209 protein-coding genes, 5 pseudogenes and 1 riboswitch (2 of these 215 running past the window's edge) are annotated in these 226395 nt (G+C 69.4%); of the genes and pseudogenes, 121 read left to right on the forward strand and 93 right to left on the reverse strand.

From position 1 onward, the window contains the following. The 8 genes from JOF29_RS01465 to JOF29_RS01500 form a co-directional block, all read left to right on the forward strand. Nucleotides 1-991: the 3' portion of an aminopeptidase P family protein gene (locus JOF29_RS01465; protein ID WP_209692425.1), read on the forward strand. The gene continues 437 nt to the left of window position 1, outside the view; only the last 991 of its 1428 coding nucleotides appear in the window; its start codon lies beyond the left edge, outside the window; it ends in the stop codon at nt 989-991. Nucleotides 992-1169: 178 nt separating this feature from the next. Further along, on the forward strand, nt 1170-1397 hold the full coding sequence (locus JOF29_RS01470; protein WP_209692426.1) for a hypothetical protein: 228 nt from the start codon (nt 1170-1172) through the stop codon (nt 1395-1397). Between the two features lie 162 nt (nt 1398-1559). Continuing rightward, nucleotides 1560-1913, forward strand: coding sequence for a DUF3817 domain-containing protein (locus tag JOF29_RS01475; protein WP_209692427.1), 354 nt, complete (start codon nt 1560-1562; stop codon nt 1911-1913). After that, nucleotides 1911-2015, forward strand: a riboswitch (glycine riboswitch). It overlaps the preceding gene by 3 nt. Nucleotides 2016-2095: 80 nt before the next feature. Continuing rightward, nucleotides 2096-3469 carry an L-serine ammonia-lyase gene (locus tag JOF29_RS01480; protein WP_209692428.1) on the forward strand — a complete coding sequence of 458 codons (1374 nt, stop codon included), beginning with the start codon at nt 2096-2098 and terminating at the stop codon, nt 3467-3469. Nucleotides 3470-3552: 83 nt separating this feature from the next. Beyond that, on the forward strand, nt 3553-4383 hold the full coding sequence (locus tag JOF29_RS01485) for a helix-turn-helix transcriptional regulator (protein ID WP_209692429.1): 831 nt from the start codon (nt 3553-3555) through the stop codon (nt 4381-4383). Between the two features lie 129 nt (nt 4384-4512). Further along, nucleotides 4513-5151, forward strand: a complete 639-nt coding sequence (locus tag JOF29_RS01490) for a hypothetical protein (RefSeq protein ID WP_209692430.1) — start codon at nt 4513-4515, stop codon at nt 5149-5151. 27 nt (nt 5152-5178) lie between these two features. After that, entirely contained in the window at nt 5179-5415 is a 237-nt protein-coding gene (locus JOF29_RS01495; RefSeq protein ID WP_209692431.1) for a ribbon-helix-helix domain-containing protein, read from the forward strand. Continuing rightward, complete coding sequence (locus JOF29_RS01500) at nt 5412-5846, forward strand: PIN domain-containing protein (RefSeq protein WP_209692432.1); 435 nt, start codon at nt 5412-5414, stop codon at nt 5844-5846. Before JOF29_RS01495 ends, JOF29_RS01500 begins: the two co-directional genes overlap by 4 nt. On the opposite strand, the gene JOF29_RS01505 is transcribed toward JOF29_RS01500, so the two are convergent. Together JOF29_RS01505 and lysX are read right to left on the reverse strand one after the other, a co-directional pair. Further along, nucleotides 5843-6727 (reverse strand): hypothetical protein, encoded by an 885-nt coding sequence (locus JOF29_RS01505; RefSeq protein WP_209692433.1) that lies wholly within the window; start codon nt 6725-6727, stop codon nt 5843-5845. The two genes, JOF29_RS01500 and JOF29_RS01505, sit on opposite strands and share 4 nt — an antisense overlap. 79 nt (nt 6728-6806) lie before the next feature. Beyond that, entirely contained in the window at nt 6807-10133 is a 3327-nt protein-coding gene (gene lysX, locus JOF29_RS01510; protein WP_307863095.1) for a bifunctional lysylphosphatidylglycerol synthetase/lysine--tRNA ligase LysX, read from the reverse strand. A 138-nt stretch (nt 10134-10271) separates the two neighbouring features. Between lysX and JOF29_RS01515 the strand changes: the two genes are divergently transcribed. Both JOF29_RS01515 and JOF29_RS01520 read left to right on the forward strand, forming a co-directional pair. After that, complete coding sequence (locus JOF29_RS01515; protein ID WP_209692435.1) at nt 10272-11024, forward strand: DUF998 domain-containing protein; 753 nt, start codon at nt 10272-10274, stop codon at nt 11022-11024. Then, complete coding sequence (locus JOF29_RS01520; RefSeq protein ID WP_209692436.1) at nt 10942-11694, forward strand: alpha/beta fold hydrolase; 753 nt, start codon at nt 10942-10944, stop codon at nt 11692-11694. Before JOF29_RS01515 ends, JOF29_RS01520 begins: the two co-directional genes overlap by 83 nt. Before the next feature lie 9 nt (nt 11695-11703). On the opposite strand, the gene JOF29_RS01525 is transcribed toward JOF29_RS01520, so the two are convergent. From JOF29_RS01525 to JOF29_RS01540, 4 genes are all read right to left on the reverse strand, one after another. Continuing rightward, nucleotides 11704-12933, reverse strand: coding sequence for an ROK family transcriptional regulator (locus JOF29_RS01525; RefSeq protein ID WP_245357399.1), 1230 nt, complete (start codon nt 12931-12933; stop codon nt 11704-11706). Between the two features lie 173 nt (nt 12934-13106). Beyond that, nucleotides 13107-16031 (reverse strand): helix-turn-helix transcriptional regulator, encoded by a 2925-nt coding sequence (locus JOF29_RS01530; RefSeq protein WP_209692438.1) that lies wholly within the window; start codon nt 16029-16031, stop codon nt 13107-13109. A gap of 115 nt (nt 16032-16146) precedes the next feature. After that, nucleotides 16147-16359, reverse strand: coding sequence for a hypothetical protein (locus tag JOF29_RS01535; RefSeq protein WP_209692439.1), 213 nt, complete (start codon nt 16357-16359; stop codon nt 16147-16149). A gap of 14 nt (nt 16360-16373) precedes the next feature. Then, nucleotides 16374-19355 (reverse strand): type 2 lanthipeptide synthetase LanM family protein, encoded by a 2982-nt coding sequence (locus JOF29_RS01540; protein ID WP_209692440.1) that lies wholly within the window; start codon nt 19353-19355, stop codon nt 16374-16376. Nucleotides 19356-19488: 133 nt separating this feature from the next. On the opposite strand from JOF29_RS01540, the gene JOF29_RS01545 reads away from it, so the two are divergent. Continuing rightward, nucleotides 19489-20517 carry an MsnO8 family LLM class oxidoreductase gene (locus JOF29_RS01545; protein WP_307863096.1) on the forward strand — a complete coding sequence of 343 codons (1029 nt, stop codon included), beginning with the start codon at nt 19489-19491 and terminating at the stop codon, nt 20515-20517. 34 nt (nt 20518-20551) lie between these two features. Then, nucleotides 20552-22006, forward strand: coding sequence for an NAD-dependent succinate-semialdehyde dehydrogenase (locus JOF29_RS01550; RefSeq protein ID WP_209692442.1), 1455 nt, complete (start codon nt 20552-20554; stop codon nt 22004-22006). Here the strand turns inward: JOF29_RS01550 and JOF29_RS01555 are convergent. From JOF29_RS01555 to JOF29_RS01575, 5 genes are all read right to left on the reverse strand, one after another. Further along, nucleotides 21993-22856 (reverse strand): polysaccharide deacetylase family protein, encoded by an 864-nt coding sequence (locus JOF29_RS01555; protein ID WP_307863097.1) that lies wholly within the window; start codon nt 22854-22856, stop codon nt 21993-21995. The genes JOF29_RS01550 and JOF29_RS01555 overlap by 14 nt on opposite strands. Beyond that, on the reverse strand, nt 22853-25348 hold the full coding sequence (locus JOF29_RS01560; protein WP_209692443.1) for a glycoside hydrolase family 2 protein: 2496 nt from the start codon (nt 25346-25348) through the stop codon (nt 22853-22855). The genes JOF29_RS01555 and JOF29_RS01560 overlap by 4 nt, the downstream gene beginning before the upstream one ends. An 85-nt stretch (nt 25349-25433) precedes the next feature. Beyond that, nucleotides 25434-26036 carry an SGNH/GDSL hydrolase family protein gene (locus tag JOF29_RS01565; RefSeq protein ID WP_209692444.1) on the reverse strand — a complete coding sequence of 201 codons (603 nt, stop codon included), beginning with the start codon at nt 26034-26036 and terminating at the stop codon, nt 25434-25436. Further along, on the reverse strand, nt 26033-27130 hold the full coding sequence (locus JOF29_RS01570; RefSeq protein ID WP_209692445.1) for a Gfo/Idh/MocA family protein: 1098 nt from the start codon (nt 27128-27130) through the stop codon (nt 26033-26035). Before JOF29_RS01570 ends, JOF29_RS01565 begins: the two co-directional genes overlap by 4 nt. After that, a complete protein-coding gene (locus JOF29_RS01575) occupies nt 27127-27876 on the reverse strand; it encodes a sugar phosphate isomerase/epimerase family protein (protein WP_209692446.1) in 750 nt (249 codons plus the stop codon). Before JOF29_RS01575 ends, JOF29_RS01570 begins: the two co-directional genes overlap by 4 nt. A gap of 274 nt (nt 27877-28150) precedes the next feature. Between JOF29_RS01575 and JOF29_RS01580 the strand changes: the two genes are divergently transcribed. Continuing rightward, entirely contained in the window at nt 28151-29155 is a 1005-nt protein-coding gene (locus JOF29_RS01580; RefSeq protein ID WP_209692447.1) for a LacI family DNA-binding transcriptional regulator, read from the forward strand. On the opposite strand, the gene JOF29_RS01585 is transcribed toward JOF29_RS01580, so the two are convergent. From JOF29_RS01585 to JOF29_RS01595, 3 genes are all read right to left on the reverse strand, one after another. Then, nucleotides 29124-31229: a molybdopterin-dependent oxidoreductase gene (locus tag JOF29_RS01585; protein WP_209692448.1), complete on the reverse strand. Its 2106-nt coding sequence runs from the start codon at nt 31227-31229 to the stop codon at nt 29124-29126. The genes JOF29_RS01580 and JOF29_RS01585 overlap by 32 nt on opposite strands. Before the next feature lie 32 nt (nt 31230-31261). Further along, on the reverse strand, nt 31262-31777 hold the full coding sequence (locus tag JOF29_RS01590; protein WP_209692449.1) for an AAA family ATPase: 516 nt from the start codon (nt 31775-31777) through the stop codon (nt 31262-31264). Nucleotides 31778-31855: 78 nt separating this feature from the next. Beyond that, nucleotides 31856-32455: a TetR/AcrR family transcriptional regulator gene (locus JOF29_RS01595; protein WP_209692450.1), complete on the reverse strand. Its 600-nt coding sequence runs from the start codon at nt 32453-32455 to the stop codon at nt 31856-31858. Between the two features lie 77 nt (nt 32456-32532). Between JOF29_RS01595 and JOF29_RS01600 the strand changes: the two genes are divergently transcribed. The 3 genes from JOF29_RS01600 to JOF29_RS01610 are packed head-to-tail and all read left to right on the forward strand — an operon-like array spanning nt 32533 to nt 34409. Continuing rightward, nucleotides 32533-33069 carry a 2TM domain-containing protein gene (locus JOF29_RS01600; protein ID WP_209692451.1) on the forward strand — a complete coding sequence of 179 codons (537 nt, stop codon included), beginning with the start codon at nt 32533-32535 and terminating at the stop codon, nt 33067-33069. Between the two features lie 40 nt (nt 33070-33109). Then, entirely contained in the window at nt 33110-33754 is a 645-nt protein-coding gene (locus JOF29_RS01605; RefSeq protein ID WP_209692452.1) for a Pr6Pr family membrane protein, read from the forward strand. Between the two features lie 4 nt (nt 33755-33758). Continuing rightward, nucleotides 33759-34409 carry a class I SAM-dependent methyltransferase gene (locus tag JOF29_RS01610; protein ID WP_209692453.1) on the forward strand — a complete coding sequence of 217 codons (651 nt, stop codon included), beginning with the start codon at nt 33759-33761 and terminating at the stop codon, nt 34407-34409. 61 nt (nt 34410-34470) lie between these two features. On the opposite strand, the gene JOF29_RS01615 is transcribed toward JOF29_RS01610, so the two are convergent. Next, the gene (locus tag JOF29_RS01615) at nt 34471-35094 is read right to left on the reverse strand and encodes a transglycosylase family protein (protein ID WP_307863098.1); all 624 of its coding nucleotides are present in this window, start codon (nt 35092-35094) and stop codon (nt 34471-34473) included. 331 nt (nt 35095-35425) lie between these two features. Further along, nucleotides 35426-35965 (reverse strand): DUF5946 family protein, encoded by a 540-nt coding sequence (locus JOF29_RS01620; protein WP_209692455.1) that lies wholly within the window; start codon nt 35963-35965, stop codon nt 35426-35428. A gap of 127 nt (nt 35966-36092) precedes the next feature. On the opposite strand from JOF29_RS01620, the gene JOF29_RS01625 reads away from it, so the two are divergent. Beyond that, complete coding sequence (locus JOF29_RS01625) at nt 36093-36656, forward strand: response regulator transcription factor (RefSeq protein WP_307863535.1); 564 nt, start codon at nt 36093-36095, stop codon at nt 36654-36656. Here the strand turns inward: JOF29_RS01625 and JOF29_RS01630 are convergent. The 9 genes from JOF29_RS01630 to JOF29_RS01670 all read right to left on the reverse strand — a co-directional run bounded on the left by JOF29_RS01630 (nt 36635) and on the right by JOF29_RS01670 (nt 48396). After that, nucleotides 36635-38320, reverse strand: coding sequence for an ATP-binding cassette domain-containing protein (locus JOF29_RS01630; protein WP_209692457.1), 1686 nt, complete (start codon nt 38318-38320; stop codon nt 36635-36637). The two genes, JOF29_RS01625 and JOF29_RS01630, sit on opposite strands and share 22 nt — an antisense overlap. Further along, the gene (locus JOF29_RS01635) at nt 38317-39969 is read right to left on the reverse strand and encodes an ABC transporter ATP-binding protein (RefSeq protein ID WP_209692458.1); all 1653 of its coding nucleotides are present in this window, start codon (nt 39967-39969) and stop codon (nt 38317-38319) included. Before JOF29_RS01635 ends, JOF29_RS01630 begins: the two co-directional genes overlap by 4 nt. 52 nt (nt 39970-40021) lie before the next feature. Then, a complete protein-coding gene (locus JOF29_RS01640) occupies nt 40022-41785 on the reverse strand; it encodes a prolyl oligopeptidase family serine peptidase (RefSeq protein WP_307863099.1) in 1764 nt (587 codons plus the stop codon). A gap of 137 nt (nt 41786-41922) precedes the next feature. Then, entirely contained in the window at nt 41923-42060 is a 138-nt protein-coding gene (locus JOF29_RS01645) for a SapB/AmfS family lanthipeptide (RefSeq protein WP_184839847.1), read from the reverse strand. A 4-nt stretch (nt 42061-42064) separates the two neighbouring features. Next, a complete protein-coding gene (gene lanKC / locus JOF29_RS01650) occupies nt 42065-44662 on the reverse strand; it encodes a class III lanthionine synthetase LanKC (RefSeq protein ID WP_209692460.1) in 2598 nt (865 codons plus the stop codon). 695 nt (nt 44663-45357) lie between these two features. Next, nucleotides 45358-46419: an ABC transporter ATP-binding protein gene (locus JOF29_RS01655; RefSeq protein ID WP_209692461.1), complete on the reverse strand. Its 1062-nt coding sequence runs from the start codon at nt 46417-46419 to the stop codon at nt 45358-45360. Beyond that, on the reverse strand, nt 46416-47162 hold the full coding sequence (gene modB, locus JOF29_RS01660) for a molybdate ABC transporter permease subunit (RefSeq protein ID WP_245357401.1): 747 nt from the start codon (nt 47160-47162) through the stop codon (nt 46416-46418). The genes JOF29_RS01655 and modB overlap by 4 nt, the downstream gene beginning before the upstream one ends. Before the next feature lie 56 nt (nt 47163-47218). Then, on the reverse strand, nt 47219-48001 hold the full coding sequence (gene modA / locus JOF29_RS01665; RefSeq protein WP_209692463.1) for a molybdate ABC transporter substrate-binding protein: 783 nt from the start codon (nt 47999-48001) through the stop codon (nt 47219-47221). After that, complete coding sequence (locus JOF29_RS01670) at nt 48001-48396, reverse strand: TOBE domain-containing protein (protein ID WP_209692464.1); 396 nt, start codon at nt 48394-48396, stop codon at nt 48001-48003. The genes modA and JOF29_RS01670 overlap by 1 nt, the downstream gene beginning before the upstream one ends. Before the next feature lie 100 nt (nt 48397-48496). On the opposite strand from JOF29_RS01670, the gene JOF29_RS01675 reads away from it, so the two are divergent. Then, nucleotides 48497-50419: an acyl-CoA dehydrogenase family protein gene (locus JOF29_RS01675; protein ID WP_209692465.1), complete on the forward strand. Its 1923-nt coding sequence runs from the start codon at nt 48497-48499 to the stop codon at nt 50417-50419. Then, nucleotides 50412-51050 (forward strand): hypothetical protein, encoded by a 639-nt coding sequence (locus JOF29_RS01680; RefSeq protein WP_209692466.1) that lies wholly within the window; start codon nt 50412-50414, stop codon nt 51048-51050. The genes JOF29_RS01675 and JOF29_RS01680 overlap by 8 nt, the downstream gene beginning before the upstream one ends. A 512-nt stretch (nt 51051-51562) precedes the next feature. Here JOF29_RS01680 and JOF29_RS01685 read toward each other — a convergent pair. After that, entirely contained in the window at nt 51563-54211 is a 2649-nt protein-coding gene (locus JOF29_RS01685; protein WP_245357759.1) for a bifunctional FO biosynthesis protein CofGH, read from the reverse strand. Between the two features lie 115 nt (nt 54212-54326). Here JOF29_RS01685 and JOF29_RS01690 point away from each other — a divergent pair, with 115 nt between their 5' ends. Beyond that, the gene (locus tag JOF29_RS01690) at nt 54327-54881 is read left to right on the forward strand and encodes a TetR/AcrR family transcriptional regulator (RefSeq protein ID WP_307863100.1); all 555 of its coding nucleotides are present in this window, start codon (nt 54327-54329) and stop codon (nt 54879-54881) included. Between the two features lie 69 nt (nt 54882-54950). Beyond that, the gene (locus tag JOF29_RS01695) at nt 54951-56786 is read left to right on the forward strand and encodes an ABC transporter permease (RefSeq protein WP_245357403.1); all 1836 of its coding nucleotides are present in this window, start codon (nt 54951-54953) and stop codon (nt 56784-56786) included. On the opposite strand, the gene JOF29_RS01700 is transcribed toward JOF29_RS01695, so the two are convergent. The 11 genes from JOF29_RS01700 to JOF29_RS01750 all read right to left on the reverse strand — a co-directional run bounded on the left by JOF29_RS01700 (nt 56734) and on the right by JOF29_RS01750 (nt 67967). Next, entirely contained in the window at nt 56734-57231 is a 498-nt protein-coding gene (locus JOF29_RS01700; RefSeq protein ID WP_209692469.1) for a DUF2867 domain-containing protein, read from the reverse strand. The two genes, JOF29_RS01695 and JOF29_RS01700, sit on opposite strands and share 53 nt — an antisense overlap. A 10-nt stretch (nt 57232-57241) precedes the next feature. Further along, nucleotides 57242-57769: a TetR/AcrR family transcriptional regulator gene (locus tag JOF29_RS01705; protein WP_209692470.1), complete on the reverse strand. Its 528-nt coding sequence runs from the start codon at nt 57767-57769 to the stop codon at nt 57242-57244. 31 nt (nt 57770-57800) lie between these two features. After that, nucleotides 57801-60197: a GH116 family glycosyl-hydrolase gene (locus JOF29_RS01710; RefSeq protein ID WP_209692471.1), complete on the reverse strand. Its 2397-nt coding sequence runs from the start codon at nt 60195-60197 to the stop codon at nt 57801-57803. Between the two features lie 65 nt (nt 60198-60262). Further along, entirely contained in the window at nt 60263-61477 is a 1215-nt protein-coding gene (locus tag JOF29_RS01715) for an MFS transporter (RefSeq protein ID WP_307863101.1), read from the reverse strand. Continuing rightward, the gene (locus JOF29_RS01720; RefSeq protein WP_209692472.1) at nt 61474-61920 is read right to left on the reverse strand and encodes a MarR family winged helix-turn-helix transcriptional regulator; all 447 of its coding nucleotides are present in this window, start codon (nt 61918-61920) and stop codon (nt 61474-61476) included. The genes JOF29_RS01715 and JOF29_RS01720 overlap by 4 nt, the downstream gene beginning before the upstream one ends. A gap of 70 nt (nt 61921-61990) precedes the next feature. Beyond that, nucleotides 61991-62311 (reverse strand): hypothetical protein, encoded by a 321-nt coding sequence (locus tag JOF29_RS01725; RefSeq protein ID WP_209692473.1) that lies wholly within the window; start codon nt 62309-62311, stop codon nt 61991-61993. Next, the gene (locus JOF29_RS01730; RefSeq protein WP_209692474.1) at nt 62308-63147 is read right to left on the reverse strand and encodes a carbohydrate ABC transporter permease; all 840 of its coding nucleotides are present in this window, start codon (nt 63145-63147) and stop codon (nt 62308-62310) included. Before JOF29_RS01730 ends, JOF29_RS01725 begins: the two co-directional genes overlap by 4 nt. After that, the gene (locus tag JOF29_RS01735; protein WP_209695918.1) at nt 63137-64024 is read right to left on the reverse strand and encodes a carbohydrate ABC transporter permease; all 888 of its coding nucleotides are present in this window, start codon (nt 64022-64024) and stop codon (nt 63137-63139) included. Before JOF29_RS01735 ends, JOF29_RS01730 begins: the two co-directional genes overlap by 11 nt. Then, complete coding sequence (locus tag JOF29_RS01740; protein WP_209692475.1) at nt 64024-65295, reverse strand: ABC transporter substrate-binding protein; 1272 nt, start codon at nt 65293-65295, stop codon at nt 64024-64026. The genes JOF29_RS01735 and JOF29_RS01740 overlap by 1 nt, the downstream gene beginning before the upstream one ends. Before the next feature lie 27 nt (nt 65296-65322). Continuing rightward, complete coding sequence (locus tag JOF29_RS01745) at nt 65323-66921, reverse strand: FAD-dependent oxidoreductase (RefSeq protein WP_209692476.1); 1599 nt, start codon at nt 66919-66921, stop codon at nt 65323-65325. Continuing rightward, entirely contained in the window at nt 66918-67967 is a 1050-nt protein-coding gene (locus JOF29_RS01750) for a LacI family DNA-binding transcriptional regulator (protein WP_209692477.1), read from the reverse strand. The genes JOF29_RS01745 and JOF29_RS01750 overlap by 4 nt, the downstream gene beginning before the upstream one ends. A gap of 184 nt (nt 67968-68151) precedes the next feature. Here JOF29_RS01750 and JOF29_RS01755 point away from each other — a divergent pair, with 184 nt between their 5' ends. After that, entirely contained in the window at nt 68152-70551 is a 2400-nt protein-coding gene (locus tag JOF29_RS01755) for a hypothetical protein (RefSeq protein ID WP_209692478.1), read from the forward strand. Here JOF29_RS01755 and JOF29_RS01760 read toward each other — a convergent pair. After that, nucleotides 70539-71498 carry a winged helix-turn-helix domain-containing protein gene (locus JOF29_RS01760; RefSeq protein ID WP_209692479.1) on the reverse strand — a complete coding sequence of 320 codons (960 nt, stop codon included), beginning with the start codon at nt 71496-71498 and terminating at the stop codon, nt 70539-70541. The two genes, JOF29_RS01755 and JOF29_RS01760, sit on opposite strands and share 13 nt — an antisense overlap. A 58-nt stretch (nt 71499-71556) precedes the next feature. Here JOF29_RS01760 and JOF29_RS45825 point away from each other — a divergent pair. Together JOF29_RS45825 and JOF29_RS42625 are read left to right on the forward strand one after the other, a co-directional pair. Continuing rightward, nucleotides 71557-71979 (forward strand): annotated as a pseudogene (locus JOF29_RS45825) (MFS transporter); the annotation flags it as partial. A gap of 115 nt (nt 71980-72094) precedes the next feature. Next, the gene (locus tag JOF29_RS42625; RefSeq protein WP_245357405.1) at nt 72095-72607 is read left to right on the forward strand and encodes an MFS transporter; all 513 of its coding nucleotides are present in this window, start codon (nt 72095-72097) and stop codon (nt 72605-72607) included. A 9-nt stretch (nt 72608-72616) separates the two neighbouring features. Here JOF29_RS42625 and JOF29_RS01770 read toward each other — a convergent pair whose 3' ends face one another. Together JOF29_RS01770 and JOF29_RS01775 are read right to left on the reverse strand one after the other, a co-directional pair. Then, a complete protein-coding gene (locus JOF29_RS01770; RefSeq protein WP_209692481.1) occupies nt 72617-72802 on the reverse strand; it encodes an NUDIX hydrolase in 186 nt (61 codons plus the stop codon). A 231-nt stretch (nt 72803-73033) separates the two neighbouring features. Next, the gene (locus JOF29_RS01775) at nt 73034-73279 is read right to left on the reverse strand and encodes a hypothetical protein (RefSeq protein WP_209692482.1); all 246 of its coding nucleotides are present in this window, start codon (nt 73277-73279) and stop codon (nt 73034-73036) included. Nucleotides 73280-73527: 248 nt separating this feature from the next. Here JOF29_RS01775 and JOF29_RS01780 point away from each other — a divergent pair, with 248 nt between their 5' ends. Further along, a complete protein-coding gene (locus JOF29_RS01780) occupies nt 73528-74166 on the forward strand; it encodes a GntR family transcriptional regulator (RefSeq protein WP_209692483.1) in 639 nt (212 codons plus the stop codon). 222 nt (nt 74167-74388) lie between these two features. Here the strand turns inward: JOF29_RS01780 and JOF29_RS01785 are convergent, their stop codons facing one another. Next, entirely contained in the window at nt 74389-75354 is a 966-nt protein-coding gene (locus JOF29_RS01785; RefSeq protein ID WP_209692484.1) for an adenosine deaminase, read from the reverse strand. Then, entirely contained in the window at nt 75351-76298 is a 948-nt protein-coding gene (locus JOF29_RS01790; RefSeq protein WP_209692485.1) for a nucleoside hydrolase, read from the reverse strand. The genes JOF29_RS01785 and JOF29_RS01790 overlap by 4 nt, the downstream gene beginning before the upstream one ends. A 47-nt stretch (nt 76299-76345) precedes the next feature. Here JOF29_RS01790 and JOF29_RS45105 point away from each other — a divergent pair, with 47 nt between their 5' ends. The 14 genes from JOF29_RS45105 to JOF29_RS01860 all read left to right on the forward strand — a co-directional run bounded on the left by JOF29_RS45105 (nt 76346) and on the right by JOF29_RS01860 (nt 90125). Continuing rightward, a complete protein-coding gene (locus tag JOF29_RS45105; protein WP_209692486.1) occupies nt 76346-77218 on the forward strand; it encodes a carbohydrate kinase family protein in 873 nt (290 codons plus the stop codon). A gap of 10 nt (nt 77219-77228) precedes the next feature. Continuing rightward, nucleotides 77229-78122: a nucleoside phosphorylase gene (locus JOF29_RS01800; protein ID WP_209692487.1), complete on the forward strand. Its 894-nt coding sequence runs from the start codon at nt 77229-77231 to the stop codon at nt 78120-78122. A 65-nt stretch (nt 78123-78187) separates the two neighbouring features. After that, nucleotides 78188-79546, forward strand: coding sequence for an ABC transporter substrate-binding protein (locus JOF29_RS01805; protein WP_209692488.1), 1359 nt, complete (start codon nt 78188-78190; stop codon nt 79544-79546). A gap of 31 nt (nt 79547-79577) precedes the next feature. Next, a complete protein-coding gene (locus JOF29_RS01810) occupies nt 79578-80501 on the forward strand; it encodes a carbohydrate ABC transporter permease (RefSeq protein ID WP_209692489.1) in 924 nt (307 codons plus the stop codon). Continuing rightward, entirely contained in the window at nt 80498-81322 is an 825-nt protein-coding gene (locus JOF29_RS01815; protein WP_209692490.1) for a carbohydrate ABC transporter permease, read from the forward strand. Before JOF29_RS01810 ends, JOF29_RS01815 begins: the two co-directional genes overlap by 4 nt. A gap of 1 nt (nt 81323) precedes the next feature. Further along, a complete protein-coding gene (locus JOF29_RS01820; protein WP_209692491.1) occupies nt 81324-83423 on the forward strand; it encodes an ADP-ribosylglycohydrolase family protein in 2100 nt (699 codons plus the stop codon). A 16-nt stretch (nt 83424-83439) separates the two neighbouring features. Continuing rightward, on the forward strand, nt 83440-83808 hold the full coding sequence (locus JOF29_RS01825) for a secondary thiamine-phosphate synthase enzyme YjbQ (protein WP_209692492.1): 369 nt from the start codon (nt 83440-83442) through the stop codon (nt 83806-83808). After that, entirely contained in the window at nt 83808-84683 is an 876-nt protein-coding gene (locus JOF29_RS01830; RefSeq protein ID WP_209692493.1) for a carbohydrate kinase family protein, read from the forward strand. The genes JOF29_RS01825 and JOF29_RS01830 overlap by 1 nt, the downstream gene beginning before the upstream one ends. Before the next feature lie 2 nt (nt 84684-84685). Next, entirely contained in the window at nt 84686-85648 is a 963-nt protein-coding gene (locus tag JOF29_RS01835; protein ID WP_209692494.1) for an SIS domain-containing protein, read from the forward strand. Between the two features lie 101 nt (nt 85649-85749). Next, entirely contained in the window at nt 85750-86541 is a 792-nt protein-coding gene (locus JOF29_RS01840; RefSeq protein WP_209692495.1) for a GntR family transcriptional regulator, read from the forward strand. A 75-nt stretch (nt 86542-86616) separates the two neighbouring features. Then, nucleotides 86617-87561, forward strand: a complete 945-nt coding sequence (locus JOF29_RS01845) for a hypothetical protein (protein WP_245357407.1) — start codon at nt 86617-86619, stop codon at nt 87559-87561. A gap of 73 nt (nt 87562-87634) precedes the next feature. Then, nucleotides 87635-88255 (forward strand): TetR family transcriptional regulator, encoded by a 621-nt coding sequence (locus tag JOF29_RS01850; protein WP_209692496.1) that lies wholly within the window; start codon nt 87635-87637, stop codon nt 88253-88255. A gap of 89 nt (nt 88256-88344) precedes the next feature. Continuing rightward, nucleotides 88345-89829 (forward strand): MDR family MFS transporter, encoded by a 1485-nt coding sequence (locus tag JOF29_RS01855; RefSeq protein ID WP_245357408.1) that lies wholly within the window; start codon nt 88345-88347, stop codon nt 89827-89829. After that, the gene (locus JOF29_RS01860) at nt 89826-90125 is read left to right on the forward strand and encodes a thiamine-binding protein (RefSeq protein ID WP_209692498.1); all 300 of its coding nucleotides are present in this window, start codon (nt 89826-89828) and stop codon (nt 90123-90125) included. Before JOF29_RS01855 ends, JOF29_RS01860 begins: the two co-directional genes overlap by 4 nt. Here the strand turns inward: JOF29_RS01860 and JOF29_RS01865 are convergent. After that, a complete protein-coding gene (locus JOF29_RS01865; protein ID WP_209692499.1) occupies nt 90114-90845 on the reverse strand; it encodes an SDR family oxidoreductase in 732 nt (243 codons plus the stop codon). The two genes, JOF29_RS01860 and JOF29_RS01865, sit on opposite strands and share 12 nt — an antisense overlap. A 99-nt stretch (nt 90846-90944) precedes the next feature. Between JOF29_RS01865 and JOF29_RS01870 the strand changes: the two genes are divergently transcribed. The 4 genes from JOF29_RS01870 (at nt 90945) to JOF29_RS01885 (ending at nt 95452) form a co-directional block, all read left to right on the forward strand. Beyond that, nucleotides 90945-91799, forward strand: coding sequence for a helix-turn-helix transcriptional regulator (locus JOF29_RS01870; protein WP_209692500.1), 855 nt, complete (start codon nt 90945-90947; stop codon nt 91797-91799). Nucleotides 91800-91809: 10 nt separating this feature from the next. Beyond that, a complete protein-coding gene (locus tag JOF29_RS01875; RefSeq protein WP_209692501.1) occupies nt 91810-92880 on the forward strand; it encodes a WD40/YVTN/BNR-like repeat-containing protein in 1071 nt (356 codons plus the stop codon). 75 nt (nt 92881-92955) lie between these two features. Then, complete coding sequence (locus tag JOF29_RS01880) at nt 92956-93768, forward strand: endonuclease/exonuclease/phosphatase family protein (RefSeq protein WP_307863102.1); 813 nt, start codon at nt 92956-92958, stop codon at nt 93766-93768. Between the two features lie 247 nt (nt 93769-94015). Next, nucleotides 94016-95452: a C40 family peptidase gene (locus tag JOF29_RS01885; protein WP_209692502.1), complete on the forward strand. Its 1437-nt coding sequence runs from the start codon at nt 94016-94018 to the stop codon at nt 95450-95452. A gap of 305 nt (nt 95453-95757) precedes the next feature. On the opposite strand, the gene JOF29_RS01890 is transcribed toward JOF29_RS01885, so the two are convergent. Then, complete coding sequence (locus tag JOF29_RS01890) at nt 95758-96723, reverse strand: quinone oxidoreductase family protein (RefSeq protein ID WP_209692503.1); 966 nt, start codon at nt 96721-96723, stop codon at nt 95758-95760. An 88-nt stretch (nt 96724-96811) separates the two neighbouring features. Between JOF29_RS01890 and JOF29_RS01895 the strand changes: the two genes are divergently transcribed. Then, a complete protein-coding gene (locus JOF29_RS01895) occupies nt 96812-97243 on the forward strand; it encodes a MarR family winged helix-turn-helix transcriptional regulator (RefSeq protein WP_209692504.1) in 432 nt (143 codons plus the stop codon). A gap of 25 nt (nt 97244-97268) precedes the next feature. On the opposite strand, the gene JOF29_RS01900 is transcribed toward JOF29_RS01895, so the two are convergent. Then, entirely contained in the window at nt 97269-97757 is a 489-nt protein-coding gene (locus JOF29_RS01900; RefSeq protein ID WP_209692505.1) for an inorganic diphosphatase, read from the reverse strand. A gap of 50 nt (nt 97758-97807) precedes the next feature. Between JOF29_RS01900 and dacB the strand changes: the two genes are divergently transcribed. The 14 genes and pseudogenes from dacB (at nt 97808) to JOF29_RS01970 (ending at nt 110129) form a co-directional block, all read left to right on the forward strand. After that, a complete protein-coding gene (gene dacB / locus JOF29_RS01905; protein ID WP_209692506.1) occupies nt 97808-99157 on the forward strand; it encodes a D-alanyl-D-alanine carboxypeptidase/D-alanyl-D-alanine endopeptidase in 1350 nt (449 codons plus the stop codon). A 40-nt stretch (nt 99158-99197) separates the two neighbouring features. Further along, nucleotides 99198-100289, forward strand: a complete 1092-nt coding sequence (locus tag JOF29_RS01910; protein ID WP_245357409.1) for an Rv3626c family coenzyme F420 biosynthesis-associated protein — start codon at nt 99198-99200, stop codon at nt 100287-100289. After that, on the forward strand, nt 100261-101301 hold the full coding sequence (tilS, locus tag JOF29_RS01915; protein ID WP_209692507.1) for a tRNA lysidine(34) synthetase TilS: 1041 nt from the start codon (nt 100261-100263) through the stop codon (nt 101299-101301). Before JOF29_RS01910 ends, tilS begins: the two co-directional genes overlap by 29 nt. 5 nt (nt 101302-101306) lie before the next feature. Further along, complete coding sequence (gene hpt, locus JOF29_RS01920; RefSeq protein WP_307863103.1) at nt 101307-101861, forward strand: hypoxanthine phosphoribosyltransferase; 555 nt, start codon at nt 101307-101309, stop codon at nt 101859-101861. 174 nt (nt 101862-102035) lie between these two features. After that, the gene (gene ftsH / locus JOF29_RS01925) at nt 102036-104096 is read left to right on the forward strand and encodes an ATP-dependent zinc metalloprotease FtsH (protein ID WP_209692508.1); all 2061 of its coding nucleotides are present in this window, start codon (nt 102036-102038) and stop codon (nt 104094-104096) included. A gap of 71 nt (nt 104097-104167) precedes the next feature. Continuing rightward, nucleotides 104168-104740, forward strand: coding sequence for a GTP cyclohydrolase I FolE (folE, locus tag JOF29_RS01930; protein ID WP_209692509.1), 573 nt, complete (start codon nt 104168-104170; stop codon nt 104738-104740). A gap of 134 nt (nt 104741-104874) precedes the next feature. Continuing rightward, the gene (locus tag JOF29_RS01935; protein ID WP_209692510.1) at nt 104875-106017 is read left to right on the forward strand and encodes a S1 family peptidase; all 1143 of its coding nucleotides are present in this window, start codon (nt 104875-104877) and stop codon (nt 106015-106017) included. Between the two features lie 114 nt (nt 106018-106131). Beyond that, nucleotides 106132-106930: pseudogene (gene folP, locus JOF29_RS01940) on the forward strand (dihydropteroate synthase). Beyond that, entirely contained in the window at nt 106927-107400 is a 474-nt protein-coding gene (locus JOF29_RS01945; RefSeq protein WP_245357410.1) for a nuclear transport factor 2 family protein, read from the forward strand. The pseudogene folP and the gene JOF29_RS01945 overlap by 4 nt, the downstream one beginning before the upstream one ends. Next, complete coding sequence (gene folB, locus JOF29_RS01950; protein WP_209692511.1) at nt 107397-107798, forward strand: dihydroneopterin aldolase; 402 nt, start codon at nt 107397-107399, stop codon at nt 107796-107798. Before JOF29_RS01945 ends, folB begins: the two co-directional genes overlap by 4 nt. After that, nucleotides 107795-108352 (forward strand): 2-amino-4-hydroxy-6-hydroxymethyldihydropteridine diphosphokinase, encoded by a 558-nt coding sequence (gene folK, locus JOF29_RS01955; RefSeq protein ID WP_209692512.1) that lies wholly within the window; start codon nt 107795-107797, stop codon nt 108350-108352. Before folB ends, folK begins: the two co-directional genes overlap by 4 nt. A gap of 2 nt (nt 108353-108354) precedes the next feature. Next, nucleotides 108355-108864 carry a DUF3180 domain-containing protein gene (locus tag JOF29_RS01960; RefSeq protein WP_307863104.1) on the forward strand — a complete coding sequence of 170 codons (510 nt, stop codon included), beginning with the start codon at nt 108355-108357 and terminating at the stop codon, nt 108862-108864. A 95-nt stretch (nt 108865-108959) separates the two neighbouring features. Next, entirely contained in the window at nt 108960-109316 is a 357-nt protein-coding gene (locus JOF29_RS01965) for a hypothetical protein (protein WP_307863105.1), read from the forward strand. A gap of 33 nt (nt 109317-109349) precedes the next feature. Then, nucleotides 109350-110129: an inositol monophosphatase family protein gene (locus tag JOF29_RS01970; protein ID WP_209692515.1), complete on the forward strand. Its 780-nt coding sequence runs from the start codon at nt 109350-109352 to the stop codon at nt 110127-110129. A gap of 1024 nt (nt 110130-111153) precedes the next feature. Here the strand turns inward: JOF29_RS01970 and JOF29_RS01975 are convergent. Then, complete coding sequence (locus JOF29_RS01975; protein WP_245357411.1) at nt 111154-112347, reverse strand: NADH-quinone oxidoreductase subunit D; 1194 nt, start codon at nt 112345-112347, stop codon at nt 111154-111156. A 26-nt stretch (nt 112348-112373) separates the two neighbouring features. Between JOF29_RS01975 and JOF29_RS01980 the strand changes: the two genes are divergently transcribed. After that, nucleotides 112374-112862 (forward strand): PH domain-containing protein, encoded by a 489-nt coding sequence (locus JOF29_RS01980; protein WP_209692516.1) that lies wholly within the window; start codon nt 112374-112376, stop codon nt 112860-112862. Nucleotides 112863-112873: 11 nt separating this feature from the next. Next, on the forward strand, nt 112874-114265 hold the full coding sequence (locus JOF29_RS01985; protein WP_307863536.1) for a PH domain-containing protein: 1392 nt from the start codon (nt 112874-112876) through the stop codon (nt 114263-114265). A 101-nt stretch (nt 114266-114366) separates the two neighbouring features. Here JOF29_RS01985 and JOF29_RS01990 read toward each other — a convergent pair. Beyond that, a pseudogene (locus JOF29_RS01990) lies at nt 114367-115107 on the reverse strand (SAM-dependent methyltransferase); the annotation flags it as partial. Here JOF29_RS01990 and JOF29_RS45110 point away from each other — a divergent pair. Then, nucleotides 115076-117877: an AAA family ATPase gene (locus tag JOF29_RS45110; protein ID WP_209692518.1), complete on the forward strand. Its 2802-nt coding sequence runs from the start codon at nt 115076-115078 to the stop codon at nt 117875-117877. The pseudogene JOF29_RS01990 and the gene JOF29_RS45110 overlap by 32 nt on opposite strands. Here JOF29_RS45110 and JOF29_RS02000 read toward each other — a convergent pair. Beyond that, nucleotides 117867-118076, reverse strand: coding sequence for a hypothetical protein (locus JOF29_RS02000; protein ID WP_209692519.1), 210 nt, complete (start codon nt 118074-118076; stop codon nt 117867-117869). The two genes, JOF29_RS45110 and JOF29_RS02000, sit on opposite strands and share 11 nt — an antisense overlap. An 82-nt stretch (nt 118077-118158) precedes the next feature. On the opposite strand from JOF29_RS02000, the gene JOF29_RS02005 reads away from it, so the two are divergent. The 6 genes from JOF29_RS02005 to JOF29_RS02030 all read left to right on the forward strand — a co-directional run bounded on the left by JOF29_RS02005 (nt 118159) and on the right by JOF29_RS02030 (nt 123715). Continuing rightward, nucleotides 118159-118986 (forward strand): Rossmann-like and DUF2520 domain-containing protein, encoded by an 828-nt coding sequence (locus JOF29_RS02005; protein ID WP_209692520.1) that lies wholly within the window; start codon nt 118159-118161, stop codon nt 118984-118986. After that, the gene (panC, locus tag JOF29_RS02010; protein ID WP_209692521.1) at nt 118983-119810 is read left to right on the forward strand and encodes a pantoate--beta-alanine ligase; all 828 of its coding nucleotides are present in this window, start codon (nt 118983-118985) and stop codon (nt 119808-119810) included. The genes JOF29_RS02005 and panC overlap by 4 nt, the downstream gene beginning before the upstream one ends. A 141-nt stretch (nt 119811-119951) precedes the next feature. Next, a complete protein-coding gene (locus tag JOF29_RS02015) occupies nt 119952-121598 on the forward strand; it encodes an L-aspartate oxidase (protein ID WP_209692522.1) in 1647 nt (548 codons plus the stop codon). Nucleotides 121599-121603: 5 nt separating this feature from the next. After that, nucleotides 121604-122458, forward strand: a complete 855-nt coding sequence (nadC, locus tag JOF29_RS02020; protein ID WP_209692523.1) for a carboxylating nicotinate-nucleotide diphosphorylase — start codon at nt 121604-121606, stop codon at nt 122456-122458. After that, nucleotides 122459-123223 (forward strand): type III pantothenate kinase, encoded by a 765-nt coding sequence (locus JOF29_RS02025; protein ID WP_209692524.1) that lies wholly within the window; start codon nt 122459-122461, stop codon nt 123221-123223. 60 nt (nt 123224-123283) lie between these two features. Then, nucleotides 123284-123715 (forward strand): DUF6220 domain-containing protein, encoded by a 432-nt coding sequence (locus tag JOF29_RS02030; RefSeq protein ID WP_209692525.1) that lies wholly within the window; start codon nt 123284-123286, stop codon nt 123713-123715. A 16-nt stretch (nt 123716-123731) separates the two neighbouring features. Here JOF29_RS02030 and JOF29_RS02035 read toward each other — a convergent pair whose 3' ends face one another. After that, on the reverse strand, nt 123732-124295 hold the full coding sequence (locus JOF29_RS02035; RefSeq protein WP_209692526.1) for a carboxymuconolactone decarboxylase family protein: 564 nt from the start codon (nt 124293-124295) through the stop codon (nt 123732-123734). Between the two features lie 125 nt (nt 124296-124420). Here JOF29_RS02035 and JOF29_RS02040 point away from each other — a divergent pair, with 125 nt between their 5' ends. Next, nucleotides 124421-125719, forward strand: a complete 1299-nt coding sequence (locus JOF29_RS02040) for a hypothetical protein (RefSeq protein ID WP_307863106.1) — start codon at nt 124421-124423, stop codon at nt 125717-125719. On the opposite strand, the gene JOF29_RS02045 is transcribed toward JOF29_RS02040, so the two are convergent. The 4 genes from JOF29_RS02045 to JOF29_RS02060 are packed head-to-tail and all read right to left on the reverse strand — an operon-like array spanning nt 125705 to nt 128367. Beyond that, nucleotides 125705-126367 carry a DedA family protein gene (locus JOF29_RS02045; protein ID WP_209692528.1) on the reverse strand — a complete coding sequence of 221 codons (663 nt, stop codon included), beginning with the start codon at nt 126365-126367 and terminating at the stop codon, nt 125705-125707. The two genes, JOF29_RS02040 and JOF29_RS02045, sit on opposite strands and share 15 nt — an antisense overlap. Nucleotides 126368-126413: 46 nt before the next feature. After that, nucleotides 126414-127319: an SPFH domain-containing protein gene (locus tag JOF29_RS02050; RefSeq protein ID WP_209692529.1), complete on the reverse strand. Its 906-nt coding sequence runs from the start codon at nt 127317-127319 to the stop codon at nt 126414-126416. Beyond that, nucleotides 127307-127753, reverse strand: coding sequence for an NfeD family protein (locus JOF29_RS02055; protein WP_209692530.1), 447 nt, complete (start codon nt 127751-127753; stop codon nt 127307-127309). Before JOF29_RS02055 ends, JOF29_RS02050 begins: the two co-directional genes overlap by 13 nt. A 56-nt stretch (nt 127754-127809) precedes the next feature. Further along, nucleotides 127810-128367, reverse strand: a complete 558-nt coding sequence (locus JOF29_RS02060) for an ArsR/SmtB family transcription factor (protein WP_209692531.1) — start codon at nt 128365-128367, stop codon at nt 127810-127812. A gap of 58 nt (nt 128368-128425) precedes the next feature. Between JOF29_RS02060 and JOF29_RS02065 the strand changes: the two genes are divergently transcribed. The 6 genes from JOF29_RS02065 (at nt 128426) to JOF29_RS02090 (ending at nt 138234) form a co-directional block, all read left to right on the forward strand. Further along, nucleotides 128426-129637 carry an MFS transporter gene (locus tag JOF29_RS02065; protein ID WP_209692532.1) on the forward strand — a complete coding sequence of 404 codons (1212 nt, stop codon included), beginning with the start codon at nt 128426-128428 and terminating at the stop codon, nt 129635-129637. A 9-nt stretch (nt 129638-129646) separates the two neighbouring features. After that, nucleotides 129647-131167 (forward strand): lysine--tRNA ligase, encoded by a 1521-nt coding sequence (gene lysS / locus JOF29_RS02070; protein WP_209692533.1) that lies wholly within the window; start codon nt 129647-129649, stop codon nt 131165-131167. 228 nt (nt 131168-131395) lie between these two features. Beyond that, nucleotides 131396-131728, forward strand: a complete 333-nt coding sequence (locus tag JOF29_RS02075; RefSeq protein ID WP_209692534.1) for a histone-like nucleoid-structuring protein Lsr2 — start codon at nt 131396-131398, stop codon at nt 131726-131728. 343 nt (nt 131729-132071) lie between these two features. Further along, nucleotides 132072-134615, forward strand: coding sequence for an ATP-dependent Clp protease ATP-binding subunit (locus tag JOF29_RS02080; protein WP_209692535.1), 2544 nt, complete (start codon nt 132072-132074; stop codon nt 134613-134615). 382 nt (nt 134616-134997) lie between these two features. After that, nucleotides 134998-137211: a kinetoplast-associated-like protein gene (locus JOF29_RS02085; RefSeq protein WP_245357414.1), complete on the forward strand. Its 2214-nt coding sequence runs from the start codon at nt 134998-135000 to the stop codon at nt 137209-137211. 72 nt (nt 137212-137283) lie between these two features. Beyond that, nucleotides 137284-138234 carry a DivIVA domain-containing protein gene (locus JOF29_RS02090; RefSeq protein ID WP_209692537.1) on the forward strand — a complete coding sequence of 317 codons (951 nt, stop codon included), beginning with the start codon at nt 137284-137286 and terminating at the stop codon, nt 138232-138234. A 128-nt stretch (nt 138235-138362) separates the two neighbouring features. On the opposite strand, the gene JOF29_RS02095 is transcribed toward JOF29_RS02090, so the two are convergent. Beyond that, entirely contained in the window at nt 138363-139253 is an 891-nt protein-coding gene (locus JOF29_RS02095; RefSeq protein WP_307863107.1) for an HhH-GPD family protein, read from the reverse strand. A gap of 24 nt (nt 139254-139277) precedes the next feature. Here JOF29_RS02095 and JOF29_RS02100 point away from each other — a divergent pair, with 24 nt between their 5' ends. Next, nucleotides 139278-139958, forward strand: coding sequence for a hypothetical protein (locus JOF29_RS02100; RefSeq protein WP_209692538.1), 681 nt, complete (start codon nt 139278-139280; stop codon nt 139956-139958). On the opposite strand, the gene JOF29_RS02105 is transcribed toward JOF29_RS02100, so the two are convergent. The 11 genes from JOF29_RS02105 to JOF29_RS02155 all read right to left on the reverse strand — a co-directional run bounded on the left by JOF29_RS02105 (nt 139959) and on the right by JOF29_RS02155 (nt 152753). After that, nucleotides 139959-141482 carry a DHA2 family efflux MFS transporter permease subunit gene (locus JOF29_RS02105; RefSeq protein WP_209692539.1) on the reverse strand — a complete coding sequence of 508 codons (1524 nt, stop codon included), beginning with the start codon at nt 141480-141482 and terminating at the stop codon, nt 139959-139961. After that, nucleotides 141446-142033, reverse strand: a complete 588-nt coding sequence (locus JOF29_RS02110; protein ID WP_209692540.1) for a PadR family transcriptional regulator — start codon at nt 142031-142033, stop codon at nt 141446-141448. Before JOF29_RS02110 ends, JOF29_RS02105 begins: the two co-directional genes overlap by 37 nt. Before the next feature lie 104 nt (nt 142034-142137). Beyond that, a complete protein-coding gene (disA, locus tag JOF29_RS02115; RefSeq protein ID WP_209692541.1) occupies nt 142138-143232 on the reverse strand; it encodes a DNA integrity scanning diadenylate cyclase DisA in 1095 nt (364 codons plus the stop codon). A gap of 190 nt (nt 143233-143422) precedes the next feature. Continuing rightward, the gene (locus tag JOF29_RS02120) at nt 143423-144379 is read right to left on the reverse strand and encodes a beta-ketoacyl-ACP synthase III (RefSeq protein ID WP_209692542.1); all 957 of its coding nucleotides are present in this window, start codon (nt 144377-144379) and stop codon (nt 143423-143425) included. Nucleotides 144380-144522: 143 nt separating this feature from the next. Next, on the reverse strand, nt 144523-145923 hold the full coding sequence (gene radA / locus JOF29_RS02125; RefSeq protein ID WP_209692543.1) for a DNA repair protein RadA: 1401 nt from the start codon (nt 145921-145923) through the stop codon (nt 144523-144525). A 9-nt stretch (nt 145924-145932) separates the two neighbouring features. Continuing rightward, complete coding sequence (locus JOF29_RS02130; protein ID WP_209692544.1) at nt 145933-147204, reverse strand: tetratricopeptide repeat protein; 1272 nt, start codon at nt 147202-147204, stop codon at nt 145933-145935. Continuing rightward, the gene (locus tag JOF29_RS02135) at nt 147201-148973 is read right to left on the reverse strand and encodes an ABC transporter permease subunit (RefSeq protein ID WP_209692545.1); all 1773 of its coding nucleotides are present in this window, start codon (nt 148971-148973) and stop codon (nt 147201-147203) included. Before JOF29_RS02135 ends, JOF29_RS02130 begins: the two co-directional genes overlap by 4 nt. Next, on the reverse strand, nt 148973-150223 hold the full coding sequence (locus JOF29_RS02140) for an ABC transporter substrate-binding protein (RefSeq protein ID WP_209692546.1): 1251 nt from the start codon (nt 150221-150223) through the stop codon (nt 148973-148975). The genes JOF29_RS02135 and JOF29_RS02140 overlap by 1 nt, the downstream gene beginning before the upstream one ends. Continuing rightward, a complete protein-coding gene (locus JOF29_RS02145; RefSeq protein WP_209692547.1) occupies nt 150213-150764 on the reverse strand; it encodes a P-loop NTPase family protein in 552 nt (183 codons plus the stop codon). Before JOF29_RS02145 ends, JOF29_RS02140 begins: the two co-directional genes overlap by 11 nt. 89 nt (nt 150765-150853) lie before the next feature. Further along, on the reverse strand, nt 150854-151549 hold the full coding sequence (locus tag JOF29_RS02150; protein ID WP_209692548.1) for a class I SAM-dependent methyltransferase: 696 nt from the start codon (nt 151547-151549) through the stop codon (nt 150854-150856). 4 nt (nt 151550-151553) lie between these two features. Continuing rightward, on the reverse strand, nt 151554-152753 hold the full coding sequence (locus tag JOF29_RS02155; RefSeq protein WP_307863108.1) for an MFS transporter: 1200 nt from the start codon (nt 152751-152753) through the stop codon (nt 151554-151556). A gap of 97 nt (nt 152754-152850) precedes the next feature. On the opposite strand from JOF29_RS02155, the gene JOF29_RS02160 reads away from it, so the two are divergent. Together JOF29_RS02160 and JOF29_RS02165 are read left to right on the forward strand one after the other, a co-directional pair. Further along, nucleotides 152851-154275 carry a beta-N-acetylhexosaminidase gene (locus JOF29_RS02160; RefSeq protein ID WP_209692550.1) on the forward strand — a complete coding sequence of 475 codons (1425 nt, stop codon included), beginning with the start codon at nt 152851-152853 and terminating at the stop codon, nt 154273-154275. A 124-nt stretch (nt 154276-154399) separates the two neighbouring features. Then, nucleotides 154400-155803 carry a WS/DGAT/MGAT family O-acyltransferase gene (locus tag JOF29_RS02165; RefSeq protein WP_209692551.1) on the forward strand — a complete coding sequence of 468 codons (1404 nt, stop codon included), beginning with the start codon at nt 154400-154402 and terminating at the stop codon, nt 155801-155803. Here the strand turns inward: JOF29_RS02165 and JOF29_RS02170 are convergent. Continuing rightward, nucleotides 155800-156432: a VOC family protein gene (locus JOF29_RS02170; protein WP_209695926.1), complete on the reverse strand. Its 633-nt coding sequence runs from the start codon at nt 156430-156432 to the stop codon at nt 155800-155802. The two genes, JOF29_RS02165 and JOF29_RS02170, sit on opposite strands and share 4 nt — an antisense overlap. 68 nt (nt 156433-156500) lie before the next feature. Here JOF29_RS02170 and JOF29_RS02175 point away from each other — a divergent pair, with 68 nt between their 5' ends. Continuing rightward, nucleotides 156501-157451 carry an NAD-dependent epimerase/dehydratase family protein gene (locus JOF29_RS02175; protein WP_209692552.1) on the forward strand — a complete coding sequence of 317 codons (951 nt, stop codon included), beginning with the start codon at nt 156501-156503 and terminating at the stop codon, nt 157449-157451. Here JOF29_RS02175 and JOF29_RS02180 read toward each other — a convergent pair. Further along, nucleotides 157444-158196: a DUF3109 family protein gene (locus tag JOF29_RS02180; protein ID WP_209692553.1), complete on the reverse strand. Its 753-nt coding sequence runs from the start codon at nt 158194-158196 to the stop codon at nt 157444-157446. The two genes, JOF29_RS02175 and JOF29_RS02180, sit on opposite strands and share 8 nt — an antisense overlap. Before the next feature lie 74 nt (nt 158197-158270). Between JOF29_RS02180 and JOF29_RS02185 the strand changes: the two genes are divergently transcribed. From JOF29_RS02185 to JOF29_RS02210, 6 genes are read left to right on the forward strand one after another with little or no spacing between them, the layout of a single operon-like run. Continuing rightward, the gene (locus JOF29_RS02185; RefSeq protein ID WP_209692554.1) at nt 158271-159203 is read left to right on the forward strand and encodes a Ppx/GppA family phosphatase; all 933 of its coding nucleotides are present in this window, start codon (nt 158271-158273) and stop codon (nt 159201-159203) included. A 4-nt stretch (nt 159204-159207) separates the two neighbouring features. Then, the gene (locus JOF29_RS02190; protein WP_209692555.1) at nt 159208-160056 is read left to right on the forward strand and encodes a sugar phosphate isomerase/epimerase family protein; all 849 of its coding nucleotides are present in this window, start codon (nt 159208-159210) and stop codon (nt 160054-160056) included. Nucleotides 160057-160063: 7 nt separating this feature from the next. Further along, nucleotides 160064-160654, forward strand: a complete 591-nt coding sequence (locus tag JOF29_RS02195) for a TetR/AcrR family transcriptional regulator (protein ID WP_209692556.1) — start codon at nt 160064-160066, stop codon at nt 160652-160654. Next, nucleotides 160654-161223: an HD domain-containing protein gene (locus JOF29_RS02200; RefSeq protein WP_209692557.1), complete on the forward strand. Its 570-nt coding sequence runs from the start codon at nt 160654-160656 to the stop codon at nt 161221-161223. Before JOF29_RS02195 ends, JOF29_RS02200 begins: the two co-directional genes overlap by 1 nt. A gap of 47 nt (nt 161224-161270) precedes the next feature. Next, nucleotides 161271-161993, forward strand: a complete 723-nt coding sequence (locus JOF29_RS02205; RefSeq protein ID WP_209692558.1) for an ABC transporter ATP-binding protein — start codon at nt 161271-161273, stop codon at nt 161991-161993. After that, nucleotides 161990-162727 carry an ABC transporter permease gene (locus JOF29_RS02210; RefSeq protein ID WP_209692559.1) on the forward strand — a complete coding sequence of 246 codons (738 nt, stop codon included), beginning with the start codon at nt 161990-161992 and terminating at the stop codon, nt 162725-162727. Before JOF29_RS02205 ends, JOF29_RS02210 begins: the two co-directional genes overlap by 4 nt. A 38-nt stretch (nt 162728-162765) precedes the next feature. On the opposite strand, the gene JOF29_RS02215 is transcribed toward JOF29_RS02210, so the two are convergent. Further along, nucleotides 162766-163800 (reverse strand): DUF695 domain-containing protein, encoded by a 1035-nt coding sequence (locus JOF29_RS02215; RefSeq protein WP_209692560.1) that lies wholly within the window; start codon nt 163798-163800, stop codon nt 162766-162768. 161 nt (nt 163801-163961) lie between these two features. On the opposite strand from JOF29_RS02215, the gene JOF29_RS02220 reads away from it, so the two are divergent. The 3 genes from JOF29_RS02220 to JOF29_RS02230 all read left to right on the forward strand — a co-directional run bounded on the left by JOF29_RS02220 (nt 163962) and on the right by JOF29_RS02230 (nt 166405). Continuing rightward, nucleotides 163962-164891: a proline dehydrogenase family protein gene (locus tag JOF29_RS02220; RefSeq protein WP_209692561.1), complete on the forward strand. Its 930-nt coding sequence runs from the start codon at nt 163962-163964 to the stop codon at nt 164889-164891. Nucleotides 164892-164935: 44 nt separating this feature from the next. Next, on the forward strand, nt 164936-165739 hold the full coding sequence (proC, locus tag JOF29_RS02225; RefSeq protein WP_209692562.1) for a pyrroline-5-carboxylate reductase: 804 nt from the start codon (nt 164936-164938) through the stop codon (nt 165737-165739). 72 nt (nt 165740-165811) lie between these two features. Then, nucleotides 165812-166405, forward strand: coding sequence for a hypothetical protein (locus JOF29_RS02230; protein ID WP_245357415.1), 594 nt, complete (start codon nt 165812-165814; stop codon nt 166403-166405). On the opposite strand, the gene JOF29_RS02235 is transcribed toward JOF29_RS02230, so the two are convergent. Next, nucleotides 166398-166829, reverse strand: a complete 432-nt coding sequence (locus tag JOF29_RS02235; protein ID WP_209692564.1) for a PPOX class F420-dependent oxidoreductase — start codon at nt 166827-166829, stop codon at nt 166398-166400. The two genes, JOF29_RS02230 and JOF29_RS02235, sit on opposite strands and share 8 nt — an antisense overlap. 50 nt (nt 166830-166879) lie before the next feature. Between JOF29_RS02235 and JOF29_RS02240 the strand changes: the two genes are divergently transcribed. Continuing rightward, the gene (locus JOF29_RS02240) at nt 166880-167236 is read left to right on the forward strand and encodes a winged helix-turn-helix transcriptional regulator (protein ID WP_307863109.1); all 357 of its coding nucleotides are present in this window, start codon (nt 166880-166882) and stop codon (nt 167234-167236) included. Nucleotides 167237-167266: 30 nt separating this feature from the next. On the opposite strand, the gene JOF29_RS02245 is transcribed toward JOF29_RS02240, so the two are convergent. The 4 genes from JOF29_RS02245 to JOF29_RS02260 all read right to left on the reverse strand — a co-directional run bounded on the left by JOF29_RS02245 (nt 167267) and on the right by JOF29_RS02260 (nt 170750). Then, on the reverse strand, nt 167267-168013 hold the full coding sequence (locus JOF29_RS02245; RefSeq protein WP_209692565.1) for an endonuclease/exonuclease/phosphatase family protein: 747 nt from the start codon (nt 168011-168013) through the stop codon (nt 167267-167269). Next, entirely contained in the window at nt 168010-168978 is a 969-nt protein-coding gene (gene trpS / locus JOF29_RS02250; protein WP_209692566.1) for a tryptophan--tRNA ligase, read from the reverse strand. The genes JOF29_RS02245 and trpS overlap by 4 nt, the downstream gene beginning before the upstream one ends. Nucleotides 168979-169123: 145 nt before the next feature. Next, nucleotides 169124-169909 (reverse strand): SGNH/GDSL hydrolase family protein, encoded by a 786-nt coding sequence (locus JOF29_RS02255; protein ID WP_307863110.1) that lies wholly within the window; start codon nt 169907-169909, stop codon nt 169124-169126. Between the two features lie 283 nt (nt 169910-170192). Next, complete coding sequence (locus JOF29_RS02260) at nt 170193-170750, reverse strand: TetR/AcrR family transcriptional regulator (protein ID WP_209692568.1); 558 nt, start codon at nt 170748-170750, stop codon at nt 170193-170195. Nucleotides 170751-170819: 69 nt separating this feature from the next. Here JOF29_RS02260 and JOF29_RS02265 point away from each other — a divergent pair, with 69 nt between their 5' ends. From JOF29_RS02265 to JOF29_RS02275, 3 genes are all read left to right on the forward strand, one after another. Then, nucleotides 170820-171137 (forward strand): hypothetical protein, encoded by a 318-nt coding sequence (locus JOF29_RS02265; protein ID WP_209692569.1) that lies wholly within the window; start codon nt 170820-170822, stop codon nt 171135-171137. 17 nt (nt 171138-171154) lie between these two features. Continuing rightward, on the forward strand, nt 171155-172330 hold the full coding sequence (locus JOF29_RS02270; protein ID WP_209692570.1) for an acetoin utilization protein AcuC: 1176 nt from the start codon (nt 171155-171157) through the stop codon (nt 172328-172330). A 200-nt stretch (nt 172331-172530) separates the two neighbouring features. Then, nucleotides 172531-172746 carry a helix-turn-helix domain-containing protein gene (locus tag JOF29_RS02275; protein WP_012923942.1) on the forward strand — a complete coding sequence of 72 codons (216 nt, stop codon included), beginning with the start codon at nt 172531-172533 and terminating at the stop codon, nt 172744-172746. Between the two features lie 75 nt (nt 172747-172821). Here JOF29_RS02275 and JOF29_RS02280 read toward each other — a convergent pair whose 3' ends face one another. Beyond that, entirely contained in the window at nt 172822-173682 is an 861-nt protein-coding gene (locus tag JOF29_RS02280) for an alpha/beta fold hydrolase (protein WP_209692571.1), read from the reverse strand. A gap of 29 nt (nt 173683-173711) precedes the next feature. Between JOF29_RS02280 and JOF29_RS02285 the strand changes: the two genes are divergently transcribed. Together JOF29_RS02285 and JOF29_RS02290 are read left to right on the forward strand one after the other, a co-directional pair. Beyond that, nucleotides 173712-175607, forward strand: a complete 1896-nt coding sequence (locus JOF29_RS02285) for an AfsR/SARP family transcriptional regulator (RefSeq protein WP_307863111.1) — start codon at nt 173712-173714, stop codon at nt 175605-175607. Between the two features lie 146 nt (nt 175608-175753). Next, nucleotides 175754-176749 (forward strand): IS481 family transposase, encoded by a 996-nt coding sequence (locus JOF29_RS02290; protein WP_209692572.1) that lies wholly within the window; start codon nt 175754-175756, stop codon nt 176747-176749. Here JOF29_RS02290 and JOF29_RS02295 read toward each other — a convergent pair. Then, the gene (locus tag JOF29_RS02295; protein ID WP_209692573.1) at nt 176746-176961 is read right to left on the reverse strand and encodes a hypothetical protein; all 216 of its coding nucleotides are present in this window, start codon (nt 176959-176961) and stop codon (nt 176746-176748) included. The two genes, JOF29_RS02290 and JOF29_RS02295, sit on opposite strands and share 4 nt — an antisense overlap. A gap of 104 nt (nt 176962-177065) precedes the next feature. Here JOF29_RS02295 and JOF29_RS02300 point away from each other — a divergent pair, with 104 nt between their 5' ends. After that, nucleotides 177066-177239 carry a hypothetical protein gene (locus JOF29_RS02300; RefSeq protein ID WP_209692574.1) on the forward strand — a complete coding sequence of 58 codons (174 nt, stop codon included), beginning with the start codon at nt 177066-177068 and terminating at the stop codon, nt 177237-177239. Nucleotides 177240-177258: 19 nt separating this feature from the next. Here the strand turns inward: JOF29_RS02300 and JOF29_RS02305 are convergent, their stop codons facing one another. Further along, the gene (locus tag JOF29_RS02305) at nt 177259-177705 is read right to left on the reverse strand and encodes a class I SAM-dependent methyltransferase (protein ID WP_209692575.1); all 447 of its coding nucleotides are present in this window, start codon (nt 177703-177705) and stop codon (nt 177259-177261) included. A gap of 109 nt (nt 177706-177814) precedes the next feature. Between JOF29_RS02305 and JOF29_RS02310 the strand changes: the two genes are divergently transcribed. Genes JOF29_RS02310 through JOF29_RS02320 form a run of 3 tightly spaced genes read left to right on the forward strand, consistent with a single transcriptional unit; the run spans nt 177815 to nt 180087 of the window. Next, nucleotides 177815-177916 (forward strand): 30S ribosomal protein bS22, encoded by a 102-nt coding sequence (locus tag JOF29_RS02310; RefSeq protein WP_008356322.1) that lies wholly within the window; start codon nt 177815-177817, stop codon nt 177914-177916. 37 nt (nt 177917-177953) lie between these two features. Further along, nucleotides 177954-178961 carry an NAD-dependent epimerase/dehydratase family protein gene (locus tag JOF29_RS02315; RefSeq protein ID WP_307863112.1) on the forward strand — a complete coding sequence of 336 codons (1008 nt, stop codon included), beginning with the start codon at nt 177954-177956 and terminating at the stop codon, nt 178959-178961. Continuing rightward, nucleotides 178954-180087: a lysophospholipid acyltransferase family protein gene (locus tag JOF29_RS02320; RefSeq protein WP_209692576.1), complete on the forward strand. Its 1134-nt coding sequence runs from the start codon at nt 178954-178956 to the stop codon at nt 180085-180087. The genes JOF29_RS02315 and JOF29_RS02320 overlap by 8 nt, the downstream gene beginning before the upstream one ends. A gap of 16 nt (nt 180088-180103) precedes the next feature. Here JOF29_RS02320 and JOF29_RS02325 read toward each other — a convergent pair whose 3' ends face one another. After that, nucleotides 180104-180676 carry a sigma-70 family RNA polymerase sigma factor gene (locus JOF29_RS02325; RefSeq protein ID WP_238332099.1) on the reverse strand — a complete coding sequence of 191 codons (573 nt, stop codon included), beginning with the start codon at nt 180674-180676 and terminating at the stop codon, nt 180104-180106. A 363-nt stretch (nt 180677-181039) separates the two neighbouring features. On the opposite strand from JOF29_RS02325, the gene JOF29_RS02330 reads away from it, so the two are divergent. From JOF29_RS02330 to hemB, 7 genes and pseudogenes are all read left to right on the forward strand, one after another. Next, nucleotides 181040-182482 (forward strand): class I adenylate-forming enzyme family protein, encoded by a 1443-nt coding sequence (locus JOF29_RS02330; protein WP_209692577.1) that lies wholly within the window; start codon nt 181040-181042, stop codon nt 182480-182482. Continuing rightward, a complete protein-coding gene (locus JOF29_RS02335) occupies nt 182479-182715 on the forward strand; it encodes a glutaredoxin family protein (RefSeq protein ID WP_209692578.1) in 237 nt (78 codons plus the stop codon). Before JOF29_RS02330 ends, JOF29_RS02335 begins: the two co-directional genes overlap by 4 nt. 100 nt (nt 182716-182815) lie before the next feature. Then, nucleotides 182816-183572 (forward strand): annotated as a pseudogene (locus JOF29_RS02340) (redox-sensing transcriptional repressor Rex). Nucleotides 183573-183586: 14 nt separating this feature from the next. Next, nucleotides 183587-184846: pseudogene (locus JOF29_RS02345) on the forward strand (glutamyl-tRNA reductase); the annotation flags it as partial. Continuing rightward, a complete protein-coding gene (hemC, locus tag JOF29_RS02350; RefSeq protein WP_209692580.1) occupies nt 184843-185727 on the forward strand; it encodes a hydroxymethylbilane synthase in 885 nt (294 codons plus the stop codon). The pseudogene JOF29_RS02345 and the gene hemC, both read left to right, overlap by 4 nt. After that, nucleotides 185724-187484 (forward strand): bifunctional uroporphyrinogen-III C-methyltransferase/uroporphyrinogen-III synthase, encoded by a 1761-nt coding sequence (locus tag JOF29_RS02355; RefSeq protein WP_209692581.1) that lies wholly within the window; start codon nt 185724-185726, stop codon nt 187482-187484. Before hemC ends, JOF29_RS02355 begins: the two co-directional genes overlap by 4 nt. Before the next feature lie 16 nt (nt 187485-187500). Then, nucleotides 187501-188484, forward strand: coding sequence for a porphobilinogen synthase (gene hemB, locus JOF29_RS02360; protein ID WP_209692582.1), 984 nt, complete (start codon nt 187501-187503; stop codon nt 188482-188484). A 136-nt stretch (nt 188485-188620) separates the two neighbouring features. On the opposite strand, the gene JOF29_RS02365 is transcribed toward hemB, so the two are convergent. After that, a complete protein-coding gene (locus JOF29_RS02365; RefSeq protein ID WP_209692583.1) occupies nt 188621-188785 on the reverse strand; it encodes a hypothetical protein in 165 nt (54 codons plus the stop codon). A 28-nt stretch (nt 188786-188813) separates the two neighbouring features. Here JOF29_RS02365 and JOF29_RS02370 point away from each other — a divergent pair, with 28 nt between their 5' ends. Then, complete coding sequence (locus JOF29_RS02370; protein ID WP_209692584.1) at nt 188814-189515, forward strand: methyltransferase domain-containing protein; 702 nt, start codon at nt 188814-188816, stop codon at nt 189513-189515. Between the two features lie 40 nt (nt 189516-189555). Here JOF29_RS02370 and JOF29_RS02375 read toward each other — a convergent pair whose 3' ends face one another. Beyond that, complete coding sequence (locus tag JOF29_RS02375; protein ID WP_209692585.1) at nt 189556-191898, reverse strand: HNH endonuclease signature motif containing protein; 2343 nt, start codon at nt 191896-191898, stop codon at nt 189556-189558. A 198-nt stretch (nt 191899-192096) separates the two neighbouring features. On the opposite strand from JOF29_RS02375, the gene JOF29_RS02380 reads away from it, so the two are divergent. Beyond that, complete coding sequence (locus JOF29_RS02380; protein ID WP_209692586.1) at nt 192097-192468, forward strand: acyltransferase domain-containing protein; 372 nt, start codon at nt 192097-192099, stop codon at nt 192466-192468. Continuing rightward, entirely contained in the window at nt 192468-192737 is a 270-nt protein-coding gene (locus JOF29_RS45830) for a hypothetical protein (RefSeq protein WP_209692587.1), read from the forward strand. Before JOF29_RS02380 ends, JOF29_RS45830 begins: the two co-directional genes overlap by 1 nt. Here JOF29_RS45830 and JOF29_RS02390 read toward each other — a convergent pair. From JOF29_RS02390 to JOF29_RS02410, 5 genes are read right to left on the reverse strand one after another with little or no spacing between them, the layout of a single operon-like run. Beyond that, on the reverse strand, nt 192727-193551 hold the full coding sequence (locus JOF29_RS02390; protein ID WP_245357416.1) for a carbohydrate ABC transporter permease: 825 nt from the start codon (nt 193549-193551) through the stop codon (nt 192727-192729). The genes JOF29_RS45830 and JOF29_RS02390 overlap by 11 nt on opposite strands. A gap of 7 nt (nt 193552-193558) precedes the next feature. Continuing rightward, a complete protein-coding gene (locus JOF29_RS02395) occupies nt 193559-194497 on the reverse strand; it encodes a carbohydrate ABC transporter permease (RefSeq protein WP_209692589.1) in 939 nt (312 codons plus the stop codon). Then, nucleotides 194494-195744, reverse strand: coding sequence for an ABC transporter substrate-binding protein (locus JOF29_RS02400; RefSeq protein WP_209692590.1), 1251 nt, complete (start codon nt 195742-195744; stop codon nt 194494-194496). Before JOF29_RS02400 ends, JOF29_RS02395 begins: the two co-directional genes overlap by 4 nt. Before the next feature lie 27 nt (nt 195745-195771). Beyond that, nucleotides 195772-197367 carry an FAD-dependent oxidoreductase gene (locus JOF29_RS02405; RefSeq protein ID WP_209692591.1) on the reverse strand — a complete coding sequence of 532 codons (1596 nt, stop codon included), beginning with the start codon at nt 197365-197367 and terminating at the stop codon, nt 195772-195774. Continuing rightward, nucleotides 197368-198408: a LacI family DNA-binding transcriptional regulator gene (locus JOF29_RS02410; RefSeq protein ID WP_209692592.1), complete on the reverse strand. Its 1041-nt coding sequence runs from the start codon at nt 198406-198408 to the stop codon at nt 197368-197370. A gap of 240 nt (nt 198409-198648) precedes the next feature. Here JOF29_RS02410 and JOF29_RS02415 point away from each other — a divergent pair, with 240 nt between their 5' ends. Continuing rightward, nucleotides 198649-200454 (forward strand): hypothetical protein, encoded by a 1806-nt coding sequence (locus JOF29_RS02415; RefSeq protein WP_245357417.1) that lies wholly within the window; start codon nt 198649-198651, stop codon nt 200452-200454. On the opposite strand, the gene JOF29_RS02420 is transcribed toward JOF29_RS02415, so the two are convergent. Together JOF29_RS02420 and JOF29_RS45115 are read right to left on the reverse strand one after the other, a co-directional pair. After that, nucleotides 200451-202097: a hypothetical protein gene (locus JOF29_RS02420; protein WP_209692594.1), complete on the reverse strand. Its 1647-nt coding sequence runs from the start codon at nt 202095-202097 to the stop codon at nt 200451-200453. The genes JOF29_RS02415 and JOF29_RS02420 overlap by 4 nt on opposite strands. A gap of 98 nt (nt 202098-202195) precedes the next feature. Next, nucleotides 202196-202762: a hypothetical protein gene (locus JOF29_RS45115; protein ID WP_307863113.1), complete on the reverse strand. Its 567-nt coding sequence runs from the start codon at nt 202760-202762 to the stop codon at nt 202196-202198. A 118-nt stretch (nt 202763-202880) separates the two neighbouring features. On the opposite strand from JOF29_RS45115, the gene JOF29_RS45120 reads away from it, so the two are divergent. Genes JOF29_RS45120 through JOF29_RS02440 form a run of 4 tightly spaced genes read left to right on the forward strand, consistent with a single transcriptional unit; the run spans nt 202881 to nt 206551 of the window. Continuing rightward, nucleotides 202881-203216 (forward strand): carbohydrate ABC transporter permease, encoded by a 336-nt coding sequence (locus JOF29_RS45120; protein ID WP_307863114.1) that lies wholly within the window; start codon nt 202881-202883, stop codon nt 203214-203216. Then, nucleotides 203206-204090 (forward strand): carbohydrate ABC transporter permease, encoded by an 885-nt coding sequence (locus tag JOF29_RS02430; RefSeq protein ID WP_209692595.1) that lies wholly within the window; start codon nt 203206-203208, stop codon nt 204088-204090. The genes JOF29_RS45120 and JOF29_RS02430 overlap by 11 nt, the downstream gene beginning before the upstream one ends. Before the next feature lie 30 nt (nt 204091-204120). Then, nucleotides 204121-205425, forward strand: a complete 1305-nt coding sequence (locus JOF29_RS02435; RefSeq protein WP_245357418.1) for an ABC transporter substrate-binding protein — start codon at nt 204121-204123, stop codon at nt 205423-205425. 40 nt (nt 205426-205465) lie between these two features. Then, the gene (locus JOF29_RS02440) at nt 205466-206551 is read left to right on the forward strand and encodes a Gfo/Idh/MocA family protein (protein WP_307863115.1); all 1086 of its coding nucleotides are present in this window, start codon (nt 205466-205468) and stop codon (nt 206549-206551) included. Here the strand turns inward: JOF29_RS02440 and JOF29_RS02445 are convergent. Both JOF29_RS02445 and JOF29_RS02450 read right to left on the reverse strand, forming a co-directional pair. Next, on the reverse strand, nt 206529-207926 hold the full coding sequence (locus JOF29_RS02445; RefSeq protein WP_209692597.1) for a sensor histidine kinase: 1398 nt from the start codon (nt 207924-207926) through the stop codon (nt 206529-206531). The two genes, JOF29_RS02440 and JOF29_RS02445, sit on opposite strands and share 23 nt — an antisense overlap. Nucleotides 207927-207989: 63 nt before the next feature. Beyond that, nucleotides 207990-208889 (reverse strand): phosphotransferase enzyme family protein, encoded by a 900-nt coding sequence (locus JOF29_RS02450; protein WP_209692598.1) that lies wholly within the window; start codon nt 208887-208889, stop codon nt 207990-207992. Nucleotides 208890-209082: 193 nt separating this feature from the next. Between JOF29_RS02450 and JOF29_RS02455 the strand changes: the two genes are divergently transcribed. After that, on the forward strand, nt 209083-210432 hold the full coding sequence (locus JOF29_RS02455) for a hypothetical protein (RefSeq protein ID WP_209692599.1): 1350 nt from the start codon (nt 209083-209085) through the stop codon (nt 210430-210432). Nucleotides 210433-210450: 18 nt separating this feature from the next. Here the strand turns inward: JOF29_RS02455 and JOF29_RS02460 are convergent, their stop codons facing one another. Next, nucleotides 210451-211653 carry a cytochrome P450 gene (locus tag JOF29_RS02460; RefSeq protein WP_209692600.1) on the reverse strand — a complete coding sequence of 401 codons (1203 nt, stop codon included), beginning with the start codon at nt 211651-211653 and terminating at the stop codon, nt 210451-210453. 139 nt (nt 211654-211792) lie between these two features. Further along, on the reverse strand, nt 211793-213025 hold the full coding sequence (locus tag JOF29_RS02465) for an aldose epimerase family protein (protein ID WP_209692601.1): 1233 nt from the start codon (nt 213023-213025) through the stop codon (nt 211793-211795). Between the two features lie 194 nt (nt 213026-213219). Between JOF29_RS02465 and JOF29_RS02470 the strand changes: the two genes are divergently transcribed. The 3 genes from JOF29_RS02470 (at nt 213220) to JOF29_RS02480 (ending at nt 215468) form a co-directional block, all read left to right on the forward strand. Further along, nucleotides 213220-213819: an isochorismatase family protein gene (locus tag JOF29_RS02470; RefSeq protein WP_209692602.1), complete on the forward strand. Its 600-nt coding sequence runs from the start codon at nt 213220-213222 to the stop codon at nt 213817-213819. Nucleotides 213820-213823: 4 nt separating this feature from the next. Then, nucleotides 213824-214741 carry a GlxA family transcriptional regulator gene (locus JOF29_RS02475; RefSeq protein WP_209692603.1) on the forward strand — a complete coding sequence of 306 codons (918 nt, stop codon included), beginning with the start codon at nt 213824-213826 and terminating at the stop codon, nt 214739-214741. A gap of 67 nt (nt 214742-214808) precedes the next feature. Beyond that, the gene (locus JOF29_RS02480) at nt 214809-215468 is read left to right on the forward strand and encodes a hypothetical protein (RefSeq protein ID WP_209692604.1); all 660 of its coding nucleotides are present in this window, start codon (nt 214809-214811) and stop codon (nt 215466-215468) included. A gap of 60 nt (nt 215469-215528) precedes the next feature. On the opposite strand, the gene JOF29_RS02485 is transcribed toward JOF29_RS02480, so the two are convergent. Genes JOF29_RS02485 through JOF29_RS02495 form a run of 3 tightly spaced genes read right to left on the reverse strand, consistent with a single transcriptional unit; the run spans nt 215529 to nt 218245 of the window. After that, nucleotides 215529-216587 (reverse strand): ABC transporter substrate-binding protein, encoded by a 1059-nt coding sequence (locus tag JOF29_RS02485; protein ID WP_209692605.1) that lies wholly within the window; start codon nt 216585-216587, stop codon nt 215529-215531. Nucleotides 216588-216623: 36 nt separating this feature from the next. Further along, nucleotides 216624-217445, reverse strand: a complete 822-nt coding sequence (locus JOF29_RS02490) for an ABC transporter permease (RefSeq protein WP_209692606.1) — start codon at nt 217443-217445, stop codon at nt 216624-216626. Then, on the reverse strand, nt 217442-218245 hold the full coding sequence (locus JOF29_RS02495) for an ABC transporter ATP-binding protein (RefSeq protein WP_209692607.1): 804 nt from the start codon (nt 218243-218245) through the stop codon (nt 217442-217444). Before JOF29_RS02495 ends, JOF29_RS02490 begins: the two co-directional genes overlap by 4 nt. A gap of 191 nt (nt 218246-218436) precedes the next feature. On the opposite strand from JOF29_RS02495, the gene JOF29_RS02500 reads away from it, so the two are divergent. The 5 genes from JOF29_RS02500 to JOF29_RS02520 all read left to right on the forward strand — a co-directional run. Next, entirely contained in the window at nt 218437-220041 is a 1605-nt protein-coding gene (locus JOF29_RS02500; protein ID WP_209692608.1) for an ATP-binding protein, read from the forward strand. Then, nucleotides 220038-220718, forward strand: a complete 681-nt coding sequence (locus tag JOF29_RS02505; protein WP_209692609.1) for a response regulator — start codon at nt 220038-220040, stop codon at nt 220716-220718. Before JOF29_RS02500 ends, JOF29_RS02505 begins: the two co-directional genes overlap by 4 nt. 94 nt (nt 220719-220812) lie before the next feature. Further along, nucleotides 220813-222630: a S8/S53 family peptidase gene (locus tag JOF29_RS02510; protein WP_209692610.1), complete on the forward strand. Its 1818-nt coding sequence runs from the start codon at nt 220813-220815 to the stop codon at nt 222628-222630. A gap of 82 nt (nt 222631-222712) precedes the next feature. Next, nucleotides 222713-223675 carry an LLM class F420-dependent oxidoreductase gene (locus JOF29_RS02515; RefSeq protein ID WP_209692611.1) on the forward strand — a complete coding sequence of 321 codons (963 nt, stop codon included), beginning with the start codon at nt 222713-222715 and terminating at the stop codon, nt 223673-223675. 176 nt (nt 223676-223851) lie between these two features. Next, nucleotides 223852-226395: the 5' portion of a S8 family peptidase gene (locus JOF29_RS02520; RefSeq protein WP_209692612.1), read on the forward strand. The gene runs 1143 nt beyond the window's last position; only the first 2544 of its 3687 coding nucleotides appear in the window; its start codon is at nt 223852-223854; its stop codon lies off the right edge, out of view.

Consider the following 226395-nt stretch of genomic DNA (forward strand, 5'->3'; position numbering starts at 1 on the left):
GCTGCAGATCGCCTGCCGCCCGATCGACGAACTGCCGGCCGCGGTCCGCGGCGCGGTGCCGTTCATGCTGTCGGTGCCGGGTGTCGAGCCGATGCTGGACGCCCTGGTCCGGACCTCGCCGACCGACGGCAACGCGCTGCGGCAGAGCATCGCCGAGCTGCGCCGGATCAAGGACGACTGGGAGCTCGACCAGCTCCGCGAGGCGGTCGCGGCCAGCGTGCTCGCGTTCGGCGACGTCGCGAGCGAGCTGCCGGAGGCGATCCGGGGCGGCGGCGAGCGCTGGCTGCAGGGCACCTTCGACCGGCGGGCGCGGACCGCGGGCAACGGTGTCGGCTACGCGTCGATCGTTGCTGCTGGCAACCATGCGCCGGTGCTGCACTGGGTCCGCAACGACGGCCCGGTGAACGAGGGCGACGTGATCCTGCTGGACGCCGGCGTCGAGACCCGCACGCTCTACACCGCCGATGTGACCCGGACGTTCCCGGCCACCGGCGAGTACACCGCGGCGCAGCGGCAGGTGCACGACCTGGTCCACAAGGCCCAGCTCGCGTCGCTGGACGCCGTCAAGGTCGGGGCGCCGTACCGCGCCTTCCAGCACGAGGCGTTGCGCGTGCTGGCCGAGGGCCTGCGGGACTGGGGTCTGCTGGACGCGTCGATCGACGAGCTGCTCGGCCCGGACGGGCAGCAGCACCGCCGGTACATCGTCTGTGGCACCGGCCACTACATCGGCCTCGACGTACATGACTGCGACGCGTCCCGGCCGGAGGCGTACTTCGCCGGCACGATCGAGGCCGGGATGGCGCTTGCGGTCGAGCCGGGCCTGTACTTCCACCCGAACGACGAGACCGTGCCGCCGGAGCTGCGCGGGATCGGGATCCGGATCGAGGACAACGTGGTGGTGCACGAGGCCCGGCTCGAGATCCTCACCGAGGACCTGCCGATCACCACCGACGGGCTGGAGCAGTGGACCCGCTCGCACCTCGGGAGGTAATCAAGATTACCGATCACGAACGGTAACGTTCGCCGCCGCTCGACGATGTAGAGGGCGGGGAGGGCTGAACTCGGCCCGGCGCGTGGCAGTGGGGGGGCCGCGGTCCACGCGCCCGGCCGAGTCGGCCTCGACCGGGCCAGGGGGACCCGGCGGCCCCGACGTACGGGGAGTTACGACCATGAACCTACGAGTGCGCGTGGTGCACTGCGGAAGCCGGCGCTGGTACGCCGACATCGACGACGCCGACGATCCGCAACCGGACGATCCGTTCTGGTTCGTCGACAACTGCCGGACCCAGCCGCAGGCACTGGAGACCGCCTGCTCCGAGCTCAGGCTGATGTCGGGCCGGCTGGTGCGAGGCGATCGGCTCGACCGGGTGCTCGAAGTGACCGGCGTCCCGGTCTGACCGGCCACCCGGCCGGTGGTACGGCGGCGCAGGCGCTGCCGCGCTCCAGCACGTCCCGCGCGATCAGGTAGTCGTCGATCGCGGTCTGCATGCACGGGCTCTTGGCCCACTGCGGGCTCGCACCCCGAACATGGCTTGAGGGGGTTGTTAGGGTCGGCGGTGATGAGTACCAAACATGCACAGTGGTTCCGGGTGGTGGCGATCGCCGAGGCGATCTCGTGGACCGGGTTGCTGATCGGAATGCTGTTCAAGTACGTGCTGTCCGACAACGAGCTCGGGGTGAGGATCTTCGGCCCGATCCACGGCGGCGTCTTCGTCGCGTACGTCGTCACCGTGCTCGCTGTTCGCGGCCCACTGCGCTGGTCCTGGCCGGTCACACTGGCGGCGCTGGCGGCCAGTGTTCCGCCGCTGTTCACCTGGTTCTTCGAGATCTGGGCGGTCCGCACGGGCCGGATTGACGGCGCCGGGCAGACCGCCGTACCGTCCACAGCGTCAGCAAATTCAACAGCTGCATGAACCCGTGCGGGAGAGACCCGGCCAGAGCTGATTTCTGGTACCGGGCGCCGTAGGAGCAACTCTCCCCAAGAATCTCTCAGGCACCTTCACCGCGCGGGCGAGGCACCTCTGGAGAACGTCGGGTTCAACAGAGCGGGGAGGACACCAAACGGTCAACGGCGACCGGAAGGAACCTCCGCACGATGGCGATCAGTGTCTTCGATCTGTTCAGTATCGGGATCGGCCCGTCGAGCTCCCACACCGTGGGACCGATGCGCGCCGCCCGCACCTTCGCGCTCGGCCTCGCCGACGACGGCCTGCTGGCCGCGACGACGACTGTCGAGGCCCAGCTGTTCGGATCGCTCGGGGCCACCGGCCACGGGCACGGCAGCAACAAGGCGGTCGTCCTCGGGCTCGAGGGCGAGGACCCCGAGTCGATCGTGACGCACTCCGTCGACGCCCGGGTCGAGACGATCCGCGAGCGTGGCCGGCTGCTGCTCGCGGGCGTCCGGGAGATCGCGTTCGACGAGCGCCACGACCTCGTGATGCACCGTCGCAAGACGCTCCCGTACCACCCGAACGGGATGATCTTCGTCGCCCGTGACGACCAGGGCGCAGTACTGCGGGAACGCACGTACTACTCGGTCGGCGGCGGCTTCGTGGTCGACGAGAACGCCGCCGCGGGCGACCGGATCGTCCTCGACACCACCCCGCTGAAGTACCCGTTCAGCACCGGCGCCGAGCTGCTCGACCGGTGCCGGGAGTCGCAGTTGCCGGTCAGCGAGGTGATGCTCGCGAACGAGCTGGCCTGGCGGACCGAGGACGAGATCCGCGACGGCCTGCTGCGGATCTGGCAGGTGATGCAGGACTGCGTCCGCGAGGGCTGCGAGACCGAGGGCATCCTGCCCGGCGGCCTGAAGGTGCCGCGCCGCGCGCACTCCCTGCACCGGAAGCTCAGCCAGGACCCGTGGTCGGTCGACCCGCTCAAGGTGATGGACTGGGTGAACCTGTTCGCGCTCGCGGTCAACGAGCAGAACGCGTCCGGCGGCCGGATCGTCACCGCGCCGACGAACGGTGCCGCGGGCATCATTCCCGCCGTACTGCACTACTACCGGCGGTTCGTGCCGGGGGCAACCGAGGACGGCGCGGTCCGGTTCCTGCTGACGGCTGGTGCGATCGGCGTGCTCTACAAGGAGAACGCGTCGATCTCCGGCGCCGAGGTCGGCTGCCAGGGCGAGGTCGGGTCCGCCTGCTCGATGGCCGCGGCCGGTCTCTGCGAGGTTCTCGGCGGTACGCCGCAACAGGTCGAGAACGCCGCCGAGATTGGGATGGAGCACAACCTCGGCCTGACCTGCGACCCGGTCGGCGGGCTGGTGCAGATCCCGTGCATCGAGCGGAACGCGATGGCGTCGGTGAAGGCGATCAACGCGGCCCGGATGGCGATGCACGGCGACGGCGTCCACGTGGTCACGCTCGACAAGGTGATCAAGACGATGCGCGAGACCGGCCGGGACATGAAGGTCAAGTACAAGGAGACCTCCCGCGGCGGCCTCGCCGTCAACGTCATCGAGTGCTGATGCCGTGCACGTAGCACCCACACGACTGCCTAGGGATTGGCAGTACCAGGCTGCGCCGCACCGCGCGCGGAATACTGGAGTGCATGGGTGAGCTCGGGAGGACGTTGCATGCCTGGCGGGACCGGGTGACGCCGGCGGACGTCGGGTTGCCGACCGGCGGGAACCGGCGTGCGCCCGGTCTCCGGCGTGAGGAGCTGGCGCTGCTCGCCGGGCTGTCGGTCGACTACGTCGTACGACTGGAGCAGGGTCGCTCGGACTCCCCGTCCGTCCAGGTGCTGACCGCGCTGGCCCGGGCGCTCCGGCTGTCCGATGCCGAGCGCAACCACCTGTTCGTACTGGCCGGCGAGGTGGAGCCGTCGCCCGGGCGGATCTCGACGTACATCCCGCCAGGGGTGCAGCGGATCGTGGACCAGCTGGACGGCGCACCGCTGTGCGTGTGCGACGCGGGCTGGACGATGATCACCTGGAACCCGTTGTTCGCCGCGCTCGCCGGTGACCCGTCGCCGTGGCACGGGCGGCAGCGGAACATCATCTACCGGCATTTCCGGTCGCCGGGGGACCGGTTCGAGCAGACGCCCGAGCAGCAGCGGGACTTCCGGATCGCGATGGTCACGGACCTGCGCACGGCACTGGCCCGGTATCCGCACGACGCGGACCTGCGGGCGCTGATCGAGGAGCTGCGGGCCGCGCCGGACTTCGCGGTGCTGTGGGATCAGCCGGTCGTCGGGTTCCACCGGTCCGAGCGGAAGGCCGTCCGGCATCCGGAGGTGGGCACGTTCGCCATCGACTGCGATGTGCTCGCCGTCCCGGGCAGCGATCTGCGGATCGTCGTCTACACCGCGGCGCCGAACAGCGAGGCCGCCGAGAAGCTCCGGTTGTTGTCGGTGATCGGCCTGCAGGAGCTGGCCCGCTGACGCACCGCATTGCTACGGTCGCGTAACCGGTACCGGAATTCCCGGAAGGTTTCTCTTTGGCGTGGAATTTCTTCAAAGGGCTGTTTCAAACGACTCGTCAGCCGATACTCTGCGGGACTTGTGAACGCGATGTCTGCCACGGCGACCCGCCGCCCGCTCTGGCAGCACCCGCGGCGTCGTCAGGTCGCCGCCGGCATCGGCGTCCTGCTGCTCGCGTACGTCGTGCTGTTCTTCGTCGCGCTGCTCGGCGGCCCGCGGATCGGTGCGCCGTTCCTGCCGCTCCCCGGCGGCGGCCCGGACCCGGCCACGCCGGTCGCCGGCCTGCAGCCCGGTCAGCCGACCGAGAGCGTCACGGTCCCGCACCAGCCCACGTCGACCCCGACGATCACCCCGGCGCCCACCTCCACCGCCGTACCGACGCCGTTGCTCACCGCAACCAACCCGCCCGGGGTCGTGCCTTCGGCCGGCAGCACGCTTACGCCGTATCCGACCCGCCCGGGGGAGACCCCGACCCCGCAGATCGTCGACTCCACCGCCCCCACACATCCGCCGGTCACCGAGCGCCCACCGACGGCCCCGACCACAGCCTCCCCGACCACGCGGCCGACCGTCCCCCCGACCACGGACCCGACCACGGACCCGACCACGGACCCGACGACGACCCCGACGGCCACTCCCACCACCCCGCCGACCACCCCGAACGATCCCAACCCACCCGACACCCTCGGCGGCTTCCTCGGCCGCCTGCTGCACAAGCTCGGGCTGTGAAGTGTGTACGTGGGTTAGTGTTGGTACATGTCGATGAAGCGCACGAACGTGTACGCCGATCCCGAGGATCTGGCGCTGATCAAGGACGCTTCGCGGCGGCGTGGGATTCCGGAGGCCGAGATTATTCGCGAGGGTATCCACCTGGCCGCGATGGCGAACCGGGTGTGGGACGAGCCGCTCGACTGGCCGACCTTCGACGGCACGGGTGAACCGGTGACCAAGGACGAGATCCACGACGTGGTCGCGCGGCGTACCGACCGGTGATCCTGGTCGCCGGCACCTCCGGCATCATCGCGGCTTTCGACGGCAACGCTCCGGAGGGACCGTCCTGCAGGAGGCTCCTGCAGGAGGCCGGAACGGTCGTCCTGTCGCCGCTCGTCCTCGCGGAGGTCGATCATCTCGCCCGTGCGCGGCTCAGTGCGGTCGCGCGCTCGCGGATCCTCGAGTTGCTGACCGCCGAGGTGCAGCGGATGCGTTTTCAGGTGCCGGACATCGGCCCTGAGACGCTGGCGACGGCACTCGGCGTGATCGGCCGCTACGCCGATCTGGACCTCGATCTTGCCGACGCGGTCACTGTCACGCTGGCCGCCGACTACCGCACCGACGCCGTCCTGACGCTCGATCGGCGCGACTTCCGCGCCGTCCGTCCGCTGACTTCGCACAAAGCCTTCCGGTTGTTCCCGGACGACCTCTAGTACGCCTCGACCTCGGTGGTGGTGGCGTTGCCGGTGGGGCTGGGTCGGAGGTTGATCTGCCAGCCCTGGTCGGGGGTGAAGGTCTGCGCGAACTTCTTGAACGAGCAGTCGGAGCGGAACTTGCGGTGCTGCGGGTCCCAGTCGGCGCCGCTCTTGAAGTACAGGTGGTAGGTGCCGCCGATCCGGTTCAGCGTGATGCTCTTGGTGGCCTGGACGTAGACCATGAGCTGCGGACTGCCGGGTGGCCGGCCGTCGTTGACGATCGAGATCGCGACGTCCTTCGACATGCCGTTGGTGATCTTCAGCCGCCCGGACCCGTCGGGGCCGCGCCGGACCAGGACCTCGCCGCTCGTCGGCCGCTGATCCTTCGGCGCCAGGCCCGGGTCGGGCAGCGTCGTGCCGAACTTCAGCTTCAACCGCTGCAGCTGGCCGAGCGCCGTACCCAGGTCGGCGCGCAACTGCCGCTGCACCTTCTGTGAGGTGTGCGCGACCCCGCCGCACCGGGCGTCCTCCTCGGTCTGGTCCAGCGAGCCGGTCAGCCGGGTCGCCGCGACGCCGATCCGCTCCTGCAGGAGCTGGTGTACGGCGCTCAACCGGGACGTCACGGTCAGCGCCGCCAGCCGGATCGCGATCGTGTTCAGCGATTGCGCCAGCGTGGTGATCGCCTCGCCCAGCCCCTCGGTGGTCCGGACCCGGGTCAGCGCCTGCGCCGACCCGCCCAGCACCTGATCGATCCGGGTCAGCTCCGCCTGGTACGCCGACGTACTCAGCGGTCCGGCCGGCGGTACGGTCGACACCGGCGCCGGCGCGGCACTGCTCGAGGTCGACACGACCGGATCCGGCCGCCCCGGATCCCCGCCACAGCCCGTCAGCAGGCCCATCCAGACACAGACAAACAGCGCGCCCCAGCGCCTCATCCCCACCCCCAGGTCCCCACCCGTGAAGCACCAGCCTATGTCATCAGTCCCGGGCCGCCGGACGCACGAACGGGAACGCGAGGGTGCTGCGGATGTTCTGGCCGGTCAGCATCATCATCACCCGGTCCACGCCGATCCCGAGGCCGCCGGACGGCGGCATCGCGTATTCCAGCGCGGACAGGAAGTCCTCGTCCAGCGACATCGCCTCGGGGTCGCCGGCGGCGGCCTTCAGCGACTGCTCGGTGAGCCGCCGGCGCTGCTCGACCGGGTCGACCAGCTCGGAGTACGCCGTACCGATCTCGGCCCCGAACGCGACCAGGTCCCAGCGCTCGGCGAGTCGCGGCTCGGAGCGGTGGGTCCGGGTCAGCGGCGACGTCTCCAGCGGGAAGTCGGTGTAGAACGTCGGCAGCAGCGTGTTCGGCTCGACGAGCTCGTCGTACAGCTCCAGCACCAGCTCGCCCGCCGTCATCTCGAACGTCGTGTGCACGCCGTGCTCCGCGCACAGCTCGCGCAACCGCTGCACGGGCGTGTCCGGGTCGATCGGCGTACCGGCGGCCCGGCAGACCGCGTCGTGCACGGTGATCACCGGCCAGTCGCCGGAGATGTCGATCTCCTCGCCGTCGCGCCGGACGACGGGCTTGTCGTACACCGCGGTGGCGGCCTCGATCAGCAGCTCGCGGGTCAGCTCGCGCATCACCACGTAGTCGGCGTACGGCTGGTACGCCTCGACCGAGGTGAACTCCGGGTTGTGGGTCGCGTCCGCGCCCTCGTTGCGGAAGTTCCGGTTCAGCTCGAAGATCTTGCCCATCCCGCCGACGCTGAGCCGCTTCAGGAACAGCTCGGGCGCGATCCGCAGGAACAGGTCGGTGTCGTACGCGTTGATGTGCGTGACGAACGGCCGGGCGTTCGCGCCGCCGTGCACCGCCTGCAGCATCGGCGTCTCCACCTCGACGAACCCGCGGGTCTCGAAACCGTTGCGCAGGGCCCGGACCGCGGCGCTGCGCTGCTGCATCATCCGCAGCGAGTCCGGGTTCATCACCAGGTCGATGTGCCGCTGCCGGACCCGCGCCTCGGGGTCGGTGAAGCCCTTCCGCTTGTCCGGCAACGGGTGCAGGCACTTCGCGGCCATCGCCCAGGTCGTGGCCGCGATCGACAGCTCACCGCGCCGGCTGGTGACGATCTCGCCGGTCACGCTGACGTGGTCGCCGATGTCGACGAACCGCCGCCACTGGTCGAGCGGTACGTCGCCGCAGGACTCGGTCGTGAGCATCACCTGCAGCTGCGTCAACCCGTCCTGCAACTGCGCGAACGACAGCCCGCCGTGGTCGCGCATCCGCAGCACCCGACCGGTCACCGAGACGATGTGGTCGGTGTGATGGTCCGGCGGCAGGTTCGGGTAGAGCTCCCGGACGCGTTCCAGGGTTTCGGTCCGCGGCACGCTGACCGGGTACGGGTCGATGCCCGCAGCAACGAGTTCGGCGAGCTTGGTACGCCGGATCTGCTCCTGCTCGGTGAGTTTCCGGACCGGCAGCACAGGCCGCAGCAGCTCGTCCTCCTGCTCACGGACGGCGGCGGCGAACGCCCGGCCGTCGGTGGCCATGATCGCGTGCCGCTCGGCGGCCTCGACGCTGTCCACGCGGGTCCACGGCCGCGGTGCAGGCAGGAACCCTTCCGCCGTACCGGCAGCGAGTACGACCTGTGCGAGCGACGCGCCCCGCGAGTAACACATCAGCCGCGGTGACCAGCGGGGCAGGTACTTCTCGTTCGACTGGTACAGACTCTCCAGCTGCCAGAACCGGGATGCGCCGGTCAGCAACGCGTTCGCGAGCCGCAGTACCGGACCGGCGCCGACCCGCTCGGCGTCGCTGAAGATCTCCCGGAACATCGCGAAGTTCAGCGAGATCCGGTGGATGCCGAGGTCGCTGCTCGCGTCGATCAGCGACGTGACCATGAACTCCATCAGGCCGTTCGCCGACTCCGGGTCGCGGCGCATCAGGTCCAGCGACACACCGCGCACACCCCACGGCACGAACGACAGCAGCCCGCGGACCACGCCCTCGGCGTCCCGCGCGATCACCATCACGCAGCGCGCGTCGGCCGGGTCGCCGAGCCGCCCGAGCGCCATCGAGAACCCGCGCTCGGTCCGCGCCCCACGCCACTTCTCGGTGAGATGGACGTACTCCGCCAGCGCTTCCGGGGACAGGTCGCCGTGCCGGACCACCTCGGCGTGGTACCCGGCCCGCTGTACCCGGGTGACCGCCTGACGCACCGGGCGCATCGTCCGGCCCTCGAGCGTGAAGTCCGCGACGTCGATGATGGCCTCGTCGCCCATCGACAACGCACGCAGTCCGGCGTCGACGTACGCCTGCGCCGCCTCCTCGCTGGCCGACAGCACCGCGGGGGACCAGCCGTACCGCCGGGCCTCGGCGAGCCAGCGCTGGATCGCGGCCGGCCAGGCGACCGGATCGCCTAGCGGGTCGCCGCTGGCCAGGCTGACGCCGTTCACCACCCGGTACGCGATCGCGGCGTCGTTGCCCGGGGCGAACACGACCGCCTTGTCCCGGCGGGTCGCGAAGTACCCGAGAGAGTCCCGCTCACCGTGCAGCAGGAGCAGCCGGCGTACTTCGAGCTCCTCGGGCTGGGTCAGGTACCGGACGCGCTGGGCGGAGCGGAGGAAGATCCAGAACGCGACCACCAGCGAGGCCGCCGAGATGGCGCCGACGCTGAGGCCGATCCAGCCGTGGCCCTCGTGGCCGCCCATCTTGTTGCGGGACTGGCCGAGTGCGGCGATCACCGCCCAGCCGATCTTCTGCCGCTGACCGCTGAGGGTCCGCGGGAAGAGCTGCGTGAGCGTGATGCTGACCGCGATCGAGATCAGCATGCCGAACACGAGGGCGCCGATCGCGAGCCGCCGGCTACCGGGCGCGAGCCGGGCCGGGAACGCGCTGCGGATCGTCCACAGCAGGACGACGATGCCGGCCACCACGACCGCCTGCACGATGCCCCACTCCAGGTCCTGCACACTGGCCGGACCGAAGTCGCGGAGCAGCTCCGCGTCCGTCGGGTTCGCGAGCCGGACACTGGTGAAGGCGATGCCGGCGACCTGGGCGAGCAGCCACAGCGCCTCGAAGACCCACAGCACCCAGAGCAGGGCGGCCCGCTTGCCGCGCAGCAGCGCGCTGCCGACGACCGCGAGGTAGACGGCGGAGAAGATCGTGTGCCCGGCCGGAATCCCGACGAAGTCGAACGCGACGTCGACGTGCTTGACCAGCCTCGGCACCCCGAAACGCAACGGGATCGCAACAAACGACCAGACCGAGGCCACCACGACGATGCGGCCTACCCAGACCGCCGCTCGGTGCTTCCACACCGGCACTACTGCAACTTGTTCCGACCGCACCAGCCGATCATCCCATTAGTTTGCCGAGACTTTGGTCGAGCTAGCACTACCTCGACAGTACACCTGACGCCACAGCCAAGACTTTGGTTGACATGCCACGGTGTTGACATGGTTGATGTGCCCTACCGCCTGCTCCGCACTGTGATGTTCGCCGCCGCCGTCCTGTACTGCAGTCTGCTGCTGGAAGCGGCTGCCGGGTTCCCGCTGGACGTCCACCACTCGTTCCTGAGTGAGCTGGGCGCATTGGACCAATCGACGAGTCACGTCGCCCGGGCGATGGATCTGACCACGGGCGTGTTGCTGCTGGTCGGAGTACTGCTGGCACGTTCTGCGGCGCGTGGCCGGCGGGAGCTGACTGGTCTGCTGGTCAGTACGGCGGCGTTCGCGCTGGGGACGTTGTTCGACGCGCTGTCGCCGATGGACTGTGCGCCGTCGGCGAGTGAGGTCTGCGGGGCGACCGAGGCGGACGGGCAGACCGGTGTGGGTCTGGTGCTGCACGAGGTGACGTCCACGATCGCAGGTCTTGGCAGCATCGCCATGGGCGTCTATGCGGTGCTCGCACTCCGGAAGGCCGGCTGGGGTGGCGCCCGGGCGCGAGCGGTCGCCGTACTGGCTGCTGGTGTTGCTGTGACGCAGGCCTGGCTCGGTCTGCAGACCGGGAGCGACGTACTTACCGGTGACGACCTGGACGCGCCAGGCATCCTGCAGCGGGTGTCGGTGCTCCTCGTTTGCTTGATGCTGGGGTCGTTGTTACCAGCTCTGAGGCAGGCTTATCTCGATGAGCATGACGTGGATCGTGGTGCCCGGCTTGGCCGAAGCCCCGGAGGAGTTCGGGCGGGTAGTCGAGCTGCTGCCCGGTGAGGACCTCCGGGTGGTCGACCCGTGGCGTACGCCGATCACGTCGGACGTGGACGCGCTGCGGGCAGCGGCCTGCGTACCGCCAGGGGTGCCGGTCGGGCTGATCGGGCACTCGATCGGCGGGCTCGCCGTACTGCGGTGGGCGTTGACGCGCCCGGGTGAGGTCTCCCAGCTGGTACTGGTCGACAGCAGCCTCCCGTCGGAGACCGGGTGGCAGCCGTTCCACCCGGGACAGCGCGGTGATCAGGCGACCCGCTCGGTAGTGCGGTTCCTGGGGCAGGTCGGCGTACCGCAGGTGGTCGGTCCCGTAGTACGGCGACTGAGCGTCAAGCTCGGCAGCACGTCGAACCAGGACCCGTTGTCGAAGGCGACCGCCAAGGAGCGGTACGGCGGCCAGGAGTCGTGGCTGCTGTTCTGGGACGAGCTGGCCGGCAGCTGGGAACTGGCCGCCGAGGTGGCCGAGCTGGTGGCTGCGCCGATCGACGGGATCCCTCCGACCACACTGCTGGTAGCCACCGGCGGTATGGCGCGCTTCACCGCCAAGAGCTGGCTGGCAGGCCAGCAGAAACTCGCCGCCGCCCTCGGCGCATCCCTCGAAGTCCTCCCCGACTCCGAACACCTGGTCCACCTGGACCGCCCGGACGCCATCGCCGCCGCAGTCCGGCAGCAGTAGAAGCCGGTCCTAGGTAGTGCTGGTCATCGCCGGTGTCGGGAGCTTGCGCTGCCACACCTCGTCCAGCGCCATTCGCATCGCGCCCGTGACCACCGCGTCCTCGGCCAGAGCGGACAGCTCCAGCTTCGGGTGGTTGAGAGTCAGCAGCCGGAGCTGGTCCGAGATCGCGTCCAGCAGTACGGCGCCGGCGCGGGCGACACCGCCGCCGATGACGACCGCGGTCGGGTCCAGGACGAGTACGGACGGAGCCAGTGCCCGCGCGAACGTCCGAGCCACCTGCTGTACGACGGACTGCGCGACCGGGTCCCGCTCCGCCGCCGCGGCGAACACGTCCGCGGTGTCCAGTTGCTCGCCGCCCAGCTCGGCCAGCCGCGACGTCGGGTTGTCCAGCGCCGCCTGACGTCCGAGCGCCGCGATCGCCTCCGAGCCGACCGCACGCTCCAGCGGCCCGCGGCTGTCCTCCGGGTTGATCACGTCGTCGGCGTCGGTGGCGATGAAGCCGATCTCACCGGCCGCCCCGGTCCCGCGGTGCAGCCGCCCGTCGATGACGATGCCCGCGCCCAGCCGCTCACCCCACTGGACCGCCAGCAGCGTCCCGGTTCCACCGCGGGCGGCGGCGATCGCCAGGGCGGCCAGGTTCGCGTCGTTGTCCAGCATTACCGGGCAGTCGAGCAGACCGCGCAGGTGCTTGATCAGGTCGACGGCCGACCATCCCGGCACGCTCGGGACCAGCTGGACGCGGCCGGTGTGCTCGTCGACGATGCCGGGGCTCGCGGCGACCACGGCGGCGACGTCCTCGGCTGGAACCTCGGCCTCGGCCAGGGCCTCGTTGATAACCTCGCCGATCACGCCGAGCAGCTCCTGAGCGCTCCAGCCCGGCCCAGAGCGCCGTACCAGCGAGAGCTTCCGACCGGCCAGGTCGGAGACGCCGACGGTCACCCGGTGCGGGCCGACGTCCAGCCCGAGCACCGGCGCTGCGCGGCCGCGCAGTGAGACCCGGATGGCCGGGCGGCCCAGCGAGCGGTCCGCCGAGTCGGGCCCGTGCTGCTGCAGCCAGCCGGCGTCGAGCAGCTCGTCGACCGCCTGGGCGACGGTCGGCCGGGCCAGCCCGGTGCGCTCGACCAGCTCGGCGACGCGCAGCGGTGCGGGCGCGGACCGGCGGACCGCGTCCAGGACCGAGGCCACGTTGATCCGCCGCAGCATCGTCGTACCGCCGCCGCCGACCGTTCCTTTGCTCATGTCCGACCCCTTGCCTGCCACCCGCTCAGTATAGAGAGCGAGCGTTCGTAAATACTGTCCGTTCTGCGCGCCGACTGGCGGATGCCGGTGCGTGCGTCGACAACTATCACTCCGGGAGGGCCGGATGCTCCAGTACACGCACCCTGCCCGAAATCAGCACTGCTCGGCACCGATCAGTCCTGCAGAACGGTCCGGGCGAAACTGCTCAGTGCCTCCCGGTCCGGTTGCTGGGTCTTGGTCATCAGACTGGCCACGTGCTTCTCCACCGTCCGCGGTGAGATGTGCAGCCGGGACGCGATCGACTTGTTCCCGATCCGGTCCACCAGCAGCCGGCAGACCTCGTACTCCCGGGTGGTGATCCCGAGCTGCCGCAGGTACGCCGGAACCTGCTCCGACCCGGTCCGCCGCTGGGACACGGTCGCGCCGAGCTGCCGCATCAGCCCGCGGCACGCACTCGCCACCGCCGGAATGCCCGCGGTGTGGAAGTAGTCCTCGGCCAGCCGCAACCACGCGACCGGTTCACCCCAGCCGTCCGCGGCGGCCGGCTCGGCCACCATCCGCAGCCCGAGGTGCCGCGCCAGGGGGAACAGCGACGCGGTCTCCATCGCCTCCAGCACCTTGGCGTTGGCCGCTTCGACCTGACCGTCCCGGCCGAGCAGTACGGCGTGCGCCAGCTGGACGAACTGCTTGTTCCACCGCATCCCGCTCGCCGCGGTCGCGGTGACCGCCTCGAAGTGCGCCCAGCCGTTGCGCCCGGACAGTACGCCGAGCAGCAGGCCCAGCCCGTTCTTGCCGGAGAGGTGGAACGTGGTCGGGTTCTGCGCGTCGTACGCGAGCGCCTGCGCCAGCTCGGAGTCGGCGAGTTCGCGGTTCTCCTCCAGAAGCGCACAGAACGTCCGGGCCAGGCCGTAGGAGTACGGCAGCTCGTACGACGCGCGCTCGCCGCCCCAGTTCGCGATCTCGGCCAGCGTCGCCTCCATCGCGGACCGATGGCCCTGATGCGCCTCCAGGATCGCCTTGGTGGCCAGGAAGAACGTTGCCGATCGACCCAGCCGCAGCCGCCGGGTGACCTCGACACACTCGCCGATGATCTCGGCGGCGCGGGCGTACCCGGACCGCAGGATCAGCTGCTGGCCGAGCAAGCCGTCCACGTCGTACACCAGCGTGATGGCGCCGATCCGAAGCGCCTGCTGCCTGGACCGCTCCAACTCGCCGATACTGCCGTCGGCGAGGTTGACACTGACCGACTGGAGGATGTGCGAGACGACTCGCTGGAGCGTCATCCCGTGGTCCTCGGCGATCTGCCGGGCGCGCTGGAAGTAGTCGATCGACCGGTCGAGGTCGTGCTCGCGGGCCAGGATGCCCAGCAGTTGCAGGGCTTCGCAGGCTACGTCGGGCAGGTCGGCGCGTTCGGCCGCCGCGGCGGCGCGGGTGGCGAGCTCGGTCGCAGCCTGCAGCCGGCCGGGGCTCGTCCGGGCGAACTCGAGGTTGGCGGCGACCACGTCGATCGGCGCGAGGTCGGCGTCGCCGGCGTCGCTGCCGAGCTGCGACCGGGCGGTCGCGACATTTGCCAGCGCGGCCGCCCAGCGGCCGGCGACCATCTCCGCGTTCGCGAGCTGGACGTGCAGCGCGGCGACCTTGCGGCTGTCGAGATTGCGGTCAGCCAGTTCGTCGACGGTCGCGGCGTGCACGGCCAACTGCTCGAAGCCTCCGGTCGCGCTGAGCGCGAGCAGCAGCGCGCCGAGGATATCGGCCCGATGAGCGATGTCGGGATCGGCCGCGAGCAAGGTGTTCGCCCGGTCGAGCAGCTTGACCGCCGAGCCGGTCGATCCGTCGTCGAACGACCGCCGCCCGGCCAGCGCGAACAACCGGCCCGCGCGGACGGCGTCGCCGCCGGTCTCGGCGAGCTCGGCGACCATCGGGCACCACTCGCCGGGCAGCCCCGGATGCAGTTCCTCGACCGCGTCCGCGCAGCGCCGGGCCAAGGTGGCGCGTTCGGTCGGGGTCAGGCCGGCGAGCAGCGATTCGGCGGTCAATGGATGCCGGAACGCGTACCAGTCCGGCGCCGGCTCGTCCGGACCGACCAGCTGCGCGGCGACGCCGGCCCGAAGGGTTGCCAGCAGCAAGCGTTCGTCCGTACCCGTCGCCTCGCGGACAACGCTCAACGGGAACCGATGCCCGATCACAGCCGCCAGCACGAGGATGTCCCGCGACTGCGGCCCGAGCTGTGCGGTTCGGCCGCTGATACTGCGGACCACCGCGGGCGGGACGTTCGTCTGCAGGTCGTCGACCACCTGCACGCTGCCGTCCGGCCCGGGCACCAACTGTCCGCTGCGGTTCGCCTCCTGCAGCAGTTCCTCAACGATGAAAGGGATTCCGGCGCTGTCACTCCACAGCTGGTCCGCCAGCTGTTCCGGCACACCGTCGACCGGAACCTCCAGACAACCGGCGGCGAGTTCGGCGACCTCTCCGCGCTGCAGCGGTTGCAGCTCGACCAGTTCGGCAGTACCGCGCTGCGCCGACAGCCGTGCCAGTTCGTATGCGGCGCACGTCTCCGACCGCAGAGTCGCCACGAGTGCGATCGGCTGGTCCTCCAGGTTGTCGAGCAGGTACTCGATCACGGCCAGCGTCTCCGGGTCGGAGCCGTGCAGGTCCTCGAGCACCAGCAGACAGCCGCGGTCCCGGCCCACCAGGGCAAGGAGACGCAGTACTGCCTCTCCGAGTACGACCGGTGACGCAGCGGTGTCGTGCGCGGTCCCGTCGTCCCAGTCCGGGACCAGTCGGCCGAGCACCTGCCGGTACGGGCCGAGGCCTTCTGTCGTAGGCATCTCGCCACGCCGGATCAGCGAGAGCAGCGCCTCGGTGAACGGGCGGAAGGCAACCATCGTGCCGATCGCCCCGACCCGTCCGCGCAGCATCGCCATACCGGTGTCGAGAGCCTGGGTGGTGGCCGTCGCGGCCAGCCGGCTCTTGCCGATCCCGGGCTCGCCTACCAGGAAGATCGCACCCCCATGACCGCTGCGGGCTCCGGCCAGCAGGCGGTGAAGGCTCTCGATCTCCCGGTCCCTGCCGACCACCGTAGGCGAGCGGGTCTGCATGGTTGCCAACTGTAACGACTGATGGTTGTCAGTGCAGACAGTCGACCGGTGGCCGGCCGCTCCGGGCGGCCGGCCACTCCGTCAAACGTGCGCTGGTGTCCGCGGGTGGTTCACCCTAGTGCGTCACCCAGGGCAGGCCGCTGGGAGCCGCGACGGCGACTGCCATGGTGCTCATGCCGACGACCCCGACGAGGGCCAGCGCCCGGGCGCCGACCTGGTGCCGCTTCGGCAGCGCGATCGGGCCGAGCGGATCGGTGCGGTCCGGCGCCGCGTACTGCTCGTCTGCCGGAGTTTCGTGCTGAACATCGTGGTGCTGCTGGGCGGTCATGCTGTAACCCCTTGTCACACAGTGGGCTCCGGTGCTGTGCCACACCTCGACCCGGCGGTTGGTTGGAGCAGCAGCACGGACGGAACCCGTTCGGGGAACGCAAGACGGAGCAGCCCGTACCCGATCCCTGCCAGACCGGTCAGCAGGCCTGGAGACGGTACGGCGTTGGGTGTCCCGCAGCGCGGTCCGTACTGCTCTACTGCCGCGAGCACCAGCCCGGCACGACGTCGTCGTGCCGCCTCTGCAGCTGGGTACTCACGTGCGGCGAGCCACAACAGTGGCTCCACCGCGCCGAGCTCGCCGTGGCACAGACTCAGGTCGGCGAGCACCGGACGTTCGGTCGCGGCCCTCAGGTAGGCGTCGAGGTCCGCGGGGACGCCGGCGGAAGCCCGGGCCAGGGCGGTGCCGGCATCTCCCCGGCACCACCCATGGCCGGCTGGACCGTTCCGGCGGTCCAGATCGGTTGCCGCGCGGGCAGCATCGAGGTACCGGTCGCCGGGTACGCCGTACTGGCCGAGCGACCACGCGATTCCCTGGAAGCCGCGAGCGAAGCCATGGTCCGCTGCTACTCGGCCATGGAGGCCGCTCTCGACTGTCGTCACCAGGTGATCGGCGTAGCGCTCGGCCAGCCGGCCGGCGGCCGGAAAGCCTTGTACTGCCTGCATTGCGGCCAGCCCGCCCGCCGCACCTTCGGCGTACGACGGGAATTCGGTGGGGTCCTGCACGAGCCGCTCACTGAGCTCCAGTGCCGCGGCCAGCCAGTTGGTGAGGTCGGGGTCGTCGAGGAGCGTCGACAGCCGGTCGAGTCCGTAGCTGATGCCCCCGAGCCCGTGGAAACCGGGGCCGACCAGGTTGGCGGACTCCGGGTCTTCGGCGAGCGCCGCGAGCAGTTGCGGAACCGGCCGGATCGCGTCGCGGGCCAGGTCGCAGTACTTCTGCGCTCCGGTCAGTACGCCGACCTGCGCGAGGAACAGCGCCGTACCGGTGTAGCCGTTGGACAGGCCAGCGCCCATCTGACGGACGGCCCAGTGATGGTCGTCGAGCAGTTCGAGACCGAGCCAGTTGGCCGCGCCGCCGCGTTCGCTGACGACCTGAGCCATGATCTCGTCGGCGATGTCGGCGGCCGCTGCCAGGATCTGTTCGGGGTCCGCCTCGGTCGTCCCTACGTGCGGCCGGACCGCCGTACTGGCGTGCATGATCGGCTCGGGGCGGGTGGCGAGCGACGCGGAGATCAGCCAGGCCTGCCGGTGCTGGTCGATGTCGCCGAGGTTCGCGACCTTCGCCCGGACTGCGGCCAGTCCGTCGACTGCCAGCACGTCGGCGATCCGGGTGCCGTCGGAGGCCCAGATGTCCCGGCTGTCCGGGCGTGCGGTGAACAGCGGTACGTCGCCGGCCCACAGGTCGGACAGTTCGTACGGGACGAACGCGTGCAGTGATTCGTCCGCGTCCCACAGCAGGTCCAGCAGCTGACTCCGGCCGGCCGCGTCCCGCAGTACGTCCGGATGCGTCGACTCGTCCAGCAGTCCCGTGTAGAGACTCGTGGGGCGCGGCACGAAGCGGATCTGGTCCGCAGCGCACTGTGCCAGCAGACCGTCCGGTCGCAGGAACTCGTCGCGGTGCCGGGCGATCGCCTCATACGCGGTCCGGAACCCTGTGAGTACAGCGGTCTCGTGCTCCCGCGGCTCGATCAGTGACCCGTCGAGCGACGGCCGGTTGGCCGCACGGTGTGTGCTGTCCGGACGGCGTACCAGATGCATGGAGTCCAGCCCGGCGTCCGCCCAGTCGACCACGCTCCGCGAGGCCAGCGCTCCGGCGTCACCACCGAGCCCGGAGATGTCCGTGACACCGTTCTCGCCTAGCACGAGCAGCGGCAACAGGGCGGTGCGGTACACCGACTCCAGGAGTGCCCGGTACGCCGGATCGCGGGTCAACGCGGTCACCGCCACCTGACTCGGGTGGAACAGCGTCTCGACGTCCACCAGTACCGGCTGGTCGCCTGCGGCGATCAGGTTCTCGAAGTGCATGTCCGTGCCGTCCAGCACGTACAGCAGCGCCAGCAGCGCGCCCTGGCGATGGTAGAACCGCCGTACTCCGGCCAGGTCGGCGCAGGGCTCGTGGACCACGAACTCGAGCCAGCCGTAGCCGTCGCGGGGAAGGAGCCGAACCGTGCGGATGCCGAGCGCGGTCCTTGCGTTCAGCCAGTCGACGAACCCGTTGAAGTGCTGGTGCAGTGCGAGCGGCCGGGGCTTGTAGACCAGCCGCTGTCCGTTCGCGAACGTCAGGATCGCGGCACACCGCCCACCCTGGTGGGCATCGCCGGCGGGTTCGATCGCGATCAGCGCACCGGGGTCCCGGCCGTCGAACAGCCCGGTGACGAGCGACCCCCGGTCCTCGGCGAGCCGCGCCAGCAGCTCGAGGTGACCCTCGACGCCCTGTCGGCACGACTCGCCCAGGACCCGGGCCAGTACCGGGTAGGTGGCCAGGAAGTCCGCCAGCTCGCTCCCTCCGACGAGCCGGTGGGTGAAGTCCAGGAAGCGTGCTGCGGAGGTGTCACCGGTAAGGTCGCCGCGGTCCCGGGCACGGGCCAGTTCCAGGACCAGGGTCCGCGCGGCCAGCTTCACCAGCCGGAGGCCGAGACGTTGCAGGAACGCTTCGGCCAGTACGCCGCTGTGGCCCGCCACGGCCAGGTCTTGCCGGGCGGAGTCCAGCAGCGGCTTCAGGCAACGCATGAGCGCCTGCCGCCAGTCTGTGCCGAACCCAACCGCCGCCGTGGCCGCCCCACCTGATGTGTGGCCGCCGCCGGCACCGGTCCCTGCAGGGTCTCGACCGGCGGCAGGCGCGCTCGGGGGGAGAGAGGTACTGCGTTCCACGTACTCGGCCCAGGCCGGCGCGGACTGCGTCAGTGCGTGGCTCAGCTCGTGCGGCCGCAGGCCCGCTGACCACCAGGTCTTGCGGCGGTCGGTCCTGGTGGGCCGGGTGGTCGCGGAGTCGAGCACGCGCTCAGGCTGTCATCGCGGGCAGGGGCGGGGCATGGGTGATCAGCACCCATATTTAGCCCGGTGAGCTGCGTTGAACTTTGGGTGACGACTCCCCATGTGCGAGCCGGACCCGCGCTGTCACTGTGGGTGCGTGCTCACCACTGTCGCTCCCGGACTACCCGTCTCGGCCCACTCTGTGCTGGACGTCGTACCGCAGCTGCCCGGTCAGTCGGCTGCGGCCGCGCTCCGGGAGACCGCAGAGGTGGCACTGACTGCCGACGACCTCGGATACCGTCGCTTCTGGCTCGACGAGCAGCACGGTGTCCGGGGTGTCGGCGGCGCAGCACCGGCAGTCCTCGCGGCGATCCTGGCCGCGCGGACCGACCGGATCCGGCTGGGCGCCGGCGGACTCCCACTGACCAACCACCAGCCGCTGGTCGTCGCCGAGCAGTTCGCCGCTCTCGCTGCGGCGTACCCGAGCCGGATCGACCTCGGGGTGGCCGAGCAGTGCGCCGTTCCGAGCACCGTACTGGCGTCGGGTGCTCGCGACTCGTTCCCCCGGCGGCTGGACGAGCTGCGCGGGTTCCTGCAGGGCGACGTACGGCTGGCGCTTGCCGGGCTGGCCCCACCGGTCTTCGTTCTGGCCGATCACCCGCGTGCTGCGGTGGCTGCCGCCGTCCGTGGGCTCCCTGTCTTCGTAGCTCATCATCGGGCAGCTGCGGTGACAGCTGCCGCCGTGGCGGCGTACAGGGAGAACTTCGAGCCGACTGCCCGGCCGTACCTGGCTGTCACGGTCGGAGTGGTCGCGGCGGAATCCGACGAGGCAGCGTTCACACGTTTTGCGGAGTACGTCCGAGTCAGCTCGCGGCTGGCCGCGGCCGGGGCAGAGGCGACGTCGGCTGAGCTGACCGCGCTACTGGAGTCCCCACTGACCGACCGCGAGCGTGCCCTGGCCGAACGGCTGCTGGAGGACCCGGGCTACATCGTCGGTTCGCGTACGACCGTGGCGGGTCGGCTGGGCACGCTGGTTGCCGAGACCATGGCAGACGAGGTGATGCTCGTTCCGCTGGCGTTCGACGGACTGATCCGGTCGACGATCCTTCGTACTGTCGCAGCCGGCCTGACCGGGGCCGTCCGGACAGCCCCACGGCACACCTCTCCGCTGATCGCCACCGCCTAGTCTGGGTACTGCCGACTAGTCGAAAGGCAGGCTCATGTCACGAGAGCGGGAAGTCGTCGAGGCGTGTCCGACCGAGCTGTTCATCGGTGGGAAATGGGTCGCGGCCGGCAGGACCTTCGCCGTCGAGGACCCGGCAACCGGTACGACGCTCTGCGACGTGGCCGACGCGAGCCCGGCCGACGGTAAGGCCGCCCTCGACGCGGCCGTCGCCGTACAGGAGGACTGGGCCGCCACGCCACCGCGTGAGCGCGGCGAGATCCTCCGCCGGACCTACGAGCTGATGACCGCGCAGGCGGACGACCTGGCGTTGCTGATGACGCTGGAGATGGGCAAGCCGGTCGCCGAGTCGAAGGGCGAGATCGCCTACGCTGCCGACTTCTTCCGCTGGTTCGCCGAGGAGGCGGTCCGGATCGACGGCGGCTACCAGATCGCCCCGAACGGCGCGAGCCGCTTCCTCGTGATGCGCCAGCCGGTCGGGCCGTGCCTGCTGATCACGCCGTGGAACTTCCCGGCCGCGATGGGCGCCCGCAAGATCGGCCCGGCGGTCGCGGCCGGCTGCACGATGGTGATCAAGCCCGCCGCGCAGACGCCGCTGTCGATGCTCAAGCTGGCCGAGCTGATGACCGAGGCCGGCCTGCCCGCCGGGGTGCTGAACGTCGTCACCACGCAGGACGCCGGCGGCGTGATGGAGCCGCTGATCCGGGACGGGCGAGCGCGGAAACTGTCCTTCACCGGCTCCACCCCGGTCGGCCGCAAACTGCTCGAGCAGGCGTCCGGTCAGGTGCTGCGGACCAGCATGGAGCTCGGCGGGAACGCACCGCTGCTGGTCTTCGCCGACGCCGACCTGGACAAGGCGGTCGACGGCGCGATGCTGGCCAAGATGCGCAACGGCGGAGAGGCCTGTACGGCGGCCAACCGGATCTACGTGCACTCCTCGGTGATGGAGTCGTTCGCGTCGAAGCTGACCGAGCGGATGGCCGCGCTGAAGGTCGGCCGCGGTACCGAGCCGGGTGTCGACGTCGGGCCACTGATCGACGGCAAGCAGCGCGACAAGGTGGCGGACCTGGTCGCCGACGCGATCGCGCAGGGCGCCCGGACCTTGACCGGCGGGGAAGTTGCCGCGGGCAATGGGTACTTCTATCAGCCGACGGTGCTGGCCGACGTACCGGAGACCGCCCGGCTGCAGAAGGAGGAGATCTTCGGCCCGGTCGCCCCGCTGACCGCGTTCGAGACCGAGGACGACGCGGTACGGATGGCGAACGACACCGAGTTCGGCCTGGTGTCGTACCTGTTCACCAACGACCTGAGCCGCGCGCTCCGGGTGTCGGAGCGACTCGAGGCCGGAATGATCGGCCTCAACCAGGGCATCGTCTCCAACCCCGCCGCCCCCTTCGGCGGCGTCAAGCAGTCCGGCCTCGGCCGCGAAGGCGGCAGCGTCGGCATCGACGAGTACCTCGACGTCAAGTACGTCGCGATCAACGTCGACTGACGAGCTGCGTCACCGTGACGAGCTGGTAGCCGCGTGCCCGGAGCTCCCGGACGATCGGGCCCACTGCTTGGGCGGTGTACGGGGCGTTGTCGCCGCCGTGCATGTGGAGGACGACTATTGAGCCGTTCTGGACGTGGTCCAGGACCTGCTTGGTGATCGGCTGCGCGGACTTGGCGAACCCGTCGGCGCCCGGTACGTCGAGCCCGACCGCCGTGACGCCGGCGGGCGCCAGCTCGTGCAGTGCGGTTGGGTCGTAGCAGCCGCCGGGGAAGCGGAACCATCTGGTCGCGTGTGGGTCCAGCTTGTCCAGCTCCACGATGGCTCGTCGTACGTCGGCCAGCATCTGGTCGCGCGGGACCGTCCCCAGCGTGTAGCAGTGCTTGGTGAAGCCGCGGTGGTCGTACGTGTGTGTGCCCAGCTCGAACAGTGGGTCGTTGGCCAGCTGTTTGGTGATCTCCGGGTACTGCTCCATCCACATGCCGGTGAGGAACAGGGTGGCCGGTACGTGCAGCGTCCGTAGCTCTTCGATCAGGGCCTTGTTGTAGTACGACTTGACCTTGCCGGAGACCAGGCGCCTCCGCATGAGGGCTGTGAGGTCGGCGTCGAACGTCAACGCGATCTGCTTCTTGTCACGCGGCCCGTGGTCGAGCACGGGCATCACCTGGGTGTTGCTGGAAGTACCGGGCTTCACCTGCGCGGGCGCGAGCGTCGGCCGCACCGGCTTCGCCGTACGGGCCGGCTCTACCGGTGCACGGGTCTGCGGCACCTCTCCGGCCGACTGCTTGGCGTCGCTGCATGCTACAAGCGTCAGTAGCAGGGCACCGACCGCAACACGTCTCCCCCAGGTCACCTGCTCACTCTACGGTGAGCGTCAGCCGCTGGATGCCCCAGTTGTCCGCGGAGGTCGTTCGCCGACCGCAGCACCGGTACGGCGACCTGGTCCGGGGCGTTTGCGCCGGTGACGTGGAATGTGTGGCTCTCGCCCGCGGAGAGCGTGACGAGGCACGAGTCCACCCGGGCGGCCGCGTCCAGCCGGTCCGGGAACAGCGCCAGGTCCTTCGCGAGGGCCGTCGCGGTCACCGTGACGTCGTACCCGTTCTCGGTCGGGGCGACCGTGGCCGTGTAGGCGTCGGCGGCGAGCTGCAGTTCCGTGTCCTCGACGAAGTACGAGTACGCCGTGACGCCGTCGGCCGTCCGCACCTCGAGGTACTCCTCGGACGGCTTGCCGGCGACGGCGACAGACTCCGGCAGCTCGTTGATCACCGCCGAGCGGGCCGCGATCTCGACCGCGAAGGTCTCCTTGGCCAGCACGCCGTCATGAACAGTCGAGCGCCGGGTGACGGTGACCTCGGTCGTCCACGACGAGTCGGTGTCGTTGTGCGCGGCAACTACCAGAGCACTGTCCCGCGGCTGCACGGTGAGCAGCCGGTCCGCGTACACGCGCTTCAACGCGTACCACAACGGTTTCCGGATCCCGTGCCCGTCGACGGCGGCCCACGAGACCACCGGCCAGTTGTCGTTCAGCTGCCACACGACCGCGCCGGTGTTCAACGGGAACAACGACCGGAAGTGTTCGATGCCGTAGGCAACCGCGCGCGCCTGGTTCAGCTGCGTCGTCCAGTGCCAGTCGTCGATGTCCTCCCAGACCGGCAGGTGATCACCGAGACCCCGCTCCAGCTTGAGGTTGCCCTCGAAGGCCTTCTGGTGCACAAGCATCTGCTGACCGTAAGGATCCAGCGGAGTGTCGTGCACCACCGAGGTCAGCGTCGACCACGCCGGCGGCCCCTGGAAACCGAATTCGGAAACGAACCGCGGCTTGTACTTGCGGTACGTCGTGTAGTCCACCTGGTTCCACACGTCCCAGATGTGCATGGTCCCGTGCCGGTCGTCGTTCGGGTGGATGAACTGGTCGAACGAGTACGGGCTGCCGGCTGAGTACGGCGTCCGCGGGTCGAGCTCCGCCACGATGCGAGGCAGCAGGTCGAGGTAATACCCGGCACCCCACGGCCTGCCCGCCAGCGGGACGCGCCAGCTCCACTCGACGTACCCCCAGATGTTCTCGTTGTTGCCGTTCCAGACGGCGAGGCTGGCGTGCTGGCTCAGCCGGGTGACGGCCTCCCGCGCCTCGGCCTCGACCTCGCTCCACAGCGGCTCGTCCTCGGAGTACGCCGCGCAGGCGAACAGGAAGTCCTGCCAGACCAGGATGCCGAGCTCGTCGCAGACGTCGTAGAACTGCTCGCTCTCGTAGATCCCGCCGCCCCAGACGCGCAGCAGGTTCATGCCGGCGTCGACGGCGTCCTCGATGCTGGTCCGGTAGGTTTCCGCGTTCAGCCGGGTGACGAAAGCGTTGTCCGGAATCCAGTTCGCGCCGCGGACGTAGACCGGCTTGCGGTTCACGGACAGCACGAACGGCGTACCGTCGTTGTCCGGGGCAACGTTCACGGTGATGTTCCGGAAGCCGACCCGGCCGTGCCAGTCGTCCTCGTTCAGCGTCACGGTCACGTCGTACAGCGGCTGCTCGCCGTACCCGCGCGGCCACCACACATCCACCGCGGAAAGCGTGTTCACCAGCTCGACTGTCTCGGTTCCGGGCGTGACGGTCGTCGTCTGCTGCGTGCCGCCGACCTCGACCGTCACCGCCGCGGCCTCGGCGGCGGTGTCGGTGTCGGACCACGCGAGCTCGACATGCGTCGTCAGTACGCCGTCCGTACCTTCCAGCCGGGCCAGCGGACGGACCGAGGAGATCCGGACGCCGGACCAGGACTCGATCCGAATCGGCCGCCAGATGCCCGCGGTGGCGACGTCCGGTCCCCAGTCCCAGCCGAAGTTCGAGGCCATCTTGCGGAGCTCGTTGTACGGGTGCAGGTTGGTGTGCGGCCAGCTCCCGGCCTTCGCCCGCTCCGCCTCGGCCGCGGTCACCGGGCCCTCGAACGTGACCACCAGCTCGTTGTCCCCGGCAACCAGTACGCCGGTGACGTCGAACCGGTACGACCGATGCTGGTTCGCCGTGCTGCCCAGCTCCTGGCCGTTCAGCGTGACGGTCGCGACCGTGTCCAGCCCCTCGGCCACCAGTTCCTGCCGGTCGTTGCCATCGGCAACCCAGTCGAATCTACTCGTGTAGCTCCAACGAGTACGGCCGATCCAGTGCAGCTTCGACTCGTTGTCGCCGTCGAACGGATCCGGGATCTCGCCGGCCGCGAGCAGATCCGTGTGCACCTCACCGGGCACGGTGGCGGCCAGCGCGCGGCCGATCAGGCCGTCGGGGGCCGGACCCTCGACGGCTTGCACGGTCCAGGCAGCACCGCCGTCGGTGGTCAGATCGAGGGTCTTGAGTGATGTCACAGTGAGGCTCCGTGCCGTGGGCGGAATGGATGAACCGGTTTAGTAGAACTGCACCGCTCCCGCCAAGAAGGGGGAGCGGTGAACGTCAGTCGAGGACGTAGTGGCGCCACAGATCGGCGAGCGCCTGATGTCCGGCCGGCGACGGGTGTACGCCGTCGCCCGCGAGTGCAGCGGGTCCGACCGAGACCGCCTGCTTGGTCAGCTCGACGTCGGTCGGCACCAGGATCGCGCCGTACTCGACGGCCAGCTTCCGGACCGCCTCGAGCTTCGGGTCCAGGTCCTCGCGCCACGCGTCCTGCCCGTCCTTCACCGGCAGCAGGAACGGCTCCATCAGCACCACCGGACAGGACAGTGGGTCGAGCAGTGCGCGGTACGACGCCTCGAAGGACTCGGGCGTCGTCGGGTCGTTCTTGTCGTACCGCCGCCAGGTGTCGTTGATCCCGATCAGGATCGACACCAGCGCCGGGTCGTGGGCCAGCACATCGGTGGCCCACCGGGCGGCCAGCTCGACCGCCCGGTTGCCACTGATGCCGGCGTTGACGATCGGCGGCCGGTTGTCGCCGAGATCGTCGTACAGCCTGCGCACATAGCCGTCGCCGAGCCCGTCCGGGTCGGTGCGGCGGCCGCAGTCGGTCACCGAGTCCCCGGCGAACACGACGGTCCGCCGGGGGTCCAGAACGATGCTCACAGAGTGGCCGCCGTCACATCCCAGTCGTCCGGCAGGATCGGCGCGACCTCGACGGTGCTCTGGACGTCGACGAACGCGCCGGTGTCGATCGAGTCGGTGACCGAGGCCATCACGTCGACGATGTGGAACGCCAGCGCCCCGGTCGCCCGGTGCGGCCGGTCGGCCCGGATGGCGCGCGCCATCTCGAGTACGCCGGTACCGCGTTGCGCGACGGCCTTCGTCTCCGCGATCGTCTCCCAGTCCTCGGCGCCGCGACGACGGATCTTGATCGCACCGTCGAACCCGTTCGGGTCCGGTACGGCGAGCGTCGCGTCGGAGCCGGTGATCTCGACGAACCCACCCCGCGACAGCGGCGAGTCGAAGCTGAAGATGCTCTGCGACGACTGCCCCGACTCGAACTTCGCGATCGCGCTGACATGCGTCGGCACGGTCACGTCGAAGTCGGTCCCTGCCAGCGGACCGGAGCCGATCGTGCGCTTCTCCTTCGACTTCGACCCGATCCCCGCGACCGCGGCGACCGGACCGAACAGCTGCACCAGCGTGGTCAGGTAGTACGGGCCGATGTCCCAGAGCGGGCCAGCACCCTCCTGGAACAGGAACGCCGGGTTCGGGTGCCAGGACTCCGGGCCGGGGGACTGCATCAGCGTGAGCGCGGTCAGCGGCGTACCGATCTCACCGCGCTCGATGATCCGCCGGGACTCCTGCAGCCCCGGGCCGAGGATGGTGTCCGGCGCGCAACCGAGCCGGACACCCGCGTCCTTCGCCGTGGCCAGCAGCTTGAGGCCGCTGTCCTGGTCGAGGGAAAACGGCTTCTCGCTCCAGACATGCTTGCCCGAGGCAACGGCTGCGAGCGCCACCTCGACGTGCGCGACCGGGATGGTCAGGTTGACCACGATCTCGACGTCCGGGTTGTTCAGCACCACCTCGGGGCCCCCGTGGGCCTCGATGCCGTACTCCTTGGCCTTCGCCTCGGCCGCATCCGGCCGGAGGTCGCCGATCGCGACCACCTTCAGGTCCGGGAAGCTCTGCATGCTCTTGATGTAGGCGTCGGAGATCACTCCGGCGCCGATCACACCTACGCCAACCGAACTCATTCAGGCGCACCCTCTCCGGTGAGGAAGGCGTAGGAGCCCTCGACCGCGTCGAGGATCTCGCCGGTGAAGTCGTCGAGCTCGACGACCCGCAGGGCCTGCGGCGCGGCGGCCAGGATGTCCCGGACCGCGATGGTGCCGTCGCCGACCGCCACCTGCGCCTTGTTGTTCAGCGTCCCGTCGCCGTCCTTGACGTGGATCGCGGTGACCCGCTCGCCGAACTTCTTCAGCAGCGCCGGTACGTCGGCACCGCCGACCGCGGCCCAGTACGTGTCGACCTCGAGGATCACGTTGTCGGCCAGGTTGTCGGCCAGGATCTCCAGGCCGTGCGCGCCGCCGATCTTCGACTCGAGCTCGAACTGGTGGTTGTGGTAGCCGACCGTGATGCCGTGGTCGGCGGCCTCGGCGGCGGCCTTGTTCAGCCCGTCGGCGATCTCCTTGATGCCGTCCGCCGACTGCCAGCGGGCCGGGTCGGTGTGCGGGTCGATCACCGTGGTGATGCCGAGCCGCTCGGCCGCGGCGTAGATCGGGGCGCTGTCCTCGCGGAGCAGGCCGGCGTGGGTGGTCGGGGCCGAGAGACCGTGCTTGGGCAGCGCCTCGGCGAGACGATCGGCGAAGGCCGTCACGCCGAAGGGCTCGACCTTCGTGTAGCCGATCTCCGCGATCCGGGCCAGGGTGCCGTCGAAGTCTTCCTCGAGCTTGCCCCGCACCGTGTAGAGCTGGAGGGACAGGTGGTCCTTTGCGACCATGGTTTCTCCTTGTCGGCGGCGCGCTGCCCGCTGCCCTGGGGGTTTGCGCCGTCTGATAAGCCGAACCGGTTAAGTAACGAAGGAAACCGTATCCCACCGCGCCCGTTCCACACCACCCTCCGCCCAACGACTGGGCGGTCACCTGAGAGTTCCCCCAGAACCAGGGGTTTGATCAAAGAATCACCTTCTGTGGTCGCTTGATGACAGAGGGTTCGATCGGCGCGACACTGGAGATCCGGACCGGTGTGTCCGGGCGCCCGGTGAGGAGGGTGTCGTGTCTCGTGTGACCATCAAGGAGATCGCCCGGCGGTGCGGGGTCTCGCAAGGGGCGGTGTCGTACGCCCTCAACAACCGGCCCGGCGTCTCCGCGGCCACCCGGGCCCGGGTACTGCGGGTCGCCGCCGAACTCGAGTGGGTACCGAACACGGCCGCCCGGCAACTGTCCGCGGCGCGCAGCGAGACGTTCGGGCTGGTGCTCGCGCGGACCCCGCAGACGCTGGCCGAGGAGCCGTACTTCATGGGCTTCGTCGGCGGCGTCGAGTCGGTCCTCGCGGAGCACTCGTACGCGCTGGCCCTGCAGGTGGTGGCCGATCTCGGCGCGGAGCTCGCGACGTACCGGAAATGGGTCGCCGAACGGCGTGTCGACGGCGTGATCGTGGTCGACCTCCGCGTCGGCGACCCGCGGATCCCGGTACTGCGGAAGCTCGGTCTGCCGGCCGTCCTGGTCGGCGACCCGGCGCTGGCGGACGGCATGCCGTGCGTGTGGACGGACAGTACGGCGGCGATGACCGCGGCGCTCGATCACGTCGCGTCCCTCGGCCACAAGGTGATCGCGCGGATCGCCGGACCGCCCGAGTTCGGTGACGTCTGGATCCGCGACCAGGCCTTCGACGCCGCCGTACGCCGGCTCGGGCTGACCGCGGTCACCCGGCACACCGACTACTCCGCGGCCGCCGGCGCCGCCGCCACCCGTGAGGTCTTGGCCGGGCATCCGACCGCGATCGTCTACGACAACGACCTGATGGCGGTCGCCGGACTGGCCGTCGTCCAGGCGCTCGAGCTACGCATCCCGGACGACCTCACGCTGGTCGCCTGGGACGACTCGACGCTCTGCCGGATCACCCACCCGACGCTGACCGCGCTCAGCCACAACGTCGTCGGGTACGGCGCCGAGGTCACCCGCCGCCTGTTCGACGTACTGGCCGGGGCTCAGCCGCAGGCGCACCTGTACTCGACGCCGCTGCTCATCATCCGGGAGAGCTCGGCACGCAGGCCGTGACGGTGACCGGTACGCCGTTGACCGCGGCCGTGCCGGACGTCGGATCGATCAGGGCGCTGTCGGTGATGTCGTTGATGCTCTGGCCGGCGACCTGGTTCGCGACGGTCAGCCGGGAGCCGTCCCGGTTGTGGCCGAAGCCGTGCGGCAGGCTGACCACGCCGCGCATGATGTCGTTGCTGGCGGCAACTTCCACGGAGATCGAGCCGGCCGCGGAGGTGATCGTGACGAGCTGGCCGTCGGCGAGGTCGCGGTCGGCCAGGTCGTGCGGGTGCATCAGCAGCTGGTGCCGCGGCCGGCCCTTCACCAGCCGCGCGGAGTTGTGCATCCAGGAGTTGTTGTTCCGCAGGTGCCGGCGCCCGATCAGCAACAGCTCGTCGGCGGACAGCGGTTGCAGGGCGTCCAGCCGGGGCAGGTCGTCGAGGATCATCCGCTGTGCCAGGTCGATCCGCTTCGACGTCTTGTGCAACGCCCCGGGCAGTGCGGGCTGCAGCGGCCCGAGGTCGATCCCGCCCGGCGAGCGTCGCAGTTTCCCGACCGACAACCGGTACGGCCCGATCCGCAGCCCGGCGTCGACGATCCAGCGCGGCGGCACCCGCAGCCGTGCCGTCGCCTCGGCGCGACGCCGGCTCCAGGGAGTACGCCGTACCAGCGCCAGGCCGAGGTCGCGGAAGATCTCCCAGTCGTGCCGCGCCGTCGCGGGCTTCGGGAGGACGGCGTCGTTCCACCGGGCCGTGTTCCGGACCGCCAACTGGTGGAAAACGATGTCGTAGTGGTCGCGTTCCAGCGGTGGCGCCGGCGGCAGGATCACGTCGGCGTGCCGGGTCGTCTCGTTGATGTACGGATCCACCGCGACCATGAAGTCCAGCGACCCGAGCGCCTCGTCCAGCCGGCGCCCGTCCGGCGTCGACAGCACCGGGTTGCCGGCGACCGTCACCAGCGCCCGGATCTGCCCGTCGCCGGGAGTCAGGATCTCCTCGGCCATCGTCGACACCGGCAACTCGCCGCCGAACTCGGGAAGCCCGCGCACCCGGCTCTTCCACACCCCGACATGTCCGCGGCCCAGGCCGAGCAGCGTGTTCACCGCCGGTCGCGGGAACATCGTGCCGCCGGGCCGGTCGAGGTTCCCGGTGATGATGTTGAGCACCTGGATCGCCCACTGGCAGATCGCCCCGAACTGCTGTGTCGACACCCCTACCCGCCCGTAACAGGCCGCCCGCTCGGCCGTCGCGAACTCGGTCGCCACCCGCTGGATCACCGCGGCCGGGATCCCGGTGATCGCGGCCGCGCGTTCCGGCGTCCACTTCTCCACCTCGGCCTCGACCGTCGCCAGACCGTCGACGTACTCCGCGGGATGCGCGAAACCCTGCGAGATCACCTCGTGGATCAATGCCAGCAGGAATGCCGCATCCGTCCCCGGACGGACGAAATGATGCTCGTCGGAAACCGCCGCGGTCTCGGTCCGGCGTGGATCGACGACCAGCACCTTTCCGCCGCGTTTCCGCAACTCCTTCAAACGTTTTCCGAAACCCGGCGCGGTCATCATGCTGCCGTTCGACGCGAGCGGATTCGCGCCGAGCATCAGCAGGTACGACGTACGGTCGATGTCCGGTACCGGAACCATCAGCTGGTGCCCGTACAGCAGGTACGACGACAGCATCTGCGGCAGCTGGTCGATCGACGTCGCGCTGAACCGGTTCCGGGTCCGCAGCTGCCGGACCATCGTCGGCATGTGCGTGAGCGCGCCGAGGCTGTGCACGTTCGGGTTACCCAGGTAGACGCCGACGGAGTTCCGCCCGTGCTCCCGCTGGATCCCGGTCAGCCGGTCGGCGATCAGCTCGTACGCCGCGTCCCACCCGATCGGCTGCCAGCCGTCGGACGTCCGGCGTACCGGCGTCGTCAACCGGTCCGGGTCGTCCTGGAGATCGCGGAGCGCGACCGCCTTCGGACAGATGTGACCGCGGGACAGCGGATCCGACTCGTCGCCGCGGATGTCGGTCACCCGGCCGTCCTCGACCGTCACCAGCACACCGCAGATCGCTTCACACAGGTTGCAGGACGTCCGCCGTACGGTCATCCACTCAAACTACCCCCGGGTAGCCGGAGCCGCTACGAGTCGAAGCGTGCCTCGTCGAGCCGGCCGAGGATCGCGTCCACGGTCTCGCCGACCGACAGGTCCGAGTTGTCCAGCCACAACCCGCGCCGCGGACTGAAGGCATGCAGCTCGTAGTCGAGCTCGTCGACCAGATGACGCGCACCGCCGATCCGGCCGGAGATCACCTCCGGCCGCGGCGTCAGTACGACGAGATAGCGCGGCCTGGTCCGGATCCCGTCCAGGAACTCGCGCAGCAACTCACCGATCACCACGTCCTGCAGGACCACGGTGAACCCGGCGCGCGCGTACTCGTCGGCGGAAAGGCAGGCGAGCCGGTAGCGCAGCTGCAACTGCCGCTGGGCCGCGATCACGTCGTCGGCCATCGAGGCCTGCCCACTCACGATCATCCGCCGGAAAACGTCCCCCCGAAGATGCACGCCGTACTGGAACCTCTCGGCGAGCATCTGGGACACCGACGACTTCCCCGCCGCCATGATTCCGCTGACGACGATCACCCCCTCGGACTCCATGCGGCGATCGTGCCACGTGCCGCTGTGGTTTTGGTCCGGCGTCGGCGATTCTTGTCGAAAACCCAGGTTTGTAAGGGCTTAGGCCAGCAGTGACTCGACGTGGTGTCTCGTCAACTGTCGGACACGGGCCGGGGTGGTGCGGTCCGGCTGGATCGCCGCGTGCAGGGCGAGTCCGTCGAGCAGGGCGTGCAACCGTTCGGCCTCACGGCGCACGTCGAGGCCGTCCTTGAGCAGGCCGGCGTCGGCCAGTGCGCGGATCAGCGACGCGCACAGTTCGCGGAGCTCGTTGTGCACGGTGTCGATGTGGGCATGCAGCGTGCCGGCGCCGGTCTCGGCCTGGGCCTGTGCCATGAACGCCAGCCAGATGTCGAACTCCGCGCGGCGCTCCTCGTCCAGCGGCAGCACCTCGTCGAGGTAGCGCAGCACGATGGCCGGCACGCTGCCCTTGGGCGCGATCGCGCTGATCCGCTCGGTGACCCGTCGCGACACCAGGTCCATCGCGAAGCTGAGCAGGCCGTCCTGATCGGGGAAGTAGTAGCGCACCGCGCCCGCGGACCAGCCGGCCTCGGCGGCGATCGTGCGCACCGACGCGGCCCGGATCCCGTCCCGGCGGACCACCCGCCAGAGCGCCTCGGCGATCTCCTCGCGGCGGGTGGCGTGGTCGACGATCTTCGGCATGGAATCCTTTTTAGCACAGTTGTGTTAGTCTCGTTTACAACACAGTCGTACTGAAACAATCTCCGGAGGGGGAGACCGTGCTGCTCGCTGTGATCGCGGCGTGTGAGATCGGCTTCTGGGTGTTGCTGGCCGCGGGCCTGGTGACGCGGTACCTGCTGCGGCTGCGCAGGACCGGGATGGTGCTGCTCGCCGCCGTACCGCTGGTCGACGTCGTGCTGCTGGTGGCGAGCGTCGTGGATATCCAGCGCGGCGCGGCGCCGTCGTTCAAGCACTCGCTGGCCGCGATCTTCGTCGGCGTCAGCGTCGGCTTCGGCCATCAGACGCTGAAGTGGGCGGACAAGTGGGCCGCGCACTTCATGGCCGGTGCGCCACGCCCGGCGAAGCTGCCGAAGAAGGGACCGGAGCGCGCCCGGCACGAACGCGCCGGCTGGCTCCGGCACCTGATCTCGTACGGCGTCGGCGTCGGCCTCATGCTCGTCCTCGGCCTGCTCTCCGGACGCGGGTACGACGCGCTGCTCGCGCCCGCGGGACCGTGGACGCTGGTGCTGGTGATCGACGCGATCGTCTCGTTCAGCTACTCGTTCTCCCGGTCCGAGGAGAAACAGTCGGTGTGACCTCCAAGGTCCGTGCGGTTACTCGTCGTACATTTCCAGCATGACAACGGGTGGGCGGGTCTGGGCTGCGGTGACCGTGGCGGTAGTGGCGTGCGGGATCGTCATCCAGTTGTTCGTGACGGCGAACGGCCCCGGTGACGGCTTCTTCACGGACAACCCGGAGCGGGTCTTCAACGTGTTCGCGTACTTCACCATCCAGTCGAACCTGCTGCTCGGCGGTACGGCGCTGATGCTGGTGATGCAGCCGGATCGCCCGGAGTCGACTCTCCTCAAGACGCTGCGGCTGAACGGCGTGCTGTGCATCGCGGTGACCGGGATCGTCTACCACACGGTGCTGGCCGGTCTGGGCCACCTGCACGGGTGGGCGGAGGTGGCGAACTTCCTGCTGCACACGACGGCCCCGGTGGTCGGCGTACTGGGCTGGCTGCTGTTCGGCCCGCGCGGCACGATCGACTGGCGGATCGTCGGGTGGTCGGTCGTGTACCCGCTGCTCTGGCTGGTGTTCACGCTGATCCGCGGTGCGTTCGTCGGGTTCTACCCGTACCCGTTCGTGAACGTCGACGAGCACGGGTACGGACGGGTGCTGCTGAACTGTCTGCTGGTGGCGGTACTGTTCCTGGCTCTGGCGGCCGGGGCGAACACGCTCGACCGCCGCTTGCGCCGGAAGAGAACCGTCGAAAGGTAGACCCGTGCTGGTGACCTCGCGCTCGTACGCCGAGTACGAAGCGATGTTCGACCTGAAGGAACTCCCCGAATCCGTGCTCGACTGCTGCGCGGGCGGCGCCGGCTTCACCGCCGAGGCCGCGGCCCGCGGGGTGGACGCGATCGCGGCCGATCCGGCGTACGAGCTGGAGCATCCCGAGCTCGTCGACAGCGTCCGGAAGAGCCTGCCGGCCACCTCGGGGATCGTGGACGAGCACCACGGGAGTTTCGTCTGGCACTGGTACGGATCACCGGAGCGGAAGGATCAGTACCGGATCGAGGCCGCCGACCGGTTCCTGCAGGACGTCGCGGCGGCACCGGAGCGGTACGTCGCCGCGGGGCTGCCCGAGCTGCCGTTCGGCGACCGCCGGTTCGAGCTGGTGCTGTGCTCGCACCTGCTGTTCACCTGGGCCGACAAGTACGACCGGGACTGGCACACGGACGCGTTGCGGGAGCTGATCCGGGTCAGCAACGCCGAGGTGCGGATCTTCCCGCTGGTGCGGCAGGGTGACGGCGAGCCGATCGCCTGGTTGCCGGAGCTGCTGGCGTCGCTCGAGGGTGTGACCTGCGAGATCCGCAAGGTCCCCTACGAGTTCCAGGCCGGCGCGAACGAGATGCTGGTCATCGCCCGCAACTGAAGTGTGCGGAGGGCCGGATGGACAGGGGAGGACGGTCTACCGCTGTCCATCCGGCCTGGTGTCAGCGGAGGAACCTGCCGCAGACCGGCCACGGGGAGGCGCCGCGCTGCGAGTACAGCTTCTTCGCCCGCATCAGCTGCTCGCCGGCCGACGCGTTCGTCGGGTTGCCGGAGCCGCCGACGCTGCGCCAGGTCTGCAGGTCGAACTGGAACAGACCGTAGTAGCCACCACCGTTCACAGCGCGCGGGTTGCCGCTGGACTCACAGTTCGCGACCTGGGCCCAGGCGCCGCTGAGGTTCGCCTTGCCGCCGCCGCCGCCGCCGTTGCTCGCCTGCGGGCGGTCCGCGGAGCGGCTGGTCCGGTTGCTGTCGGACTTCCGCGTCTGGGACTTCGTTGCGCCGTTGTCCGACTTGTAGCTCTCGGACTTCGGGCTGACCTGCGGGGCCTGGTCCTTGCTGGCCGAGCTCTTGACGCCGTCGAGGGTCAGCGTCTGCCCGATCAGGATCAGGTTCGGGTCCTTCAGGTGGTTGAGCTGGGCCAGCTGGTGCCAGTCGGCACCGTTCGCCTGCGCGATCTGCGACAGGGTGTCACCGGACTTGACCGTGTAGTCGGCCGCGAAGGCCGAGGCCGTTCCGACGGCGGTGATGCCGGCTCCCAGACCGGCGATGGAGATGGTTCGGGCCACCCGGCGACTGCTTCGCCGGGCGCGCGCATGTCGAGCCTTGGACATCTGAAATTGCTCCTTGTGAGCTTGGGCATGGTGGAGCACACCAGGCCCCCCGTACAGGGGTGGGGGCACTCGGACCCGTTTCACTGCAGGTAACAGGACAGCGTCCGAATGGTCACGCCCCGGTAACGGCGCGACCTGAGCCATCCTCGGTGAGGTTCTCCGGAAACGCAAGTCCAGATCGGAATCTGCCCCGAATTTTTTCCTCGTCCTGAGGTTCGGAAACCCCAACAACAGAACGGTTTCCGGCTCTGGCAGAGCGATTTCCGAGGCCCTGAGACCGACCGGTTTATCCGTGTTCGAAATAGCGTTCCGGGACCAGTTCCACGGTCAGATTCCGGACCGTTTCACGCTCAGCATCCGGCCAGGACTCCCACACCTCACGGGCCCACCTGAGCAGGGTCGACTCAACCTCGTCGACGCCCCCGGCGGTGAGTACGTCGGACGCCGTCAGGTCGCCGACCTGTGGCGGCGGAACGAGCCGCGGCCAGTCGTCGTACGAGTTCGCCATGATGCCGTGCGCGGTCCGGACGGCGAGGTTCCCGGAGCCGCGTTCGAGGAACATGTAGAGGCCGTTCAGTGCGAACAGCGGGCCGATCCGCGGGGCGTCCGGGTGTACGTGCTGAGCGCCGTACGCGTCGATCCGGAGTTGGTGCAGGTAGCCGAGCCGGGCGGCGTTCCCGACCTCGAAGCCGAGCAGCTCGCCGGACACCTCCGCGCACTCCGTGGTCGCGTTGTACTTCGTCGTACCGGGCCACTCGGTTCGGGGCAGTACGGCGCGGCAGCCTGGACAAACTGTTGACGACTGCGTGTCATCCGGGGAGTTCACTCGTTGATCGAAGCACGGGTACCGCCGCCCGGCACGCGGGTTTTCGGCGCTGGGGGCGGCTGAGGCGACGGATGTAATGGGGGCATGAGCGGTGATCCGAGTGGCTCTCGGCCATCGTGGCACGTTGGTGCGAGGTGCACTGGCCGCGGTGCTGGCAAGGGAGAACGACCTGGACGTGGTGGCTGACGTGGACCGCTCCGAGGACGTGCTCCAGGTGGCGGGCCGGCGTCCGGACGTGTTCCTGCTCGACCCGCAACTGCCCGGCCGGATCCGGATCGAGGAGCTCTGCCGCAAACTCGCCGGCCGTGGCGTGCTGGTGCTGATCGACCACGAGGCGATCCCCGCGACAAGCCTCGCGCTGGTCAAGCAGGCGCCGCGGATCGGGCTGATCGCGACGGATGCCACCACCGACCAGCTGGTCCAGGCGGTCCGCGACGTGGCGAAGGGGCTGCCGGTGGTCGACGTACGGCTGGCTGTGGCCGCTCTGAAGGCCGGGGACAACCCGCTGACGGACCGTGAGTGCGAGGTGCTGCGTCAGGTCACCACCGGAGCGACCGCCCAGGAGGTGGCCCGCACACTCAGCCTCAGCGCCGGCACGGTCCGCAACTACCTGTCCCGGATCCTCACGAAGACAGGTTCGCGAAGCCGCATCGAGGCGATCCGGAAGGCTTACGAGGCCGGCTGGATCTGAGTGCTCGGACTCCAGTTGCCGTGCAGGTCGCGGTACATCCGGGACGTGCGCATCAGCGTCGCGTGGGTACCGAGCGCGGCCTGGTTGCCGTCCAGGACCAGGATGCGGCGGGCGCGCAGCGCGGAGCTGATCCGGTGCGCGATCACGATCAGCGTGCCGGGGCGCTTCGCGAACGCCTCCTCGGCCCGCCGTTCCGCCTCGGGGTCCAGGAAGCAGGTCGCCTCGTCGAGTACGACGAGCGGCGCCGGTGAGAGGTACGCGCGGACCAGCGCGAGCAGCTGCTTCTCGCCGGCGGACAGCTCGCCCGGCTTCACCTCGCCCCGCAGCCCGCCGATCCGCTCGACGAGCTGGTCGGCGCCGACGGTCTTCGCGGCCAGCTCCAGCTGATGCTCTGTTGCGTCTGGCAACAAATAGGCGAGGTTGTCGTGCACTGTGCCGCTGAACACGTACGCCTCCTGCGGAATCAGCACCCGGGCCTGCGCGAGCCGGTCGGTGGTCACCTCGGTCGGCACCGCGCCGCCGAGCAGCACCTGGCCGCCGGTCGGCGCGAGCATCCCGCAGACCAGCCCGGCGAGCGTCGACTTCCCGATACCGCTCGGCCCGACGACGGCCAGGTGCTCGCCCTCGGCGATCGTCAGCTCGAGCTTGTCGAGCACCGGCTCCGCCTTCGGCCCGTACGCGAACGTCAGCCCGCGCAGCCGAACCTGGTATCCGGTGAGGCCGTCGACCGGCCGCGCGCGTTCCGTCGGGGTCGAGGTGTCGAGGATCCGGCCGAGCGTGATCACGTACCGCAGACCGCTGTCGCCTAGCGCGTTCAGCACCGTGTTCAACGCCGGCTGCAGTCCGATCAGTACGTAGGTCAGCCCGCCGAGCAGCGTGCCCGTACTCACACCATGCCCGACCAGCCACGGCCCGGTCGCGAGCAGGATCAGCAACGGCAGCCAGCCTCCGACCGCGAAGCACAAAGTACGCAACGCCGACACCTTCGCCAGCGCCCGCTCGGCCGCCGCGTGTGCCTGGATCGGCTGCTCTGCAAGCCATTCGGCGTACTCCTCGGTCCCGGTCGCGGTGATGTCCCGCACCCCGGCGAACACCATCCCCGCCGACGCCGCCAGCGCCTCGTCCGCGGCCAGCGACGCCCGCACCCGATCCGCCGCCATCCCGAGCACCGCCAACGACAACGCGAACCCGAGCAGGAACGGCGGTACGACGAACGCCGCGACGACCGGCGCCAGCGACAACAACCCCGTGAGTACGCCGAACAACGTCACCGCGAAGCTCCGCAGTACAAGGACCAGTCCCGCGAAGGTGTCACGGACGATCTCGACCTGTCGGTTCAGCCGCACCACGGCCCCGTCGTCACCGGTCCGCAGCGCGCCGCCGACAACTCGCCGTACCAGATCGTCGCGCAACGGCTCGACCAGATCCCCGAGCCGCCCGTACACCTGCCGCGCGCCGGCCGCACCGAGCCCGGCCGTCACCACCAGGCCGCCCAGCCACGCGATCCCCTGCCAGGCATGCCCGCCGAGAAAGCTGTCCGTCGCCCGCGCAACCGCGATCCCGTACACCGCCGTCGGCAGAATCTCCGGAACCGACCACCCGATCAACCCGAGCGTGGCCTTCTTCCGCAGGGCACCTGCGCCGTACGACAGCTCCCGCTTCATCCGAACACAGCTCGGTACGACGTGTTGTGCCAGAGGTCGGCGTGCGGGGCCAGGGCGAGGACGCGGCCGTGGTCCAGCCAGAGGACGAGGTCGGCGCGGGCGGCGGTGGCGGGACGGTGGGTGACGATCAGGCGCGTACGGTACCGGCGGTCCTCGGTGAGGGTGCGGGTGATCTGGCGTTCGGTCGCGGTGTCGAGGCTGGACGTCGCGTCGTCGAGGACGAGCAGCCGGCGGGCCGGCCAGGCGCGGGCGAGGCCCAGGCGCTGGCGTTCGCCGCCGGACATCGGTGCCTTGCGCAACGAGGTGAAGTAGCCGTTGGGCAGCCGGCTGACGAAGTCGTGGGCGTGGGTGGCGCGGGCCGCGGCCAGGGTGCGGACCGGGCTGACCGCGTGCGGGTCGATCGCCTCGCCGACGGTCCGGCCGATCAGCTGCGGACGCTCGAACGCACAGCCGACCGCGTGCCGCAGAACCCGTCGGCTGACGGCCTGCAGCGGTACGCCGTCCAGCGACACCTGTCCGGTCGACGGGTCCCGCAGCCGGGCAGCGACCGCCGCCAGGACGGACTTGCCGGCGCCGCTCGGGCCGACGACCGCGATCGTGACGCCGCCGGGCAGGTCGAGATTCACGTTGTCCAGCAGGACATTCCCGTTCGCGACGACGCTGACTCCGTCGAACGTCAGCTGCCCGGACCCGCGCGGCAGCGACAGCGTGCCGTGCGCGACCGGCTCGATCGCGATCACCTCGGCGGACCGCCGGACGCCTGCCTTCGCGCGGGCGAGCTCGCCGAGGACGCCGGTCAGGTTACCGAGGCCGGCGCCGAGGACGGCGTACTGCGAAGCGGCGAACAGCTCGCCCGCGGTGACGTTGCCGGCTACCAGTTGCAGACCGCCGACGGCCAGTACGGCGACCAGGACGAGTGGGCCGACGACCGCGGCCTGGGCTCCGGAGCGGGCCAGGATCCGCCAGGTGACGACACCGTGCCGGTGCAACTCGGGAAGCAGGCCGAGGACGCGGCGCTCCTCGCGTTCCGTCGTACCGGCGGACTGGATGGTGCGGATGCCGGTCAGCGACTCGGACAGCAGCGCCGCGATCCGGCCTTGGGTCTCCTGGTAGGCGAGGCTGACGTCGGCGGTGCGCTTCGCGAAGGTCCAGAGCACCAGGATCACCAGCAGTACGCCGCCGAAGAACGCGGCCGCGAGCCACGGGTCGATGACGGCCAGCAGGACCAGACTGCCGAGCGGGGGAGCGATCGCGGCGATCGCCGTCACCGCGGCCGGTCCGGCTTGTGCGGCGTCGGTGGCGTTCGCCGAGACGCGCGTGACCAGGTCGCCGGTCTCGAAGTCACGGGAGCCGTCCGGGCCGCCGCGGACGACGTGCCGGACCAGGCGGTTCCGCAGCCAGGCGGTCGTCTCCGCGACACAGGCGGCGCCCGCGAACGCGTCGACGATGCTGGCCGCGATCCCGAGCCCGATCAGCGAGGCCGCGACGATCAGCCAGCGGGCGTACCCGTCACCGGCCACGATCGAGTCGACCGAACGTCCGAGAATCGTCGGCAGCGCCAACGTCACACCACTGCCGATCAGCGCGTTCAGCCCGATCAACGGAAGCCAGCCGCGCCCGTGCTTGGTCACCTCGCCAAAGCTGGTCATCGGGAGCACCAGCCCGATGACCCGCCGCGACGGAGTCGCGGCATGTGCACAGTCATGCGTCGAGTCCCGTCTGGTCGGCGAGAAAGGCGAGGATGTCGGCGGCGAGGCTGATGCCGCCGGTGGTGTGGCCGGCATTCTGCTCGAAACGCAGCAGGATCGGACGCGGGCCGGCGGTCGCGTGCTGCAGCGCCGCCGTCATCTTCCTTGCGTGCAAGGGATCCACGCGGGTGTCGTTACCGAATGCGGTCAGCAGCACCGCCGGGTACTTCACGCCGTCGACGACGCGGTGGTACGGCGAATAGGCGAGCAGGTTCCGGAAGTCGCCGGCGTCCTGCACCGAGCCGTACTCCGACGTCCAGCGGTCGCCGAGCCCGGAGAGCTCGTAGCGGATCATGTCTGTCAACGGCGCCGAGCAGACCGCGGCCGCGAACAGCTCCGGCCGCTGGGTGAGCGCGGCGGCGGTGAGCAGGCCGCCGTTCGACTCGCCGCAGATCGCGAGCTGGTCCGCGGTGGTCCAACCGTCGGCGATCAACTGCTCCGCTGCGGCGATGAAGTCGTCGAAGACGCGCTGCTTGTCATGGCGGGTGCCGGCGGGGATGTTCGCGGTCACGAAACACCCGCCCGCCTCCACCCACGCCAGCGCGAACGCGGAGTACGTCGGCGTCAGCTCCTGCCCGAAACCGCCGTACCCGTAGAGGATGGTGGGTCCCGGCTTGCCGATCACGTTCAGCTCGACATTGTGTCTTTCGACAGGCGCGGACACCGGGTGCTCAGTCGGGTCGTAGCAGCGGACGATCGGCGGTGTCACGCTGTCCGTGTAGGTGTACCAGGCCCGGTTGCCGTCGGCGCTGAGCGATCCGACCGATCCGTACCCCGGGAGGCCGACAGTGCCTCGACCTTCGCCGGTCAGCCGGTCGTGCACGGTGATCTCGGTGGCCGTGCTCACCAGCACGACGTCGTCCAGGATCGCCAGGCCGGTCAGCGGCTGCTCCGGCTCGAGGTAGTCGTGCCAGACCGTCGGCGCGGCCGGGTCGCCGACGCAGATCCGCCCGGCCGTCACGACGTACAACCGGCCGTCCGGGCCTACGGACATGATCGTTGTGCCCGTGGTCGGGATGTGCTTCGGCGCCGGGTCGGCGGTGAGGTCCTGGAACCACAGGTCACTCGCCGTACAGATCGTCAGCCAGCGTCCGTCCGCGCTGAGCTCCAGCCCGTACGTCGCCTCGTCCGCGAGGACCGTGGTGTCGTCGAGGTTGCCCAGCGAGTGCCGTCGTACCTGACGGAAACGGACGTAGTAGAACGTGCGGTTGTCCGGGAGCCAGGCCACGGGGGAGTACCGGCAGCCGTCGATCGGGCCGTCGATCAGCTGGCCGCTGCCGACGTCGAGCACGGACAGCGTCGACTGCTCGGTGCCGCCGCGGGACAGCTGGAACGCGACCTTGCTGCCGTCCGGTGACGGCTGCCACGCGTCGAGCGTGGTCAGACCGCTCGGGTCCAGCTGCCGTACGTCGATCAGCGGCGTCTCGTCGGCGAACAGTACGGCGTGCCGCCCGGCCTCGCGGCGCAGGGTGAAGCAGCGGCCGCCGCGCCGGACCGGCGTGGACATGCTGCTGACGGCGGACAGCGCCCGGACACAGTTCTTCCAGCGGAACCTGGTGCTCAGCGAAGCGGCGTACGTCAGCCACAACTCGTCCTGGTCCCGCAGCCACGCCTCGGCAGCCGACGGGTCCTCGAGCCGGCGGTACGGATCCGCAACGGTAGTGCCGTGCACCTGCTCCTCGAGCGTCAGACGCTCGGCGCATGGATAAGTCTGCACGGAATCGATCACCTCACTTCTCCCCTCTCCCACCAACACAACGAGCCCACCGGCCCGGAGCTACCCGGAGACAGGTCGGCCCTGAGCGGGAATCCCCACCCAGGGCCTCACTAACCTGGCATAACAGGTGCCGTGTATCAGTGGCAGAGCAGAAGGCTCAGGTTGCTCGGGGTCTGCGAAGCGCAGCCCAGCACGGTCAGCGTGGAGCCGCCGTGGTGGTGGCCGTGGTGGCCGTAACCCGGGGTCTCGAGGCCCTGAAGGTCGAGAAGTGCCATGTTCTTACACCTCCTTCGGTGCAGTTCGTCGGGATGAGAACTCGGACCACTGGGGAGGTCCGAGGAACGGGAGGGACATCGGCGCATGGTCCGCATGGTCCGCATGGTCCGCATGGTGCAGCGCCGTACCCAAGGCCAGCAGTACGCCGGCCGATCCGGTCGCCAGGTCCATCGAGAGACGGAGCAGCTGGTTGCCTGGGTACGCGAGACCGCCCGCGAACGGCATCGCGTGCCAGCCGAGCCCGTGCACCAGGTCATGGACAGTGTCATTCAGAGGCGTATCACCGAGCGCAGCGGCCGTGAGGAGAACTCCGGCGCGACCCATGAACAGGCCGGGCTGGACGTAGTACGAACAGTGCGTGACCCGCTTGAGCTCGTCGAGGATCGTGCTGAGCTCGTCGGACGGACGGTGGCGCAGATATCTCTCCAGGACGAGCGCGATACCGGCCGAGCCTTCTTCGAGGTACGGCAGCGTCCGCCAGCCCTGGTTGACCTGACGCATGCCGTCCTCGGTGAGCACGGTCCGCTTCAGGTCCTGCCGGAGTGCGATCTCCGCGAGGTCGAGCAGACCGGTGTCCCCGAGCCGCTCGAACGCGTCGAGGAACAGCAGCGCCGGCCCGGACGCTCCGTACATCAGCCCGGCCCGCGCGTACTGCCCGCCGCTGATCTCCGGTACGTCGGCCTCGAGGCGATCCGCCACCAGGTCGAGGACCCGGACGGCCTGCGCGCGAAGTGCCGGCTCGGTGTCGAAGTGCAGCAGGTTCAGGCCGATCCCGGCGAGGCCGGAGTGCAGCCCGAGCTCGCGGGTGCTCCAGTCGTCGGCGAGGGTACGGTCGACCAGGTCCAGCGCGTCCTGGCGGTGCCCGAGCTCGTCGAGTACGTGCGCGACGCCGTGCAGCCCGTCGTACAGCCCCGGCCCGGCCGCGGTGTCGAAGGCCCGCTTCCGGAGCCATTCGTCGTACTCGGGGAAACGCCCGGCGCCGGTCTTCGCGAGCGCGTACAGCACACCGGCCGCACCCGTCGCCAGGTCGATCCCGCCGCCGTCGCGGAACTGCGCGATGTCGCCGGGGAACAACCGGTCGGTGCGCTCCGGTGTAGCACTCGCGACGATCGACCGGGCGAGCGCCGCGCGGACGTCGGTCCACTCGGCCTTGCCGGGCAGTGCCAGGTCTGAGAGGTCGTTGGTGGTGCCCGTCCCGACGATCGTACGGACGGCCCCGTCGAGCGTCGCGCGCGGCACCGGGAAGGTCTCCGCGATCATGTCCGCGAGCTGGAACGCCTTACCGGGATGGAGATTCAGCAGAATGGTCGCCTGCGGCGCGTAGACGCCGAGCGCGATACAGGCGAGCGCGTACCGGTCGACGTCGACGCCCTGCCGGTCCTGCGGTGCGGCGTACCCGGGGTGGGCCAGCGTCGACCGCGCCTTGTCCTCCGCCTTGGTCGCGACCTCGAAGTCGATCAGCGTGAGCTTGCCGTTCACGTCGAGCAACAGGTTGTCCGGGTGCAGGTCGCAGAACACCACGCCGCGCTCGTGCAGCTGCCCGACGGCCTCGCCGACCTTGGCGACCATCGCGGTCGCCCAGTCGGCGTACTCGGCCTTCTGAGTTTCGGTCGCGTCCGGGTGCGTGAGCGGATACCGGCGTACCAGCTCGCGTTGCAGCGACACCGAGTCGATGTGCTCCTGGACGAGGAAGTGGTGCTCGCCCAGCTGCAGGTAGTCGTGGGTCTTCGGCACCGCGTCGAGGCCCTCGAGCTGCTCGAGGATGTCGCGCTCGTGGGCGATCCGCGTCACGGCGTCCCGGCCGGCCAGGTCCAGCCCGGCGTACGGCCGGCCTTCCTTGAGTACGACGCGGGCGCCGGACTCGGTGTGGTGGCCGAGGTACACGCCGCCGCCGTTCGAGAACTGGATGACGCCGTCGATCGTGTACGCGAGGTCGTTGGTGGTGACCGCGTTGCGGGCGTCCAGGTGCGGCTGCAGGAAGTCCGGGAGCCGCATCCACGGCGGCGTGACGAAGGTCGGGCCGCGGTGGTCCGGGACGAGGTTGCCGTGCACGTCCTCGATCGCCAGCACGCGCTCGCCGGTCGGGGACAGGCAGTAGCGGCTGACGAAAGCGCCGTACCGGACGAACAGCGGTCCCTCGGCGTAGCGCAGATCGCTCAGGATATAAGGGCCTTCGACGCCTCGCAGTACGTCGTCGAGCTCCTTGAGGACCAGCTCGAGCTGCGCGTCGTCGGTCGGGTAGATGGTCACCAGCTTGCCGCTCGACCCGCGGGGAGCGGCCTTCGAGTTCGTCATCACCAGGACGGCCTCGTTGCGCAGGAACTTGAACGCGATGCCGCGCGGGACGCAGTACTCCCAGACCGCGGCGAGCGTTCGCTCGACGTCGTGCAAGCGCGCCGAGACGTGGATCTTCCAGCCCTGCGCGGGCAGCCGCAGGTCGTCGGGTGCGTAATGCATCCACTGCTCGCCCGGCACGTGCTGCCATCCGTCCGGGACCGGTCGCTGCGTGATCGCGAAGTCCGGATACGCGGCACCCCGGTTGGCCGGCGTCTCGTAGAAATGCCGATCCGCGAGGCAGTAGAACTCGTAACTCTCGTGCATGACTGTCCGACCCCCCTTTCGTGGTGCCCCACAAATCCTGAAGGTCTTTCAGTCCTTGGCGTAGTGCACTCTGTCATCACTCGCATGTGAAGAACGCATGCACTACGAGTGAGTAACTAAACACTCTTCGTTACAGTCTGCCCCCCTTGAGCGTGGAACCCGCCGTAACAACATGTCAATCCATCCCGAACCCATCACAACCCGTAACTTCCCCAGTCCCACGTCGTAGCTCGCGGTCGCCGGGCCTCGAGTCGTGGCGTTTGGCTGGAGCCCTCGACCGCGAGTCGTGGATCGGGGTCGCGGGCTACGGCGTGTCGCTCGCCGAATCCCACGACTCGACGAACAGATCGGTGCGCGGCGACAGGTAGAGCGCCAGCGGGACGCTGTACGTGCGGGCGCGGTCACGCTCAGGTGCACTAACCTGCCGCCGGACATGGCCTGTACGCCGGCACGCCGGCACGCCGGCACGCCCCGCGACATCCGGACCGCGCCATCCCACCCATACATCAGTCAGAAGATCCCCTTTGGGGTGTGTGCGCATCTCAGAGCTGTGAGGCCGAGATCCGGCTTTCCGGACGCGGGGCGCACTACAGGCGTCCCAGAATCTCCGCCCGGAGGGCCTCGAAACCCGCCATCTGCTTCTTGACGAAAATGACGCTGTTCTCGCCCTTCCCGATGCTGGCGCGTGTTCGTGCTTACACGGGGTAGGTGTGGACCTCGGTGGCTTTGAGGGTGGTGTGGAGGCGCTGGCCGGGGGTGAGGCGGAGGTCGGCCACTGCGGCGGGGGTGATGTCTGCGAGGAGATCGGCGGGGCCGGCGGGCGCGGCGTCCAGACGGATGCGGACCGTGTGTGCATGCTGTTCGATGCCGGTGACAACGGCCGGCCAGGTGTTGCGGGGGCTGCCGGCGGGTGCGGTCGGGTAGAGGCTCACCGCGGTCGGCGGGAAGGCCACGTGGACCGCTCCTGTTGCCGGCTCCGCGAGCGTGATGGAGCCGCCTTCGGCCAGCGTGACGGTGGTGCCGGCCGCGGTGCCCTGGTAGAGGTTGAGGCCTACGAGCTGGGCTACGTAGTCGGTGCGTGGACGGTGCGCAACCTCGGTGGGTTTGCCTTCCTGGACCAGCTGGCCGTTCTCGATGATGACCAGGCGGTCTGCGAGCACCATGGCGTCCAGGGGGTCGTGTGTGACCAGCAGGGTGCGGCCCTCGAAGCGGGAGAGGTGCTGGCCGAGCTCCGCGCGGACGTGCAGCGTCGTACTGGCGTCCAGTGCGGCCAGGGGCTCGTCGAGGAGTAGCACCTCCGGCTCTGTGGCCAGGGCTCGTGCCAGCGCTACCCGTTGGGCCTGACCGCCGGACAGCGCGCGGGGGCGGGTACGGGCGTACTCCGACAGGCCGACGATCTCCAGCCACCGGGCAGCCTCCGTACGGGCAGTCTGCTTCTCCACGCCGCGGGCACGGAGACCGAACGCGACGTTCTCCAAGGAACTCAGGTGGTTGAACAGCAGGTAGTCCTGGAACACCACGCCGATCGGCCGACGGTCCGGCGTACGGAAGGTACGCGGCGGCGCGTCCCACACATCGGAGTCCAGTGCGATGCGTCCACCGTCCAGTGCGAGTAGCCCGGAGATCGCACGCAGAGCGGTGGTCTTGCCGGCGCCGTTCGGTCCAAGAAGCGCGACAACCTCACCCGGCTCGACAACCAGGTCCAGGGCGAGGCCAAAGGCGCCGCGGCGTACTCGCAGGTCGGCGTGCAGGGTCATCGCAGCCCACTGATCCAGCGCTCGCGCAGCGACGCCAGTACGACGACCGAGACGAGCAGGAGGACCAGACTGAGTACGACGGCGATGTCGGGGTCGGTCTCCAACGCCAGGTAGACGGCGAGCGGCATGGTCGTCGTACGCCCCGGGAAGTTGCCCGCGAACGTAATAGTGGCGCCGAACTCGCCCAGCGCCCGCGCCCAGCACAACACCATGCCGGCAACCACACCCGGCGCGATCGACGGCAGCGTCACGCGCCGGAACGTCGTCCAGCGGCCCGCCCCGAGTGTCGCGGCCGCCTCCTCGTACCGCGGGTCCGCTGCGCGCAGGGCACCCTCCACCGAGATCACCAGGAACGGCATGGCCACGAACGCCTCAGCGACGACCACACCGGCCGTTGTGAACGGCAAGGAGATCCCGAACCAGGAGTCGAGGTACTGACCAACCAGCCCACGTCGCCCGAGCACCAGCAGCAGAGCAACACCGCCGACGACCGGCGGTAGAACCAGGGGCACTGTTACGAAGGCCCTGATGACACTGCGCCCCGGCAGGCCGCCTCTGGCGAGCAGCCACGCCAGCGGGACGCCCAGCAGTACACACAATGCAGTTGCGGAGGTAGCGCAGACCAGTGACAGCCGCAGCGCTTGCCAGACGTCAGCGCTGAACAGCCGCGCCGGGAGCGTCGACCAGGGAGCCTGCGTGAGCAGACCGATCAGCGGGACGAGAAGGAACGCCAGTCCGAGCAATGCAGGTAGCAGGAGTGCGAGGGGCAGTCGCCCTGTCGTACTCCTGCCACGGCGGCTCACGGTGCGTCGAAGCCCGCGGCGGTCAGGACCGCCTTGCCCTTGTCCGACAGCACGTAGTCGACGAACGCCTTCGCACCGTCGGGGTTCGGTGCCTTGGTCAGCGTGGCGATCGGATACTCGTTGACCGCCTTGCTCGCCTCCGGGAACTCGATGCCCTCGACCTTGTCCTTGGCCGACAGTACGTCGGTCTTGTAGACCAGGGCCGCGTCGACCTCGTCGAGGCTGACCTTGGTGAGTGCCGCCTTCACGTCCTTCTCCAGGGTGTCCGGCTGGGCGGTGAGCCCGGCGGCCTTGAACACCTTCTGCGCGGCCGCACCGCACGGCACCTCAGGGGCGCACAGGGCGATCTTCTTGCTCTTGTCGGTGAAGTCCTTCAGGCCGGTGATGTGGCCCGGGTTGCCCTTCGGTACGGCGATCTCCAGGGTGTTCTTCACGAACGTGGTCGGCGTGTTCCTGTCCGTCACCTGGTCCATGTTCTTCGGCGCGGCGGAGGCGAACACGTCGGCCGGCGCGCCCTTGTTGATCTGCTGCGCGAGCGCCGAGCTGGCGTCGAAGCTGAAGGTCACCTTCACGCCGGGGTGCGCGGCCTCGAAGTCCTTGCCCAACTGGGTGAACGTCCCGGTCAGCGACGCGGCGGCGAACACGTTGATCTCACCGGACAACGACGGCGTACCGGAGGCCGAGGGCGACGTGGACGAGGCCGGAGTGTTGCTCCCGCACCCGGCGAGGGCGAAGGCGGCGACAGCAGCCAGGGCGGCGAACGCGGTACGGCGGAACATCAGGCCTCCGGGATCTCGACGACGACATGGGTGGACTTGATCGAGGCGACCGCGATCACGCCGGGCTCCAGTCCGAGCTCGTCGGCGGCCTCGCGGCTCATCAGCGACACGACCCGGAACGGCCCGGCCTGCAGCTCGACCTGCGCCATCACACCGTCCTTGAGCACCCGGGTGACGATCCCGCGCATCCGGTTCCGCGCCGAGGCGGCGGTGGTGTTCCCGGGCTCCGGGGAGTCCGCCAGCTCCTGGGCGAACACGGCGAGCGCTTGCCCGGCGATCGCCATCCGGCCGTTCTCCTGCTGCGACGGCAGCCGGCCCTGATCGATCCAGCGGCGCACCGTGTCGTCACTGACGCCCAGGAGCGCGGCCGCCTCACTTACCCGCAAACTCGGCACGGTAGACAGCATACTTCCGCGGATACGGATTGATGCCAGCTTTTCCACAGTCACGGATCGGTGACGGAAAGTGGGGGTGAATCCTCGTAAGTTAAAGGGCATGAGGACAACGGCGATGCGAGACCACCTGGACGGGCCGCACAAGGCGGCGCGGGACGCCGTGCGGGCCGCCTTGGCCGCGCACGCCGAGATGAAGGACCTGGCGGTGCAGTTGCCGCCGGACGAGTACCGGGACAAGGTTCTCGAGCTGTTGCTGGAGTCGGCCGCGGCCGGGCTGCCCGCGCGCGGATACCCGAAGGAGTACGGCGGGGCGGCGGACCTCGGCGGCTTCATCGCGGCCTTCGAGACACTGGCCTTCGGCGACCTGTCGCTGATGGTCAAGGCCGGTGTGCAGTTCGGGCTGTTCGCCGGCGCGATCCTGCACCTCGGCACCGAGCGGCACCACGAGCGGTATCTGGCGGACGCGATCAGCGGGCGGCTGCTCGGCTGCTTCGCGATGACCGAGACCGGCCACGGGTCGAATGTCCAGGCTCTCGGCACGACGGCGACGTACGACGGGGTGACGGGAGAGTTCGTCGTGCACACGCCGACCGGTGCGGCGCGCAAGGACTACATCGGGAACGCGGCCCGGCACGGGCGGATGGCGGCCGTGTTCGCGCAGCTCGTGGTCGGCGGCGAGAGCCATGGGGTGCACTGCCTGCTGGTCCCGATCCGGGACGCCGACGGCGCGGTGCTGCCCGGCGTGACGCTGTCGGACTGCGGACCGAAGCTCGGGCTGAACGGTGTGGACAACGGGCGGATCGTCTTCGACCACGTCCGGGTGCCGCGGGACGCGCTGCTGGACAGGTATGCCCAGGTCGATGCTGACGGCAACTACAGCAGCCCGATCGAGAACCCGGACCGACGGTTCTTCACGATGCTCGGGACGCTCGTGCAGGGCCGGGTGTCGGTCGGTGGCGCGGCGATCAACGCGAGCAAGGTGGCGCTCACGATCGCGATCCGGTACGGCGCACAACGCCGGCAGTTCGGGGCGCCGGGGAGCAGCGAGGAGACCGTGCTGCTCGACTACCGGATGCACCAGCGCCGACTGTTGCCGCTGCTCGCCCGGACGTACGCGCTGCACTTCGCGCAGGCCGAGCTGGTCGAGGAGTTCGCCCGGGTGTTCACCGACGATCGCGGAGAGCACGACAGGCGGGCGCTGGAGGCTCAGGCGGCCGGGACGAAGGCACTCGGCACCTGGCACGCGACCGAGACGATCCAGCTCTGCCGGGAGGCCTGCGGCGGAGCGGGCTACCTCTCGGAGAACCGGCTGGCCACGCTGAAGGCGGACACCGACGTCTTCACCACCTTCGAGGGCGACAACACCGTCCTGCTGCAACTGGTGGCGAAGGGCCTGCTGACCGACTACCGGCGGTCGTTCGGCGAGCTGGACCCGTTGGGTACGGCGCGGTTCGTGGCGGCGCAGGCGGTGGAGATCGCGGTCGAGAAGGCGGCGCTCCGCCCGTTGATCGAGCGGCTCCGGGACGTCGTACCGAACCGGAGCGACGCCGGGGATCCGGACGCCGGGCTGCGGGACGACGCCTACCACTCGGGACTGCTCCGCTATCGCGAGGAGCACATGCTGTCCGGGGTGGCGCGGCGGCTGAAGGCCGGGGTCGACGCCGGGGACGATGCGTTCGACGTGTTCAACCGGTGCCAGGACCACGTGATCGCGGCCGGCCGGGCGCATGTGGACCGGGTGGTGCTGGAGGCGTTCCAGTCCGCCGTGCAGAACGCGCCGGACGAGATCCGGCCGGCGCTGCAGGACCTGTACGACCTGCATGCCCTGGTGACGATCGAGTCGGAGCGCGCCTGGTACCTCGAACACGGCCGGCTCTCACCGGGCCGCTCGAAGGCGATCACCGCCCTGGTCAACGAGCTGTGCGCGGTAATCCGCCCGGTCGCGGTCGACCTGGTCGACGCGTTCGGCGTACCGGGCGCGGCGGTGGATGTGCCCATCGTTGTACCGTCACTGCATGAGTGAGTCGATCGAACCCGCGTCGGCTGCCGAGGCCGCCCGTGAACTCGCCCGGGTGTTGCTGGAGCAGGCGGATGCTCTGGACCTGCACGACCTGCGGGCGACCGCCGCGATCGAGAGCGTCCGGGTGCAGGCCCGGGCGCTGGCGGACGCCGTACACGAACGCGGATGGGGCGACATCTTCCTCGGGATCGACTCGTACGACCGCGACGAGCTGGACGACCTGCCCCTCGGCCCCGACGACTTCGACGATCCCGCCGACTACCGGGAGATCGTCGAGGGCAACGCACTGGACGACCTGGACGATCTCGAGGAGCCGCTGCTACCGGAGAACGGCCTGCGGCTCAGCTACCAGGCGCGCTACGACTACGTGGTGACCGACCCGGACGCCTTCGTGCGGTACGTGCGCAGCCGGGCGGAGGACGCCCCGGACGACGCGCTGACCGACGACGCCGTCGACGACATCGAGGACGCCCAGTCGGCGTTCGAGCTGCTCTGCTACCTGGACGGCATGGGCTCGAAGGCGTACGAGTCGTTCGGCCTGATCCCGGGCGGCGGCGAGGAGTCCCACAAGATCGTCCAGTTCTCCCTCTGGGACCTGGACCCGACCCGGCGCGACGACACCTACCCGTACTGAAACCTGCCCGAACCGGAACCTGCCCGAACCGGAAAACCGCCCGCTGTGCTGGTCCCCAGCAGCACCAGTACAGCGGACGGTCTCCAGAAAGAAACGCCGACCGCGTCGGGTGTTGGTCGCCACCTCACTGGCGACCAACACCCCACCGACACGGTCGGCGTCCTGCTGTTGCCCCGAGAGGGCAGTGGCCCGAAGGAGGGCGGGCCCGAGACCCATTCCGCGGCCGGCAGGGGAGGTACAGTCCGGTCGCGGACGGGAGTGCATCGGAACCACCTGGACCCAGTACCGGCGACCCGTCCGTCGCCGACATGAGAAAACTGTCATGCGGCCCGGGGTACCGGGAATCCTCCGGTTCAAACATTTGCATTGCCTTTGAAGTAAGCAACGCTCAGTAAAACTTCCTTCACTTTCCGTAGATATGTTGCCTGCTGCAACAACAATGCTCTGGGCAAGTGGTCAGACTTTCAGCAGCTCGACGACCGCCTGCACCCGCCGGGGGGCGTCGTCGCCGGTCAGGCGAGTTCGAGCTCGGTCGCCGGGCGGGCCGGGACCTCGCCGTACGTCGTGGTGCGCTGCCGCGCCGGGCGGCCGGCGGCGTCCGCCATCGCGGTGAGTTCGGCGATCGACTTGCGGCTGCCGTGCTTGGAGCCGGCCATCCGGCTGATGGTCTCCTCCATCAGCGTGCCGCCGATATCGTTCACGCCGCCGTTCAGGACCGCGACGCAGCCGTCGACGCCGAGCTTCACCCAGGAGCACTGGATGTTGTCGATCCGGCCGTGCAGCATGATCCGCGCCATCGCGTGCACTGCCCGGTTCTCGTCGTACGTCGGGCCGGGGCGGGCGATGCCGGCCAGGTAGATCGGCGAGTTCTGGTGGATGAACGGCAGCAGCACGAACTCGGTGAAGCCGCCGGTCTGGTCCTGCACCGCCGCGATCGTGCGCAGGTGCTGCACCCAGTGGTGCGGGGCGTCCACGTGGCCGTACATCATCGTCGAGCTGGACGGCAGGCCGACGCGGTGCGCGGTACTGATCACCTCGATCCAGCTTGCCGTCGGCAACTTTCCCTTGGTGAGGATCCAGCGGACGTCGTCGTCGAGGATCTCGGCCGCGGTACCCGGGATGCTGTCCAGGCCGGCCTCCTTCACCGAGATCAGGAACTCCTCGATGGACAGGCCGGTACGGACCGAGCCGTTGATGATCTCCATCGGCGAGTAGGCGTGCACGTGCATGTCCGGGACCCGGTCCTTCACCGCGCGGACCAGGTCGGCGTACGCCGTACCGGGGAGGTCGGGGTGGATACCGCCCTGCATGCAGACCTCGGTCGCGCCGATCACCCAGGCTTCCTCGGCGCGCTGCCCGACCTCGTCCATCGAGAGCGAGTAGGCGTCGGCGTCCGTACGCCGCTGCGCGAACGCGCAGAACCGGCAGCCGGTGTAGCAGACGTTGGTGAAGTTGATGTTCCGGTTCACCACATACGTGACGTCGTCCCCGACCGTCGCCTTCCGCAACCCGTCGGCAATCCGCGCCAACTCGTCCAGCGCAGCCCCGCTGACCGTCATCAGAGTCAACGCCTGCGCGTCCGAAAGCCCCGCCGGATCCCGCTCCGCCGCAGACAGCGCAGCCTTCACCTCAGCCGAGATCCGCTCCGGAGCGACCCCTCCCCCCAAGGAGGAGTGGGCGTCGCCCGCGGCAAGGGTCCCCCCGCCGGGAGCGGCTGCTGTCTCGGGGGAGGTGGCGGCGGCATTCGCTCCGAGGGAGGGGGCGCCGCCCGTAGCCTCCGTCCCCCCAGCAACTGCGGCTGCTTCGGTGGTGCGGCGGGCGGCTACGTCTTCTCGGAGGGCGTCCCAGTCGCCGTAGGCGGCGTCGAAGTCGGAGCGGGTTTCGGTCCGGCGGCCTTCGGTGTCGATGGCTGTGTGCAGGTCGGTGCGACCGACGCTGTCCCAGCCGCCGTCCGGCTCCTGCCACGGGAGGCCGACGGGCATGGCGGACTCGTCGGCCAGGCCGGTTTCCGGGTCGACGAGCGCCTCGACGTGGGCGATCAGCCGCGGGTCGAGCCACGGCTCGCGCAGGTACTCCGGGTGCGCGGTCAACCGCTCCCGCAACACGAACCCGGCGTCGGCGGTCACCTTCGCCAGGTCGTCGATCTGCGGCCACGGCCGCTCCGGATTCACGTGATCGGGCGTCAACGGCGACACCCCACCGAAGTCGTCGACGCCGGCATCCAGCAACAGCCGGCACTCACCCAGATCGACGAGGTTCGGCGGCGCCTGCACCCGCACCCGCGACCCGAGCACGATCCGCGTCGTGGCGATCGCCGCCAGCCACTCGTCCAGCGGTACGTCGGCGTCGTTGCGCATCGCGGTGTCCGGCTTCACCCGGAATCCCTGGATGATGATCTCCTGCAACCCGTTGTACTGCCGCGCGATCTTCCGCAGCGCGAAAATCGATTCCGCACGTTCCGAAAGCGTTTCCCCGATCCCGATCAGCAGCCCGCTGGTGAACGGCACGTTCGACCGCCCGGCGTCCTCCAGCACCCGCAGCCGGACCGCCGGGTCCTTGTCCGGCGACCCGAAGTGCGGCTGGCCCTTCTCCTCGAACAACCGCCGCGACGTGGTCTCGAGCATCATCCCCATGCTCGGCGCGACCGGCTTCAACCGCTGCAGGTCCTGCCACGACATCACGCCCGGGTTCAGGTGCGGCAGCAACCCGGTCTCCTCGAGCACCCGGATCGCCATCGCCCGTACGTAGTCCAGCGTGCTGTCGTACCCGGCCTCCTCCAGCCACGTCCGCGCCGCGTCCCACCGCTGCTCCGGCGCGTCCCCGAGCGTGAACAGCGCCTCCTTGCAGCCCATCGCCGCACCCTGCCGCGCGATCTCCAGCACCTCGTCCGGCGACAGGTACGGCGCGTGCACCCGGCCCGGCGTGGTGGCGAACGTGCAGTAGTGGCAGCGGTCCCGGCACAGCCGCGTCAGCGGGACGAAGACCTTCTTCGAGTACGTGATCACGCCCGGCCGGCCGGCGTCGGCCAGGCCCTGGTCGCGGACCCGGGCCGCGGTCGCCATCAGCGCGGTCAGCGCGTCGCCGCTCGCGCCGAGCAGCACCTCCACCTCCGCCGGGTCGAGGGTCTTGCCGTCGTCCGCGCGCTTCAGGGCGCGTCGCATCGCAGTCGTCAGTTCAGTGGCCACGGAATCCGAGCCTAAGTTGCGGAAAACGGTTGATCCCGCGATTCCGGGCACCAAAATCAATCCGTACGGACGTCCTGATAGTTTGCTGTTCGTGCAGGTCAGACAGGGTGCCGACGGCCGCCGCAGGCGCGGTGAGCAGCGCCGGAGCGAGCTGCTGACAGCAACCCTGTCCGTGATAGAACGCGACGGAGTCGCAGGTGTGAGTCATCGCGCGGTGGCCGCCGAGGCCGATGTCTCGCTCGCCTCGATCACCTACCACTTCCCGACCCTGGACGCCCTGCTGGTCGCGGCGCTGCAGTCGGCCGCGGAGGATCTCGCCGTCGAACTGGACGGCCGGGGGAGCGAGCTGGGAGCCCGCCCGGCCGACGAGCTGGCCCGGCTGATCGAGCACAGCGTCGTACGGCGGCGTGGCCGGACGCTGGCGCTCTACGAGCTGTACCTGTACGCGGCGCGGCGGCCCGAGCTGCGGGAGTCGGCGCGCGCGTGGCTGGAACCGTTGACCGAGATCGCGCGGACGTTCACGGCCGATCCGGAGAAGGCCCGCCTGCTGGTCGCGGCACTGGACGGCCTGCTGATGCAGGCGCTGATCGGCGCGCGGAAGGTCGACCGGCGAGAGCTCGCGGCCCTGCTCGAGGTGCTGAGGTAGCGCGGGAGCTACCCGCGGCCGGGTGCGCAGGCCAGCGTACGGCGCGGCTCCGGGCGGTTGGCTGGACGAATGCTGAGGTTGTCTGTCGGAGCGCTACGCACCAGGTGGCAGCTGTTCGCGGGTGCGGTGGTGGCCGTTGCGCTCGGGGTCGGCCTGGTGCAGTCGGATCTGCAGTTGCTCGCGGCCACCGATCACCCGGTACTTCCGGCCGCGCTGTCGGCGTACCAGCGGGCACAGGTCCGCGAGGGGTACGTCGGCGCCGCGACACTGCTCGGAATGTCGGTCATGCTCGCCGTTTTCCTGAGTGTGTTCATCGTCAGTACGACGTTCGGGTTCATGACCGTGCAGCGGCGGCGTGAGTTCGGGCTGCTCCGGCTGGTCGGGGCGCAGCGCGGCTACCTGTGCGTGATGGTGGTGGTCGAGGCCGCGCTGCTCGGGGCGGTCGGCAGCGTGCTCGGCGTACCGCTCGGAGCGCTGGCGACCTGGGCACAGTCGTGGCTGCTGGTCGAGCTGGGGATGCTGCCGTCCTGGTTCGACGCGCCGTGGGACCAGGGTGCGGTGTGGGCCGCGATGATCGTCGGCATCTGTACGGCGTTGGCCGGCGTACTCGCCGCCGCCTGGCGGGCGTCGCGGATCAGACCGCTGGAGGCCGTCGTCGAGGGACGGTCGGCGCTCCGGGTGATGACGGGATGGCGGTGGTTCTGGGGCCTGTCGGCCGCGTTCTGCACGATACTGCTGGTGATCGTGGCGCAGGCGGCGCGGGATCTGGTCGCCGGGTTGTTGATCGGGCTGGTCGTGATGATCAGCGGGTCCGTCGCGTTGAGCCAGCTGAGCCCGGTCGTCGTACCGCTGATCGGCCGGCTCCCCGCGGTCGTTGTCCGCGGCAACTTGATCGCCGACCTCGCGCGGGCCGGCGTCCTGCACGCGGTACGCCGGAGTGCGGCGACCGCGGCGCCGTTGATCGTGCTGGTCGGCCTGGTGGTCGGGATGTGGGGCACGTTCGGGTCGCTGGCGAAGGCGGTCGGCGTCGAGCAGCAACGGCTGATCACCGCCGACGTCGTCCTCGACCACCCGGTCGCTCCCGGTCCGGGGATCGCGGCCGCGTCGGTGCAGACCGCCGTACCGATCGTCGTGACGCGCGGACGGAAAACGGTGTACTCCGAGGCGATCGGGATCGATCCGGCGGCGTACCGGGCGACGCACAAGCTGCGCCCGCGCAAGGGTTCGCTGGATCGACTGACCGGGAACACGATTGCGATCGGGCCGGGAATGGCGGTCGAGGGGTACAAGCTCGGGTCCACGCTCAAGGTTGCGCTCGGCAACAAATGGACGACCGTCCGGGTGGTGGCGATCATGCCGGAAACGCTTGACGTCAGCGAGAACTTCTTCATTCCGCGGACGCTGCTGCCGGCCGGTGGGCGGACCGAGACGCTGGTGAAGCTCGCACCCGGCGGGACGTTGGACGGTCAGCCCGTGAAGAAGTGGGCGGCCGCCCGCGGGGAGGCGCAGCAGCGCAGCAACGCCGACCTCTTCGCCGCGTTGATGGGCCTGGCCGGGATCTTCACGGCGGTGGCGGTCGTCAACGCGGTCGTGATGTCGACGGCCGACCGGCGGCAGGAGTTCACCCTGTCGAGGTTGGCCGGGTTGACCCGCGGGCAGGTTGTCGCGGTCGCGGTCGTCGAATCGGCAACCGTTGTCGTGGTCGGCGTACTGCTCGGATCCTTGGTGGCGGCGGCCGCGCTGGCGGGTATCGCGGCCGGGCCTTACGGCCTTGCTGCGTTGGCGATTCCGTGGCGGCTGCTCGGGCTGATCTTCGGCGCGGCGCTGGTCGTGGTCGGCGGCACCGCGGCGCTCACCGCTTCGCGCGCCACGTCTGGCCGGCTCGGCACATACCGAGGACGATGACGTGGTGGAACGGCCGGACCAGGTTGTAGTACAACCGCCCGGCGGGGCGCAGGAACTTCACCAGCGTGACGACCTTGAAGGTCGCGGGCCGCTCGTCGTCGGTGATGATCGCGAGGTACCCGATCAGGTGGTTGTCCGTCACCCTGAGCAGCAGATAGTGGTCCTCCTCGCCACGCATCACGGTGAAGAACGCGTCCTTCTCGCCGGGCGTGAAACTCACCGTTTCCGGCCGCAGCCGGCGCGATTCCGGTACGCCGGTGGTTTCCAGCCGGAGTACGGCGGCGACGGCCATCCGGGCGGCGAACAATCCCTTGACCCACAAGGGACTGTAGCCCAGCGCGCCCGCGGTGAACTCCCGCAGCGTGACGTCGCCGCGCGCCGTCTTCACGTCGATCTCGTCCACGACCGGCATCAGGTCGTCGAGCTCGTGCAGAGTGGTGGGCATCGCCCCTCCATCAGTCGATGAGACGCAGGACCAGGTCGTAGATCTCCCGCACGTCTCGCTTGCCGATCGGCGGCACGACCTGCTCGGCGCCGATCAGGATCAGGTACAGCAGTTGCGCGAACCGGTCCGGATCCACCTGCGCCTGCAGCCCGCGACACAACTTCTTCAGGTACGCCGTCCGCGCCTTGTCCACCCGCTCCTGCGCGGCCCGCACGTCGGGATCCTGCAACGCCCACGCCCGCACGGCGATCTCCAACGCGGCACTGTCCGGATCGGCCAGCACCAGCCGCAGCAGATGCTTCAGCTTCGCGCCCGCGTCGTCCGTCCCCTCGACGGCGTCGATCAACCGCGTCGTGTACCGCAGCTCGAAGTACTCCAGCAAGGCCGTCTTGTACCCCGCAGCACCTTTGAAGTGGTGGTAGTACGACCCCTTGGTGACGCCCAACGCCCCAGTCAGCCGCTCGATCGTCACCACCGGCGCGCCCTCCGCAGCCAGCAACTCCAGTCCAGCGTCCAACCACTCCGTCCGGCTCACCATGAGCCCGACCATACCATACCGTTTGGTATGGTCAGTCGACTGTCACCGAGGTGATGTGTGCGGTGCCTTCGAGGGTTGTCAGTTCGTGGGTGGTGGTGTTGAAGGTGCCGAAAGCGTTTCCCGTGGACCAGAACACGTTTTCCGTCCCGGTTAGGCGGGGGGCGAAGTGCAGGGCGCCGGTGTGGGCGTTGTAGTCGAAGCCGGTGAGTTGGACGACCGCACCCCAGGACGCCATGGCGCGCGCGTAGTGGTGGCCGCATTCGGCCTCGTCGTACGGGTTGCGGCGTTCGCCGTCGTACCGGTGGCGAATGTCGGCGATCACCTTCAGACCCTCGTCGACCAGGCCTTCGGAGATCAGGCCGACGGCGAGGATGTGCTCGAAGCCGGTCATCACCTCGGTGAAGTACGGAAACGGGCGTTCCGGGCGGTTTCCGCGTGGGTAGCTGCACATCAGTACGGCGGACTCGTCGGCACCGAGGACGTAGCTGCGCATGTGGTTGAAGTGCCCGGTGAACCCGGACAACCCGTTGTACCGAACGATGGTGCGAAGGGTGGTCGCGACGTTCGATTCGTCGAGCAACGTCCCTAGCTGCGTGATCCGGGCGAGGTGCTGCCCGACCAGCTGGTCGACGAGACAGCCGTCTCCCAGCTGCAGCACGGGATGCGTCGGATCCGGCGCACCGGCCCGCTCGCGCAGACCGGGTGCGATGGCGTCGGCGGACGCCGGCGGCCGGATCTCGTGCCGGTAGTACTCGCCGTTGAACAGCTCCGAGTCCATCCATGCGCGGCCGCTCTCGAACAGCTTCCGGCACTCAACCGCGAAGTCCGAGTCCCCGAGGTACGTCGCCAGCTCCTCGCACGCGCGCAACGCCGCCAGGTACCACGACTGCATCTGCGGGTTCGGGCCGTAGTACTCGACGTCCATCGTGTTGTGCTGGCAGCCCTCCATCACACCGTCGCGGTCCGCGTCCCACCCGCCCGGGATCCAGCAGAACTCGAGCGCCCGCCGCGCCGCCGGCCACAGCGACCGGAGCATCTCGTCGTCACCGCTCAGCCGCCAGTCCCGGTACAGCTTCACCAGGCACCCGAGCTGCCCGTCCGCCGCCGCCACCTTCCAGTCGCGAGCCTTCGTCGCGAGCGGCAGCCCGACCCGGAAGCTCATCAGCCCGTTCTCGTCGGTCGCCTGCGCGAACTCGACCTCCCGCAGCGACCGCGCGATCTCCCCGAACAGGAACGGCGTCGCCTGCTCGTAGTTCCACACGTGCGTACAACTGCCGAAGCAACTGCCCTCGTGGTCCGAGCAGCCCTCCCACCCGAAGAACCGCCCGTCCGGCGTCCGGAACACGGTCTGCGTCCGCAACGTGCTGAGGTTGAACAGCGCCGCCTCCTTCACCTCGTCGGGCAGATCGCTCGACAGGAACGCGCTGACGAACCCGACCGTACGGCGCTCCAGCTCGTCCAGCTGCGGCGCGAACTGCCGTAGCGCGTCCCACGCGTCGTCGTACAGCGTCGTGTAGTGGTTGCCGACGAACTCCGGGCTCTCCCACCCGCGCCGGTTCGGGAAGTGCCACGCGAGCATGAACGTGAAGCGTTCGGTCGCCCCGGCGGCCACGGTACGGCGGTCCGCGACAGATGCGACGGGAGTCTCCGACTCGCTCACCCGCTCGTCCAGCCGGCCGTCCGTGGTGAAGTCGTCCCAGAAATCCAGCAGGCTGTCGCCCCAGGTCCGATCGGCCCATCCGGTGCGAAGGGAGACCTCGGCGCCGTCGAGATCGCCGAGCGCCACCGAGCCGAACTGCTCCGCGTCATCCGGGACGCCGCGGCTGCGCATCAGCACGCCCTCGGCTCGCACCTCCCCGGGCTCGCCGGATGCGGTGATGTTGTAGTTGCCCGCAGCAACGTCGTAGGTGCCGTCGCGACCGATGAAGTTCTGCACCGAGCCGGCCAGCGACACGGTCAGGTCGTCGGCAGTACGGTTCGTGACCGCGAACCGCAGTACCGCGACCGGCCACGAGCTCGCCGCCACATCGGTCGGGACGAACGGGTTGAACGCCTCCAGGTCGACGTCCACCGGTACGTCGGCATCCCGTAACGACAACCGCCCGAACGGATAGGCAGTCGCGAGCGTCGCCTCCCGGAAACGCGGCAGCCCGTGGTTCTGCGCCCCGCTCCCGTGCGCGCCCTCGTACTCGCTGAGATCCAGCGGCCCCTCCACCGCGCGCGTCACCACCGACCCGTCCGGCGCCGACGTACGGATCGCGAAGAACGCCGTACCAGGGTGGAAGCCCTTCGCGGGCCGGTTCACGATCTCCCAGTCGCGGAGGTTGCCACGGCCGCCGAGGCTGACCGTTCCGGTGCCGATGCCGCCGAGCGGCAGAGCGATCCGGCGGAGGTTACGTCCGGTGTACGTACGCAGGATGGGCCACATACCTACGACCCTAAACGCGAAGACCCGCCGGAGAAATCGATCTCCGGCGGGTCGGGGTAGACCAATCAGGCGTCGGCGACGGTGAGCGCCTCGGCCTCGACCTCGGAGTGGCTGGCCGGCACCCGCAGGTGTGACAGCGGCTTCCAGCCGGTGGCCAGTACGCCGACCGCGAGCAGGACCGCGAAGGCGCCGACGTAGAAGGGCAGCTGGATGTTGAACTGCTCGCCGAGCTTCCCGGCCAGCCACGGGGCGACCGCGCCGCCGGAGAACCGGACGAAGGAGTACGCCGCGGAGGCGGTGCCGCGCTCGACCGGAGCCGCACCCATCACGGCCTCGGTGATCAGCGTGTTGTTGATGCCGAGGAACAGGCCCGCGACGATCACGCCGATCGCGAGCACCGGCTTGTGGTGCGCGTACACGCCCATCACCGCGAGGTCCACGGCGAACAGGAACAGGACCGTCATCGCCACCGGCAGCGTCCCGAACCTGGCCTGCAGCCGCGGCGCCACGAACACCGAGGTGAACGCGAGGCAGATGCCCCAGCCGAAGAAGATCAGCCCGATCTGCCGCGCCGACATGGCCAGCGGGAACGGGGTGAACGCGAGGAGCGTGAAGAACCCGAAGTTGTAGAGCAGCGCGGTGACCGCCACGGTCGCGAGCGACCGGTGCCGGAGCGCCTTCAGCGGCTCGATGATCGACGTACGACGGGTTTGCGGCGGCGAGGCGGGCAGTAGGAACGCGGTCGCGGCGAGCGCGATCGTCATCAGTACGGCGACGCCGAAGAACGGGCCGCGCCAGGAGATCGTGCCGAGTTCACCGCCGACCAGCGGGCCGGCGGCGATGCCGACACCGAGGGCGGCCTCGTACAGGATGATCGCCTCGGCGACCGAGCCGGACGCCGAGTTCACGATGGTGGCGAGGGCGGTCGCGATGAACAGTGCGTTCCCGAGGCCCCAGCCGGCCCGGAAGGCGACGATCATGCCGATCGAGTTCGACAGACCGGCCAGTGCGCTGAACACGACGATGATGGCCAGGCCGATCAGCAGGGTGCGCTTGGCGCCGATCCGGCTGGAGACCGCGCCGGTGATCAGCATCGCCACGCCGATGACCGCCATGTAGCTGGTGAACAGCAGTGAGACCTGGGACGGGCTCGCGTGCAGCTGTTCGGCGATCGGCTTGAGGATCGGGTCCACCAGGCCGATGCCCATGAAGGCGATCACGCAGGCGAACGCGACCGCCCAGACGGATTTGGGCTGCTTCAGAAACGACGAGTTGCTCACCGGGGTGTGTCCTCCAACGGTTCAAGGGTGAGAAGTTTGTGGATGACGGCGACGGCGGCCTCGAGGGTGGCGAGGTCGGTCGCGGGCAGCTGACGCAGATGCGCCGAGAGCGCCTCACCGGCCTGCCGGCGGGCGCTGCGCAGTTCGGCGAGACCCGCGGCGGTGAGGCTGATCAGGCTCGCCCGGGAGTCGGCCGGGTCCGGCGTACGCAACACCGACCCCTGTTCCTCGAGCCGCTGCACCAGGTTGGACATGGTCGGCTGCGACGTACGATCCGCCTTCGCCAACTCACTGATCCGAGCCTGCCCGAGCTCGTCGAGCCGCCCCAGCACCCGCATCGCGGCGTGCGGCAGCGTGTTCACGTTCCGGGTGGCCAGCCGCGACAACCGCGTCGAGGCCACCACCATCTCCTCGCCGAGCCGAGTCAGGTCAGTTGCGATCACACCCACAAATATACATAGCTTTACTATGTATCTCCAGTGAAGTGAACCAGATCACCCCGACGCGGGCCGGTCAGGCGACGGGGCGGTTCGAGAGGTGGGCGAGGTCGGTGAAGAAGGCCCGGTAGGTGGGCTCGTCGGCCATCGGGATCTCGACTGTGGCCACCGAGTACACGCTGCTCATGAGGCGTGCGTAGATCGGCTGGCCCGGGTCCTCGGCGTACGAGAAGTGCAGCATGATCATCCCGCGTTTGCGCGCCTGAGCCCGCACGCGGACCCAGGCCAGCGGCGTGCGGTAGGGGCTGATGACGTTCCGGCGCTGGAAGAGTTCGAAGACTCCGCGGTCGACCCGCAGTTGTACGTCGGCGTGCTCGAAGACGATCGGCTCGGTCATTTGAGACCCGAGTGCGCCAGGCCCTCGACGAACTGGCGCTGCGCGATCACGAAGACGAGCAGCACCGGCAGAACTGTCATGGTGGCCGCGGCGAGCTGGGTGTTCCACATCTCACCGCCGTACGGATCGGTGAAGCGGGTGAGCGCCTGCGGCAACGTGAACAGGTCCGGTGAGGTGAGGTACACGGTGGGTTCCAGATAGAGGTTCCAGGACGCGAGGAAGGTCAGGATCGCGACCGCGGACAACGCCGGCCGGGCGAGCGGCAGACAGATCCGCCACCAGATCCCGGGGCGGCCCAACCCGTCCAGCCGGCCCGCTTCCTCGAGCTCCATCGGCAGCGCGATGAAGAACTGCCGCATGATGAAGGTTGCCAGCACGCAGGGCGCCGCCAGCGCGGTGACCAGGATCAGCGGCCAGTGGGTGTTGATCATCCCGGCCCGCTTGAAGACCTGGAACAGCGGGACGATCGTGACCTCGCTCGGCACCAGTAGCCCGGTCAGCACCACCAGGAAGAGGGCATTCGCGCCCGGAAACCGGATCCGGGCGAACGCGTAGCCGGCCAGGCTCGACACCAGCAGCGTGATCAACGTGACCAGTACGGCGATGTAGACGCTGTTCACGTACTGCCGGGCGAACGGCTGGAAGGTGAAGGCCTCGCCGTACGCCGCCAGAGTCGGGTGATCGGTCCACAGCGACGGCGGGGACTTGAAGATCTCGGGCAACGGTTTGACCGATGCGGCGACCATCCAGAGCGTCGGCACGGCGAACGGAATCGCCAGTACGGCGAGCGCTGTCACCAGGAGCGCCCGCCGGACGAACGAGGCTCTACTGTTCATGGAACACCCATTTCCGGCGCAGCTGCCATTGCAGCAGCGTCAGCACCATGACGAAGCTCAGGAGCATCAGCGCGAGCGTCGAGCCGTAGCCGATGTCGTTGAACTCGAAGGCCTGCTGGAACACGTAGTACACGAGCACCGTGGTGCTCAGCCCCGGCCCGCCGCCCGTGAGTACGGCGATCTGCGCGAACGACTGCAGCGCCCCGACGACGGTGATGATCGCGGTCAGCAGCACCGTCGGCGAGATCAGCGGCAGCGTGATCCGGGTGAACATCGACCGGCTGCGCGCGCCGTCGATCCTGGCGGCCTCGTACAGCTCCGACGGCACGCCCTGCAACGCCGCCAGGAACAGCACCATGTTCACGCCGACACTGCGGACCACCTGGCTGACGACCACCGACAGCATCGCGGTGTCGCCGTGCTGCAGCCAGTTCGGCGCGGCGAGGCCGATCGCTCGGAGCAGGCCGTTGATGCCGCCGTTGTCCTGCAACAGGAAGCCCCAGACCAGCGTCCAGGCCACGACCGACACCACGACCGGCGAGAAGAACAAGGTGCGGAAGAACGTCGCGCCGCGGAACCGCCGGTTCAGCAGTACGGCGATCAGCAGCCCGAGCGTGATGTTCAGGACCACGACGCCGCCGGAGAAGACGACCGTCGCCAGCAGGACCGACGGCAACTGCGGGTCGGCGGCCAGCGCGGCGTAGTGGTCAGCACCGACGAAGACCTGCTTGCCGGTGAAGACGTTCCACTTGTTCAGGCTGTACCAGATCGCCAACCCGACCGGGATCAGCACGAACAGCACGACGCCGATGAGCTGTGGCGCGATGAACAGGTATCCGGTCAGCACATCCCGCCGGCGCGTGGTCCAGTAACGCATCACTTGGCCAGGATCGGTTCGATCGCTGCGCAGACCGAGTTCAGCACGGCGGGGATGTCGGCGTCGGGCTTCCACATCGCGTCCAGGGCGGTCTTGCCCTTCTGGGCAATCTCGGCCGGGCTCGTGTGGTTCGGCAGGGTGACGGCGTCCGGCAGTTGGCCGACCACGACCTCCTGCAGCTGGGCGGCGGACAACTTCTTGTTGTTCGCGGCAAGCTTCGTGCCGGTGAGCAGCGACTTCCGCGGCGGCGGGAAGAACTGGGCCAGCTTCGCCGCGTTCGCCGGATTCGTCAGGTAGGCGAGGAAGTCCGTAGCCTGTTCCTGGTGCTTGCCGGCGGCAAGGACACCGACGCCGGCCTGGCCGAGTACGGCGTACCGGCCGGACGGTCCGGCCGGAAGCGGGTACAGGCCGAACTTGAAGGAGCCGGTGAGCAGCGACGCCCGCGACACCTGGGCGACGGTGAACGCCGCGTCACCGGCGAAGAAGTCCGCCTTCGTACCGGGACCAGGCATCGCGCCCGTCTTGAACGCGGCGTCGTGCAGGAACGTGAACGCCCGTTGCATCTCCGGGCTGCCGAACGTGCACGTCTTCCCGTCCTGGCTCCACGCCGACGCACCGAAGCCGGTCCAGACCGTGGCCAGCATGTTCCACGCCTTGTAGTCGAAGTCCCGGATCACGAGCCCCGCCTTGCCGGTCTTGGCGTGCACAGCGGCACCCGCGGCGGCGACCTGGTCCCACGTCAGTGTCTTGGGATCGATCTTCTGCCCGGCCTTGGCCAGCAGGTCGGTGTTCACATACAGCGCGAACGGCGAGTTCGAGAACGGATAGGCGTACAGAGTGCCGTCGCGACTGAACTCCTTGGTCGCGCTGTCCACCAGGTCGTCGTACTGCCAGCCGGCGGTCGCCTTCAGCTTGCCGGTCAGCCCGACCAGCGCGTCGGAGGCGATCAGGTCCCGCGACAGGTCACCCATCCAGGCCAGGTCGGGCGCGTTGCCGCCGGCGATCTGAGTGGTCAGGGTGGTGTTGTAGTCCGCGAACGGCAGGCTCTCGAACGTGATCGACGAGACCTCGGGGTGCTCGGCCCGGTAGGCGGCGCCGATCGCGTCGAACAGCTTGAGCTGCTCCGCGTTCGAGGTCCAGACCGTCATCCGCAGCTTGACGTCGGAGGCCTTGGCGCCGTCCGACCCGGTGCCGGATGCGCCGCACGCGGCCGTCAGCGCGGCCGCGGCCGTCAGCGCGAGCGCGCCGACCAGCTTCTTTGCAGTGATCATGATGTGCGTCCTTCGTGCAGGGGATGACTAGTAGCCGGCGATCTCGGGCCAGTGGAGCTCGACCCCGGCCTCGGTCAACCGGCGCTGGAGGCGATCGACGAAGGCGTCGCCGGTCGCGATCTGCTGCGGGCTCAGGCCGCTCTCGAGGCAGTACGCCACGAGTTCGCCGGCCGATTCGCCGATGTTCCACTCGACCGGATGCAGCCGGTAGGCGCCGTTGGTGATGTGGGTGGTGCCAATGTTCTTGGCGGCCGGTACCAGGTTCTGGGTGGCCACCGGAACGAGCGCGCCGAGCGGGATCTCGAACGGTGCGCACTCGACGTCGATGTAGTTGTCGCCGCCGGTCGAAGGGTGCAGGTCGATCCGGTACATCCCGACTCCGACCGAGGCGTCGAACCGGGCGGGTCCGTCGTACCCCCGGGCCTTGATCGAGATGTCCTGCTCGCGGATCGTGGTCAGCGCCCTGATCCGCCGCGACTCCCTGATGTACGGCGCCTGCGCGAACCCGTCGGCGGTGCCGACCAGATCGCCGCGGAGCCGCAGACCCGGCCAGCCGCGGCCGCCGTCGGGCCGTGGCGCCTCGGTCTGCAGCCAGTAGACGTACGCGCGGGACTGCGCCTTCGCGGCGAGCAGGTGCGCCGCCCGGTCGCCGGTGTCGATGATCGAGCCGCCGACGTAGTCCAGCTGCGGCCAGTTGGCGAGCACGATGTCGCTGTCGTAGAAGCCGTCGGCGAAGTTCTGCCTGGCGGCGATCCGCCGGAACTGCCACAGGTCGCGATCACCCGCGTCGAACCGCGGGTCGCCGGTGACGTCGGCGACCGGGTTGACGTTCATCGTCCGCTCCTCCGGCTCCAGGGTGCGTGGATTCGGCGCCGTGAACGACAGCATCGGCGCACCCCAGAACGGCAGCTCGAACGAACGCCAGAAGTCGTAGTCGTCCGGGCGGTCGATCGTGTGGTCACCGGCGGCGTGGTCGAAGACGAAGCACCACGCGATCGACTGCACGTTGCCCGGATCGGCGACCTCGGCGGCGCTCGGCTCGCCGGTGTCGGCGCGTGCCTCGGCGCCGACGACGTACTCCGTGCCCGTCAGCGGCAGCAGCTCGCCGGTCTCGGTCCCGTCCAGGAAGAACTCGGCGGAGATCACGGTCTCGGCCCCGGTGCGCGGATCCGCGACCGTGACGGTGCGGACGACCCCGTCGGTGACCTCGGCCGCGATCGGTACGCGGGGTTGCAGAACGGTCAGTCGCCCGGTCGACCGGTACGGCGCGAGCAGTCCGGTGATGACCGCGTCGGCCACCCGGGGCTCGTGGCACAACCGGCTCACCCGGCCACGGCCCGGATTCAGCTCGCGATCGGTGCGCGCGGCGACCGTCAGCGGGTAGTGGTCGCGGTAGTAGCGGCGAATGCCGTCGCGCAGCGCCCGGTATCGCGCCGTGACACCGAACTGCTCGACCCAGATGTGTTCGTCCGGCGGCACCGCCTGCGACGTGAGTTGGCCACCGAGCCAGTCGTACTCCTCGGTCATCACGACGCGCCGGCCGCGCTGCAGCAACGCCAGCGCGGCGGCGACGGACCCGAGACCGCCCCCGATGATCGCGACCTCGGTGGTGACTGTGCCGGTCATCCGAGGTCGTCCGTCCGGGTGACGATGGTGTCGCCCGGCTCGACCTCGGCGACCAGGTGCCGCCGCGTCTCGAGCTCGGCCCACTCGTCCGGCTCGGTCGAGATCAGCAACTGCAGCAGATCGAGCGCCTCGGCAGCCAGTTGCTCCCTCGGCACGTGGAAGCCTGCGAGCGCCCGGCCCTCGAGCCGATGACCGCGGACCTCGCCCAGCGCGGCGACCGCGATGTCGTCGGGGACGCCGACTCCGGCGGCGGTCAGCGCGTGCGCGACGTCCTCGATCAGGAACGCGTCCTCGGCGATGATCACGGTCGCCCCGGTCGCCCGCGCCAGCCGGGGCAGGTCGGCGATCCGTTCCTCGCCGACCAGCAGAAAGGCGAGGCGGCCCGCTGCCGACGCGGCCTCGACCGCGCTGCGACGGTCCCGGGCCGCGGGCGTGTCCCGGCCGCGGTGCACGTAGAGCGCCTGCTGGTGCCCGGCGGCCGCGGCCTGCTCGATCAGTGCCGTGGTCGGCGTCACGTAGTCGATGGCGACGTACGGAACCGCGGCGGCGGTCTCGTCCCGGCGGCCGATCGCGACGAACGGGAACTGCTCGGCGACCAGTCGCTCCAGCTCGGACGCGACCATCTGCTGACCCAGCAGCACGCAGCCGTCGGTGAGTCGCAGCCGGGTCTTGCGGTGGAACAGGCTCCGGGTGCCGTCCTCGACCGGTGACGAGGTGAAGAACAACAGGTCCCAGCCGATCCGCTCGGCGGCACGCTCGATCCCGTTCAGCAACGGGCCGTAGAAGTCCATGCTCTCCGGCGAGAGCGCCGCCTCGTAGGTGAAGACGCCGACGATCTGGTTGTCCAGGCCGGCCAGCCGGCGGGCCGCCGGGTCGGCGACGTACGTCAGTTTCTCGATCGCCTGCTTGACGCGCATCCGGGTCGCGTCGGGGATCCGCACGTTCGTGCCGTCGCGGTCGTTCAGCACCACCGACACGGTGGTTTGGCTGACGCCGGCGATCTCGGCGATCTCGCGCTGGGTGACCCGGCGAGGTTTCGGTGGCATCGTTCCTCCGTCGTGATAATGCCTATCTTCACCAACTGACGGCGACCTTAGCTCAGCGAAAGCCGTTAGCGCAATGACCTCTTGACGCAGACCTCGCGGGCTGAGAGCGTGCCTGTCATCGATTTGAAGATAGGCATTATCAGACTGGGTGGGCTCAGCCGGGCCCGCCGGACAGGAGCAGACGATGACGCCCGAGGCCTTCTCCCGGCCCACTCTCAGCCGCCGCGGCTTTCTCGGTACGGCGCTCGCGGCCGGCGTCGTACTGGTCGCGGAGGCGACCCCGGTCAGCGCGTTCGCCGCGGCCGGTGACGTGACCCTGACGGCCGGCGGCATCAGCCTGCTGGCCGGCCCCGGTGGCCGGCTCGCGATCCGTGACGCTGGTGGCGTCACGCGGTCGGTCGGCTCGAAGTTCCAGGTCAAGGACAGCGTCACCGGCGTCCAGCTGTCCACCGGCGGGACCCCGACGCTGAGCGCGCTCCCGGACGGCACCCCGGCCATCCGGATGGACTACACGTTCGACGCCGGGCCGACCTTGGTTACCGGCTGGTTCAGTGTCAGTACGTCGCACGCCCGGCTCGAGTGGCGGGTCACGGGTGCGGACACGCTGGTCCCGGACGGTTTCCTGTTCAGCCGTGCGATTCAGGCACCGACGGCGCCCGACGACTACATCGCGGTCACCGAGTGGGTCCGCGACGCGGGCGGCGGCATCCCTTACGAGGACACCGTCGGCGTTGCGCACACGTCGACCTGGAGCGGCAGCCTGCACGGCCTGTTCCTGCTGGACCGGTCCCGGCAGTCGTGGACGAACGCGACCTGGGTGCACGCGCCGGGAGTGCCGGATCCGGCCGGCGGCTGGACCAGCCGGGCGGACTTCTTCTTCTCCGAGACCCGGCCGTCGGCCACCGCGACGATCGGCCGCGGTCGTGAGCTCGGGCTCGAGCTCACCACCAACAGCGATTTCAACCTGTACGAGTCGCCCGGTGCGTCGATGAAGCTCACCGCCCTGGTGGCCAACGGCGGCGCGGCGAAGCCGGTCGAGCTCGAGCTGTGGATGCGCAGCTTCGACGGCGTACTGCTGGCGTCGACGACCGTGACCGGGACGGTCGCCGCGGCCGGCACGTGGCAGCACACATTCGATCTGACCGCGCCGGCCGGCGGGATCGCGCTGGCGGAAGTGGTGGTCCGATCGGGCGGTGACGAGGCGTTCGCGCGGACCAGTCTGGCGGTGCTACCGGCGTACGACTATCAGGCCGGCGCGGACAGCATGTTCGGGATCGCCAACTACCCGTGGCTGCAGCGGCCGAGCGCGGACGCCGTACTCGATCTCTGGCAGCGGGCCGGCATCACCGTGGTGCGGATCGCGTACGACGGAGGGCCCGGGCTGCCGCCGTCCGCGTTCGATGCGCGCGGGATCCGGCACAACATCGAGCTGCAGCCCTCGCTGGACGTGACCGATGCCGCCGCGGCTGCCTGGGCCGCGGACAAGCTCGCGGTGGCGGCCGGTGCGGGTGCGGGCTACTTCGAGGTGGGCAACGAGCTGAACCGGCCGTTCAACACCGGAACTGCCGCACAGGCCTATCTGGACAAGGTGATGCGGCCGATGTTCGACCGCCGCGCCGTCACCGGGGACACCGTCAAGCTGATGAACAACGGGTTGGCTGGGATGGACAAACCGTGGGTCGAGAACTTCATCGCCGCAGGCGGCTGGGACCTGATCGACGCCTTTGCCTACCACCCGGGCCGGGGGAACTTCACCCCGGACTACGTCCCGCCCGGCGACGACTGGGGGACCGGTGCCGAGGGCACCTACTGGAACTTCTACGGCGGCCTGAAGCAGCTGAAGGCGTTGATGGCCGAGCACGGTGAGAAGGAGATCTGGCTGACCGAGGCGTACGCGCCGACCAAGCCCAACAGTTGGTGGCACGACACGTACCGGCATGCCGCTGAGAACGTGCTGCTCACCCTGGCGCTGGCCAAGGCCGAAGGCGTCCGGTGCGTCTGCTGGTACCAGTTCCACGACAGCGTGCTCGGGATGCCGCAGGTCGCCGATCCGGACAACGTCGAGTACCACTACGGCCTGATGAACCGCGATCTGAGCCCCAAGCCGTCTTTGCTGGCGTACGCGACCGCGGCGCGGGTGCTCGACCGCGCCGTCTTCCGTGGGCGGCTGACGTTCGCCGATCCGCTTACGTTCGGCTTGTGGTTCGACACGCCCGACGGGCCTGCGGTCGTGTTGTGGAACCGTGCGGACGGGTACCTCCTGAACACGTCCGGTTCGCGCACCGACTGGCACTTCCCGGCGCCGGAGGTGTGGGTCGACCCGTGGCCGACCAAGACGCCGCTTACCGTGACCGCGACTTCCGGCGTACAAGAGCTGGACGCGGTCGGGCAGCGTCGTACGGTGTCCGTCGCGAACGGCAAGGTGACGCTGACTCTCGACGGCGCACCACGGATCTACTACGGCCTGGTCCCGCATCCGAGCGGCGCCGGCACGCACACCCTGGCCGGCTGCCTTGTAAAGAAGGGGCATCCAAGGAAGCCTCCGCACACGGGAACCGTTCCGGAGGCTGCCTATTCACAATAGGCGGCCAGGTCGGCACCGCGCACGGTCAAGCGGTAGACCACCTTGTGACCGTCGCGAAGGCCGACGATCAGTCCGGCGTCCCGGAGGATCCGCAGATGCCTGCCGACGGTGCCCAGCGACAACCCGAGCTCGGCGGCGAGTTCGCTGGCCGTCCCCGGGCGCGACAGCCGGTCGAGCAGTTCGGCACGGCCGCGTCCGATCAGCCGTTCGAGCGCGACCCGTCCGTCAGCAGGCGCGTCGACCGCCGCGCGTCCGGCCGGATAGACCAGTGCGTACCCGGCCGGGCTCTCGCACAGCCACGTACCGCTCGCCAACGTCACCGGGACGAACTGCAGCCCCTCGTCCCCGATGTGCCGATCCGCCCCGGGACGATGGCTGAACTGGATGCCATCGGCACCGACCCAGCGGCTCCGCCGGCTCATCCCCTCCAGCGCCGTCGGCCAGCCGAACGCCGCGAGCAGACCGGCCCGGTACATCACCTCGCGTTCCAGAGCGGTACGCCGACGCGGCCAGTCCGGCGCCACGTGTCGCGACCAGACACCCTTCAGCGCCGACGCCGTCTTGTCGCCGAGGCCGGACGTATCGAGCCAGCTCAGGTCCTGATCGATCCAGCTGTGCTGCGCGGACAGCTCGCAGCCGGCGCGGATCTCCGCGTCGGTCATCGCGCGGACGGGGTCGAGCTCGGACGCCAGCGACGTACCCATGCCACCGCCGGGCGGCAGCGCGACGACGTCCGGCAGCCATTTCGTGTGGCTCAGCAGGTCGGCCAGGCCGCGCAGGAACGGGTCGCGCCCGAGCTGCCGGTCGAACGACTTCTGCCGGGCCGACCGCCACGGTCCGGTCCGGGCGTGCCGGAGGCTGATCGTCGCGCCGACGGTCTCCGCGAGCGGCGACAACGCGAATCTCGACCGCGACAGTGCCAACGGACTCAGTCTGAGCAGTGTCAACTTTCGCCTCCTCGCGAAAGACTCGCGACGCCGGGGATCAGTCCGCATTCTTGCGCAGGTGTCCTCGCCGCTGCGCCGTCCGGCGTTCCGCTCGTTCACCGCCGGCCGGCTGGTATCACTGCTGGGCAGTTCGATGGCGCCGGTAGCGCTCGCGTTCGCGGTCCTCGACGCGTCCGGCGATCCGTCGCAACTCGGCATCGTGCTGACCGCGCGGATGGTCCCGATGCTGTGCTTCGTGCTGATCGGTGGCGCGGTCGCCGATCGGTTTCCCCGCCGTACGGTGCTCGTCGCTGCGCATGCGGGCGGGGCGGTCGCTCAGGGCGCGGTCGCCGTACTGCTGGTAACGCACTACTACAGCCTCGTGCTGATCAGTGTGCTGGGTGCGGTGAACGGGGTCCTGGACGCGTTCACCTCGCCTGCGCTGCGCGGGATGGTTCCGGAGCTGGTGGAGGCGGGGCAGCTTCGGAAGGCGAACGCGTTGCTGAGTTCGATCCGGAACGCCACCAAGGTCGTCGGCCCGGCGTTGGCCGGGGCCACTTACCGGGGAGAAGCTGTGGGGCTTCACGCTCAGCGCCCGCGGCATCGGCCTGCTGCTGATGAGTGCCCTGATGTATCGCCTGGTCCTGCGGCACCTGCTGCGGACCGGTCAACTGATGAGCGTCCTCGGGGCGTTGCCGCTGGTAGCGCTCGGTCTCGGCGCCGGGCCGGTGTGGGTCCTGATCGCTGCCTTCGTCGCCGGGATCGGTTTCTCGATCTCCGGGATCAGCTGGGACACGTCGCTGCAGGAACACGTCGATCGCGGTGTTCTGTCCCGCCTCGCGTCGATCGACGACCTGCTGTCGTTCATCGCGATCCCGGCCGGAACACTGGCGGCCGGCCCTCTCGCCGATCGCTTCGGACCCCGGCACGTCACGCTCGCCGCCGCGATCGTCTACGGCGCCGCGGCCTGGAGCTCGCTGCTGTTCAAGGACGTCCGAGACCTACCGCACGGTCCCGAGCAGCCGCCTGTTCCACCGCAGGGGCCCAAGGAACAAGCCCAGGCTGCAACGGGCTCGCGGTCGAGTTCGCTCAGTCGACGTGGGATCGGACGCCGGACAGGTATGCGTTGATCTGGCGTGTCATCGAGGGTGGACGTCCAGCGTGTGTAGTTCGCTGACGTCGAACCAGGCGACCTCGCCGGCCTCGTCGTTCACGATGGTCTCGCCGCTGGAGTTGTAAGGCGTCGTCTGGTGGGTGCAGATCTCGCAGTTGTCTTCAGGGATCAACGGCCGGAAGTACGTCCGCGCGGCGTGAAGCTGAATCACCTCCTCTCTCTTCAATCAATTTGGATCTGTGGTGTGGGAGTGGGTGGGTGCCGGTGTGGTCGACGTGGAATTGGAATCCGTGGGGGCTGGTCCATTCGATGGCTCCGGTGGGCAGGCGTCGGGTTCGCCAGCCGCCGAAGGTTTTGGCGCGGTGCTGGATTCGGCGCCGCCGTACGGGAACATGTCCACGGGGTGTTGTAGCCGGACCCGTTCGCGGATTCTGTCCGGGATCTAGTAACTGTGGGCGCTGACCTGGTCGTGCAGGTCGATGACGGGCTTGACGACGACCTGGTTGTGTCCGAGCAGTTCGGTCAACTGCCCGGCGAGGAGCGGGCCGGGTTGTTCCTCGACTCGCAGTACGCCGGTGCCGGCGGCAAGGGTCTTGTCCGTGAGGTGCACGTACAAGGTGTGCAGACTCCGCCGGCCGGTGTGCTTGCCGAGGCCGTTGCGATGAGCATCGCGCTTGATGGCAGCCAACGTGGCGGGCGACCTCGAGGAGGTGGTGGGCGGCGGCGGGGTCGGCATCCCAGACTGCCGCGGTGACGATCTTCGTCGGCGCGCCGGGTGTCACGGTGTTCACGATCCCGGCGACGCGCCGGTCAACGATCGCGGCGGCCTCGATCGCTGTGGGTGGGTGCGCAGTACGATGCCTGCCGCAGCTCATCACGGGGTACCGATCAGGACGGAGGCTGCGTTGCATGGTCTCTGGCGGCGAGGATCTGTCGATGGCGGATCGTGCTTATCTGACGTTGCGCGAGGGGATCATCGGCGGCCGGTATCCGATCGGTAGCCGGATGCGTGAGCGTGAGTTGTCCGCGGAGCTGCAGGTGTCGCGGATTCCGGTGCGGGAGGCGATTGCGCAGCTCGAGTCCGAGGGGCTTGTGGTCACGCAGCCGCGGCGTGGTGCGGTGGTGCGGCAGTTGACGCTGGAGGATATCGGCGAGCTGTTCGATGTACGGCTGAGCCTGGAGGTGCTGGCGGCCCGGCTGGCGGCCGACCGGGTTCGGGCGGGTGCGTCGACCGACCGGCTGCGTGAGCTGATGGCGACCGCCGATCGGGTCACCCGCGCCGGCGACGAGCAGGCGATCCGGGAGGCGAACGCCGCGTTGCACCTGGAGATCGTCACGCTGTCGGGCAACCGGTTGCTCGGCCAGACGATGGCACCGCTGGTCGGCCGGATCCGCTGGCTGTTCGCCCTCACCAGCGACCGCGACCCGGCCGTCCAGTGCCGCGAACACCGCGAACTCTGCGCCGCGATCGAAGCCGGCAACCCCGACCTCGCCGAGGCCCTGGCCTACTCACACATCGAACTCGGCCGCGTCCCGTCCCTCACCGCGCTGGCCGGCCGCCTGCCCGAGCAGTAGGCCGGTCCCCGCCAGACAGAACTCGTTCCCTCACGAGCGGCGGTCGGGTCGCGGAGATGGTTGAGTGGATCATGGTCAAAGCGATCCTCGGAAGTACTGCGTTCTTCGCGGCCCCGTGTGTCGTCGCCGGGTCCACTGGTACCAGGAACCGGTACTGCGAGCCCGGTACGGACGGCAGTACGAGGACTGCTGCCGCGCCGTACCGGCGTGGATCCTCGGGTGTCACGTCCCGAGCTCTGACAGGAGGTCGGACTTGCGGGTGTTGTCGAGAAAGGATGCGCGGATCGAGTTGGCCGCCAGTTGGCGGAGGGTCTCGGGCGGCAGTGAGAGTGCTGCGTAGTTGTCGTCGACGTACCCGCCGAAGTACGCCGGGTCGTCGGAGTTGACCGTGACCAGCAGGTTGCGGTCGAGCATCTCCGGTAGCGGGTGCCGGCCGAGGTCGGGCACCACTTGCAGCCGGACGTTCGACAGCGGGCACACCGTCAGCGGGATCTGTTCGGCGGCCAGCCGATGCACGAGGGCGTCGTCCTCCAGGCAGCGTACGCCGTGGTCGATGCGCTCGACCTGCAGCAGATCGAGCGCCTCCCAGATGTAGCTGGGCGGGCCCTCCTCGCCGGCGTGGGCGACCGCGCGGAGGCCGTTCGCGCGGGCCTTGGCGAAGACCTCGACGAACTTCGACGGCGGGTGGCCGACCTCGGCCGAGTCGAGTCCGATACCCAGGACCTCCACGTCACTGGAGAGTACGGCGTCCAGTGTGGTCATCGCCGACTCGGCGCTCTGGTCGCGCAGGATCGCGACGATGAGGCCGGTACTGATCCCGTGCCGCTGCTCGGCCGTGCCGAGTGCCGACGTGACACCTTCGAGGACCGCGTCGAGCGGGATGCCGCGCGCGGTATGTGCCTGCGGGTCGAGGAAGACCTCGGCGTGCCGGACGCCGGCGACCGCGGCGCGAGCGAGGTACGCCTCGGTCATTTCGGCGAAGTCCTCGCCGGTCAGCAGGGTCGCCATGTTCGCGTAGTACAGGTCCAGGAACGACTGCAGGCTGTCGAACCGGTAGCGGGCGGCCAGTTCGTCCACGTCGACGTACGGCAACCGGATGCTGTTCCGCTCCGCGAACCGGAAGATCATCTCGGGCTCGAGCGTGCCCTCCAGGTGCAGGTGCAGCTCGGCCTTCGGCAAGCGGCTCATCTGGCCAGCTCCGTGGTGACGAGGTCGAGGAAGCGGGAGAAGTCGAGGTCGCGGGCGACCGTGATCAGCGGCAGGTCCGTCCAGCGGTGGTGTGCGCGCCGGTCCACGACGGTCATGCCACGGGTCAGCGGATCGGTGGTCGCGACGTCGCAGTACAGGGAGGTCTCCTCGACCAGGGTGCGGTCGATGGCGGCGGCGACGGCGACGCTGTCGATCAACGAGCAGTACGACTGGTACCCGCGGCCGTTGACGAATTCGACGACGCGCAGGGCCAGCGCGGCCTCCGCGGTCCCGGCCGCACGCAGGGCTTCGAGATCGTGCTCGCGGAAGTTGATGCTCGGGTGGGTCGCGACGTCCAGGCCGACGGCCAGCAGGTCGAAGCCTGCCCGGAAGACGGTGCGGGCCGCTTCGGGGTCTACGAAGATGTTCCACTCGCTGACCGGGTTCGCGCCGGTCGCCTGACTCCAGGCGTACGGCGTCTCGCCGAACGAGCCGCCGATCACGATCAACTCGCTGACCTTCGCCGGCAGGTCCGGATCGAGCTCGAGCGCCGCGGCGACGTTCGTCAGCGGACCGAGCGCGCAGAGGGTGAGGTTGCCTGCGTACTCGGCCGCGACGTCCACGATCAGCTGCGCCGCGGTCCGGTCCTCGAGCTTTCGGTCCGACTCCGAGAGGTGCGATTCGGCGAGGCCGTCGCTGCCGTGCGAGAACGGGTCCGACGGGTAGTCGCCGGAGCTGGGGAGCAGCGGTCCCTGGGCGACCGGGATGCCGGGGGCGGCCAGCAGGTCCAGGATCTTCAGGGCGTTGGCGGCCGTCCGGTCCGCGGGCAGGTTCCCGGTGACCGCGGTGATCGCCTTGACGTCGAGGGCGCCGGACTTGTGCGCCAGGCTGATCGCCAGCGCGTCGTCCATGCCCGGATCGGTGTCGATCAGCACGTTCTTCATAGAATGGGTATTATAGGCATAACAACATAACCAAGGGGAGTGGTCGGGTGGTCCGGAAGGTTGCTGTGCTCTCGCACGCGGTCTTCGACGAGGTGATCGAGCCGTCGGGCCGGCGGATGCCCGCGGAGGTCGGTGGCGCGGGCGCGTACGCCGCGGTCGGCGCCAGCCTGGTGTCGTTGCCGATGGCAAGCTTGCTGGTGGCCGGTACCGGTGCGGCCGAACTGGCGATGCTCCAGGGCTGGTGCCGGGACCGGGCGATCGATCCAGGTGGGCTGTTCGTGGTCGGCGAGCGCGGGCCGCGGACCCGGATCCAGTACTTCGCCGACGGGGAGCGCGAGGAGACGCCGGTCTACGGCCTGGCCCATTTCGATGCCCATACCCCGTTGCCCCAGCATGTCCCGCCGGATGCGGAGCTCGGAGCGATGTACCTGTTCCATGCGGCCGAGGAACCCTACTGGGAAAGTGTTTCCGCTTTCCGAAAACGGTTGCCGATCTTGTGGGAGGTGTCCGCCGCCGCGACCGACATCGAGCTTGTCCGGATGCGAGCGAGCCTGGTGGACGTGGTGTCGCTGAACCGGACCGAGGCGTTCGCGCTCTTCGAGGTCACGGACCTCGACGACGCGGCGAGGGCCGCGAGCAGCCTCGCTCCGATCGTCCTGCTCCGGCTCGGCGCGGACGGCTCGCTACTGCTCCATGCCGGCGAACGGATTCACGTCCCGGCGGCGCCGACCGTGGTCGTCGACCCGACCGGCGGCGGCAACAGCTACTCCGGCGCGTTCATCGCGGCGTACCAGGCAACCGGCGACCCACGTCGCGCGGCCCGGCTGGCGGCCGCGGCCGCGGCGGTCGTCGTCGGCACCCGCGGAGCACCCCTGGTCGACGACGCCGTCCGAGCTGCCGTCCTGAAGGCGGCCGACTGAAAGGAACTGTATGAACTGGGATTCCAGCGCGCTCTACGACAGCTACAAGTTCGCGCACAACGTGCCGAAACGTGGGCTGCTCGTCGACGGCCGGCCGGCGCTCTCGCGCATCGACCCCGACAAGGTCGCACGGTACGTGCTGCTGATGGTGCGCGACCCGCTCTGCGCGTACGACGACGACCCGGCCACGCAACTGGCCGCCGAGTTGGACAACGCCGAGCGCATCGGTGAGTCCGGCATGTTCACGACCTGGAGCGGCACGCATCGAGGCGTCCCGGTTACGGTCGTGTCCGGCGGGAGTGGCTCGCCCGAGGCCGAGCTGATCCTGCACGAACTGCTCGAGTTCACCGAGGCGGACACGTTCGTCCGGGTCGGCGGCTCCGGCGGTATCCACCCGTCGGTCGAGCCGGGTGATGTCGTCATCTCCTCGGGAGTCGTGCGCGACGAAGGGATGACGCGGGCGTACATCCCGGCCTCCTATCCGGGGGTCGCGGCCTACGAGGTCGTCGTGGCGATGGCCCGCGCCGCGGTCACGTTGGGGCTGCCGCATCACGTGGGGGTCACCCGTTCGAGCGACAGCGATTTCTGCGGCGTCGGCCGGCCGTCGGTCGGCGGGTACTTCCAGCCCTGGCATCTGGACGTCCTCGAGACCTGGGCGCGGGCCGGCGTACTGAACGGCGACCGGGAATCGGCTGCGGTCGTCACGCTTCCCGCCCTGTTCGGAAAGCGTGGCGGATCGGTGTGTTCCGTCGCGGACAACGTGATCGCCGACCGGCCGTTCGTCGCGGGCGCCGGGCACCGGTCCGCGACCGACATCGCCCTGGCCGGGCTCGTCGTACTCGCGGAACACGATGCGGCCGTCACGGCAAGTGGCGGGAAACGGTGGATTCCCGGATTACGTTGACACTCGCGGATCAAAGGTTCTACGGTCAATACAACATAACCACCAGATGACTGTAGGAGCTCGGCATGAGACGAATGAGGCTCGTGACTGCCGCGATCGGCGTCGCGTCCGCCGTGGCACTGGCCCTCGCTGGATGCTCCTCAGGCGACGCGGGCGGCGGCGGACGGCAGACCCTCCAGCTGTGGTTCTGGGGTGCGCCGCCACAACAGCAGCAGACGATGAAGCAGGTGCTGATCGACGGGTTCAACAAGTCGCAGAGCAAGTACACGCTGCAGGTGACCTTCAACAACGCGGTCGACAAGAACGTGCAGGTCGCGCTGAGCGCCAACAAGGGCCCGGACATCGTGTACGGTTCCGGGCCAGCGTTTTCCGCGGCGTACGCGACCCAGGGCAAGCTCGCGGACATGACGCCGTACGCCCAGAAGTACGGCTGGCAGGACCGGCTGCTGCCGGCGATGTACCAGTCCGGCACCGTCGACGGGAAGCTCTACTCGCTGCCGAACTCGATCGAGGACATCGGCGTCTTCTACAACAAGAAGGTGCTGGCCAAGCTCGGCGCGCAGCCGCCCAAGACCTACGCCGAGCTGGTCTCGACGATGGACAAGGCCGTTGCCGCGGGCATGTATGCGTCGGTGACCGGCAACCAGGGCTGGAAACCGGTCAACCAGAACTACATCTCGTTGTTCCTGACACAGGTTGCCGGCGGCAAGAAGGTGTACGACGCCTTGCAGGGCACGATTCCGTGGACGGATCCGTCCATCGAGAAGGCCGTCCAGGCGTCCGCAGACTTCTACCAGAAGGGCTACCTGGGCGGTAAGGACTACGCCACGCTCAACTTCGATCAGTCGGTCCAGCTGCTCAGCCAGGGCAAGGCGCCGTTCATGCTCGGCCCGAGCCTGATCTTCCAGTTCGCGTCGAACTACTTCAACGACAAGAACGGTACGACGGACGACCTCGGCTGGCTGCCGTTCCCGAGCGTCGACGCCGGCCGGCCGTATCCGTACCCGACGCTGGGTACGACGGCGTCGCTGTCGATCAACGCCGCCTCGAAGAACAAGGACGGCGCCGCGGCGGTGATCGACTACATGATGACCGACGGCTTCACCAAGGACATGAACAAGAGCTGGCCCGGGTACTGGGCCGTGCCGCTGAAGAACTTCGACCTCGACGCGGCGAGCTACACCGGCCTGTCGAAGCCGTTCGTGACGGCCATGAAGGACACCATCGCGACCGTGAACAAGGGCAACTACGGGTTCTTCGCGGGCACGTTCTTCCCGCCGGCGACCGCGACCGCGTTCACCGACATCGACTCGGTCTGGCTGGGCAAGGAGAGCGCCGCGGACTTCCTGAAGAAGGTCCAGACGACGTTCGCCGCCGAGAAGGCGAAGGGCCTGGTCCCGCCGCTGCCCCAGCCGGGCGCCTGACGGGGATCCCCGGAGAAGACCCGGAGAAGACATGGTCATCACAGCCGCGCCGGCGCGGGAGTCCGCACCAGCGCACCTCCCGCCCGGGCGGCGGCGTACGCACCTGCGCCGCCGTACCGCGATCAACTACGCGCTGGTCGCGCCCGCACTCGTGCTCTCGATCGTGATCGTCGTCGTCCCCGGCATCCTCACGCTGCTGTTCGCGTTCACCGACTGGAGCGGTGTCGGGTTCGACGTCCACTTCGTCGGCGGCAAGAACTTCGCCTCGATCCTGTCCGACCCGGTGTTCGCGACCGCGCTGACCAACAACATCAAGTGGCTGGTGATGTTCCTGACGCTGCCGGCGGTGATCGGGCTGCTGACCGCGATGCTGCTGTTGCGGCGTAAGCGGCTGCGCACGTTCTACCAGGTGATCTACCTGATGCCGTACGTGCTGGCGCCGGTCGTCAACGCGCTCGTCTGGCAGACGATCATCTACAACCCGCACGGTGGCGTGGCCGGCCTGCTCGGGATCCAGCCGCCGACCGGATCGACGTCGACCGCGCTGTACGCCGCCGCGGCCGTCGACATGTGGCACTACTGGGGTTTCCTGACCGTCGTCTACCTCGGCGCGATCCGGCAGACACCGGTCGACCAGGTCGAGGCCGCGATCGTCGACGGGGCCGGCGGGTGGGGCGTTTTCCGAAACGTGTATCTGCCGAGTATTCGGCCGACGCTGTTGCTGATGGGCGTGATGACGGTCATCTTCTCGTTCCTGGCCTTCGACTACGTCTTCCTGCTGACGCAGGGCGGGCCGGCGCACGCCAGCGAGGTGATGGGGACGTACGCCTACGCGTTCGCCTTCTCGTCGTTCGAGTTCGGGAAGGCCGCCGCGGTCGGGATCATCATGAGCTTCTTCGGGTTGCTCGCGTCCGTGCTGTACACCTGGATCAGCCGGCGGGAGATCGCCCGATGACCCGTTACCTGAAGGGCATCGCGGCGCAGCTGGTGCTGGCGCTGTTCGCCGTACTCGCGCTGGTTCCGCTGCTGCTGGTGCTGATCAACAGTTTCAAGAGCAACGACCAGGTACTGGCGAATCCGTTCGGGCTGCCGTCGTCGTTGAGTTTCGCGAACTTCGTCACCTCGTGGCAGTACGGGCAGTTCGGCCGCGGGATCGTCAACAGCGTTCTGCTCACCGGTACGACGGTCGTCGTCGTACTGGTCTGCGCGAGCCTGGCCGGCTACGTCCTCGCCGGGCAGAAGGTGAAGCAGTGGCCGGCGATCATGGTCTACCTGACGATGGCGATGACGATCCCGATCCAGCTGTTCGTGTTCCCGCTGTACGCCGCGGTCGCCGCGCTGAACCTGCTGGACAACGTTTTCGTGGTCGGCGTGATCCTGGCCGCCATCAACATGCCGTTCGCGACCTTCCTGATGCGGACGTTCTTCCTGAACATCCCGGCCGAGATCGAGGAAGCGGCGCTGATGGACGGCGTCAACACCTTCCAGCTGATCCGGCGGGTGATGCTGCCGATGGTCCGGCCCGGGCTGATCACCGTCGGCGTCATCGTCGGCCTGAACGCGTGGAACGAGTTCCTGATCTCCTCGACGTTCCTGCAGAACCCGGACGACCAGACGCTGACGCTCGGCTTCCTGACCATGAACGGGACCTTCAGCACCGACATCGGCACGATGATGGCCGGCGCGCTGATCCTGATCGTGCCGGTCCTGGCCGTCTTCATCGCCGTCCAGCGGTACGTCGTGGACGGGCTCGCGAGCGGTTCGGTGAAGGGCTGAGATGACCGCCTACGAGGAACGCGTGTACGCCGGGATTCTCGGCAAGCTGATCGGGGTGTACCTCGGCCGGCCGGTCGAGGGCTGGCCGTACGCCGACATCCAGGCTCGGTTCGGCCTGGTCGACCGGTTCGTGAACGGCGACCTCGGGCTGCCGCTGATCGTCGCGGACGACGACATCTCCGGAACGCTGGCCTTCGCCCGGGTCGTCGAGGACAACGGTTTCTTCGGGCCCGCGGATGCCGGTGAGACCTGGCTGAACTACATCGTCGAGGACCGCACGATCCTGTGGTGGGGCGGGTACGGACGCTCGACCGAACACACGGCGTACCTCAATCTCAAACGCGGCGTGCCCGCGCCGGACAGCGGTTCGATCGCGCGGAACGGCAGCACGCTCGCGGAGCAGATCGGTGCGCAGATCTTCTCGGACGCGTTCGCGCTGATGACGCCGGGCGATCCGGAGCGGGCGGTGGCGCTGACCCGGGCGGCGGCGAGCGTCAGTCATGACGGCGTCGCGCTGGATGCGGCGGCATTCTTCGCGGCGATGCGCGCGTCGGCCTTCGAGCAGCAGGAGTTGGCGGTCCTGATCGAGCGATCGCTGCCGTTCGTCACGGATCGCCGGCTGGCCGAGCTGATCGTGGACGTGACGTCGCACGTCTCGAAGGGGGACGACTGGCGATCGACCCGCGACTGGGTCGATCAGCACTACGGGTACGCGCGGTATCCGGGGCCGTGTCATTCGTTGTCGAACACGGCGATGGCGCTGGCGGCTCTTGTTGTCGGCGACAACGATTTCCGTCGGGTGGTCGCGATCGCGTCGTCGGTGGGATTCGACACCGACAGCAACGCCGGTACGGTCGGTTGCATCACCGGGGTACGGCTCGGACTCGCGGCGTTCGACGACGCCGAGGAGCTGCGGTCCGCTGTCGCCGACCGCGCGCTCGTCGTCAGCGCCGACGGCGGCGAGTGCGTGACAGACGCCGTCCTCGAGACCCGCCGGATCATCCGCTCCGCGCACAAACTCGAGGCTGCGCCGGTCCCGGTTCGGCGGCCGCGGTTCGACTTCGACTTCCCGGGGGCGGTACAGGGGTTCGAACCCTGTCCGTACCTGGACGGCGGCGCGGTTCGGCATCATCGGTTCGAGGACGGCTCGACGGCGCTGCTGATCGACGGCGGGTCCGCCTCCACGCCGGTCTTCCTCGATCCGCTCGACGCGGTGTCGAACTTCTCCACGCTCGCCAGCCCGACGCTGTACCCCGGCAACACCGTCCGCGCGGTCGTCAGCGCACCCGACGGTGCCTCGGTCCGGCTGTATGCGATCTACGACGGGACGACAACGGCGGAAGGGCCGTGCATCGACGTCGGCGAGCGAACCGAGCTCGACTGGACAGTCCCGAGCGGCGGAAACCCTTTTCGGATCGGGCTTTCCGTTTCCGGAACGGCGTACCTGCACTCGCTCGACTGGGACGGGGCTCCGGCGGAGTACTCGCAGTCCGGCATCCTGCTCTCCTCGATCTGGGACACCCAGCCGCGCGGCCTCGCGCCCTGGGTGAGCTCGGCGAAGAACTTCGAGGCGGACTTCGCGACAACGTTTTCCGTCTCGCACCCGGACCCGCTCGGCGTCGTCACGACCGGGACCCGCGACTGGGTCGACTACGAGATCTCCTCCCGGCTGACGTTCTCACTGAGTCGCTCCGCGGGAATCGTCGTCCGGGCCCGCGGGCACCGCAACTTCACCGCGGCCGTGTTCGACGGGCGCCTGCTCTCGATCGTCGAGCAGCACGGCGCCGAGCGGACCGTACTCGCGACGGCTCCGTTCGCCCTCCGCCGGGACGCGCCGTACGACGTGTCCGTCGAGTGCGCCGCGGCCGTCGTCACGGTCCGGGTCGACGGCATCTCGATGCTCTCGGCAACGACCCGGCGACTGGCCGGCGGCGGCGCCGGCTTCCTCGTCGACATCGGAACCATGAGCGCCGACGGATTCACCGTCCGCTCGCATCCCCGGGCCCAGACACTCGCTGAGCCCCGCGACCAGAAAGGCACCACCCGATATGGCACTCACCGGAAAATGGAACAGTATCTCGGTCAACACCAGACCGGCTGAGGGCTATGCGAGCCCGGTGCATTACGTTGACCTGACCAACGAACTCCGGGAGGTCGCGCGCGGCACCGGCGGCGACGGCATCCTGCACACGTTCCTGCCGCACACCACCTGCACGCTGATCTTCAACTCCGGCGTGGACGGTACGACGCTGCAGGACATCAGGCTGTTCATCGAGGAGCAGATCCCGGTCGACCGGCCGTTCGTCCACCTGCACGACGGTCCGCAGGACGCCGCGGCACATGTCCGCTGCGTCTTCGGTGTGCAGTCGCTGCAGTTGCCTGTCGTCAACGGTGAGCTAGGGATCGGCCACAGCCAGGGCGTGTACCTGCTCGAGCTCGACGGGCCGCGGGACCGCACGCTGCAGTACGCGGTACAGACGTTCTGATGACCGTCGTCGGAGTCCGCGGTGGTCTGTCCGTCGATCATCTGGTGAACGCCGGACAGAGTGCCCGCTTCGACGAGCTCGGCGGACCCGGGCTCTTCGCGACCCTCGGCGCGCGCCTCGTCGCCGGGACCCGAGTGCGGCTGTACTCGCGGCTCCCGGACGACGAGCCGCGCTTCGCCAAGCTCTTCGACGAGCTCGGGATCGACACCTCCGGCTGCATCGGCGACCCGCAGGCGATGCGGCTGTGGATCCTGAACTCCCAGCAGGGCCGGCGAATCGTGGCAACCGCACCTGTCGGCTCTGTCGAGCTCGAAAGCGGTGAAACCGCCACACCTGAAGAGGAAACACCGGTTCCGCTCAGCGAGGAGATCGACGGGCTCCTCGACAGCTCACCGGTCGAACGGGCTCTGGTCGGCTCGGCCCGGATCGGTGTCGACCCGCACCAGCTGCGGTTGCAGGCGGAGGGAGCGGAATACGTCCGTCGAGTGACTCCGCCGGGCGGGCTCGTCCTGCCCAGCCGGGTGCAGCTGCGCCTGATCGACCCCGATCCGCTCGCCGCCGCCCGGACCCTGCACGAGCGTTTCGGATTCGACGTGATCGCGCGCCTCGACCGGGACGGCCTCGTCGCCATCTCCGGCGACGGCGAGTGGGCCGTCCGCGATCCCGACGTACAGGTTGTCGAAACCACCGGAGCCGGTGATTCCTCGGCCGGCGCGATCCTCGCGGCCTGGGCCGCCGGTGCGGACCTTCCCACCGCGGCGGCGTACGGCGCCGCCGTGGCCCGGCTCGTGCTCTCGGACTGGGGTCACGCCGGCCTGCTGACCGACCCGCTGACCGAACCTTTCCCGACCATCACCATCACCAGGAAGCAGTAACCGTGACTTCTCCCGAACAGCTTTCCGTCGTCGCGTCGGCCCTGCGCGCCGTCCGCGACGTGCAGCCGGGTATTCCGGCCCCACCCGATGGCGCCGTCTTCGTCGGGTCCGGCGACTCGCTCTCGTCCGCGCTGCTGGCAACGGCGTACGGCCATCGCGCCCTGTCGTCCGGGGATCTGACTTGGACCGGACGGCTGCCGTACGGCACCAGCACCGTCGTGGGCATTTCGCATTCCGGCACGTCCGGTGCAACGGTCCGCGCACTCCGGTTGGCCGCCGAGGAGGGCAAGCGGACGATCGCGATCACCTCCAACCCCGACTCCCCGCTGGCGGCGGCCGCGGCCGAGACGCAGCTCGTTCCTTCGCTGGGGATCGAGGAAGTCGTTCCGTGCGCGGGTCATCTGATGCTCGGCCTCGGCGTCGCCGCGGTGGCGGGCGAGGATGTGGCCGGCGCCGCGAGTGACGTCGCCCGACTGCTCGAGGCACAGGCGCCCGAGCTGAACCGAGCCGTCCGGGCGTTGCCGGCCGAGGCGCCGCAGGGCATCTCGGTGCTGACGCTGCCGGACCTGCGCGGCGCGGGTGACTTCTGGATGCTCAAGCTCATCGAGGCCGTCGGGCTGACCGTCCGGACGGTGCCGTTGGAGGAGAGCGGCCATGTCGACTACTTCGTCGGCCCGCAGCCGCACCTCATACTCCAGTTGATCGGCGCCGTCGGCCGGGCCCGGTTCGACCGGCTGGCCGTCGCCTTGGAGAGTACGGGGCAGACCGTGCAGCAGATCGCGTTCGAGACACCCGGCACCTGGTCGAGCCGTACGGCGCTCGTGCTGGAGCTGGCGGGTGCCGCCGCGGGTGCGGTCTTCGCCGACCAAGCGGCAGCCAAGTGGGGGCGCCCGCCCTTCCGCGGCGGTGCGGTGAACATGGACGCCCGGCACATCAAGCTCGACGAGGAGCCGATCACGACCTGACCGGCAGCAACGGTCGATAGGTACTGATGTTATGATCATATTATCCATGCATCACATCAGGGCGTCATCTCAGGGCGTCGTCTCAGGGGGAAGTGGGCCGTATGACCGTCGAGGACACCCGTCATCCGCTGGCGGTGAAGGTCACCCAGGTGGACCGGCGATCACCGATGCCGGCCTGGGCGCAGGTCGAGCGTGACCTCCGCTCGGTCCTGGACCAGGGCGTCGAGGCCGGACTCCAGCTCCCGACCGAGAAGGACCTCGCGGCGATGTACGGCGTCAGCCGGATCACCGTCCGGCAGGCGCTGGCCGCGCTCTCGGACCGTGGGTACGTCGAACGCCGGCAGGGGATGGGTACGTTCGTCGCCGACCGGCCGCGGCTGGTCCAGCACGACATCGGCCTGATGACGCCGTGGCGGGACCGGTTCCGCGCGGCCGGCGAGGACGCGGCGTCCGTGCACCTCGCCGACGCCGCGCCCGAGGAGGAACCGTACGACCTCGTGCGTGAGCTGACCCCGGCCGAGCGCAGCGGGACCCGGCTCCACCTCAAACGGCTGCACCTCGTCAACGGCCGTCCGATCGGGATCACCGACTCGTGGCTGGCCGGGCGGGCCGCCGAGACGATGCAGGGCCGGGAGCTGGTCGAGGCATCCCTCTCGAAGACGTTGCAGCACGAGGCGATCGCCGCCGATCAGGTGGAGCACCTTCTCGAGGTGCGGTCGGTCAACGCGGCCGAGACGGTCCTGCTCGACACCGGGATCGACTCCCAGGTGTTCGTCGACTGGTCGATCGGCCGGTCCGGGGGCGAACTCGTCGAAACCTCCAGAACCGTCTGGCTCGGCTCGCGGGTGCGCTTCCACTACTCCACAGACCTCGAGGGACTCCACCGCCCCTGAGACCGGGCGCAACTTCCGGTCCGGTCGGTGCATCGAGCTGTACGAGAACATCCCCGCGAAGAGGCGGCCAGACAAATGAACCGTTCGTATTTCACAGCCTGTGCGGCCGCCCTGGGGATGGCGGCGACAGCACTCGCGCCGGCTCCGGCGAGTGCCGCGACGACCAGCCCGGCGAGTTCGACGGCCTGCGTGGTGACGCCCGGCGCCGTCAGCGCAGCCGGCGACGTGCAGCGGACCATGGTCGTCGCGGGTACGCCGCCGACCGTCCAGGACATCGGTGGCCCGGACGCGGGGATCTTCCCGCCCGGCCAGGTCCGGATCGCCGGCTCGACCGTGATCACTCCGGACGTGCCCGCGCCTTATACCGGGTACGTCTCCGGCTATCAGGTCCTCGATGGCTCGATGTACAACACCGGCTACTACTTCGGCGCCGACGGGAATGTCGACCGCAGCACGTTGCACCGGTCGCTCGTCGGCGGTGGCTGGGGAGCCTTCACGTTCTTCGACGTGACCAGGTTCTACCCGGCGACGCAGTACGGCGGCGAGTACCGCCACCAGTACGCGCTGCGCTCGGACGGGACGCTGTTCCGCTGGCAGAACAACGGGCGCCCCGACTGGGCGAACAAGCAGTCCGCGCCCGGGTTCGCCGCGGTCAAGTCGATGGCGCTGATCAGTCAGACCCGCACGTACGAGACCTTCCTCGCCAACACCCGCAGCGGGGCGCTCTACACCATCCGCCTGCCGCTCAGTTCGCCGCTGAAGCCGGTGGTGAGGCTGGTTCGTAGCTCGACCTGGCAGAAGTTCGACACGCTCCTGGCGCGCAAGTGCGGTCAGTACGGCGTCGTCCTGCTCGCGATCGACAAGGACACCGGCCAGGGCTTCCTGTACGCCGTCGGTCACGCCAACGGGACATCGACGGTGATCCAGGGTCTGGGGCAAGTCAAGTCCACCTTCAAGGACCCGGTGTACTACCGGAGCTCGATCATCCCGGGCTCCGAGCCGCAGCCGTTCGGAGAGTGACTGATTGCACTCAATGCAAGATTGCCGGATTAATAGTTTGCAGTGAGTGCAAGATTCTGCCTAGCCTGTTCAGGTGGGGGCAGAGGGTGGGTTGCGGGAGCGCAAGAAGCTGCAGACGCGGGCGGCGCTGGCCGATGCCGCGCTGCGGCTGGCGTTGGAGAAGGGGCCGGAGCACGTCACGGTCGAGGAGATCGCCGAGGCGGCCGACGTGTCGGTGCGGACCTTCTTCAACTACTTCCCGCACAAGGAGCACGCGATCCTCGGGCGGAACCCGGAGCACCTCGACCGGGCGCTCGAGCGGATGCGGACCGCCCCCGCCGACGAGTCGCCGCTGACCACGATGTGGTTCATCGTCCACGACGTACTGCGGGAGCTCGAGAGCGACGGGCAGCTGTCGCGGCGCGGCGAGCTGATCATGCGTACTCCGACCCTGCTGTACCAGCTGATGCTGTCGAGCATCGACGACGAGCGGCAGCTGACCGCTGCGCTCACCGAGCGGATGGGTGCACCGGCCGGGTCGGTCCTGCCCGGGCTGATCGTCAGTACGGCAGGCGCCGCCTGCCGGGTGGTGATGGAGCTGCACAAGTCCGCTCCGGACCGCCCGGTCACCGAACTGCTCGACGAAGCGTTCCATCTACTTGCCCAGGGCATCGACGCGGCCTTCGGCACGGACAACCAGAAAGGCACCTCATGACGACGACCTCGTCACCCACTCCGGAGCCCGTGGGTGAGGTCAGTAGTTCTGCAACAGCCACGCTCACGCCACGTCAGACCATCCAGGCCATGTCCGGCCTGATGATGGGCCTGTTCGTGGCGATCCTGGCCGGCACCGTGGTGTCGACCGCGCTGCCGCGGATCATCCACGACCTCGGGGCGAGCCAGTCCTCGTACACCTGGGTCGTCACGCTCGAGCTGCTGACCATGACGGCCACCGTGCCGTTGTGGGGCAAGCTCGCCGACCTCTACAACAACAAGCTGCTGATCCAGCTGTCGCTGAGCTTCTTCGTGGTCGGCTCGCTGGTCGCCGGCTTCGCGCCGAACATCGAGGTACTGCTCGGCAGCCGGGTGCTCCAGGGTCTCGGCGGCGGCGGTCTGACCGCGCTGGTGCAGATCGTGATGGCCGCGATCATCCCGCCGCGGGAGCTCGGCCGGTACTCCGGTGTCTTCGGCGCGATCTTCGCGTCGGCGACCGTCGGCGGACCGTTGCTCGGTGGCTTCCTGGTCGACTCGCCGCTCGGCTGGCGGGCCTGCTTCCTGGTCGGCGTACCGTTCGTGATCGCGGCGATGATCCTGCTGCAGCGCACGCTGAACCTGCCCACGGTCAGACGCGAGGTGAAGATCGACTGGTGGGGCGCGGTCCTGATCATGGGCGGCGTCAGCACGCTGCTGGTCTGGTCGTCGTTCGCCGGCAACAAGTTCGACTGGGTGTCCGGCTGGAGCTTCGCGCTGGTCGGGGCCGCGCTGGTCGTGCTGCTGGCCGCGGTCCTGGTCGAGCGCCGGCACCCGGAGCCGATCATCCCGATGGACCTGTTCCGGAACCGCACGGTGACGCTGGCCATCGTCGCCAGCGCGCTGGTCGGCATCGCGATGTTCGCCGGCTCGGTGTTCCTCGCGCAGTACTTCCAGATCGCGCAGGGGTACTCGCCGACCAAGGCCGGCCTGATGAGCCTGCCGATGATCCTCGGCATGATGACCGCGTCCACGATCGCCGGTGCGCTGATCACGAAGTACGGCCGCTGGAAGATCTACCTGGTCATCGGCAGTGTGCTGCTGCCGATCGGTCTCGGGCTGTTCGGCACGATCGACGCGCACACGTCGAAGTACATGCTGTGGGGCTTCATGCTGGTGCTCGGCGTCGGCATCGGCCTCGTGATGCAGAACCTGGTGCTCGCGGCGCAGAACGACGTACCGGCCCGGGAACTGGGCGCGGCGACGTCCGCCGTCAGCTTCTTCCGGAGCATGGGCGGCACCATCGGCGTCAGCGTCCTCGGCGCGATCCTGGCGAACAAGGTCACCCAGACCCTGAACCCCGGCGGCGCGTCGTCCGGCGGCGGAAGCGCCGTACCGAACATCAAGGACCTCCCCGAGCAGGTCCGCACGGTCGTCGAGAACGCCTACGGCAACGCGACCGCCGACCTGTTCATGATGTCGGTCCCGTTCGCCGTCCTGGCCCTGATCGCCGTCCTCTTCATCAAGGAAAAGGCCCTCCTCACCACCTCGGGCGCCGAGCGCCGCGCGGCCGAACAGGATGACATCCTGGATGCATGATCGTTGCATTCAGTATCAGTCCGGCGGCAGGTGACGAGACCGGGGGCGTGAGCGAGGCGGTGGCCGAGGCCATCCGCGTGGTTCGCGCCTCCGGTCTTCCCAACGAGACCAACGCGATGTTCACGAACCTCGAGGGTGAGTGGGACGAGGTGATGGCGGTCGTGAAGCAGGCTGTGGACGCCGTCGCCGCCGTGTCACCCCGGGTGAGTTTGGTGCTGAAGGCGGACATCCGCCCCGGCTACACGGGGCAGTTGACGGCCAAGGTGGAGCGGATCGAGCAGGCGTTAGGCGACTGAGTTCAGCACGCCGATGACCTGCTCGTAGCGGTTCTCCTTCTCGGCGTCGCGGAGGAAGTGGACCCGGGTGACGAGGATTTCCTCGGCGTCGGGGTTGTCGTGGAGGAGCTGGATGGTTTCGTCGGCGTACTCGGCCAGGGGCATGGCGTGCGGGTCGTTCTCCTGGTTGAGCAGCGTGGTCTGCACCGCCGGCGGGACGAGCTCGATCACCTGGAGGTCGAGCTGGTGGCGGAGGCTCTGGGTGTAGCTGTGGACGGCCGCCTTGGTGGCGCTGTACGTCGGGGTCGTCACCAGCGGGACGAATGCCAGGCCTGAGGAGACCGTCATGATCACGCCGTCCTGCCGCTGAAGCAGGTGCGGCGTGAAGGCCGTGATGGTGCGGATCGTGCCGAGCAGGTTGATCGTGACGGTCTCCTCGGCGGTCGCCAGGTCGTGGTCGTTGAGGTTCTCGGGCTGCATGATGCCGGCCATCGTGATCAGTACGTTGAGGTCCGGGTACTTCGTGGTGACGGTCTCGTAGGCCGTGGCGATCGAAGCGGGGTCGGCGACGTCGAGTTCGATGCCGTCGATGTGGTCCTCGGCGGCGATCTTGTCGAGCAGGTCCCGGCGGCGGCCGCTGATGATCACGGTGTTGCCGAGGTCGCGGAAACGGCGGGCGAGTTCGAGACCGATACCCGACGTACCGCCGGTGAGGAAGATCGTGTTGCCGGTGGTTTTCATGGCTCCAGCCTGTGACTGGATGCCGTCGGCAACCAGGCTGAGCTCAGCCACTGCTCGGCAGGCAGTGGATAACGGGCGGCGGCCGTGGAGACTGGGTGCATGGAGTACTCCGACCTGTCCGACTTCCTCCGCAAGCGCCGCGAAGCCCTGCAGCCCGAGGACGTCGGCATGCCGCGCGGTCGCCGCCGCCGGACGCCGGGTCTGCGTCGTGAGGAGGTCGCCGCGCTGGCGTCGATGTCGGCCGACTACTACAGCCGGCTCGAGGGCGGCCGCGGCCCGCAGCCGTCGGTGGAGATGCTCGGCGCGATCGCGCGGGCGCTGCGCCTGACGCTCGAGGAGCGCGACCACCTGTTCCTGCTGGCCGGCCACGGTACGCCGCCGCGCACGACGCGGGCCTGCCACGTGGACCCCGGCATGTTGCGGATCCTGGACCGGCTGCACGACACACCCGCGATGCTGCTGAACCGGTGCGGCGAGGTGGTCGCGCAGACGCCGACGCATGTCGCGTTCGCGGGGGAGCTGACCAACTTCCAGGGCATGGAGCGCAGCGAGGCCTACCGCTGGTTCGCGCACCCGGAGACGCGGTCCCTGTACGCCGAACCCGAACTGTCCACGCACAGCCGCCTGCTCGTCTCGATGCTGCGGACGGTCGCGACCGTCGACGGGCCGAAGTCGTACGCGGCCTCGATCGTGCGAGCGCTGCAGAAGCTCAGCCCGGAGTTCATGGCGATCTGGGACGCGCACGAGGTGGTGGTCGCGCACAGCCGGACCAAGCGCTTCCGGCACCCGTCGGTCGGTGACCTGGAGCTGTACTGCGAGCTGATCGACAACCGCGACCAGCAGCAGACGCTGATCGTCTTCACCGCCGAACCGGGCAGCGAGAGCGCCGAGAGGCTGCGCTTGCTGAGCGTTCTGGGCACGCAGGTGATGGGCAACGACCGGGAGTCGGTCTAGATTGCCGCGCATGAGAATCCTGCGTGTGGCCGCTCTCGCGGCAGGAGGTCTGTTGTTGATGGCTAACGTCGTACCCGCTCAGGCGCACGGCGGACCGTCGTACCGGTGGGAGCTGACGCCGACCGGTACGACGGCGCAGTTCCGCGGGCTGGCGGCGGTCAGCAAGGACGTCGCCTGGGTCGGCGGTACGGCGGGGACCGTACTGCGGACGGTCGACGGCGGGAAGCACTGGCAGAACGTCAGCCCGGCCGGTGCCGAGACGCTGCAGTTCCGGGACGTCGAGGCGTTCGACGCGCAGCGCGCCGTGGCGCTGACCATCGGCGAGGGCGAGGACTCCCGGGTCTACCGCACCGCCGACGGCGGGAAGACGTGGTCGGAAACTTTCCGGAACACCGATCCGAAGGCGTTCTACGACTGCATCGCCTTCAATGACGCTAAGCATGGACTGGCGATGAGCGATCCGGTGGACGGGAAGTTCCGGATCGCGGCGACCTCGGACGGCGGGAAGTCGTGGAAGGTGCAGCCGACTGATGGGATGCCGGCCGCGTTGCCGGGTGAGGCCGGGTTCGCCGCGAGCGGGACCTGCCTGGTTGCCGGGGCTGGTCGGACGGCGTGGTTCGCGACCGGTGGTGGCGATCGGCCGCGGGTGTTCCGGACCGTCGACGGCGGGCGGCGGTGGACGGTGGCGGACTCGCCGATGGCGAGCGGGGCAGCGGCCGGAATCTTCAGTCTGGCGTTTCGGAACACGTTGTTCGGCGTTGCCGTCGGCGGTGACTTCACCAAGCCGACCGAGGCGGTGAACGCGGCGTCGGTGACGTACGACGGTGGCCGCACCTGGAAGCTGGTGCCGGCGGACCGTGCGCCGAAGGGCTACCGGAGCGGCTCGCACTTCGTGCCGTGGTCGCCGTTCACGGTGATCGCGGTCGGCCCGTCCGGGAGCGACGTGAGCCTGGACGGTGGGCGCAGTTGGAAGCAGTTCTACGACGGCAGCTTCGACAGCGTCGAATGCGCCGGCCACGGCATCAACGCCGGTTGCTGGGCCTCCGGCGCAAAGGGCGCCGTCGGCCGCCTGGTGTATTAGCAGCGTCCTTCTACGTTCAGGTCGGCGACACTCGCTTGTTGGGCGGGTGTCGCCGGGTTTCCGGGACGATGGAGCGTGCGCAAATTGCTGACCGTCCTCGTGGGGTTTCTGATGGTGGTACCTACTGTTGCCGCGGCCCAGCCCGACGCGGGCCGTCCGGGCCGGCCGTTGACCGTGATGACCTACAACATCCACCACGGCGCCGGGATCGACGGCGTCCTCGACCTGGAGCGGATCGCCGTACTGATCGAGCAGTCCAAGGCCGACGTGATCGGGCTGCAGGAGGTCGACCGGCACTGGGATGCCCGGAGCAACCGGGTCGACCAGCCGGCCTGGTTCGCGCGGCGGCTGAAGATGCACTACGCGTACGCCGCGAACCTCGACCTCCCGCCGGCGAGCCCGGGCGAGCCGCGTCGCCAGTACGGGACCGCGATCCTCTCGAGGTACCCGATCCAGGACTTCGAGAACACGCTGCTGCCGCTCTACCCGACCGGTGAACAGCGCGGACTCGCGGTGGCAGACATCACGGTGCGCGGCGCCAAACTGCGGTTCGCGAACACCCATCTGACCAGCAACAACAACGCCGAGCGGCTCGAACAGGCGCAGAAGGTGGTCGAACTGCTCGGCGGTTCGACGACCCCGACCCTGCTCGTCGGCGACCTGAACGCGCTCCCGACGGCCCCGGAGATCAAGACCCTGACCGCCGTGTACGACGACACCTGGGCGGAGGTCGGCGACGGCCCGGGCTACACGATCGAGGCGGACAAGCCGACCAAGCGCATCGACTTCCAGCTGCACAGCCCAGGCCTGCGCCCGGTGCGGGCCGCCGTGCCGGTGACGCCGGCGTCGGACCACCTTCCGGTGCTCGCCACGTTCGTTCTCAGCTGAATCCAGCTCCGCGGAAACGCCCCTCCGGTCGCGGCCGGAGGGGCGTTTCCATGCGTCCACCGGCGAGTTCGCCGGAATTACAAGCTTGTAGTTTGTCAAGTCGACACACGGGTGAAACAAAGATACTTGTGTGAAAGCTGTTCCCAATGGGGCTGTAGGCAACTAGTGTCACGTATGTGGTCCAGGAGGACCAGAAGTTCACGAACCCTGGGGAAGGGGTTCGTGACCGGCGGAAGGAACGATCCCGATGCGGACGCCCCCAAGGGCCACGTCCGGCGAACGGGTCGCGAGTGCTGGGAAGACCGGACGGGCAGGCAAACTGCTGCTCTCCGGGGTGCTCGCGATCTGCTTGGCCGGCTCCATGGCCGTGCCCACGCTCCCGGCCGAGGCTGCCAAGCCGAAGCCGCCGGTGATCCCGTCCAAGGCCGCGGTCGCGCGGGCCAAGCAGGCAGCTGCCTCGAAGGCCGGCCAGGTCGCCACGATCGAGCGCGAGCTCGCCGCCGCGAACGCGCGGCTCGAGCAGCTCGGCGTCCAGTCCGGGATCGCGGACGAGGCGTACAACGGTGCCGTCTACCGGCTCCAGCAGGCCAGGACCGCGGCGGCCGCCGCCGCGGCCCGTGCCGCCGAGGCGGAGAAGACGCTGGCCACCCAGCGGCAGCAGATCGGCCGGTTCGCCGCCGCGTCGTACCAAGGTGGCGGCGACGTCGCGAAGCTCGCGCCGCTGTTCACCGCGGACGGCCCGCAGCAGCTGCTCGACTCGGCCGGTGCGGCGCACTCGGTGTCGGCCGCGATGCAGGGCTCGTACCTGCGGTTCTCGGCCACCCAGGTGATGACCAACCTGTTCAAGGTGCAGGCCGACCAGGCGGTCGTGAAGGTCCAGAAGGCCGCCGACGAGGCGGCCGCGGCGAAGAAGGCCGCCGAGGATGCGCAGGCGGCGCAGGCAGCCGCGGTGACCGCGATCGGCGTCCAGCGGAAGAACTCGATCTCGCAGCTCGCCGTACTGCAGAACATCTCGGTCAAGGTCGCCGCCCAGCGGCAGCACGGGCTCGAGGAACTCGCCCGGATCAAGGCCGCCGAGGAGGCGGCCCGCAAGGCCGCCGAGCTGAAGCGCCGGATTGCCGCCCAGGAGGCTGCGGAGCGCCGCGCCGCGGCCGCCGCGCAGGCCCGCGCGGAACAGGAAGCCCGCGAAGAGGCGAAGAAGAACCACGGCAGGAAGCCGAAGCACCACCAGCCGTCCGGCGACAACGGGAACGGTAACGGGGGCAACGGCGGCGGTGGCGGTGGCGACAACGGTGGTGGTGGTGGCAGCTCCTCGGGCCACGGCGCGTCGGCGGCGATCAGGTTCGCGATGCGGCAGCTCGGCGACATGTACCTGTGGGGCGGCGCCGGCCCGAATCGCTGGGACTGCTCCGGCCTGACGATGGGCGCCTGGGAGAAGGCGGGCGTGCAACTGCCGCACTACGCCGCCGCGCAGTACCAGCAGATCCAGCACATCCAGGAGAACGACCTGCGGCCGGGCGACCTGATCTTCTGGGCGCTGGACCCGAACGACCCGGCCACCATCCACCACGTCGCGATGTACATCGGCGGCGGGATGATGATCCACGCCCCGCGCACCGGCAAGCCGGTACAGATCTCGAGCGTCTACTACTGGATCCCACCCAACTTCTTCGGCCGCCCGTAGACTGGTAGTTGTCCCCGGCAACAATGCCCTGTTGCCGGGGATTTCCCTGTGAGCACAGAAGAACCCGCCTTGCTCAAGCGCGTGCGGCTCGGGTTGGATCAGCCGGTGGCTGCTGCGGGCCAGCTTCTCGGGGCTGACGGTCATTGCCTGCAGCACCGGGTTGTTCGAGTCGGTGCGCCAGGTACTCGGAGGTGATTGCCGCGGGCAACCTCGGGCGGCGTACGGACCGGGCCGAGGTCGATCTCGCCGATGCCGAGCATCCGGAGCTGGTCGGTGGCGGTGCCGGCCTCACGTTCGACCTGTTGTCAGGGGATCGCCACCAGGCGTCCGAGAGCGCTGCGGGCGTCGAGGGTTTCGTGGATTTTCGCGACGTCGGCGAGGGGGTGGGTGGCGGCGACGACGGGGCGGAGTTCGCCGGACTGCCAGCGGCGGGTGATTTCTGCGATGTCGGCGCGGGCCGCGTCCGGGCGGGCGCCGCGCCAGCCCATGATCGATACGCCGGTGACCGACTTGAAGCCGAACAGGGCGCCCGCGGGTACGGTCGGCAGCTCGGTGGTGATGGCGCCGTACGTCAGCATCGTGCCGAGCGGCCGGAGCAGTTCGAGGCCCTGCTCGAAGACCTTCCCGCCGACCGCGTCGAGTACTGCGTGGATGCCGTCGGGTGCGAGCTCGCCGACCTTGGCCGGCCAGTCCGGATCGGTCAGGTCGACGGCCTCCGCGCCGAGTGAGCGGATGAAGTCCAGGCGGTGCGGGGAGGACGCCGTACCGATGATCGTCTTCGGGTCGTACGAGTGGGCGAGCTGGACGGCGAGGTGGCCGATGGTGCCGGCCGCGGAGTGGATCAGCACCGTGCCCCCGGCCGGCAGGTGCGCGGTCTCGAGCAGCCGGAACGCGAGCGGCCCGGTCATCGGCATCATGGTCGCCTCGGCGGCGTCGGCGCCGTCCGGGATCGCGGCCAGGAACGCGGCGTCCGCGAGTACCTGGTCCGCGAACGCGTCCTCGGCGAGCGAGCCGACCCGCTGGCCGATCGCGATGCCGGGTGGGACGTCCGGCCCGACGGCGGTGATCCGGCCGATCACCTCGCCGGTCAGCGTGCCGGGGAGCGGCCGGTCCCACGGCGTGCCGCCGCGGCGGAGGACGGTGTCGATCGCGTTCGCACCGATCGCCTCGGCCTGGATCAGGACCTGGCCGGGGCCGGGCTCGGGGACGGCGACCTCGTCGAGCTGGAGGACGTCGGGACCGCCGTGGCGGTGGTAGCGCACTGCACGCATCGTGGGTTCTCCATATAGTGGGTGATGTAAATAATGGGAGAATCCCACGATAACCTCAGGAAGCTGCGTTGCCAATAGAGTTGGCGAGGTGAAGAAGTCGCCGAACCATCGGCTGTCCGACCAGGTGCTGTTCGCGCTCGGGCGGGCGAGCCAGCATGCCCAGCGGCTGGTCCGGCAGCACATGACCGAAGGCGGCGTCCGGACGCTGCACTACCACGTACTGGCGAGCCTGGCGGACGACGGCGAGGCGGTCCAGGCGACGCTCGCGGACCGGATCGGGATGGATCGCAGCGACCTGGTCACGCTGCTCGACGAGCTGGAGGAGCTGAAGATGCTGGCCCGCCGGGTCGACGCCGCGGACCGGCGCCGGAAGATCGTCGCGATCACGCCGGCCGGGGAGCAGCACCTGACGGACATGGATCGGCTGATCCTCGGCGCGGAGGCGGACCTGCTGGCGCCGCTGACCGCGACTGAGCGCAAGACCCTGCTGGCCCTGCTCCGCCGCGTCTCAGGAGATTAGGTCCTGTCTGGTGATCCAGCCAGGACTAGTGGCCTTCGGTCTTCAGACGCTCGAACGACGCGGTGATCTCTTCCTCGGCAGCCGCGCGGCCGACCCAGGTGGCGCCCTCGACGGACTTGCCGGGCTCGAGGTCCTTGTAGACCTCGAAGAAGTGCTGGATCTCCAGCCGGTCGAACTCCGGCACGTGGTGGATGTCGCGCAGGTGCTCCTGGCGCGGGTCGCCGGCCGGGACGCAGAGGACCTTGTCGTCCGGGCCCTTCTCGTCGGTCATCCGGAACATGCCGATCGCCCGGGCGCGGATCAGGCAGCCCGGGAACGTCGGCTCCGGCAGCAGCACGAGCGCGTCCAGCGGGTCGCCGTCCTGACCGAGGGTGTCCTCGATGAAGCCGTAGTCGGAGGGATACTGCGTCGCGGTGAACAGCGTGCGGTCGAGGCGCAGCCGGTTCGTCTTGTGGTCCAGCTCGTACTTGTTGCGGGTGCCCTTGGGGATCTCGATGAAGACGTCGAACTCCATACGGCAGATACTGTCACGGTTCCGACCGACCGAATGACAGGAGCAGCCCGGTGGCCCGACCTGCCCGTGCGGCATTCGTCACGCTTCTCAGTACGGTGCTGTGCGCCGGCCTGTGTACGAGCAGCGCGGGCGCCGTACCCGAATCGGCGCAGCTGACCCAGCAGGCGCCGGCGGTCCTGGCGCCGGTCACCACGGACGGTCCCGCTCCGACCGCAGCGGGTGTCGGGGCCGCGCTCGCCGCGATCCTCAAGGACCCGTCGCTCGGCCCGCACCACGGCGTCTACGTGTACGACGCCTCGCGCGGGAAGCCGGTGTTCTCGGTCGGCACCGGTACGTCGTACACGCCGGCCTCCACGCTCAAGCTGCTGACCACGGTGTCGGCGCTGGCCACGCTCGGCCCGGACCACACGTTCGCCACGAACGTGGTGAGCCTCGGCAAGGGGTCGATCGCGCTGGTCGGCGGCGGCGACCCGCTGCTCACGGTGAAGCCCGCGACCGACTACCCGGCCCGAGCGACTCTCCAGACGCTGGCTGCGAGTACGGCGAAGGCGCTGAAGGCGCAGGGGGTCGCGGCCGTCACTCTCGGGTACGACGCGACGCTGTTCACAGGCCCTGCCGTGAACACGCATTGGGAGGCCAACTACGTCCCCGAGGGCATTGCGGCGCCCACGTCGGCGCTGTGGGTCGACGAGGGTCGCATTGCTCCCCGAATGGCGAAGCGCTCGGCCTCGCCGTCGCTGGCCGCGGCCGCGTCGTTCCAGAAGCTCCTGCAGCAGTACGGCATCAAGGTGGCTGCTGCGGCCAAGCCGGTCGCGGCGCCCTCCAGTGCGCCTCTGCTGGCTCAGGTGGAGTCGCCCACGCTGGGGCAGATCGTGGAGTACATCAACCTGCACAGCGACAACGACGGTGCCGAGACGCTGCTGCGGCACGTAGGGATCGCTACCGGCAACGGCGGCTCGTACATCGGCGGTGTGAAGGGTGTGCGCGCCACACTCACCAAGCTGGGTCTGGACGTGTCCAAGGCGACCATCTACGACGGCAGCGGCCTGACGCGGGCCAACAAGGTCCCGCTGGATCTGCTGGCCGGTGCGGTGCGTGTGGCCGCGTCGACGGACCACCCGGAGCTACGGCATCTGCTGACCGGGCTCCCGATCGCCGGGTTCGACGGGAGTCTCCGCGAGCGGTTCACGACTGCGGGTACCAGCTTTGGGACCGGGCTGGTCCATGCGAAGACCGGGACGCTCACCAGCGTCCACAGCCTCGCCGGGTACGCCCGTGACCGCACAGGCACGCTCCTGGTGTTCGCTATCGCCAGCGACAGCGTCCCGGTGCCGAAAACGCTGGACGCCCGGGCGGCTCTCGACCGCGCCACGTCGGCGCTCGCCAACTGCGGCTGCTGATCAGCAGGCACATGTTGGGACATACCACTAGGGTCGTTATATGAGTACGGCGGAAGGCGGGACCACGACCGAGATGGTCGACTGGCAGCTGGCGACCGGCGTGGCGCGGAAGCTGCTGCGTCCCGGCCCGGCGGTCAGCCGCGCGGAGGCGGACCAGGTGGTCGCCGACCTGCGGCAGTTCGCAGCCGAGTCCGAGGGGTATGTCCGTGAGTTCACCGGGCTGCAGACCACGTCGGCCACCGCGCCCGTGGTGATCGTCGACCGGCCGGGCTGGGTGCAGGCGAACGCGGACGGCTTCCGCACCGTGCTGCAGCCGCTGGCCGACAAGCTGCGGGAGAAGGCGGACCGGGCGGCCCTGGCATCAGCGGTTGGCTCTCGGGTGACCGGGATCGAGGCCGGCGCGCTGCTGGCGTTCTTGTCGTCACGGGTGCTCGGCCAGTTCGACCCGTTCTACCCGGCGCACCCGGACCCGGACCGGCCCGGTGTGACGGGGCGGCTGCTGCTGGTGGCGCCCAACGTCGTACAGGTGGAGTCCGAGCTGGACGTCGTACCGCGGGACTTCCGGTTGTGGGTGTGTCTGCACGAGGAGACGCACCGGGTGCAGTTCACCGCCGTACCGTGGCTGCGGGACCACCTGCGGTCGGAGATCGCGCTGTTCCTGGACCAGGCCGAGCTGGACGCTTCGGCGTACGCGGCGATGTTCCGGGAGGCCGTGCAGCGGCTGGGCCGGTCGGTGCGTGGTGAGGCCGACCTGAGCCTGGTGGACCTCATGCAGTCGCCGGAGCAGCGTGCGGTGCTGGACCGGCTGACCGCGGTCATGTCGTTGCTGGAAGGCCACGCGGACTTCGTGATGGACGGGGTCGGGCCGTCGGTGATCCCGACCGTTGACAAGATCCGGGCCAAGTTCTCGTCGCGCCGGGCCAGTGGGAACCCGGTGGACCAGTTGCTGAAGCGGCTGCTCGGTCTGGACGCGAAGCTGCGGCAGTACAAGGACGGTGCGGCGTTCGTACGCCGGGTCGTCGACCGGGTCGGCATGGAGGGCTTCAACCGGGTCTGGACCGGTCCGAACACGCTCCCGACCAAGAACGAGATCGCGAACCCCGATGCCTGGGTCACCCGACTCCACGGCTGAGGGCCTGATCGAGCAACGCCGCGGGAAGCTCCACCCGGCCGTTGCCCGGACCAGGGAGGCCGTGCGGGCGACGCTGAGCGAGCTGCCGCACGGTACGACGGTGCTGGTCGCCTGCTCCGGCGGGACGGACTCGCTGGCGCTGGCGGCTGCTACCGCGTTCGAGGCACCCAAGCTCGGGCTGCGGGCCGGGGCGGTCGTGGTGGATCACGGGCTGCAGGCTGACTCGGCGCAGGTGGCGGAGACGGCTGCCGAGCAGTGCCGAGCGCTGGGGCTGGAGCCAGTGCGGGTGCAGGCGGTAGAGGTCGGTCAAGACGGCGGGCCGGAGGCGGCTGCTCGGGCGGCTCGGTACGACGCCCTCCGTGAAGTGGCGGACGAGCTGGCAGCTGATGTCGTTCTGCTGGCCCACACGCGGGACGATCAGGCGGAGACCGTTCTGCTCGGGTTGGGGCGTGGGTCCGGGGCCCGGTCGTTGGCTGGGATGGCTCCGGCCGTCGGGTTGTTGAGGCGGCCGTTCTTGGAGGTGCCGCGGGCCACTACGGCAGCTGCCTGCATCGCGTCGGGGTTGCGGCCATGGCACGACCCGCACAACGACGACCCGCAGTACACGCGAGTCCGGGTGCGGCACGAGGTGCTGCCGGTGCTGGAGGAGGCGCTGGGGCCCGGAGTGGTCGAGGCGCTGGCCCGTACGGCGGGGCTGTTGCGGGCGGACGCGGATGCGCTCGACCAGCTCGCCGCGGACGCCGCCGAGACCGCACTGAGCCGTCGCGAGGGCCAGGTTCGCTGTGACGTCGGCGTACTGCTGGAGGAGCCGGCTGCGGTCCGTACGCGCGTACTACGTCAGGCTGCGCTGGAAGCCGGCTGCCGGGCCACGGACCTCACCGCTGGGCACGTGGCAGCCGTCGACGCGCTCGTCACCGACTGGCGCGGCCAACGCTGGATCGATCTGCCACAAGGGATCCGCGCCGTCCGCCGGGGCGGATTCATCGCATTGGGTCCTGATGTGACAGGCTGAGCCGCGTGGATGCTTCGGACATCGAGAAGGACCTGAGCACGATCCATTACACCGAGGACCAGATCCTGGCGAAGCTGCGGGAGCTGGCCGGGCGGATCGAGCAGGACTACGAGGGCAAGGACCTCCTCATCGTCGGTGTTCTCAAGGGGGCCGTGATGGTGATGGCGGACCTCGCCCGGTCACTCAGCCGGCACGTCGAGATGGACTGGATGGCGGTCTCGTCGTACGGCTCCGGGACCAAGTCGTCCGGTGTGGTCCGGATCCTGAAGGACCTGGACACCGACATCAGCGGCCGGCACGTGCTGATCGTCGAGGACATCATCGACACCGGCCTGACGCTCACCTGGCTGGTCAGCAACCTGCAGTCCCGCGGCCCGGCGTCGGTCGAGATCTGTACCGCGTTCCGGAAGCCGGACGCGGCCGCGAAGATGGCGGTCCCGGTCAAGTACGTCGGGTTCGACCTGCCGGACGAGTTCGTCGTCGGGTACGGGCTGGACTACGCGGAGAAGTACCGGAACCTGCGCTGCGTCGCGACACTGGCGCCGCACGTCTACTCCTGAGTCGCTCGACCGGGCAGACTTGGCGGCAGCCTGTACAACGGGTCGCACCCGTCCTTTCGTGACCCTCGTGGTGTGTTGTCTTGTGCGACACGAGACACTTGGACTGGTGTTACCGTCACAAGCCCGCATACCCGGGCCTGCCGAGCTAGGAGGGACGGGGCCTCGGCCCCGATCATGGACGTGAAGCGCATCTTCCGCGGACCGCTGTTCTGGATCGTCGTCGCCTTCCTGGGCGTACTGGTGATCGGGCAGCTCCTGACCGGCTCGTCCGGGTACAAGACCGAGTCCACCGGCCAGGTCGTCCAGCTGATCCAGCAGGCCAAGTCGTCGAGCGACAAGACGATCAAGTCGGTGACGCTGAACAACCCGGACGAACAGATCCAGGTCGAGAAGACCGACGGCAGCAAGATCCAGGCGCACTACGTCGACGGCCAGGGCCAGAGCCTGGGCAGCGATGTCCAGTCCCTGTACCAGGACGGCAAGATCGAGAAGTACGACGTGCAGAACCCGAAGCCGAGCTTCATCGGCCAGGTGTTCTCCACGCTGATCCCGTTCCTGCTGATCGCCGTGGTGTTCATCTTCCTGATGAACTCGATGCAGGGCGGCGGCTCCCGGGTGATGAGCTTCGCCAAGTCGAAGGCCAAGCTGGTCACCAAGGACACTCCGAAGACCACGTTCTCCGACGTCGCCGGGGTCGACGAGGCGATCGAGGAGCTCGGCGAGATCAAGGAGTTCCTGCAGGAGCCGGGCAAGTTCCAGGCGGTCGGGGCGAAGATCCCGAAGGGCGTGCTGCTCTACGGCCAGCCCGGTACCGGTAAGACCCTGCTGGCCCGTGCGGTCGCGGGTGAGGCCGGCGTGCCGTTCTACTCGATCTCCGGTTCGGACTTCGTCGAGATGTTCGTCGGTGTCGGTGCCTCCCGGGTCCGGGACCTGTTCGAGCAGGCCAAGGCGAACGCGCCGGCGATCGTGTTCATCGACGAGATCGACGCCGTCGGCCGGCACCGTGGCGCGGGCCTCGGCGGCGGTCACGACGAGCGCGAGCAGACCCTGAACCAGTTGCTGGTCGAGATGGACGGCTTCGACGTCCGCGGCGGCGTGATCCTGATCGCAGCCACCAACCGGCCGGACGTGCTGGACCCGGCGCTGCTGCGGCCGGGCCGGTTCGACCGGCAGATCGCCGTCGACGCGCCGGACCTGCCGGGCCGGACGCAGATCCTCAAGGTGCACGCCCGGGGCAAGCCGATGGCGCAGGACGTCGACCTCATCGCGGTCGCCCGCCGGACGCCGGGCATGACCGGTGCCGACCTGGCCAACGTGCTGAACGAGGCGGCCTTGCTGACCGCCCGGTCGAACGCACAGCTGATCGACAACCGCGCGCTGGACGAGGCCATCGACCGGGTGATCGCCGGCCCGCAGCGCCGGACCCGGCTGATGTCGGACAAGGAGAAGGTGCTCACCGCGTACCACGAGGGCGGTCACGCCCTGGTCGCCTCGGCGCTGCCGCACTCCGACCCGGTGCAGAAGGTGACGATCCTGCCGCGTGGCCGCGCGCTCGGCTACACGATGGTGATGCCGGACGAGGACAAGTACTCCACCACCCGGTCGGAGATGCTGGACAAGCTGGCCTACATGCTCGGCGGCCGGGCGGCCGAGGAGATGGTCTTCCACGACCCGACCACCGGCGCCAGCAACGACATCGAGAAGGCGTCCGCGCTGGCCCGGGCCATGGTCACGCAGTACGGCATGACCGAGCGGCTGGGCGCGATCAAGTTCGGCTCGGACGGCAGCGAGCCGTTCCTGGGCCGGGACTTCGGCAGCCAGCGGAACTACTCCGAGGAGATCGCGGCCGCGGTCGACGAGGAGGTCGGCAAGCTGATCCTGAACGCGCACCAGGAGGCGTTCGACATCCTGGTCGAGAACCGGTCGGTCCTGGACCACCTGGTCGAGGAGCTGCTGGAGAAGGAGACCCTGGACAAGCACCAGATCGCCCGGATCTTCGAGCCGGTGATCATGCGGGAGCGGCGGCCGGCCTGGACCGGCTCGTCCACCCGGATCCCGTCCGACCAGCCGCCGGTGATGCCGGTCGCGACCCCCGCGGAGCAGAACGGGCAGAACGGGCAGAACGGCCACGAGGGCTCGCTCTCCGACGTGCTGCCGGGCGGTTCGGTCGGCCCGGACGAGGCGATCCGCCCGCCGGACTACGGCAGCGGCCCGACCCCGCCCAGCCACCAGTAACGCGTCACTGCGAACGCCGCCACCCGACCGGGTGGCGGCGTTTTCGTGTGCCTGGCAGGTAGCGTTCCAGGGTGACGTCACCGAAGTTCGACCATGCGCGGGCTGAGCGGGCGGTCCGCGAGCTGTTGTTCGCGATCGGCGAGGACCCGGACCGCGAGGGGCTGCAGGACACGCCTGCCCGGGTGGCGCGCTCGTACGCCGAGATCACCGCCGGGCTCGGCCAGGGCGCCGAGGACGTGCTGACGACCACGTTCGCGCTCGAGCACGACGAGATGATCCTGGTGAAGGACATCGAGGTGTGGAGCCTGTGTGAGCACCATCTGGTGCCGTTCACGGGCGTCGCGCACGTCGGGTACATCCCGAGCCAGGACGGGCGGGTCACCGGGCTCTCGAAGCTCGCCCGGCTGGTCGACGTGTACGCGAAACGCCCGCAGATCCAGGAGCGGCTGACCACGCAGATCGCCGAGTCCCTGGTGGAGATCCTGGAGCCGCGCGGCGTGATCGTGGTGATCGAGTGTGAGCACCTGTGCATGACCATGCGCGGCGTCCGGAAACCGGGCGCCAAGACGATCACCTCCGCCGTCCGCGGCCAGCTCCGCAACCCGAGCACCCGCGCCGAGGCCATGAGCCTGATCGTCGGGTGAACCCCGTAGCTCGTGACCCCCTGGCGTCGTTGAAGTTTGAGAGTGCGGGACTATGGACATTCTGTCGCTGAGCGTTTACTTTCCGTAGTGGTGCTTGGCCAACGGGGACCAGGTGCCGGTGTGAGGAGGACAGGATGTCGGGGCGTTTCCGGATCGGCGCCGCACTCGCCGGGGTCGTCGCTCTGACGGCAACCGGGCTGGCGGCGGCGAACTGGGCCACCGCGGACTCGCGGAGCAAGACCGGGCACCAGACCGCGAAGCCCGCGAACATCACCATCGACCCCCTGGTCGCGGAAACCCTCGAGGCGGAGCTCGGCTCGGACTCGGGTGTCGTGGGCAGCTACTACGACGAGGCCGGCGAGCTGATCGTCGCCGTCTCGAACCTGTCGACCGCCGAGCTGGTCCGGCAGATCGGCGCGATCCCGCGGCTGGTCAAGTACACGGCCCGCCAGCTGAACGCCGTACAGGGCGAGCTGAACCACCTCGCCTCCACGTCCAGCGCCGGCAAGGTGCGCTCGTGGTACGTCGACCCGATCTCCGGGACCGTGGTCGTGTCGGTGCCGAAGAACGCGCACGACTCGATCACCGAGCGGTTCCTGTCCCGCGCGGAGGCCAACGGCGACCAGGTGACGGTCCGCCGGGTCTCCGGGACCGTCCGGACCACCGCCGACGACTTCAGCCTGCGCGGCGGCGTCCAGGTCGACAAGAACACCGGGTACGTCTGCTCGCTCGGCTTCAACGCTCAGACCCGCCAGGGCGCCCGGATCTTCCTGACCGCCGGGCACTGCACGTCCGGGAAGCCGTCGTTCTCCCGGAACGGCTACGTCCTCGGCGACACCTACACCTCGACGTTCCCGGGCAGCGACTTCGGCTCGGTCGGCGTGATCGAGGGCTGGGACCAGCAGGGGTACGTCGAGGGCTGGGGCAACGGCAACGTCGCGGTCAAGGGGATCGCGGACGCCACCATCGGCTCCACGCTGTGCAAGTCCGGGAAGAGTACCGGCTGGACCTGCGGCCGGATCGTCGCCCGGAACGTGACCGTCAACTACGGGAACAATCGCGTGGTCCGCGGCCTGTTCCAGCACACCGCGTGCGTCGAGGCGGGCGACTCCGGCGGCGCCAACATGACCGGCAACTACGCCCAGGGCATCACCAGCGGCGCGGCCCTGATCGACGGCCAGTGCCTGGAGAAGTACGGCCAGACGAACGAGTCGTACTCACAGCCGATCGCCGTGGTCCTGCAGTCCACGAGGTCCCGCCTGATCCTCGCGAACTGAGCCGCCTCCGGGCCCAGCCTGACGCCTGGGGGTGCGGGCTACTACGGTGTGTGGGTGAGAACTGAGCCGTGGGGTCACGTCGACGGGTTGCCGGTGCTGGACCGGTGCCTCGTCATGGGCGTCGTGAACGTTACGCCCGACTCGTTCTCGGACGGCGGCGAGTGGTTCGAGCCGGCCGCCGCGGTCAAGCACGGCCGCGAGCTGCTGGCCGAGGGTGCCGACCTGCTCGACGTCGGCGGCGAGTCGACCCGCCCGCGGGCCGTGCGGCCGTCGCAGGAGGAGGAGATCCGCCGGGTGATCCCGGTCGTCGAGGCGCTCGCCGCGGAAGGCGCGATCATCTCGGTCGACACCATGCGGGCCCCCGGTCGCGGAGCTGGTGCTGGACGCCGGCGCCACGATGATCAACGACGTGTCCGGCGGGCTGGCCGATCCGGACATGCTCCCGCTGATCGCCGAACGCGGAGCGCCGTACCTGTGCATGCACTGGCGCGGTCATTCGCTCGACATGCAGAACAAGGCGGCGTACGGCGACGTGGTGGCGGAGGTGATCGCCGAGCTCGCCGAGCGCCTCGAGGTGCTGAGCTCGGCCGGCATCGACCTGAACCGGGTCGCCCTCGACCCCGGGCTCGGATTCGCGAAGAACGCGGACCACAACTGGGAGATTCTTCGCCGGTTGCGGGAATTCGCCGTACTGGAAAGACCGTTGCTGATCGGTGCGTCCCGGAAGACGTTCCTCGGTAGGCTGCTCGCCGACGAGCAGACCGGCGAACCCAGACCGGCCGTACGACGAGACGACGCGAGCGTGGCCGTATCCGCCCTGGCCGCCGTCGCAGGTGCCTGGTGTGTCCGGGCGCATGCGGTGGCGCCGAACGTGGACGCGGTCCGGGTGGCGGAGAGATGGGGAACGGTATGACGGACGGACCGCGGCAGAGCACCGGTGGCGATGGTGCACGCGGTGCCACCGTCGAGGACGTCGTCCTGAACGCCAATACCGCCTTCTACAACGCGTTCGAGGCCGGCGACCTGGACCTGATGGCGGCCGTCTGGCTGCCGGAGCCGGATCCGGTCTGCATCCACCCGGGCAACGCGGCGATCTCCGGGTACGCCGAGCTGATGCGGGCCTGGGCGATGATCTTCGCGAACACGCCGTACATCCAGTTCTTCCTCACCGACGTCCAGGTACGGGTGGATGAAGACGTGGCATACGTCACGTGTACGGAGAACGTCCTGTCGTCCGGCGAGGGTGCGCCGGAGGAAGGTTTCGCGGGCGGAAAGGCACTCGCGACCAACGTTTTCCGCAGAACTTCCGCCGGCTGGCGGTTGTGGATCCACCATGCCTCCCCGGTACTGTCGTCTGGGGGCCGACAGGAGGAGGCGGAATGAGCGGTCCCACAGTGATTCCTCTGATTCCTCCTGATCTGATCGAGATCCGGGGCATCCGCGGGTTCGGGCGCCACGGAGTGTTCGACCACGAGCGGGCCGACGGGCAGGAGTTCGTCGTGGACGTCCGGCTGGAGCTGGACACCCGGCCCGCCGCGGCCTCCGACGACCTGGCCGACACCGTGAACTACGGGGTGCTGGCCGAGCAGGTGCACCAGGCGATCGAGACCGACCCGGTGGACCTGATCGAGACCCTCGCCCAGCGCATCGCCGATCTCTGTCTCGCCGACGAACGGGTGACAGCGACGGCCGTGACCATCCACAAACCCTCGGCGCCGATCACGGTGCCGTTCGACGACGTTGTCCTGACCGTGCAGCGCAGAGCCGGAGAATCCTCGTGACTGAGACCCCTAGTCCCCACGTCATCGACGCGGACACCCTGAGCGGAGGGCTGAAGCCGATCCGCCAGCTGATCCTGTCACTCGGCAGCAACCTCGGCGACCGGGAGGCGAACCTGCAGGGCGCGGTCGACGCGCTGCGGGACACCCCGGACGTCGTCGTGGTCGAGGTCTCGCCGGTGTACCAGACCGAACCGGTCGGCGGCCCGGACGAATCCGGCCCGTACCTGAACATCGTGCTGCTCGCCGACACCACGCTCGGTGTCGACCTGCTGCTGGAGCGCGCGCACGCGGTCGAGGAGGCGTTCGGCCGGGAGCGCAGCGTGCCGGGCGCGCCGCGGACCCTGGACATCGATCTGATCACCTACGGGCAGAAGACGATCGAGACCGAGGAGCTGACCATCCCGCATCCGCGGGCGCACGAGCGGGCGTTCGTGCTGGCGCCGTGGCTCGACATCGAGCGGGACGCCGTACTGCCGGGCCACGGCCCGGTGGCGGAACTGCTCGCGAAGGTCGGTACCGACGGTGTGACCAAGCTCGACATCGAGTTGCAGTAGTGGTGTCCGGCGGTACCGAGCCCGGCCGGGCGCCTCAACAGGAACCGCCCGAGGGCTCGGTGCGGCCGACGTCGCGCCGGCTGCTGGTCGCGATCGCGGTGCTGGGCGTCGCGATCGGCGTCACGCTGGTGAAAGCGGTCCAGGCCGGCGGCGGAGTGGGACCGGCGGTGTCCTGGCTGACCCTGGTCGCCTGGCTGTTCCTGGCCGCACTGCTGTTCGTGGCCGCTCGCAACACCCACCAGCGGATCCAGGTACGCCGGGAGCGGATGGAGCCGTCGCGGGCCGTGTTCCTGTTGATGATCGGGAAGGCGAGCGCTTTTGTCGGCGCGTTGTGCACCGGTGTTTACGCAGGGTTCGCGTTAAGCTTCGTTCAGGCGATGGGCTTCTCAGGGCCTCGTAACAGAGTGATCATGGCCGGTGCCGCGGCGGTGATCTCAGTGCTGGTCGTCACGGCCGGATTGTTGCTCGAACGGGCGTGTCGTATTCCCGAGGACCCCGACGAGACCCCCTAACATGGCGACCCATGGGGTCAAGGGGTAGCCGCCGTCGAACCAGGACCACAGTTCTCACCGTTGCCAACGCATCGTTGATCGTTGTCTGTCTGGGTGTGAGTATCGCGCTCTTCTCGCAGAATGCCTGGATTCTCCGGGCTGCTGCGGTAGGCGCCGCGCTGGTCGCGGTCGTCGGCGCGGTGCTGTTCCGTCACCAGTTGCTGGTGGAACGGCTGGCCCATTCCGACGAGCGCGCGCAGGTCGCGCAGGAGTACTCGCGGATCACCAGCGCGCGCGTGGTCGAGAACGCGGAGTTCGTCGACCTCATGCAGCGCCGCCTCGACAAGATCGACCGGCGCCTGGACAAGATCGACGAGGAGGTCGCCACGGTCGTCGCGGCCGGCGACAAGCACTCGCAGGCGGACGCACCGACCGTCGTCGACCTCAAGCTCCGGGGCCTCGCCGCATCCTGAGACGCCCTCTGACCACCCTGTAGGTTCGGCGGTGTGGATCTCGCCGAACTGCTGAAGGTTGCCGAAGCCGCTGTCGCCCGCGGGCGGGCCGTCACCGAGTCGATGGCCCCGGGGGTGCTGACCTCCAAGGGCGACCGGGACATGGCGTCCGAGGTCGACTTCGCGGTCGAGCGGGAGGTCCGGGCGTTCCTCGAACGCGAGACGCCGGACCTCGGCGTTCTCGGCGAGGAGGAGGGCGGCGCGACCGACGGGACCCGCTGGGTGCTGGACCCGGTGGACGGGACGGTGAACTTCATTCACGGCGTACCGCTGTGGGCGATCTCGCTGGGCCTGATCCACGAGGGCCGGGCGGTCGCGGGCGTGATCGACCACCCGGCGCTGGACACGACGTACGTCGCCGCCGAGGGGCTGGGCGCGACCTGCAACGGGACGCCGATCCGGGGCAGCGAATGCACGGAGCTGTCCGACGCATTGGTTGCCGTGGGCGACTATGCGGTCGGCCCGGACGCCGAGCGGGTGAACGCGGATCGGGTCGCGCTGACCCAGCGGCTGTTCCCGCGGGTGCAGCGGTTGCGGATGATCGGTACGGCGGCCACCGCGCTGACCTGGACCGCGAACGGGTACTTCGACGCGCTGATCATGTTCTCGAACAAGCCGTGGGACACGATGGCCGGCGTGGCGATCTGCCGCGAGGCGGGCGTCACGGTGCTGGACCTCGACGGTACCGACCACGCGCCGGAGTCGCGCGGCGTCTTCGCGGTCGCCGGCGCCCTCCGAGAACCGCTGCAAGAACTCCTGAACTCCACGCCCTAACCCGGCGGCGGGGAAACAAAGTTGCATATCGCGACGACTTCTTTCCCCTCCCTCTGCCGCCGCGCAACCGGTCAGCGGACCGGGCAGGTGGAGCTACAGGGGCGAGCTGGGACGGTCGGATCCGTGCGGCGGCTCGCCTGCAGGACCTGGAGGGCGGCCTGACACGGGTGGCTGGTGATGTCGATCCAGCCGAATCGCAAGGTGGTTTCGGACCGCAGGGCCGCACGATTGTCGCGCGCGAGGTCCCGCCAACGCTGCTCAGGCGCGAAGTGGAGGCGCCCGTCCAGTTCGACGAGGAGCTCGACCTCAGCGCCGCACGATGCCGAAGCTGCGGTCGTCCGTCGAGTGCGCTCAGAATCTCGGCCGGGCGGACGCGGCTGCTCTGGCAGGCTTCGGCCACGATCGCCGCGGCATCGTCCAGAGAACCGGCGATGCCGACGATCTCCAGAACGGCCTCCGCAGGTCGGCTCCGCGGTGGGACGCCGGCGGCCAATCGGTCCTCCCAGTGCTTGTCCCGGGTGATGACGATCCCCGGGCGGCCGCGGACCCGTCGGCGCCACGGAACGGACACGTAGACGGGACGTCGTTCGTCGGGCTTGATCACGCCGAACTGTTCCGCGGCCGTGTAGTGGCTCCAGGCAACCTCCGGCCCGGCGTACAGCAGTGCGGCGACGAGCTGTTCGTAGTACCCGAGCGGGCCGGTGTGGGTTGCGTAGACACCGGGATGAACCGTTTGCCATCGTCTGCCCCGGAGCCGTCGGCGAATCTCGGAGTCGGACCGGCCGGCCGCCAGCAGTTGCGCGCGGGAGACGATCCGCTGCTGCTCGTGGATCAGTACATCGAGACCTTCGTCGTCGAGTTGCCGACGCCACCACCAGTCCATTCACCCAGGGTGACGGATTTCCGCCCGGCGCGCGGATCCCCCTGTGGACAACCTCCACCCACGGCGTTTGATCAAGTGCTGGGGAAAGAAGTCGTCGCTATTTGCAAGATTGTTTCCCCGCCGTGGTGGCATCGGTGTGGCCTACTTGTCGATGTCGCCGACCACGAAGAACATGCTGCCGAGGATCGCGATCATGTCGGGGATCATCGTGCCCGGGAGCAGCGCGGGCAGCGCGGAGATGTTGTTGAAGCTGGCCGAGCGGAGCTTCAGCCGCCACGGGGTCTTGTCGCCGCGGGAGACCAGGTAGTACCCGTTGATGCCGAGCGGGCTCTCGGTCCACGCGTAGGTCTGCCCCTCGGGGACCTTGAGGATCTTCGGCAGCCGTACGTTGACGGGGCCGGCCGGCAGCGTGCGGACCTTGTCGAGGCAGGCGTCGACCAGGTCGAGCGACACCTTCACCTGCTCGAGCAGTACGGCGAACCGGGCGAAGCAGTCTCCCTCCGGCCGGGTGACGACCCGCAGCACGTCCTGCAGATCGCCGTACGCCAGGTACGGCTCGTCGCGGCGCAGGTCGGCGTCCACCCCGGAGGCACGGGCGATCGGGCCCGAGACGCCGTACTGCGCGATCAGTTCGGGTGCGAGCCTGCCGACGCCGACCGTGCGGGCGCGGAAGATCTCGTTGCCGAGGATGAGGTCCTCGATGTCGGGCAGCCGCCTGCGGACCGCGGCGGAGGCGGCACTCGCGCGGCCGAGCCAGCCGTACGGGAGGTCCTCCTTCAGCCCGCCGACCCGGTTGAACATGTAGTGCATCCGGCCGCCGGACAGCTCCTCCATCACGGCCTGGATGGTCTCGCGCTCGCGGAACGCGTAGAACACCGGCGTGATCGCGCCCAGCTCGAGCGGGTACGAGCCGAGGAACATCAGGTGGTTCAGCACCCGGTTCAGCTCGGCGAGCAGGGTGCGCAGCCAGACGGCCCGCTCCGGGACCTCGAGGTTCATCATCCGCTCGACGGCGAGCACCACGCCGAGCTCGTTGGCGAACGCGGACAGCCAGTCGTGCCGGTTCGCCAGCACGATGATCTGCCGGTAGTCGCGGACCTCGAAGAGCTTCTCGGCGCCGCGGTGCATGTAGCCGATGATCGGCTCGCAGCCGACGACCCGCTCGCCGTCCAGCGTCAGCCGCAACCGCAGGACGCCGTGCGTCGCCGGGTGCTGCGGGCCGATGTTGAGCACCATGTCGGTGGTCGGCAGGTCCGATCCGGCGCCGCCGCGCTCGTACGCCGGGTCGAATCCGGCCGCTCCCGCGCCGACTCCGACCGTTCTTTCCGTGCTCATGACCACTATCGTGACAGGCTTTACCCGTGGATGACCTCTTCGCACCCTCGGATGTCAGTTGGACGCCGGTCTCGCCGAAGCTGGCCACGCTGCGCCGGCTGAACGCAGCGATCATGGCCGGGCTGGTCGCGATCGCCGCGCTGCTCGCGCTCGGGCTGACGGTCGGCTGGCTGTACGGCGTGCTCGCGGTGCTGGTGATCGCCCTCCTGCTCGGCTGGGCGTGGATCCTGATCGGGCGCAACCAGCGGTCCTGGAAGTACGCCGAGCGCGAGGACGAGCTGCTGGTCAGTCACGGGATCCTGTTCCGCGAGCTGGTCGTCGTACCGTACGGGCGGATGCAGTTCGTGGACGTCACCGCTGGGCCGCTGGAGCGGGCGTACGGGATGGCCACGGTCGAGCTGCACACGGCGACACCGGCCACCGACGCGAAGATCCCCGGGCTGCACCCGGACGAGGCAGCGCGGTTGCGTGACCGGTTGTCCGCCCTCGGCCAGTCGCAGGCGTGGGGCCTGTGACCCAGCAAGCTGTGGAGAGCTTGGGGCAACGGCTCCACCCACTGACCCCCTTCGTGAAGGGCTGGGGGTACTTCGTCGTCGCGGCCGTCGCCCTGGTCAACAACGAGGGCCTGCGGCAGAACCTGACGTTCGCCGGTATCGGCCTGGGCGCCGTCCTCGTCGGCGGGATCCTGCTGGGCGCACTGTCCTGGTGGTTCACCAAGTGGCAGCTCACCGGCGACGCGATCCGGGTGGACAGCGGGTTCCTGTTCCGGCGGACGCGGATCATCCGGTTCGACCGGATCCAGGCGATCGACGTGGCGCAGCCGTTCGTCGCGCGGCTGTTCGGGATGGCCGAGCTGCGGATGGACGTTGCCGGTGGCGGCAAGAACGACGGCAAGCTGAGCTACTTCAGGTACGAGCAGGCGCAGGAGCTCCGTACGACGCTGCTGGTCCGTGCGAAGGGCGAGCAGGCCGCGGAACAGCAGGCGGCCGAGCAGCAGACCGAGGCGGTGGCCCCGCCGCTGCTGACCGTGCCGACCGGCCGCTTGCTCGGTGCGACGCTGCTGTCGTCCACTGTGGTCGGTAGTGCCGGCGGCCTGATCTGGTTGATCGTCGCGACGACGGTGCTGAACTTCCACGTCGGTCTGGTCGCCGGTGTGCCGCTGCTGCTCGGTGTGGTGCAGCCGATCTGGAAGCAGGTCGTGGGGAACCACGGGTTCACGTTGTCGGAGTCCAGCCATGGTCTGCGGACCAAGCGCGGGCTGTTCGACGTGCAGCGGCAGACGATCCCGCCTGGTCGTGTCCAGGGACTGCTGATCACCGAGCCGTTGATCTGGCGGCTGCTGGGCTGGTCACGGGTGGAGCTGGACATCGCTGGTGTGGCGGGGCAGAAGGAGGACGGCGACGACGAACACGAGGGCGCGCAACTGTTGCCGGTTGGTGAGCGGACCGAGGTGGCTTACGTACTGGCGCGAGTCCTGCCGGGCTTTGACCTGAGCAGTATCGAGCTGCACCCGGCTCCGGCGCGCGCCAAGTGGCTGCGGCCGATCGGTTGGCGTTACCTGGCGTACGGCGTCGACGGGCAGGTCATGGTCACCACCCGCGGGTGGGTGAGCCGCCGTACGTCGATCGTGCTGCACCACAAGACACAGTCGGTGCGGTTGGAGCAGGGGCCGATCCAGCGGCGGTTTGGGCTGGCCAACGTGCATGTGGACACGCCGCTCGGTCCTACGGACGCGGTTGCGTTGCACCAGGACCAGGTGGAGGCTGCGGCGCTGGTGAAGGCTCAGGCGGACAGGGCGCGCGCTGCGCGTCGTACGGTGTCCGCTCCGGTCGCCGTCCAGACCCAGCCGAAGCCGCCTAGCCCGGACGGGTCCAACAGCTCGGCCGCCTCGCCGGCTGACGAGAGTTCGGACAGGTAGCGCAGCGGGTCTGTCTGAGCGAGCTCGAGCGGCGGGCGTCGGCCGGACACGCCTAGGTGGCTCAGAGCCTCGCGCTGCGAGGTGAGGTGCCCGTGTACGGCGGCTGCGAGTGAGTCGAGCGCTACATGCGCGGTGATGTCGCAGCTGCCGTCGGGCGTCGGGTCGCACTCGCGCCCACCACGAAAGCCGGTCAACGTCCCGTACGACGGCCGACCCGACGTCACGTGCCCGTAGTCGATCGCGAGCGCGAGACTCCCCGGCAGCAGCCGACTGACCACGTCGTCCCAGGCCTGGTCACGAGCTGCTCCAACCTCAGCCCGGTCACCGGGTGCGCCGGGCCACCACCTCTCCAACCACTGGAGATCGTTGCCTTCTACCACCGGTCCTGGGGTCAGATCGGCGAGCAGGTAGCGCGGGACGCCTTTGTCGTCCCACTCGACCACCTCGCACGGGACGTTGTCGAGCCACTCGTTCGCGACCACCAGACCGCTCAACCGGTCGGGCAGCACGTCGTCCAGCTCGATGTCGACAACATCCAGCCCTTCGGCCCGCAGTACCGCACCCAGCTCGCCGGACCCGGCGCCGACATCCACCACCACCTCGAGCCCGACCAGCCCGGCCAACCGCGCGATCGCCTGCCCGAACAGCGCCGACGCGTGCACCGACGTACGGAAATGGGCAGCCGGACGCTCCCGCCGGTAAAAGCCGTCGGGGCCGTAGAGAGCCTGCTGCCAGGCTTCCCGGAAGGTCTTGCTCATGTCCGCCCGTTCCTGTCCGACTGTGGACCAGACCGCGCCTACGATCGACGACGTGGCGATCCTTCCAGAAGAGCTCGGTGTCATGTTCTCCGGCGAGCCGGTGTTCGACGTCGTCGGCGCGGACCGGCCGTTCGGCGTCACGCCGGAGTGGCTGGACAGCACCCGGACGAAGGTCGAGGAGATCGTCGCCGGCGTACCGAACGACGATCCCAACAAGGGCCGGGCCGGCTACCAGGACGGCACACCGCGACTGGCCAGCAACTTCTACTTCGTACTCCGGAGCCTGCTCCCGCCGCTCGGCATCGTGATCGGCGGCGCCCGCAACCTGGCCTGGATCGTGGCCTCCGAATGGCGGACCGAGCCGGAGGCGCCGGACACCGACCTCGACGCCTGGCTGGCCGGCCCGACCGAGTTCATCATCCCGTTCCCGCTGCGGAACAAGCTCGGCCCGGAGCTGCAGGAGCCGTACGTCCGGGCGTGTCGCGAGATGCTCGACCTGCTGGCCGGCATTCCCGGCCTGGAGACCCGGCGGACCGCGATGGCCACGATGCTCGACCAGGTGCTGGCCGACCCGGAGTTCCTCGCGCTGCACACCACGGAAGTCCGGTCCACGCTGGTGAAGCGCTGGGGCGAGCGGTTCGACGACGACCAGGTCCGCCGGGCGTTCCCGAACCTGTCCGGCAACCCGCTCGACCTGATGGTGTACGGCGTGAACCGGCTGCAGGCGGCCTACGACAAGATCGCCGCGGCCACGCCCGAGACCGAGCAGCCGTTCGCGGTGGAGCTCGCCGCAGTACTCCGGCAGATCGGGCGCAGCAGTACGCCGGCCGGCCTGTCCTTCACGGGACTCGGGCCGTCCGGAGCGGCCGACGTACAGAAGGCGCTCGACAAGAAGGTGGACCCGTTGACGCCGGCCGCGTGGCGACGCCGGCAGCTGGACCGGCTGGGCCGGGCCGTCGAGGCGGGCGTGCCGTACCAGGCGCGGGAGTACCTGGTCGCGATGTACCAGGTCGGCGCCAGCTTCAACGGGTTGCCGAACCAGCCGGACGCCCCGAAGGACCTGCTGATGACCACCGGCTTCGTCCGGAGACTGCGGGACCTCAACGCGCTCCGGCCGGCGAGCCCGGCCGACGCTGCCGCGGATCCGGACGGGGCGCCGGACCCGCAACGCGCGGACCCGCCGGTCGACGGCGACCCGATCGCCGACCTGAACGCGATGATCGGACTCGGGCCGGTGAAGACCCGGGTCCACGAGCTGGTCGCCGAGGCGCAGGTCGCCAAGCTCCGGATCGACGCCGGCCTGCGGCTGCCGAAGCCGATGGGGCACCTGGTCTTCAGCGGCAACCCGGGCACCGGCAAGACCACGGTCGCGCGGATCCTCGCCGAGGTCTACCGGGACCTGGGCATGCTCTCGTCGGGGCACCTGGTCGAGGTGGGCCGGGCCGACCTGGTCGCGTCGTACATCGGGCAGACGGCGCCGAAGGTGACCGAGGTGGTCGAGAAGGCGCTCGGCGGCGTGCTGTTCATCGACGAGGCGTACTCGCTCTACGCCGGCTCCGGGCGGGACTTCGGCCGGGAGGCGATCGCGACGCTGATCCAGCTGATGGAGAAGCATCGCGACAACCTGGTCGTGGTGATGGCCGGGTACCCCGCCGAGATGTACCAGCTGCTGGACAGCAATCCCGGGGTGAAGTCGCGGATCCGGACGTTCGTGAACTTCCCGGACTACACGGACGCCGAGCTGCACCAGATCTTCCTGCACGCCGTCGAGCAGTCCGGGTTCGTGCTCGGCGAAGGGGTGTCCGGGCTCGTGCTGACCGGGTTGCAGAAGGTGCCGCGGGCGCCCGGGTTCGGCAACGCGCGGACGATCCGCACCATGATCGAGCGGATCGCGACGCTGCAGGCGGTCCGGCTGGCAGCGCTCGAGTCGCCGAGCCTGGAAGAGGTCCGGACCATCGAGCGGGTCGACGTCAGCAACCTGTCCGCGGAGAGCCTGCGGGACCTGCCGCGGCACCAGGACCCGCAGGCCGAGCTGGCCGCGATGACCGGTCTGACCGACGTGAAGGCCACTGTCCAGCGGCTCGCCGCGGAGGCCAAGGCCGACGTACTGCGGGCGAAGGCGGGGATGCCGCCGCCGGAGCGCTCGCGGCACCTGATGTTCACCGGGAACCCTGGCACCGGGAAGACGACCGTGGCGCGGCTGGTCGCGCAGATCTACCGGGATCTGGGTCTGCTCGGCATCGGTCATCTGGTGGAGACGACCGCGACCGAGCTGGTCGGTGACTCGTACGGCGCGACGGGGCCCAAGGTCAAGCAGGTGGTGGAGCAGGCGCTCGGCGGGGTGCTGTTCATCGACGAGGCGTACGCGTTCGCGGACCTGAACGACATGGGCCGGGAGGGCATCGCGACCTTGATCAAGCTGATGGAGGAGCACCGCGACGACCTGGTCGTGGTGCTCGCCGGGTACACCGAGCCGATGGAGCGGCTGTTCGGGATCAACCCCGGCCTCCGCTCCCGGGTGCCGACGACGGTGGACTTCCCGGACTACTCGGAGCCGGAGCTGGAGCAGATCTTCACGTACCTGAGCGCCAAGGCCGGGTACGTCCCGGCCGAGGGCGTCGTGGAGCGGATCGGTCCGCTGCTGCGGCAGGCCCGGAACGCCGCGGACTTCGGCAACGGGCGGGACGTCCGCAACCTGTTCGACGCGGTCGTCGCGCAGCAGGCGGTCCGGATCAACACGCTGCGGGACCCGTCGGTCGACCAGGTGCGCGCACTGACACCCGCCGACGTACCAGCCGAGTGGCGCGCCGAAGGCCCAGCCACCGCGCCAGTGGGCTTCCAGGTCAGGAAGTAGCGCACCCCAGCTGCACGGCGCCGAACCGGCGCCACACGCCCTCCACGTTCTCCCGCCACAGGCCCAGCTCGGTCAACGGGACCCGTGGTCGTGCGGATGAGTGGGAGACCGCGCGCCAGCGGTTGGTGTAGGCCGCCAGCTCCGGCACCGTGATCAGGATCGCCGTCAATTCGGTACGTGCAGCCCAGGCTTCACTCACCGCCACATGGTCTCATCGCCTACGCTGACAAGTAGATCGTCTGGTACCCCGCCGTGGGACTGGAACGAGAAGAGAGTGAGTGATGGAACGGATCGGCTTGATCGGAGCCGGCCGGGCCGGGACCGCCCTGGGAGCAGCCTTGGCGGCAGCCGGACATCCCCTGGTCGGAGTGACCGCGCGGTCGGACGCGTCGCTGGAACGCGCCGCCCGCCTCCTACCTACTGTGCCAGTGCTGACCGCCGACGAGGTCACGGGCCGCGCTGACGTCGTACTGGTCGCCGTACCGGACGACCGGATCCAGGACGTCGCGCAGACGCTGCCGCTGACCAGTGCGCAGTACGTCGTGCACCTGTCCGGAGCGCACGGGCTGACGCCGCTGGCCGGGCTGGCTGCGATGCCTGTGGCGCTGCACCCGTCCATGACGTTTCCAGGCGGTGCTGTGGACCTGGACGGGGTCATGTTCACCGCGACCGCGCCCGATGCCGCCCGCGACGTCGTGGAGCGGCTGGTGAAGGCCCTGGGTGGACAGGTCCAGTGGATCGCCGACGAGCAGCGCGCCCGGTACCACGCGGGCCTCGTGCACGGAGCGAACCACCTGACCACCCTGATCTGCCAAGCGGTCGCCGTACTGCGGGAAGCAGGCGTGGCGGACCCGGTGGCGACGCTCCGGCCGTTGCTGACCGCGACTCTCGACAACACGCTCCGATCCGGTCATCATGCGCTCACCGGGCCGATCGCCCGGGGCGATGTCGACACCGTGGCAGCACATCTGGCCGTACTGCGGGGCAGCACGCGCGACACCTACGCCGCGCTGGCCAGGGCCACGGTGGAGTTGGCCGACTGGCTGGAGGCAGCACGGGTCGCTGGATTCAGCGAAGTACTGAATCGGACAGGGGAGGCACCGCGATGAGACTCACCCAGACCAAGGCCGAACTGCGGGCAGCGGCCGCGATCCGGCCGCGGGCGGTCGTGATGACCATGGGCGCCCTGCACGACGGCCATGCCGCGTTGCTGACCGAAGCCCGGGAACGGGTCGGGCCGGACGGCAGCGTGGTGCTGACGATCTTCGTGAACCCGTTGCAGTTCGGGCCGACCGAGGATTTCGACCGGTACCCGCGGACGCTCGCCAGCGACCTGGCGATCGCGAAGAACGCCGGCGTCGACCTGGTGTTCAACCCGTCCCGGGACGAGCTGTACCCGAACGAGCCGTCGGTCACAGTCCACCCCGGGCCGCTGGCGGACGAGCTCGAAGGGGTGTTCCGCCCGGGGCACTTCTCCGGCGTACTGACCGTGGTGTCGAAGATGCTGCACCTGACCGCGCCGGACATCGCGCTGTTCGGCGAGAAGGACTACCAGCAGCTGACGCTGATCCGCGAGATGGTGTGCGACCTCGACATGGACGTCGACATCGTGCCGGTGCCGACCGTCCGGGAGCCTGACGGGCTCGCGTTGTCCTCACGCAACCGGTACCTGAGCGAGACCGAGCGTGACGAGGCCCTGGTGCTGCACCGGGCGTTGAGCGCCGGGTCGAAGGCCGGGATGAACGGCCCGGACGCCGTGCTGGCCGCGGCCCAGGCGGAGCTCGAGGCGGTACCGTCGGTGCGGATCGACTACCTCGCGCTGCGCGCCCCCGACCTCGGCCCGGTGATCGGCCCCGGCGAGGCCCGGATGCTGATCGCCGCCCGGGTGGGTCTGACGCGTCTCATTGACAACATTTCCATCACCCTCAGATGAATTCGGTTGATACGGTCCCTGAATGACTGTCCTGATGCCACGCCTCCGGCGCGGCGGGTCACGGGGCTGTAGCTCCCGTCCTTCCCTCGTCGCTCCGGTCGCTTCGCTCCCTCCGCTCCTCAGTCCAGGACGGGAGGCCCCGTGACCGGGCCCGCAGTCCCGCAACGGCTGTCCGCGCCGGAAGCCGGCTGGACCGATGCCGTCGACGTGGTGGTGATCGGCTCCGGTGTCGCCGGGCTGACCGCTGCCCTGAAAGCCCGTGAACTGGGCTCCGTACTGGTGGTGACCAAGGACGTCGTCGCCTCCGGCTCCACGCAGTGGGCCCAGGGCGGGGTCGCCGCCGCCCTCGATCCGGAGGACTCGCCCGAGGAACACCTGCAGGACACGCTCGTCGCGGGTGCCGGGCTGAGCGACCCCGAAGCGGTCCGGGTCCTGGTCACCGAAGGCCCGGACGCGGTCTGGGACCTGATTGAGCTGGGCGCCCGCTTCGACACCCTGGCCGACGGCGAGATCTCGCTCGGCCGGGAGGGCGGCCACCACCGGAACCGGATCGCGCACGCCGGCGGCGACGCGACCGGCGCGGAGATCGAGCGGGCGCTGGTCGCCGCGGTCAAGCGCGCCAAGGACATCCGGATCATCGAGCACGCCCTGGTGCTGGACCTGCTGACCGCCGCGGACGGTGCGATCGCGGGTGTCACCCTGCACGTGATGGGCGAGGGTCAGCTGGACGGCGTCGGTGCGATCCGCGCGCGGGCGGTGATCCTGGCGTCCGGAGGGCTCGGACAGTTGTACGCGGCAACGACCAACCCGAGCGTCTCGACCGGCGACGGGATGGCGCTCGCGCTGCGGGCCGGCGCGAAGGTCCGGGACCTGGAGTTCGTGCAGTTCCACCCGACCGTGCTGTGGCTCGGGAAGAGCGCGAAGGGCCAGCAGCCGCTGGTGTCCGAGGCGGTCCGCGGCGAGGGAGCGTTCCTCGTCGACCACACCGGAAAACGTTTTATGCAAGGGCAGCACGAGCTTGCCGACCTGGCGCCGCGGGACATCGTCGCGAAGGCGATCATGCGCCAGATGATTGCCACCGGCAAGGACCATGTGTACCTGGACGCGCGGCACTTCGGCGACGAGAAGTGGCGGGTCCGGTTCCCGACCATCCTGGCGTCCTGCCGGTCGCACGGTATCGACCCGGTCCGGGAACTGATCCCGGTCGCCCCGGCCTGTCACTACTCGTCCGGCGGTGTCCGGACCGACCTGAACGGACAGACCTCGGTGCCCGGGCTGTACGCCTGCGGTGAGGTCGCCTGCACCGGCGTGCACGGCGCGAACCGGCTCGCGTCGAACTCGTTGCTCGAAGGCCTGGTGTTCGCCCGGCGGATCGCCGCGCACCTCGCCGACGGCCTGCCGGCGCAGCGCGAGCCGGTCGAGGACCGCCGTACGCCGGGACTCGTCGACGCGGACGCCGTACCCGAGCTGCAGCGGGCGATGACGGTCGGCGCCGGCGTGATCCGGAGTGCTGCCGGACTGGCGGAGGCCGCGGCGACGATCGGCAAGCTGACCGAGCAGCCGGCCGCCGAGCCCGGTACGCCCGGCTGGGAGGCGACCAACCTGGTGACGGTCGCGTCCGCCCTGATCGCCGCGGCCACCGCCCGCGAGGAGAGCCGCGGCGCGCACTGGCGCGAGGACCACCCGGACCGCGATGATCTGCTGTGGTTCGGCAGCCTGGACGTCACCCTCGACCAGCACGCCGTCCCACAAGCCACGTTTGTTCCGCGCGCAGACCGAGGAGAATGACCGGCATGGATGAGACAGTCGACCGGCAGTGGGTCGGTGACCTCGTGCGGGCGACCATCGAGGAAGACCTGGCCGGAGGCGTCGACGTGACGACCACCGCCACGGTCGACCCGGACCACGTGTCGATCGCCGAGCTGGTGGCCCGGACCGACGGTGTCGTCGCGGGCCTGGAGATCGCCGAGCTGGTGCTCCGGCAGGTCGCGGCGCCGGACGAGCTCGAGATCGAGTACGCCGTACGTGACGGTGCCGCCGTGCACGCGGGCGACGTACTGCTGATGGCCCGCGGCAAGACCCGGCAGTTGCTGACCGCCGAGCGCACCACGCTGAACCTGCTCTGCCACCTGAGTGGCGTCGCCACGCTGACCCGGCGCTGGGTGGACGCGGTCGCGGGCACCGGCGCGGTCGTTCGCGACACCCGCAAGACGATGCCGCTGCTGCGGTCGCTGGAGAAGTACGCCGTGCGCTGCGGCGGCGGGAAGAACCACCGGATGGGGCTGTCCGACGCCGCGCTGATCAAGGACAACCACGTGATCGCGGCCGGCGGCGTCGCGGAGGCGTTCCGGCTGGTACGCAAGGCGTTCCCGGACATCTCGATCGAGGTCGAGGTGGACTCGGTCGACGACGCGCTGATCGCGGTCGAGTCCGGCGCGGAGCTGATCCTGCTGGACAACATGGACGTCCCGCTGCTCCGCGAGGCCGTCGACAAGGTGGCCGGCCGGGCCCGGCTGGAGGCGTCCGGCGGACTCACCCTCGACAAGGCCCGCGCGGTCGCCGAGACCGGCGTCGACTTCCTGGCGGTCGGTGCGCTGACGCACTCCGCCCCGGTGCTCGACATCGGGCTGGACCTCAAGGAGGCCTGAGTGCTGCTGGCCGTTGCCGTCGAGAACACCAGGACGCTGGTCGGCCTGGTGTTCGAGGGCACGGTCAAGCGGCACTGGTGGGTCGGGACCGATGCGCGGCGGACCGCCGACGAATGGGCCGTGCTGCTGCAGGGCCTGCTCACGGGTGAGGCGCCGGTGAGCGGGATCGCGGTGTGCTCCGCCGTACCCCATGTCCTGCACGAGCTGCGAGACGTCGTGGCCCGGTACTACCACGACGTGCCGAGCGTCGTCGTCGAGCCCGGGGTGAAGACCGGGCTGCCGGTGCTGGTCGACAACCCGCGCGAGGTCGGCACCGACCGGATCGCGAACGCGCTCGCGGCGGTGACGCTGTACGGCGCGCCCTGCCTGGTCGTCGACGTCGGTACCGCGATCACGATCGACGTGGTGAACTCCGCCGGCGCGTTCGTCGGCGGAGTGATTGCCCCCGGCATCGAAACCGCGACGGACGCGCTCGGCCGCGCGGCCGCCCAGCTGCGCCGGGTGGAGCTGGTCCGGCCGCGGTCGGTGGTCGCGAAGAACACCGTCGAAGCGCTCCAGTCGGGCGCGATCCACGGCTTCGCGGCACTCGTCGACGGCTTGATCGCCCGGATCCGGACCGAACAGTCGTTTGCGGACGACTCTCCGGTGGTCCTCACCGGAGCGCTCGCAGCACTGCTGGACGGCCAGCTGCACACCCGGACCCGCAACGAACCGCTACTACCCCTGCGCGGTCTGTATCAGGCCTTCGCCCGCAATTCCACCTAGTCCTCTTGTGCCCTCGAGATGATCGGGATCACTATGTAGGCAGCTGCATTGGGGGGAACCATGAGAGCTGCTTATCGGGTGTTGGCCGGTCTCGTCGCGATCGGTGTGGTGTTGCAGGCGATGTTCATCGCCTGGGGATTCTTCGCGGTGGACAAGGACATCAGCGGCGGTGCGGTGATCGACAAGAACTCCAGCACGCCCGCCGGCCTGTCGCTGCACGGGACCTTCGGGTTGATGATCATCCCGATCATCGCGTTGCTGCTGCTGATCGTGTCCTTCTTCGCGAAGGTCGACGGCGGCATCAAGTGGGCGCTGTACGTGCTCGGCCTGGTGGTGCTGCAGATCGTGCTCGCGTTCGCTGCGTTCGGCGCGCCGGTCGTCGGCGTACTGCACGGGGCGAACGCGCTGGCGCTGCTGGCCGTCGCCGGGCTGGCCGGCCGCCGCGCCGGCCGCACGCCGGCCGCGACCGAGTCCAGCACGACGACCGCATAGATGCCACTGGCAACAATCAGCCCGAGTAGATCGGGCGGCCGACCGTGAGTGCCGTCCGGAGTACGTCGGGGAGGCCGTTGAACACCGAGTCCGGCTGGGTGCCGGTGGCGTCCAGGGTCTTCGAGAAGAACGCGCGGGCGGCCGCGGCGAGGGCGACGTCCAGTACGTCGCTGTCGGTCAGGCCGGCCGCCTTCAGCTTGTCGACGTCCGCCTGGGTGACGGTGTCGGCGCCCAACGCGACCTGACGGGCGAACGCCATCACCGCACGGTCGACCGGGTCGTTCGACGGTTCGCCGGCCAGCGCGGCGACCTCCTCCGCGGTGTAGAACTTGTCCGCCAGCACCTGCCCGTGCGCGAGGCTGCAGTAGCTGGACTTCAGGGCGGTCGCCGCGGCCAGCGTGGCGAGCTCGTAGCGGCGCAGGTCCATCGACTCCTTGATCGCGCCGTTCAGCTGTTTCCACGCTTCGTACACGGCAGGTCGCGCAGCGAAGGTGCGGACGAAGTTCGGCACGTGCCCAGCCGCTGCCCGGTTCGCGTCGAAGAACGCGGGATCCTCGGGCGCGCTGATGAAAGCCATCATGATTTCCCCCTCTGTGGCTTCTCTCACGGTAGGTCCGGCATACCGATCCGGCAACGGCCATAGAGGGCGGACACCGTCGACTGGGTATGGTTCACCCGGTCAGTTGTGAGGCGGAGGTGGTCGGAGTGCGGCGAGTGCTCGCCGTAGCGCTGGGGATTCTGGCGGGGGCGTCCTGCCTGACCGCCTGTGCCTCGAACCCGGCGCCGACCGATGTCGCGGTGGCGTGGGCACCCAACGGCCGCCCCGCCGTCGTGGTGACCTGGAAGGACACCGGCCAGCCGAACCGGATCACGATCGAGGGCGTGCTCAGCGAGAGCCCGTCGTACGTGAAGTACATCCCGGCCGGCGACCCGAACCGGTGGGAGATCCCGACCTCGGAGTTCCCACCCGACGGGAACTACAAGATCGTGGTGGCCACCGGTACGTCGCAGGGCGGCGTGACCAGCAAGCCGTCCAAGTCACCGGTCTTCGACACGGACGGGCCGGTGCGACCGAGCGGCGCCACCGTCGCGCAGCAAGGCCGCGGCGTGATGATCCGCTGGTCGGTGCAGGTCGCGCCGCAGGACTTCACGCCGAACGACCCGCTGGACGTGACGGGCAAGAAGACCCAGCGGTACCTGCCGATGATCGGCCGCCCGGGCGAGATGCTGAAGGCGATCGGCCCGGCGACCACCGCGAACCAGCAGCTGATCAAGAGCATCAAACCGCCGTACGTTTTCCAGCTCCGCGCCCAGAACGAGTGGAGTGCCCGCGCCGGCGGCGACGTCCTCGGACTGACCAGCACGATCAGCGGCGTGGTCCCGCCGAAGGCGCAGTACGGCGTGCCGATCCGCGCCCGGGGACGGGTGATCCTGCAGCAGGTCTCGTGCGATCTCGAGTCGCCGTGCATCACCAGGCGCGCGACACCGGCCGGCGTGCCGGTCGTGGTGCTGACGCAGGTCACGCCGGACGCCCGCTGGACCCCGGCGGCCCGCGGCGCGACGACCGCGGGCGGGTACTACGACATCGCCGTACCGACGTCCGGGAGCCGGCCGTACAAGATCACCGTGCCGGTGACGGCCAAGGGCGGATCGTTCACGGGTACGTCGAGCAGCAGGCCGGCGTACACCAAGTCCGTGGTGCGGATCGCGTCCGCCGGGTTCGCGGGCGGCAACACCGCGAAGCCACACGGCTCGATGGTGACCGTGTCGGTGGCGGTGCAGCCGGCCATGAACACGACCGTGATGCTGCAGGCCTGGAACCGGCAGACCCGCCGCTGGATGGACGCGAAGGCGCTACCGATGCGGAACGGGCGGGCCGCGCTGGCGTTCAAGGCCGCGCAGCCGGGCGACTTCGTCTACCGGATCGTGGTGCCGGGCGGGATGATGTTCGGCCGGCCGATGGACGGGATCATCACGCCCGGGTTGCAGCTACACGTCCGCTGACTCGACTGCCGCGGTCCCGGCCGCTTCGGCCTGCTCCCGGCGGCGCTTGCGGACCTTGTGTACGACGTAGAGCCCGACCGCGACCACCGCGATCGCGATCAGCGCGCCGACCGAGACCCGGCCGAAGATCTTGTCGGCGTTGTCGCCGATCTTGTACGCGACCACGCCGATCGTGGTCGCCCAGGCGATACCACCGGCCGCGTTCGCGATCAGGAACCGCGGGTAGTGCATCCGCAGCATGCCGGCCATCGGGCCCGCGAAGATCCGCAGCAGCGCGACGAAGCGGCCGAAGAACACCGTCCACACGCCGTACTTGTGGAAGTACTTCTCGGCCCGGGCGATCCGGTCCGGAGAGAAATGGTGGAACCGGCGGCCGAGCCGTTCGAACAGGCTGCGGCCCGCCTTCCGGCCGATGAAGTACCCGATCGAGTCGCCGACGATCGCGCCGAGCGCGGCCGCCAGGATGACGAACTCGATCTTCAGATGGTGCTGGGAAGCGAGCAGTGCGGCCGCGATCAGCGTGGTCTCGCCGGGCAGCGGCACGCCCATGCTCTCCACACCGATGACGAGTCCGACCACGAGGTACGCCAGGACGGCGACGCCGGTCGGGATGGCGATGGCCTGAGCGAGCAGCAGAGGTTCCCCCATGCACCCATAGTGACATCGAGGGACAACCGATTAGGTTCCGGGGCAACTATCTGGGGGTGATTTCAGGGTTGTGCCCGTTCTCCGACAGGGCCTCCGCGGGAATCTCGGGAATCTTGGATGTCTCGCCGTTGAAGGCCTTGGTGACGCTCTGCAGCGCGGACGTGACCTCGGACGGGATCACCCAGAACGTGTTGCCGGGTCCCTTGGCGAGCTCGGGGAGCATCTGCAGGTACTGGTACGCGAGCAGCTTCGGGTCCGGGTCGTTGCGGTGGATCGCCTCGAACACCGTGTCGATCGCCTTCGCCTGACCCTCGGCCCGCAGGATCGCGGCCTGCCGGTCGCCCTCCGCCGTGAGGATCCGGGCCTGCCGCTGACCCTCGGCGTTCAGGATCGCGGCCCGCTTCTCCCGCTCGGCCCGCATCTGCTTCTCCATCGACTCCTTGATCGACGCCGGCGGTTCGATCGCCTTGAGCTCGACCCGGTTGACCCGGATGCCCCACTTGCCGGAGGCCTCGTCCAGCACTCCGCGAAGGATCGAGTTGATGTGCTCGCGTGACGTCAGGGTCTTCTCCAGGTCCAGGCTGCCGATCACGTTCCGCAGCGTGGTGACGGTGAGCTGCTCGATCGCCTGGATGTAGTTGAAGATCTCGTACGCCGCCGCGCGCGGATCCGTGACCTGGAAGTACAGCACCGTGTCGATGTGGACGACCAGGTTGTCCTCGGTGATCACCGAATTCGGCTGGAACGAGACCACCTGCTCGCGCAGGTCGATCAGCGGCCGGGGCCGGTCGACGAACGGGATCACCACGTTCAGGCCGGGTTCCAGGGTGCGCAGGTAGCGGCCGAGGCGCTCGACGTTGCTGGCCCGCGCCTGCGGCACGATCCGCACGGTGCGCAGTACCAGCACGACGGCGAGCAGCGCGACGACGATTCCGATGATCAGTTCGGCCATGGTTCCTCCTGAGGATGGACGAGGGCGGTAGCCCCCTCGATGGCGAACACGTCGACCCGGGTGCCCGCGGGAATGTGCAGGTCGGGGTCGTAGGAGCGGGCGCTCCACTCCTCGCCGCCGATCCGGACCCGGCCGGCGTCCCGGTCGCAGGGGGCCAGGACCACGGCCTCCCGCCCGACCAGGGCGGCGACTCCGGTGCGTAGCCCCGGGTGCCCGGTCAGGTGCCGGCGCGCGACCGGCCGGACCAGGGTGGCCAGCGTCGCGGCGGTGACGGCGAAAGCGAGTACCTGGAAGCCGATGCCGAGTCCGACACCCGCGACCGTGCCCGCGGCGAGCGCCGCGACGGCGAGCAGGAGCAGGTCAAAGGTCGCTGCCATCAACTCGGCCGTGCCGAGGACGGCGGCGACGATCACCCAAAGGACCCAGGACTGCATGTGAAGCACCTCTACCTCGAAGGTACTCCGACATACGTAACCAGGCAGCTAACGGTTCAGCTCTGCTCCTGGCCGGGGACGACGGCGATCAAGGTGCTGATCTGCCGCGAACCGGGTGCCGGCCCCTTCGACGTCCGCTTCTTCTCGAAGCGGTCGATCAGGTCGGTCAGCTCCTTGCCGAGAAGTTTCGCCTCGTCGTGGGTCAGCCACAACCGCGATCTGCTCAGCGAACTGACGTCGTCCCACGGGTCGTCCGGGTCCAGGTCCGCGAACAGGTTGATGACCGCGTCGGTCGTACTGCGAATCATCGCCTGGCCGGCAGCCCGGCCGGCGCCGCTCGCCTGCGAGGAGATGACGAGGCTCCGGGCCGGTGCCTTCCACGGGCGTTCGCGGCCGTCGGCCGAATCGTCGGCGCGCAGGATGATGCCCCACTTTTCCAGCGCCCGGAGGTGGTAGCTCATCGCCGACGGGGTCAGCCCGGCCAGCTCCGCGCATTCGGTCGCGGTCAGCACCTTGCCGTTGAACAGCTCGTCGATGACCCGCTGCCGGGCCGGATGCGCGAGCGCGCGGATCGCCCGCGGATCGGTGATCACCAGCCGCTTCTTCGTACCCACGAGGTCAGCGTAGCGAACCGCTTGACGCTGTCCAATCTGAAGTGTTTACTTCACAACTGTGAAGCAAACACTTCAGACCTCGATCTGGTCCTACCGGGACATCCGCCTGGTCCTGCCGGCTCGCGCGCTGTCCTACGCCGGCGACTCGATCGCGATGATCGCGCTGATGCTGCGGGTCTCCGACGGGCACGGGCCGGCCGCCGTGACGGCGCTGCTGCTCGCGTTCGCCGTACCGACGGTGGCGATGATCCCGTTCGCGGGACGGATCGTGGACGGGTACGACTCGCGGACCGTCCTGGTCTGGTCGGGGTTGCTGCAGGTCGTCGCGGGCGTCGGGCTGGCGTTCGTGAACGACCTGGTCCACACGCTCGCGCTGGTGTGCGTACTGCAGATCGGCCAGGCGGTCGCCGGTCCCGCGTGGGGTGCGTTGATCCCGCGGATCGTCGGCGAGGAGCTGGTCGGCCGTACCACCGGGACCAGTCAGGCGCTGATCGGCGTCGCGACCCTGGCCGGCTCGGCCGCGGGTGGCCTCCTGGTCGGCTGGACCGGGAGCCGCGGCGCCCTGCTGGTCGACGCTTCCACCTTTCTTGTACTGGTCTTCGTCGCGCGGCTCGTTCGCACCCGGCGTCGCCCCGAGCCGGGCAGCGACGCTGAGAAGGGCGGCGTGATGGTCGGGCTGCGCGCGATCTTCGGCGACAACATCCTGCGCATCCTGGTGCCGGCGCTCTGGCTGTTCGTGGTGGTCGGCGAGGCGGTCAACGTCGTCGAGGTGTTCCTGATCACCGGCGAGCTCGGCCTCGGACCCGCCCTGTACGGCGCCGCGGGTGCGGCGACCGGCCTGGGCGCCATCGCCGGCGCCTCGTACACCGCCCGCGTTCACAGCGACCTGGGACGGTCCCGCGCTGTCATCGGCGGTATGGCGGCAATCGGCGGATCGTGTGTGCTGATCGGTCTGGCCGGCAACGTCGCCACGCTGATGATCGGCGCGACCACGATCGGCGTCGGCAGCGGGATGCTGAACGCCGCGACCAGCTCCCTGGTCGTCACGAGGTCCGCCGAGAACGTCCGCGGCCGGGTGATCGCCGCCCTCAACGGGACGGTCCGCACGTTCAGCATCCTCGCCCTGCTGCTCGGCGGCACGGCTGCCGCACTGATCGGTCCGCGCGGGACCTTCGTGACCTGCGGAGTGGCCTGCGCGGTGGCCGCCGCGGTCGCCGGCCTGCTCGTCGCACGAACAAAGGATTCGGAGCTGGAGGCGGTCAGTCCGTAGCCTTTGGGCATGACTGATACCCACGTGGACCCGGTGAACCCCGACAGCGGGCAGGACGACCTGCCCGAGCAGATGCGGGTCCGCCGGGAGAAGCGTGACCGCCTGCTGGCGGAAGGAGTGCCGCCGTACCCGATCTCGGTGCCCCGGACGCACCTGCTGAAGGATCTGCGGGCGAAGTACGACGCGCAGGAGCTGGAGGCCGACACCAGGACCGGCGAGCAGGTCTCGGTGACCGGCCGGGTGATCTTCCTGCGCAACACCGGCAAGCTCTGCTTCGTCCGGCTCCGCGAGGGCGACGGGACCGAGCTCCAGGTGATGCTGTCGCTGGCCGACCTCGGTGAGGAGGAGCTGGCCCGGTTCAAGCAGCTCGTCGACATCGGCGACCTGCTGTCCGTCCAGGGCGAGGTCATCACCAGCCGGCGGGGTGAGCTGTCCGTGCAGGCGACGGCGTGGCAGATGGCCGCGAAGACGCTCCGCCCGCTGCCGAACGAGCACAAGCCGCTCAGCGAAGAGGCCCGGGTCCGGATGCGGTACGTCGACCTGATCGTCCGCCCGGAGGCCCGGGACATGGTCCGCGCGAAGGCCGCCGTACTGAAGGCGCTGCGGGCGACGTACGACGACCACGGCTTCGTCGAGGTCGAGACGCCGGTGCTGCAGCTGACCAACGGCGGTGCCGCTGCGCGACCGTTCTCGACCCACCTGAACGCGTTCGACCAGGAGATGAAGCTCCGGATCGCGCTCGAGCTGGACCTGAAGCGGGCGATGATCGGCGGCGTCGACCGGGTCTACGAGATCGGCCGTACGTTCCGCAACGAGGGCCTGGACTCCACCCACTCGGCGGAATTCTCGATGATCGAGGCGTATCAGGCGTACGGCGATTACGACACGATGGCCGAGCTGATCCAGGAGCTGATCCGGAACTCCGGCCGCGCGATCGGCCGGACGTCCGTCACCGCGCGCGACGGACAGACGATCGACTTCGAGCAGCCGTTCCGGCATGCGACGCTTTTCGGGCTGCTGTCCGAAGCGGTCGGCGAGAGTGTCGACGTGACCACCGACCTGGCCACGCTGCTGAAGTTGGCCGAGCAGCACGAGGTCGAGCTGCAGCCCGGCCGGAATGCCGGTGAGATCGCCGTCGACCTGTTCGAGAAGCTCTGCGAGGACACGCTGATCCAGCCCACTTTTGTCCGCGACTATCCGGAGTCGGCGCGGCCGCTGGCGAAGCCGCACCGGGAAATTCCGGGGCTGGTCGAGGCCTGGGACCTGTTCGTGAACGGCGTCGAGCTCGGGGTCGCGTACTCGGAGCTGAACGACCCGGTCATCCAGCGCGATCGCCTGGTGGCGCAGTCGATGCAGGCCGCCGCCGGTGATCCGGAGGCGATGGAACTCGACGAGGACTTCCTCCGTGCAATGGAATTCGGCATGCCACCGGCCGGTGGTATGGGGATGGGGCTGGACCGGTTGGTGATGTTGCTCACCGGTACCGGTATCCGGGAGACGATTCTGTTCCCGTTGCTCCGTCCGGAGTGATTTCCGAATCCTGAGCCGGGTCGTTGCATAGCACAACGGACCGCCTTCGCAAATCCAGGGTGCGAATTCATTCCGGACCGGCCGGTTCGGTCCGGATGAATACGCAAGGTCACCACGACCGCACGGCGTCGATGAATGACAAGAACCTGGTTTGTGCGGTACAAATCAGGGGCTAACAATTCGGCAGGGGGATTGTGCCCGATGGCGGGCGCGGAAAGGTTGTCATCGATGGCGCAAAGGGTGCAGGTGGTTCTCGAGGACGATCTCGACGGCGGTAAGGCCGACGAGACCGTCACTTTCGGGCTGGACGGAACGACGTACGAGATCGACCTGTCCAAGAAGAACGCTGCAAAACTCCGCGACGCGCTGGCCGCGTACGTCGGCAACGGCCGCCGGGTGGCCGGCCGCCGGGGTGCGGCGGGGCGGTCCCGCGGGCGCGGTGGCCGCTCGGCCTCGGACTCCGCGGACATCCGCGCGTGGGCCAAGGAGAACGGGTACGACGTCAGCGAGCGCGGCCGGATCTCCGCCGAGGTGCGCACGGCGTACAACGAAGCCAAGTAATTCGCAGCTGTCGCCGGTCCCGGCACCCGAACCGTGGGTGCCGGGACCGTCCGCATTCCGGTTGTTTCACAGAGTGGGACACGGGCGTGTCGGATCCGGTGGCTGACCCGGCAGGTAGTCCGGGGAATTCGCTGGTGGCGAACAAGCTGTCCCGACCCGGTCACGCGGGAACACGCTGGAGATCCGGTCGGTTGTTCCCTTGTGATGCCACCCGGACGGCCGGTGGGAGCGTGATCGGATGTTCGCCGAGAGCGAGCCTGTCGGTACCGGGGACTAGCATGCATGTACGGGGGTCGGCCAACACGGCACGTCCGACTCCTCTGAGGCAAGGAGCGCTTTGGCGATGTTTGAACGATTTACGGACCGCGCCCGTCGGGTAGTCGTCCTGGCTCAGGAAGAGGCCAGGATGCTCAGCCACAACTACATCGGGACCGAGCACATCCTGCTCGGCCTGATCCACGAGGGTGAGGGTGTCGCCGCCAAGGCTCTCGAGAGCCTGGGTATCTCGCTCGAGGCCGTTCGTTCCCAGGTCGAGGAGATCATCGGCCAGGGGCAGCAGGCACCGAGCGGGCACATCCCGTTCACCCCCCGCGCCAAGAAGGTGCTGGAGCTCTCCCTGCGAGAGGCCTTGCAACTGGGCCACAACTACATCGGCACCGAGCACATCCTGCTCGGCCTCATCCGCGAGGGTGAGGGAGTCGCCGCGCAGGTCCTGGTCAAGCTCGGTGCGGACCTGAACAAGGTCCGGCAGCAGGTCATCCAGCTGCTCAGCGGGTACCAGGGCAAGGAGACCACGGCGCCGGGAACCGGGACGCAGGGCGATGCCCCGAGCAGTTCCCTGGTGCTCGACCAGTTCGGCCGGAACTACACCCAGTCGGCCCGCGAGGCGAAGCTCGACCCGGTGATCGGCCGGGAGAGCGAGATCGAGCGGGTCATGCAGGTGCTGTCCCGCCGTACCAAGAACAACCCTGTCCTGATCGGTGAGCCGGGCGTCGGTAAGACCGCCATCGTGGAAGGTCTGGCCCAGCAGATCGTCCGCGGTGATGTCCCGGAGACGCTGAAGGACAAGCAGATCTACTCCCTCGACCTGGGCGCCCTGGTGGCCGGTTCGCGCTACCGCGGCGACTTCGAGGAACGCCTGAAGAAGGTGCTCAAGGAGATCCGCACCCGCGGCGACATCGTGCTGTTCATCGACGAGATCCACACCCTCGTCGGGGCCGGTGCGGCCGAGGGCGCGATCGACGCGGCGAGCATCCTGAAGCCGATGCTGGCCCGCGGCGAGCTGCAGACGATCGGTGCCACCACCCTCGACGAGTACCGCAAGTACGTCGAGAAGGACGCCGCGCTGGAGCGCCGGTTCCAGCCGATCCAGGTGGCCGAGCCCTCGATCGCACACACGATCGAGATCCTCAAGGGCCTCCGCGACCGGTACGAGGCGCACCACCGGGTGACGATCACCGACGCCGCGCTGGTGAACGCCGCGCAGATGGCCGACCGGTACATCTCCGACCGGTTCCTGCCGGACAAGGCGATCGACCTGATCGACGAGGCCGGGGCCCGGTTGCGGATCCGCCGGATGACGGCTCCGCCGGACCTGCGCGAGTTCGACGAGAAGATCGCGACGGTTCGCCGGGAGAAGGAGTCGGCGATCGACGCGCAGGACTTCGAGCGTGCCGCCCGGCTGCGGGACGACGAGAAGAAGCTGATCAACGCCAAGTCCGAGCGTGAGAAGCAGTGGAAGGCCGGCGACATGGACGTGGTCGCCGAGGTCGACGAGGAGCTGATCGCGGAGGTGCTCAGCACCGCGACCGGCATCCCGGTCTTCAAGCTGACCGAGGAGGAGTCCGCGCGGCTGCTGGACATGGAGAAGGAGCTGGCCAAGCGCTACATCGGCCAGACCGACGCGGTCAAGGCGCTGTCCCGCTCGATCCGGCGTACCCGCGCCGGCCTGAAGGACCCGCGGCGACCGAGCGGCTCGTTCATCTTCGCCGGCCCGTCCGGTGTCGGTAAGACCGAGCTGTCCAAGGCGCTCACCGAGTTCCTGTTCGGCGACGAGAACGCGCTGATCAGCCTCGACATGTCGGAGTACTCGGAGAAGCACACGGCCTCCCGGCTGTTCGGCTCGCCTCCGGGGTACGTCGGCTACGAAGAGGGTGGCCAGCTGACCGAGAAGGTCCGCCGGAAGCCGTTCAGCGTGGTGCTGTTCGACGAGGTGGAGAAGGCCCACCCGGACATCTTCAACTCGCTGCTGCAGATCCTGGACGAGGGTCGGCTGACCGACGCCCAGGGCCGCGTGGTCGACTTCAAGAACACCGTCATCATCATGACCACCAACCTGGGCACCAAGGACATCGCGAAGTCCGTCCGCCCCGGCTTCCAGCGTGCGAACGACGAGGTCGGTACGTACGAGGCGATGAAGTCGAAGGTGACCGAGGAGCTGAAGCAGCACTTCCGTCCCGAGTTCCTGAACCGCGTCGACGAGATCGTCGTCTTCCACCAGCACACGATGGAAGACATCGTCAAGATCGTGGACCTGATGGTGGCCCAGATCGAGCAGCGGCTGAAGGACAAGGACATGGGCATCGAGCTCACGCCGGCGGCGAAGGAACTCGCCGCGAAGCGCGGCTTCGACCCGGTCCTGGGTGCCCGCCCGTTGCGCCGCGCACTGCAGCGCGACATCGAGGACATCCTGGCCGAGAAGATCCTGTTCGGGGAACTGCGCCCCGGCCAGATCGTCCTGGTCGACGCCGCACCCGAAGGCACGGTCAACGCCGACGGCCTGGCCGAGTACTTCACCTTCACCGGCAACCAGAAGTCCTCGACCTCCGACCTGGAACTCACCGACCTGACCACAGGCGGCGGAACCTCCGGCGTACAGGACTCCTAACCACAACCGAACACCAGCAGTCCCGGTCGCCGCAGCTCCTCCCAGGAGCTGCGGCGACCACCTTTTTATCGGGGTGGGGCGCCGGAGGGGAGTGGTCCAGGCCGGATCGGGTCTTGGCGGGTGGTCAGTACTGCGGTGGGGTTCGGCGTACGGAAAGACACGCGTGATTTGCGCGGGGGCTACTGATTGGTCGTATCGTCCTGCGGAGCGTGATCATTCCGATGCAACCGCGACTCGCGCTCACCTCGGTAGCGATGGGAAGATCGCGCGACTGCTGATGAAGCAGTTACCTACCGCCTGTCTACCGCGTTGTAACCCTGTGACCACGCTGTTCGGACCCGGACTGTCGGAAAGGGGGCCGGTGATGGAATCATCTCGTCGCATGGACGCTCCGCGTCTGCCGCTGACCCAGGAACCGGTCGCCGACACCGGTTCTTTTGGCGTGCGGCAGGCGGGCGGGGTGCTCGAACGGGCCCAGCGGATCGCCGACACGCTCCGCGAGCAGGCCGAGCACGAGAACGACGTCGCCCGCGACGAGGCGAGCCGGATCCGGGCCGCGAACGAGCGGCTGAAGGCCGACGCCAGCGCCGCCGCGAAGAAGCTCCGCGCGGACGCCATGACCGCCGCCCAGCGGGTCCTGAACGACGCCGAGCGGGCCGCCGAGCAGCTCCGCACCGAGTCCGAGTCCGACGCCGCCCGAGTCCGCTCCGAGGCCACAGAAGCCGCCGCAAGGCTCCGCGCCGAGTCCACCGCCGAGGCCGACCGAGTACGGTCCGAGGCCGCCGGCACGGCCGCGCAACTGCGAGCCGAGTCCACCGCCGAGGCCGAGCGGGTACGGCGGGATGCTGCCGCTGCGGCCGAGCAGCTGACCTCCGAATCCACGGCCGAGGCAGAGCGCGTCCGCTCCGAGGCCGCGTCCGTCGCGGAGCGCATGACGGCCGAGGCCGAGCTCGCAGCCGAACGACTGCGAACCGAGAGCGAAGCCGCCGCCGCAGCACTGACCTCCGAGAGTGAAGCTGCAGCCGCAGCCCTGAAGTCCGGCAGCGAAGCCGCAGCGGCAACCCTGACCGCTGAGAGCGAAGCGGCGGCCGCGGCAGTGAAGGCCGAGAGCGAAGCCGCGGCGGCGGCGTTGAAGCACCAGAGCGAAGCCGCGGCGGCGGCGCTGAAGGAGAAGAGTGAGGCTGAGGCCGCCGCGCTGACGGCGGCGAGCGAGGCGGCTGCCGAGCAGTTGCGGGCCGAGTCGCAGGCGGCGGCGGATCGCCGGATCGCGGAAGCGGAGATCGCGGCCGAGCGGGTGAAGGACGAGGCCGACGAGCTGCTCGAGGACGCGCGGATGGCGCGCGAGTCGGCGCAGGCCGCCGTCGAGCGGGCCGGCAAGGAAGCACAGCAGCTGGTCGCCGACGCGGGCGAGCAGGCCGCGCTGGTGTCACAGGCCGCCGTACGCAACGAGGCCGATCTGATCGCACGCGCCGAGTCCGAGGCGAGCGAGCTCCGGGCCGCGGTCGAGCGCGAGGTCGAGACCGCCCGGGAGAAGTCCCGCGTCGAGATCGCCGAGGCACATGCCGAGATCGAGCGGCTGCGCGGGGAGAACCGTACCGAGCTGGAGCGCCGGACGGCGGAGCTCGAGGAGACCGAACGCGCCAAGCTGGCCGCGATCAAGCTGGAGATCGACAAGCTCCGGGCCGAGGCGGTCGCGGAGATCGCCGAGCGCAAGGCCCAGACCGAGGCCGGCAACGAGCGGCTGATGGCGGACGCCCGCGCTCAGGCCAAGCTGGTGGTCGACTCGATCGAGGCGGACCGCCGGGCGGCGACGGGTGAGGCGCAGCGGATCGTCGACGAGGCGAACCAGACGGCCGAGGCCGCCCTCGCGGAGGCCGAGAAGCAGACGCTGTGGAGCAGGCAGACCGTCGACGGCCTGATCGCCGCCGCGGAGACCGAGGCGCAGTCGATCCGCGACCGGGCCGCCGCCGACGCGACCGAGCTGCTGAAGCAGAAGCGCGCACACCTGCGCCGCGTCGTGGGCCGCTCGACGAGCCGGCTGAAGCAGACCCAGGAGACGATCGCCAAGGAGAACGCGGAGCTCACCCAGCTCGCCGAGACCACGCTGTACTCGGCCGGTGAGCGGGCCGAGGCGATGGTGGCGGAGGCCGAGAAGCACGCCGCGAAGGTCACCGCCCAGGCGCAGACCCGGGCGGACCGGCTGAAGACCACCGCCGCCGAAGACGCCCGGGAGATCATCGAGCGGGCGAACCGCCGCGAGGCCGAGGCCGAGGCGAGTACCCAGGTACTGCGGGAGCGCGCCGCGAACGACCTGTCCGAGGCGCAGCGCCAGTCGCACGAGCTGATCCGCAAGTCCCGCGCCGAGGCCCAGCAGATCGAGGCCATGGCCCGCGAACACTCCGACGACCTGCGAGCGCAGGCCCGCAAACTTCTCGCCGACGCCGAGGCGAGGGTCGCGGCGTTGAACCAGCGCCGTGATGAGATCACCAAGGAGCTCACCCAGCTTTCGGGTGTGATCGAGGCACTCGCTGTACCGGGGTTCCGCCCAGGTGGTGGAATGTCCTCCAGTGAGGGTTCCACGGGGGAATCAGGATGAGGACGTGACAGTCAGATCCTTGTCAGTGACAATGTGTGATCCACCCACCCATCGAAGTGAGCATCGGAAAACATGAGCAGTGAAAGCCCAACCCCGTTCCGTACCGTTCTGCGTGGCTACGAGCCTGCCCAGGTGGATCAGCACATCCGTGAGCTGACCACCTCCCTGACCGCGTTGCAGCAGCAGTCCGAGCAGCTGCAGCGGCACGTCCAGGAGCTGCAGTCCCGCACGGACGCTGCGGAGGCGGCCGTCATCTCCGCCCAGGAGGACTCCAAGGACCGCGCGCCGACGTTCACCGAGTTCGGTGAGCGGGTGGCGAAGATCCTGTCGCTGGCCGACGACGAGGCCCGTGACCTGGTGACCCGCGCCCGCACCGACGCGGAGGCGATTGTCGCCGACGGTGAGGCGCACGCGAAGAAGGTCCGCAAGGAGGCCGAGCAGTACTCCCTGGACTGGAAGAGCGAGGTCGACGCCGAGGCCGCCCGGATCCTCGAAGAGGCCCGGACCCAGGCCGACGACATGCGTGACGAGGCCGAGCGCGACGCCACCGCGCGGCGCAGCGAGGCCCAGGCGCTGTACGAGCAGGAGCGGGCCAAGTCCGCCCAGGCCGCGGCCGCCTTCGAGACCACCCTGGCCGAGCGCCGGGGCAAGGTCGAGCAGGAGTTCGCCGCCCGTACCGCGCTGGCCGAGCAGCAGCTGGCCGCCGTCACCGACCGCGCCGCACAGGTGCAGCGGGAGGCCGACCGGTCGCGTTCCGAGGCCGAGCGGTTGTCCCAGCAGCAGCTGGCCGACGCGAACCGTCAGGCCCAGGAGATCGTCGCGGCCGCGAAGGACAAGTCCGAGCGGATCCGCGCCGAGTCCGAGCGTGAGCTCGCCGCGGCGACGCAGCGCCGGGACAGCATCAACGCGCAGCTGACCAACGTCCGCCAGATGCTGGCGACGCTGTCCGGCCAGCCGGCGATGCCGCTCGACCTGCTCGCCGACAACGGCGAGGACGCCACCACCGGCAGCAAGAAGAACTGAATCACCAACCCCGTGAGAAGCCGGCTCGACCCCTCGAGCCGGCTTCTTGGTTGCTGAACCTCCCCGAGGCCGCCGACGACACGCGAGGCGCCCGGGGTCGAGGTGTTTACGCAGTACCGGCGGGTCGGTCAGCCGGGGAGGCGGTAGCGGGCGTTCGCGAGGGGTTCGACCAGGCCGTCGGCGACGAGGCCGTCCAGGGCGCGTTCGCGTTGCCGGGCGTGCGGCCAGGTGGTGTCGAGGGTGGATTTGGGGACGGGCGTGGTGGCGGCGCGGAGGACCGCGAGGAGGCGGCCGCGGGCTTGGCGGTCGGTGCCTTCGTAGGTTTGGCCGCGGCGTGGTGGGCCGTCGTACGGCGGGCTGCCGGCCAGGACCCAGGCGCAGTCGGAGCGGATGGGGCAGTCGGCGCAGTTCGGCGTACGGGCGGTGCAGATCAGGGCGCCCAGCTCCATCGACGCGACTGCCCAGCGGGCTGCGGTGGTTTCGTCGGTGGGGAGGGCGCTGACGGCCAGGCGCTGGTCGGCCACGGTGGGGGAGATGGTGGGTTGCGCGACGCCGGTGAGCGAGCGGGCGAGGACGCGGCGGACGTTGGTGTCGACGACCGCGTGGCGCTGACCGAAGGCGAACGACGCGATCGCGGCGGCTGTGTAGGTCCCGACCCCGGGCAGCGCCAGCAGGGCGGCGTGGTCGTCGGGGACCTCCCCGCCGTGCCGGTCCACGATCGCCTGAGCGGCCGCGTGAAGCCGTAGGGCGCGCCGGGGGTACCCGAGCCGGTCCCAGGCCCGCACAGCCTCACCAGGGGCCTCTGCGGCCAGGTCAGCCGGTGTGGGCCACCGCTCCAGCCAGCGCTGGTACGCCGGGAGCACCCGATTCACCGGCGTCTGCTGCAGCATGAACTCGCTGACCATCACCGCCCACGCCCCAGCGCCAGGCTCCCGCCACGGCAACACCCGCTTGTTGGCGTCGTACCAGGTCAGAACCGGGTTGTGAAGAGCTGACGGCGAGCCTGAGTGGTCCAGCACGGTGTCGATATTAGAGTGCGCTTCATGAGCAGTCTGCTCCGTCCGGTCGGGCACCTGCCTGCCAGCGTGTACTGGTTCCGGCGGGGACTCGTGCTCGCGGTCGTTGTGGTCCTGATCGTCGTGATCTCGAACCTGTTCGGCGGGGGTGGCGACGGCCAGAACGCGGCCGCCTCGGATCCGCAGCCGAAGTCGACGACCGCGCCGCCGGCCTCGGCCCCCAGTACGACGCCGACCACCGCGGTGTCCTCGAAGCCGACCAGGACACCGACCGAGTCGCCGACGCCGAGCCCTGATCAGACGAAGACCACTCCGCCGACCGACCTGCCGTGCAAGGGATCGGACCTGAACCTCGCCGCGCTGCCGGCGAACCGGAAGATCGTCTCCGGCTCGATGCTGAACTTCGTCATCCAGCTCACCCCGGCCGGCGACGGCTGCAAGGCGACCGTCGGCGGCGACCACTTGACCGTCACGGTGATGTCCGGCACGGACCTGATCTGGAGCACCACACAGTGCGGTAAGGCGATCCAGAACGCCACCCTCGTCGTTGCCAAGGGCAAGCAGTCGGCGGTCACGGTGCCCTGGGACGGACACCGGTCCAGGCCTGGCTGTCTTCCGGGTCAACCGGTGGCCAAGCCTGGAACCTATGTCGTCAAGGCCGAGTACGACGGCCGCCTGTCGGGCGCCCAGGCCTTCCAGGTCGTCTGATCAGCTCGCCTCGGCCGGTTCCGAGGCGGCGGTCGGCTGCTTCTGCAGGTGGCTCGGTGCCACGAACAGCAGCGCCGCGACCAGCCCGATCAGCAGCACCAGCGCGGGCAGCACCAGCGACTGCGCCATCGAGTCGCTGAATCCCTGCCGTACGATCGCCGGCAGTCTGCCGCTGGAGAAGCCTGCCCCCGACGCACCGCCGCTCATCCCGGGCAGGTTGTGTGCCAGCCGCGACTCCATCAGTACGGCGATGCTCGCGCTGCCCAGCACCGCGCCGACCTGCCGAGTCGTGTTGTAGACGCCGGCGCCCGCCCCGGCCTGGTGCATCGGGAGGTTCCGGGTGGCCGTCGTACCGAGCGGTGCCCACATGAAGCCGTTCGCGACACCGAGCAGTGCGATCGGCAGCAGCAGTTGCCAGATCGGTACGTCGGGCTCGATCACCTGGCTCATCCAGAACATCGACCCCGCGCAGCACGCCAGCCCGAACCCGGCGATGAACCGCGGCGGCGTCCGGTCCACCAGCCGGCCGACGAACGGCGCCAGCGCGCCGGAGATGACCGCCATCGGGACCAGCAGCAGTGCCGACCGGGTCGGAGACAGACCGCGGACGGCCTGCGCCCAGAGCATTAGCGGGAACGCCATCGCGGTGATCGCGAACCCGACCGTGGTGATCGCGACGTTCGCCAGCGAGAAGTTCCGGTCCTTGAACAACCCCAGCGGCAGCAGCGGCTCGCCCTTGTTCCTGGCCTGCCAGATCACGAAGGCCGCGAGTACGACGACACCGGCGATGATCAGCCCCCACACCGAGATCGGGCCGGTGATCTTGCCCCAGTGGTACTTCTGCCCCTCCTGGATCCCGAACACCAGCAGGAACAACCCGGCCGCGCTCAGCACGACGCCGATCAGGTCGAACTTGTGCTCGTGGGTCGGCAGGTCCGGCACCAGCCGCAGCGCCAGGAAGAAGCCGACCACGCCGACCGGGGCGTTGATGAAGAAGATCCACTGCCAGCCGAGCCCGTCGACCAGTACGCCGCCGAGGATCGGGCCGACCAGCGTCGCCACGCCGGCGGTCGCGCCCCACAGGCTCATCGCCCGGCCGCGCTGGTTCGGCGGGAAGATCCGGGTGATGACGGCCATCGTCTGCGGCGTCATCATCGAGGCGCCGAGGCCCTGGAACACCCGGGCCACGATCAGCATCTCGATCGAGTTGGTCAGCCCGCACCACACCGACGCGAGCGTGAACACCGCCAGCCCGGTCAGGTACAGCTTCTTCGGTCCGATCCGGTCGCCGAGACGCCCGGTGATCAGCAGCGGTACGGCGTACGCGAGCAGGTACGCGCTGGTCACCCAGACCACCGTGCCGACGTCGGACCCGAGGTCCTTGAGGATCGCCGGGGTGGCGACCGAGACGATGGTCGAGTCGACCAGGATCATGAAGAAGCCGAGGACGAGCGCCCACAACGCCGGCCACGGCCGGATCTCCGGCCTCACCCGGTCGTGCTGGGAGTCTTGCGGGATAGCCATTCCAAGTCCTTGCTCTCGATGCGTTCGAAGGTGGTTGCGAGCCACGCGCGCTCGGCCCTCAGCTGCCCGCGGACGTAGTCCGCAGCCATCCAGTACCGTTCCGGCACGCCGGACGCCCGGGCCAGGACGATCGCCTCGTCGACGTCGGTCAGCCAGCGGTCCAGGTCCTCCGCCCGCCGACGGAGCCGCAGTACCGCGTCGTCGGCCTCCAGGTTGTGTGCCTCGCTCAGTACCACCGGGAACTGCGGGTATTCGTAGACGAAGTTCTCCAGCCCGCTCTCCACCCGGCGGGTAAGCGCGTCGTTCCCTTCCGGGGTGATTTCGTACGTCGTCCGTTCCGGGCGGTTCCCGGCACGCTCGGTGCCGATCGCGCGGACGTACTGCTGACCGGCCAGCCGCTCGACCGTGTGGTAGAGCGAACCGGGGCGGACCTTGACGATCCGGTTGTTCTGACGGCTCAGCAGTAGCTGGTACATCTCGTACGCGTGCATCGGCCGCTCGTTCAGCAGCGCCAGCACCGAGATCGCCAACGGGGTCAGCTCGGTCATCATCCTCCAAACGGAATGTTCCATGTGGAGTATTAGCCCGCGCGGACGGGAATGCAAGACGCCTCCGGTTCTTTCACGAACCGGAGGCGTCGGGTGACTGTCGGTGGTTAGACGTACCGCTCCAGGATGCTGGACTCGGCCAGCCGGGACAGGCCCTCGCGGACCGTGCGGGCCCGGTTCTCGCCGACGCCCTCGACCGTCTGCAGGTCGTCGATGCTTGCCGCGAGCAACTTCTGGAGGTGACCGAAGTGGTCGATCAGCCGGTCGATCACGGCACCCGGGAGCCGCGGCACCTTGGCCAGCAGCCGGTACCCGCGCGGGGTGACCGCCGCGTCCAGCTGCTCGGCGCCGCCGATCTGCAGCGCGCGGGCGACCTGGCCGATGTCCAGCAGGTCGGTCGCGCTGACCGCGTCGAGCTCGAGCAGTACGTCGTCCGCGGTCTTGGCGCGGCGCCCGGTGGCCGGCGGGAGGTAGTCGCGGACGACCAGCTCACGTTCGCCGGCGACGCCCGCGACGAGTTCGTTGAGCTGCAGCGTGAGCAGCCGGCCGTCGGTGCCGAGCTCGACGACGTACCCGTCGATCTCGGTGGCGATCCGCCGTACCATCTCCAGCCGCTGCGCGACCGCGGCGACGTCCCGGACCGTGACGAGGTCCTCGATCTCCAGGGCGGACAGTGTGCCGGACACCTCGTCCAGCCGGAGCTTGTAGCGCTCCAGCGTGGCGAGGGCCTGGTTCGCGCGGGACAGGATCGCGCCGGAGTCCTCCAGCACGTAGCGCTGGTCGTCGACGTACAGCGCGATGATGTGCATCGACTGCGACACCGAGATCACCGGGAAGCCGGTCTGCCGGTGCACGCGGTCGGCGGTGCGGTGCCGGGTGCCGGTCTCCTGCGTCGCGATCGCCGGGTCCGGCATCAGGTGCACGGCCGCCCGGATCAGTCGGGTGGCGTCCCGGTCGAGGACGATCGCGCCGTCCATCTTGCTGAGCTCCCGTAGTCCGGTCGCGGTGAACTCGACATCGATCTCGAAGCCGCCGGTGGAGATCGCGTCCACGGCCTTGTCGTGACCGAGCACGATCAGGGCGCCGGTCCGGCCCCGCAGAATTCGTTCCAGGCCTTCGCGCAGTTCGGTACCGGGAGCCACCGCCGCGAGCGTCGCGCGCAGCCGGGCGCCGGTGCTGTTCTTGTCCGTGTTCGCCGCCACGGAACCTGAGTCTATGCGGTTCGGCGCACGCAGTTGTGCGGATATCCGCCGCCTCGCCGGGGACGGCAGGTGCGGTTCGGCGTACGGCGGCGGGTGCGCGTGCACCCGCTCGTGCATTCGGACCGTGCAGTACGCCCGTTTCCGCCCAGAACAGGCACAGCCCGCGGGCGGCGGTACGACGGCTGCGGCGTCAGGGGCAGCGGATGACCTGGCCGGCGTACGACAGGCCGCCGCCGAATCCGAACAGCAGCACCGGCGCGCCGGACGGGATCTCGCGCTTCTCGACCAGCTTCGACAGCGCGATCGGGATGCTCGCGGCCGAGGTGTTGCCGGACTCCACGACGTCCTTGGCGACCACCGCGTTGACCGCGCCGAGGCGCTTCGCGAGCGGCTCGATGATCCGCAGGTTCGCCTGGTGCAGCACGACGCCGCCCAGCTCCTCGGGCTTCAGGCCGGCCTTCTCGCAGACCTGCTGGGCGATCTGCGGCAGCTGCGTGGTGGCCCAGCGGAAGACGCTCAGCCCCTCCTGCTGGAACGGGCCGTCGCGGCCCTCGATCCGGACCGCGTCGGACATCTCCGGGACGGAACCCCAGACCACCGGGCCGACACCGGCCAGGTCGCCCTCCGCCGGGTCGTCGTCCGCGACCAGGACCGCGGCGCCGGCGCCGTCGCCGATCAGGACGCAGGTGGTGCGGTCGGTCCAGTCCGTCCAGTCGCTGAGCTTCTCGACGCCGATCACGATCGCCTTCGACGCGGCGCCCGCGCGGATCGCCTGGTCCGCGGTCGCCAGCGCGTACGCGAAACCGGAGCAGGCGGTGTTCAGGTCGATGGCGGCCGGGTTGCCGAGGCCGAGCCGGGCGGCGACCCGGGCCGCGATGTTCGGGGACCGGTCGATCGCGGTACAGGTGGCGACGATCACGTAGTCGATCTCGGTGACGTCCAGGCCGGCGTTCGCGATGGCCTTGTCGGCGGCCCGCCAGGCCATCTCGTCGACGGACTCGTCCGGCCCGGCGATCCGGCGCTCGCGGATCCCGACCCGGCTCTGGATCCACTCGTCGTTGGTCTCGACCATGGTGGCGAGCTCGGCGTTGGTGAGCACCCGCTCGGGCTGGTAGTGGCCGAGCGCGACAACTCTTGATCCGGTCATCTACCTGCTCCTGCGGGATCGTCGGCGTGGGGGCGCCCCCAGCGTACGTTCCCGGACCGGCTGCTGTTGATCCCTCGTCTCACACCTGTGGCCGGGAACACAAGGTCGCTGCCCCACGACCCGCCGCGACGGAGTCGTGGCAATCAAGCCAGCCCGGCGGCGCTGAGGGCGGAGCGGAGGTCGGGGGCGGCGAAGGTGCGGAGGCCGTACTTCTTCTGGATGTCCATCGGCTTCGCCTCGCGGCTGCGGTTCGGGATGTCGGCCGGGACGATCGCCTTGGTGAACCCGAGCCGGGCCGCCTCCGCGAGCCGTTTCTCCAGGCCGCCGACCCGGCGCACCTCGCCGGCCAGGCCGACCTCGCCGATCGCGATCAGGCCGGGGTGGATCGGCTTGTCCATCACCGACGACGCGACCGCGATCGCCACCGCCAGGTCCGCGACCGGCTCGGTGATCTTCACCCCGCCGACGGTCGCGACGTACACCTCCTGGTCGGTCAGCTTCAGCCCTGCCCGGTTGCCGAGCACGGCGAGCACCATCGCGACCCGGGACGACTCCAGCCCGGATGTCGTACGGCGGGGTTGCGGGGCGGCGGACGGGCCGACCAGCGCCTGTACTTCGGCCAGCAGCGGTCGGCGGCCCTCCATCATCACGGTCACGCAGGTCCCGGCGACCGGCTCGGCGTGCTCGGAGACGAACAGGCCGGTCGGGTCGGTGACCTCGACGATGCCGGTGTCGACCATGTCGAAGCAGCCGACCTCGTCGGACGGGCCGAACCGGTTCTTGGTCGCGCGCACCATCCGGAACCCGGAGTGCCGGTCGCCGTCGAAGGCGAGCACGACGTCGACCAGGTGCTCGAGCATCCGCGGGCCGGCGATCGCGCCGTCCTTGGTGACGTGGCCGACCAGGACGACCGCGATGTGCCGCTCCTTCGCCAGCCGGACCAGCGCACCGGTGACCTCACGGACCTGGGTGACGCCGCCCGGGGCACCGTCCACCTCGGGGTGCGCCATCGTCTGCACGGAGTCGATCACCAGGAACGACGGCTTGACCGCGTCGACCTGGCCGACCACCGCGCCCAGGTCGGTCTCGGCGGCCAGGTACAGGTCGTCGACGAGGGCATCGGTCCGGCCGGCGCGCAGCCGCACCTGGGCGGCCGACTCCTCGCCGGACACGTACAGCGTCCGCTCGCCGCCGCGGGCCGACTGCGCCGCCACCTCGAGCAGCAGCGTTGACTTGCCGACGCCGGGCTCGCCCGCGAGCAGGATCACCGCGCCCGGCACGACCCCGCCGCCGAGCACCCGGTCCAGTTCGCCGATCCCGGTCGGGCGGGACTCGGCCTCGATCGCGGACACCTTGGAGATCGGCATCGCCGGCGAGGACACCGGCCCGGCGGTGATCCGGGCCGCCTTCGGCGCGCCCACCTCGGCGACCGTGCCCCACGCCTGGCACTCGCCGCACCGCCCGATCCACCGCGCCGAGGTCCACCCGCACTCCGAACACGCGTACGCCGATTTGCCCTTCGCCTGAGTCGCCGCCTTCGCCATGCACACAACCTATTTCAGGCCGCCGACAAAACGTCTGAAGGCGCGTTTCAGCCAGGTGCCGGCCTTGCGGTGCGGCGGGTCTTCGGCGACCGCCGGCAGGTCCGACGTACGGCGGGCCGCGTCGAGGTACTTGGTGAGGAGCTCGCTCTCCGACGTACGCAGCAGCTGGCTCTGTTCGAGCAGGACGAGCGCGGCCTCGAGGTTGCCGGCGGTGACCTCCGCGGAGCCTAGGTGCTGCAGGCAGCGGGCGTGGCCTTCGCCTTCGTCGATCTCGGCGTACAGGTGGGCGGCGTGCTCCCAGCGGCCGACGGCCTCGTGCCGGTTGCGCTGCATCCAGGCGGCGACACCGATGAGCTCCAACGCGTGGGCCTCGCCGCTGACGTCACCTGCGGCTGTTGCGTGGGCGTGTGCGGGCCGCAGATGTTCCAGTGCGCCCTCGCTGTCGTGCTGGTAGAGGTGTACGACGGCCAAGTTGATGGAGATCGCTACGTCGGCAGCCAGGTCCGGGCCGGGGCGGCGGAGGCGTGCCTCGTCCAGGCGGTCCCGTGCGTTCAGTACGGCCTCCTCGCGGTCGTTGCCGGCCGGTGCGCGATTCGCGGCGGCCAGGTTCACCAGGGCCCGCTCCACCTGTCGCCGCATCTTCAGCGCGAACGCAGTACGGCCGTTGGCGCCGATGTTGTCCGAGACGCTCAACCGGGCGTTGGCCGCGTCCAGATCACCCAGCATCCGGTACGCCGTTGCCGCGCGGGCTGCTGCGAGTTCGGAGAGGCTCCTGCGGCCGGCTGCTTCGGCTGCCGCGCTCAGCAGGTCGCTGAGCTGGAGGAGCGCGTCAGGGTCGGGATGACGTACGTACCAGGCCTCCAACGCGTCGCAGACGCGGGCGAAGTCGTCGATCGCGTCATTGTGCGGCTCTTCCGTCGCGAGCAGCTGCCGGAGTCGCTCCTCGTTGAGCGCGAACCACTCGGCCGCAGCCATCCCGCCCGCGTTGGAGCCGAGCGCGACCATCCACTGCTCGGCCTCCTCCGCTGCCACGTGCAGGTCGCTCACACCGAGCTGTCGGCGCCGCCGTGCCCGCCTGGCCCGGGCGCGCAGCCGGAGGAAGATGGCGACCACCAGCAGGATCGTCACGGAGTACCCGACCCACTGCACGATGCCACGCTGGCCGAAGCTCTGACTGAGCAGCTGCGACGAGAGGTCGGTGAGCAACCCGGAGGCGACGGCGCCGATGGTCAGCGACACCTCTTGAGCCCGCGACGGCTCGTCCCGCTCCTCCTCGCTCACGGCCGGCTCCCTGTGGTCAGCCCACGCACCACGGTGCGCCAGAAGGACAGCAACAGCACCACGGGTACGACCGACGCGACAACAGCCGCAGCCGCGACCGGTCCGCTCGACGTGGAGAACTGCCGCGCCTCACCCCACAGCACCAACGAGAGCGGCGTCGTACCAGGCCCACTGATCAGGAACCCCACGATGAAGTCGTTCCACACCAGGGCGAACTCCAGCACCGCGACAGCGATCAGTGCGGGCCGGTACGTGCGCTGCACAGTCGCCAGTACTGCGCTCTGCCGCACCGGGCCCTGCAACGCCTCAGAAACCACTGCAGGCGGTGCCGATGCGAAGGCCGACCGCAGCAGCAGTACTGCGAACGGCAGACCGGCGGCCGCGTGTACCAGCGCCAGTGAGACCCGTGACCCCGCCAACCCGGCTGCGTCGATCGCATCGCGCAAGGGAGCGGCGTACATCTGGACAGGCGTGACAGCGAGTACTACGAACACGGCCATCGCGACCCGACCTACTCGTGGTGGCAGACCGCCCCACGCCACCAGGTACGCCGTCGGCACCGCTATCACCAGCAGTACCGCCGTCGCAGCCGTAGCAATGACCAGTGTGGACAGCAACGCCCTGAACAGCCCGACGTTGGCCGCGGCCGCGAACGACGAGAACCCCAGGCCCGAGGGCGACCACCAGCCACGCAGCCCGGCCTCCCGTGGCGAGTGCAGCGCCGTGGCGACGAGTACTACCGCCGGCAACACCCACACCAGTGCCACAGCCGACCCGATGAACCAGCCGAGCCGCCGTACCACCGGCCGCGGTCGCGGCCGTCTCAGCGTCGGCTCCAGCGGTACGACGGCAACCGGCATCGCCCACCGCCGTCGCCTCAGCCCGCGTACGCCGATCAGCCCGACAGCGGCGACGATCGCGAACAGCACGACACCGAGCGCCGCCGTACGCCCGGAGTCCGCGTTGGTCGTGGACGCCCGCCACCAGTTCAGCCCCAGTACGTCGGCGGACCGCTGCATGGACCCTGGTACGACGATCAGCACCAGGTCGAAGACCCGTACTGCGGCGATGACCAGCGTCAGCGTGACCACACCGGTGATCGGGCGCAGCAGCGGGATCTCCAACGCCCACAGGCGTTTCCAGCCCCGGACGCCCTCGGCCGCGAGTGTCCGGGACACGTCGTCAGGTATGGCGTCCAAGCCGGCACGGAAGAGCGACACGACGTACCCCAACCAGGTCCAGCCGAACGCGGACATCAGCACGATCCAGAACAGGCCAGGACCCAGCCACACCGGGCTGGAGCCGAACAGGCGTGTCGTGACCGCCGTGATGGTCCCGCGTTCCGGTGTCGGGTCGAAGATCATCCGGAAGGTCGCACCGGACACCAGCACCGAGACGGCGAACGGAATCACCAGCGCGGGCTGCAGCAGCGTCGTGACCGCGGGCAGACGATAACTCAACAGAGCAAGGGAGAACCCGACGGCGACCGTCCCGCAAGCGACCAGCACCCACAGCAGACTGTTGCCCACGGCATGCAACGCGGCCGGGTCGCCGATCACCGCGAAGTTCCCGAACCCGAAGTGCTGGTTCGTGACGAACGCCTTCACCACGGTCACACCGATCGGCACCAGCAGTACGCAACTGAGCAGCAGCGCCGGCAGCCCGAGCAGAAACGGTCCGGCCGGCCGCCGTGGTTTGCCCTGCACCGGGCGGCCGGTGATCTCCCGGCCGACGACCTCGAGCGACAGGCCGTTCGTCTGCAGACCCATCAGCTCGTCTCCACCTTCCGCATCGCGCTCATCGCCGCGACGACCGCGTCCGGTACGGCGTCCGTGCCCCGGCCGCCCACCGCGATCAGGAAGTCCGTCAGCACCCGCCAGAGGCCGTTGATGCCCCCGAGCGCGCCGAGCAGGTCGGACAGGTCGAACTGCAACTGCCCGCCCGGCATGGTCAGCTGCTCCGCGAGCCGGGTCAGCTCGGGGGAGTACCCGGAGGTGCGTCTGTCGACCAGAAACCCGCCTTCGGCGATCCACGGATCCACTGCGGCCGGTGCGGCCAGCCGCCGGACCAGGTCACGGGAGTTGTCCGAGATGGGTGCCGCCAGCACCATCACGTCGCCGCCGACGACCACAGGCGCCGGAGCTCCGGCGGACATCGGCGGGAACGTGAAGAGCCCGATGTCGTCGGGATCCGCGGCGAACGAGCGGACCACCGGCTCCGCGAAGTCGGACGCGAGCACCATCGCGGCCCTGCGATGCCCGAACACCTCCACCAGCGCGTCCGGGAACTGCTGGACCAGCGACTCCTTCACGCCACCCGCCAGCGCACCGGGCGCCGACCACATGGTGCCCAGCAACCGCAGCGCAGCCCCGAACTGTGGCTGCTGCGACGGCCGCGGGTGTGCTGCGGTAGCAAGACCGACGTACACAGACGGCGCTATGCCCAGCAGGATGTTCTCCAGGAAGTCCGTGAGCACCCAGCCGTCTCCTGCGCCCAGCGCCAGCGGTGTGACGCCTGCCTGCGTCAGTGTCCGGTTCAGCGCGAGCCAGTCCGACCAGTGCTGCGGCGGTTGTACGCCGACCTGCCGGAAGACCGACGGGCGGTACCAGACCGCCGACTTGTGCGCTGTCTTGAACGGGACGCCGTACGTCTGCCCCTGCTGCACCAGGAGGTTTCGCCAGAGCCTCACCTGACCTAGTGGGGCGAGGTCGTCGGGCATCGGTGCCAAGTCGCGCCAGTGCTCCCGTACGAGCCCTGGCTGCGGCAGCATCACCACGTCCGGCCTTCTGGCGGCGGGGGCATCGAAAGCAGTGGAGATGTCGTCGCCAAGCGGTACGACCTCGACCGGGTAGCTCAGCGCACCAAGACCGTGCAGGACCTTGTGGAACGCGCGTAGCTCCTCACCGCTCCAACTGACTGCAACGCGTACAGCACGGCGCAGTCCTAGTACGTCGCTCGAGCACCCGGTCAGCAACAGCGTCGCCGCGGCTCCGAGTAACGCTCTGCGGCTACTCGGCATCGTCGAATCCAGTAGTACGGGTCGTGCTGGTCGTAATGAGCAGCAGGGCGACCGAGGCGAGGTCCGGGTTGGGCCGGATCGACAGGAGTGAGCCCCAGGTAGGTAGGCCGTTCGCGTCCTCCAGCACGATCACCCGCGGGTATGCGCCGAGCGCACGGGCCACACCGGTCAGCCGGCGGCGCCCTGGCGTGATCTCGTGCGGGTAGCGGTCCAGTACGTCCTCGAGGCCACAGCCGACCGCCTGTACCCGGCTCTGTTCGCGGGCCGCCTGCTTGGTGATTGAGTGCGTCGTGAGGTGGCCGTGCACCACATTGCCGAGCACGGTGAGGTGGGGGAGCAGTCCGCCTTCGGCTGGCACCAGCCGCACCGCACCACCGGCCAGGACGATCGCGCTCGGCGGTGGATCGTCCAATCCGGTCAGGAGGTCGGCCAGCCTGCGACGGTCGGCCGCATGGGGCACCACCACCGCACGCTGCTCACCTACGTCGATGCGGAGTCGCTCCGGCAACCCCGGTACGCGTTCGAGCAGCAGTCCGTCCATCTGTGCCCGGCGCCTCCCAAAATGCCCCGTCGACTGGTCCGTCAACCCTATGAGGATCCGAGGTCCGCCCGCAGGCACCAGAGTGTCGCTCAGTAACCGCGGCTCCACAGGTTGATCGCGTAGTCGACCTCGACGCCGGTGTGCGAGGCCAGGATCCGGCGGGCGTCCTGGGGCGTGAACTCGATCTTCACCACCGCCTCCAGATCGGCCCGGCTCTGGAACCGCCAGCCCATGTCCAGCCGCGTCCGCTGCCAGCAGCGGTCGGCCCAGAACCGCTCCACGACCGGCGCCTTGATCATCGGGTACGACGTACTGAACCACTGCCCGAACGTCGACCGGCTGCCGTCGTTGTCGATCACGAACGCGGTCCCGCCGCGGCGCATCACCCGGTCCAGCTCGGTCAGCCCGGGCTCGCACCCCGGCCCGAAGAAGTACGCCCAGCGCGCGTGCATCACGTCCACCGACGAGTCCGGTACCGGCAGCCGCTGCGCCGATCCCTGCCGTACTTCGACGTTCGGCAAGGATCCGGTACGCCGCCGTGCTGCCTCCGCGAGGCCACCGTGCGGCTCGACGCCGACCACCTGGGCAGCGGTCCGCGCGAACATCGGCAGGTAGAACCCGGTGCCGCAGCCGATGTCCAGCACGGTCCCGCCGGTCCAGTCCCGGATCGCCCGCATCGCCGGCTCGATCACACCGTTCGGGTCGACCGCCCGGTTCTCGATCTCGTACACCTTCGGGTGCTGCCAGATGTTCGGGCTCGGGATCCCGCCGTCCGCGATGCTCACAGCGCTAGACCCTAGCCAGTGCCTGCTTCGTGGTGGCGGCCAGCAGCGCCGCCGGGACGAGCAGGATGCCGCAGAAGACGGCCAGCCAGTGGAAGCCGAGGTACGCGAGGACCGGGCCGGCAGCTGTGCCCGAAAGGGAAGCCAGGATGCCCATCGTCAGGTCGGACAGACCCTGCGCCGACGTACGGATGTCGTCCGGGACGGACCGGGACAGCAGCGTCGAGCCCGCGACCAGGCAGGCGGACCAACCGAGGCCCAGCGTGAACAGCGCGAGCCCGGTGAGCGCATGCGCGTCGTCCGGAGCCACCGCGGCCAGCGTCATCGCCACAGCCAGGACGCCCAGGCCGATGCCGATCGTGGGGATGCGGCCGAGCCTGTCCGCCAACCAGCCGGTCAGCGGGGACAGGGCATACATGCCGGCCACGTGACCGCTGATGACGAAGCCGACGATGGTCAGCGAAGCACCGTGGTGCCGCAGGTGGACCGAGGTCATCGACATGACGCCGACCATCACCGCGTGCGCCGTGGCGATCGCCAGCAGGCCCAGCCGCGCGTGCGGGATGCTCACGACCTGGCGGAACGTCTGTGCCAGCGGCTGGCGCTCCACCTTGTCGGGGCGCACCTGGCTGCGCATGCCCGTCCACACGGTGACCGCACTGAGTCCGAAGGCGACCACGGAGAACACGTACGGGCCGGCCAGCGTCAGGATGCCCAGCTTCGTGCCGATCGAGCCGCCGACGCCGGTCAGGTTCGGGCCGATGATCACGCCGATCGTGGTGGCCCAGACGACCAGGCCGAGTGAGCGGGCGATCCGGCTGGGCTCGGCTCCGTCCGTTGCGGCGTACCGGGACTGGAGGTTGGCGGCGCTGCCGCTGCCGAACAGGCAGCCGGCCGCGAGCAGTAGCGCGAGCGAGCCGAGCTGTGCGGCGAGGATCGACAGCATGGCGCCTACGAAGGCGATCCCGTAGCCGATCGTCAGCGAAACCCTTCGGCCGCGGGTCCGGGCAAGGCCGGCCAGGGGTACCGCGACGACGGCTGCACCCACAGTGCTGGAGGTGGCGACGAGGCCGGCCAGGGAGGTGGAGCCGGAGACGTTTTCGGCGAGGAGTCCGGCGACGGCGAATCCGCTGGCTGTCGCGACGCCGCCGAGGGCATTGCTGGCCACCAGAACCCGGAGAGTTGTCCGCTGCCGCTCGCTTGTCACGGGCAAACCCTCTCATGAACCTGACAGGCAGCCGCTTATAGGATCGTCCTGACGTAATTCGACGACCGTTCTGATGATTCAGCCCCTTGGAGTCCGGATGCCCGACATCGCGATCGTTCCCGCGCCGCATGAGCTCACCGTCGACGAGGGCCGGTGGATCACCGCCGACCCGATCGCCGGCGCCGTCCGGGACGTGGTCGAGAACCTCGACGCGACCGAGTACCGGATCGACATCAGCACCGACGGGGCCCGGCTGACGGCCGGTTCCGAGGACGCGCTCCGGCACGCGGAGACGACGTACGCACAGCTCGTCGAGGCTGCCGAACCGGCCGAGCACGGGAAGGTCGCCGTACCGCTGGCACACGTCGCGGACGCGCCGCGGTTCGGTTGGCGCGGGATGATGCTGGACGTCGCGCGGCACTTCATGCCGAAGGAGTTCGTGCTCAGGGTCATCGACGTACTCGCGCTGCACCGGCTGAACGTGCTGCACTTCCACCTCACCGACGACCAGGGCTGGCGGGTCGAGATCGAGGCGTACCCGAAGCTGACCGAGGTCGGCGCGTGGCGCGAGCACACGATGGTCGGCAAGATGTCCCACGGCCAGACCGACTTCGAGTACGACGGCATCCGGCACGGCGGGTTCTACACCAAGGACGAGCTCTGGGAGATCGTCGCGTACGCCGCGGAGCGGGGCATCACGGTCGTACCCGAGATCGACCTGCCGGGGCACATGCAGGCGGCGATCACGGCGTACCCGGAGCTCGGGAACCACCCGGACCAGCAGCTGAGCGTGCGGCCGTACTGGGGTATCAGCGACGACGTGCTGAACGTGAACGACGCGACCGTCGAGTTCGTGAAGACCGTGCTGCGGGAGGTGCTGGAGATCTTCCCGTCGCCGTACGTGCATCTCGGTGGTGACGAGTGCCCGTCGGTGCAGTGGGCCGAGTCGGAGGTGGCGCAGAAGCGGCAGGCCGAGCTCGGGCTCGACGAGCCGGGGCAGCTGCAGGGGTGGTTCACGGCGCAGGTCGCGGAGGTGCTGGCCGAGCAGGGGCGGCGGCTGGTCGGCTGGGACGAGATGGTCGAGACCGACTGCCCGAAGGACGCGGTCATCATGGCGTGGCGGAGTGCGCAGCGCGGCGAGGTGGCGGCGAAGGCGGGCCACGAGGTCGTGATGGCGCCGTGCGAGTCGGTGTACTTCGACTACTACCAGGGCGACCCGGCGACCGAGCCGCTGGCGATCGGCGGCGACATCCCGCTGCGGAAGGTGTACGACTTCGAGGTGATCCCGGCGGCGCTGTCCGCGGCGGAGCAGGCGCTGATCGTCGGGACGCAGTGCCAGATCTGGACCGAGTACATGGAGGGGCCGGAGCAGGTCGGGTACATGCTGCTGCCCCGGCTGTCCGCGTTCGCCGAGCGTGCCTGGGGCTCGCCGAAGACGTCGTACGACGAGTTCCTCGCCCGCCTCCGCCCGCACCTCAAGCGCATCGAGAACCTCGGCGTGAACTACCGCCCACTGGACTGATCCACCTGCCCGATACCTGAGGGGATAACAAAATCTGCGTTAGCCCTGTTAGGTGGGGTAGACGACCCGGTCGGACCTGGCAAAAGATGAAGTGTCAGGAGGCCCGGTCGGGAGCGGAGGACGCATGACCGCGGTAGGACCGCTGGATGCGATGTTCCTGGGCGGGGAGTCGCGGGAGCAGCCGATGCACGTCGGCGGGCTGATGTTGTTCGAGTTGCCTGAAGGTGCCGGCCGGGATCACGTGTTCCCCGAGAGTTCGCGGGACTTCGTGTCGCGGCTCTACCACGAGATGCTCGCGGCGCCGGAGGTGAATCCGCTGTTCACGCGACGAGTGCGGAACCGGCCGGTGGACCTCGGGTACTGGTCGTGGGAACAGGACGACGAGATCGACCTGGAGTACCACGTCCGGCTGTCGGCGCTGCCGCGGCCGGGGCGGTACCGGGAGCTGTTCGAGCTCACCAGTCGCCTGCACGGGACGCTCCTCGACCGGCATCGCCCGCTGTGGGAGATGCACCTGATCGAAGGCGTCGAGGGCCGCCGCTTCGCGGTGTACAGCAAGATCCACCACTCGATGATCGACGGAGTGACAGCACTCCGCTGGATGCAGCGAACCCTCAGCACGGACCCCACCCGCACAAACATGCCTGCCACCTACGCCCTGCCGAGCACCGAGGCAGGACGAGTGGATGGCGGGGTGGCGGAGGTGCTGGGAGCTGTCGGCCGGCTTCCTGGGCGAGCACTCGGAGCTGGGCGGGCGCTTGCGGATCTGGCCGGGTTGCCGTCGGCCGGGTTGAAGAGTTTGCTGTATTCGACGATGCCGTTTCAGGCGCCGCGGACGGTGTTCAACCAAGGGGTGACCGGGGCACGGCGGTTCGCGGCGCAGTCGTGGCCGATCGAGCGGCTGGAGAAGGTACGGGCGATCACCGGCGCGACGCTCAACGACGTACTGCTCGCCATGTGTTCAGGTGCCCTGCGCAACTATCTGCTCGACCTGAACGCGCTCCCGGACAAAGCCCTGACCGCGATGGTCCCGGTCAACCTGCGGACCTCCGACACCGGCCCCGGCGGCGGTAACTCGCTCGCGACGCTGATCGCCGACCTCGCCACCGACCTGTCCGACCCGGAGAAACGCATCCGCCGGATCATGGCGTCGACCGCGCAGGCCAAGAGCGTGCTGTCCGGCCTCACCCCGCTGCAGAACCTGATCGTCGGCGCCCTCGGTTTCGCGGTCGCCGGACCCGGCGCGGTCCTCCCGGGCGTCGCCGGCCGTACGACGCCGCCGTACAACCTTGTCATCTCGAACGTCCCCGGCCCCACGGAGAGCCCGCTCTACTGGAACGGCTCCCGTCTGCTCGGCCTCTACCCGGCGAGCATCGTGATGAACGGCCAGGCGCTGAACATCAGCGTCACCAGCTACGCCCACCAACTCCACTTCGGCCTGGTCGGCTGCCGCCGCACCGTCCCGCACCTGCAACGCATGCTCGCCCACCTGGAAACCTCACTGGCCGAGCTGGAGAACATCCACTAAACCCGGACGATCCCGTTCGGCGTCTGGAAGACGGCAGCGACAAGACCCGGCTGCCCGCTCGGCCCGATCCAGCCGACGTCGAGATCGTCCAGCAGATGATCCGCCGGGTGACCGATCCAGTCGGTGACCCGGGTCGGGTCGCCGGCGATCTCCAGGCCGGTCAGCTTCACGTCCTTGCCGCCGATCGACGGGTGCTCGCCGAGGTCGTCCCAGTGGATGAAGAACGGCAGTTGCGGGTCCGCCATCAGCCCCTTGACGCCGATCTGCCGCCAGGCCAGGTTCACCCCGTCGGGCCGGTGCCGGTTACCGGGCACCGCCTGCCGTCCGAGGCGCTTCTCCATCGCCTCCATGTCGGTGACCTCCACGACCCAGCCGAGCCACCCGCCGCCGAGCTCCTTGCGGGCCCGGACCGCCTGGCCGAACGGCGCCTTGTCCGACGCCGGATGGTCGAGCACGTCGACCACCTCGATGTACCGGTCGTTCTCCAGCGGGAGGATGTGGTTCACGGTGCCGAACCGCGGGTGCACCCCACCGTCGACGAACTCGGCTCCGAGCAGCGCCGACAACCGCTCGACGGTCGCGCGGCAACCGTCCGGCCCGCACGCGTACGACAGATGATCCAGACGCATGTCGATCATTCTTGCCTCCCGCACCGGCGACCGTACTCTCGAAGGTGTGTCGGACTAGGATCGGTGTCATGCGCACTGTAGTCGTCGGCGGCACCGGGCATGTCGGCACCTACCTCGTGCCGCGGCTGGTCCGTCTCGGGCACGACGTGACGGTCCTGAGCCGCGGCGAGCGTACGCCGTACCACTCGGACGGCGCCTGGAGCGACGTCACGTTCGTCCGGGTCGACCGCCCGGCCGAGGACGCCGTCGGCACCTTCGGCCGGCGTGTTGCCGACCTGGATCCGGACATCGTCATCGACCTGATCTGTTTCACCGAGGACAGTGCCCGTCAGCTCGCCGAGGCACTGGACGGCAGGATCCAGCACTTCCTGCACTGCGGCACGATCTGGGTGCACGGCCCGAGCATGACCGTCCCGACCCGCGAGGACGCGCCGCGCACGCCGTTCGGCGACTACGGCAAGCAGAAGGCCGCGATCGAGACGTACCTGCTGTCGAAGGGCCGCCGCGACGGCTTCCCGGTCACGATCGTGCACCCGGGACACATCTGCGGACCCGGCTGGACACCGGTCAACCCGGCCGCCAACTTCGATCTCGGCGTCTACGAGCAGCTTGCCCGAGGTTCCGAGGTGCTGCTGCCGAACCTCGGTCTGGAGACGCTCAACCCGGTGCACGCCGACGACGTCGCGGGGGTGTTCCTGGCCGCGATCGCGAGCCGCTCGACCGCGATCGGCGAGAGCTTCCACGCGGTGGCGAGCGACGCGGTCACGCTCCGCGGCTACGCTCACGCGGTCGCCGAGTGGTTCGGGAAGCCGGCGAACCTCGGCTTCGTGCCGATCGGCCAGTTGCGTGCCCACCAGTCCGAGAAGCAGGCCGACGCCACCTGGGACCATGTGGAGCACAGCCCGAACTGCTCGATGGACAAGGCCGCCCGGCTGCTCGGCTTCCGCCCGCGCTACTCCGCGATCGAGGCCGCGCTGTCCGGCATCTCCTGGCTCGTCGACAACGGGAAGATCACTTAGAGAGCGTCTGAGAGGCGGGATGCGGCAGCAGCGGCCGGGCCGCCTCGAGGTGCTGCCGGCAGAGGTCCGCGAGTACGTCGTACGCCTTGTCGCCCATCAGCGTCTGCAGCTCGACCTTGCTGGACTCGAACACCGGCTCGACCGCGATGTGCGCCTCGGTGTTCCCGGTGCAGTACCAGTCCAGGTCGTGCCCGCCGGGACCCCAGCCGCGCCGGTCGTACTCCCCGATCCCGACCTCGGTGTACGTCGTGCCGTCCGGCCGCTCGACCTCGCGGAACGTCCGCCGGATCGGCAGCTGCCAGCACACGTCCGGCTTGGTCTCGACGAAGTGCACGCCGCGCTTCAGCGCCAGCCCGTGCAGCGCGCAACCCGCGCCGCCGGCGAAGCCCGGACGGTTCAGGAAGATGCACGCGCCGTCCCAGACCCGGGTCTTCCGGTCGCCCTCGTCGTCGGTCTCGACCCAGCCGTTGGCGCGACCCTCCTTGCGGAACTGCCAGTCGTCCTTGCCGAGCTCCTTGACGTACTTCTTCACCCGCTTCTCGTCGTCGGCGTCGGAGAAGTGCGCACCGAGCGTGCAGCAGCCGTCGTTCGGACGGCCCTTGTAGATCCCCTGGCAGCCGCCGCCGAAGATGCAGGACCAGTTGGACGTCAGCCAGGTCACGTCGCAACGGAAGACCTGGTCGGGGTCGTCGGGGTCGATGAACTCGACCCAGGCGCGGGGGAAGTCGAGAGAAACCTCAGGCACCTGGAAAGCGTACGCGCCTCTGCCTCACATCTGTGAAATGCACTGCTACTCCCGTTGTCCAGTAGCGTGAGGGTATGCGGCTCGGCGTACTCGACGTGGGATCAAACACCGTCCATCTGCTCGTGGTGGACGCGCATCGTGGTGCCGCGCCGCTGCCGGCGTACTCGCACAAGACCGAGCTACGGCTGGCCGAGCACCTCGACAAGGACGGCAAGATCGACGGGTCCGGTGCCGACGGGCTGATCGCGTTCACCAAGGAGGCTGTGCAGCTCGCCGAGGACAAGGGCTGCGAGTCGGTGCTCGCGTTCGCCACCTCCGCGCTCCGCGAGGCACCGAACGGCGAGAAGGTGCTGGAGCGCGTCCGCACCGAGACCGGCGTGCACCTGGAGGTGCTCAGCGGCGAGGACGAGGCCCGGCTGACGTTCCTCGCCGTACGCCGGTGGTTCGGCTGGTCCTCCGGCCGCTTGGCCGTCTTCGACATCGGAGGCGGCTCGCTGGAGATCGCCGCCGGGTCGGACGAGCAGCCGACGGTGGCGGAGTCCGTCCAGCTCGGCGCCGGGCGGCTGACCCGGGAGGCGCTGACCGCGGACCCGCCGGACAAGGACCAGGTGCGTGCGCTGCGCCGCCGGATCCGGCTGGAGCTGGCCGCGGTCGCCGGTCCGGTACTGCGGGCCGGTAAGCCGCAGCGGTCCGTGGCCACCAGCAAGACGTTCCGCTCGCTGGCCCGGATCGCGGGGGCCGCTCCGTCCGCCGACGGGCCGTACGTACCGCGCACGCTGAACCGGGGCGACCTGAACGAGTGGATCCCGAAGCTGACCACGATGACCGCCGCCGAGCGGGCCGCCCTGCCCGGCGTCTCGGCCGGGCGCGCGTCCCAGCTGACCGCCGGTGCCCTGGTCGCCGACGCCGTGATGGACCTCTTCGACCTGCCCGCGCTGGAGGTCTGCCCGTGGGCCCTGCGCGAGGGTGTCATCCTGTCCCGGCTCGACCAGCTGCAACCCCGGTGAACCGATGAGCCCTCGTACGACCGCGAAGATCGGCCTGTCCACCGCCTCCGTCTATCCCGAGTCCACCGCCAGCGGTTTCGAGCTGGCGGCCCGGCTCGGGTACGACGGTGTCGAGGTGATGGTCGGGATCGACCCGCTGAGCACCCAGATCGACGCGATCCAGCGGCTGATCGACTACCACCAGCTGCCGGTGCTCGCGATCCACGCGCCGACCCTGCTGATCATGCAGCGCGTCTGGGGTACCGACCCGTGGAGCAAGCTCGAGCGCAGCGCCGAGGCCGCGAAGGAGCTCGGCGCGGACGTGGTCGTCGTCCACCCGCCGTTCCGCTGGCAGCGGGACTACGCGCGCGGGTTCGTCGAGGGGATCGCCCGGCTGGAGGCGGAGACGGGTGTGAAGCTGGCGGTCGAGAACATGTACCCGTGGCGGGCCCCCGGCCGCGACCTGCAGGCGTACGCGCCGAGCTGGGACCCGACCGAGCAGAGCTACGCGCACACCACGCTCGACCTGTCGCACGCGTCCACCGCGGAGCAGGACTGCGTCGACCTGGCGGCGACGATGGGCAGGAGCCTCACACACGTCCACCTCACCGACGGCACCGGCTCCGCGAAGGACGAGCACCTGGTCCCGGGCCGGGGTACGCAGCGCGCCGCCGACCTGCTCACCGAGCTGGCGAGACTGGACTTCAGCGGGCACATCATCATCGAGATCAACACCCGCCGCGCGACCAGCCGCTCCGAGCGTGAGGTCGACCTGGTCGAGTCGCTGGAGTTCACCCGCCGGCACTTCGTGAAGACCCGGCGGACGCCGTTCGCGGTCAGCCCGAACGGCGAGATCTCGGAGCTGACCCCATGACACCCCGATGACACGAGCCCGCCGTACGCCGGGACGCCGCCCAGGGGGACCGGACACCCGGGGAGAGATCCTCGACGCCGCCCGCGAATCCTTTGCGGACAAGGGATTCGCGGCCACCTCGATGCGCGCCGTCGCCCGCCGGGCCGGGGTGGACGCGGCGCTCGTGCACCACTACTTCGACAGCAAGGACGAGCTGTTCATCGAGGCGATGGCGATCCCGGTCGACCCGCGCCAGATCGCCGCGCACATCCTCAGTGGGCCGCGGGAGGAGACGGGCCGCCGGATCGCGACCGCGTTCCTCGGGGTCTGGGAGTCGCCGGACGGGCAGCAGCGGATGAAGGCGCTGTTCCGTAGCGTGCTGAGCAGCGACGAGGTGGCCCGGATGATGCGCGAAGGCATCACGCAGATGATCATCCAGCCGATCTCCCAGATGCTTGACGTACCGGACGCCCGGCTGCGGGTCGGCCTGGTCGCGACCCAGCTGGTCGGGGCCGCGGTCGTCCGCTACCTGGTCGAGCTGGAGCCGGTCGCGTCGGTCGACGTCGAGACGCTGATCGACCGGTTGGCGCCGGTCCTGCAGCAGCACCTGACCGGCTGATGGAGATCCCGTCCGACGCCGAGATCCGCGCGCTGCATCGTGCGTACGCGCCGAGTCGTGAGGCGTACGAGGTGGTGTTCGAGCACTGCCGGCTGGTGTGTTCGGTGGCCACGCAGTTCTTCGCCGGGCTGGACGTCGACACCGATCTGGTGCGGGCGGGCGCGCTGCTGCACGACGTCGGGGTGTACCGGTTGGAGTCGTCGGCGTACGTACGGCACGGCGTACTGGGGCATGAGCTGCTCGCCTCGCTCGGGTTCCCGCTGGAGATCTGCCGGTTCTGCTCATGTCACACCGGCGTCGGAATCACCCGGGACGACGTCGTCCGGCAGGGGCTGCCGATCCCGGTCGGTGACTACCTGCCGCGGACGCCGGAGGAGGAGCTGGTGATGTACGCGGACAAGTTCCACAGCAAGCGCACGCCGCCGGTGTTCCTGTCTGGGGATACGTACGCAGCCGAGGTCGGACGGTTCGGGGCGGACAAGGTACGCCGGTTCGGCGAGCTCCGGCAGCGGTACGGCGACCCCGAGCTCGGCGCGCTCAGCGACGCCACCGGGTACGCCGTCATTTGACTGTCGCCCTGTTGCGCGGGCGGCTCGGTGCGCGCTAAATTCATCATATGATGAAAAACTCGGTGAGCTGCCGCGACGTGGTCGTGGTGCGCGGCGAGCAGGAGGTCCTGCACGGGATCGGCTTCGATCTCCGGACCGGGACGGTGACGGGTCTGCTCGGGCCGTCCGGCTGTGGGAAGACGACACTGATCCGCGCGATCGTCGGCCTGCAGGCACAGGTCACCGGCGACGTGTCGGTGCTCGGGCTGCCGGCCGGTGCCCCGAAACTGCGCGGCCGGGTCGGGTACGTGACGCAGGAGCCCAGCGTGTACGGCGATCTGACCGTCACCGAGAACCTGCGCTTCTTCGCCGCGGTGCTCGGCGTCCCGGTGTCCGACGTGGCGCAGGTGATCGAGACCGTCGACCTCGTGTCGCATGCCGACGTACGCGTCGATCGGCTGTCCGGTGGGCAGCGGTCGCGGGTGTCGCTGGCCGTCGCGCTGCTCGGCAGTCCCGAGCTGCTGGTGCTGGACGAACCAACGGTCGGGCTGGATCCCGTGCTGCGGCGGGATCTCTGGGAGCTGTTCCACCGATTGGCCGACAACGGTGCGGCGCTGCTGGTGTCCAGCCACGTGATGGACGAGGCGTCCCGCTGTGATCGGCTGCTGCTGATGCGCGAGGGCGAACTGCTCGCCGACGAGACCCCCGACGCATTGCTCACCGCGGCCGGTACGTCGGACATCGAGCAGGCGTTCCTGACCCTGATCGAACAGAAGGAGGCCGCCCGATGACTCCCCGCGTGACCCTCGCCGTCGCCGCCCGGGTGATCACCCAGCTGCGACGGGACCCGCGGACGGTGGCGCTGCTGATCGCGCTGCCGACCGTGTTCGTCACCCTGATGTGGTGGATGTTCCACGACAACCCGGCGGTCTTCGACCAGATCGGCGGGCCGCTGCTGGCGATCTTCCCGTCGATCGTGATGTTCGTCGTCACCGCCGTCACCACCCTGCGCGAACGGTCCGGCGGGACGCTGTCCCGGTTGTTCACGATGCCGATGGCGAAGCTGGACTTCCTGCTCGGGTACGCGCTCGCGTTCGCACTGGTCGCCGTCGTGCAGGCGGTCGTGCTGGTCTCGATCACCTTGTATCTCCTGGGTCTGGACATCCAGGGCGCCGCCTGGCAGCTGGGTGTCGTCGCGGTTCTCGACGGCGTCCTCGGCGCCGCGCTCGGCCTGCTCTCCAGCGCGTTCGCGGCGACCGAGTTCCAGGCCGTGCAGATGATGCCCGCGATCATGATCCCGCAGATCCTGCTCTGCGGCCTGTTCGTACCCCGCTCCGGCCTGCCGTCGGTCCTGCACGCGGTGAGCGACGTACTCCCACTGTCCTACGCCGTCGACGCCGTCCTGGGAGTTGCCAAGGGCAACGGCTTCACCACCACGACCGGCGCCGACGCCCTCGTGGTCTTCGCCTTCATAGTCGCCGCCCTCGCCCTCGGCGCCGCCACCCTCCGCCGCCGTACCGCTTAGGGGAAGGTGCGCACCGGATCCGCCCCGGCCGTCCCCGCTCAGCCGGCGAGGTGGGAGACGTTCTGCCAGCCGGGGTCAAGGGTGGTGGTGACGGCAACCTTGCCGTGCGGCCAGCCGGTGGTGGCGGCCTGGAGCTGGGCGTCGGCGGGGGTGGACCCGTCGGTGTAGTAGTGCAGGATGCGGACGCCGCCGGACGTCTCGTGGGCGAGAAGGTTGCCGGAGCCGCCGAGGCGGTCGGTGAGGTGGTCCTCGAAGGCGCGGAGCTCGTCGAGCATCTCGGACTCGGGCAGGCCGTCCTCCCGGACGACGGGGTACCGGATCGACACTTCCACGTGGGTGTCGAGGTGCGGCCGCCGGATCGAGCGCAGCGGGTACTCGGCGGTCGCGATCACCCGCTGACCGTCGCGCGTACCCTCGAGCATCTTCCACGCGGGGCTGCCGTCCTCCAGCGTGTGCTCGGCGGCGAACCCGGCCACCGCCGGCAGCAGTTCCATCACCGGTACGCCGTCCGCCGGAGCATCGGCGAGGGCCTCGATCGCGCCGACCCAGGTCTCCACCATCTCCTCGCCCAGCACCAGGTCGAGGATCAGGAACGTCACCCGCTGCTGAGCGTCCACCGACAGCGACGCGAACGCCGGGTGATGTACGCCGACGTGCACCGACGCCGAGTCGGGCTCGATCGACACCACGGACTCCTCGATCGGGACCGGTGGCAGCCCTTCGAACTGGATCGTCACGGCGGGCCCCGGCCGGCGCAGGTCGGCGTACTCCCAGACCTGGTCCGACGGCGGTGCGGCGCGCAGCCAGCGGCGGGCGACCGCGCGGTGTGCGGGGTTGCCCGCGGCGGTCACGATCAGGACGTGCTCGGCATGCAGCCCGCGGCCCAGCTCCCACTCCAGTTCGGGATGGATCCGGCCGAGCCGCTCGGTCAGGTCGGCGTTCGTCGCGGACGGCTCGCGACGGGCGACGGCGTCCGCCACCAGGCCGGCGCCGGTCGTCGTCCACCAGGACCAGAACGCGCCGATCGGGTCGGCCTCCACGGCGTTCCGGCGGCGACGCTTGAAGATGGGCATGAGCGCATCTTCTACCACTCAGGGGTGCGACCATCGAACCAGTGACCGTGCTGGTGTGGCCCCGGCCACACAAACGCCCCACGATTCCGCAAAGCCCGGTTCAGGCGCGTAACCTGCATTCACCACTGGCAAATGGGTGGGTTGATGAGGAGGAACACGTAGTGCTTCGGCGAGTCCTGCTGGGCATGTCCCGCAGCCCCCAGATCAAGAAGGCCGTGTCGTCGCTGCCGGTGTCCAGCGGCATCGTCGCGCGGTTCGTCGCCGGTGAGACCACTCCGGAGGCCGTGCTCGCCACCGAGAAGCTGGTCAGTAACGGCCTGCGGGTCACCCTGGACCATCTCGGCGAGGACGTCACCGATCTGGCCGCGGCGACGGCGACCGCCGAGGCGTACCTCGACCTGCTGAAGCAGCTCTCCGCAGCGGGCCTGACCGCGAACGCCGAGGTCTCGGTGAAGCTGTCCGCGGTCGGCCAGGCACTCCCCGGCGACGGCGAGAAGATCGCGCTGGAGAACGCCCGCACCATCTGCCTCGCGGCCCGCAACGCCGGTACGACGGTCACCCTCGACATGGAGGACCACACCACCACCGACTCGACGCTGGGCATCCTCCGCGAGCTGCGCCAGGACTTCCCCGAGACCGGTGCGGTCCTGCAGGCGTACCTGCGCCGTACCGAGGGCGACTGCCGCGACCTCGCGCACTCGGGCTCCCGGGTCCGGCTCTGCAAGGGCGCGTACAAGGAGCCGGAGTCGGTCGCGTTCCAGGAGAAGCGCCAGGTCGACAAGGCGTACGTACGAGCGATGAAGGTCCTGATGAACGGCGACGGCTACCCGATGATCGCCTCGCACGACCCGCGGCTGATCTCGATCGCGGGCGCGCTGGCCGACCGGGCGGGCCGCAAGCCGGGCACCTTCGAGTACCAGATGCTGTACGGCATCCGCCCCGAGGAGCAGCTCCGGCTGGCGGGCCTCGGGCACACCATGCGCATCTACATCCCGTACGGCGAGGACTGGTACGGCTACCTGGTCCGCCGCCTCGCCGAGAAGCCCGCCAACCTCCAGTTCTTCCTGAGGTCCCTGGTCAGCAAGAAGTAAGACGCCCCGGCGGCACTCCGACCGGCACGGCTAACCTGTGGAGCATGAGTGCACAGGTGGCCGTCCTCGGGGCCGGCGTGATGGGGGAGACGTTGCTGTCCGGGCTGATTCGGGCCGGCCGGCGACCGGAGGACCTCCTGATCACCGAGCGCCGGCCGGAGCGCGCCGCCGAGCTGCGGGAGCGGTACGGCGTCGACGTCGTGTCGAACCTGGAGGCGGCGAAGCGGGCGGACACTCTGGTCCTGGTGGTGAAGCCGCAGGACATGCCGGACCTGCTCGCGGAGATCGCCCCGGCGGTGCAGCCGACGCAGACGATCGTCTCGCTGGCGGCCGGTATCACCACCGGTTTCGTCGAGTCGCGGCTGCCCGAAGGCGTCGCCGTGGTTCGCGTCATGCCGAACACGCCCGCTCTGGTCGACGAAGGGATGGCCGCGATCTCCCGCGGTGCGCACTGCGACGAGAGCCACCTGGAGCTCGCCGAGAGCCTGCTCGCGGCGACCGGTCGGGTGGTGCGGGTGCCGGAGAAGCAGCAGGACGCGGTGACCGCGGTCTCCGGTTCGGGTCCGGCGTACATCTTCTTCGTCGTCGAGGCGATGATCGAGGCGGGCGTCCACATGGGCCTGCCGCGCAGTACGGCGACCGAACTCGTCGTACAGACCGTGGTCGGGTCCGCGAAGCTGCTCCGCGAGACCGGCGAACACCCGGCCGTACTGCGCGAACGCGTGACCTCGCCCGGTGGTACGACGGCGGCCGCGGTCCGTGAACTCGAGGACCACAAGGTCCGCGCCGCGTTCCTCTCCGCGATCGAGGCCGCCCGCAACCGCTCCCGCGATCTCGCTGCGGAATAACACCTGTCCCTCAGGTGGCGTTAAGGTATGCCCCGCCGGGGTTTCTGCCGTGTTCGAGGGATGAGTCCGCCCATGGGTAATGGTTCGGTCGAGCCGGTCACCGCGCCTGCGCAAGTACAGCAAGCACCGCAAGCACTGCAGGCGCAGGACGTTCCGCCGCTGCCGTGGCGGGTGCCGCTGGACCCGGCGCCGTGGTGGGCCTGGGCCCTGTTCCTGCTGCCGTTCGTCGCCGTACCGGCGTTGAACTCGTGGCTCTGGATGGGCGCCCGCGACATGCTCGCGGTCGGTCTGCTGACGATCATCGGCGCGTCCGTGGTGCGGGTCGCCGGCGGTGTCGTGCTGTACCGGGTCGAGCTGTTCCCGACCGGCCTGAAGGCACGGACCAGCATGCTGATCCGCAGCCTGGCCTGGCAGGACGTCGGCAAGCTCGAGATCGGCGAGGACAGCGTCGTCCTCACCCGCGGCCCGGACGAGCACGAGATCAACGGCATCCCGGCCGACCGCGTCGCCGAGGTCGCCGCGGTCATGGAGGTACTGCGGGAGCGCTCCCTCACCACCCAGGTTCGCCGGCAGCGCCCACGCCCCGGCATCGGCACCGCCCTGGTCCTGCTCTACGTCGTCCTCTCGATCGGCGCCTTCCTCCTCCGCTGGCACATCGTCATCTGACGGCCCAAGGTCCTTCGCCCAGCACCTGATCGACGGATACCCGTACGACAGTCGCGCCCGCGTACACCTTCTCGTTGCCGAACGGGAACTCGTCGCGGCCGAGGTACTTCTGGCTCAGCCGGTCCATCAACCCCTTGTACTGCGGACTTCCCGGCCCGTCGAGCCGCGCCGTACCGCGGACCACGAGGTACTGCGTGAGCCCGCGCGGGCTGATCCGGTCGTCCTGAACGACCAGCGTGATCCGCGGATCACGGCGCAGGTTCCGGGTCTTGCGGTGCTTCTCCTCGACGCCGATCAGCAGGTCGTCGCCGTCCCGCCCGACCCACACCAACGCGGCCTGCGGCGACCCGTCCGGGTCGATCGTGATCATCGTGACGTCCTTGGGCTCGTCGAAGAGCCGGAAGCTGCTCTCGGGAAGGTTCATGGAGCAGACGCTAGACAGCGCCGTGGGAACCTCTGGGTACCCTGGCGGCTGTGTACGGAGTGGAACCTGGCGACGTCTTCCTGGCCGACTGCCCGGCCCGCCTCGCGGTCGAGGTGATCGCCGACAAGTGGGCCGTCGTGGTGCTGTGGGGACTGAACGACCACCCCCGTCGGCACTCCGAACTGATCGAACTGATCGGCGGCATCTCGAAAAAGGTCCTCACCCAAACCCTCCGCCGCCTGCAGACCAACGGCCTGGTCACCCGCACCGCCCACGGCGGCGTCCCACCCCGCGTCGAGTACGAACTGACCGTACTCGGCCGCACGTTGATGGGACCGGTGCGGATGCTCACGGAGTGGGCAGAAGCGAACGGAGACGCGATCCTCGCTGCCCAGGAGACGGGATGAGTGCGGGGCGTAGGTGATGACGGAGAGGTGCTAGCCGAGCTCCAGGGTCGCGACGACCGGCCAGTGGTCGCTGGGAATGCGGCCGTCGGGGCGGGCGTGCGAGACGGCCGCCTCGGTCACGGTCCACTCCGGCGTGACGAGGAGGTGGTCGATGCGGTCGTGGTCCTCGGCGCCGGTGAAGTCGTGCCAGCTGCCGCCGGCCTCGAGCGGGACCGCGAGCGACAGGCCGGACGCGACCAGCGCCTTCAGCGGCGGCGAGTCCGGGGTCGCGTTCAGGTCGCCCATCACGATCCACGGCAGCGATCCGCTGATCCAGCGGGCGATCAGCCGGGACGACTGCAGTTGCGCGACCTCGCCCACGTGGTCGTAGTGCGTGTTGACGACGCCGACCGTCGTACCGTTGCGGTGCCGGAGCCAGACCAGGGTCGCGATCCGGGTCAGGTCGGCGTCCCAGCCGATCGAACCCGGCGTCCCCGGGTCGTCGGACAGCCAGCGGGTCTCCTGCCGCTCGATCCGCCAGTCGCCGGGCCGGACCAGGACGGGCGAGTGCTCACCGGCACTCATCCCGTCGTCCCGGCCGGCGCCGACGATCTGGTACTTCGGGAACCGCCAGCGCAGGTACTCGAGCTGGTCGGGCAGGACCTCCTGCAGCCCCACCACGTCCGCGTCCAGCTGTTCGATCGTCGCCACGGCCGCCTTCCGCCGTACCGGCCAGGCGTTGTCGCCGTCGGGTGCGGAGGAGTTGCGGATGTTGAAGGAGGCGGCGCGGATCTTCATGGAGCAGATCCTGCCAAACCCATCGCCCGGGTCGCAGCCTGGAGTCGCGGAGAGCTCGCTTCGAGCGCCCGGTCGCGGCCCTGCGCGAGCAGGTGATCGATCGCGCCCGGGTCGGTCGCCAGCCGCGCGTACTCCTTCTGCAGCGGCTCGATGACCGCCAGTACGGCGTCCGCGACGTCCTGCTTGAGGGCGCCGTACGACGTGTACGACGCGGCCAGCTCGACCGGATCGCCGGCGGTGCAGGCGGCCAGGATCTCCAGCAGGTTGGTGACGCCGGGCTTGGTCGCCTCGTCGTGCCGGACAACGTTTTCGGAATCCGTGACAGCGCGCATGATCTGCCGCCGGATCACGTCCGGCGGGTCCAGCAGCCGGATTGTGCCGACTGCGTCGTCCGCGTCCGACTTGCTCATCTTCGCGGTCGGGTCCTGCAGGTCCTTCACGCGCGTCGCCAGCGCCGCCTTGCTCAGCCGCGGTACGACGAACGTCTCGCCGTACTCGCGGTTGAACCGGGTCGCGACGTCCCGGGCCAGCTCGACGTGCTGGTCCTGGTCACCGCCGACCGGTACCCGTTCCGCGCCGTACAGCAGGATGTCCGCGGCCATCAGGCACGGGTACGTGAACAGCGAGGCCCGCGTCATCGGCCGGCCCTTGCCCTTCTCCTTGTACTGGATCATCCGGGACAGCTCGCCGACGTACGACGTGCACTCGAGCAGGTACGCGAGCTGTGCGTGCGTCGGTACGTCGGACTGCACGAACACCGTGCCCTCCGGGACACCGGCCGCGAGCATCAGCGTCGCGAACTCGCGGGTGAGGGTGGCGAGTCGTCGGGGATCGTGCTTGGTCGTCATCGCGTGCAGGTTCGCGACGAAGTAGAAACCGTCCGGGTCGGTGAACCGGCGGAGGGCGCCGAGGTGGTTGCCGAGCGTCAGCCGGCCGGACGGGGTGATGCCGGAAAGCGAGGTCATGATCAAGGCCCTCTCAGTGGTTGGAGCCCCACCGAGGGCACGAAAAAGGCCGCCTCGGTGAGGCGGCCTCAGTGGCTGCGTGCGAACACGCCGGGTGGACCGCCCTAGGCGACCCACCACAGCTGCAAGTTCGTGTTCACGACGATCAGCTTAGCAGCGACTGGACGATCAGCTCGTTGCGGGCGTCCTGGCCCAGCGGCACCGACGGGTGGACGCCGTCGCGCAGGTAGTTCGCCAGCCGGTACGGCTTCACCCAGAGCCATTCGGCCCAGCGGATGATCCGCAGGTTCGGGTACTTCTCCTGGGCGTCGTACAGCTGCATGTTCAGCCACGAGCTGTTTCGCTGGTCGGCGAGCTGCACCGGCGCGCTCACCGCCTTGCGGACGACCTGGAGGTTGACCCAGAACAGCGTCCGGTTCTGGCCGACGATGCTCACCGCGCGGGCGACCTGGGCGGCGAACTTCGGCGGATCGAAGATGTCGTTCGAGCCGCTGGCCAGCAGTACCCGTCGCGGTAGGCCGTACGCCGACGCGGCCCGCTGGAGCGCGTCGACCGCGCCCGAGCTCGGCCGGCTGGACCAGTTGTTGACGGCGAGCTGGGTGCCGCTGCGGCTCAGCAGCCGGGCTGCCAGCGCCTTGCCGTCCTGGACCCCGATGCTGTCGCCGAACATGAAGCCGCCGTTGGTCTCGCGGGTCTTCTGGAACTGTGCCGCGGTGGAGATGGCGCGGGTGGCGTTGGTCCACGAGCCCGCGACACCGGAGCCGTACGGCCCGGAGGACGCGGAGGTGGCGGCCGCGAACTCGGTCGCCTCCGCCGAGCTGGTGGCCGCCGGGCGGGCGGTTGCGGTCTGGGTCGAGGCGGCGACCGTCGCGGCGGCCGCGGCTGCGCCCACCGTAAAGATCTGCCGCCGGTTGGGTTTCGTTTGCCTCACGGAAGAACCTTGGGCCCCTCTGGTGCGTACTCGCAAGTCCGGATCTCACTGTCCGCAGTCGAGCCACGGCGGATTCGGGGCAGATTCTCCGGTTTTTCTGCACGGAAGTGCAAAACCTGTAACGCTTTGCAGTCCGGCGCCGATGAATCGACTGTTGGACCGCTGACGGGCCGGCGCGACCAGGGAGGGGTGTCGCGCCGCCCGTTTGTTGTGCCCGAAGCTGATCAGGCGACCGGTGCCGGGCTGACGTCGATCGAGTTCAGCTCGGTGTAGCAGTCGACCGCTATTCGATCGGTCTGGAACCGATCACGAGCTCCTCGATCAGCGGCCCGGCGATCGCCATCAACTCGTCGGGCGGTACGTCGAGGCCGTCGAGCCTGACCAGGTGCCGGGACACCACCAGGCCGAGCGTCAGCGCGCCGATCACTCCGGACCGCACCAGTGCGTCGTCGCCGCGCAGTTGCCCGGCGATCTGCCGCTGCTGTTCGGTCATCGCCTTGCGGACCTCGTCGGCCGCCTCCGGGTGGCTGAACATCGCGCGCAATGCGGCCAGGGCCGTCGTCGGCTCCTCGGCCAGCTTCCCGGTCAGCGCCGCGGTCAGCTGCGCCGCGATCTCGTCCGGCGTACCCTCGATCGCCCCGTCCGCCGGGATCGCCGCCGCCTGCGCGAACAGCTGCTCCTTCGAGCCGAAGTACCGCATCACCAGCCCGGGATCGCTGCCGGCCCGGGAGGCGACCATCCGGACCGTGGTCCGGTCGAACCCGAGCTCGCCGAACAGCTCCCGCGCGGCGGCGAGGATCCGCGTCTCGGTCCGCCTGCGCTGCTCCGCCCTGGTGGTCACGACCTTCAGTCTACGCATGTTGACTCAGTGGTGTTACGCTTTCAGCCAACGTCCGTAGACTGAAAGGTGATGCTGATGGTCCAGGCGATCGTGCTGGCCTTCCTGGCCGGGCTGATGGGGCTCAACGGGGTTCCGCACTTCGTCACCGGAATCACCGGCCGCGAGTTCCCCAACGTGACCGGCAACTCGGCCACCAACAACGCCGTCGGCGGGCTCGCGGCCTTCGCGATCGCCGCGGTGCTGCTCGCCCTCGCCCACGTCGGTACGCATCCGTGGGCGGCCCTGATCGCCGGTGCGTTGGGCGCCGTAGTGATGACCGTGTTCCACGCCCGCCGCGGCGCCTACTGGCTGAGTACACGCTTCGGGAGACCACTTCCGCACGTCTGAACGTTAAGGTCAAGGGCATGAGTGGTGAGGCGTTGCTGGTGTTCGACGACGGCTTGACCGCGTACGACTTCGGTCGTGGGCATCCGATGAGCCCGATCCGGGTGGAGCTGACGATCAAGCTCGCCCGGGAGTTCGGGGTGCTCGACCAGCTCAAGATCGTGCCCGCGCCGACCGCGGACGACGCGTTGCTCGAGACCGTCCACACCGCCGAGTACGTCGCGGCGGTGAAGCGGGCCGGCGAGCACCCCGACGACGCCGACCCGGAGCACGGACTGGGTACGTCGGACACGTACTGCTTTCCGCGGATGCACGAGGTCTCCGCGCAGATCGCCGGCGCCTCCGTCGAGGCGGCCCGCGCGGTCTGGGAGGGCGACGTACTGCACGCCGCGAACATCGCCGGCGGCCTGCACCACGCGATGCCCAACCAGGCCAGCGGATTCTGCGTCTACAACGATCCGGCGATCGCGATCCAGTGGCTGCTCGACCACGGCGCGGAGCGGGTCGCGTACGTCGACGTGGACGTGCACCACGGGGACGGCGTACAGACGGTCTTCTACAACGACCCGCGCGTACTCACGGTCAGCCTGCACGAGTCGCCCACCACGCTCTTCCCGGGCACCGGCAGCGCCGGCGAGACGGGCGGCCCGGACGCGGAAGGTACGGCGGTCAACGTCGCGCTGCCGCCCGGGACCGGGGACGCGGGCTGGTTGCGCGCGTTCCACGCCGTCGTACCGGACGTGGTGAAGGCGTTCCGGCCGCAGGTGCTGGTCACGCAGCACGGGTGCGACTCGCACGTCGAGGATCCACTGGCGCATCTCACCAAGACCGTCGACGGGCAGCGGGCGGCGTACGTCGCTCTGCACGACCTCGCGCACGAGTTGACCGGCGGTAAGTGGATCGCCACCGGCGGCGGCGGGTACGCGATCATCGACGTCGTCCCGCGGGCCTGGACCCATTTGCTGGCGATCGTCGCCGGCCATCCGATCGACCCTGCCACGCCGGTGCCGGACGCCTGGCGCGAGGAGGTCCAGCTGCGCTTCGGCCGCGTCGCCCCGCTCCGGATGACCGACGGCCGGGAGCCGTCGTACGCCGACTGGTCGACCGGCTACAACCCCGACACCTGGCTAGACCGCGCGATCAAGGCGACACGCGACGCGAGCTTCCCGTTGCTGGGTCTCGATCCTTCGTACTAATTCCCGCCCCTGCGCTTCGCTCCGGGGCGGGAGGTGGGTTGGGCTAGCACCCGCTGCGGCGCTTCGCCTTGGGTGGTTTTGAGTCACAGGAGTCCCCCTCTTTCCCATTCGTACCAACAGCCACTACGCTCGTTGCATGCACGGACGGAGGTGCCGGAGGGGAAGCCGGCGCACGATCCGTGCTGGAAGTGCGGTGCGCAATGGCATCAAAGAAGTCCGGTGGTGAGCAGCCGCTCGCCGAGGTGAAGTTCCTGACCGTGGCGGAGGTCGCCACGGCCATGCGCGTGTCCAAGATGACCGTGTACCGACTGGTGCACTCCGGTGAACTGCCCGCGGTGCGGGTGGGTCGTTCGTTCCGGGTCTCCGAGGATGCTGTGCACGACTACCTCAAAGGCGCCTTCTTCCAGGCCGGATAACAACAAACCGAAGGGGCCGGATCCATGGACCGGCCCCTTCGTCATGCGTGGGCAACCCTCCAGGTGCGGGGGCAACTAGCGCGTGAGCAGGGCGCGGAGGGCTGAGGCGATCTCGGTGGGGGACTCCTCTGCCATGAAGTGGCCGGCGGTCGTCGTTTGGTGGTGGAGGTCGGTGGTCCAGGTCTTCCAGCGGGCCGCGGCGTCGAAGCCGAGGGCGGCGCCCCAGTCCTGCTGGATCACCGTCACCGGCATCCGGAGCTTGTTGCCCGCGGCAAGGTCTTCCTCGTCGTCCGTGACGTCGACGGTCGCCGAGGCGCGGTAGTCCGCGACGATCGACGGTACGGCGTTCCGCGACGCCTCCAGGTACGCCGCCCGGACGTCGGCCGGGATCGCCCGCGGATCGTTCGCCCAGACGTCGAGGAAGTACCCGAAGAACTCGTCCGACGCGGCGGCGATCATCCGCTCCGGCAGCCCGGGCGGCTGCGCCATCAGGTACAGGTGGAACCCGACCGCCGCACTCGCCCCGTGCATCACGTCCCACATGTCGAGCGTCGGCAGTACGTCGAGGCTCATCAGCTGCGTGACCACGTCCGGACGATCGAGCCCGGCCCGGAACGCGACCAGCGCGCCCCGGTCGTGCCCGACCAGCGCAAACCGTGAATGCCCGAGCGCCGCGGCCACCGCGACCACGTCCGCCGCCATCTCCCGCTTCGAGTACCCGTCCACCGGTTTGTCACTGGCGCCGTACCCGCGCAGGTCCGGGCAGATCACCGTGTGGTCCGCGGCCAGGTCCCGCGCGACGTGCCGCCACATCAGATGCGTCTGCGGAAACCCGTGCAACAACACCACCGGCGATCCCGAACCTCCGACGGCGACGTTCAGCTCGACATCGTCCACGCCCGCGATCCGGTGGTACTCGAATCCTTCGATTGTCATGCCCCCAGCGTCGCTCCCGTCGATGAGCAGTGGATGAGCGCTACCGTGGCCGGGTGGAGTTCGGCGTACTCGGGCCGGTGATGGCCTGGGATCGGCAGCAGGTCGACCTGAAGGGGCCACGGCACCGGGCGGTGCTGGCGCGGTTGATCGTCGCGCGCGGGCGCGTCGTACCGGCGAGTGTGCTGGTGGACGACCTGTGGGCCGATCCGCCGGAGGGGGCTTTGAGCGCGCTGCGGACCTTCGTGGCGGCGCTCCGGCGGGCGATCGAACCGGACCGGGCGCCGCGGGCTCCGGCCCGGCTGCTGGTCACCGATGGGCCGGGCTACGCGCTGAGGACGGAGAACGTCGACGCCACGAGGTTCGAGGCATCCGTCAACGCCTCAGTTCGTCCGGAGCGGTTGTTGCCGGAACTGGTGGCGGGGTTGGAGTTGTGGCGCGGGCCGGCGTACGCCGAGTTCGCGGACGAGCCGTGGGCATTGGCGGAGCGGAGCCGGTTGACCGAGTTGCGGCTGCGTGCCGCGGAGCGAGTCGGGGCGACGCGGCTGGACTTGGGGCTGGCGGCGGAGGCGGTGCCCGATCTTGATGCGCACGTCACCCAGCATCCGTGGCGTGAGGATGCGTGGCGGCTGCTCGCGCTGGCGTTGTACCGCAGCGATCGGCAGGGGGATGCGCTCGCCGTACTGCGTCGTGCCCGGGAGACGCTGGTGGGGCAGCTCGGGGTGGATCCTGGTCCGGCGCTCGCCCGGCTGGAGCGCGACATCCTCAATCAGGCAACGCATCTCGCCCCGGCCGGCAACGTGTGGGCCGAGACCGCCGCGGCGTACGACCGGGCCGTCGGCGGCACCCGGGCGCGGATCGAGTCGACCGTCGGCCTGCTCCGCAATCTCGCGGTCACCGGCGGCGGCGGTCTCGAGGCCGCCCGTCGGCACCGGCTCGCCGCGGTCGCTGCGGCGGAGGAACTCGGCGATCCTGACGTCACCGCGCGGATCATCGGCGCGTACGACGTACCGGCGATCTGGACGCGTTCCGACGACGAGGCGCAGGCGGCGGCGATCGTCGCGGCGGCCGAACGGGTGCTGCCGACGCAGGACCACCCGAGCATCCGCGCCCGGCTGCTCGCCACGATCGCGCTCGAATCCCGCGGATCCCGGGAGACCCGCCCCCGCGAGGCCGCGCTCGAGGCCGAGCAGCTCGCGCGCGGTCTCGACGATCCCGCGCTGCTGGCGTTCACGTTGAACGGCGTCTTCATGCAGACCTGTTACCGCACTGGCCTCGCACCGGCACGGGACGCGATCGGCGCGGAGCTCGTCACGCTGTCGCAGCGCCACAATCTCTTTACCTATGAGGTTCTCGGCCAGCTGATCCGTCTGCAGTCGGCGTGCGCACGTGCCGACTACACGGCCGCCGACGAACACGCTGCGGCGGCTGACGCGATGGCTGCTCGGCACGAGCTTCCACTGGTCGCGGTCTTCACCCGCTGGTACGCCGCCCTGCGCGAAGACACGCCCGAGTCGTACCGGGCCGCCGCCGCACTACTCGCCGATGCAGGCATGCCCGGCCTGACCGACGGGCTGCTCCCGCTGGCGCTGGCCACCCACGCCGTACGCCACGACGACCCCATCCCCGCCGCCGACTACGGCCCCTCCTACACCCCGTGGGTGCACGACGCGGTTGGCTCGCGTACGCCCGGCGCGGATACCCCGGGTGCCTACGGTGAGGATGCTCGGCGGGCTCGCGGAGTGTTGGAGCCGCCGGCCGGGCTGCTGCTGGAGGTGCACTGGGCGCTGATCGCCCATGCGGCAAGGCGTTCGGACGACGCTGAGCTGCTGGCGACGGCGCAGGAAGCGCTCGCCCCGGCGGGCGAAGAACACGCGGCCGGCAGCGGCATGATCACGATGGGCCCGATCTCCGACTACCTCGCCTAGCCGACAGCTCCGCGGCGAGAACCGGCTAGATGTGATGTCCAGGGAGGTTGTCCCGCGTTGCGGCGGTGAGTCGGCCTGACAGGTGAAGGCCTCCGGTTGTGAAGTGGAGCTGTCTAGTTCACCGCTTCACCTGACCGGAGGCCTTCGTGTCCCACGTTAACGCGACTCTGACTCCCCGTACCCGGTTGCGGCTGGCGCGTCTGATCGTCGACCAGGGCTGGACCTGTGCCGCGGCGGCGAAGATGTTCATGGTCGCGGCCAAGACCGCGCGCAAGTGGGCCGAGCGGTACCGGGCCGAAGGAATCGCCGGGATGGCCGACCGCAGCTCCCGGCCGCACCGCAGCCCCACCAAGACCCTGCCAGGCGTGGTACGCCGGATCGTCCGGTTGCGGTGGCGCCACCGGCTCGGACCGGTCCAGATCGCCGGCCGGCTCGGCGTTGCGGCCTCGACCGTGCACGCCGTCCTGGTCCGCTGCCGGATCAACCGGCTGTCGCGCATCGACCGGGTCACCGGCGAACCCCTGCGCCGCTACGAACACGACCACCCCGGATCACTGATCCACGTCGACGTCACCAAGTTCGGCAACATCCCCGACGGCGGCGGCTGGCGCTACCTCGGCAAACAGCAAGGCGACAAGAACAAAGCCGCCACCGCGCTACGCACCGGACGAACCGCCAAAGGCCATCCCAACATCGGCACCGCGTTCGTGCACACCGTCATCGACGACCACTCCCGCACCGCCTACGCCGAGATCCACACCGACGAGAAAGCCGCCACCGCCACCGGCGTACTCCAACGCGCTGTCGCCTGGTTCGCCGACCACGGCGTCACCGTCGAACGCGTCCTGTCCGACAACGGGTCCTGCTACCGCTCATTCGCCTGGCGCGACACCTGCACGGCACTCGGCATCACCCACAAACGAACCCGGCCCTACCGGCCCCAAACCAACGGCAAGATCGAGCGCTTCCACCGCACCCTGGCCGACGGCTGGGCCTACGCCCGGTTCTACGACTCAACCAACCAACGCAACACGGCCCTGCCCGGATGGCTCCACTTCTACAATCATCACCGAGCCCACTCCGCCATCGGCGGCAGGCCACCAGTCAGCCGACTGACCAACGTCCCTGGGCATCACAGCTAGAGGTCGTCCGGGGAGCCGGTCTCGGACTTGCGGTCGGACTGTTGGCGGAGCTCGTGGTGGGACTGATGGGCGGTCGTCCGGTACGCCTCCTCGTACGCCGCGAGCGCGCCCGCCACGCCGGATCCGCGACCCCGGCGCTTCGCCCAGGACGCGAACCAGGTCAGCCCCGCGAGCACCACCACGACACCCGCGAGAAACACGACGTACGCCATGAACTCCACGCTACCTCGCACTCCCAGCCGGCTCCCAGGAATCTTCCAGGACCGTCGCAGTCCGGGCGTCCAGGATGGAATCACCAACCTGAAGGAGGCTCCCGATGCCGATCCGTATCGTCAGAACCGTTGCCGTAGGCACCATCGCGACCCTGGGCCTGGCCGCCGTCGCCTTCACCCCCGCCGCCTACGCGAGCACCACGAAGCAGACCGCCACCCCACACCTGGCCGTCCTCACCGAACCGGTCGCCCCCACCGGCAACCGCAAGGCCGCCTGACGTCCCGCGCCGACGGCGGCTAGCGCTTCCGCGCCCGCACCGCCAGCGCGTGCGGGATGTCGGGGCCGGTGGGCTCCTCGAAGTACTCGACTGTCAGACCGGACGCGATGATCGCGTTCAGGTAGTCGGCCGCGCCGAAGTCGTCCACGTCGGTGGAGATCCACAGCGTGATCGCGGTGTCGAAGGACGCGTCCGCGAACGGCAGAGCGGCGGCGTCGCCGTGCAGCAGCGGCCCGTCCGTACGCATCCGGGCGCGCCGGAGCTGGTCGACGGAGAAGTCCAGGCCGACGACGCTCCGGCCACTCGCGCGGATGCTCTCGAAGTTCCGCCCGGTGCCGCAGCCGAGGTCCAGACAAGGGCCGGAACCCGGGCCGAGCAGGTCCAGCAGTCCGGGCTGATGAGGCGGGGCGTCCACCCCGAAACGCTCGTCGTACCACTCCGCCAGACCGTCGTACCGAGCCCGCATCCAGCCTCCCAGGTAGGGTCTGAGTTTACCGGAGCGGCCTGCTTTAGGTCGGGGAAGCGACCTACGGGTAAGCTTTGCCGACGTTCTCTTTGAGTTTGGATGGTCAGACGTGGGTTCCGTAATCAAGAAGCGCCGCAAGCGTATGGCGAAGAAGAAGCACCGCAAGCTGCTGAAGAAGACGCGGGTGCAGCGCCGCAAGCTCGGCAAGTAGGTAGTTCTGCCGCGCCCGGTCCGGCTGGGGGTAGCTCGTGGCACAGGTGGTGATGGTGACCGGCGTCTCGCGGGACGCCGGTGCTCGCTGTGCCCGGAGACTGGCGGAGGACCCGTCGATCGGCACTGTGATCGGTGTCGACGTGGTTCCGCCGCGCGCGGAGCTCGGTCGGGTCCGGTTCGTCCGGGCCGACATCCGTAACCCGGTGATCGCCAAGGTGATCGCCGCGGAGGATGTGGACACGGTCGTCCACACCGGCGTCGTGGCCACCCCCGGCAGCGCCGGTGGCCGGTCGTCGATGAAGGAGATCAACGTCATCGGCACCATGCAGCTGCTCGCCGCGTGCCAGAAGGCGCCCGGCGTCGCGAAGCTGGTGGTGAAGTCCTCGACCACGGTGTACGGCGCGGGTCCGCGGGATCCGGCGATGTTCACCGAGGAGATGGCGCCGCGGGCCGTCCATCACCATGGGCTGAGCAAGGACGCGGTCGAGGTCGAGGGGTACGTGCGGGGTTTCGCCCGGCGCCGCCCGGACGTCTGCGTCAGCACGCTCCGGATGGCGAACTGGATCGGCCCGAAGACCGACTCCCCGATGACGCGGTACTTCGGGCTTCCCGTCGTACCCACTGTGTTCGGATACGACGCCCGCCTGCAGTTCCTGCACGAGGACGACGGCGTCGAGGCGATCCGGCGGGCCACGGTCCAGGATCTTCCGGGGACGTTCAACCTGGCCGGTGACGGCGTACTGTCGCTGTCCCAGGCGATCCGCCGGCTCGGCCGCCCGACCCTGCGGCTGCCGTCGTTCACCGCCTCCAGTACGGCGGCTGTCGTGCGCCGCGCGCGGCTGGCGGACTTCTCGCCGGACCAGATCACATTCCTGACGTACGGGCGGGGCGTGGACACGACGCGGATGCGCAGCGAGTTCGGGTTCGAGCCGACGTACACGACCGCGGAGGCGTTCGACGACTTCCGCAGGTCGCTCGGCACCGGCGCGATGACCCGCGCCGCCGGCCTGCTGACCGCCGGCCTGGGGGCGCTCCGTGGCTGACGCCGACATCATCCCCATCGGCACCGGCGGCCGCCCCGGCCGCGGCACAAACCGCCGCACCACTCCCTCCGCCGCCGCCCGAGCCCTCGCAAACCCAGCCACCCGCAAGAAGAAGACCCCACCACCGGACGGTGAAACAGGTCCAGGTGGTCGCAGGACGAACGGCGAACGCTCAGGCCGCGAAGCGGCTGCCGGGGGTGTGCCCGATGTCGACGGGCCCGATACGTCCGGGGTGGAGTTCGGGGGGCTGGACTTCGGGGCGCTTGAGCGGGCGGTGCGTGGGTTCTTCGGGGCTGACGGCGAGCGGCGGGTTGCGGAGTGGCTGGCGTTTTTGCGGCGGCGGGTGACGGGGGAGTACGAGCTCGACGAGTTCGGGTACGACGCGGACCTGAACGATCAGGTCCTGCTGCCGATGCTGCGGCCGATGGTGGAGAAGTGGTTCCGGGTCGAGGTTCGGGGGATCGAGAACATCCCGTCCGACGGCAGTGCGCTGATCGTCGCGAACCACTCCGGAACGATGCCGCTCGACGGGCTGGTCACGCAGGTGGTGGTCGCGGACCACACCGGCCGGCCGCTGCGGACGCTCGCGGCGGACCTGGTGTTCCAGACGCCGTTCGTCGGTGAGCTGTCCCGCAAGGGCGGCGCGACGCTCGCGAACAACGACGACGCCGAGCGGCTGCTCCGGCAGGGCAACCTGGTCGGCGTCTGGCCGGAGGGTTTCAAGGGCCTCGGCAAACCGTTCGCCGAGCGGTACAAGCTGCAGCGGTTCGGCCGCGGCGGGTTCGTCAGCGCCGCGATGCGTACCGGCGTACCGATCGTGCCGTGCTCGATCGTCGGCGCCGAGGAGATCTATCCGCTGGTCGGCAACATCGCCTCGCTGGCCCGGCTGCTGGGCGTCCCGTACATCCCGGTCACCCCGTTCTTCCCGCTGCTCGGCCCGCTCGGCCTGATCCCGCTGCCGTCCAAGTGGCTGATCGAGTTCGGCGAACCGATCCGCACCGACGACTTCGCCGACGGTGCCGCGGACGACCCGATGCTGGTCTTCAACGTCACCGACCAGGTCCGCGAAACCATCCAGCAGACCCTCTACACACTGCTCATGCAGCGCCGCAGCGTCTTCTTCTGACCACGGCGGGCCGGCCTCATCTCAAGTCCTTGGGGATAACCTTCGCCAGGTGCCGGACGGCCCGCAGCTGCAGTTGCTTGACGGCGCCTTCGGATTTCTCCAGCGCCTTGGCCGTCTCGGCGATCGACAGGCCGGCGAAGAACCGCATCGTCAGGCAGTCGCGTTGCTCGTCGGGCAGGCCGGCGACCGCGTCCCGGAGTACCTCCGCAGTGGCCGCGGCCAGTACGTCGATCTCCGGGCCTTCGGTCTGCCGGTCGTGGGTCTCGATCTCGTCGGTGACCACCTCGAGCCGGACCCGCCCGGACTTGTAGTGGTCGGTGATCAGGTTCCGGGCGATCGTCACCAGCCAGGCGCCGAAGTCCCGGCCCTGCCAGCGGAACGAGTCCAGCGCACGCAGCGCCCGGACGAACGTCTCGCTGGTCAGGTCCTCGGCGAGTGCCGATGACGACACCCGGGCGTAGATATAGCGATAGACGGTGAGCGAGTACTCGTCGTACAGCTCGCCGAAGGCACCGACGTCCCCGGCCTGGGCGCGATCGACGAGCTCTGCACGTCGCATCCCGTCCGGGCTTGGTTCCGGCGTGGTCAAGTTGTCTCCCCGTTCGACTGACACGTCGTTCGACACATCCGCGAATGGCCTCAGTGACTGGATCAGCACAGAGCGTTACTGCTCAAGCACGTGCTGTCAACAGGCTGGGGCGTGCCGCCTTCCGTCCGGTCCGATGGTCACGAATGCGCCAGCGGACTGCGTCCGGTGAAAACGGAGCAGCCTGCTGTCGGGGGTTGGTACATCGCGCATGAGGGTCCCCGCGCGGACGGGTTTCTGCAGTGTGAGGTTCGACAGAAGCTCGGCCGCGAAGTCACCTGTATATCGGTGGTCACGCTCCGCTGCAACCGTTCTGGGCAAGCTGGTTGCTCCCGGCCCGAATCCCGGGCGTGACAGACTCACCTGGTGAACGTGAATTTCGCGGACATCCTTCGTGACACAGCGCAACGTCACGGCGGGCGTCCCGCGCTGGTCGACGGGGATCGGCGGCTGACCTGGGGCGAGCTCGACCAGGCCGTCGACCGGACCGCGCAGGGGCTCGCCGCGGCCGGCCTGGTGCCCGGCTACCGGGTGCTGCTCCTGGTTGCCAACAGCATCGAGTTCGTCACGTCCTACCTGGGCGTTCTTCGCGCCGGGCTGGTCGCCGTACCGCTGAACACCGGCCTCACCAGGTCCGAGCTGAGGACCGTCGCGGAGCACTCCGGGGCCCGGCTGGCGATCGTCGACGCGGTCCTCGCGGACCGCGTCGAGGGCGTCCGAACGGTGGCCCCCGACGAGCTCCAGGGTGACGTTCCGTTACCGCCGCCGATCGATCCCGAGTCGCTCGCGGTGCTGCTCTACACCTCCGGAACCAGCGGAGATCCGCGTGCCGCGATGCTCACCCATCGGGCACTTTCGGCGAATGTGCAGAACCTCACCCAGCTCGGCGAGGACCGGATGGGCCCCGAGGACGTGGTGCTCGGGGTGCTGCCGATGTTCCACGCCTTCGGTCTGAACGCGGTGCTCGGCTGGGCGGTCGCCACCGGCGCCGCGCTGATCGTCGAACGGCGGTTCGACCCCGAGCAGACCCTCGAACTGATCGGCCGGTACGGCGTGACCCGGCTGCCGCTCGCCCCACCGGCCCTGAACGCCCTGCTGTCCCGCCCGGACCTGCGCGCGGCGCTGAAGACGGTCAAGGTCGTGCTGACCGGCGCGTCCACGCTCGACGCCGGGCTCGCGGACCGCTTCGAACGGGCCGGCGGCCTGCACGTTCATCAGGGCTACGGGCTGACCGAGGCGTCCCCGGGCGTCACCACGACGCTCGGCGAGGCCGTCCCGAAGCCGGGCTCGGTCGGTCGCCCGCTGCCGAACGTCGAGCTCCGGATCGCCGACGAGCAGGGCGAGGACGTCGAGGGCGACGACCCGGGCGAGATCCTGATCCGCGGCGGCAACCTGTTCTCCGGCTACTGGCCGGACGGTGCCGACGGGCCGGACGCGGACGGCTGGTACCGGACCGGTGACGTCGGGTTCCTGGACGCGGACGGCGACCTGTTCCTGGTCGACCGGCTGCGCGAGCTGGTCATCGTGTCCGGCTTCAACGTCTTCCCGAGCGAGGTGGAGGACGTACTGGTCGGCGCTCCGGGCGTCCGCGAGGCCGCGGTGATCGGCGTACCGTCCGAGGAGACCGGCGAGGCGGTGAAGGCGTTCGTGGTGCCGTTGCCGGACGCATCGGTCGACGTCGCAACGGTCCGGGAGTACGCCGGGACCCGGCTGGCGCGGTTCAAGTGCCCGGTCGAGATCGAGGTGGTGGACCACCTGCCGCACTCGGTCACCGGCAAGGTCGCGAAGGGACGGTTGCGGGACCGATGAACAGGGTCTTGATGTACGGGAAGCCCGGGTGTCATCTGTGCGACGACGCCCGGGAGATCATCCGGGCGGTCTGCGCCGAGGCGGGCGTGCAGTGGACCGAGGTCGACATCACGCAGGACGACCAGTTGTTCACCCAGTACGGCGAACAGATCCCGGTCACCTTCGTGGACGGCACGCAGCACGACTTCTGGCGGGTGGACCCCGCCCGACTGCGAAAGGCGCTGATGAGGTAGGGGTCACCTTCGCCGATTTTGTTCTCACGTTCACAAGCTCCTAGAGTAAGAGAGCCGCCGGCCGTCAGACCGCGGTGAACCAACCGCTCCCAGGAGAATTGTGACGCGTGCCAGCAGCCGTCGCCCCGGCCCGCCGACGAGAACCGAACGTGGCATCCCCGAGGCGACTGTCGCGCGCTTGCCGGTCTACCTGCGGGCCCTGACCGCGCTCTCCGACGGTGGCACCGCCACCGCGTCGAGCGAGGACCTGGCGACCGCCGCGGGCGTGAACTCGGCCAAGCTCCGCAAGGACCTCTCCTACCTGGGCTCGTACGGCACCCGCGGCGTCGGGTACGACGTCGAGTACCTGCGGTACCAGATCGCCCGCGAGATCGGCGTCACCCAGGACTGGGCGGTCGTCATCGTCGGGATCGGTAACCTCGGCCACGCGCTGGCGAACTACTCCGGCTTCGGCACCCGTGGCTTCCGGATCGTCGCGCTGCTGGACGCCGACCCGAACCTGATCGGCGAGCGGATCGGCGACATGGAGGTCCGCGACTTCGCCCAGCTCGAGGAGATCGTCGAGGCCGACCGGGTCTCGATCGGCGTCATCACCACCCCGGCGGGCCCGGCGCAGGAGGTGTGCGACCGGCTGGTCGCGGGCCGGCGTCACCAGCATCCTGAACTTCGCGCCCGTGGTGCTGTCCGTGCCCGACGGCGTCGACATCCGCAAGGTGGACCTCTCGATCGAGTTGCAGATCCTGGCGTACCACGAACAACGAAAGTCCGGAGAGGCGGCGCTCCCCCAGGTGCCCGAACTACCAGCGCTGAACGGTCTGACCGATCTCCCGAGTGTCGGGGGAGGTGTCGGGGCATGAGTTACCTGGTCGTCGGCATCAGTCATCGTTCCGCTGCCATCGACGTCCTCGAGCGGGTCGCCCTGGACGCGGACGCCGCGACCAAGCTCGGCCTCGCGGTCCGGAACTCGGCCGCCGTCGCGGAGTCCGCGGTCGTTGCCACCTGCAACCGCACCGAGGTGTACGCGACCGTCGACCGGTTCCACGCCGGGATGGACGAGGTGACCGCGATCCTCTCCGACGTCACCGGCGTACCGCTGCTGGATCTCGCCGAGCACCTGTACGTGCACTTCGAGGAGGGCGCGGTCGCGCACCTGTTCCAGGTCGCGGTCGGACTCGACTCGATGATCGTCGGCGAGAGTCAGATCCTCGGCCAGCTGAAGGAGACGCTGCGCGCCGGCCAGGACAACGAGACCGTCGCCACCGACCTGAACGCCCTGTTCCAGCACGCCTTGCGGGTCGGCAAGCGGGCCCGTACCGAGACCGGTATCGACTCGGCCGGCCGCTCGGTGGTCTCGGCCGGGCTGGAGGCGGTCGGCGGGACCGAAGGCCGCCGGGCGCTGATCGTCGGTGCCGGATCGATGGCCTCGCTGGCCGCGCAGACCCTGATGAACGGCGGCGCGCGGAGCGTGACCGTTGCCAACCGCAACTACGACCGGGCGGTCGCGCTCACCGACCGGATCGGCGGTACGGCGATCAGGCTCGCGGACGTGCCGGCCGCCCTGGCCGAGGCCGATCTGCTGGTGTCCTGCACCGGCGCCCGCGGCGTGGTGATCACCGCGGAGATGATCCGGAACGCGTCCGGCGGCCGGCCGCTCGGCGTCCTCGACGTGGCGCTGCCGCGGGACGTCGCACCGGAGGCGGCCCGGATCCCCGGCGTCACGCTGATCACGCTCGCCGACCTCGTGGGTACGGCGGGCGGCAGCGAGGCCGACATCGACGAGGTACGGCGGATCGTCGGCGAGGAGACCGGTGCGTTCGAGGCCACCCGGCGGGCCGCGTCGGTGGCGCCGACCGTGGTCGCGCTGCGGGCGATGGCCAGCTCGCTGGTCGACCAGGAGCTGGCCCGGCTGGAGCGCCGGCTGCCGGACCTCGGCGAGCACGAGCGGCGCGAGGTCGAGCGGACCATCCACCGGGTCGTCGACAAGGTGCTGCACAACCCGACGGTCCGGGTGAAGGAGCTCGGCGGCGATCCGGGCGGACCGACGTACGCCGACGCGCTCCGGCAACTGTTCGCACTCGACCAGGCGGCCGTGGACGCGGTCACCACGCCGAAGGGCGGTGAGCAGGCATGATCCGCCTCGGGACCCGCCGCTCCAAGCTGGCAACCGCGCAGGCGACCCTGGTCGCGGATGCGCTCCGGGACCTCGGCCACGAGGTCGAGCTGATCCCGATCTCCACCACCGGCGACGCGGACAAGGTGTCCCCGGTCGAACAGATCGGCGGCACCGGCATCTACGTCAGCGCGCTCCGGGACGCGCTGCTGGCCGGCGACATCGACATCGCCGTGCACTCGCTGAAGGATCTCCCGACCGCGCCCGTCGACGGACTGGTGATCGGCGCCGTCCCGGTCCGCGAGGACCCGCGCGACGTGCTCGTCGCCCGCGACGGGCTGACGCTCGGCGAGCTGCCGCACGGCGCGGTGATCGGTACCGGTGCGCCGCGCCGGTCGGCGCAGATCGAGGCGCTCGGTCTGGGTATCGAGTGCACCGGGATCCGCGGCAACGTGGACACCCGGATCGGCCTGGTCACCGACGGCAAGGTCGACGCGGTGGTGCTGGCCCGGGCCGGGCTGGCCCGGCTGGGGCGGCTCGCCGAGGTGACCGAGACGCTGGATCCGATCCAGATGCTGCCGTCGCCGGGACAGGGCGCGCTGGCGGTCGAGTGCCGCGCGGACGACACCGACGTACTGACCGCGCTGGCTCCGCTGGAGGACGCGGCCACCCGTGCCGCGGTGACGGCGGAGCGGCAGATGCTGGCCACCCTGGAAGCGGGGTGCACGGCGCCGGTCGGGGCGCTCGCCGAGGTGGTCGAGGGTGAAGACGGCCCGGAGCTGTGGCTGCGGGGCGCGCTCGGCCAGGAGGACGGCGTACGGCGGCTCTCCGCGAACGGGCCGGTGGACGACCCGGTAGCGCTCGGCAGGGCGCTGGCGAACGAGTTGCTGGAGCGAACATGACACCGGCACAGGGCACGAGCACAGCCCACCAGAAGGCCCAGAAGACGGCGCCGACGACGGCGCCGAAGACGGCCCACAGGACGAGCACGAAAACGACGAGGGCGAAGGCAGACGTGAGCGCGAAGACAGCCGCTACCGCGGCACCGCAGAAGGCCGCGACCAGTACCGTCAAGCAGACCAAACCGCTCGGCCATGTCACGTTCGTCGGGGTCGGTCCTGGTGACCCGGCGCTGCTGACGCTGGCCGGCCGGGACGTCCTCGCAGGCGCTGACGCGGTGGTTGTCGAAGGCCCCGAACACGACGCGTTCCTGAGCTACTGCAAGGCGGGCGTCGAGGTCGTGGACGGCTCCGGCGCCGAGGGCAGCCGGGCGCTCCGGGTGGCTGCCCGCGCGCGCCTGGTGGTGAAGACCGCGAAGACCGCGGCGAACGTGGTGCGGCTGCTGAGCGGCGACCCGTTCACCTTCTCCAGCGGCGCCGAGGAGGCAGTCGCCTGCAAGAAGGCCGGCATCGCGTTCAACGTGGTCCCGGGGGTCAGCGAGCTGAGCGCGGTCCCGACGTACGCCGGGATCCCGCTGACGATGAAGGGCGACCGTGAGGTCACCGTCGTCGACCTCGCCGAGAACAAGCTCGACCTGACCCGCCTGCAGCCGAAGCAGACGCTGGTCCTGCTGAACGCGACCGAGGTGCTGAAGGAGACCGTCGCCGCGCTGCTCGAGGCCGGCTTCGACACCGGCACTCCGGTCGCCGCGACGGTCGGCGGTACGACGACCTCGCAGACCAGCGTGGTCGGGACGCTGGAGACGATCGTCACCGACCTGCGGACCTCGAAGGTCGTCGGCGAGGCCGTGATCGTGGTCGGCACCGTGGTCGAGCAGCGCGAGTCGCTGTCCTGGTTCGAGACCAAGCCGCTGTTCGGCTGGCGGATCCTGGTCCCGCGGACCAAGGACCAGGCCGGGCCGCTGATGGACCGGCTCCGGCGGTACGGCGCGATGCCGGAAGAGGTCCCGACGATCTCCGTCGAGCCGCCGCGGAACCCGCAGCAGATGGACAAGGCGATCCGCGGCCTGGTCGAGGGGCGCTACGAATGGGTCGCGTTCACCTCGGTGAACGCGGTGAAGGCGGTCCGGGAGAAGTTCGACGAGTACGGCCTGGACGCGCGGGCGTTCTCCGGGCTGAAGATCGCGGCGGTCGGCGACAAGACCGCCGAGGCGATCGCGGCCTGGGGCATCCGCCCGGACCTGGTGCCGTCCGGCGAGCAGTCCGCCGCCGGGCTGGTCGAGGACTGGCCGCCGTACGACGCGCTGCTGGACCCGATCAACCGGGTCTTCCTGCCGCGCGCCGACATCGCCACCGAGACCCTGGTCGCGGGCCTCACCGATCTCGGCTGGGAGGTCGACGACGTGACGGCGTACCGGACCGTCCGGGCCGCCCCGCCGCCCGCGCCGACCCGCGAGGCGATCAAGTCCGGCAAGTTCGACGCGGTGGTGTTCACCTCGTCGTCCACGGTCCGGAACCTGGTCGGCATCGCCGGCAAGCCGCACGCGTCGACGGTGATCGCGGTGATCGGCCCGGCCACGCTGAAAACCGCCGAGGAGCACGGCCTGCGGGTCGACGCGATGGCCGAGACGCCGTCCGTCGAGGAGCTGGCCGACGCCCTGGCCCGGTTCGGTGCGGACCGCCGTGACACGATGGTGGAGGCCGGGGAGCCGGTCACCCGTCCGTCCGAGCGGCGCTCGGGTTCTCGCCGCAAAAGCTGATGGAGAGCTGATCTAGGTGCCTGGATTCCCGGAGATTCGGCCGCGGCGGCTTCGGTCGTCGGCGGCGGTGCGTCGACTGGTCGCGGAGACCGTCATCGAGCCGCGGCAGTTGATCCTGCCCATGTTCGTCCGGGAAGACGCCCGCGAGCCGATCCCGATCAGGTCGATGCCGGGCGTCGTCCAGCACACCCGGGACACCGCCCGGAAGGCGGTCGCGGAGGCGGCGCAGCTCGGGCTGGGCGGCGTGATGCTGTTCGGCGTACCGTCGTCGAAGGATCCGGAGGGGTCCGGTGCGCTGGATCCATCAGGAATCTTGAACGTGGCGATCGCCGACGCGGTGTCCGAGGCCGGCGACTCGCTGCTGGTGATGTCGGACCTCTGCCTGGACGAGTTCACGTCCCACGGGCACTGCGGCGTACTCGACGCTGCCGGCCGGGTGGACAACGACGCGACGTTGAAGATCTACGCGGAGATGGGCGTCGCGCAGGCTACGGCCGGTGCGCACGTCGTCGGCCCGTCCGGGATGATGGACGGCCAGGTCGGCGTCGTACGCGCCGCGCTGGACAAGGCCGGGTTCGTCGACACGGTGATCCTCGCGTACGCCGTGAAGTACGCGTCGGCCTTCTTCGGCCCGTTCCGCGAGGCCGTCGACTCGTCGCTGACCGGCGACCGGAAGACGTACCAGCAGGACAACGCGAACTCCCGGGACGCGATCCGCGAGGTCGACCTCGACATCGCCGAAGGCGCCGACATCGTGATGGTGAAGCCCGCGCTCGCGTACCTCGACATCATCCGCCAGGTCCGCGACCACGTGAACGTCCCGGTCGCGGCGTACAACATCTCCGGCGAGTACGCGATGGTGGAGGCGGCCGCCGCCAACGGCTGGATCGACCGCGAAGCCGCCATCCTCGAAACCCTCACGGCCATCCGCCGGGCGGGCGCCGACACCATCCTGACGTACTGGGCCGCGGAAGCCGTCCACCTCCTGAACCGCCGCTGAGACACCCGTGGCGGCAACGTGACGCCACCCGGGCCGGGCGTCACCGCGCTGATCCTCGGGCCGAGGATCATCGGCCGGGGGAGGTCGCGATGGAGGATCCAGCGGGGTTCACAGCGGTAGACGAGGTGCCCGGCGACTACTTCGTGCGGTTCCTGGACACGCGGCGGTCGGGGAGCTGTACGTCAAGCAGGTGATCGCGGACCTGCTCGACGCACGCCCGGGTCTGAGTGTTCTCGACGTCGGCTCGGGGACCGGCGACGACCTGGCCGAACTCGTCGCGATCCTCGGTCCTGACGGACACGCCACCGGCCTGGATCTGAGGTACCGCGATGGTGGCGGAAGCGCACCGCCGTACGGCGGACTCCGGGCTGCCGATCGAGTTCGTCGAGGGAGACGCGAACGCCTTGCCCTTCGAACCCGCGACATTCGACCGCACCCGCGCCGAACGGGTTCTGATGGCCCTGCCCGATCCGCTGTCCGCCGTTCGGGAACTGGCCCGCGTGACGCGCCCGGGAGGAATCGTCGTCCTCTCGGAGATGGATGCCGGCACCATTTTCGTCAACAGTTCGAACCGGGACCTGACCCACCGCGTCGTCGCCGGGATCGTCGGCTGCCCAGCTGCTGTTCATGGATTCCGGCTCCGGGACCCGTGGGAATCGCGGGAAGGGTATCGACCGATGGAGTGGCCGATCCGTCGTCACCCCACGAATCCGTGGGAATCGCGGGGCCATCGACCGATGCAGTGGCCGATCGGTCGCCACCGCACGTATCCAACCGGCCTAACATGGTGGAGGATTCAGCGGTTGTCTCCTCGCGATCGCGATCACGATCGCCATCACCGGAACGCTGCCGGCCTCGCGGACCAGGTCGATAGCGTGCACCCGACGGAGACTGAGCCCGCACACGACCACGTCGGCGCCGAGCGGGATCCGCAGGGAACAGGCGCGGTCGGTCACGGCCGCGGACGACGCAGGCGTCAAAGCCCGACGTATCCGTCGTCGCCCCTCGAAGTCGGTCCGTATCGGCGGTAAGTCATCGACGCGCTGGGCATCTGGTACGCGCGTGTTGCCGTCAGCCCACAGATCCGCTGCGACGGTGATCGAGGCACGCGGTGGTCAAGCACGGCGCATCGTCGTCGCGCCCGGGGTCTGCCGGGGCGGGTGCTCGGTCGTCGGCGCGTGGGGCAACTGGGATGGGCGTGGCGTCACCCCACGGATCCACCGCAATTGGTCGTGCGGCCCTGGCGGGTGAACTGGGCACGTCGTCGTCGCCCCAGGGGTCTGCCGGCATCGGCGGCGGGGTGGCTGCTCGCGGCGTGGGCGGGTCGTCGTCCCAGGGGGGGTTGGCGATGATCGGCGGGGCGTGTGGGGATAGGGCGGGCAGATCGTCGGCACCCCAGATGTCTGCTGAGGTTGGTGGTTTCGGGCTGGTGGGTGGTGGCGGCGTGTCGTCGTCGCCCCAGGGGTTTGAACGGCTGGGCGGCTGGTGGACGATGTTTGCGGTGGGTGGGTGGTATTTGCCGGGTGGGATGCGGCTGGGGTTGGACCAGGTGGGGCGGGTGACCTGGACGATGCCGTTGAGGATGCGGATCTGCCAGTGGCCGGCATGCAGGTCCTGGTGGTGGCGCTTGCAGAGCAATGCGAGGTTGGTGACGGCGGTGGGGCCGCCGTCGGCCCAGTGGATGATGTGGTGGGCTTCGGTTTGGATGGGTGGGGCGTGGCAGATGACGCAGCCTTTGTCACGGGCGTTGAGGGCGCGGCGCATGTGGCGGGTGACGAGACGTTGGCTGGTGCCGACGTCGAGGGGTTGTGACTTCGAGCCGAGGACGATCGGGAGTACTTCGGCATCGCAGGCGAGGCGCCGTACGGTCGCGGCCGACAGGTTGTCGCCGAAGATCAGCGCTCCGGTCGCGGTAGCGGTCGCGGCCGCGAGGTCGTTGAAGTCGATCGTGACGCTGATGTGTGCCTTCGGCCCATGACCGGAAACCACCTCCCGCCCGGCACTCCCACGACCACCCACACCACTATCCACGCCCGCATCCACGCTCGCCTGCGTGCTTGCGTCCGTGCCCGTATCCACGCCTGTATCCGTGCCTGCGTTCACGCTCGCATGTGTGCCGGTGTTCAGGCCTGGGTCGAGGTCGGTGCTTGTGTGCCTGTCGGCGGGCACGCGAGTGCTGGCGTCGCCGACGCCGCCCGGTTTGGTGCCGCCGCGGCCGCCCGCTTCGGCGGTGGAGCCGGTGCCGGTGCCGGTTGCCCGGCTGGGGCTGCTGGTGGGAACGCCGCCGGAGCCGCTGCTGGGTGCGGGGGCATCGGGTTCGGCGCGGCTTGTCGTCCGGTTGGGCGGGAACGGCAGTAGGTCGCCGTACCCGGACGGCCGCGTACCGCCAACCCCGGCCCCAGCACGAGCCGGCATCGTGCCGGATGACCCGGTGCCGGGTCGCGTGGTGGTGCTGGGCGGGGTGGTGATGGATGGTGCGGGGGTGTTGAGGATGGTGGTGAGGGCGTCGGCCTGGCGTTTGCTCAGGGGGCGGGGGTCCAGTTCGCCGTCGTCGGTTTTGTGGGGGCGGGCATAGGCGTGGATCAAGGTGCGGAGGAGCTCGGCGTTCTCGTTGGCGAGGTAGCCGGCGAAGGTGACGCCGCGGTCGGCGTTCTTGAGGGTGAGGGATTCGCGGGTGTAGGCGGCGTTCTCGTCGGGTTCGGGGCCGTCGGGGTCGAGGCGTTCGCGGATCGCGCGGCCGGCGCGGCGCAGCTCGGACGGGGTGTGGGTGGCGGCCAGGCCGATCAGTTCTTGCTCGGCGACGGCGAGGTTCTCTGCCGGGACTGTGTTCGGGACCTGGTCCAGGACGGAGATGATTGCTGCGGCCTGGGCGGGGCTCACCCGCCAGCCGCCCGCCGCGGCCCCGCCGCGTTCATCCGCGGGCTGTTCGCTCGATTCACTGGCGGGCTCATCGACCGAGTCGCTCGCCTCATCGGCGCCCGTGCTCCTGTCACCGAGGTCGTCACCGAGGTCGTCCCCGAGTTCGTCACGGCGCTGGTCGTCGCGCTCGTCCCAGGCGGCGTCATCGTCGGTGTCGGGGGTGGCGGCGTGGGCGGGGTTGGCGAACGGGGTGCTGGGGTCGGGCAGGGCGGCGCTGGTGGCGGGGTAGACGCCGAGGCGGTTGGCGAGGCGGAGCTCGCGGCGGACCTCCTTCAGGTCCTGGCGGTATCGGGTCGCCATCAGCCGGGCGGTGTCTCCGGCGCCGAGTTCCTTCGCGTGGCCGGAGGTATCCACACGGGCCTGCAGCTGCCACTTCAGTGTCTGTATCCGGGCGTCCTCGGCGACGACTGCGTCGAGAGCCGACAGCGCTTCGCTGCCACTCATCGACCAGACGGGCCGTTCGCCGAGGATCTCCATGCCCACAACTCTAGACATGCCCTCCGACAGTTTCCAACGCCAGAACCCCTTATTTCCAAGAAGATCCGCAACATCCAGTTATCCACAAGGCGTAATCCTCTCCACAGCCGGGGCTAATAGTTGCCATCGGCTACAAAATCCAGGGTCCACAGGAAGACGAGACCAGGGCCGCGGCGCGAAGGCGGTCGGTGCAGTCGGGTATCCGCCCGTTGCCGCGTGCCATTGGTCGGCGCTCTCGCGGCGGGCCAGGGCCGCGCCGCTTGCGCTCGGCTTCCGTACCGCGGGAACCGGCTCGCCCACGGCTTCTGTCGGGACGAGGTTGTCGAGCGGCTGTGCGGCAGGTTCAACGCGATCGGAATCTCAGCGCGGGGGCTCCGGATCGACGCGGTCGATCGGGTGTCGACGCTGGCGGTGTGGCCGGCTCCGGTGCGAGATGCTGACTGTCGCGCGTGCCTGTTCGTCTCGGGTTTCCTGGCGGCAATCCCGCACGTGCGGGACTACCACGCGACCATCGGACTCACTGACAACGAGTACTGGGACTCGTTGAGCGCATTGGGCGAAGAACTGAAGCATGCCACTCCTGGTTGATGGATGGTCAGCTGCGCCAGTACCTCCCGGAGACGTCGAGCATCATCATCCGGTTCCAGCCCCGCTTCACCCGGTGGACCGATCAGGAGGCGGCCAACCAGGCCCCTGTCGAGCCGCGTGTTCCACCGACGCTTCGACGGACCCGGCGTACCGTCGGCTCTCCTCGACGAGCTACCGCAATGCACGACTCTCGAGCGTGCGGTCGTGAACCAGCTTCGCGACGGTGGCCATTGGTACAACCGAACCGGGCGGATCCGCCTAGCCTTTGAGGCCTGTTTGGGCCAGGCCTTCTACGAATTGGCGTTGGGCGAGGATGAAGATTATGAGGACGGGGAGGGCGGAGAGGGTGGCTGCGGCCAGTTGGGTGTTCCACATGGGGCCGCCGTAGGCGTCTACGTATTGGGTGAGGGCCTGGGGGATGGTGAACTTCTGTTTGGAGGAGAGGAAGACGATCGGCTCCAGGTAGAGGTTCCAGCTGTGCAGGAAGGTGAAGATGGCCACCGCTCCGATTGCTGGTCTGGCCAACGGTAGGCAGACGCGCCAGAAGAGGCCGAAGCGGCCGAGGCCGTCGACCCGGCCGGCCTCCTCCAGTTCGGACGGGAGCGTGATGAAGAACTGGCGCATGATGAAGGTGGCCAGCACGCTCGGGGCGCCGAGCATCGGGATCAGGATGAGGGGCCAGTGGGTGTCCACCAGGCCGAACGCGTCGAACATCTTGTACAGCGGGATGATCGTCACCTCGTTCGGCACCAGCAGCCCGGTCAGCACGATCAGGAACACCGCGCCGGAGCCGCGGAACCGTACCCGGGCGAACGCGTACCCGGCGAGCGACGACACCGCCAGGGTGCCGATCGTCACCACCAGGGCGATGTAGAGACTGTTCACGTACTGCCGCCCGAACGGCTGCAGCGCGAACACCTGCCGATAGGCGTCCAGCGTCGGCGACGCGGGCAGTAGCGACGGCGGAAACGCGAAGATCTCCGACACCGGCTTGAGCGACGTCGTCGCCATCCACCAGATCGGGAACACGAACGGCACACAACACACCAGCAGTAGGCCGTAGATCAGCAGCCTAAGCCTCATGGCTCTGTCAATTCTCATGGAACACCCACCTCTTACGCATCTGCCACTGAACAACGGTCAGCACCAGCACGATCAGGAACAGCACCAGCGACAGCGTCGCGCCGTACCCGAAGTGATGGAACTGGAACGCCTGCTGATACAGGTAGTACACCAGCACCGTCGTCGACGTCCCCGGACCGCCCTGCGTCAGTACGGCGATCTGCGCGAAGACCTGCAGCGATCCGACGATCGTCAGGATCATCGTCAGCAGGATCGTTGGGCTGATCAACGGTACGGTCACTCGCCGGAACCGCGCCCACGCCGACGCCCCGTCGATCCGGGCCGCTTCGTACAGCTCGGCCGGTACGCCCTGCAGCGCTGCGAGGAACAGCACCATGTTCAGCCCGACGTTCTTGAAGAGTTGTACGACGATCACCGACACCATCGCCGCACCGCCGGAGCGCAGCCAGTTCGGCCCGTTGATGCCGAAGACGTGCAGGAACGCGTTCACGCCACCGTTGTCCTGCAGCAGGAAGCCCCACACGATCGTCCAGGCGACGAGCGTCACCACCACCGGCGAGAAGAACAGCGTTCGGAAGACCACGGTGCCGCGGAGCTTCTGGTTCAGTAGTACGGCGAGGAACAGCGCGAGGCTCAGGTTCAGCACCACCAGCCCGACCGAGAACAAACCCGTTGCCCGCAGCACCGGACCCAGCTGCTGGTCGTTCGCGAGCGCCTGGTAGTTGTCCCCGCCGACGAACTCGAACGTGCCAGCCAGCACGTTCCACTCGTGCACGCTGTACCAGACCACCAGCCCGAGCGGCACCAGCACGAACGTGACGATGCCGGCCAGTTGCGGCGCGACCATCAGCCAGCCGGCCAACGTGTCGCGCCGCCGCATCGTCCAGTACGGCGCCCGAGCGGCCGGGGAGTCCGACCGCGCAGGCTTCTCGAGGAGCAAGGTCATTTCGCCAGCAGGGGGTTGATCTTCGAGCAGACGCCGGAGAGTACGGTCTTCACGTCCGCGTCCGGCTTCCACAACGGGTCGAGGGCGGCGCGGACGGTCTGCTGCAGTTCGGCGTACCCGGTGTGGCTGGGCTTGATCGTGCCGTTTTCGATGCCCTTGACAACGACACTGTCGAGCTGGGCCGGCTTGAGCAGCGGGTTGGCCTTTGCCAGCGTGGCCGCGTTCAGCTCGGACTTCCGCGGCGGCGGGAAGAACTCCGCCAGCTTCGCCGAGTTCTGCGCGTTGCTGAAGTAGGTCAGGAACTGCTTCGCCGCATCCGCGTGCTTGCCGCGCTTGAACACCCCGATCCCGGCCTGCCCGACCACGGAGTACGCACCGGCCGGCCCCTTCGGCAGCGGCACCAGATCCCAATGGAACTTGGCCTTCTCGAGCAGCGCCGCCCGGCTGATCTGGGTCAGCACCATCGACGAGTCGCCCGCGAAGAAGTCCTTCGTGATGCCCGGTCCGGGCATGCCCTTGCCGGTGAAGATCAGCTTGTGGACGAACGTCATCGCGTCCACCATCTGCGGCTGGTCGAACTGGCAGCTCTTGCCGTCCTTGCTCCACGGCCGCGCGCCCCACCCGGACCAGATCGCGTTCAGCGTGTCCCAGCCCTTGTAGTCGAAGTCGCCGACCACCAGACCACCCTTGCCGGTCTTGGCCTGTACGGCGGCAGCGGTCTTCGCGGCCTCGTCCCAGGTCCAGGTCCCGGAGGCGATCTGCTGCGCGGGCGCCGGCCGCCCCGCCGCCTTCACCAGGTCGGTGTTCACGAACACACCCAGCGGCGAGGTGGAGAACGGGTACGCGTACAGCTTGCCGTCCTTCTCCCAGTTGGTCGTCGTACTCGGCACCAGGTCCGGGTCCTTGTCGATCGGCTCCAGCGCGCCGGAGCTGACGAAGTCCGGCGCGTTGCTCTCGAAGATCCACGCCAGGTCCGGGACGTTGCCGCCGCCGATCTGCGTGGTCAGCGTGGTCGTGTAGCTGTCGAACGGGATCGACTCGAAGGTGATCTTGCCGATCTCCGGGTGATCCTTCTTGTAGCCCGCGGCGATCTGGTCGAACAGCGCCAGGTGCTTGGCGTTCGCGCTCCAGATCGTCATCCGCAGGTCGATCGGCCCGCTGCTGCTCGCGCCGGAGCCGGAGCCACCGCCGCACCCGGCCGCGGCCAGCAGGGCGGCCGCGGACAACGCCGCTGTCAGAATCTTCATCTCAGGTCCTCCATCAGTAGCCGGAACTCAGTAACCACTGATGGCCGGCCAGGCGAGTTCGATGCCCTGGGCAACCAGGCGGTCCTGGAACTCGCCGAGCAGGGCAGGGGTGGCGTGGACCGCGCGCGGACTGACACCGCGGTCGAGACAGAAGCCGGCGAGCAGGCCGGCGGCCTCGCCGATGTTCCACTCGACCGGGTGCAACCGGTAACAGCCGTTGGTGATGTGCGTACTGCCGAGGTTCTTGCTCGCGGGCAGCAGGTTCTCCACCCGCTGCGGGACCAGCGCCCCGAGCGGGATCCGGAACGGGCTGCTCGCCACGTCGATGTAGTTGTCGCCACCGGTCGACGGATGCAGGTCGATCCGGTACATCCCGATGCCGACGCTGTCGGCGTACTCCACCGCTCCGCGCGTCCCGCGGACCGCGACCGACAGGTCCTGCTCGACGATCGTGTACGCCGCCTTGATCCGCCGCGGCTCCCGGATGTACGGCGCCTGCGCGAGCCCGCCGGCCGATCCGACCAGGTCGCCGCGCAGCCGGAGCCCGGGGAAGCCGGTGCCGCCGTCGGGACGCGGTGCCTCGGTCTGCAGCCAGTAGAAGACGGACTGTGAGAGTTCGCGCGCCGCCGCGAGCTGCTTCGCCGCGTCCGGTACGTCGATCACCGGACCCTCGAAGTAGTCGATCATCGGCCAGTTCACCAGGCAGATGTCGCTCTCGTACGCGCCGGGGACGAAATGCCGGCGGGCCGCGATCCGGCGGAACGTCCACAGGTTCGTGTCGCCGCCGCCTCGCCGCTGGTCCGCGACCACCGCGAGCGGGTCGTCGTCCGGGTTCGGGGTGAACGACCGTACCGAGCTCTCCAGCGTGCGCGGGTTCGGCGCCGTCCAGGACAGCAGCCGGTCGCCCCAGAACGCGGGCTGGTAGTTCCGCCAGAACGCGTAGTTCGCCGGCTTGTCGCCGACCTGGTCGCCGTCGACGTGGTCGACCGCGAAGCAGTACGACACCGCCTGCATGTTGAGCGGCTGCGCCTCCGCCGGCGCGCTCGGCTCCCCGGTCGCGCTCTGCGCCTCGAACCCGGTGACGTACTCCGTCCCGGTCAGCGGCAGCAGCTCGCCGGTTTCGGTCGCGTCGAGGATGTACGGCGCCGTGAGCGTCAACTGCTCCGCGGTGTCCCGGTGCTGCACGGTCACCGCGGTGACCCGATCGCCGTCGGTGTCCGCGGACACCGGCCGGTACGGCTGCAGGACCTGCAGCCGGCGACTGGCGCGGTACGGCGCGAGCATCTCCTCCAGTACGGCGACCGCGACGCGCGGCTCGTGACAGAGCTTCGACACGTATCCGGCGCCCGGGTTCAGGTGCGGGTCCGCCCGCGACGCCACCGTCAACGGGTAGTGCCGGCGGTAGTAGTCGCGGATCCCGTCCCGCAGTGCGCGGTACGACGCGGTGATCCCGAACTGCTCGACCCAGGAGTGCTCGTCGGGTGGCACGGCCTGGCTGGTCAGCTGACCGCCGAGCCAGTCGAACTCCTCGGTCAGGATCACCGAGCGACCGGTTCGCAGCGCGGCCAGGGCCGCGGCGACACCGCCGAGCCCACCGCCGACCACGAGAACATCTGTATGCATCTAGGCACCTTTGCTGGGCGGAGTGAGGGTGATTCCGTCGGTCAGGTCGCAGGGGAGGAGCACCTGCTGCGCAGAGGAACTACTTGGCGCGGTCCCGCTGAGGATCGCCTCGAGCAGCTCGACCGCACGCAGTCCCATCGCCCGCCGCGGGACGTGGAAACCGGAGAAGTCCAGATCGCTGGCCGCGGGCCGGGTGGCATCGCCGAGGGTGATCACGGACAGATCCCCGGGTACGTCGATACCGCGCCCGGCCGCGGCGGCGTACAACGCGATCGCGTCCGCGCGGTCCTCGACGAAGGCCGCGGTGATCCTGCGTCCGAGCAGGTCGTCCAGGACCTCACCCGGTGAACGGTCGGTGGTCGGTACGTGCGGTGCGCGGGCACCGGCGGCGTCGCGGAAGCCGCGCATCCGGTCCGCAGACGACTCCGCGCCGCTGCCGAGTCCGGCGTACGCGATCCGCCGGTGGCCGAGCGCGCGGGCCTGTCCGACGACGGTGCGGGTGGCGCTGGCGTAGTCGGCGCCGACGTACGGCACCGGGCCGCCGGCGTCGTCGCGGCGGCCGACCGAGACGAACGGGTACTCCTCGGCGATCAACCGGGCCAGCTCACCGCTCGGGATCTCGCGACCGAGCAGCAGGCAACCGTCCGCGATCCGGAGCCGGTTGTTCTCGTGGAAGATCCGCCGCCGCCCCTCGGCGACCGGCGCGCTGGTGAACAGCAACAGATCCCAGCCGAGTCGCTCGGCGCAGTCCTCGATACCGGCCAGGAACGGGTGGTAGAAGTCGCCGCTCGCGCTCGGGAACACCGACTCGTACGTGAACACGCCAAGGATCTGGTTGCGCTGCTGCGTCATCCGCCGCGCCAGCGGATCGGCCTGGTAACCGGTCTCGCGGATCACCCTGAGCACCCGGTCCCGGGTCTCGGCCGGAATCCGCGCGGTCGCGTCGCTGCGGTTGTTCAGCACCAGCGACACCGTGGTCTGACTGACCTTGGCCAGCCGCGCGATGTCGCGCTGCGTGAGCCGGGTCGCCTTGTCTGCCATCGTCGATCCTTCGCGGTAATACGGATTGCCGGGAACCGTAGAACAGTCCGCCGACGCTCGTCAAGAGGTCGGATTCGCTGATAATTCGAATTATCACTGCCCGAGGTCTTGACCCGCCGGGGTTCCGGGCAGAAAACTCACCGCAGTCCGATCGCAGCGAGGAGATCCGCAATGTCTCTGAAACGTCGTACTGTTCTGCTCGGGGCCGCTGGTGCCGGTCTTGCTTCTACGATGGCTTCGATGTCCATGTCAGTCGCGTCCGCCGGGTCCGCTGGTGCCGCAGGGTTGCCGCTGCTCGCCGAGCTTCCGGCCGGGGCGCCGGACCGGCGGTTGTTCGCGCCCGGGGAGCAGCGGTTCGCGCCGTACCTGGTGATCCTGGCGCCGATGGCGAACGACGTCGTCGACACTGATCCGTACGGGTTCATGGGTGGTGGCTGGTGGCGGACGCCTGCTCAGCCGTACAACTCGCGGGTCCAGGAACACGTTTTCACGCTCAGCTGGTTCTACGCGAACCAGCGGGCCTGGAACCCGTACTACCGGGACAACGCGCTCCTCGGCCGGCTCGACGCCGCGTTGCAGCACTACCTCGGGTTGCAGAACCCGGACGGGTCCTGGCCGGAGTACCACCCAGGCGAGCAGGGAAAGGCGTCAAGCGGTTTCGGAATCGGGTATCTGGCGAAGACGCTCGCCAACCTCCGCCAGGCGAATGCGCTGCCGAGCCGGCGGGCGCAGCTGGAAGTTGCCCTGCGCAAGGGAGTCGACTGGTACCTCGACCCGGGGAACGCCGTCGTCTGGGACGACCCGTTCGAGTACACCAACCAGGCGACCGCGGGGGTGGCCGGTTCGGCACGGACGCTGAAGCTGCTGCCCGACCACGACCGGTCGCTGAAGCTGCAGGACCGGATCCGCTTCATCGCGAAGTGGGCGCAGAGCCCGGCCGGGTTCTTCTACGACCCGCGCGGGATGGACATCAACTACAACTTCGAGGTCATGCTGCCGGAGATGGCCGAGCTGTACCTGCTGACCCGGAACCCGCAGCTCGCGACGATGACGCGCCGGTTCGCCGACTGGTTCGGGTACAACCTGCTCCGGGAACCCGACGGCTCCGGCTGGCTGACCTACTACGCCGTCTCGGACCGGACCGCGGAGGCCTTCTTCGACGACGTGATCCCGGACCCGGACCGCACGATCCTCGGCTCGCACTTCGTCCCGGTCGCGCCGGATCTCGGGGCGTTCTTCACCTCCCGCGAGGACCAGACGGCGACCCGGCAGGCCTGGGCCGCCGACCCGGCGCCGGTGCCCGCACTGGCGAAGCAGGACACATCGCCGCGGATCATCGCGCACGCGCCGTACGGCGAGACGATGCCGACCCGGGCCGCGAAGCAGGCCGCGATCGCGCGACTCCCGTACCTGCGCAGCGACAACTTCACCGAGCGGCGGCACGACGACTACGGCAACCAGGACTACCTCTACGTACGCCGTCCCGGCCTGTACCTCGGTGCGTTCTTCGGGAACCGGCAGGGCAGCGGCGTGAAGGCCGGCACCGGCTTCCTCTGGCACCCGGTCGCGGGCACCGTGATCCACGCGCAGCAGACGGCCACCGGATGCTGGGGCACGGTCCTCGGCGGGAAATCCGATGCCGAGAGCAACCTTGTCGCGTCGTATCCGTCGAAGGACCTGGTCCGCTACCACACGCCCGACGGCTCGGTGGCGACCGAGCTGCTGGTCGGCCCGCACTCCGTCAGCCGCCGCGTCACCGCGACCGGTGCGGCGACCGAGCAGATCCCGCTCGTACTGCAGCCCGGTGACGAAACCGTTTTCTCGGACGGAACGGTCGTTCCGTACGGCCAGACGCGGACCGCGACGGCGGACGGCCTGGTGATCCGCCGGGGCAAGGCGACCATCACGATCACCTGGTCGAGCCGGCGTACGGCGACCCTCAGCACGTCCACCCGGACGTACCTCCGCGACGGGCGCCGACGTGTCCACGTCCTCCGCATCCCCCACGACGGCACGCTGGAAACCGTTGTACGAACGGCCGGCTAGACGCGCAACCGCAGCACCTGGCCGCCCGGCGTGCGACCGGTCAGGTACACGCGAAGCCCGTCCGGGGTGAGGTTTCCGCCCAGATAGGTGTACTGCTCGCCCGGGTCCATCGCGACCCGGGCGGGCCCGCTCCCGGGCCCGAACTCGATCCGGTCGCCGCCCACCGTGTAGCTGCCGGTCCCGGACACGAGCTGGTAGTTGCCGTCAGCATCCAATGCCTCCACGCCGGAAAGCGTTCCACCAGGACGGAAACAGAGCTCGATCGCGTACACCGTCTCGTCTCCGTCGAATCCGAACCCGAGATCGAATCCGTCCGCCACCTCCTCCACCCGGACAGTGGTCCGCAGCGACCGGTACTGCTTGGGCCGGTTCTCGAAGTCCATCGACGAGTAGAACCGCCCCTCCGGCGTGAGGGCGTACCGCCCGCCCGTCCGCTGATCCGGCGCCAGCGGCAAGTGGTACGCCGCCCGTACCTCCTGCTGGAGCTTGAATGTACCCGCCCCGGTGCGATGCAGCCCGTCGGCGCGAAAGTGACCCGTGCCGAAGAACTGCGGCGACAACCGCACCGAGTCCAGAATCGCGGCGCCCTGGCGGAACTTGAAGAACGTCGGATTCGTGGACAGCCCCGACGCGATCACCGGGATCTTGTGGAAGTCGGTGCCGCCGAAGATCGTCGCCGTCCGACTGCCCCGCCGTACCCGGGCCGACGCCTGCGAAGGATAGTGCTGGACGAAATCTGAAGGCGCCGGCGCAGCATCCGGCAGCACCGCGGACAACCGGGGTCGCTCCAGCACCTCGGCCAGGAAGTCGCCGAGCTCGCCGCTCCCGCGCGCTTGGATGCTCTTGGCAACAGTCGTGAACCGTCCGTCCCCGGTGTGCAGCGCGAGCTCGCGGAACTGCGTGAGATACCACCAGAGCTCGCGGACGCCCTTCTGGTCCTGGCGCCGGGAGGCCGTCGTGTCCACCTCGCCGTTCGGCTCGAGGAGGTACAGCGTCAGCTCGAGGTTGCGCCGTACGTACTCCAGCAGTTCCGGCTTGTCGTGCAGCCGCGCGATCGTCAGCAGGCACGGATTCGTCACCTCGGCGGCGTACGTCGAACTCCGCTCGCTGTAGATCCCGTCCGAGGTCGCGTCGACGCCCTCGGCGAGCCAGTCGTCGATCCGTGCGGTGTACCGCGGGTCCGGAAACAGCTGGTTCGCCCGCGCCAGCGCAGCGGACACCTCCCACCGGTGGTTCGGCGTGTGCACACCACCAGCAGCCAGCGCCGGCGCCGCCTTCCGCACGATTTCCGCCAACGTTTTCCGAAGCGGCGCGGCCTGGTCGTCCGCGTCGAGCAGCCCGTACACGATGCACAGGTCCTGGATCGCGAAAGCGCTGTCCGGCGGCGAGTGCAGGTTGCCGACGTCGTACAGCCCGTCCTCGTGCTGCCGCGCGACGAGCTGCTCCACGAGCCGGCCGATCGGCGCGAGCAGGGCCACGTCGTGGTGGTACGTCGACCGGTCCCACACGTACCCGGAAACCAGCCGTCGCGCCTTCCGCGCGACCGCCCGGACGCTGTCGCCGGTGTCCCGGTGGTCAGCGAGCACGAGCGGGATCTGGGCCTGGTTGGCCGTGGTCAGCAGCATCAGGAAGTCGTCGTCCACACCCGTCACCCCATCACAGTCAAGCGCCGCAGGCGACCGCATCCGGACAGCTCGGCGGGTCCTCGAGCCCTTGCATAAACCGGTTTCTCGTACTAGTTTCACCGGCCAAAGCAAACGCTTTCCGGCCCCTGTTCCGCTGTTCGGGAGGTAACGAGACGATGAGTGCGCTGGGTGAGCTCGGCAGCCTCCGGGGGAAGAAACCTGCAGGTCAGAAGCCAGACCGGGGCGGTGGGGTCGGACATGCCGGCAAGAAGGACAACCTGGCCGGGTACCTCTTCCTCGCGCCGTGGTTGCTGGGCCTGTTCCTGATCACGATCGGGCCGATGCTGGCCTCGCTGTACCTGTCCTTCACGGACTACAACCTGATCCAGGCGCCGAAGTGGATCGGCCTGGAGAACTTCACCCGGATGCTGTCCGACCAGCGGCTGCACAACTCGCTGAAGGTGACGTTCACCTACGTGTTCGTCTCGGTGCCGCTGCAGCTGACGATCGCGCTGCTGCTCGCCGTGGTCCTGGACCGGGGTGTTCGGGGAATGGCGTTTTATCGATCCATCTTCTACCTGCCGTCGCTGCTCGGCTCGAGCGTCGCGATCGCGATCCTCTGGCGGCAGGTGTTCGGCACCACGGGCCTGCTGAACCAACTGCTGGACCTGTTCGGAATCCACGGAAAGGGCTGGATTTCCGACCCGAGTACGGCGCTCGGCACGCTGGTCGTGCTGAACGTCTGGACGTTCGGCTCGCCGATGGTGATCTTCCTGGCCGGCCCTCCGGCAGATTCCGTCGATGTACTACGAGGCCGCGGCGGTGGACGGCGCCGGGACGCTGCGCCGGTTCTTCGGCATCACGCTGCCGCTGCTGACGCCGATCGTGTTCTTCAACCTGGTGCTGCAGATCATCCACGCGTTCCAGTCGTTCACCCAGGCGTTCGTCGTCTCCGGGGGCAGCGGCGGACCGTCGGACTCGACGATGTTCTTCACGCTGTACCTCTACGACCGGGGCTTCGGGAACTTCGACATGGGCTACGCCTCCGCGATGGCGTGGTTCCTGCTCGTGATCATCGGGGTCTTCACCGCCGCGAACTTCTTCGCCTCGAAGTACTGGGTGTTCTATGACGACTGAAACGCTCCGCACAACGGTCACCGCCAGGCGTTCCGGCGTCGTCACCTGGGCCCGGATCCGGCCGCTGGTGACCCACGTCGTGCTCGCGGCGTCGGCGCTGGTGATGCTCTACCCGGTGATCTGGATGGTGGTCAGTTCGCTGCGGCCCGGCAACGAGATCTTCCGCGACCCCGGGATCCTGGTGAAGGACCTGCGGATCGAGAACTACCGGGTCGGCTGGAACGCGCTGACCGAGCCGTTCACCCGGTACCTGCTGAACTCCGCGCTGGTGGTGCTCGGCTCGATCCTCGGCAACCTGGTGTCCTGCTCGATGGCGGCGTACGCGTTCGCCCGGCTGGAGTTCACCGCGAAGAAGCTCTGGTTCGGGATCATGCTGCTCAGCATCATGCTGCCGATCCACGTGGTGATCGTGCCGCAGTACATCCTGTTCTCGAAACTGGGCTGGATCAACACGGTGCTGCCGCTGATCGTGCCGAAGCTGCTCGCCACCGACGCGTTCTTCGTCTTCCTGATGGTGCAGTTCATCCGCGGCATCCCGCGCGAGCTGGACGAGGCTGCCCGGATCGACGGCTGCGGCAAGGCGTCGATCTTCGGCCGGATCATCCTGCCGCTGATGGTGCCGGCGTTGGCCACCACGACGATCTTCACGTTCATCTGGACCTGGAACGACTTCTTCAGCCAGCTGATCTACCTGACCGACCCGCACATGTACACCGTCCCGATCGCGCTCCGGTCGTTCGTCGACTCGACCTCCAGCTCGTCCTGGGGCTCGATGTTCGCGATGTCGGTGGTGTCCCTGGTCCCGGTCTTCCTCGCCTTCCTGCTCGGCCAGCGGTTCCTGATCAAGGGCATCGCGACCACCGGCATCAAGTAACTCTCCAGTTATCGCTGAAAGGTGCACTTCATGAGGCACATCCCACGCGCTCTGACGGCGCTGGCGCTGGCCACGACGTTGCTCGCGGCAAGCGCCTGCGGCGGCGGCTCCGGCGGTCCGGGCGGCTCGGCGGACGCCGGCGGCAAGGTCACGCTCCGATTCACCTGGTGGGGATCGGACACCCGGACCAAGCTCACCCAGCAGGTGATCGACGCGTACCAGAAGGACCATCCGAACGTCACGATCAAGGGCGAGTTCGGCGACTGGTCCGGCTACTGGGACAAGCTCGCCACCACGGTCGCGGCGAACGACGCGCCGGACATCATCCAGATGGACGAGAAGTACCTGCGTGAGTACGCCGACCGCGGCGCGCTGCTCGACCTGAAGAAGGCGCAGGGCCTGGACACCGGCAAGTTCGAGCCGGACACGCTCGGCGCCGGCGAGTTCGACGGCGGGCTGTACGGGCTGAACGCCGGGATCAACTCGTTCGCGGTGGTCGTCAACCCGGCCGCGTTCAAGACCGCCGGCGTACCGGTCCCGGACGACAAGACCTGGACCTGGGACGACTTCGCCAAGACCGCCGCGGAGATCACCACCAAGACCGGCGGCAAGATCACCGGCACCGGCACCCTCGGTGTGAACGAGGCCGGCCTGAACCTGTGGGCCCGGCAGAACGGCGAGTCGCTCTGGACCAAGGACGGCAAGCTCGGCGTCTCGCCGGAGAAGACCACGGACTTCTTCAAGTACATCCTGAAGCTGCGGGACCAGAAGGCGATTCCGCCGGCCGAGGCGATCTCGCAGGACATGAACGCGTCGCTCGACCAATCCGCGTTCGCGACCGGCAAGCTCGCGATGAGCTTCATCTGGAGCAACCAGTTGGTGGCCTTCAGCAAGGCGACCGGCCAGCAGCTGAAGCTGCTCCGGATCCCGAGCGCCGGTGGCAAGGCCGCCGACAACGGCTCGTACTACAAGGGCTCGATGTTCTGGTCGATCTCGTCGCGGTCCAAGCACCAGAAGGAGGCCGCGGAGTTCGTGAACTACCTGGCGAACAGCCCGGCGGCCGGGAACGTGCTGCTGGCCGAGCGGGGCGTCCCGCCGAACACGGACATTCGCGCCGAGGTGACGCCGAAGCTGCAGCCGGCCGACGCCGCGACCGCGAAGTTCATCCAGGACATCAAGCCGGACCTCGGCGACCCGTCGCCGGCGCCGCCGGTGGGTGGCGGTCAGGTGGAGAAGATCATGCAGCGGTACACGACCGAGGTACTGTTCGGGCGGCAGGCGCCGGACGCGGCCGCCAAGGCATTCCTGGACGAGGTCAAGGGTGGGCTCAAATAGTGTTGCTGACCGCAACTGATTGCCGATGACGGTGGCCCGCGTGGCCGTGGTGGGAATCCACGGCCACGGTGCTTCCCATGTCCGTAACGTCACCCGGCTGCCCGGGGCCGAGCTCGTCGCCGTCGCCGATCCGCAGGGCGGCGGCGACCTGCCGGCCGGCGTCCAGGTGTACGCCGCCCTGGACGAGCTGCTGGCTGGCACCGAGGTCGACGTGGTGGTGATCTGTACGCCGATCCAGACGCACGTCCCGCTGGCGGAGCTGGCGATGCGGGCGGGCGCCGACGTACTGCTGGAGAAACCGCCGACGGCGTCGCTGGACGAGTTCCAGCAGCTGACCGCGGTGGTCGGGGAGACCGGACGGGCGCTGCAGGTCGGCTTCCAGGCGCAGGCCTCGGAGGCCACGCTCACGCTGGCGAAGCTGATCGCCGACGGCGAGTTCGGCGAACTCCGCGGGATCAGCGCGACCGGGAAGTGGGTACGCACGGCCCGCTACTTCCAGCGCGCCCGCTGGTCCGGGCGACGCCGGCTGGACGGGATCGACGTGGTCGACGGCGCGGTGACGAACCCGCTCGCCCACGCGACGGCCGCCGCGCTGCTGCTGGACGGGTCGACCGGCGTGGACGACATCCGCTCGATCGAGACCGAGCTGTACCGGGCGAACCCGATCGAGTCCGACGACACGTCGTCGGTCCGCATCACCACCAGCCGCGGTACGCCGATCCTGATCGCGGTCACGCTGTGCGCCACGGAACACCTCGAGGCGTCGGTAATCGTCCACGGGTCGAAGGGCCGCGCGGTGCTCACGTACCAGTCCGACCTGATCGGCACCACGAAGTACGGCCGCGCGGATCTCCTCGAGAACCTGCTGGCCCATCGAGCGGACCCCGCCGTACCGCTCTACGTTCCGCTCGAGGCAACCGGCGGCTTCACCCGCGTCGTCGAGGCGGTACGGACGGCGCCGGACCCGACGGTGATCCCACCCGACCTCATCCGGTGGGAGGGCGACGGCCTGGACCGCCGCCCGATCCTCCACGACGTGGAGAAGTGGATCGACCGCGCCTCCGACGAACTCGCGCTGTTCTCCGAGATCCGGGCTCCCTGGGTCACACCGGCAACGCGAGGCTGAACGTCGTACTGCCGGGCTTGGACGTGAGGGTCAAGGTACCGGCGTGGGCGTGGGCTATCGACTCGGCGAGGGAGAGGCCGAGGCCGGTGCCGCCGCTGGTGCGGGTGCGGGCGGTATCGGCGCGGGTGAAGCGCCGGAAGACGTTCGGGAGCAGGTCGGCGGGGATGCCGGGGCCGTCGTCATGGACGGTCAGTACGGCGGAGTGCTCGTGGTGGGTGATGGCCACCGTGACCGTGGTGCCGGGCGGGGTGTGGCGGCGGGCGTTCGTGAGCAGGTTGGTTACCACCTGGTGCAGGCGTTGCTCGTCGCCGATCACGATCATCGGGTCGGTCGGCAGGGCCAGCTCCCAATGGTGGCTGGGGGCAACTATCTCGGCGTCGGTGATCGAGTCGCGGGCGAGCCGGGACAGGTCGACCGGGCGGCGGTCGAGCGGCCGGCCGGCGTCCAGGCGGGCGAGCAGCAGCAGGTCCTCGACCAGCGACGCCATCCGGGTGGTCTCGACCATCACCTTGCCCATCGCGTGCGTGAACAGCTCGGGGTCGCGCTGGTGCAGGCTGAGCTGTGCATAGCCGTGGATCGTGGTGAGCGGTGTCCGCAGCTCGTGCGACGCGTCGGCGACGAACTGCCGGACCTGTTGCTCGCTGCGGTGCCGGGCATCGAGCGCGTTCTCCATGTGCCCGAGCAACGTGTTCAGCGCGACCGCGACCTGCCCGACCTCGGTGTGTTCGTCGGTGAGCTGGTCGGGGACCCGCGCGGTGACCCCGATCTCGCCGGTGTCCAGCGGTAGCGCGGCCACCTCACGTGCGGTCTGCGCGACCTGGCGCAGCGGCCGGAGTTGACGTCGTACGACGAAGATCGCGACACCGCCCGCGGCGAGGACACCGAGGCCGCCGAACAGCGCCTCCCAACCGATCAGGCTGTTGACGGTGTTCTGGATGTCCTTCGTGGGCAGGCCCGCGATGACGGTGACCGGGCCGATGTTCGACGCCCGGACGCGGTACGTGCCGAGGTCCGGGAGGCTGACCGTACTGTTCTGGTCGGTGGCGGACTGGTCGAGGACGTTGATGGCCTCGTCCGACAGGGCGGTGAGCTGCCCGTCGGAGGTGATGACGGTGCCGACCACCTCGGACGCCTGTCGGTAGACGGTCACGGTGCCCGCGTCCTGCCCGTGCGGCGCGTCCGGCGGCGGGCCGCCGTTCCGCAGTGCGCCGGCCGCGCGCCCCTGGGCGGCGGTCACCTTGCCGTCGAGCTGGTTGGTCAGGTACGAGCTGATCGCGGCGGTCGTCAGTCCGCCGATCGCGATACTCACCACCGCCACCAGCACGACCATCGCCGCCGCGACCCGCACACTCAAGGACCGCGCCGCAAACCTCATGCCTTCAGCATGAACAACCAGCCCTCACACTCGCTCCACGTTTCCTGGCACCTTCCTGTGAAGTCAGAGCAGTGCGCGCAACCCTTCGTACTCCCCGGCCGCCCAGCCCTCACCCCGCGACTCGGTACCCCGGTAGCGGGGTTTGTCGACCACGTGGAAGCGCAGGTTGAGGATCCGCCCGACAATCTGCAGGTACGGGATCGCGGCCTCGTCCTCGGCGGTGATCTCGCGCCGGATCCGGTAGCCGGCCTTGAACGCCTCCCAGTGCGGCGTCGTCGCGACGCCACAGAAATCGGCCGCCACCGGACCGGTCGCGGCCAGATCGAAATCCAGCAACAGAAGTCCCTGTGGCGTCAACAAAACTTTGTCCATCGAGACATCGCCGTGGCAGGTTCCTGCCTTTGAGTACTGCGAGAGGTTGTTCCGTACTCTCGCCGTCAGTGTCCGGAGCAGGTTTTCCTCCGCGTCGTCGACGGCGAGGATTTGTTCGAGCGCTTGGTCGACGTCTTCCGCCGGCGGCCGGAAGTACGGCGACGTGTAGTTCTCCGCGGCATCGTGAAATGCAGCGACCTGCCGACCGAACGCGTCATACAGTTCGTCGGTGAAGGGTGGCCGCGGCGTGCTCCCTTCGACGTACTCGAGCAGGGTGAACGGGCGGGGTCCTTCAGGTGTCTCCAGCAGGCCGACGGTGTCGCCGTCGAGCAGCGGCACGACCTCCGTCGTGCGGACGCCGGCCGCGCGCAGATGCGCCGAAAGCCCTGTCTCCCAACGGATTTCGTCCGCCTCGCGCCTGCCGTACAGGTAGAGCTTGAGCACGTACCGCGCGTCGCCGGTGGCCAGTTCGTACACGTCGTTCACCAACGTCCGGCGCAGCTCGCAGTGCTCGAACGTCACGCCGTACCGCGGACCGAGGTGGGCGGCCAGTGCGGCCGGCTCGGGCAACGACCGGAAGGTCTGGATCATCACCCGAGACGAGAGGGCGTTGCGAATTCGCAGGTTAGAACTCGGGCAAGACTGGGGAGGTTCGAGACGTTTCCGGATTCGCCTCCCCTTTCGGGGCCGGAAACCGGTAGCCTCGTGCAGCGCGCTATGGGGGCCGCCGTACCACCCACCCGACGAACTGCCGGAGAGCCCATACCGGTCAGGAGTGCACGTCTTGCAGGAGAACACCAGCAGCACCAGTACTGGCGAACTGGTCAACGTACCCCTCACCGGTGCGGACAAAGTCGCCTACGCCTTTTACGCGACCGCGGCTGCCGCGGCGCTGGTCGGCCAGGTCTGGGCCGGCGTGACCCACATCCCCTGGCCGAGCGACGGCTTCTCGCCGTTGCTCAAGATCATCCTCGTCACACCCGCCGTCGCGGTGCTCGAGCTCGGCGGTGTCGCCACCGCGGCGCTCGCCGACCTGCGCCGGCGCAAGGGCGAGCAGGCGTACGCGTACCGTGCGATGTCGTTCTTCGCGGCGCTGGTCGCGGTCGTGTTCAACGTGGTCGGGCACTGGCGCCCGGAGGAGCGGTTCCTGGCCTTCGGCTTCGGCGGCCTGTCGGCGTTCGCGTACGTGCTCTGGCTGATCCACAGCTCGGCCCGGCGCCGGGACGCACTGCGTCGCGCCGGGCAGATGCGCGAGACCGGTCCGGTCTACGGCATCGTGCAGTGGGCCCGCGAGCCGCGCGTGACCTGGCTGGCGCGGTCGCTGGCGATCGAGCACGGCTACTCGCTGTACGAAAGCCTCCGGGCGGCGCACCACCAGATCCGGAACCGGAGCCGTCGCGAGGCGATCGCCGGGACCGTCGCGGAGTACATCCGTTCCGAGCACCAGGACGAGCGGCTGGCGAAGATCGCCGAGACGACGTACGACCCGGACCGGCTGGCCGGGATGCTCGAGGAGCGGATCAACTACGAGGTCATCACGAACAAGCTGACCAAGGCGATCTCGCCGCCGCCGGAGCAGTCCGACGAGCGGCCCGGCGTACCGGCTGCCGTCTGGGTGCTCGAGGGCGGGCAGCCGCGGCGTGCGGACGGCACCGGGGTGGGGCTGCGCGACGACGACGCCTGGACCGGTGAGCTGATGGCGATCGTCGACCAGCCCGAGACCGACAGCGGGAACGTGTCCGAGGCCGTCGTGGTCGAGGACGAGAGCGAGCCGCAGCACGTCGTGAACGGTACGGCGAGCGGCAGCCTGAAGCCGTTCGCCCCGCAGCCGAAGGCGGAACCACTGGTGGAGAAGCCGAAGCCGCCGTCGCCGTTCGCCGGTCCGACGGACCCGAAGCCGCCGGCGCTGATCACCACACCGAAGGCCGAGCCGGTCGAAGAGGAAGCCGTCGAACCGACCGACCTCGAGAAGAAGCGCATGCGGGCGTGGAACATGCTGGCCGACTGGCCGGAGGGCCACGAGCGGACGGCGAAGAACCTGGCCACCGCCGTCAACTGCAGCGAGCCGATGGCGAGCCGGTTCATCGAGCAGTACGAGACCGAGCACGGCCTGGTCTTCAGCTCGCCGAACTGACCATGCTGCCGGTGGACCTCAGAGGTTGAGGTTCACCGGCAGTTCGGCGAGACCGCTCACCAGTACGCGACGCCACTCGAGCTCTTCGGCCGGTTTCGCCAGACTCATCCGCGGGAACCGCCGTATCAGGGCCAGCAACGATTCCTGCAGCTCGATCCGCGCCAGCTGCGCGCCGAGGCAGAAGTGCGGCCCGAAGCCGAACGACAGGTGCTTGTTGTCGGCCCGGTCCAGCCGCAGCTCGTCGGGTGCGTCGTACGCGCGCGGATCCCGGTTCGCCGAGTTGAGTGCGGCCATCACGCCCTCACCGGCCTTGATCTGTACGCCGTGCAGCTCGACGTCCTCGAGCGCCACCCGGAGCTGACCGACCTCGCTGAACCTGTTGAACCGCAGCAGTTCCTCGATCGCGGACGGGACCAGGGCAGGGTTTTCCACGAGCCGCGCCCAGTTCTCCGGCCGGCGCAACAGGGTCGCGACGCAACTGGAGATCTGGTTCGCGGAGGTCTCGTGGCCGGCGACGAGCAGGTTGACGCCGAAGGCGATCAGTTCTTCCTGACTGAGCCGGTCGCCCTCCTCGCGGGCGCGGACGAGCTCGTCGAGCAGGTCCTCGGGTGGTGCGTCGGTGTTCGCGAGCTTCTTGGTGACCAGGTCCTCGATGTACGCGGTCAGGTTGGTCATCGCGTCCTCGACCAGGTCCTTCTCGGCCATCTTCATGCTGTACCCGAGCTCGGTCCACTCCCGGAACTGCGCGCGGTCGGCGTACGGTACGCCGAGCAGCCGGCAGATCACCTGGATCGGCAACGGCAGCGCGACCAGCTGCCTGAGGTCGGCGCCGTCGCCCGCCTGCGCGACGTCCTCGGCGAGTTGTGCGGACAGCTCCGCGACCCACGGCCGGGTGCGCTCGATCTTCCGGTGCGCGAACGTTGGTACGACCAACCGTCGGAGGCGGGTGTGCTCCGGCGGGTCGGTGGTGGTCAGGCTGTTCGGCATCGGCTTGGCCAGCGCCACCCGCGGCGCGCCCTGCTGCACCACCGCGGCCCGGGAGAATCTCGGGTCGGCCAGCACGAGCTTGACGTCGTCGTACCGTGTCACCAGCCACACCTCGGCACCGGCCAGCGTCCGCACCCGTGCGACGGGCCGCCCCTCGCGGAGCTCGGCGAACGTCGGCGACGGATCGAACCGAAACGCGTCCTCGAACGGAATCTGCAAGACCGGCTCAGGCATACCCCGAGCCTAGGTAACTTAGGTAACCCTTGCTCGGGGTTCGGCGCGTCGGATGTGGATCCCCATGCAGGCACAACCCGGCTTTGGAGGTCGTCGAAGGCCGGATTTGGCCACTTGTGCCTGCGCAGGGATCCGCCGCCTACTTGGTGCCGAAGGAGTAGACGGTGGTGGACTTGTAGGTCTCGCCGGGGCGGAGGACCGTGGGCGGGAAGTTGGCGTGGTTCGGGGAGTCCGGGAAGTGCTGGGTCTCGAACGCGAACGCGTCGCCCTGGCGGTAGGCCTTCTTGCCGATGCCGAGGAACGTGCCGTCGAGGAAGTTGCCGCTGTAGAACTGCACGCCGGGCTGGTCGGTGTGTACCTCGATCGTGCGGCCGTGCTCGGGCTCCCAGAAGCGGCCGGCGAGCCGCAGGCCGTCCTTGTCCGGCCGGCCCCCGAGCACGAAGTTGTGGTCGTACCCGCGGCCGAACACCAGCTGCTGGTGGTCACCGCGGAGCCGGGCGCCGATCGCGGTCGGCCGGCTGAAGTCGAACGGCGTACCGGCGACCGGGGCGATCTCGCCGGTCGGGATCAGCGTCGCGTCCACCGGGGTGTACTTCGGCGCGTTCAGCTCGAGCACGTGGTCGTAGATCGTGCCGTTGCCCTCGCCGAGCAGGTTGAAGTAGCAGTGGTTGGTGAGGTTGACGATGGTCGGCTTGCCGGCCACCGTCGCGTGGTAGCCGATCCGCAGGTTGTCGCGGGTGTCCAGCGTGTACGTGACGGTGCTGGTGAGCTCACCGGGAAAGCCCATCTCGCCGTCCGGGCTGACGTAGGTGAACGCGACGCCGACGGACTTGTCGTCCTGGACGACCTTGGCCTTCCAGACCTTCTTGTCGAAGCCGATCGTGCCGCCGTGCAGCGCGTTCTCGCCGTTGTTGACCGGGATCTGGTACGCCGTCCCGTCGAGCGTGAACTTGCCCTTGGCGATCCGGTTGCCGTAGCGGCCGATGGTGGCGCCGAAGTACGGGCTGAGCTTCGCGTAGTCCGGCAGGTTGTCGAAGCCGAGGCTGATGTTCTCGGTGTGGCCGCGGCGGTCCGGGGTCTCGATCCGCTGCAGGGTCGCGCCCCAGGTCAGCATCGAGATCGTCACCCGGCCGTTGGTGAACGTGTAGACGTCCACCCCTTGGCCGTCCGGGGTGGTGCCGAACGGGTCCTTGCGGATCTCGAGCTTGCCGTGGTGTGCGCCCATGGTCGTCAACTTATCCGGCGTACCACTGGTGGTGGCGGTTCGGGTGGCCGCTTCCGCGGTGCTGCTGAGTGCGCCCGCGGCGGCGGCACCGAGGCCCAGTGCGCCGGCGGTCCGGAGGACCTGGCGGCGGGGCAGGTGTTCGGGCATCGCAATCCCCTCAATCGTCGTGCTCAATCGTTGTAGACGGACAGACCTGGGCACGATAAGCACGGCGTAGGAGTGTTTGGAACAGTTCGGAACGGTGTGAATTCGTCCGCTCTCTCGAGGTGTGACCAGATCCGTCCGCTAACCGGCCCGATCGAGCCTTCTGCGGTACGCCGGTGCGCGCGCAGGATGGGGTCATGAGCCGAACCGCACTGATCGTGATCGACGTCCAGGAATCGTTCCGGGTCCGCCCGAACTGGCAGCTGGTGAACCACCCCGACATCGCCGGCCGGGTGCAGCGCCTGGTGCGCGCGGCCCGGGAGCGGGACGAATTGGTGGTGTGGGTGCTGCACACCGAGCCCGGGACCGGCGGCGCCTTCGACCCGGCCGAGGGACATGTCCGGCTCATCGACGGCCTCGAACCGTTGCCGACGGAAAGCGTCATCAGGAAAACGTCGCACAACGCCTTCACCACAACGAATCTGCAGCAACTGCTGACGCAGGAAGGCGTTTCCGAAATCGTTGTCTGCGGTATCCGTACCGAGCAGTGCTGCGAGACCACCGCGCGGGTCGGGTCGGACCTCGGGTACGACGTCGTGTTCGTCACCGAGGCGACTGCGACGATGGCGCTCGCGCACTGGTCGATCCGCGAGCAGGCGTCCGTCGAGGAGATCCTCGCCGACCCGCGGACGCTGACCGCGGACCAGGTCACCGAGCGCACCGAGTACGCACTGGCCGGCCGGTTCGCCACCGTCCGCACCCTCGACGAGCTGACCGCCGTACCCGTGGCATCCTGACCAGATGCGACCTACCCGCGTGCTCTTCGTACTGGTGCCGCGGCTCCACTTGCTGGATCTGGCCGGGCCGGCGCAGGTGTTCACGACTGCGAACGACTTCGGGTACTCCTACGACGTGTCGTACGTGGCCGAGTCCGACGAGGTCGCGACCGCGCAGGGCGTGCCGTTGCGGACGCAGTCGGAGTGGCCGGAGCTGGAGCCCGGCGACCTGATCGTCGTGCCGGGGTGGCGGTCGCCGCGGTTGTCGCCGGAGCCGCCGATCGGGCCGGAGTTCCGGCGTCGGCTGCGGGCGCACCACGATGCCGGCGGAGCGGTCGCCAGTATCTGCTCGGGCGCCGACGCGCTCGGCTGGGCCGGGCTGCTCGACGGCCGCCGGTTCACCACCCACCACGACCTGACCGACGAGCTGGCCGCCCGCTACCCGCGGGCGACCATCGTCCGGGACGTGCTGTACGTCGAGGACGATCGCGTGATCACCTCCGCCGGCATCGCCAGCGGTATCGACCTCGCGCTGCACCTGGTCGCGGTCGGCCGCGGCGCGGAGGCGGCCGCCCGGGTCGCGCGGGAGATGGTCGTGTACGCCCGGCGGAACGGCGACGAGCTGCAGGAGTCGACGATGCTCCGGCACCGCGACCACCTGAGCGACCTCGCGCACCGCGTCCAGGACGTCATCGACGCCCGGTACGCCGACAGGCTCCCGCTCGCCGAGCTGGCCGGGGACGTCGGCGTCAGCGAACGCACGCTGACCCGGATGTTCACCACCGCGACCGGTCTCACGCCGCTGCGCTACCAGCAGCTGCTCCGGGTGGAGCGCGCCGAGCACCTGATCGGCCACGGCAGCACGATCGAGTCGGCGGCCCGCTCGGTCGGGTTCGAGGACCCGCGGATGCTGCGCCGGTTGCGGTCTCGTGCTTCTGTCTAGACCAGAACAACTTTTCCCTCGCATCGGACGTCTACCAGGGACAACTGATCGAACGAGGGGACGAACCATGAAGGTTGCTCGGAGCATCCGTCGAGGGGCGGTCGCGACCGGTGCGGCGACGGCGACGCTGGCGGTGGGGCTGAGCCTGCTGGCCACGCAGGGGGCCGGCGCCGCCACCACGACCGCGACGGCGCTGAGCCGTTCGCAGTTGCTGACCGTCGGACAGGTGAAGCAGGCGGATGCGCGCCGCGCCTGGAGCACGCAGGTTGACAAGGGGCTCCTGCCGTCGACGTACTGCGGTCCGGCATCGACCGAGGGGAAGCACGTGGCGGCGCGGATGGCGCGGGGCTTCACCGACGAGATGGACGCGTACGGCGCGCAGTACGTGAGCCAGTACGCGAACCCGGCGTCCGCGCGGGCGGCGTACAACTCGGTCATCGCGACGCTGAAGACCTGCACGTACAGCAAGCCGGCGCCGACGCACGCGCGGAAGATCACCGAGAACCGCGTGGTCAAGGGTGCCTCGGGTGACCTGACCCAGGTGATCCGCTGGTACGACTACCCGAAGCCGAACGACCCCGGCAGCGAGGCCGGCGGCTTTCCGTACGCCGTCACACTGAAGGGCCGCACCGTGTCGGTCCTCGCCTTCCGCGAGATGGGTCCCGGCGTACCCGCGCCGAACTTCGACAAACTCGCCCGCCAGGCAGCCGCCAAGGTCACCAGTTGACGCGCGGGATGTGGTTCGGCGGCACGATGGGGGGCATCGTGCCGCCGAACGGGGGAGGGGTCAGGACAGGGGCTGGGCGGACTGGACGAACTGGTTCGTGTAGGTCTTGGTCAGATCGATCGCCTTGCCCTTGACCGCCGGGTTGAAGGCCGACAGCACGGCCAGGCAGGTCTTCGGCCCGTCGGTGGGCATGATGCCGGTCGGGTTGTAGATGCCCTTCTCACTGTTCAGCGCCGCGACGTACGCCGGCTTGCCGACACCGGCGTAGTAGTCGGCCGGCATCTTGTCCGCGATGTCGGCCGCCGAGTGGGACTGGATCCACTTCAGCGTGGCGACGTACGCGTTGACGAGCTTCTGGACGACGTCCTTGTGCGCCTCGACGTAGCTCGTCTGCATGTAGAGCGAGGTCGCCGGGTACGTCCCGCCGAACGCCTTCTTGGCGCCTTCGGCCGTCCGGGTGTCCTCGATGATGTACGCCGCCTTGTCGGACAGCAACTTGGACACCGTGGGCTCCGTCGTCATCCCGCAGTCGATCTGCTTGTGTTCCATCGCGGCGATGAACGTGGTGCCGGCCTGGACGCCGATCCGGGTGGTCTGGGACGGGTCGATGCCGTTCTGGGTGCCGAGGTACTGGGTGAGGAAGTCGGTCGACGACCCCACGTCGGTGATCCCGAGGTGGCGGCCCTTCCAGTCCTTCGGGCTGCTCACCGTGCCCTTGAGGTCGCTGCGGCAGAGCTCGACCTCACCAGGAACCTGCAGCATCGAGACCACCGCCTCGGCGTACTTGCTGCTGGCCTGCAGCGCGATCGTGTGGTCGTAGAAGCCACCCGTGCCCTGCACCTTGCCGGCCATCATCTCGGTGGTGGCATCGACGCCGGCGCCTTCGCCGATCAGCACCACGTTGACGCCGGCCTTGTCGTAGTAGCCCAGCTGCTTGGCCAGCATGAACGGCAGGTAGATCTGCTTGTCCAGCCCGCCGACCATGATGGTGACCTTCTCCCCGCTCACGCTCGACCCGGCGACGGCCTGGCCGTTCGACCCGCCCTGGGCGTTGTTGGCGCATCCCGCCAGGGCGAGTGCGGCGGTGCAGGCAACGGCTGCGGCGACACGTTTCTTCACGAGTTTCTCCTTCTTTTCTGAGCTGTTGGGGGTCGTTCAGAGCGCGGCGAGGCCGGTGTCGCCGGCCGCCGCGGGGCGCCAGCGCAACAGTCGCTTCTCGAGCCGGGTGATCAGGAACTCGGCCAGCAGCGCGACCACGGCCATCAGCACCATGCAGGCCAGTACGCCGCTCTGGTTGAAGTTCCCTTGAGCTGTCTTGATCAGCATGCCGAGGCCCTTCTCGGCGCCGAGGAACTCACCGACGATGGCGCCGATGATCGCGAAGCCGAAACTCACGTGCAGGCTGGCGAGGATCCAGGTGAACGCCGACGGCAGCACGACCTGGGTGGTGAGCTGCCAGCGGGATGCGCCCAGCAGTTGCGCGTTGGCGGTCAGGTTGCGGTCCACCTCGCGGGTTCCCTGGAACGCGTTGAAGAACACGCCGAAGAACACCAGCACGATCACCAGCAGCACCTTCGAGGTGAGCCCGAGCCCGAACGCCACCAGGAACAGCGAGCCCAGCACGATCCGCGGGATCGAGTTCAGCACCTTGATGTACGGCGCCAGCACGTCCGCGAGCAGCCGGCTCCGGCCGAGCCCGATGCCCGCGACCACGCCGGCGCTCACGCCGATCAGGAACCCGATCACGGCTTCCTCCATGGTCACGAAGATCTGCTGACCGAGGCTGCCCTGGGCCGTGCCCTGGGTGACCCAGGTGACGATCTGCGACCACACCGCGCTGGGTTGGCCGAAGAAGAACGGGTCGATCAGCTTGGTCCGGGCGGCCAGTTCCCAGGCCCCGAGCCAGGCCACCAGGACGCCGATCCGGAGCCCGAGGATCAACCGGCGCCGCGGCGTCCACGGCCGCCGGGCGCTCATGCCGCCACCACGCCGGTCGACCGCGCGTACGCCTGCTCGACCTCCGAGCGGAGCGCCTCCCAGATGTGCTCGTACAGCTTGACGAAGCGCGGGTCGAAGCGGATCTCCTGGACGACCCGCGGCCGGGGCAGGTCGATGGCGAACTCCGCCTTCACCGTGCCCGGACCGGCGGTCAGTACGACGACCTTGTCGGCGAGCGCGATCGCCTCCTCCAGGTCGTGGGTGACGAACACGACCGCGGGCCGGGTCTGGTCCCACAGCGACAGCAGTTCGGTCGACATGATCGAGCGGGTCTGTACGTCGAGGGCGCTGAACGGCTCGTCCATCAGCAAGACCTTCGGCTGGTTGATCAGGGTCTGCGCCAGCGCGACCCGTTTGCGCATACCGCCGGACAGCTGGTGCGGGTACCGGTCCTCGAAGCCCGTCAGCCCGACCCGGCGCAGCCAGTCGCGGGCCAGCAGCCGGGCGTCCGCCTTGCGCGTGCCGCGGAAGAGCGGACCCGCGGACACGTTGTCGAGGACGGTCTTCCACGGGAACACGGCGTCCTGCTGGAAGACGAACCCGGTGGTCGGGTCGATTCCGGTCACTGGCTTGTCCTCGACCAGGACCTCTCCGGCGGACGGCTGCTCGAGGCCGGCCACCAGGGTCAGCGTGGTCGACTTGCCGCATCCGGTCGGACCGACCACGGCACAGAACTCGCCGTCGGCAACGGTGAGGTCCAGATCCTTCAACGCCGTGTAGGTTCCGCCGTCGGCGGTGGGGAACCGCTTGGTCACCCCGCGAAGCTCGATGGCCGTCATCTACGGCTCCTTCCGTGTGAGTGCCGTCACGTTAGGGAAATGGCGGTGGCCGCGGGAAGCCTTGTCCGCGTTGCGCAAGTTGGTCGCGATACCCGTGGTTTTGTGCGTTTTTCTCAGCCATCCTCAGGGATTGCCCCGCGACCGCCGGGCTGGGCACGATGGACGGCGCGACCGGAAGGAGTTGGTGCACGATGTTCCAGCGCGCCACCCTGGCGTCGCGGATCCTGCTCGCGGTGCTCGCGATCGTCGGCCTGACGATGGCGGCGGGTCTCGCCCTGTACGTCTCCGTGACCAGCCGGACCGCGGACGCGAACGCGGAGGAGCGGGCCGCGGACATCGCCGGCGCGGTCGCCGAGACGCCGCTCGCCGCGCAGGCGCTCACCACTGCGGCCTCCCGCCCTGCACTGCGTGACCTCGCGGCCCGGATCGAGCACGACACCGGTGCGTCGTACGTCGTGGTGATCGGGGCCGACGGGACGCGGTACTCGCACCCGATCGCCGCGCTGGTCGGGCAGCGGATCGAGGAGCCGGTGGTGGCGCTCGACGGCCGGGTGCACACCGGCGCGGACAACGGCAGCCTCGGCCGCTCCGCGAACGCCCGCGTCCCGATCCGGAACGCCGCCGGTACGCCGATCGGTGAGGTCTCGGTCGGCATCCGGGAGAGCGACGTCTCCGCCCGGGTCAGCCAGGTCGTGCTGCCGGTGATCTTCTACACCGGCCTGGTACTGGCGATCGGCGTCGCCGCGTCGCTGATCCTCGCGCGGGCGATCAAGCGGGTCACGTTCGGGCTCGAACCCGCCGAGATCGTCGCGCTCGTGCAGGAGCGGGAGGCGATGCTGCACGGGATCCGGGAGGGTGTGATCGCGTTCGACCCGAACGGCCGGGTGAACGTGCTGAACGACGAGGCCCGCCGGCTGCTCGGCCTCCAGGCCGCGCGACTCGGTCAGCCGCTGGACGAACTGGTGCCGCCCGGCCGGCTCCGGGACCTGCTCTCCGGCGCGGTCGAGGGGACGGACGTCGTCGCGGTCACCGGCGACAATCTCCTGGTACTGAACCGGAGGCCGGTGGTCGTTGCCGGGCGCAACGCCGGGTCGGTGGTCACCATCCGGGACCGCACCGAGGTCGAGGCGCTGCTCCGCCAGCTCGACTCGGTGGAGTCCTTGACCACGGCCCTGCGCGCCCAGGAGCACGAGTACTCGAACCGGTTGCACGTGATGTCGGTGCTGCTCGGCCTCGGCGAGATCGAGGAGGCGACGGCGTACGCCGACGAGGTGAGCGTGAGGTCGCTGGCCGCCGACGTCGTCCGGGCCCGGATCGCGCCGCCGGTGGTCGCGGCGCTGCTGATCGCGAAGATCACCGTGGCCACGGAGCGGGACGTCGAGGTCGTGCTGACGCCGGACAGCGCGCTGCCGGCGTCGCGCCTCGACCACACGCCGCTGGTGACGGTGCTCGGCAACCTCGTCGACAACGCCGTCGATGCCGTTGCCGACGGCACCGGTTCGGGTCACCCGCGCGGCCGGGTGACGGTCGAGCTGCACGGCGACGGCCACGAGTTCCACCTGGTCGTGACCGACACCGGCCCGGGCATCCCCGCCGACCTGCTGGACCAGGTCTTCGTGGACGGGTACTCGACCAAGGAGCCGCGGGCCGGCGGCATGCGGCGCGGCGTCGGTCTCGCCCTCGTTCAGCGGCTGGTACGGCGGGCCGGCGGTACGATCACCGCTTCGTCACCAGCGGGGGCCAGGTTCGACGTACGGCTGCCGGTGCGTCGCCAGGTCGAGGAGGTCGTGTCGTGATCAGGACGCTGGTCGTCGACGACGACTTCCACGTGGCCCGCGCGCACACGCGTAGCGTCGAGAAGGTGCCGGGATTCACGGTCGTCGGCGAGGCGCGCTCCGCGGGCGAAGCGCAGCAGCTCATCACCCAGGAACGGCCCGACCTGCTGCTCCTCGACATGTACCTTCCGGACCGGACCGGGCTGGACCTGATCCGGGAGCTGGCCGCCGCTCCGGGCGGCGGCGTACCGGACTTCATCCTGATCACCGCGGCCAGGGACATCGAGTCGGTCCGGGCGGCGATCCAGCTGGGTGCCATCTACTACCTGGTCAAGCCGTTCGCCTTCGCGGCCCTGCGCGAGCAGCTGGAGGCGTACCGGCAGTGGCGGCAGCGGTTGAGCCAGGCCCGCGAGGCCGACCAGGAGACCGTCGACACGCTGTACAGCATGCTGCACTCGCCGGCCACGCACGCGCGACAGCGCCGGAAGCTGCCCGCGACCATGGCCCGGGTCCTGGAGGTCGTCTCAGGCTCGCCTGAGCCGCTCAGCGCCGCCGACGTCGCCGAGTCCCTCGGCTTCAGCCGCCCCACCGCCCAGCGCTACCTCGGCACCCTCGTCCAACGCGGCCTCCTCGATCTGAACCTCTCCTACGGCACCACAGGCCGCCCCGAACACCGCTTCACCCCCCACCGCACCTGACCTCCCTCCGTTGGATCTGTACGACGTCAGGACTGGACAGGTGGTTGGTGGGTAGATGACTGTGGTCGCGACCGCTCAGGAGGGGATTCACCGAATGAAGCTCCGCTATGTGTTCAGCAGCATCATGCTGATGGTTCCGCTGGCGGTGGTTGCCCCGGCGACCGCCGCACCGCAAGATGCGGCGCCCGATCCGGCGGCTGCCGCCAAGGTGCCGTCGATGCTTCGGGACGCCGCCAAGGCCGCGGCGGCCAAGCAGGCCGGGGTGGCTGCCCGGGCGATGGGTGTCGAGAGCAACGGACGGATCGGCGTCCAGGTGTACGCCGCCGCGCCGATCACCGCCGCGCAGCAGGCCCAGCTGACCGCGCTCGGCGCCTCCGTCGAGAAGAACGCCGCCGATGTCACGAGCACGATCGACCTGCCGACCACCGGCCTGGTCTCCGCCAGCGTCCCGTACGACAAGCTCGACGCGGTCGCCGCACTCGGCTGGGTCAGCGCCCTGCGCCCGGCGCTGCGGCCCGCGGTGGACGTCGGCCCGATCACGGCCGAGGGGGTCCAGCTGCACCAGGCCGACAAGGCCCAGGCCCGCGGGCTGACCGGCCGCGGCCAGAAGGTCGGCGTGATCTCCGGCGACGCCGACCACGTCGCCGAAGCGATCGCTGCGGGTGAGCTGCCCGCGGACACCCAGGTGCTGCGGAGTGCGTCGTACGACAACGACGAGGGCACCGCGATGATGGAGATCATCCACGACCTCGCGCCGGACGCGAAGCTGGCGTTCGCGAGCACGCTGGAGACCAACGCCGACTACTTCGAGGCGTTCCACGTGCTGGCGAACGCGGGCGTCACGATGATCGCCGAGGACATCGCGCTCGACGACGAGCCGGTGTTCCAGCAGGGTCTGGGTGCCGCGACCGCCGAGGCGCTCGCCAAGCACGGCATCTGGGTCAGCTCGTCGGCCGGCAACCTCGGCAGCCGGCACGCCCCGCGGGTCACCGCGGTCGGCACCGGCAAGGGCCCCGACGGCGTCACCGGCCCGTACACCGGCTGCCCGAAGGACCCCGGCAACGTGGTGAAGCTGCGCGGCGACGACACGACGTACGACCTGAACCTGCTGCCCGGCGCCGGGATCCTGCCGACGCTGCAGTGGAGCGAGCCGCGGGCGATCTACCCGACCGCCGGACAGGGCGGGTTCACCGACCTGAACCTGTACCTGATGGACAGCACCGGTACGAAGTGCCTGGCGTCCAGCACGAACGTCCAGGCGAACGGGGTCGGTGACACGATCGAGCAGTTCCAGTACTTCAACACGACCGGGGCCGCGCAGCGCGCGAAGCTGGTCGTGGATGTCGCCGGTACGTCGACCGCGCGCAAGGCGCCGATCCTCGACCTGCGCTGGCGGGCACTGTCGGCCGGTGTCCAGACGCTCGACCCGACCGACCGGGCCGGCTCGCTGAACCCGGACTCGAACTACACGATCTTCGCCACCACCGCGGGGGCCGTGAACGCGAGCGTGTCGACCGACCCGGCGACCGCCCCGGTGGAGCCGTACAGCGCGGCCGGTCCGGTGCAGCTCGTCACCACGACCCGCTGCCCGGCCGGCAAGCCCGGTCCGTGCAAGGGCATCCCGGGCGCCGGCGCGCTGAGCTTCCCGGCGCCGAACTGGCTGGCCGGTGACGGTGAGTCCGTCAGCGGCGCGGGCGGCTTCGGCTCCGGTACCTGCCCGACCACCACCGAGGGCGCCTGCCGCTTCTTCGGTACGTCGGCGTCCGCGCCGACCGCCGCGGGTGTCGCCGCCCTGACCCGGCAGGAGTTCGGCGGCCGCCTGGCCCCGGTCGCCCTGAACGTGCTGCTCTCCGCCCGCGCCGTGCACCGCAGCGAGCCGGGCTCCGGGTTCGGGGTGCTCAGCGCGAATTAAGAAGTCGTAGTGGTCCGATTGAGTGCAAATTCAGTTCTCGTATTCATGGACCGATGCCGCCATCCCCCGAAAGGATGGCGGCATGACTACACGTTTCGGGGTATTCGTACCGCAGGGCTGGAAGATGGATCTGGCGGAGATCGCGGATCCGATCGAGCAGTGGGAGGCGATGACCGACGTCGCCAAGCGGGCCGACGAGCAGTCCTGGGACTCGATCTGGCTGTTCGACCACTTCCACACGGTGCCGGAGCCGAGTGACAACACCACGTTCGAGTGCTGGAGCGCGACGGCCGCGCTGGCCCGCGACACCAAGCGGGTGAACATCGGCCAGATGGTCGGCTGCAACGGGTACCGCAACCCGGCGCTGTACGCGAAGATCGCGTCCACCGTCGACGTCGCCAGCCACGGCCGCCTGTACGCCGGGATCGGCGCGGGCTGGTACGAGCAGGAGTGGAAGGCGTACGGCTACGAGTGGACCGACATCCCGGAGCGGATGGCGGCGTTCCGCGAGGCGACCGAGATCATCTACAAGATGTGGACCGAGGACAAGCCGGTCTACAACGGCAAGTACTACTCGATCGACGCCCCGATCAACGAGCCGAAGGGTGTCCGCAAGCCGCACCCGAGCTTCTGGATCGGCGGCGGCGGCCCGAAGGTGACGCTGAAGCTGGTCGCGCAGTACGCCGACGCCGCGAACATCGGCGGCGGCAACCCGGAGACCTTCAGGGAGAAGGCGGACATTCTCCGCGGCCACTGCCAGAAGGTCGGCCGGGACTACGACGAGATCATCAAGTCGACGAACTTCAACATCTTCCCGATCGACAAGGGTGACGACCCGCAGAAGGCGACCGCGAAGGCGCTCGGGCCGATGAACCGGGAGAAGTTCGACCGGGACAACCTGATCGCCACCGAGGACGAGATCGCGGACAAGGTCGAGGCGGTCCTCGAGGCCGGCGCCGACTACGTGATCTTCTACGTCCCCGGCGTCGCCTACGACCTGGACCTGCTGGAGCGCGCCGAGCGGATCGCGAAGCGCTTCGCCTGACTTTGAGAACCCACCGGCCACTTTTCGGCGACGTTTTTGGTTGGTGGGTTCTCAAAGTGACCGGTACCGGTCATGGCGGGTGTACGTCAGGGGTTGTGGTGGACCGGGGGTGACAGCGGCTGACAGGGTCGCCTGGATGGCCTCGCGTGGGTCGGGGCATCGGGAGGTGTCCGCCAATGCCGCACTCAAAATCGGGCCGCCGATTGTCCCGGGCCGCGATGGGTCTGCTCGCCGCGGTGGTCGCCGGATCCCTGCTCCTGCCGACCACCGCGGCCAGTGCCGGACCACCCGCCGGCAGCGCACCCGCCGGCAGCGCACCGGGCGGCAGCGCACCGGGCGTCCAGGCGACGCCCGGTGCGACCAGCAAACGGATCACGCTGGTCACCGGCGACGTCGCCGAGCTGACCACGAACTCGGCGGGCCAGGTCTCGGCCCGCCTGCTGGGCGACGAGCCGTACTACTTCGGCACGTTCGACGGCGAGGTCACGCTGATCCCCGCCGAGGCGTATCCGCTGCTCTCCGCGGGCCGCCTCGACAAGCGCCTGTTCAACCTGACGGAGCTGGCCGCCCAGGGGTACGACGACGCGAGCAGTGACAAGCTGCCGCTGCTCGTCACGGGCTCCGCCGCCACGCTGCGCAGTACGACGGCTACGGTCCGCCGTACCCTTCCCAGCGTCGGAAGCACCGCGGTCTCGGTGCAGAAGTCCGACGCCAAGTCGTTCTGGACCGGTGTCAGCGGGCCGGCCACCTTCAAGTCGAGCCAGCTCAGCAAGATCTGGCTGGACGGCCGTACGCATGCCACCGACGAGCAGTCGATGCCGCAGATCGGGGCGCCGACGGCCTGGAAGCAGGGGTATGACGGTCACGGCGTGAAGGTCGCCGTACTCGACACCGGGTACGACGCCGGGCACCCCGACCTCGCCAAGCAGGTCATCGCGTCGGAGAGCTTCGTCCCGGACCAGGCGGTGCAGGACCTGCACGGCCACGGCACGCACACCGCGTCGATCGTCGCCGGCCTCGGTACGGCGTCCGACGGCAAGCGGAAGGGCGTCGCGCCAGGGGCAGAGCTGCTGATCGGCAAGGTGCTCGACAACGGCGGCGGCGGGTACGACTCCGAGGCGATCGCCGGCATGGAGTGGGCCGTCCAGCAGGGCGCGAAGGTGATCAGCATGAGCCTCGGCGGGCTGCCGTCCGACGGCACCGACCCGATGAGCGAGGCCGTCGACCGGCTGGCCAAGTCCAGCGGCGCGCTGTTCGTGATCGCGGCCGGCAACTCCGGCGCGGAGCAGACCGTCGGCTCGCCGGGCGCGGCCTCCGAGGCGCTGACCGTCGGCGCCGTCGACCAGAACGACAAGCTGGCAAACTTCTCCAGCCGCGGTCCGCGACTCGGCGACGGCGCGCTGAAGCCCGAGGTCACCGCCCCAGGCGTCGAGATCGCCGCCGCCCGCGCCGCCGGTACCGAGCAGGGCCACGTGCTCGGCCAGTACTACACCGCGATGAGCGGTACGTCGATGGCGACCCCGCACGTCGCCGGCGCCGCCGCGATCCTCGCGCAACGGCACCCGGACTGGACCGGCCCGCAGCTGAAGGCCGCGCTCGCGTCCACCGCCGTACCGTCCGCGGGCGCCCGCACCGACCAGCAGGGCCTGGGCCGGATCGACATCCCGAACGCGCTCGACCCGAAGGTGCTGCCGGACACCGCGAACCTGTTCTTCGGCGACCTGTCCTGGACCGGCCCGGCCGCCCCCGCGCCGGTCGACCGTACGGTTGCCTACCGCAACAACTCGAACCGCCCGGTGACCCTCACGCTGTCCGTCGGCGCGCAGTCCCCGGCCGGCCTACCGGCGGGCCTCAGGGTGAGCCCGACGCGGCTGACGATCCCGGCCGCCGGTACGGCGTCCGCGACCGTCACGCTCGATCTCGCGACGACGCGGGCCGGCAGCTACGCCGGCGTACTGACCGCCAAGGCCGGCAGCACGGCGTACCGGACCGGGCTCGGGTTCGCGGCCGGCGGCCGGCTGAACCACGTGACCGTGAAGGCGATCGGCCGCGACGGGCAGCCCGCCACCACGAAGGCCGGCGCGAGCGGCGTCCAGCTGTGGAACCAGGACACCGGCAACGTCACCGCGATCGCATTCGACCAGACCGGCAGCCGGACCCTCGACGTACCGACCGGGCGCTACAGCGTGATGGCGTACGCGGTCGGCGGCGACGAGGCCAACTGGGCGAACTCGCTGACGTTGCTCGGTGATCCGGACGCGTGGATCGACGGCGACCGGACGTTCACGTTCGACGCCCGGACCGCGCACAAGGTGACGATCAAGACGCCGCGACCGGCCGACGCGCAGAGCATCGGCGTGGCCTGGCACCGCAAGGTCGGCGGCCGGGACGCGGTCTCCGGCTGGGCGTTCAACGGCAAGATCGCCGACGGCGTCTACGTCCAGGACTTCGGAAAGGTTGCCAACGGCACCTTCCAGGTCGTGCAGCGCTGGGACCTGGCGCAGCCGCAGCTGACCGTCGACCTGCCCGGGGCCGGCAAGCTCCCGACCCCCGGTCCCGGTTCGTCGCGGACCGTGTACGTCGGGAACGGAAGCCTGCCGCTGTCGAACGGCGGCAACGGCACACCCGCGGAGCTGGCCGCCAGCAAGGACGGCATTGCGCTGATCCGCTGGGGCGGGTACTCCGCAACGGTCGCACAGGTACAGGCAGCGAAAGCGGCC

It is taken from the genome of Kribbella aluminosa, assembly GCF_017876295.1.
GTDB classification, from domain to species: Bacteria; Actinomycetota; Actinomycetes; order Propionibacteriales; family Kribbellaceae; genus Kribbella; species Kribbella aluminosa.

What these genes read in the sequence shown, in the direction of transcription:
- JOF29_RS02200 (WP_209692557.1), top strand. Translation starts at nt 160,654, where the DNA reads ATGGAGATCCCGTCCGACGCCGAGATCCGCGCGCTGCATCGTGCGTAC.
- JOF29_RS01490 (WP_209692430.1), top strand. Translation starts at nt 4,513, where the DNA reads ATGTCTGCCACGGCGACCCGCCGCCCGCTCTGGCAGCACCCGCGGCGT.
- JOF29_RS01800 (WP_209692487.1), top strand. Translation starts at nt 77,229, where the DNA reads ATGAACTGGGATTCCAGCGCGCTCTACGACAGCTACAAGTTCGCGCAC.
- JOF29_RS01505 (WP_209692433.1), bottom strand. Translation starts at nt 6,727, where the DNA reads ATGGGCCTGCTGACGGGCTGTGGCGGGGATCCGGGGCGGCCGGATCCG.
- JOF29_RS02265 (WP_209692569.1), top strand. Translation starts at nt 170,820, where the DNA reads ATGCTGATGGTCCAGGCGATCGTGCTGGCCTTCCTGGCCGGGCTGATG.
- JOF29_RS01810 (WP_209692489.1), top strand. Translation starts at nt 79,578, where the DNA reads ATGGTCATCACAGCCGCGCCGGCGCGGGAGTCCGCACCAGCGCACCTC.
- JOF29_RS01815 (WP_209692490.1), top strand. Translation starts at nt 80,498, where the DNA reads ATGACCCGTTACCTGAAGGGCATCGCGGCGCAGCTGGTGCTGGCGCTG.
- trpS (WP_209692566.1), bottom strand. Translation starts at nt 168,978, where the DNA reads ATGACCTCGCTTTCCGGCATCACCCCGTCCGGCCGGCTGACGCTCGGC.
- JOF29_RS02450 (WP_209692598.1), bottom strand. Translation starts at nt 208,889, where the DNA reads ATGATCCAGACCTTCCGGTCGTTGCCCGAGCCGGCCGCACTGGCCGCC.
- JOF29_RS02400 (WP_209692590.1), bottom strand. Translation starts at nt 195,744, where the DNA reads ATGAAGATTCTGACAGCGGCGTTGTCCGCGGCCGCCCTGCTGGCCGCG.
- JOF29_RS01945 (WP_245357410.1), top strand. Translation starts at nt 106,927, where the DNA reads ATGACGGACGGACCGCGGCAGAGCACCGGTGGCGATGGTGCACGCGGT.
- JOF29_RS02005 (WP_209692520.1), top strand. Translation starts at nt 118,159, where the DNA reads ATGGAACGGATCGGCTTGATCGGAGCCGGCCGGGCCGGGACCGCCCTG.
- JOF29_RS02230 (WP_245357415.1), top strand. Translation starts at nt 165,812, where the DNA reads ATGGGTAATGGTTCGGTCGAGCCGGTCACCGCGCCTGCGCAAGTACAG.
- JOF29_RS02295 (WP_209692573.1), bottom strand. Translation starts at nt 176,961, where the DNA reads ATGGCGTACGTCGTGTTTCTCGCGGGTGTCGTGGTGGTGCTCGCGGGG.
- JOF29_RS02080 (WP_209692535.1), top strand. Translation starts at nt 132,072, where the DNA reads ATGTTTGAACGATTTACGGACCGCGCCCGTCGGGTAGTCGTCCTGGCT.
- JOF29_RS02035 (WP_209692526.1), bottom strand. Translation starts at nt 124,295, where the DNA reads ATGATGGCTTTCATCAGCGCGCCCGAGGATCCCGCGTTCTTCGACGCG.
- JOF29_RS01485 (WP_209692429.1), top strand. Translation starts at nt 3,553, where the DNA reads ATGGGTGAGCTCGGGAGGACGTTGCATGCCTGGCGGGACCGGGTGACG.
- JOF29_RS02415 (WP_245357417.1), top strand. Translation starts at nt 198,649, where the DNA reads ATGTCCATGTCAGTCGCGTCCGCCGGGTCCGCTGGTGCCGCAGGGTTG.
- JOF29_RS01570 (WP_209692445.1), bottom strand. Translation starts at nt 27,130, where the DNA reads ATGAGTTCGGTTGGCGTAGGTGTGATCGGCGCCGGAGTGATCTCCGAC.
- lanKC (WP_209692460.1), bottom strand. Translation starts at nt 44,662, where the DNA reads ATGCACGAGAGTTACGAGTTCTACTGCCTCGCGGATCGGCATTTCTAC.
- JOF29_RS01680 (WP_209692466.1), top strand. Translation starts at nt 50,412, where the DNA reads ATGAGTGAGTCGATCGAACCCGCGTCGGCTGCCGAGGCCGCCCGTGAA.
- JOF29_RS01725 (WP_209692473.1), bottom strand. Translation starts at nt 62,311, where the DNA reads ATGACCGAGCCGATCGTCTTCGAGCACGCCGACGTACAACTGCGGGTC.
- JOF29_RS01870 (WP_209692500.1), top strand. Translation starts at nt 90,945, where the DNA reads ATGGAGTACTCCGACCTGTCCGACTTCCTCCGCAAGCGCCGCGAAGCC.
- JOF29_RS02215 (WP_209692560.1), bottom strand. Translation starts at nt 163,800, where the DNA reads ATGCCCATCTTCAAGCGTCGCCGCCGGAACGCCGTGGAGGCCGACCCG.
- JOF29_RS01590 (WP_209692449.1), bottom strand. Translation starts at nt 31,777, where the DNA reads ATGGAGTCCGAGGGGGTGATCGTCGTCAGCGGAATCATGGCGGCGGGG.
- JOF29_RS01750 (WP_209692477.1), bottom strand. Translation starts at nt 67,967, where the DNA reads ATGCCACCGAAACCTCGCCGGGTCACCCAGCGCGAGATCGCCGAGATC.
- JOF29_RS02495 (WP_209692607.1), bottom strand. Translation starts at nt 218,245, where the DNA reads ATGACGGCCATCGAGCTTCGCGGGGTGACCAAGCGGTTCCCCACCGCC.
- JOF29_RS01515 (WP_209692435.1), top strand. Translation starts at nt 10,272, where the DNA reads ATGGTTGATGTGCCCTACCGCCTGCTCCGCACTGTGATGTTCGCCGCC.
- JOF29_RS02050 (WP_209692529.1), bottom strand. Translation starts at nt 127,319, where the DNA reads ATGGCCGAACTGATCATCGGAATCGTCGTCGCGCTGCTCGCCGTCGTG.
- JOF29_RS45830 (WP_209692587.1), top strand. Translation starts at nt 192,468, where the DNA reads ATGGATGGTCAGCTGCGCCAGTACCTCCCGGAGACGTCGAGCATCATC.
- JOF29_RS02110 (WP_209692540.1), bottom strand. Translation starts at nt 142,033, where the DNA reads ATGATGACCGAGCTGACCCCGTTGGCGATCTCGGTGCTGGCGCTGCTG.
- JOF29_RS01710 (WP_209692471.1), bottom strand. Translation starts at nt 60,197, where the DNA reads ATGTGGCCCATCCTGCGTACGTACACCGGACGTAACCTCCGCCGGATC.
- JOF29_RS01865 (WP_209692499.1), bottom strand. Translation starts at nt 90,845, where the DNA reads ATGAAAACCACCGGCAACACGATCTTCCTCACCGGCGGTACGTCGGGT.
- JOF29_RS02445 (WP_209692597.1), bottom strand. Translation starts at nt 207,926, where the DNA reads ATGAGGTTTGCGGCGCGGTCCTTGAGTGTGCGGGTCGCGGCGGCGATG.
- JOF29_RS01700 (WP_209692469.1), bottom strand. Translation starts at nt 57,231, where the DNA reads ATGCCCACCACTCTGCACGAGCTCGACGACCTGATGCCGGTCGTGGAC.
- JOF29_RS02100 (WP_209692538.1), top strand. Translation starts at nt 139,278, where the DNA reads ATGAGCAGTCTGCTCCGTCCGGTCGGGCACCTGCCTGCCAGCGTGTAC.
- JOF29_RS02465 (WP_209692601.1), bottom strand. Translation starts at nt 213,025, where the DNA reads ATGCCCGAACACCTGCCCCGCCGCCAGGTCCTCCGGACCGCCGGCGCA.
- JOF29_RS02430 (WP_209692595.1), top strand. Translation starts at nt 203,206, where the DNA reads ATGACGACTGAAACGCTCCGCACAACGGTCACCGCCAGGCGTTCCGGC.
- JOF29_RS01575 (WP_209692446.1), bottom strand. Translation starts at nt 27,876, where the DNA reads ATGGTCGCAAAGGACCACCTGTCCCTCCAGCTCTACACGGTGCGGGGC.
- JOF29_RS02165 (WP_209692551.1), top strand. Translation starts at nt 154,400, where the DNA reads ATGACCGCGGTAGGACCGCTGGATGCGATGTTCCTGGGCGGGGAGTCG.
- JOF29_RS01695 (WP_245357403.1), top strand. Translation starts at nt 54,951, where the DNA reads ATGCTGAGGTTGTCTGTCGGAGCGCTACGCACCAGGTGGCAGCTGTTC.
- JOF29_RS01470 (WP_209692426.1), top strand. Translation starts at nt 1,170, where the DNA reads ATGAACCTACGAGTGCGCGTGGTGCACTGCGGAAGCCGGCGCTGGTAC.
- hemC (WP_209692580.1), top strand. Translation starts at nt 184,843, where the DNA reads ATGATCCGCCTCGGGACCCGCCGCTCCAAGCTGGCAACCGCGCAGGCG.
- JOF29_RS01705 (WP_209692470.1), bottom strand. Translation starts at nt 57,769, where the DNA reads ATGGTGAGCCGGACGGAGTGGTTGGACGCTGGACTGGAGTTGCTGGCT.
- JOF29_RS01685 (WP_245357759.1), bottom strand. Translation starts at nt 54,211, where the DNA reads ATGCGACGCGCCCTGAAGCGCGCGGACGACGGCAAGACCCTCGACCCG.
- JOF29_RS02085 (WP_245357414.1), top strand. Translation starts at nt 134,998, where the DNA reads ATGGACGCTCCGCGTCTGCCGCTGACCCAGGAACCGGTCGCCGACACC.
- JOF29_RS02390 (WP_245357416.1), bottom strand. Translation starts at nt 193,551, where the DNA reads ATGAGGCTTAGGCTGCTGATCTACGGCCTACTGCTGGTGTGTTGTGTG.
- JOF29_RS01885 (WP_209692502.1), top strand. Translation starts at nt 94,016, where the DNA reads ATGCGGACGCCCCCAAGGGCCACGTCCGGCGAACGGGTCGCGAGTGCT.
- JOF29_RS02120 (WP_209692542.1), bottom strand. Translation starts at nt 144,379, where the DNA reads ATGACCGGATCAAGAGTTGTCGCGCTCGGCCACTACCAGCCCGAGCGG.
- JOF29_RS01630 (WP_209692457.1), bottom strand. Translation starts at nt 38,320, where the DNA reads ATGAAGCGGGAGCTGTCGTACGGCGCAGGTGCCCTGCGGAAGAAGGCC.
- JOF29_RS01475 (WP_209692427.1), top strand. Translation starts at nt 1,560, where the DNA reads ATGAGTACCAAACATGCACAGTGGTTCCGGGTGGTGGCGATCGCCGAG.
- JOF29_RS02105 (WP_209692539.1), bottom strand. Translation starts at nt 141,482, where the DNA reads ATGGCTATCCCGCAAGACTCCCAGCACGACCGGGTGAGGCCGGAGATC.
- JOF29_RS02470 (WP_209692602.1), top strand. Translation starts at nt 213,220, where the DNA reads ATGAGCCGAACCGCACTGATCGTGATCGACGTCCAGGAATCGTTCCGG.
- JOF29_RS02490 (WP_209692606.1), bottom strand. Translation starts at nt 217,445, where the DNA reads ATGAGCGCCCGGCGGCCGTGGACGCCGCGGCGCCGGTTGATCCTCGGG.
- JOF29_RS02475 (WP_209692603.1), top strand. Translation starts at nt 213,824, where the DNA reads ATGCGACCTACCCGCGTGCTCTTCGTACTGGTGCCGCGGCTCCACTTG.
- JOF29_RS01860 (WP_209692498.1), top strand. Translation starts at nt 89,826, where the DNA reads ATGATCGTTGCATTCAGTATCAGTCCGGCGGCAGGTGACGAGACCGGG.
- JOF29_RS02300 (WP_209692574.1), top strand. Translation starts at nt 177,066, where the DNA reads ATGCCGATCCGTATCGTCAGAACCGTTGCCGTAGGCACCATCGCGACC.
- JOF29_RS01645 (WP_184839847.1), bottom strand. Translation starts at nt 42,060, where the DNA reads ATGGCACTTCTCGACCTTCAGGGCCTCGAGACCCCGGGTTACGGCCAC.
- JOF29_RS01495 (WP_209692431.1), top strand. Translation starts at nt 5,179, where the DNA reads ATGTCGATGAAGCGCACGAACGTGTACGCCGATCCCGAGGATCTGGCG.
- JOF29_RS01530 (WP_209692438.1), bottom strand. Translation starts at nt 16,031, where the DNA reads ATGCAGACCCGCTCGCCTACGGTGGTCGGCAGGGACCGGGAGATCGAG.
- JOF29_RS01855 (WP_245357408.1), top strand. Translation starts at nt 88,345, where the DNA reads ATGTCCGGCCTGATGATGGGCCTGTTCGTGGCGATCCTGGCCGGCACC.
- JOF29_RS02195 (WP_209692556.1), top strand. Translation starts at nt 160,064, where the DNA reads ATGACACGAGCCCGCCGTACGCCGGGACGCCGCCCAGGGGGACCGGAC.
- JOF29_RS01890 (WP_209692503.1), bottom strand. Translation starts at nt 96,723, where the DNA reads ATGCGTGCAGTGCGCTACCACCGCCACGGCGGTCCCGACGTCCTCCAG.
- JOF29_RS01740 (WP_209692475.1), bottom strand. Translation starts at nt 65,295, where the DNA reads ATGATCACTGCAAAGAAGCTGGTCGGCGCGCTCGCGCTGACGGCCGCG.
- JOF29_RS01830 (WP_209692493.1), top strand. Translation starts at nt 83,808, where the DNA reads ATGACCGTCGTCGGAGTCCGCGGTGGTCTGTCCGTCGATCATCTGGTG.
- JOF29_RS01730 (WP_209692474.1), bottom strand. Translation starts at nt 63,147, where the DNA reads ATGAACAGTAGAGCCTCGTTCGTCCGGCGGGCGCTCCTGGTGACAGCG.
- JOF29_RS01525 (WP_245357399.1), bottom strand. Translation starts at nt 12,933, where the DNA reads ATGAGCAAAGGAACGGTCGGCGGCGGCGGTACGACGATGCTGCGGCGG.
- JOF29_RS01780 (WP_209692483.1), top strand. Translation starts at nt 73,528, where the DNA reads ATGGCGGATCGTGCTTATCTGACGTTGCGCGAGGGGATCATCGGCGGC.
- proC (WP_209692562.1), top strand. Translation starts at nt 164,936, where the DNA reads ATGAGTGCACAGGTGGCCGTCCTCGGGGCCGGCGTGATGGGGGAGACG.
- JOF29_RS02270 (WP_209692570.1), top strand. Translation starts at nt 171,155, where the DNA reads ATGAGTGGTGAGGCGTTGCTGGTGTTCGACGACGGCTTGACCGCGTAC.
- JOF29_RS02335 (WP_209692578.1), top strand. Translation starts at nt 182,479, where the DNA reads ATGAACAGGGTCTTGATGTACGGGAAGCCCGGGTGTCATCTGTGCGAC.
- JOF29_RS02515 (WP_209692611.1), top strand. Translation starts at nt 222,713, where the DNA reads ATGACTACACGTTTCGGGGTATTCGTACCGCAGGGCTGGAAGATGGAT.
- JOF29_RS45120 (WP_307863114.1), top strand. Translation starts at nt 202,881, where the DNA reads ATGTACTACGAGGCCGCGGCGGTGGACGGCGCCGGGACGCTGCGCCGG.
- JOF29_RS02510 (WP_209692610.1), top strand. Translation starts at nt 220,813, where the DNA reads ATGAAGCTCCGCTATGTGTTCAGCAGCATCATGCTGATGGTTCCGCTG.
- JOF29_RS02305 (WP_209692575.1), bottom strand. Translation starts at nt 177,705, where the DNA reads ATGCGGGCTCGGTACGACGGTCTGGCGGAGTGGTACGACGAGCGTTTC.
- JOF29_RS01635 (WP_209692458.1), bottom strand. Translation starts at nt 39,969, where the DNA reads ATGACCAGCTTTGGCGAGGTGACCAAGCACGGGCGCGGCTGGCTTCCG.
- JOF29_RS02170 (WP_209695926.1), bottom strand. Translation starts at nt 156,432, where the DNA reads ATGCGTCTGGATCATCTGTCGTACGCGTGCGGGCCGGACGGTTGCCGC.
- JOF29_RS01935 (WP_209692510.1), top strand. Translation starts at nt 104,875, where the DNA reads ATGTCGGGGCGTTTCCGGATCGGCGCCGCACTCGCCGGGGTCGTCGCT.
- folB (WP_209692511.1), top strand. Translation starts at nt 107,397, where the DNA reads ATGAGCGGTCCCACAGTGATTCCTCTGATTCCTCCTGATCTGATCGAG.
- JOF29_RS01840 (WP_209692495.1), top strand. Translation starts at nt 85,750, where the DNA reads ATGACCGTCGAGGACACCCGTCATCCGCTGGCGGTGAAGGTCACCCAG.
- JOF29_RS01585 (WP_209692448.1), bottom strand. Translation starts at nt 31,229, where the DNA reads ATGACCGTACGGCGGACGTCCTGCAACCTGTGTGAAGCGATCTGCGGT.
- JOF29_RS01900 (WP_209692505.1), bottom strand. Translation starts at nt 97,757, where the DNA reads ATGGAGTTCGACGTCTTCATCGAGATCCCCAAGGGCACCCGCAACAAG.
- JOF29_RS01735 (WP_209695918.1), bottom strand. Translation starts at nt 64,024, where the DNA reads ATGCGTTACTGGACCACGCGCCGGCGGGATGTGCTGACCGGATACCTG.
- JOF29_RS01655 (WP_209692461.1), bottom strand. Translation starts at nt 46,419, where the DNA reads ATGACCCTGCACGCCGACCTGCGAGTACGCCGCGGCGCCTTTGGCCTC.
- JOF29_RS01785 (WP_209692484.1), bottom strand. Translation starts at nt 75,354, where the DNA reads ATGAGCCGCTTGCCGAAGGCCGAGCTGCACCTGCACCTGGAGGGCACG.
- JOF29_RS02355 (WP_209692581.1), top strand. Translation starts at nt 185,724, where the DNA reads ATGACACCGGCACAGGGCACGAGCACAGCCCACCAGAAGGCCCAGAAG.
- JOF29_RS02435 (WP_245357418.1), top strand. Translation starts at nt 204,121, where the DNA reads ATGAGGCACATCCCACGCGCTCTGACGGCGCTGGCGCTGGCCACGACG.
- JOF29_RS02185 (WP_209692554.1), top strand. Translation starts at nt 158,271, where the DNA reads ATGCGGCTCGGCGTACTCGACGTGGGATCAAACACCGTCCATCTGCTC.
- JOF29_RS02370 (WP_209692584.1), top strand. Translation starts at nt 188,814, where the DNA reads ATGGTGGCGGAAGCGCACCGCCGTACGGCGGACTCCGGGCTGCCGATC.
- JOF29_RS01550 (WP_209692442.1), top strand. Translation starts at nt 20,552, where the DNA reads ATGTCACGAGAGCGGGAAGTCGTCGAGGCGTGTCCGACCGAGCTGTTC.
- modA (WP_209692463.1), bottom strand. Translation starts at nt 48,001, where the DNA reads ATGTTCCGCCGTACCGCGTTCGCCGCCCTGGCTGCTGTCGCCGCCTTC.
- ftsH (WP_209692508.1), top strand. Translation starts at nt 102,036, where the DNA reads ATGGACGTGAAGCGCATCTTCCGCGGACCGCTGTTCTGGATCGTCGTC.
- JOF29_RS02280 (WP_209692571.1), bottom strand. Translation starts at nt 173,682, where the DNA reads ATGACAATCGAAGGATTCGAGTACCACCGGATCGCGGGCGTGGACGAT.
- JOF29_RS01845 (WP_245357407.1), top strand. Translation starts at nt 86,617, where the DNA reads ATGAACCGTTCGTATTTCACAGCCTGTGCGGCCGCCCTGGGGATGGCG.
- JOF29_RS01875 (WP_209692501.1), top strand. Translation starts at nt 91,810, where the DNA reads ATGAGAATCCTGCGTGTGGCCGCTCTCGCGGCAGGAGGTCTGTTGTTG.
- JOF29_RS02030 (WP_209692525.1), top strand. Translation starts at nt 123,284, where the DNA reads ATGAGAGCTGCTTATCGGGTGTTGGCCGGTCTCGTCGCGATCGGTGTG.
- JOF29_RS02275 (WP_012923942.1), top strand. Translation starts at nt 172,531, where the DNA reads ATGGCATCAAAGAAGTCCGGTGGTGAGCAGCCGCTCGCCGAGGTGAAG.
- panC (WP_209692521.1), top strand. Translation starts at nt 118,983, where the DNA reads ATGAGACTCACCCAGACCAAGGCCGAACTGCGGGCAGCGGCCGCGATC.
- JOF29_RS02210 (WP_209692559.1), top strand. Translation starts at nt 161,990, where the DNA reads ATGACTCCCCGCGTGACCCTCGCCGTCGCCGCCCGGGTGATCACCCAG.
- JOF29_RS02055 (WP_209692530.1), bottom strand. Translation starts at nt 127,753, where the DNA reads ATGCAGTCCTGGGTCCTTTGGGTGATCGTCGCCGCCGTCCTCGGCACG.
- JOF29_RS01605 (WP_209692452.1), top strand. Translation starts at nt 33,110, where the DNA reads ATGACAACGGGTGGGCGGGTCTGGGCTGCGGTGACCGTGGCGGTAGTG.
- JOF29_RS02405 (WP_209692591.1), bottom strand. Translation starts at nt 197,367, where the DNA reads ATGCATACAGATGTTCTCGTGGTCGGCGGTGGGCTCGGCGGTGTCGCC.
- JOF29_RS01790 (WP_209692485.1), bottom strand. Translation starts at nt 76,298, where the DNA reads ATGAAGAACGTGCTGATCGACACCGATCCGGGCATGGACGACGCGCTG.
- JOF29_RS02205 (WP_209692558.1), top strand. Translation starts at nt 161,271, where the DNA reads ATGATGAAAAACTCGGTGAGCTGCCGCGACGTGGTCGTGGTGCGCGGC.
- JOF29_RS02135 (WP_209692545.1), bottom strand. Translation starts at nt 148,973, where the DNA reads ATGGGTCTGCAGACGAACGGCCTGTCGCTCGAGGTCGTCGGCCGGGAG.
- JOF29_RS02460 (WP_209692600.1), bottom strand. Translation starts at nt 211,653, where the DNA reads ATGCCTGAGCCGGTCTTGCAGATTCCGTTCGAGGACGCGTTTCGGTTC.
- JOF29_RS02190 (WP_209692555.1), top strand. Translation starts at nt 159,208, where the DNA reads ATGAGCCCTCGTACGACCGCGAAGATCGGCCTGTCCACCGCCTCCGTC.
- JOF29_RS02245 (WP_209692565.1), bottom strand. Translation starts at nt 168,013, where the DNA reads ATGAAGATCCGCGCCGCCTCCTTCAACATCCGCAACTCCTCCGCACCC.
- JOF29_RS02500 (WP_209692608.1), top strand. Translation starts at nt 218,437, where the DNA reads ATGTTCCAGCGCGCCACCCTGGCGTCGCGGATCCTGCTCGCGGTGCTC.
- JOF29_RS02175 (WP_209692552.1), top strand. Translation starts at nt 156,501, where the DNA reads ATGCGCACTGTAGTCGTCGGCGGCACCGGGCATGTCGGCACCTACCTC.
- JOF29_RS01535 (WP_209692439.1), bottom strand. Translation starts at nt 16,359, where the DNA reads ATGACCGCCCAGCAGCACCACGATGTTCAGCACGAAACTCCGGCAGAC.
- JOF29_RS42625 (WP_245357405.1), top strand. Translation starts at nt 72,095, where the DNA reads ATGAGTGCCCTGATGTATCGCCTGGTCCTGCGGCACCTGCTGCGGACC.
- JOF29_RS01675 (WP_209692465.1), top strand. Translation starts at nt 48,497, where the DNA reads ATGAGGACAACGGCGATGCGAGACCACCTGGACGGGCCGCACAAGGCG.
- JOF29_RS01480 (WP_209692428.1), top strand. Translation starts at nt 2,096, where the DNA reads ATGGCGATCAGTGTCTTCGATCTGTTCAGTATCGGGATCGGCCCGTCG.
- lysS (WP_209692533.1), top strand. Translation starts at nt 129,647, where the DNA reads ATGACTGATACCCACGTGGACCCGGTGAACCCCGACAGCGGGCAGGAC.
- JOF29_RS02375 (WP_209692585.1), bottom strand. Translation starts at nt 191,898, where the DNA reads ATGTCTAGAGTTGTGGGCATGGAGATCCTCGGCGAACGGCCCGTCTGG.
- nadC (WP_209692523.1), top strand. Translation starts at nt 121,604, where the DNA reads ATGGATGAGACAGTCGACCGGCAGTGGGTCGGTGACCTCGTGCGGGCG.
- JOF29_RS02235 (WP_209692564.1), bottom strand. Translation starts at nt 166,829, where the DNA reads ATGAACCTTCCCGAGAGCAGCTTCCGGCTCTTCGACGAGCCCAAGGAC.
- JOF29_RS02480 (WP_209692604.1), top strand. Translation starts at nt 214,809, where the DNA reads ATGAAGGTTGCTCGGAGCATCCGTCGAGGGGCGGTCGCGACCGGTGCG.
- JOF29_RS01975 (WP_245357411.1), bottom strand. Translation starts at nt 112,347, where the DNA reads ATGAGCACGGAAAGAACGGTCGGAGTCGGCGCGGGAGCGGCCGGATTC.
- JOF29_RS01910 (WP_245357409.1), top strand. Translation starts at nt 99,198, where the DNA reads ATGAGTACGGCGGAAGGCGGGACCACGACCGAGATGGTCGACTGGCAG.
- tilS (WP_209692507.1), top strand. Translation starts at nt 100,261, where the DNA reads ATGCCTGGGTCACCCGACTCCACGGCTGAGGGCCTGATCGAGCAACGC.
- JOF29_RS01805 (WP_209692488.1), top strand. Translation starts at nt 78,188, where the DNA reads ATGAGACGAATGAGGCTCGTGACTGCCGCGATCGGCGTCGCGTCCGCC.
- JOF29_RS02140 (WP_209692546.1), bottom strand. Translation starts at nt 150,223, where the DNA reads ATGCCGAGTAGCCGCAGAGCGTTACTCGGAGCCGCGGCGACGCTGTTG.
- JOF29_RS02395 (WP_209692589.1), bottom strand. Translation starts at nt 194,497, where the DNA reads ATGACCTTGCTCCTCGAGAAGCCTGCGCGGTCGGACTCCCCGGCCGCT.
- JOF29_RS01595 (WP_209692450.1), bottom strand. Translation starts at nt 32,455, where the DNA reads ATGCCGAAGATCGTCGACCACGCCACCCGCCGCGAGGAGATCGCCGAG.
- JOF29_RS01520 (WP_209692436.1), top strand. Translation starts at nt 10,942, where the DNA reads ATGAGCATGACGTGGATCGTGGTGCCCGGCTTGGCCGAAGCCCCGGAG.
- radA (WP_209692543.1), bottom strand. Translation starts at nt 145,923, where the DNA reads ATGGCGAAGGCGGCGACTCAGGCGAAGGGCAAATCGGCGTACGCGTGT.
- JOF29_RS01820 (WP_209692491.1), top strand. Translation starts at nt 81,324, where the DNA reads ATGACCGCCTACGAGGAACGCGTGTACGCCGGGATTCTCGGCAAGCTG.
- JOF29_RS02045 (WP_209692528.1), bottom strand. Translation starts at nt 126,367, where the DNA reads ATGGGGGAACCTCTGCTGCTCGCTCAGGCCATCGCCATCCCGACCGGC.
- JOF29_RS02090 (WP_209692537.1), top strand. Translation starts at nt 137,284, where the DNA reads ATGAGCAGTGAAAGCCCAACCCCGTTCCGTACCGTTCTGCGTGGCTAC.
- JOF29_RS02075 (WP_209692534.1), top strand. Translation starts at nt 131,396, where the DNA reads ATGGCGCAAAGGGTGCAGGTGGTTCTCGAGGACGATCTCGACGGCGGT.
- JOF29_RS02145 (WP_209692547.1), bottom strand. Translation starts at nt 150,764, where the DNA reads ATGGACGGACTGCTGCTCGAACGCGTACCGGGGTTGCCGGAGCGACTC.
- JOF29_RS01745 (WP_209692476.1), bottom strand. Translation starts at nt 66,921, where the DNA reads ATGACCGGCACAGTCACCACCGAGGTCGCGATCATCGGGGGCGGTCTC.
- JOF29_RS02160 (WP_209692550.1), top strand. Translation starts at nt 152,851, where the DNA reads ATGCCCGACATCGCGATCGTTCCCGCGCCGCATGAGCTCACCGTCGAC.
- JOF29_RS02410 (WP_209692592.1), bottom strand. Translation starts at nt 198,408, where the DNA reads ATGGCAGACAAGGCGACCCGGCTCACGCAGCGCGACATCGCGCGGCTG.
- JOF29_RS01755 (WP_209692478.1), top strand. Translation starts at nt 68,152, where the DNA reads ATGACGCCCGAGGCCTTCTCCCGGCCCACTCTCAGCCGCCGCGGCTTT.